Origin of the sequence: Chlorobaculum thiosulfatiphilum, from assembly GCF_006265165.1 — a bacterium.
In the GTDB taxonomy this organism is placed as follows: domain Bacteria; phylum Bacteroidota; class Chlorobiia; order Chlorobiales; family Chlorobiaceae; genus Chlorobaculum; species Chlorobaculum thiosulfatiphilum.
In genome coordinates this window covers 1-174999 of sequence record NZ_VDCH01000002.1, presented here as the reverse complement: position 1 = coordinate 174999, position 174999 = coordinate 1, and the positions used below count along the sequence as shown (strand labels likewise).

At 57.9% G+C, this 174999-nt stretch carries 165 protein-coding genes, 2 tRNA genes and 1 CRISPR repeat array; of the genes, 99 read left to right on the top strand and 68 right to left on the bottom strand.

Annotated elements, in window-relative coordinates; genetic code table 11:
• The first annotated feature begins 124 nt into the window (after window positions 1-124).
• The 13 genes from FGF66_RS02215 to FGF66_RS12545 all read left to right on the top strand — a co-directional run bounded on the left by FGF66_RS02215 (window position 125) and on the right by FGF66_RS12545 (window position 11750).
• Window positions 125-484 carry a hypothetical protein gene (locus tag FGF66_RS02215; RefSeq protein ID WP_342779626.1) on the top strand — a complete coding sequence of 120 codons (360 nt, stop codon included), beginning with the start codon at window positions 125-127 and terminating at the stop codon, window positions 482-484.
• 90 nt (window positions 485-574) lie between these two features.
• The gene (locus FGF66_RS02210) at window positions 575-1015 is read left to right on the top strand and encodes an RsbRD N-terminal domain-containing protein (protein ID WP_139456065.1); all 441 of its coding nucleotides are present in this window, start codon (window positions 575-577) and stop codon (window positions 1013-1015) included.
• The gene (dsrM, locus tag FGF66_RS02205; RefSeq protein ID WP_139456064.1) at window positions 1012-2007 is read left to right on the top strand and encodes a sulfate reduction electron transfer complex DsrMKJOP subunit DsrM; all 996 of its coding nucleotides are present in this window, start codon (window positions 1012-1014) and stop codon (window positions 2005-2007) included. The genes FGF66_RS02210 and dsrM overlap by 4 nt, the downstream gene beginning before the upstream one ends.
• A 6-nt stretch (window positions 2008-2013) precedes the next feature.
• Complete coding sequence (gene dsrK / locus FGF66_RS02200; RefSeq protein ID WP_139456063.1) at window positions 2014-3666, top strand: sulfate reduction electron transfer complex DsrMKJOP subunit DsrK; 1653 nt, start codon at window positions 2014-2016, stop codon at window positions 3664-3666.
• Window positions 3659-4081 carry a sulfate reduction electron transfer complex DsrMKJOP subunit DsrJ gene (gene dsrJ, locus FGF66_RS02195; RefSeq protein WP_170181167.1) on the top strand — a complete coding sequence of 141 codons (423 nt, stop codon included), beginning with the start codon at window positions 3659-3661 and terminating at the stop codon, window positions 4079-4081. The genes dsrK and dsrJ overlap by 8 nt, the downstream gene beginning before the upstream one ends.
• Window positions 4078-4854 carry a sulfate reduction electron transfer complex DsrMKJOP subunit DsrO gene (gene dsrO, locus FGF66_RS02190; protein ID WP_139456062.1) on the top strand — a complete coding sequence of 259 codons (777 nt, stop codon included), beginning with the start codon at window positions 4078-4080 and terminating at the stop codon, window positions 4852-4854. Before dsrJ ends, dsrO begins: the two co-directional genes overlap by 4 nt.
• A 9-nt stretch (window positions 4855-4863) precedes the next feature.
• Window positions 4864-6015 (top strand): sulfate reduction electron transfer complex DsrMKJOP subunit DsrP, encoded by a 1152-nt coding sequence (gene dsrP, locus FGF66_RS02185; RefSeq protein WP_139456061.1) that lies wholly within the window; start codon window positions 4864-4866, stop codon window positions 6013-6015.
• 120 nt (window positions 6016-6135) lie between these two features.
• On the top strand, window positions 6136-6597 hold the full coding sequence (locus FGF66_RS02180; RefSeq protein WP_170181166.1) for a precorrin-2 dehydrogenase/sirohydrochlorin ferrochelatase family protein: 462 nt from the start codon (window positions 6136-6138) through the stop codon (window positions 6595-6597).
• A 21-nt stretch (window positions 6598-6618) separates the two neighbouring features.
• Window positions 6619-8013, top strand: a complete 1395-nt coding sequence (gene cobA / locus FGF66_RS02175; protein WP_139456060.1) for a uroporphyrinogen-III C-methyltransferase — start codon at window positions 6619-6621, stop codon at window positions 8011-8013.
• Window positions 8014-8202: 189 nt separating this feature from the next.
• Complete coding sequence (locus FGF66_RS02170; RefSeq protein ID WP_139456059.1) at window positions 8203-8880, top strand: vWA domain-containing protein; 678 nt, start codon at window positions 8203-8205, stop codon at window positions 8878-8880.
• A 4-nt stretch (window positions 8881-8884) separates the two neighbouring features.
• Window positions 8885-9631, top strand: a complete 747-nt coding sequence (locus FGF66_RS02165) for a PP2C family serine/threonine-protein phosphatase (protein WP_139456058.1) — start codon at window positions 8885-8887, stop codon at window positions 9629-9631.
• Window positions 9628-11592 carry a protein kinase domain-containing protein gene (locus tag FGF66_RS02160; RefSeq protein WP_139456057.1) on the top strand — a complete coding sequence of 655 codons (1965 nt, stop codon included), beginning with the start codon at window positions 9628-9630 and terminating at the stop codon, window positions 11590-11592. Before FGF66_RS02165 ends, FGF66_RS02160 begins: the two co-directional genes overlap by 4 nt.
• The gene (locus tag FGF66_RS12545) at window positions 11592-11750 is read left to right on the top strand and encodes a hypothetical protein (RefSeq protein WP_170181165.1); all 159 of its coding nucleotides are present in this window, start codon (window positions 11592-11594) and stop codon (window positions 11748-11750) included. The genes FGF66_RS02160 and FGF66_RS12545 overlap by 1 nt, the downstream gene beginning before the upstream one ends.
• Before the next feature lie 92 nt (window positions 11751-11842).
• On the opposite strand, the gene FGF66_RS02155 is transcribed toward FGF66_RS12545, so the two are convergent.
• The 6 genes from FGF66_RS02155 to FGF66_RS02130 form a co-directional block, all read right to left on the bottom strand.
• Entirely contained in the window at window positions 11843-12550 is a 708-nt protein-coding gene (locus FGF66_RS02155; RefSeq protein WP_139456056.1) for a transmembrane-type terpene cyclase, read from the bottom strand.
• A gap of 103 nt (window positions 12551-12653) precedes the next feature.
• A complete protein-coding gene (locus FGF66_RS02150) occupies window positions 12654-12953 on the bottom strand; it encodes an ATP-dependent Clp protease adaptor ClpS (RefSeq protein ID WP_139456055.1) in 300 nt (99 codons plus the stop codon).
• 75 nt (window positions 12954-13028) lie between these two features.
• The gene (locus tag FGF66_RS02145; protein WP_139456054.1) at window positions 13029-13976 is read right to left on the bottom strand and encodes a S66 peptidase family protein; all 948 of its coding nucleotides are present in this window, start codon (window positions 13974-13976) and stop codon (window positions 13029-13031) included.
• 72 nt (window positions 13977-14048) lie between these two features.
• Entirely contained in the window at window positions 14049-14315 is a 267-nt protein-coding gene (gene atpC / locus FGF66_RS02140) for an ATP synthase F1 subunit epsilon (protein WP_139456053.1), read from the bottom strand.
• Between the two features lie 14 nt (window positions 14316-14329).
• Window positions 14330-15718: a F0F1 ATP synthase subunit beta gene (atpD, locus tag FGF66_RS02135; protein ID WP_139456052.1), complete on the bottom strand. Its 1389-nt coding sequence runs from the start codon at window positions 15716-15718 to the stop codon at window positions 14330-14332.
• Between the two features lie 112 nt (window positions 15719-15830).
• Window positions 15831-15903 (bottom strand) — tRNA-Thr (locus tag FGF66_RS02130).
• Between the two features lie 214 nt (window positions 15904-16117).
• Between FGF66_RS02130 and FGF66_RS02125 the strand changes: the two genes are divergently transcribed.
• The 3 genes from FGF66_RS02125 (at window position 16118) to FGF66_RS02115 (ending at window position 20473) form a co-directional block, all read left to right on the top strand.
• The gene (locus FGF66_RS02125) at window positions 16118-16654 is read left to right on the top strand and encodes a TlpA family protein disulfide reductase (RefSeq protein ID WP_139456051.1); all 537 of its coding nucleotides are present in this window, start codon (window positions 16118-16120) and stop codon (window positions 16652-16654) included.
• Between the two features lie 147 nt (window positions 16655-16801).
• A complete protein-coding gene (locus FGF66_RS02120) occupies window positions 16802-18667 on the top strand; it encodes a phosphoenolpyruvate carboxykinase (GTP) (protein ID WP_139456050.1) in 1866 nt (621 codons plus the stop codon).
• A 387-nt stretch (window positions 18668-19054) separates the two neighbouring features.
• Window positions 19055-20473: an OmpP1/FadL family transporter gene (locus tag FGF66_RS02115; protein WP_139456049.1), complete on the top strand. Its 1419-nt coding sequence runs from the start codon at window positions 19055-19057 to the stop codon at window positions 20471-20473.
• A 175-nt stretch (window positions 20474-20648) separates the two neighbouring features.
• On the opposite strand, the gene FGF66_RS02110 is transcribed toward FGF66_RS02115, so the two are convergent.
• Complete coding sequence (locus tag FGF66_RS02110; protein ID WP_139456048.1) at window positions 20649-20861, bottom strand: dodecin; 213 nt, start codon at window positions 20859-20861, stop codon at window positions 20649-20651.
• Between the two features lie 277 nt (window positions 20862-21138).
• On the opposite strand from FGF66_RS02110, the gene FGF66_RS02105 reads away from it, so the two are divergent.
• Window positions 21139-21348 carry a hypothetical protein gene (locus FGF66_RS02105; protein WP_139456047.1) on the top strand — a complete coding sequence of 70 codons (210 nt, stop codon included), beginning with the start codon at window positions 21139-21141 and terminating at the stop codon, window positions 21346-21348.
• Between the two features lie 253 nt (window positions 21349-21601).
• Here FGF66_RS02105 and FGF66_RS02100 read toward each other — a convergent pair whose 3' ends face one another.
• Window positions 21602-22147 (bottom strand): acetate uptake transporter family protein, encoded by a 546-nt coding sequence (locus FGF66_RS02100; protein ID WP_139456046.1) that lies wholly within the window; start codon window positions 22145-22147, stop codon window positions 21602-21604.
• A 342-nt stretch (window positions 22148-22489) separates the two neighbouring features.
• Between FGF66_RS02100 and FGF66_RS02095 the strand changes: the two genes are divergently transcribed.
• Both FGF66_RS02095 and msrB read left to right on the top strand, forming a co-directional pair.
• Window positions 22490-23815, top strand: a complete 1326-nt coding sequence (locus FGF66_RS02095) for an MFS transporter (protein ID WP_139456045.1) — start codon at window positions 22490-22492, stop codon at window positions 23813-23815.
• Between the two features lie 146 nt (window positions 23816-23961).
• Window positions 23962-24426 (top strand): peptide-methionine (R)-S-oxide reductase MsrB, encoded by a 465-nt coding sequence (msrB, locus tag FGF66_RS02090; RefSeq protein ID WP_246046503.1) that lies wholly within the window; start codon window positions 23962-23964, stop codon window positions 24424-24426.
• A gap of 308 nt (window positions 24427-24734) precedes the next feature.
• Here msrB and FGF66_RS02085 read toward each other — a convergent pair whose 3' ends face one another.
• From FGF66_RS02085 to FGF66_RS02075, 3 genes are all read right to left on the bottom strand, one after another.
• Window positions 24735-26030 carry an NAD(P)/FAD-dependent oxidoreductase gene (locus FGF66_RS02085; RefSeq protein WP_170181164.1) on the bottom strand — a complete coding sequence of 432 codons (1296 nt, stop codon included), beginning with the start codon at window positions 26028-26030 and terminating at the stop codon, window positions 24735-24737.
• 16 nt (window positions 26031-26046) lie between these two features.
• Window positions 26047-26439 (bottom strand): c-type cytochrome, encoded by a 393-nt coding sequence (locus tag FGF66_RS02080; RefSeq protein ID WP_246046501.1) that lies wholly within the window; start codon window positions 26437-26439, stop codon window positions 26047-26049.
• Between the two features lie 713 nt (window positions 26440-27152).
• Window positions 27153-27443, bottom strand: coding sequence for a septal ring lytic transglycosylase RlpA family protein (locus FGF66_RS02075; protein WP_407923803.1), 291 nt, complete (start codon window positions 27441-27443; stop codon window positions 27153-27155).
• Here FGF66_RS02075 and FGF66_RS12910 point away from each other — a divergent pair.
• Window positions 27442-27654 (top strand): hypothetical protein, encoded by a 213-nt coding sequence (locus FGF66_RS12910; protein WP_246046508.1) that lies wholly within the window; start codon window positions 27442-27444, stop codon window positions 27652-27654. The two genes, FGF66_RS02075 and FGF66_RS12910, sit on opposite strands and share 2 nt — an antisense overlap.
• Before the next feature lie 164 nt (window positions 27655-27818).
• On the opposite strand, the gene FGF66_RS02070 is transcribed toward FGF66_RS12910, so the two are convergent.
• Window positions 27819-28163, bottom strand: coding sequence for a hypothetical protein (locus FGF66_RS02070; RefSeq protein WP_139456042.1), 345 nt, complete (start codon window positions 28161-28163; stop codon window positions 27819-27821).
• Here FGF66_RS02070 and FGF66_RS02065 point away from each other — a divergent pair.
• From FGF66_RS02065 to FGF66_RS02040, 6 genes are all read left to right on the top strand, one after another.
• Window positions 28162-29055, top strand: a complete 894-nt coding sequence (locus tag FGF66_RS02065) for a tetratricopeptide repeat protein (protein WP_139456041.1) — start codon at window positions 28162-28164, stop codon at window positions 29053-29055. The genes FGF66_RS02070 and FGF66_RS02065 overlap by 2 nt on opposite strands.
• Before the next feature lie 197 nt (window positions 29056-29252).
• Window positions 29253-31172, top strand: coding sequence for a potassium transporter Kup (locus FGF66_RS02060; protein WP_170181163.1), 1920 nt, complete (start codon window positions 29253-29255; stop codon window positions 31170-31172).
• Window positions 31173-31259: 87 nt separating this feature from the next.
• Window positions 31260-32030, top strand: a complete 771-nt coding sequence (locus FGF66_RS02055) for a DUF475 domain-containing protein (RefSeq protein ID WP_139456040.1) — start codon at window positions 31260-31262, stop codon at window positions 32028-32030.
• 121 nt (window positions 32031-32151) lie between these two features.
• Entirely contained in the window at window positions 32152-32811 is a 660-nt protein-coding gene (locus FGF66_RS02050; RefSeq protein WP_170181162.1) for a PAS domain-containing protein, read from the top strand.
• A gap of 199 nt (window positions 32812-33010) precedes the next feature.
• Entirely contained in the window at window positions 33011-34195 is a 1185-nt protein-coding gene (locus tag FGF66_RS02045) for a TRC40/GET3/ArsA family transport-energizing ATPase (RefSeq protein ID WP_139456038.1), read from the top strand.
• A gap of 162 nt (window positions 34196-34357) precedes the next feature.
• A complete protein-coding gene (locus tag FGF66_RS02040; RefSeq protein ID WP_170181161.1) occupies window positions 34358-34636 on the top strand; it encodes a hypothetical protein in 279 nt (92 codons plus the stop codon).
• A gap of 60 nt (window positions 34637-34696) precedes the next feature.
• Here the strand turns inward: FGF66_RS02040 and FGF66_RS02035 are convergent, their stop codons facing one another.
• Together FGF66_RS02035 and FGF66_RS02030 are read right to left on the bottom strand one after the other, a co-directional pair.
• Entirely contained in the window at window positions 34697-34930 is a 234-nt protein-coding gene (locus tag FGF66_RS02035; RefSeq protein WP_139456036.1) for a hypothetical protein, read from the bottom strand.
• A 25-nt stretch (window positions 34931-34955) separates the two neighbouring features.
• On the bottom strand, window positions 34956-36275 hold the full coding sequence (locus tag FGF66_RS02030) for a pentapeptide repeat-containing protein (RefSeq protein WP_139456035.1): 1320 nt from the start codon (window positions 36273-36275) through the stop codon (window positions 34956-34958).
• 229 nt (window positions 36276-36504) lie between these two features.
• On the opposite strand from FGF66_RS02030, the gene FGF66_RS02025 reads away from it, so the two are divergent.
• Window positions 36505-37203 carry an SDR family oxidoreductase gene (locus tag FGF66_RS02025; RefSeq protein WP_139456034.1) on the top strand — a complete coding sequence of 233 codons (699 nt, stop codon included), beginning with the start codon at window positions 36505-36507 and terminating at the stop codon, window positions 37201-37203.
• A gap of 87 nt (window positions 37204-37290) precedes the next feature.
• Here FGF66_RS02025 and FGF66_RS02020 read toward each other — a convergent pair whose 3' ends face one another.
• The 11 genes from FGF66_RS02020 to FGF66_RS01970 all read right to left on the bottom strand — a co-directional run bounded on the left by FGF66_RS02020 (window position 37291) and on the right by FGF66_RS01970 (window position 46621).
• Window positions 37291-37632 (bottom strand): hypothetical protein, encoded by a 342-nt coding sequence (locus FGF66_RS02020; RefSeq protein ID WP_139456033.1) that lies wholly within the window; start codon window positions 37630-37632, stop codon window positions 37291-37293.
• A gap of 210 nt (window positions 37633-37842) precedes the next feature.
• Window positions 37843-38091 carry a bacteriochlorophyll c-binding family protein gene (locus FGF66_RS02015; protein ID WP_069810818.1) on the bottom strand — a complete coding sequence of 83 codons (249 nt, stop codon included), beginning with the start codon at window positions 38089-38091 and terminating at the stop codon, window positions 37843-37845.
• 99 nt (window positions 38092-38190) lie between these two features.
• Complete coding sequence (locus tag FGF66_RS02010; protein WP_139456032.1) at window positions 38191-38553, bottom strand: response regulator; 363 nt, start codon at window positions 38551-38553, stop codon at window positions 38191-38193.
• 6 nt (window positions 38554-38559) lie between these two features.
• Window positions 38560-40620, bottom strand: a complete 2061-nt coding sequence (locus tag FGF66_RS02005; RefSeq protein ID WP_246046499.1) for a hybrid sensor histidine kinase/response regulator — start codon at window positions 40618-40620, stop codon at window positions 38560-38562.
• A gap of 74 nt (window positions 40621-40694) precedes the next feature.
• Window positions 40695-41072, bottom strand: a complete 378-nt coding sequence (locus tag FGF66_RS02000; protein WP_139456031.1) for a response regulator — start codon at window positions 41070-41072, stop codon at window positions 40695-40697.
• Window positions 41073-41194: 122 nt separating this feature from the next.
• Window positions 41195-42604, bottom strand: a complete 1410-nt coding sequence (locus FGF66_RS01995; RefSeq protein WP_139456030.1) for a sodium:solute symporter — start codon at window positions 42602-42604, stop codon at window positions 41195-41197.
• Window positions 42605-42621: 17 nt separating this feature from the next.
• The gene (locus tag FGF66_RS01990) at window positions 42622-43788 is read right to left on the bottom strand and encodes an exo-beta-N-acetylmuramidase NamZ family protein (protein WP_139456029.1); all 1167 of its coding nucleotides are present in this window, start codon (window positions 43786-43788) and stop codon (window positions 42622-42624) included.
• Between the two features lie 27 nt (window positions 43789-43815).
• Window positions 43816-44745, bottom strand: coding sequence for a sugar phosphate nucleotidyltransferase (locus FGF66_RS01985; RefSeq protein WP_139456028.1), 930 nt, complete (start codon window positions 44743-44745; stop codon window positions 43816-43818).
• Window positions 44742-45758 carry an aminoglycoside phosphotransferase family protein gene (locus tag FGF66_RS01980; protein ID WP_139456027.1) on the bottom strand — a complete coding sequence of 339 codons (1017 nt, stop codon included), beginning with the start codon at window positions 45756-45758 and terminating at the stop codon, window positions 44742-44744. The genes FGF66_RS01985 and FGF66_RS01980 overlap by 4 nt, the downstream gene beginning before the upstream one ends.
• A gap of 82 nt (window positions 45759-45840) precedes the next feature.
• Window positions 45841-46068, bottom strand: a complete 228-nt coding sequence (locus FGF66_RS01975) for a Rossmann-fold NAD(P)-binding domain-containing protein (RefSeq protein WP_170181160.1) — start codon at window positions 46066-46068, stop codon at window positions 45841-45843.
• Between the two features lie 412 nt (window positions 46069-46480).
• Entirely contained in the window at window positions 46481-46621 is a 141-nt protein-coding gene (locus FGF66_RS01970; RefSeq protein ID WP_170181159.1) for a hypothetical protein, read from the bottom strand.
• A gap of 229 nt (window positions 46622-46850) precedes the next feature.
• Here FGF66_RS01970 and FGF66_RS01965 point away from each other — a divergent pair, with 229 nt between their 5' ends.
• The 14 genes from FGF66_RS01965 to ribH all read left to right on the top strand — a co-directional run bounded on the left by FGF66_RS01965 (window position 46851) and on the right by ribH (window position 61035).
• Window positions 46851-47480, top strand: a complete 630-nt coding sequence (locus FGF66_RS01965) for a DUF1997 domain-containing protein (protein WP_139456025.1) — start codon at window positions 46851-46853, stop codon at window positions 47478-47480.
• A 308-nt stretch (window positions 47481-47788) separates the two neighbouring features.
• A complete protein-coding gene (locus FGF66_RS01960) occupies window positions 47789-48037 on the top strand; it encodes a metal-sensitive transcriptional regulator (protein WP_139456024.1) in 249 nt (82 codons plus the stop codon).
• Window positions 48038-49390, top strand: a complete 1353-nt coding sequence (locus tag FGF66_RS01955) for a TolC family protein (protein ID WP_139456023.1) — start codon at window positions 48038-48040, stop codon at window positions 49388-49390.
• Between the two features lie 43 nt (window positions 49391-49433).
• The gene (locus tag FGF66_RS01950) at window positions 49434-49859 is read left to right on the top strand and encodes an efflux RND transporter periplasmic adaptor subunit (protein WP_170181158.1); all 426 of its coding nucleotides are present in this window, start codon (window positions 49434-49436) and stop codon (window positions 49857-49859) included.
• Window positions 49856-53089 (top strand): efflux RND transporter permease subunit, encoded by a 3234-nt coding sequence (locus tag FGF66_RS01945; protein WP_139456021.1) that lies wholly within the window; start codon window positions 49856-49858, stop codon window positions 53087-53089. The genes FGF66_RS01950 and FGF66_RS01945 overlap by 4 nt, the downstream gene beginning before the upstream one ends.
• Before the next feature lie 19 nt (window positions 53090-53108).
• Window positions 53109-53417 carry a hypothetical protein gene (locus FGF66_RS01940; protein WP_139456020.1) on the top strand — a complete coding sequence of 103 codons (309 nt, stop codon included), beginning with the start codon at window positions 53109-53111 and terminating at the stop codon, window positions 53415-53417.
• Between the two features lie 11 nt (window positions 53418-53428).
• A complete protein-coding gene (locus FGF66_RS01935; RefSeq protein ID WP_139456019.1) occupies window positions 53429-54076 on the top strand; it encodes a hydroxyacylglutathione hydrolase family protein in 648 nt (215 codons plus the stop codon).
• A gap of 189 nt (window positions 54077-54265) precedes the next feature.
• Entirely contained in the window at window positions 54266-54712 is a 447-nt protein-coding gene (locus FGF66_RS01930; protein WP_069810797.1) for a CBS domain-containing protein, read from the top strand.
• A 136-nt stretch (window positions 54713-54848) separates the two neighbouring features.
• Window positions 54849-56552, top strand: a complete 1704-nt coding sequence (locus tag FGF66_RS01925) for an FAD-dependent oxidoreductase (protein WP_139456018.1) — start codon at window positions 54849-54851, stop codon at window positions 56550-56552.
• A 15-nt stretch (window positions 56553-56567) separates the two neighbouring features.
• Window positions 56568-57605, top strand: coding sequence for a succinate dehydrogenase/fumarate reductase iron-sulfur subunit (locus FGF66_RS01920; protein ID WP_139456017.1), 1038 nt, complete (start codon window positions 56568-56570; stop codon window positions 57603-57605).
• 4 nt (window positions 57606-57609) lie between these two features.
• Complete coding sequence (locus tag FGF66_RS01915; protein ID WP_139456016.1) at window positions 57610-58461, top strand: CoB--CoM heterodisulfide reductase iron-sulfur subunit B family protein; 852 nt, start codon at window positions 57610-57612, stop codon at window positions 58459-58461.
• Between the two features lie 144 nt (window positions 58462-58605).
• Entirely contained in the window at window positions 58606-59661 is a 1056-nt protein-coding gene (hemE, locus tag FGF66_RS01910; protein ID WP_139456015.1) for a uroporphyrinogen decarboxylase, read from the top strand.
• Between the two features lie 141 nt (window positions 59662-59802).
• Window positions 59803-60432 (top strand): D-sedoheptulose 7-phosphate isomerase, encoded by a 630-nt coding sequence (gene gmhA / locus FGF66_RS01905; RefSeq protein ID WP_139456014.1) that lies wholly within the window; start codon window positions 59803-59805, stop codon window positions 60430-60432.
• 135 nt (window positions 60433-60567) lie between these two features.
• Window positions 60568-61035, top strand: coding sequence for a 6,7-dimethyl-8-ribityllumazine synthase (gene ribH, locus FGF66_RS01900; RefSeq protein WP_139456013.1), 468 nt, complete (start codon window positions 60568-60570; stop codon window positions 61033-61035).
• 181 nt (window positions 61036-61216) lie between these two features.
• On the opposite strand, the gene FGF66_RS01895 is transcribed toward ribH, so the two are convergent.
• From FGF66_RS01895 to FGF66_RS01885, 3 genes are read right to left on the bottom strand one after another with little or no spacing between them, the layout of a single operon-like run.
• Window positions 61217-61915 carry a lysophospholipid acyltransferase family protein gene (locus FGF66_RS01895; RefSeq protein WP_139456012.1) on the bottom strand — a complete coding sequence of 233 codons (699 nt, stop codon included), beginning with the start codon at window positions 61913-61915 and terminating at the stop codon, window positions 61217-61219.
• 11 nt (window positions 61916-61926) lie between these two features.
• Window positions 61927-63252, bottom strand: a complete 1326-nt coding sequence (gene thrC, locus FGF66_RS01890; protein ID WP_139456011.1) for a threonine synthase — start codon at window positions 63250-63252, stop codon at window positions 61927-61929.
• Window positions 63253-63265: 13 nt separating this feature from the next.
• Window positions 63266-64240 carry a homoserine kinase gene (locus tag FGF66_RS01885; protein WP_139456010.1) on the bottom strand — a complete coding sequence of 325 codons (975 nt, stop codon included), beginning with the start codon at window positions 64238-64240 and terminating at the stop codon, window positions 63266-63268.
• Window positions 64241-64451: 211 nt separating this feature from the next.
• Here FGF66_RS01885 and atpA point away from each other — a divergent pair, with 211 nt between their 5' ends.
• The 6 genes from atpA to FGF66_RS01855 all read left to right on the top strand — a co-directional run bounded on the left by atpA (window position 64452) and on the right by FGF66_RS01855 (window position 73249).
• A complete protein-coding gene (atpA, locus tag FGF66_RS01880) occupies window positions 64452-66032 on the top strand; it encodes a F0F1 ATP synthase subunit alpha (protein WP_139456009.1) in 1581 nt (526 codons plus the stop codon).
• 88 nt (window positions 66033-66120) lie between these two features.
• The gene (locus FGF66_RS01875; protein ID WP_139456008.1) at window positions 66121-66999 is read left to right on the top strand and encodes a F0F1 ATP synthase subunit gamma; all 879 of its coding nucleotides are present in this window, start codon (window positions 66121-66123) and stop codon (window positions 66997-66999) included.
• 319 nt (window positions 67000-67318) lie between these two features.
• Entirely contained in the window at window positions 67319-69775 is a 2457-nt protein-coding gene (gene thrA, locus FGF66_RS01870; RefSeq protein WP_139456007.1) for a bifunctional aspartate kinase/homoserine dehydrogenase I, read from the top strand.
• Between the two features lie 9 nt (window positions 69776-69784).
• On the top strand, window positions 69785-71056 hold the full coding sequence (locus tag FGF66_RS01865; protein ID WP_139456006.1) for a competence/damage-inducible protein A: 1272 nt from the start codon (window positions 69785-69787) through the stop codon (window positions 71054-71056).
• A gap of 115 nt (window positions 71057-71171) precedes the next feature.
• Window positions 71172-73046 (top strand): DNA mismatch repair endonuclease MutL, encoded by a 1875-nt coding sequence (gene mutL / locus FGF66_RS01860; protein WP_139456005.1) that lies wholly within the window; start codon window positions 71172-71174, stop codon window positions 73044-73046.
• A gap of 130 nt (window positions 73047-73176) precedes the next feature.
• Window positions 73177-73249: transfer RNA gene (locus FGF66_RS01855), tRNA-Arg, on the top strand.
• A gap of 94 nt (window positions 73250-73343) precedes the next feature.
• Here the strand turns inward: FGF66_RS01855 and FGF66_RS01850 are convergent.
• Window positions 73344-73790, bottom strand: coding sequence for a cytochrome c (locus tag FGF66_RS01850; RefSeq protein WP_170181157.1), 447 nt, complete (start codon window positions 73788-73790; stop codon window positions 73344-73346).
• Between the two features lie 184 nt (window positions 73791-73974).
• Here FGF66_RS01850 and mtgA point away from each other — a divergent pair, with 184 nt between their 5' ends.
• Window positions 73975-74847 carry a monofunctional biosynthetic peptidoglycan transglycosylase gene (gene mtgA / locus FGF66_RS01845; RefSeq protein WP_139456003.1) on the top strand — a complete coding sequence of 291 codons (873 nt, stop codon included), beginning with the start codon at window positions 73975-73977 and terminating at the stop codon, window positions 74845-74847.
• Between the two features lie 37 nt (window positions 74848-74884).
• On the opposite strand, the gene rd is transcribed toward mtgA, so the two are convergent.
• From rd to dapF, 5 genes are all read right to left on the bottom strand, one after another.
• Entirely contained in the window at window positions 74885-75046 is a 162-nt protein-coding gene (rd, locus tag FGF66_RS01840; RefSeq protein WP_010933679.1) for a rubredoxin, read from the bottom strand.
• A gap of 140 nt (window positions 75047-75186) precedes the next feature.
• Window positions 75187-76515 carry a Glu/Leu/Phe/Val family dehydrogenase gene (locus FGF66_RS01835; protein WP_246046497.1) on the bottom strand — a complete coding sequence of 443 codons (1329 nt, stop codon included), beginning with the start codon at window positions 76513-76515 and terminating at the stop codon, window positions 75187-75189.
• 30 nt (window positions 76516-76545) lie between these two features.
• Entirely contained in the window at window positions 76546-77400 is an 855-nt protein-coding gene (amrB, locus tag FGF66_RS01830) for an AmmeMemoRadiSam system protein B (RefSeq protein WP_139456002.1), read from the bottom strand.
• 10 nt (window positions 77401-77410) lie between these two features.
• Window positions 77411-78412: an AmmeMemoRadiSam system radical SAM enzyme gene (gene amrS / locus FGF66_RS01825; protein ID WP_139456001.1), complete on the bottom strand. Its 1002-nt coding sequence runs from the start codon at window positions 78410-78412 to the stop codon at window positions 77411-77413.
• A gap of 75 nt (window positions 78413-78487) precedes the next feature.
• Window positions 78488-79282, bottom strand: a complete 795-nt coding sequence (gene dapF, locus FGF66_RS01820) for a diaminopimelate epimerase (RefSeq protein ID WP_139456000.1) — start codon at window positions 79280-79282, stop codon at window positions 78488-78490.
• Between the two features lie 349 nt (window positions 79283-79631).
• On the opposite strand from dapF, the gene FGF66_RS01815 reads away from it, so the two are divergent.
• From FGF66_RS01815 to FGF66_RS12895, 8 genes are all read left to right on the top strand, one after another.
• Window positions 79632-81827 (top strand): photosystem I psaA/psaB family protein, encoded by a 2196-nt coding sequence (locus FGF66_RS01815; RefSeq protein WP_139455999.1) that lies wholly within the window; start codon window positions 79632-79634, stop codon window positions 81825-81827.
• Between the two features lie 88 nt (window positions 81828-81915).
• Entirely contained in the window at window positions 81916-82617 is a 702-nt protein-coding gene (locus FGF66_RS01810) for an indolepyruvate ferredoxin oxidoreductase subunit alpha (RefSeq protein WP_139455998.1), read from the top strand.
• 105 nt (window positions 82618-82722) lie between these two features.
• Complete coding sequence (locus tag FGF66_RS01805) at window positions 82723-83487, top strand: polyprenol monophosphomannose synthase (RefSeq protein WP_246046494.1); 765 nt, start codon at window positions 82723-82725, stop codon at window positions 83485-83487.
• Between the two features lie 211 nt (window positions 83488-83698).
• Window positions 83699-83923 carry a hypothetical protein gene (locus FGF66_RS12905; protein WP_246046492.1) on the top strand — a complete coding sequence of 75 codons (225 nt, stop codon included), beginning with the start codon at window positions 83699-83701 and terminating at the stop codon, window positions 83921-83923.
• 26 nt (window positions 83924-83949) lie between these two features.
• On the top strand, window positions 83950-84210 hold the full coding sequence (locus FGF66_RS13080) for a mechanosensitive ion channel domain-containing protein (RefSeq protein ID WP_342779625.1): 261 nt from the start codon (window positions 83950-83952) through the stop codon (window positions 84208-84210).
• Between the two features lie 42 nt (window positions 84211-84252).
• Window positions 84253-84606, top strand: a complete 354-nt coding sequence (locus tag FGF66_RS13075; protein ID WP_342779624.1) for a mechanosensitive ion channel family protein — start codon at window positions 84253-84255, stop codon at window positions 84604-84606.
• 249 nt (window positions 84607-84855) lie between these two features.
• Window positions 84856-85377: a hypothetical protein gene (locus FGF66_RS12900; RefSeq protein ID WP_246046490.1), complete on the top strand. Its 522-nt coding sequence runs from the start codon at window positions 84856-84858 to the stop codon at window positions 85375-85377.
• Window positions 85378-85494: 117 nt separating this feature from the next.
• On the top strand, window positions 85495-86112 hold the full coding sequence (locus tag FGF66_RS12895; RefSeq protein ID WP_246046488.1) for a hypothetical protein: 618 nt from the start codon (window positions 85495-85497) through the stop codon (window positions 86110-86112).
• 63 nt (window positions 86113-86175) lie between these two features.
• On the opposite strand, the gene bchJ is transcribed toward FGF66_RS12895, so the two are convergent.
• Window positions 86176-86751, bottom strand: a complete 576-nt coding sequence (bchJ, locus tag FGF66_RS01790) for a bacteriochlorophyll 4-vinyl reductase (RefSeq protein ID WP_139455997.1) — start codon at window positions 86749-86751, stop codon at window positions 86176-86178.
• A 36-nt stretch (window positions 86752-86787) separates the two neighbouring features.
• Window positions 86788-88545, bottom strand: a complete 1758-nt coding sequence (locus FGF66_RS01785; RefSeq protein ID WP_139455996.1) for an Ig-like domain-containing protein — start codon at window positions 88543-88545, stop codon at window positions 86788-86790.
• Between the two features lie 125 nt (window positions 88546-88670).
• On the opposite strand from FGF66_RS01785, the gene FGF66_RS01780 reads away from it, so the two are divergent.
• From FGF66_RS01780 to FGF66_RS01740, 9 genes are all read left to right on the top strand, one after another.
• Window positions 88671-90137: a starch synthase gene (locus FGF66_RS01780; protein ID WP_139455995.1), complete on the top strand. Its 1467-nt coding sequence runs from the start codon at window positions 88671-88673 to the stop codon at window positions 90135-90137.
• 5 nt (window positions 90138-90142) lie between these two features.
• Window positions 90143-90745: a D-glycero-alpha-D-manno-heptose-1,7-bisphosphate 7-phosphatase gene (locus FGF66_RS01775; protein ID WP_139455994.1), complete on the top strand. Its 603-nt coding sequence runs from the start codon at window positions 90143-90145 to the stop codon at window positions 90743-90745.
• A gap of 72 nt (window positions 90746-90817) precedes the next feature.
• Window positions 90818-91945: a radical SAM family heme chaperone HemW gene (gene hemW / locus FGF66_RS01770; RefSeq protein ID WP_139455993.1), complete on the top strand. Its 1128-nt coding sequence runs from the start codon at window positions 90818-90820 to the stop codon at window positions 91943-91945.
• A 39-nt stretch (window positions 91946-91984) separates the two neighbouring features.
• On the top strand, window positions 91985-94624 hold the full coding sequence (locus tag FGF66_RS01765; RefSeq protein WP_170181156.1) for a glycosyltransferase family 117 protein: 2640 nt from the start codon (window positions 91985-91987) through the stop codon (window positions 94622-94624).
• A 12-nt stretch (window positions 94625-94636) separates the two neighbouring features.
• A complete protein-coding gene (gene lpxA / locus FGF66_RS01760; RefSeq protein WP_139455991.1) occupies window positions 94637-95431 on the top strand; it encodes an acyl-ACP--UDP-N-acetylglucosamine O-acyltransferase in 795 nt (264 codons plus the stop codon).
• A 12-nt stretch (window positions 95432-95443) separates the two neighbouring features.
• Window positions 95444-96454, top strand: coding sequence for an ROK family protein (locus tag FGF66_RS01755; protein ID WP_139455990.1), 1011 nt, complete (start codon window positions 95444-95446; stop codon window positions 96452-96454).
• Window positions 96447-97139 (top strand): ComF family protein, encoded by a 693-nt coding sequence (locus tag FGF66_RS01750; RefSeq protein ID WP_139455989.1) that lies wholly within the window; start codon window positions 96447-96449, stop codon window positions 97137-97139. Before FGF66_RS01755 ends, FGF66_RS01750 begins: the two co-directional genes overlap by 8 nt.
• Before the next feature lie 5 nt (window positions 97140-97144).
• Window positions 97145-97891, top strand: coding sequence for a 16S rRNA (uracil(1498)-N(3))-methyltransferase (locus tag FGF66_RS01745; protein WP_139455988.1), 747 nt, complete (start codon window positions 97145-97147; stop codon window positions 97889-97891).
• Window positions 97892-98001: 110 nt separating this feature from the next.
• Window positions 98002-99117, top strand: a complete 1116-nt coding sequence (locus FGF66_RS01740) for an AI-2E family transporter (protein ID WP_246046486.1) — start codon at window positions 98002-98004, stop codon at window positions 99115-99117.
• 69 nt (window positions 99118-99186) lie between these two features.
• On the opposite strand, the gene FGF66_RS01735 is transcribed toward FGF66_RS01740, so the two are convergent.
• The 4 genes from FGF66_RS01735 to FGF66_RS01720 all read right to left on the bottom strand — a co-directional run bounded on the left by FGF66_RS01735 (window position 99187) and on the right by FGF66_RS01720 (window position 105095).
• Entirely contained in the window at window positions 99187-99609 is a 423-nt protein-coding gene (locus FGF66_RS01735; protein ID WP_139455986.1) for a nucleoside-diphosphate kinase, read from the bottom strand.
• 93 nt (window positions 99610-99702) lie between these two features.
• A complete protein-coding gene (locus tag FGF66_RS01730) occupies window positions 99703-100149 on the bottom strand; it encodes a peroxiredoxin (protein WP_139455985.1) in 447 nt (148 codons plus the stop codon).
• 103 nt (window positions 100150-100252) lie between these two features.
• Complete coding sequence (locus FGF66_RS01725; RefSeq protein WP_139455984.1) at window positions 100253-103447, bottom strand: HD domain-containing protein; 3195 nt, start codon at window positions 103445-103447, stop codon at window positions 100253-100255.
• Between the two features lie 316 nt (window positions 103448-103763).
• Window positions 103764-105095: a hemolysin family protein gene (locus FGF66_RS01720; protein WP_139455983.1), complete on the bottom strand. Its 1332-nt coding sequence runs from the start codon at window positions 105093-105095 to the stop codon at window positions 103764-103766.
• Between the two features lie 191 nt (window positions 105096-105286).
• Here FGF66_RS01720 and FGF66_RS01715 point away from each other — a divergent pair, with 191 nt between their 5' ends.
• From FGF66_RS01715 to FGF66_RS01665, 11 genes are all read left to right on the top strand, one after another.
• Window positions 105287-107350: a hypothetical protein gene (locus FGF66_RS01715; RefSeq protein WP_139455982.1), complete on the top strand. Its 2064-nt coding sequence runs from the start codon at window positions 105287-105289 to the stop codon at window positions 107348-107350.
• A gap of 182 nt (window positions 107351-107532) precedes the next feature.
• Window positions 107533-107961 (top strand): helix-turn-helix domain-containing protein, encoded by a 429-nt coding sequence (locus tag FGF66_RS01710; protein ID WP_139455981.1) that lies wholly within the window; start codon window positions 107533-107535, stop codon window positions 107959-107961.
• A 239-nt stretch (window positions 107962-108200) separates the two neighbouring features.
• Window positions 108201-109403: a cysteine desulfurase family protein gene (locus FGF66_RS01705; protein WP_139455980.1), complete on the top strand. Its 1203-nt coding sequence runs from the start codon at window positions 108201-108203 to the stop codon at window positions 109401-109403.
• Complete coding sequence (locus FGF66_RS01700; protein ID WP_139455979.1) at window positions 109387-109998, top strand: iron-sulfur cluster assembly scaffold protein; 612 nt, start codon at window positions 109387-109389, stop codon at window positions 109996-109998. Before FGF66_RS01705 ends, FGF66_RS01700 begins: the two co-directional genes overlap by 17 nt.
• 244 nt (window positions 109999-110242) lie before the next feature.
• Window positions 110243-111556 carry a tRNA (N6-isopentenyl adenosine(37)-C2)-methylthiotransferase MiaB gene (gene miaB / locus FGF66_RS01695; RefSeq protein ID WP_139455978.1) on the top strand — a complete coding sequence of 438 codons (1314 nt, stop codon included), beginning with the start codon at window positions 110243-110245 and terminating at the stop codon, window positions 111554-111556.
• A gap of 350 nt (window positions 111557-111906) precedes the next feature.
• Window positions 111907-112902: a UbiA family prenyltransferase gene (locus FGF66_RS01690; protein WP_139455977.1), complete on the top strand. Its 996-nt coding sequence runs from the start codon at window positions 111907-111909 to the stop codon at window positions 112900-112902.
• Between the two features lie 145 nt (window positions 112903-113047).
• Window positions 113048-113761 carry a diacylglycerol/polyprenol kinase family protein gene (locus FGF66_RS01685; RefSeq protein ID WP_139455976.1) on the top strand — a complete coding sequence of 238 codons (714 nt, stop codon included), beginning with the start codon at window positions 113048-113050 and terminating at the stop codon, window positions 113759-113761.
• An 18-nt stretch (window positions 113762-113779) separates the two neighbouring features.
• On the top strand, window positions 113780-114511 hold the full coding sequence (locus tag FGF66_RS01680) for a UDP-2,3-diacylglucosamine diphosphatase (protein WP_139455975.1): 732 nt from the start codon (window positions 113780-113782) through the stop codon (window positions 114509-114511).
• 27 nt (window positions 114512-114538) lie between these two features.
• Window positions 114539-115420 carry an ATP phosphoribosyltransferase gene (hisG, locus tag FGF66_RS01675; protein WP_139455974.1) on the top strand — a complete coding sequence of 294 codons (882 nt, stop codon included), beginning with the start codon at window positions 114539-114541 and terminating at the stop codon, window positions 115418-115420.
• A 262-nt stretch (window positions 115421-115682) separates the two neighbouring features.
• A complete protein-coding gene (locus tag FGF66_RS01670; RefSeq protein WP_139455973.1) occupies window positions 115683-116843 on the top strand; it encodes a glycosyltransferase in 1161 nt (386 codons plus the stop codon).
• Window positions 116844-116966: 123 nt separating this feature from the next.
• Window positions 116967-117917, top strand: a complete 951-nt coding sequence (locus FGF66_RS01665) for a WD40 repeat domain-containing protein (RefSeq protein WP_139455972.1) — start codon at window positions 116967-116969, stop codon at window positions 117915-117917.
• 132 nt (window positions 117918-118049) lie between these two features.
• On the opposite strand, the gene FGF66_RS01660 is transcribed toward FGF66_RS01665, so the two are convergent.
• Window positions 118050-118298, bottom strand: a complete 249-nt coding sequence (locus FGF66_RS01660; RefSeq protein WP_139455971.1) for a ferredoxin — start codon at window positions 118296-118298, stop codon at window positions 118050-118052.
• A gap of 251 nt (window positions 118299-118549) precedes the next feature.
• On the opposite strand from FGF66_RS01660, the gene FGF66_RS01655 reads away from it, so the two are divergent.
• Together FGF66_RS01655 and arfB are read left to right on the top strand one after the other, a co-directional pair.
• A complete protein-coding gene (locus FGF66_RS01655; protein ID WP_139455970.1) occupies window positions 118550-119182 on the top strand; it encodes an HAD family hydrolase in 633 nt (210 codons plus the stop codon).
• On the top strand, window positions 119179-119595 hold the full coding sequence (gene arfB, locus FGF66_RS01650) for an alternative ribosome rescue aminoacyl-tRNA hydrolase ArfB (protein ID WP_139455969.1): 417 nt from the start codon (window positions 119179-119181) through the stop codon (window positions 119593-119595). The genes FGF66_RS01655 and arfB overlap by 4 nt, the downstream gene beginning before the upstream one ends.
• A 102-nt stretch (window positions 119596-119697) precedes the next feature.
• Here the strand turns inward: arfB and FGF66_RS01645 are convergent, their stop codons facing one another.
• Both FGF66_RS01645 and FGF66_RS12540 read right to left on the bottom strand, forming a co-directional pair.
• Entirely contained in the window at window positions 119698-121086 is a 1389-nt protein-coding gene (locus tag FGF66_RS01645; protein ID WP_246046484.1) for a M23 family metallopeptidase, read from the bottom strand.
• Window positions 121087-121131: 45 nt separating this feature from the next.
• Window positions 121132-121419: a hypothetical protein gene (locus tag FGF66_RS12540; protein ID WP_170181154.1), complete on the bottom strand. Its 288-nt coding sequence runs from the start codon at window positions 121417-121419 to the stop codon at window positions 121132-121134.
• Here FGF66_RS12540 and FGF66_RS01640 point away from each other — a divergent pair.
• A complete protein-coding gene (locus FGF66_RS01640) occupies window positions 121410-122294 on the top strand; it encodes a DUF4438 domain-containing protein (RefSeq protein WP_170181153.1) in 885 nt (294 codons plus the stop codon). The two genes, FGF66_RS12540 and FGF66_RS01640, sit on opposite strands and share 10 nt — an antisense overlap.
• Window positions 122295-122440: 146 nt before the next feature.
• Window positions 122441-124237: a CRISPR direct-repeat array (repeat unit 28 nt; unit sequence GAAACACCCCCACGGGCGTGGGGAAGAC).
• Between the two features lie 8 nt (window positions 124238-124245).
• Here FGF66_RS01640 and cas2e read toward each other — a convergent pair.
• Genes cas2e through cas3 form a run of 8 tightly spaced genes read right to left on the bottom strand, consistent with a single transcriptional unit; the run spans window position 124246 to window position 132601 of the window.
• Window positions 124246-124581: a type I-E CRISPR-associated endoribonuclease Cas2e gene (cas2e, locus tag FGF66_RS01635; RefSeq protein ID WP_139455967.1), complete on the bottom strand. Its 336-nt coding sequence runs from the start codon at window positions 124579-124581 to the stop codon at window positions 124246-124248.
• The gene (cas1e, locus tag FGF66_RS01630; RefSeq protein ID WP_139455966.1) at window positions 124569-125459 is read right to left on the bottom strand and encodes a type I-E CRISPR-associated endonuclease Cas1e; all 891 of its coding nucleotides are present in this window, start codon (window positions 125457-125459) and stop codon (window positions 124569-124571) included. The genes cas2e and cas1e overlap by 13 nt, the downstream gene beginning before the upstream one ends.
• Window positions 125449-126165, bottom strand: a complete 717-nt coding sequence (gene cas5e / locus FGF66_RS01625; protein ID WP_139455965.1) for a type I-E CRISPR-associated protein Cas5/CasD — start codon at window positions 126163-126165, stop codon at window positions 125449-125451. The genes cas1e and cas5e overlap by 11 nt, the downstream gene beginning before the upstream one ends.
• Entirely contained in the window at window positions 126162-127202 is a 1041-nt protein-coding gene (gene cas7e / locus FGF66_RS01620) for a type I-E CRISPR-associated protein Cas7/Cse4/CasC (RefSeq protein WP_139456071.1), read from the bottom strand. Before cas7e ends, cas5e begins: the two co-directional genes overlap by 4 nt.
• Window positions 127203-127222: 20 nt before the next feature.
• Entirely contained in the window at window positions 127223-127852 is a 630-nt protein-coding gene (gene cas6e / locus FGF66_RS01615) for a type I-E CRISPR-associated protein Cas6/Cse3/CasE (protein ID WP_139455964.1), read from the bottom strand.
• Complete coding sequence (gene casB / locus FGF66_RS01610) at window positions 127849-128379, bottom strand: type I-E CRISPR-associated protein Cse2/CasB (RefSeq protein ID WP_139455963.1); 531 nt, start codon at window positions 128377-128379, stop codon at window positions 127849-127851. The genes cas6e and casB overlap by 4 nt, the downstream gene beginning before the upstream one ends.
• A gap of 14 nt (window positions 128380-128393) precedes the next feature.
• A complete protein-coding gene (gene casA / locus FGF66_RS01605) occupies window positions 128394-129959 on the bottom strand; it encodes a type I-E CRISPR-associated protein Cse1/CasA (RefSeq protein ID WP_139455962.1) in 1566 nt (521 codons plus the stop codon).
• Window positions 129960-129976: 17 nt separating this feature from the next.
• Window positions 129977-132601 (bottom strand): CRISPR-associated helicase Cas3', encoded by a 2625-nt coding sequence (cas3, locus tag FGF66_RS01600; protein ID WP_246046476.1) that lies wholly within the window; start codon window positions 132599-132601, stop codon window positions 129977-129979.
• Between the two features lie 300 nt (window positions 132602-132901).
• Here cas3 and FGF66_RS01595 point away from each other — a divergent pair, with 300 nt between their 5' ends.
• The 8 genes from FGF66_RS01595 (at window position 132902) to FGF66_RS12525 (ending at window position 137197) form a co-directional block, all read left to right on the top strand.
• Complete coding sequence (locus FGF66_RS01595; protein WP_139455961.1) at window positions 132902-133330, top strand: Hsp20/alpha crystallin family protein; 429 nt, start codon at window positions 132902-132904, stop codon at window positions 133328-133330.
• Between the two features lie 273 nt (window positions 133331-133603).
• Window positions 133604-133744: a hypothetical protein gene (locus tag FGF66_RS12535; RefSeq protein WP_170181152.1), complete on the top strand. Its 141-nt coding sequence runs from the start codon at window positions 133604-133606 to the stop codon at window positions 133742-133744.
• A 578-nt stretch (window positions 133745-134322) separates the two neighbouring features.
• Window positions 134323-134472: a lmo0937 family membrane protein gene (locus tag FGF66_RS01590; RefSeq protein WP_139455960.1), complete on the top strand. Its 150-nt coding sequence runs from the start codon at window positions 134323-134325 to the stop codon at window positions 134470-134472.
• Window positions 134473-134810: 338 nt separating this feature from the next.
• A complete protein-coding gene (locus FGF66_RS13070) occupies window positions 134811-135227 on the top strand; it encodes a BcpO-related WXXGXW repeat protein (RefSeq protein WP_139455959.1) in 417 nt (138 codons plus the stop codon).
• Window positions 135228-135377: 150 nt separating this feature from the next.
• Window positions 135378-136043: a hypothetical protein gene (locus FGF66_RS12530; protein ID WP_170181151.1), complete on the top strand. Its 666-nt coding sequence runs from the start codon at window positions 135378-135380 to the stop codon at window positions 136041-136043.
• Window positions 136044-136108: 65 nt separating this feature from the next.
• Entirely contained in the window at window positions 136109-136603 is a 495-nt protein-coding gene (locus FGF66_RS01575; protein ID WP_211341964.1) for an RNA polymerase subunit sigma-24, read from the top strand.
• A gap of 87 nt (window positions 136604-136690) precedes the next feature.
• Window positions 136691-136981 (top strand): sll1863 family stress response protein, encoded by a 291-nt coding sequence (locus tag FGF66_RS01570; RefSeq protein ID WP_139455958.1) that lies wholly within the window; start codon window positions 136691-136693, stop codon window positions 136979-136981.
• Between the two features lie 39 nt (window positions 136982-137020).
• Window positions 137021-137197, top strand: coding sequence for a hypothetical protein (locus FGF66_RS12525; RefSeq protein WP_170181150.1), 177 nt, complete (start codon window positions 137021-137023; stop codon window positions 137195-137197).
• Between the two features lie 253 nt (window positions 137198-137450).
• On the opposite strand, the gene FGF66_RS12520 is transcribed toward FGF66_RS12525, so the two are convergent.
• The 9 genes from FGF66_RS12520 to FGF66_RS01530 form a co-directional block, all read right to left on the bottom strand.
• Window positions 137451-137600, bottom strand: a complete 150-nt coding sequence (locus FGF66_RS12520; RefSeq protein ID WP_170181149.1) for a hypothetical protein — start codon at window positions 137598-137600, stop codon at window positions 137451-137453.
• 148 nt (window positions 137601-137748) lie between these two features.
• A complete protein-coding gene (gene bchE / locus FGF66_RS01565) occupies window positions 137749-139389 on the bottom strand; it encodes a magnesium-protoporphyrin IX monomethyl ester anaerobic oxidative cyclase (RefSeq protein ID WP_139455957.1) in 1641 nt (546 codons plus the stop codon).
• Between the two features lie 193 nt (window positions 139390-139582).
• A complete protein-coding gene (gene bchM / locus FGF66_RS01560) occupies window positions 139583-140281 on the bottom strand; it encodes a magnesium protoporphyrin IX methyltransferase (protein ID WP_139455956.1) in 699 nt (232 codons plus the stop codon).
• Window positions 140282-140323: 42 nt separating this feature from the next.
• Window positions 140324-144163 (bottom strand): magnesium chelatase subunit H, encoded by a 3840-nt coding sequence (locus tag FGF66_RS01555; protein WP_139455955.1) that lies wholly within the window; start codon window positions 144161-144163, stop codon window positions 140324-140326.
• A 170-nt stretch (window positions 144164-144333) separates the two neighbouring features.
• Window positions 144334-144741: a hypothetical protein gene (locus FGF66_RS01550; protein ID WP_139455954.1), complete on the bottom strand. Its 408-nt coding sequence runs from the start codon at window positions 144739-144741 to the stop codon at window positions 144334-144336.
• A gap of 306 nt (window positions 144742-145047) precedes the next feature.
• Window positions 145048-148851 carry a magnesium chelatase subunit H gene (gene bchH / locus FGF66_RS01545; protein ID WP_139455953.1) on the bottom strand — a complete coding sequence of 1268 codons (3804 nt, stop codon included), beginning with the start codon at window positions 148849-148851 and terminating at the stop codon, window positions 145048-145050.
• Between the two features lie 408 nt (window positions 148852-149259).
• Window positions 149260-149952 carry an FkbM family methyltransferase gene (locus FGF66_RS01540; RefSeq protein ID WP_139455952.1) on the bottom strand — a complete coding sequence of 231 codons (693 nt, stop codon included), beginning with the start codon at window positions 149950-149952 and terminating at the stop codon, window positions 149260-149262.
• A gap of 220 nt (window positions 149953-150172) precedes the next feature.
• Window positions 150173-152743, bottom strand: coding sequence for a TonB-dependent receptor (locus FGF66_RS01535; protein ID WP_139455951.1), 2571 nt, complete (start codon window positions 152741-152743; stop codon window positions 150173-150175).
• Window positions 152744-153043: 300 nt separating this feature from the next.
• Window positions 153044-154246: an aminotransferase class I/II-fold pyridoxal phosphate-dependent enzyme gene (locus tag FGF66_RS01530; protein ID WP_139455950.1), complete on the bottom strand. Its 1203-nt coding sequence runs from the start codon at window positions 154244-154246 to the stop codon at window positions 153044-153046.
• A 243-nt stretch (window positions 154247-154489) separates the two neighbouring features.
• On the opposite strand from FGF66_RS01530, the gene FGF66_RS01525 reads away from it, so the two are divergent.
• Window positions 154490-155491, top strand: a complete 1002-nt coding sequence (locus FGF66_RS01525) for an NAD-dependent epimerase/dehydratase family protein (protein WP_170181148.1) — start codon at window positions 154490-154492, stop codon at window positions 155489-155491.
• A 107-nt stretch (window positions 155492-155598) separates the two neighbouring features.
• Here FGF66_RS01525 and holA read toward each other — a convergent pair whose 3' ends face one another.
• The 3 genes from holA to FGF66_RS01510 form a co-directional block, all read right to left on the bottom strand.
• Window positions 155599-156642 (bottom strand): DNA polymerase III subunit delta, encoded by a 1044-nt coding sequence (gene holA, locus FGF66_RS01520; protein WP_139455949.1) that lies wholly within the window; start codon window positions 156640-156642, stop codon window positions 155599-155601.
• Between the two features lie 26 nt (window positions 156643-156668).
• Window positions 156669-157160 (bottom strand): single-stranded DNA-binding protein, encoded by a 492-nt coding sequence (locus tag FGF66_RS01515; RefSeq protein WP_139455948.1) that lies wholly within the window; start codon window positions 157158-157160, stop codon window positions 156669-156671.
• Between the two features lie 70 nt (window positions 157161-157230).
• Window positions 157231-158025, bottom strand: coding sequence for a dihydroorotate dehydrogenase electron transfer subunit (locus FGF66_RS01510; RefSeq protein WP_139455947.1), 795 nt, complete (start codon window positions 158023-158025; stop codon window positions 157231-157233).
• Between the two features lie 323 nt (window positions 158026-158348).
• Between FGF66_RS01510 and FGF66_RS01505 the strand changes: the two genes are divergently transcribed.
• From FGF66_RS01505 to FGF66_RS01480, 5 genes are all read left to right on the top strand, one after another.
• Window positions 158349-159566: a TRC40/GET3/ArsA family transport-energizing ATPase gene (locus FGF66_RS01505; protein ID WP_139455946.1), complete on the top strand. Its 1218-nt coding sequence runs from the start codon at window positions 158349-158351 to the stop codon at window positions 159564-159566.
• Between the two features lie 128 nt (window positions 159567-159694).
• On the top strand, window positions 159695-160114 hold the full coding sequence (locus FGF66_RS01500) for a chlorosome protein C (RefSeq protein WP_139455945.1): 420 nt from the start codon (window positions 159695-159697) through the stop codon (window positions 160112-160114).
• Window positions 160115-160267: 153 nt separating this feature from the next.
• Window positions 160268-160510, top strand: a complete 243-nt coding sequence (locus FGF66_RS01495; protein ID WP_139455944.1) for a bacteriochlorophyll c-binding family protein — start codon at window positions 160268-160270, stop codon at window positions 160508-160510.
• Window positions 160511-160776: 266 nt separating this feature from the next.
• Complete coding sequence (locus FGF66_RS01485) at window positions 160777-163089, top strand: hypothetical protein (protein WP_139455942.1); 2313 nt, start codon at window positions 160777-160779, stop codon at window positions 163087-163089.
• 68 nt (window positions 163090-163157) lie between these two features.
• On the top strand, window positions 163158-164312 hold the full coding sequence (locus FGF66_RS01480) for an ArsA family ATPase (RefSeq protein WP_139455941.1): 1155 nt from the start codon (window positions 163158-163160) through the stop codon (window positions 164310-164312).
• A gap of 78 nt (window positions 164313-164390) precedes the next feature.
• Here FGF66_RS01480 and folK read toward each other — a convergent pair whose 3' ends face one another.
• Together folK and folB are read right to left on the bottom strand one after the other, a co-directional pair.
• Entirely contained in the window at window positions 164391-164906 is a 516-nt protein-coding gene (folK, locus tag FGF66_RS01475) for a 2-amino-4-hydroxy-6-hydroxymethyldihydropteridine diphosphokinase (RefSeq protein ID WP_139455940.1), read from the bottom strand.
• Between the two features lie 3 nt (window positions 164907-164909).
• Window positions 164910-165290: a dihydroneopterin aldolase gene (folB, locus tag FGF66_RS01470; RefSeq protein WP_139456068.1), complete on the bottom strand. Its 381-nt coding sequence runs from the start codon at window positions 165288-165290 to the stop codon at window positions 164910-164912.
• Window positions 165291-165507: 217 nt separating this feature from the next.
• On the opposite strand from folB, the gene nadC reads away from it, so the two are divergent.
• Window positions 165508-166401 (top strand): carboxylating nicotinate-nucleotide diphosphorylase, encoded by an 894-nt coding sequence (gene nadC, locus FGF66_RS01465; RefSeq protein WP_170181147.1) that lies wholly within the window; start codon window positions 165508-165510, stop codon window positions 166399-166401.
• 5 nt (window positions 166402-166406) lie between these two features.
• A complete protein-coding gene (acpS, locus tag FGF66_RS01460; RefSeq protein ID WP_139456067.1) occupies window positions 166407-166784 on the top strand; it encodes a holo-ACP synthase in 378 nt (125 codons plus the stop codon).
• 83 nt (window positions 166785-166867) lie between these two features.
• Here acpS and tig read toward each other — a convergent pair whose 3' ends face one another.
• Window positions 166868-168148 carry a trigger factor gene (tig, locus tag FGF66_RS01455; RefSeq protein WP_139455938.1) on the bottom strand — a complete coding sequence of 427 codons (1281 nt, stop codon included), beginning with the start codon at window positions 168146-168148 and terminating at the stop codon, window positions 166868-166870.
• 191 nt (window positions 168149-168339) lie between these two features.
• Window positions 168340-169644 carry a M16 family metallopeptidase gene (locus FGF66_RS01450; RefSeq protein WP_246046472.1) on the bottom strand — a complete coding sequence of 435 codons (1305 nt, stop codon included), beginning with the start codon at window positions 169642-169644 and terminating at the stop codon, window positions 168340-168342.
• A 172-nt stretch (window positions 169645-169816) separates the two neighbouring features.
• On the opposite strand from FGF66_RS01450, the gene FGF66_RS01445 reads away from it, so the two are divergent.
• The 4 genes from FGF66_RS01445 to FGF66_RS01430 are packed head-to-tail and all read left to right on the top strand — an operon-like array spanning window position 169817 to window position 174001.
• Window positions 169817-170815 (top strand): SDR family oxidoreductase, encoded by a 999-nt coding sequence (locus tag FGF66_RS01445; protein WP_139455936.1) that lies wholly within the window; start codon window positions 169817-169819, stop codon window positions 170813-170815.
• Between the two features lie 39 nt (window positions 170816-170854).
• A complete protein-coding gene (gene recA, locus FGF66_RS01440; protein WP_139455935.1) occupies window positions 170855-171910 on the top strand; it encodes a recombinase RecA in 1056 nt (351 codons plus the stop codon).
• Window positions 171911-171919: 9 nt separating this feature from the next.
• Complete coding sequence (gene dusB, locus FGF66_RS01435; protein ID WP_139455934.1) at window positions 171920-172963, top strand: tRNA dihydrouridine synthase DusB; 1044 nt, start codon at window positions 171920-171922, stop codon at window positions 172961-172963.
• 21 nt (window positions 172964-172984) lie between these two features.
• On the top strand, window positions 172985-174001 hold the full coding sequence (locus FGF66_RS01430) for an aspartate-semialdehyde dehydrogenase (RefSeq protein ID WP_139455933.1): 1017 nt from the start codon (window positions 172985-172987) through the stop codon (window positions 173999-174001).
• A 234-nt stretch (window positions 174002-174235) separates the two neighbouring features.
• Here FGF66_RS01430 and FGF66_RS12515 read toward each other — a convergent pair.
• Window positions 174236-174999: hypothetical protein (locus FGF66_RS12515; protein WP_170181146.1), on the bottom strand; the 764-nt coding region annotated here is incomplete at its 5' end.

Below are 174999 nucleotides of genomic sequence, written 5' to 3'. Positions count from 1 at the left end.
TACTCGAAATGCGTCGGCTGCCACCTCTGCTCCCTGGTCTGCCCCTGCGGCTACATCCAGATGGGCATGGGCGACGGGCTGTAAATTGGGCGTCATCGAAACCTGAAAAGAGCGAAACACTATGATGGACGATATGATCCCGATGGTCGAGAAGGCCATCGAAACCTCCTCGCACTGGCCGGACAACGGCTGGCCGGTCGCCTTCGGAAACCGGCAGGTCGAGGTGAGCAGCCTCAAGGCCGCCGAGTCGCTGCCCAAAAACGCCGTCTATCGCGAAGAGGCGATCAACTACTGGCGGCAGGCCCGCCTGACGGGCAACGACACTGCCGAGTCCGGCAAGAAAGCCCTCGAAGCGCTGAAAAAAGGAAATCTTGCTGATGTCCATGATGCCCTGTATCTTTGCCAGTACCTCGAACTGCCTTTCGAGGCAGCGGCCAAAACCTGGCGTCCGGTTTACGAGGCGTTCATGGCCAAGTGTGCTTGACCCTCGTGTTTGGACATTGCTTCAAGTTCGCCGGTCTCCAGAAGGCCGGCGCGCTGTTTTGAATGACACAACCTCTTATTCTGCAATCTTATGACGAGAGCGTGGGAACAGATAGTAAAAGAGAACCGGAAAACCCTGCTCGATCGGTGGAGTTCGTCGGTCGTGGCGATGCTGCCCGGCGGCGCGAGCCACGGCTCACTGGTCGCCGCGGCGATTTCTGAGGAGCTGGGTGCTCTGCTCGATGCCGTGACGGACCCTTCCGCGCAGGCTGCCGAGCCGATCATGCGCATCACCCGGATCCTTGCCATCCAGGATATTCCGCCTTCCAGATCACTGTCGATCCTTTTTATGCTGAGGGGGCTGATCGAAGAGCTTCCGGCCGAGTGCGATCATCCGTGCCGCGACCGCCTCGAAGCGTTAACCCTCCAAGCCTTTGACAGCTACATGAAGCACCGCGAAACCATCTGCCAGATCAAATTTGACGAGGGCCGCCGGAATATGCACATGGCGCTCAGGAGGGCCGAGGCATGAAAAAAGTGCTGAATCCGCTGATTGCGGTGATCGTGTTGGCCCTGATTCCCTACGCTGGAATCACCTACGGCAAGCTCGACTATGTTTTCGCTATCGTCATTCCCTACGCCGCGGCGGCAATTCTCGTACTCGGAATGCTTTTCCGGCTGGTGGACTGGATCAGAAGGCCGGTCCCGTTCAACATTCCGACCACCTGCGGTCAGGAGCAGTCGCTCGACTGGGTCAAGACCAACCCGCTGGAATGCCCGTCAAATCCTTTCATGGCCGCGATGCGGGTGCTCTCCGAAGTTTTTCTGTTCCGCTCACTGTTCCGCAATACCAAAGCCGAACTGCATAGCGGCCCGAAACTCGTGTATGGTTCGCACAAATGGCTCTGGCTTGGCGGTCTGGCGTTTCACTGGTCGATGCTCGTCATCGTCGTTCGCCACGCGCGATTTTTCCTTGAAACCCTGCCGATGCCGATCGGGTTGCTCGAATCCTTCGACAGCTTCCTCGATGTGACCGTGCCGGCATTCTACATCACCGACGCCATCGCGCTTGCCGCCATCACCTTTCTGGTGCTGCGCCGTCTGTCGGATGAAAAGATGCGCATCCTTTCACTCTCGACCGACTATTTTCCACTGTTCCTTTTCGGCGCAATCGCCGTCATCGGCATCAGCATGCGCTACGTGACCAAGGTTAACGTCATGCCGGTCAAGTCGCTGGCCATGACGCTGGCTCACTTCGGTTTCGACGCGCCCGAGCCGATCGGCGTCCTGTTCTATATCCACCTCTTCCTGGTTTGCGTGTTGCTTGCGTACATTCCGTTCAGCAAGCTGGTGCATATGGGCGGAATTTTCCTCAGCCCGACGCGCAACCTGCCGAACAACAGCCGCGCCTGGCGGCATGTCAATCCATGGAACCCCGATATCAAGTTCCGGACTTATGCCGAATACGAAGACGAGTTCCGCGAAAAAATGAAAAAGGCGGGTCTTCCGGTCGAAAAGCAATAATTAATTATGTCCAATAAATACGCCCTCAAACCAGACGAACTCAAAAAAGAGTTCGAACAAAAGAAGCCGCGGCTCCTCAAGGGGGAGTTTGCAGGCAAGGACTGGTGGGATTTGCCGGTGGAGTTCCGCGACGGCAACTGGTGTTTTCCCGCCAAGCCGGAAGTGCTCGATGACCTGCATTTCGCGAACCCGAGAAAATGGGCCGCCACCGACAAGGACTGGCAGCTTCCCGCAGGATGGGAAAAGACCATCCGCGACGGTATGAAGGATCGCCTGAAGCGGTTTCGCTCGTTCAAGGTTTTCATGGACAGTTGCGTACGCTGCGGCGCATGCGCCGACAAGTGCCACTTTTTCCTCGGCACGGGCGACCCGAAGAATATGCCGGTGCTTCGCGCCGAGCTGTTGCGTTCGGTCTATCGCAACGATTTCACCGGGTTGGCGAAAATCCTGAAGAATTTTTCGGGATCGAGGACGCTCACGGCGGACGTGATCAAGGAGTGGCACATGTATTTCAATCAGTGCACCGAGTGTCGCCGCTGTTCGGTCTTCTGCCCGATGGGCATCGACACCGCCGAGATCACCATGATGGCGCGCGAGCTGCTCAATCTCATCGGCGTGAACAACAACTGGATTCTCGCGCCGGTGGCCAACTGCAACCGCACGGGTAACCACCTCGGCATCGAGCCGCACACCTTCGAGCAGAACATCATGTCGATGGTGGATGACATCGAGGATGTGACCGGCGTCAAGGTCAATCCCACCTTCAACCGCAAGGGGGCGGAGATTCTCTTCATCACGCCATCGGGCGACGTTTTCGGCGATCCCGGCGTCTATACCATGATGGGCTACTTGCTGCTTTTCCACCACATCGGTCTCGACTACACCATCAGCACCTACGCTTCGGAGGGTGGCAACTTCGGTATGTTCACCTCGAACGAGATGATGAAGAAGATCAACGCCAAGATGTACCACGAGGCGAAGCGTCTCGGGGTGAAGTGGATTCTTGGCGGCGAGTGCGGCCACATGTGGCGCGTGGTGCATCAGTACATGAACACCATGAACGGCCCGGCGGACTTTCTCAAGGAGCCGGTTTCGCCAATCACGGGCACGAAGTTCACCAACGCGAAAGCGACGAAAATGGTGCACATCGCCGAGTTCACCGCCGATCTCATCAAGCACGGCAAGCTGAAGCTCGATCCGAAACGCAACGATCACCTGCGCACCACCTTCCACGACTCCTGCAATGTCGCCCGCGGCATGGGGATGCTCGAAGAGCCGCGCTACGTGCTCAACAAGGTGTGCAATGTCTTTCACGAAATGCCGGAGAACACCATCAGGGAGCAGACCTTCTGTTGCGGATCGGGCAGCGGCCTGAACGCCGAGGAGTTCATGGACACCCGCATGAGAGGCGGTTTCCCGCGAGCCAGCGCCGTGGCGCACGTTCGAGAGAAGCACAAGGTCGATTCGCTGGTCACCATCTGCGCCATCGACCGCGCGAGCCTTCCGGCGCTGATGCGCTACTGGAATCCGGGCGTGACGGTTTACGGCCTGCACGAGCTGGTTGGCAACGCGCTCATCATGAAGGGAGAAAAAAAGAGAACCGAAGACCTGAGAGAGAATCCGATGGCCGGATTCGGGGAGGACGACGACGATGAATAAGTTCAGTCAGTTACTTGCAGCCATCGCCGCGGGCCTCGCTGTTTTCGTGGCGGCATGGTTCTTCATCCAGGCTGGTCATCATGGCTCGGTGCCGGCGATAGCCGCCGATGCCGTCGCGCCCGCCGCGGCCTCGCCCGCGAAAGGCGCTCCGATCGACAGCTCGAAGTGCATCCTGCCGACCGACTACATGCGGGCGCATCACATGCAGGAACTCAACAAGTGGCGCAAGGATTCGGTGCGCGATGGAAATCGCACCTTCGTCAATCCCGAAGGCGCTCACTTCGACAAGAGCCTGAACACCTGCATGGGTTGTCACGGCTCGAACCCGATGTTCTGTTTTATGTGTCACGAGTATGCCAATGTCAAGCCGACATGCTGGAACTGTCATCTGTCGCCGATGGAGGTGCCGCAATGAGTCAAAACCGTAGAGAATTTCTGAAAAAGGCGGGGCTTGGCGCTCTCGCCGGCCTGGGCGCTGCCGCGGGTCTGTTCCCGGCGTTCGCGCTCGAACAGACCGATATGTCGAGCTTTACCGACAAACCCGTGCCGGGCAAGGTGCGCTGGGGTATGCTGATCGATACCCGCAAGTGCCTCGGCAACTGCACCGAGTGCATCGTCCGCTGCCACCACGACCACAACGTGCCGGACTTCGGCAAGTCGAAGAGCGAGGTGAAGTGGATATGGAAGAGCGGCTACGAAAACGCTTTCCCGACCGCCAGCACACAGTTCCAGAATCCCGAGGTGCTGGAGCGGCAGGTGCTGACGCTCTGCAATCACTGCTCCGAGCCGCCCTGCACCAAGGCCTGCCCGACCGAGGCGACCTTCAAGCGCTGGGACGGCATCGTCTCCATCGACTACCATCGTTGCATCGGCTGCCGCTTCTGCATGGCCGCCTGCCCGTACGGCTCGCGCAGCTTCAACTGGGAAGACCCGCGTCCGAAAGTCAAGGAGCTGAGCACCGCCTATCCGACGAGAATGCGCGGCGTGGTCGAGAAGTGCAACTTCTGCTCGGAGCGGCTCGTCAAGGGCGAGCTTCCGGCCTGCGTCGTCAGTTGCGCGGAGAATGCGCTCACCTTCGGCGATCTGAACAAGCCCGATTCGGAGATTCGCAAGCTGCTCGCCGCGAACGAAACCATGCAGCGCAAGCCGGAACTCGGTACGCTGCCGTCAGTCTTTTACATCATCTAACCATAAGCCATGATCGAGAAAGCGCTCAAAGGAGGCCGCGGCTACTGGACATGGGTAGCCTTCCTGCTCGTCGTCATCGGGCTAGGAGTGACGGCGTACGCCCGCCAGATGACCATCGGTCTCGGCGTCACCGGCATGGGCCGTGACATAAGCTGGGGCGTCTATATCGCCCAGTTCACCTTTCTGGTCGGGGTGGCCGCCTCGGCCGTGATGCTGGTGCTGCCGTACTACCTGCACAACCAGAAGGCCTTTTCGAAAATCGTCATCGTCGGAGAGTTCTTGGCCGTTTCGGCGGCGCTCATGTGCATGCTCTTCATTCTGGCCGACATGGGCCGCCCCGATAGGGTGCTCAACGTGCTGCTCTATCCCTCGCCGCACTCGATGGTCTTCTGGGACGTCATGGTGCTCAACGGCTATCTGCTGCTGAACCTCGTCAGCGGTTGGGCCGTGCTCGGCGCGGAGCGCAAGGGCGTGGCTCCCGCGCCGTGGGTGAAGGCGCTGATCTACCTTTCGATTCCGTGGGCCTTCAGCATCCACACGGTGACGGCGTTTCTGTTCGCCGGTCTGCCGGGCCGCCACCTCTGGCTTACCGCCGTGCTCGCGCCGCGATTCCTCGCCTCGGCCTTCGCCGCCGGCACGGCCATTCTGATTCTGCTCACCTTCGTCCTGAAGCGGTTCGCCAAATTCGACGCCGGTCAGGAGCCGCGCCTCAAGCTCGCCGTTCTCAGCTCCTACGCCGGGCTGGCCAACCTCTTTTTCCTCGGAACGGAGTTCTTCACGGCCTTCTACAGCAACATTCCGGCGCACAAGCACAGCTTGCAGTACCTCTTTTTCGGCTTCGAAGGTCACGCGCCGCTCGTGCCCTTCATGTGGTTCTCGCTGATCACCGGCATCATTTCGGTGAGCGTGCTGCTTTCGCCGCCGCTTCGCCGCAAGAATGGCGCGCTCATCGCGGCCTGCATCGGTCTTGTCGTCTCCATCTGGATCGACAAGGGCATGGGTCTCGTCTTCGGCGGATTCGTGCCGACGCCGCTCGAAGCGATTGTCGATTACATGCCGACCGCCACCGAAATTTCGGTCACGCTTGGCATCTGGGCCATCGGCCTGCTCGTGCTGACCATGCTGCTCAAGACCGCCATCGCCGTCAAAACGCAGGAGTGAGTCTGTCCAGACCAGCGTGAATTCGGGATAAAACGGACCCCACAGCATCTCTTCACTGGCCCCGGCGCGGGAACTGAACCTGCGCCGGGGCCGTTGTTTATCGTCAAAATGGACGCATCAATGAAAGTGTTTCTGCCGCTCAACATCCGGGTGGACAACAAGAAGATTCTCTTCGTCGGCGGCGGCAAGATCGCCCTGCACAAGATTCAGACCATCGAGAAATATACCCGGGACATCACCATCGTCTCGCCCGAAATCATCGACGAACTCAAGGGCAAGGGGTTCACGGAAATCTATAAAACCTATGAGCCGAGCGACCTTGACGGTGCGTTCCTCGTCTATGCCAGCACGAACGTCGAGGAGGTCAACCGCCGTGTGCGGGATGACGCCGAGGCGCGGGGCATCTTGGTGAACGTGGTGGACAACCGCGAGCTTTCCGGCTTCATCTCTCCGGCGATCATCAAGCAGGGCGAGATGACCGTCGCCGTCTCCTCCAACGGCCAGAATGTCAAGAAGTCCGTGGAGTGGCGCAACCGCCTCCGCCAGTTCGTCAACGAAACCTGGCCGGACGATAACCCCTAATTTCGCAAGGAAGTATCCGCAATGACCGATTCAACTCATACAGAACCCTCGCTGGTGCAGAGTCCGGCGCGAAAAGGGTACGTCTATATCGCGGGCGCGGGGCCGGGCGATCCCGAACTGCTCACCCTCAAGGCCGACCGGGCGCTTCGCGAGGCGGACGTGATCCTCTTCGACGACCTCGTGCTGCCGCAGATGCTCGAACCCTACAGGGCCGAGAAGATCTATACCGGCAAGCGCAAGGACAGCCACCACTTCGAGCAGGAGGAGATCAACCAGGAGATCGTGCGCCATGCGCTCATGGGGCGCACGGTCGTCCGGCTGAAGGGCGGCGATCCCTTCATCTTCGGGCGGGGCGGCGAGGAGATCGACACCCTGCGCCAGCACGGCATCGAGTACGAGATCATTCCCGGCATCACGGCGGCGCACGGCGCGAGCGCCTACACCGAAATTCCGCTGACGATGCGCAAGGTCTCCTCGTCGGTGGCCTTCTGCACCGGCCACCCGATCAGCAAGATTCAGGCTCCCGACACCGACACTATCGTCTATTACATGGTCGCCTCCTCGGTGCACGACGTGCTCGACGCGGTGGCGGCAAAAGGGCGGAGCGGCGAGACGATGGTGGCCGTGGTGCAGAACGCCACGCGCTACAACCAGAAGATTTTCACCGGCACACTCGACGAGTTCCGCAAGCGCGACAGGGCGGTCTATTCCCCGGCGCTGCTCATCATCGGCGACAGCATCAGCCAGTTTATCGAGAGTAACTGGTACTCGCGTAAAAAGAAAGTGCTCATGACCGGCGAAGCACCGAAAAAATATACGCCAGCCGACTACATCACCGTGCCCTTCCCTTGCCAGCAGGTGGCGGGCGCAGACCTCGGCGCGGTGAAAGCCAGCATCGAGGGGATCGACCAGTTCTCGGTGCTCTTCTTCCAGAACCGCTTCGCCGTGCGCTACTTTTTCAAATATCTCTTCGAGCATGGCCGCGACGTCCGCCATCTGGCGCATTTGACCATCTGCGCCTCGAACCGCTCGGCGGCCACGGAGCTTCAGGAACACGGCATCATTGCCGATTGCCGACTCGAAGCGGAAACGCCGACCAGCATCGGCGAGATGCTGCGCAATCAGGGGCTGACCGGCCAGCGCATTCTCCTGCCGGGCGCGGAGCACGTCGATGAGCTGGTGGCCGGGCAGTTGCGCGAAGGCGGCAACCAGGTCACGCCGCTCGTCGTCTATGCGCACGGAGCGCAGGATCACGTCGAAGCTATCGACCTCGATTTCATCGACGAAATCTACTTCGCCTCGGCGGAGTGCGTACAGAAATTCCGGGAGATGTACGAGTCCATTCCATCCAGAATTACGATCACTCCGGCTGACGAGCGGACGGCGGAGGAAGTCAGGACGCAGTTTGGCGGCTGATCAGGCAGGAACACATTTCCGCGCCTTCGGTTCTCTCTGAAAGAATCGTCCTGCTTTTGCCGACCTCTGCCGGGCAGGAGAGGTTGTTTCTTTGCTGATTTTGCGCTAATTTTTTCGAGTGATTTTAACCCGATAAGACAAGATGGGGCGTTGATTGTGTCCTTAGTAATTTACAGATAAGGAGTTGTGATGACTGAATTCGAGCAACAACCATTTTTCGATGCGGAATTCTCGGAAAATCCCGAACAGCGTTGTCCAGTAATTTTATTGCTGGACACCTCCTATTCAATGAGTGGTAAACCGATTTCCGAATTGAACGAGGGGCTGGCGACGTTGCGGCAAGAACTTATGAATGATTCAATGGCCGCAAAGCGTGTAGAGCTGGCGATGGTTACTTTCGGGCCTGTAGAGATCAAATCAGATTTTGCCACAGTAGATCATTTTTATCCCGAAACGCTGGTGGCGAACAACGCAACCCCGATGGGCGAGGCGATTGTGACTGGGCTCGATTTGCTCCGCCAGCGGAAGGACCGCCTTCATGAAAATGGTATCAAGTATTATCGCCCGTGGGTGTTTCTGATTACCGATGGAGCACCTACTGACAGTTGGGCTGAAGCAAAACGGCGTGTTCACGAAGGCGAAGAACGCAAGGAGTTCATGTTTTACGCCGTTGGCGTGGAACAAGCGGATATGGGTGTTCTTGGGCAGATCGCGACGCGCCAGCCGCTCAAGCTGAAAGGACTGGCCTTCAAGGAATTGTTCAAATGGTTGTCCAGTTCCCTTAGCGCCGTTTCGCAGTCAAACCCCGGTGATGCCGTTCCGCTTGACAACCCGACTGCCCCGGATGGTTGGGCTGTAGCCGGGTAACGCCGTGGCTTGGCGGTGGGCGTCCGCATCTGTAATCGGCACGTCCCATATTCAAAATGGCGACAGGTTACAAGATGCTTGTGCTGTTTCGGAGTTGCGCAATGGCTGGATTTTCGCTGTTGTGTCGGATGGGGCAGGCAGCGCTAAATTCGGAGCATATGGCGCTTGGCTTACGTCCCGTTTTCTTTCCGTACGATTCCGCGAATGGGTTCATGAAAATACCGAGTTGCCGACCGATGAGGAGTTGTGGTACTGGATAGATGAACTGAGAGACAGGATATACGCAATAGCAGCCCGACGGGGAACCATCCCCCGGCAATTTGCCGCAACGCTGGCGGCAATCGTTGTCGCTCCAGAAGAAGCGGTTACTCTGCACATCGGCGATAGCGCCATTGTCGGGAGAAAAGGTGGCGAATGGGATGTGCTTTGCTGGCCTGAGAACGGCGAATACGCATCCAGCACCTACTTTGTCACCGATGACCCTGAACCGCGCTTGAACATTATCCGTCACCCGCGAGAACATAGTGCCTTCGCGCTGTTTTCTGACGGCGTGGGCGATCTGGCGTTGTCACATCTGGAACGGGCTGCGTATAAACGGTTTTTCAATCCGATGATACGACCGGTCGATGTCGCATCGGGCGAGGGACGCCTGGTCGATCTTTCAGCAAAGCTGGAGACTTATCTTGGTAGTCCATTGGTGTGTGATCGCACTGACGATGACAAAACGCTGATTCTTATTTCCAGGGTATGACCGTGCAGGAAATCATCATCGGAAATGATCGGGTTTCAGTTACCGAGTTGATCGGCAAGGGTGGCGAAGGCGAAGTCTACGCGATAAAAGGGCATTCTGGTCTGGCCGTCAAAATCTACAATACCAGTCTGCGCGCTAAACGCGAAGCCAAAGTCCGGGCGATGGTAGCCGATGGACTTGCCGTCAAAACCGACCTTATTGCCTATCCAGGTGACGTAGTGACTGACCGTCGCGGAAACTTCCTCGGTTTTGTTATGCGGTTTGTGTCGGGATATCGACCGCTACATGAGCTATACAGCCCGAAGTCCCGCCAGCGCCATTTCCCGAAGGCTGACTATCGTTTCATTGTCCATGCCGCGCTAAACGTCGCACGTGCCGTTGGGAAGGTGCACCAGACCGGATGTGTCATCGGCGACCTGAACCATTCCGGTGTGCTTGTGGCGCAGGACGCGACTGTTGCCCTGATTGATGCAGACAGCTTTCAGTTCAGCCTGAACGGTAAATCCTACCCTTGTGTTGTTGGTGTTCCCGATTTCACGCCGCCCGAACTGCATGGGAAGAACCTCGCATCCGTTCGGCGAACGATAGATCACGACAACTTCGGGCTGGCCGTTGCGATCTTTCACCTTCTGTTTATGGGCCGTCACCCATACGCAGGGCGTTATAACGGGCCAGATATTTCGATGGGCGATGCCATTGCCCAGAACCGCTTTGCCTTTTCTCTCACCCGACAAGTTGCAACTCAGACAACCCCACCGCCGGGAGCATTGACGCTTGATATGTTTCCGGATTCTATAGTTGTCGCATTCGAGAATGCATTTGGGCTGACACCAAGAGCACGTCCTGGCGCACTGGACTGGATTCAGGCTCTGAACAGACTTGAAGGCGCACTGAACCACTGTAGCAAGGTCAAAACGCACTTCTACCCGGCCAATGCCAAAGGCTGCATTTGGTGCAAGCTGAAAGGCAATAGCAATTTTGACATGTTTCCGGATACGACCTTCATTGCACCGGGCATACCAGTCGATCCGCTCGGTACGGAACAGGCAATCCGCGAAATTTTGGTGTTTCGCTTCCCTGCTGTTGCAGACTTGCTTCCCGCTGTGGCTACGCCGTGTGGTGCAAGTAATGCGCTTCGTAAAGCAAGAAGCAGAAAGCGTAAGCGCGCCTTGTTTGGCGTACTTATGATGGTTGGAGCCGTAGCCGGTTTCATCTATGCCGTCCCGGCGTGGTTATTGTGGATTGGTTTGGCAATCTTGGGGTGGAATACCTTCATTTACCGTGAAGTTGATGCCGGCCGTTTCCAGAAAGCCTTCAAGGATGCAGATGAACTCGTGCAGCGCGAGTTAAACGCTTTTGTTCAGCGCAACGGCATGACCGAGGTTGTGAAGGTGCGCGGTGATTTGGATGCCACTCTCGCTGCTTACAAAGGCAATGACGACGCGCTTGCGCGTGAGTTGATGATGATGAAGTCCAACCGTGAGGCGCGTCAGCGACAGGCGTATCTTGACCGTTTCCCGATACGTAATGCGAACATTTCTGGCATTGGCCCGGTTAAGACCGCGACGCTCATATCATTCGGTATTGAGACCGCCGCCGATGTTAACCAAACTGCCGTCCTGCGCATTCCCGGATTTGGTGAAGTGATGACAGGACGGCTTATGGCATGGCGGCATGGGCATGAGTCCCGATTCAGGTATGACCAGAATCAGAATGCGCAAGACGTTGCCGAAGAAAGAGCATTGAGGGGACGGTTCGCTACGGAAAAGGCTAAGCTGGAATCTACGATCCGAAACGGGCTGGGTACTCTGTTAAACGCTAAGGCTCGCCTTGACTCGCTATCGGCAAAGGCCAAAGACGATAGGGCACTTACCGAAGCGCTCACAATTCGAGCGCAAGCCGAACAAGACCTGCGAGAGTTGGGCGCATCTGTTCCAACTTCCACAGTGGCACTGAGGTGATGCTTCCACAGAGAGCTGTCCGGGCGCAGGGAGCTGTCCTGCGGCAGTTGCACGCATGGCTGAAAGAGAAAGACCCGAGTTTCGGCGGCCTGATTCGGGTGCAGAACAAGCGCAACGAGTTCCTCTGGGTGCATCCGATGTTCGAGGGGGAGTATTGATGCAGCCCGCTTCCTCGGGGGCTTCGAGCGGTGGTACAGGGCGATGCGTGCCGGTCGCTGTCCGGGTCGAAGCATCCGGCACGGTGATGACCTCAGGCCGGTTCGGGGTGAACGGTTTTCCTCGCATCCGGCTCTGAGCCGGGTTCCCTCTTTTCGTAGGGCTTTGCCTGGCTGAGCAGCGCGATGTAGATCAGGTCGAACAGGCAGCTCAGCGAGCCGATGACGAGCAGCAGGTTGTTCGGGCCATCGAGCGCTTCAGCGCCCAGAACGCCGTACAGAATGGTCAGCGCCAGCGAGCCGGTCAGCTTCGCCACGGCGATGATCATGCTTTGCGCTTTCCGGCGCTTTCTGCGGGCGAGCATGGCGATAAAGAGCAGCGACATCACAAAGTTTTGCATGACAGCCGTGTAGGCAAGCCCCGGAGAGATGCCGAACTGCATGATGACAGTACTGTGCAGAATAAAAGCTACAACGATCACCAGCAGGCTCCACGGCACAAACCACCCTTCACCCGGATTTTCAGGAAAGTGCCTGCCGCCGAATTTGACCCAGGTGTAAAAGACGAGAATATCGAGCGCGATCCGGACGGCAATGATGACTACCGGCAGCGAGGCCCCTTCGATTTTCCCCACGAGGAGCGTGTGTATCACCGCCCACGAGAAATTGAGTCCGATCACCCACACAGGAATCGCGTACCCTTTGTCGCGCAGACCGACGCGCGCGGCTTCGGCATAGAGCGCAATTCCGCTCAACCCGCCCAGGAGGATCAGCAATGTCGAATAATCCTGCGTACTCTCCATGTTTCACGACATTCGGGTTGAAAGAGGATAAAGGCGCTGAAGGGGGTTGAGAAGGAGAGTATCGCCGCGCCGCGCTTTTACAACGCGCCAACGTCAATGAGCGTTACCCTGTCTGGATTTCCGTTTTCAGGGCGATCTCTTCGAGGATGGCGCTGACGCGGATGCAGTTGAACATTTCACCGGCATAGACGATCGAACGACCTTTGGTGTGCACCTCCCAGGTGTGTTTTTCGGCAATGGCTCGCGGACAGCGAACGGCTTTGATGATCTGAAAGATCACCTCGTCGAAGGTGTGGTCGTCGTCATTGAAGAGCACCACGCGCCAGGAGTCGAGCGTATCGACATCGGCGACAAGTGTTTCGGTCCTGGTATCGGAATCGTTGCCCGTGGCGAGCCGGATCATGATGATGGGTATCGTTTTTACCTGAAATTGAGCTGTAATTTATAAAGAGACGGGCTTTTCAGCAAGTCTGGGGTCTCAGGCCGAAACCACTGCCTCCACCGCGCCAAAAGAGAAGCGTTCCGGCGAGATTTCCAGACGGCAGCGCGCCCCGACCGGCAGGGTCATCAGTTCGCGGATGTGGCCGTAAGAAAGTCCGGTCATCACCGGTGCCTCCTGGTGCATCCGGTTTGCGTAATAGGTGAAAATTTTGTCGAAGCGATAGTCGCGGTTTTCGTCGGCGGAATTTTTGCTGAACTGGCCGAACATGAGGCCCCGGCACTTCTGCGCCAGACCGGCGTTGAAGAGGTGCGAGAGCATCCGGTCGATGCGGTAGGCCGGTTCGTTGACATCTTCGGTGAAGAGCAGGCTACCGCTGAACGCCGGCAGGTACGGCGTTCCAACCAGCGAGGAGAGTACTGAGAGATTGCCGCCGATCAGCCGCCCGGTGACAGCGCCGGGCTTGACGCAACCGATAACGTGGTCGCTGAAATTGCCGAGGCTCTTCGCGTAGCCCGGATCGGTAAGCACTCCCCAGAGGTGCTCTTCGGTATAGCTGTTCGGCTCTACAAGGTCAGTTGCGGCCATGGGGCCGGAAAAGTTGACGAGGCCGGTTTTTCTGAAGACGGCCAGCGAAAGCGCCGTGATGTCGGAGTAGCCTACGAGGATTTTCGGATTGGCGGCGATCAGGGCGTAGTCGATCCGGTCGAGCAGCCGCGTGGCTCCGGCTCCGCCGCGAAGGCAGAAGATGGCGCGGACGTCGCGGTCGGCGAACATCTGGTGAAGATCGTGAAGCTTGTAGCGGTCGGTATGCGCGGGATCGTGTTCAGAGCGGTTCAGGTACAGGGAGGTTTTGACCCTGTAGCCGCTTTGCTCGAGGTACGTGACGGCTCGTTCTATTTTTTCCGGCTCGGCGCAGGTTGATGATGGCGAGATCAGGCCGATGACCTCTCCCCTGCGGAGCGCTTTGGGGATCAGAATTTTCATGAATGCAAAAAAACATCAGCAACACTCCGAGGCGCTGCTGATGTTTTTTTCATGCGGTTATGCTTCCGTGGGTCAGGAGACGTCCTCGGTAAGCAGAATTGCCTTGTTGCCGCTCACCTCGAAGAATCCCCCTTCAATCTGGAACGAATCTTCAGACTTGTCTGAAAGAGAGAGCCGCACCTTGCCGCTTTTGAGCGCGGCGAGCAGGGGGGCGTGACCTTTCATAATCTGAAACAATCCGTCCAGGCCCGGAGCGATGACGCTGGTCACCTCTCCCGAAAAGAAAAGCTTCTGCGGCGTTACAATATCGAGCTTAAAGGCTTTGTCTGAACTTGCCATGTCTTGCCGTTGGTTTAGAGCGTTTTAGCTTTGGCGACCGCCTCTTCGATAGTGCCGACCAGGTAGAAAGCTGCTTCCGGAAGGTTGTCGTGACGGCCTGCGATGATCTCCTTGAAGCCCTTGATGGTGTCTTCGAGCTTGACGTACTTGCCGGCCAGACCGGTGAACGCCTCGGCCACGAAGAAGGGCTGCGACAGGAAGCGCTGCACCTTGCGGGCGCGGGCGACCACGAGCTTGTCGTCATCGCTCAGCTCGTCCATACCGAGAATGGCGATGATGTCCTGCAAGTCCTTGTAGCGCTGGAGAATCTGCTTGACGGCCTGGGCGGTGTCGTAGTGATCGTCGCCGATGACGTTTGGATCGAGGATTCGCGAGGTCGAATCGAGCGGATCCACGGCGGGGTAGATGCCCAGCTCGGCGATCTGACGCGAAAGCACGGTCGTGGCGTCGAGGTGGGTGAACGCGGTGGCCGGGGCAGGGTCGGTAAGGTCATCGGCAGGGACGTAGATGGCCTGCACCGAGGTGACCGAACCTTTCTTGGTGGAGGTGATTCTGTCCTGAAGCTCACCCATCTCGGTGCTGAGGGTCGGCTGGTAGCCCACGGCGCTCGGCATACGTCCGAGAAGCGCGGACACTTCGGAGCCTGCCTGGGTGAAGCGGAAGATGTTGTCGATGAACAGAAGCACGTCACGACCCTCTTCATCACGGAAGTATTCGGCGATGCTCAGGCCGGTCAGGGCGACGCGCGCACGTGCTCCCGGAGGCTCGTTCATCTGGCCGAACACGAGTGCGGTTTTGTCGATAACGCCAGACTCCATCATCTCGTGCCAGAGGTCGTTTCCTTCGCGGGTGCGCTCGCCGACGCCGGCAAATACCGAGAAACCGGACTGTTCTTTGGCGATATTGTTGATAAGCTCCATGATAAGCACGGTCTTGCCGACGCCTGCGCCGCCGAACAAGCCGGTTTTGCCGCCGCGCGAGTACGGTTCGAGAAGGTCGATAACCTTGATGCCGGTTTCGAACATCTCGGCCTTGGTCGAAAGCTCATCAAATTTGGGAGCGGTGCGATGGATGGAGTAGGATTTCTTTGAAAGTACAGGGCCTTTGCCATCAATGGGATCGCCGACAACGTTCAGCATTCTGCCGAGCACCTCTTCGCCTACCGGTACCTGGATCGGTTTGCCGGTGTTTTTGGCGCTCATGCCCCTGACCAGGCCATCTGTTCCCTCCATGGCGATTGCGCGAACGCGCTCTTCGCCGAGGTGCTGCTGCGTTTCGAGAACCAGTTTCGAGCCATCCTGGCGGGTGACCGTGAGGGCATCGAGGATAGACGGAAGCTGTCCTTCAGCAAAGTCAACGTCAACGACAGGTCCGATGATCTGGGAAATCTTACCTTCTTGCATGGTATTCTTCAATATGGGATTTTGGTTGCAATCAAACGTTTGGCGGCGAAGCCGTGCGACTCCGTTCTCAGGTTCTGTTCCGATTACCCGACTCGGGTTGTCGGCATAAGCGAGCCACCTGAGGGACTTGAACCCACGACCTACTATTTACGAAACAGTTGCTCTACCAACTGAGCTAAGGTGGCTTGAATCGGCCTTTCCCGCTCTTAAGCGGAAAAATTCGAGACGAAATATAGCTTATTTGTTCTCAAAACGCAAAGAAATATCAGGGACGAACCAAGGGGAATCGCGCCGGGATTCTTATATTATAAATCAGAACTATTTATCGTTTGTGATCATTAAGCATGTCAGGATTTACCGTCTATTTACCGTCTATTTACCGTCATCTAAAGAATCACTATGAAAAGAGTTCCCTCCCGTTTTGCCGCCATTATGGCAGCGCTCATGGTTTTTGCAGCTTCTTTCACCTTTTCAGGGCAGGCCAGCGCTGCTCCGTCGCCCGCGCCCTCTTTTTCGGGCGTGACCGTTGACGGCAAGCCCTTCTCCTCGTCCTCCCTCAAGGGCAAGGCCTATATCGTCAATTTCTTCGCCACCTGGTGCCCGCCCTGCCGGTCGGAGATTCCCGATATGGTACAGGTTCAGAGAGCCTGGGCGGCTAAAGGCTTCACCTTTGTCGGCATTGCGGTCAACGAGAAGGTTCCGAACGTGAAGAATTTCATGAGACAGAACGGGATGACCTGGCCGGTGCTCATGGCCACTCCTGAGCTGATCCGGGCCTTCAACGGCCACATCGATGGCGGCATCACCGGCATTCCGACCACCTTTGTCATCGATGCCTCCGGCAAGTTGACCGGCGTGATTGTCGGGCCGAGAAGCAAGGCGGAGTTCGACCAGATCGTCAGAACGGCGCTCAGCGCAAAGACGGCTAAAAAATGACCAGGCTTTTTTGTCCGCTTAGATATTTTTGCACACTTAGATAGTCAACATGCCTGATTCCAGATGCCCCGGGGGAATTTCCTGCCGGGGCGCGTTGTTTCAGGCCTTTCAATCAGCAACACTCTCAATAATCGATTTTCAGCAATTATGGAACCGATCCCAATCAATGCGCCAGATTATGTCAAGAACCTGAAACTTCTCCAGTGGGTCAAAGAGACCGTTGCGCTGTGCCAGCCCGATTCGGTTTGCTGGTGTGACGGATCGACCGAGGAGTACGACCGCCTGTGCGAGGAGATGGTCAACAGCGGCACCTTCATCAAACTGTCGGAACAGAAGCGTCCGAACAGCTACCTCTGCCGTTCCGATCCGAGTGATGTGGCCAGGGTGGAGGATCGAACCTTTATTTGCAGCATTCGCCGCCAGGATGCGGGGCCGACCAACAACTGGGTCGCTCCAAAAGAGATGAAGGCGACGCTGAACAAGCTCTTCACCGGCTGCATGAAGGGGCGCACCATGTATGTCATTCCGTTCAGCATGGGGCCGCTCGGCTCGCACATCGCGCACATCGGCGTCGAGATCACCGATTCGCCCTACGTCGTCACCAACATGCGCATCATGACGCGCATGGGTCGCCAGGTGCTCGAACTGCTCGACGAAGAGGCGGAGTTCGTGCCCTGCCTGCACTCGGTCGGCGCGCCGCTCGAACCGGGCCAGGCGGATGTGCCGTGGCCCTGCAACGACACCAAGTACATCGTCCACTTCCCGGAAGAGCGCTCCATCGTCTCCTACGGCAGCGGCTACGGCGGCAATGCGCTGCTTGGCAAAAAGTGCTTCGCCCTGCGTATCGCCTCCTCGATGGCGCGCGACGAGGGGTGGCTCGCCGAGCACATGCTCATCCTCGGCGTCGAGTCGCCGGAGGGTGAAAAAGATTATGTTGCGGCGGCCTTCCCCAGCGCCTGCGGCAAGACCAACTTCGCCATGATCATTCCGCCGGGCGAGATGGAGGGGTGGAAGATCACCACCGTCGGCGACGACATCGCCTGGATCAAGCAGGGCAAGGATGGACGCCTGCACGCCATCAATCCGGAGTATGGCTTTTTTGGCGTGGCTCCGGGCACCTCGGACAAGAGCAATCCGAACGCGATGGCCACCCTTCACGCCAACTGCATCTTCACCAACGTGGCGCTCACCCCCGACGGCGACGTCTGGTGGGAGGATATGACCGACACGCCCCCGGAATACCTCATCGACTGGCAGGGCAAGCCCTGGGTTCCAGGATGCGACCGCCCGGCGGCCCACCCGAACGCCCGCTTCACCGCTCCGGCCAGTCAGTGCCCCGTGATCGATCCCGCTTGGGAAAATCCCGAGGGTGTGCCGATTTCGGCCTTCATTTTCGGCGGGCGGCGCGGCGACACCATTCCGCTGGTCTATCAGTCCTCGAACTGGTATTACGGCGTTTACATGGCGGCCACGATGGGTTCGGAAAAGACCGCCGCCGCGGCGGGCAAGGTCGGCGACGTGCGTCGCGACCCCTTCGCCATGCTGCCATTTTGCGGCTACCACATGGGCGACTACTTCAACCACTGGCTCCATGTCGGGCGAACGCTCTCCGATCCGCCAAGGATTTTCATCGTGAACTGGTTCCGCAAGGACGAGAACGGCAAGTTCCTCTGGCCCGGATTCGGCGACAACATGCGGGTGCTCAAGTGGATGATGGGGCGTGTGCACGGACGTTCCGGCGCGGTGGAAAGCCCGCTTGGCTGGATGCCGAGATATGAATCGCTCGACTGGCGGGGTCTGGACGGATTCACCAGCGACAAGTTTTCAAAGCTCATGTCGGTGGATCGCGAAGCGTGGAAGCAGGAGCTTTTTTCACACGAGGAGCTGCTTGAAAAGCTTTACGACAGGCTTCCCAAAGAGTTCACGCACATCCGCGAGCTGTTGCTTTCGACGCTCTGGATGTCTCCGGAGCATTGGGAACTTGCGCCCGAACTCTACTCCGCCGAGTCTTGAGTTCATCGGAGCATCAGTCATACACGAAAAAAAGCGGGCAGCGATGTCCGCTTTTTTTATGGTATAGCGTTTTGTTTGCCCGGCAAGTGTTGCGGAATCGATAATATTGCCATATATTCAATCAGTTATATAGTCATATATCGCATTCCCGTCTGATTGCTGTTGTTTATTCATGTTGCCCCATGCGCGTTTCGAGTCTGACAGTCGGCGGTTACGGAAAAGAAGTTTCATGGCAGGCCGTGCAGGCCAGCCTCGCTGATCCGGATTATCAACCCGGCACTTCCTCATATCCTGCATGATCGACCGGCGCTTGCCCGCCTTCATTGGGCTGCCGAGGTCACGGGCATTGGGTTGGCCGCAAGCATCAAACCTCAACTCACTGACATCATGATTCGAAAAACCGCATGTTCGGCTGTGGCTCTTCTTGTGCTCATCGGAGCCACGCCCGCTTTCGCCACCAACGGTATGAACCTCGAAGGGTACGGCGCCAAATCGATGGCCATGGGCGGCACCGGCTCAGCCTACGACACCGGTAACTCCGCCGTCATGAACAACCCGGCAACCCTCGGCTTCATGAAGGAGGGAACATCGGAGATAGGCTTCGGCATCCGGGGTCTGCATCCCGACATCTCGCTGGACAACAACGGCATTACCGACAAGTCGGACGCGACCGCGTTCTTCATGCCCTCGATGTCCTACATGCGCCGCGACGGACGGATCACCTGGGGCGTCGCCATGCTCGCCCAGGGCGGCATGGGCACCGACTACGGCAACGACTCGCCGATGTTCGCTAAAGGGCATTCGATGATGGATCCGAATCCTGATCATTTTGTTGATATGAGCGGTGAGGATATCAGGAGCGAGGTCGGCGTGGGGCGCATCATGTTTCCGGTGGCTTACAATCTGACCGACAAAACGAAGCTTGGCGCATCGTTCGATGTCGTGATCGCCAGCATGGATTTGCAGATGGACATGGATGGACAGCACTTCGCAGGTCTGATGGCTGGTAACGGAGGTTCGGTCAGCGGTTTGATGCGAACTTCGTTAGAGACTATGATGGGGGGAATGATTACCGATGTCAATTATGCCCGGTTTGATTTTTCAAACGGCTCTCCCTTTGTGGGAAAAGCTGTAGGATACGGCACTGGCCTGAAGTTCGGTCTGACGCATCAGTTCAGCAAGGCGGTGACTATCGGCGCAAGTTATCATACCCAGACCAAGCTTTCCGATCTCGAAACCAGCAAGGCGACGCTATCATTTGACGGATCAGGAACGGCTTTTGGCGCCGGACCGGTTTCGGTGAATGGAAAAATCAAGGTGCGCAACTTTGAGTGGCCAGCAACGTTCGCTGCCGGTATCTCTGTCAAGCCGTCGGACAAGTTCATGATTGCCGGTGACGTCAAGTACATCGACTGGTCGTCCGTCATGGACAAATTCGAGATGACTTTTATAGCTGATAGTTCGAGCGCATTTGCCGGGCAGAATCTCGACGTCACGATGACGCAGAAGTGGAAGGATCAGACGATCTGGTCGATTGGCGCTCAGTACATGGCCACCGATAAACTCGCCCTTCGCGCAGGAGCCAGCTTCTCGACCAACCCGGTTCCCGACAAGTACCTCAATCCGCTCTTTCCGGCCATTACGACCAACCACTACACTTGCGGTTTCGGTTATCGCGTGAGTGACGCCACCAGCGTTGGCGCTGCGTTCAGTTGGGCGCCCAAGGTCGAGGCAAGCAACGGCGACAACACCGTGATTTCGCACAGCCAGACCAACTGGGCCCTGAACCTCACGCACCTGCTGTGAGGATTATGAATGATGAATTGAAATTTGGTGGGCTGAGTGTTTCTGGTATTCCGTCCACTCAGTCCACCAAGTCCACTTCGTCCACCGAGCCAGCTCAAACCACAAAAGGCTGCCTCGGCAACATGACCGGGCAGCCTCTTGTGGTCGCGGAATAAAGAGTTTCGCTCGACGCGGCTCAGTTCTCGTCGAGGGTGAAGCCGATTTTGCAGGTGACCTGCCAGTAGGCGACCTTCTGCTCTTCGACGTGGCAGCGGGTTTCGACCAACTCGACCCAGCGGATGTTCCGGATGGTTTCGGCGGCTTTGGTGACGGCGTTGTTCACGGCCTCTTCGATGCTGGTGGCTGAGGAACCGACGATTTCGAGTTTCTTATAAACGTGAGCGCTCATGGCGGTGTATGATTGGTTAGGTGAAGTAATGGATTGACCTTGAAAGAGATAGATGGTCACCACAGATGAAAATAAGCCTCTCCGTACGAAAAAATTCCCCGTGACCGATTTTTTCCTGAGAAATGGAACCCGTGGCCAATTTTCAGTTGCATCGTGACGTTCCGGACGATCTCGTCGGGAAGCATTGCGTTCAGCTCGTTCGCAATGAACCTGGAGTGTCGTGCGATACTTTCCGGGACTCTGAATTTTTCAATGTTGCCCACAAAACGATAGCATCATGAAACCAGAAGAAGACTCTCCGTTTTTTTACCGCTGCCATCTCAAGGCTTCACGCAAAGCGCCGGATGCCAAAAGCGAAAGCGCCGAACAGGGGCGTTCCGGTCAATCGTCATATTCCGACGCAGGCAAGCCGGAGGGAGCCGGTCGGCTGAATGATTCGCCCGATTATTCCGAACGCAATGCATCACGCGGCTTCGATGGCGACTGACGCCACGTCGTCCGACCGCCTGGGATTTTCGTCCGGCAATCACCCCATTTTCTTTTCGGGAGAGACCGCCCGGCGAGAAAAAGAAAATGAATCCGGTGTGGCGGTGAGGTCACACTGAACTTCTTGATTATCAACGCGTCATAAATCCTTGGGCATCGAGGATTCAATGGTTGACGAAGATGGATATTCCGACAGGCATGTTCCCCCGGGCCGTTTCACTCGATGAGTTTAGCGGCCCGGAGAATCATGGACGTCAAAGTCCGAGGGCGTGCATGAGGATCGGCACCGCGCAGACGCCGATGGCGACGTTCAGCGCTCCGCAGAGTTTCGTGATGATTGCGTTCTGCTTGTACCAGGTGAACGGCAGAAGAATCGTCAAGCCGTTGATGAGCAGAAGAACCGTCGCCAGAGGCCATATCTTGCCGAGCAGGATTGCCTTGTAGCTGAAAAGCGCGGTCATGAAGAAAATTCCGAGAAAGAAATGGGCATAGACGTTCTTGTCACCGGGATTGTAGAAGTGCATGGCCACGACAACCCAGAAGAGTCCGTAGGTTGCGAAAACGGTTCCCAGATAGACTCTGATTTCTGGCGGCACTCCTACGTCGAACAGGTAGATGCAGAGCGCAGTGAAAATCTGGGCGACGCCGCCGAACCAGAGCGCGACGTTTGCCAGATTTCTGCCCAGTGCGGCATGGTCCGTATCCTTGTTCACTCCGAATCCGAGCTGCTCGAGACCAAATACCCATACGGTCACCACAAGCCCGAATACGCCAATTGCTTCCGGATTTACTACATTCATCGGAAGTACTCCTTTTCCAGTTGTTAGAAAAATGAAGAAACGACAATGCGGCGTCCGGACTTCCTTTTCCTTGTGGGAATGGGCGTGTCCGGACACCGTGCGCGAATTTAGTTTTAATCGGTGTTAATTCTGATTTGTTTGTTTGCTCTCCGGATTGTATGACGTGTTAACTTTTGCCGCTTCCAGGAGTACTTGGGTTCGAAAAATGCCCGATACCCGAACACTGTGACCTTTGGGCTGAAAGTCAGTTACCGGATTGAATCCGATTGCCGTGATGGTTCTTTTTTCTACCTTTTCTCCTGCTTTGAGTTCCGTGTACGAATGACTGATGACTGACTACCTATGAGCGCTGTCGCTGACGAGCATCCTTCCGGGAAAAACGAAACATCCAACCTGCCAGCGCCCTCATCCGGCGGCGTGAAGGCGAAGCTGCTCGAAGCCTTTCCTCCTTTTGCAAGCCGGAGCTTCCGGCTCTATTTCGTGGGCCAGATCATTTCGATGATTGGCACGTGGATCGAGATCGTGGCGCAGGGGTGGCTGGTTTTCGATATGACCGGATCGGCGTTCTGGGTGGGCGTGGCGGCGGCGGCTTCGACCGTGCCGACCTTGCTCCTGTCGCTCTTCGGCGGGATGCTTGTCGATCGCTATCCCCGCAAGGCGGTGCTGCTCTGGTCGCAGGTTCTGCTGATGCTGCTCTCCTTCGTTTTCGGCGCACTCATTCTTGCCGGGCTGGCCACGATTCCGGTGATTCTCGTTCTCGCGTTTCTCATCGGCAGCGTCAGCGCGGTCGCCACTCCGGCCATTCAGGCATTCATCAGCGAAATCGTGGAGCGGCGTCACCTGCCGGTAGCGGTGGCGCTGAACTCCTCCATTTTCAACGCTTCGCGCGTGATCGGCCCGGTGCTGGCCGGGTTCATGATCACCTGGATCGGCACGGGCGGCGCGTTCATCGCCAACGGCATGAGCTTCATTGCCGTCATCGCCGCGCTGCTGGCTATCGAGCTGCCGCAATCGGCCCCGCGTTCGATAGCTCCGGAGCATCCGATCCAGTCGATCCGCGACGGCATCGCCTACGCCTGGCGGCATCCGATCATTCGCACGATCGTACTGTTCGTCGCCGTGGTCTCGATCTTTGGCTGGTCGTTCATGGCGATGCTGCCGGTGGTCGCCAAGCGGGTCTTCGGCATCGGGGCGGATGGCATGGGCTACCTCTACTCGGCCTTCGGTCTTGGCTCGCTCTGCGGCACGGTGGTGGTGTCGATGACGAGCGGCGGGGTGCGTGGCAGCATCAAGGTGATCGGCGGAGTGCTGACCTTCGCCTTTGGGCTGCTGGCGTTCACCTTCGCGACTTGGCTGCCGGTGGCGCTTGGCTGTCTGTTCATCTCCGGCCTCGGCATGTTGACCGCCTTCGCGACGATGACCGGCACGGTGCAGCGCCTCGTCGAAGACCGTTTCCGTGGGCGCGTCATGAGCATCTATCTGATGGTACTGCTTGGACTTATGCCATTCGGCAACCTCTTGATGGGTCTGCTTTCGGAGCATTTCAGCACCGCCGTGGCGCTCCGGACGGGCGCGATGGTCACCATCGCCGCCACGATTTTTCTGTTCATGTCGCGCAAGGAGATAACGCGGGCCTGGCAGGAGTACCGTTCAGCGAACGAACCATAGCCGGAACGCTTGGGGCGGCGGGGGCGTTGTGGGGAAAAACCGTGACCGATATGAGATCCTTCGCCATTCAGGTTTTTGTGATGCTGACGGCCTTATCCGCCTGTCTTGCCTCGCCAAAATCTTCGCCACCGAAACCGGACAACGCCATGAACAACGCCAGCCACCCGAACAATCCCTACTACTCCCGCACCGACACGACCCGGCTCGACCTGCCGGATTCCGTCTGGAAGCAGGTGCTCTCGCCTGAACTCTACGCCGTGGCGCGCCACGGGGAGACCGAACGGGCATTTACCGGGAAGTACTGGAATTACGAGGGACTCGGCACCTACTACTGCGCGGCTTGCGGCAACGAGCTGTTCCGTTCGGACGCCAAGTTCGCCAGCACGTGCGGCTGGCCGAGTTTTTTCGAAACCGTTCGTCCCGGCAGCGTCATCTATCGGCCAGACAACGCTTTCGGCATGGCGCGAACCGAGGTGCTTTGTGGACGGTGCGGCGCGCATCTCGGCCACCTCTTCGACGACGGCCCGCCGCCGACCGGTAAGCGCTTTTGCATGAACTCGATCTCGCTCGATTTCGAGCCGGACAAGCACGAAAAAGCGACGGCGCAGTGACCCCGCGGCGTGGTGGGCAGAGGCAGAAAAAATCGGCGCTTTGGTGATAGGTTCCCGACAGCCGGGGCTGCATTTTGGATGTAGGCAGGCAGATCAGAGCCCATGCCATTGAGGGTCAGTCTCTGCCCGAAAAAGGTCTGTATGTGCGTTCCTTCACATCGCGCTCGAAAATCAAAAAGGGCATCTCTCTGATTGCCGTGCGCTGAAGGGGGGAGTCCTTTTGGCGCTACGGTCAATCTTTGAGATGCCCGTAAGATGCAGTTCATGCAATAATGCCTGCCGAACGCAGTACGGTCGCAAGCTCCGGTTTATCCCCAGATATCCTTGCTGATATTGGTGTACCAGCCCTCGGCGAACATCGCCTCCTGCGCCAACTGGTCGTCGCTCGCATCGGCAGGCGTAAGTCCTCCCGATCCCGGTATTTCGATAATGCCAGTCGCGGCGAACTCATAGACTCCAGCCACGGAGATGCCGTATTCCGGCCCGATCAGGCTGTAGCAGGTATTGACCAGAGACGGCGGAGCCGGTTCCTGTCCGCGAAGCATATTGATGATCGCCGCTGCGGCAACCTTGCCCTGGCTGCTGGCCGCGAAGCCGGATTTCGGCATGGCGCCGGCGATGCAGGCGTCGCCGATGACGTGAACGCCCTTGTGCAGCGTCGATTCGAACGAGGCGGGATGGACCGGGCACCACCCTTTTTCATTGGTAAGACCCGCGTCGAAAGCGATTTTGCCGGCCTTCTGCGGCGGGATGATGTTGATCACCGCGCCTTTGATCGCGCCGAAATCGGTTTCAACCGTCATGGCCTTGGCATCGACGCCAAGAACCTTGCCACCGCCAGTCGAGCTGTGCCATTCGATCATGCCCGGATAGAGCCGCTCCCATCCTTTGGTGAAGAGTCCCTGCTTGGAGAACTTCTCTTTGGCATCGAGAATGATGACCTTCGATTTCGGCTTGTGTTTTTTCAGGTAGTGCGCGACCAGACTGGCGCGCTCGTATGGGCCGGGAGGGCAGCGGAACGGGTTGTCCGGCGGACAGATGAGAACGGCGCCGCCATTTTTCATCGTCTGAAGCTGGCGATGCAGAAGCACCGTCTGCGGGCCAGCCTGCCAGGCGTGAGGTATTTTCGATTCGGCGATTTTCTGGCTGTATCCCGGAATGGCGTCGTACTTGAAATCGATGCCGGGAGAGACGACGAGACGATCATAGCCGATAACCCTGCCGCCCGCAAGCTTGAGCGTACCTTTCGCGGCATCGATCGAGACGACCCTGTCGGCAATGACGTTCACGCCATGTTTGGTGCGGAGTGCCGTGTAGGTGTGGGTGATGTCTTTCATGGTTTTCAGTCCGCCGAGCACCCAGTTGCTGAACGGGCAGGTAATGTAGGAGAGCTTCTGCTCGATCAGCGTCACGGAAATTGACGGATCGAGCTTTCTGAGATATTTGGCCGTAGCCGCGCCGCCGAACCCACCGCCGACGACAACCACATGTTTTTTCGATCCGCCAGCCGCAAAGGTATTGCCGCTCATGCCGAAAAGTCCGAATGCCGAACCGGCGACGCCCGATACAAGCAGTTTGTTGAAATCACGCCTTGAAATACTCATGACCCTTTTCCTCCGGTTAATTTTTCTTTTTCGACAGATTTCCGAAATACTCGGCAATCAGGTGAATCTCTTCAGGCGTGTAACCTTTGGCATGTCTGCCCATTACCGTGGACATCCGGGCGCCGGATTTGAAATCGAGCAACGCGGATTCGATATAGCCGGTGGTCTTGCCGTAAATCGAAGGCATGATGCTTGAGCTTTTACCGTCGGTGCCATGGCAGCCGGAGCAGGAAAGCGCCAGTATCTGGCCGCGTTCACGCATCTTGGCCGGATCCATAGCTGGAGTCGGGGCCGGGGCGGCAACCGTAGCCGGCGCTGGCGCGTCGGCGGCCATCACCGTACTGCCGGCATGAAACAACGGCACTACGGTGAACACCAGGCCCAGCATTACGTTCTTTTTTGGAAGCATAACGGGTTCTCCTTATTTACATTGCATGAACTGGATCGAAGTGAAGTGAAACGCACGAATAATAATGGCGAATAACGATCAGAAAATCCGCTGACAGCCTCGGAAGACAACGTGGAATCTCCAGCTAACTGGCAGAAGCCGGGGGAAAAGAGGTGACGTCAACAGGTTTTGCAACAATTGTTAATATAGGGTAGGGCGCTTTGTGATGCAAGTAAAATAGCGATGCAGCCATGTATTCATATAGCCCTGAGTAAGCAATAGTTTTGAGGCCGGAGGGGTTGGCGGGACTGTTCGCTATTTTTTTTTCGCGCCGCATCCTGTTGTTTAATAGTGGTTTACGGGTTTATGCCAGCGATCGTGAATGGTGGCGAGGCTGGGTCGTGAATACAGGGCGTCTCTGAAAAGTGTGATGAGCGGTTCGTGTACAAGGCGGACGGAGCGCAGAAACCGGAGTGCACACAGGGCACACGAGGAGTTCGAGCATCGCCTAACGCAGCATTCGAAACGCGCAATAAGTTTTTAGCGATGCCCTTCTTGCAGAGGATGCCGTCTGCTGAAAGGGGCGCGGGATTTCGCTGCTTTTCCGGTGATGCTGGTTCCCGCATTATCGGTTAACCCGTTAATCTGTTTGTGCTTACTGCACTAATCGGGTTAGAGCGAGCCCCCCTTTTTCCGAAATGATCAGGGGGCTGACTGGCTTTGACTCGTCGAGGTCAGTTGTATGCTTCGATCTTGACTCTGCCGATGCCGTTGTCAACGAGGTCGAGTTTCTTGGCGGCGGCTTTCGAGAGATCGATGATCCGGTTTTTTTTGAATGGCCCGCGGTCGTTGATCTTTACGAAGACCATTTTTCCGTTGTTGAGGTTGGTTACCCGCACGATGGTTCCGAATGGAAGCGAGCGGTGGGCGGCGGTGAACTCTTTCATGTCGAATGTTTCGCCGTTTGCCGTTGTTCTTCCGTGGAATCTGGTGGCGTAATAGGATGCCTTTCCGACAGCGACCATGAACCGGTCAGCGTTGGGACGAGGCTTTGCTGTGCTCCGGGATGAGCTGCTTTTCTGGGAAATGGTGTGGTTTATGGCTCCGTTCTGGCTGGCAAGAGCGCTGGACGGAGAGGCTGACATGATGAGTGATAATGCCAATGCAAGGCGGCAGTACTGGGTAAAGAGTTTTTTCATAATCGCATACTGGTTAATGCGCGGCTACCGGGTCTGATGGTGCGTATGGTTTCGGTTTCTTTCATGGGAGTGTTTTTGGTAGAGCGCTGTTTTGTTTCACGGTAATTAACTCGTGGGCTAATATAATAAAAAGGTTTTTAAAGTGCGAAATCCTGTTGTTTTGCCTGATCTTGGTGCGCTATAATGGATTTTGTTTGTTTTTTAAGTTGCTTTAATTATTGTCGTTAGCTGTTTCTCTTTGCCGGTTTTTTTGCTTGCCAGGGAGGCTGTTTTGAATAAAAGAATGGCAAAAAATGTTCGGGTTTGCGTTGTATCTGGTGCGGTTATGCGCGTGATTAACGCATTGCGGAGCGGCGATGCCCGGATTTTGCGCGCTGCTCGACGGAAGCTTTTAAGCGGCGCGTACTGTTGAATCAATCTGACAGAAGACGCGTTCGGATTGGCCATTTTTAGCAGCTTCGGCAACGTGAGAAACAAGCGTAAAGGATATTCCGGAAAGTGGATAGCGGCCCTCATGCTGATGGCGGTGTCATTGCTGTCGCTCATGCTGTTTGTTCATGCAGCCGGGCCTGCTGACAATCTGATAGAGCAGGGAGTCCAGAAGGGGCTTCGGGGGGATTATCCGGGCGCGATCGAAAATTTAAACCGCGCCATACGTCTGGACCCCGCCGATCCGGATGCGTATTACAACCGTGGCCTTGCCCGCGGTTCGATTGGCGACCTGAAAGGAGCGCTTGCCGATTACAGCAAGAGCATAAGCCTCGATCCTCGTTCGTTCGGAGCCTACAATAATCGCGGATTTACCCTGGCGGCGCTTGGCCGGTATGCCGAGGCCAATGCGGATATGTCACGCGCGATAGCGCTAAAGCCGGATATGGCGGAGTTGTACAACAATCGCGGTACGGTCAGGACATCGATGAAGAGGTATGCACTGGCGATCGCCGATTTCACCAGGGCCACGGAACTCGATCCGTTGCTCGTTGGCGCTTACAACAATCGGGGCCTCGCCAGAAATCTCTCCGGCGATCTCTCCGGCGCGGTTGCCGATTATCTCAAGGCCGTCGGTATCGATCCTCGCTACAAAGTGGCGTGGTACAACCTGGGCAATACTCATGTGGCGCTCGGGGAGGCAAAAGAGGCCGTCGAGGATTACTCGAAGGTGCTGGTGCTCGATCCCGACATGCTTGCGGCCCGGAACAACCGGGCCTTCGCGCGACTCTCGCTGGGCGATTATCCGGGCGCGCTGGAAGATTTGAATCGTGTTGTGTCGGCCTCTCCGCAAAATGCTTCTGGGTGGTACAACAGGGGTGTCGTCCGGAGGCTCGCCGGGGATCGCCAAGGCGCAATGGAAGACCTCCGGCGGGCATCGGCGCTTGGAGATTCGTTGGCTGACGAGGTGCTCCGGGAGATGATGAGCCACGACAGCGTTTCGCCGTAAGCCGCGGCTTGGGGCCTTGCTTGTAATTGAGCCTGATTGTGTATATTCTTTCGTTTTTAATTATCCGAAGCTTGTGTAGCCGTTCGTTAATATTCGAGCTTGTAAGCCATATCCGGCGTTCCTCCTGTGAGGGGCCTCAGCAGCCGTAATCAGTTTTTCTGCGTGAACCCGTTGCGGTAACAAGAACTTTCCTGCCTATGTCCACGACATCCGGAGATTCTCATTTATCTTCTCGTTCTCACTCCAGCAGGTCTGATCCCAAGCGCCTTCTCACCCTGTCGTTTGCCGCGCTTGGCGTGGTGTTCGGCGATATCGGCACCAGCCCGCTCTATGCGATCCGGGAGTGTTTTCATGGTGAGTTCAGCATTCCCGTAACCACTCCCAATGTGCTCGGGGTGCTTTCGCTGCTGATCTGGGCGCTCCTCCTGATCGTCACGCTGAAGTACCTGACCTTCATTATGAGGGCTGATAACGAAGGTGAGGGCGGCATTCTGGCCCTGACCTCCCTGATCATTTCCCACAGCAAGAAGAGCAAGAGCGAACGGTGGATTCTGGTTAGTCTCGGCCTGTTCGGCGCGGCGCTGCTCTATGGCGACGGCATGATTACGCCGTCGATTTCAGTGCTCAGCGCCGTCGAGGGCATCCAGCTCATCGCGCCGAGCTTCACTCCCTTCATGATCCCCGTGACGATTGCCATTCTGGCCGGGCTGTTTCTTTTCCAGCATCATGGCACAGCCAAGGTCGGGTCGTTTTTTGGGCCCATTATTCTGCTTTGGTTCACTTCGATTGGGCTGCTCGGTCTGGTTGAAATCGTCCGTTATCCGCAGATATTGCAGGCTGTTTTTCCGTGGTACGGAATCGAGTTTCTCATGAACAACCAAGCCAAAGGGTTCATGGTGCTTGGCGCGGTTTTTCTTGCCGTGACCGGCGCGGAGGCGCTGTATGCCGATATGGGCCATTTCGGCAAACGCCCGATCCGGCTGACCTGGCTGGTGCTGGTGTTACCCTCACTCTTGATGAACTATTTTGGACAGGGGGCGGTGCTGCTCTCCGAGCCTGAAAAGTCATACAATCCTTTTTATGCGCTGGTGCCCTCCTGGGGCCTCATTCCCATGGTCATTCTGGCGACGCTCGCGACAATCATCGCTTCTCAGGCGCTGATTACCGGGGTTTTTTCGCTGACCCAGCAAGGTATTCAGCTCGGTTACATTCCGAGACTCACCGTGCGGCACACCTCGGCCAGCCACATCGGCCAGATTTACGTTCCTGCGGCCAACTGGTCGCTGATGTTTGCCACGATTGCGCTGGTCGCCGGTTTCGGTTCGTCCAGCAAGCTCGCCTCGGCGTATGGCGTAGCGGTGACGGCAACCATGCTGATTTCAGCCGTGCTGTTCTATTATGTCGCCCGTGATCTCTGGAACTGGAATCGTACGGCCATCAACCTCCTGATGGGATTTTTCCTGATTATCGACCTGTCGTTTTTCGGGGCCAGCGTCAGCAAATTGCTTCACGGCGCATGGTTCCCTCTGGTGGTCGGCGCCGTGCTCTTCACGGTCATGCTGACCTGGAAGCAGGGACGCAGGCTGCTGCAAAAGCAGATCGCAGATCGTACGCTCACGGTTGCCGAGTTCGTTGACAGTCTTGCCATTCAGCAGCCCCAACGGGTCAAGGGCCAGGCGGTCTATCTGACGGCAAACCCTGACGTGGTGCCGATGGCTCTGTTGCACAACATGCGACACAACAAGATTTTGCACTCCGAGGTCGGGCTGCTCAACTTTTCGACCGAGCGGGTGCCGAGGGTGCCGAACAGCAAGAAGGTCGAGGTGGTGCAGCTCAATTACGGCATGTACAAGATTATCGCCAGGTACGGCTTCATGGAGTACCCCAACATCCGGCAGGTGCTCGCGCTGGCCAACCAGCAAGGGATGCACTTCAGGCCCGAGGCTATCAGCTTCTTTCTCAACCGGGAGAAGATCGTGACGGGTATGAAATCGAAAATGAGCCTCTGGCGGAAAAAGCTGTTCGCCCTGATGGCTCGCAACGCGCTGAGCGCTACGGCATATTACGATCTCCCTTCGGGCCAGGTGATCGAGATTGGTGTGCAGGTGCAGATTTGATACTGCAATTTTCCTGTTTGTATTTGTTTTCTATATAGTATTATGTACATTGGCATATAGAAACGGGAACAGGCAGTCTAAATACCGATGCAAGAACTTGTCCAGCAAATCGTTGATCACCCGGCCTCGTCACTGCTTGTCATTTTCAACCTCATCGTGATCGAGGGGCTGCTGTCGGTGGACAATGCGGCAGTGCTTGCGACCATGGTTCTTGACCTGCCCCCACAAGAGCGTCCGGCAGCCCTGAGGTACGGTATTTTCGGCGCTTATCTGTTCAGAGGTCTTTTCCTGGCTTTTGCGGCCTCCCTGGTCAGTATCTGGTGGCTCAAGCCTTTTGGCGGTCTCTACCTGCTCTATCTTGTCTGGAGCTGGTGGAACAGCCGGGGCGCGACGGATGCGGGCTCGCGGAATAACGAAAAGCGCAACAATCGCCTCTATCGATTTGTCGCAGGGTGGCTTGGCCCATTCTGGGCTACAGTGGTGTTTGTCGAGATGATGGATATCGCGTTTTCGATCGACAATGTCTTTGCGGCGGTTGCTTTCACGGATAATCTCATTCTGGTCTGTGCCGGAGTTTTCATCGGTATTCTGACGATGCGTTTCGTTGCCTATGGCTTTATCCGGCTTATGGAAGAGTATGCTTTTCTGGAGAGTTGCGCCTATATCGTGCTCGCTGTTCTGGGGCTGCGGTTGACCTTCAGCGTATTCGAGCATCTCTGGCCGGAAATGGCGATCAGCAGCTATCTCGCGGGACACCAGGCCGATGTAGTTATGTCGGTCATCACGGTGACCATTTTCCTTGTTCCGGTAGTTACCAGCGCCCTGTTCAATGTTCCGGCCAGGGAAACCGATGGATGAGACGCGGATGGTTTTTCCTGTTTCTCGAAGCGACAAACGCCGCTTGCCCTTGGCATGAATGCGAACCGGTTGTTTCGCATTATTATCGAATCGAATTGTTAACAGCTATTTATCCATTATCATGAGCACACATAGCGGATTCAATCATCGTCTCAGAAATTATATTCTCAAAAAGCACGGTTCGGTCAACGCTTTTTGCCGGGCGGTAGGCATCAAGTACCCGGCGCAGATGACTCCATATCTCAAAGGCAAGTGTCTTCCCGGAAAAAAGATGCTTGACCGGCTTGAAAAGGATGGAGCCGATATCGACTGGATCCTCACCGGTCATGCGGTCGGGGAACAGGTGAGTCCGATCAGTGACGCTCTGGCGCTTTCCCGATACCGCATGGATATTGACAATCTGCTGCGGCAGGTGCGTATGCATATCGGCAGGTTCGAGGAGCGCCTCAAGCCGGCTATCGAAGCATACGCCGTTCTGGACGATGAAGAGAAGATTGTCGATCTGAGCAGTTCGATCGAGAAGTTTCTCGGTTTCTCGCCTGGTTCGCTTGCCGGGATGTCGCTTGCGGAAATCCTCCATCCGGATGATTACCTGCACTTCAAGAGCGCGCTCGATCGCCAGAAGCCCCATGAGGCGGTGCTCATGTTCTATTCGAGGTTCAAGACCGGCGATGGTTCCTGGCTGAATGTCGAATGGAGCCTTTCGGTCAAAAGAAAGCCGATGACCGACCAGAACGAGTACGCGATGATTCTGCGCAAAACCGACAACCAGCTTTTCTGACCGGTTCCGGCAAGGCAAGCATTCCGAACCGTCCAAAGCCAGCAAGTTCAGGCCTCTTTCGCTTTCGTGGCAGAGAGGCTTTTTGCGTTCCGTCGCTATTCGCCGCTTGGCGTTCGCCCTCAGGTCGAGCGTCAAGCTTGTGACGAGAACAAACTATTTTTTCCCGCCTGTGGTTGGGTAAGGAAAAAAGGAGCGTTGTATGCGTCTGATTCTCATGACGGGTAAAGGTGGGGTTGGCAAAACCTCGATGGCGGCGGCCACCGGAATGCGCTGCGCCGAGTTGGGCTATAAAACCATGGTGCTGAGCACCGATCCGGCCCACTCGCTCGCCGACAGTTTCGATGTGCCGCTTGGCCACGAGCCGCGCGAGGTGCGCCGGAATCTCTGGGGCGCGGAACTCGATGTGCTCGAAGAGCTGGAGCAGAACTGGGGCAGCGTCAAGCGCTACATGACCGAGGTGCTCCAGGCCCGCGGGCTGGATGGTGTGCAGGCCGAGGAGCTGGCCATCCTGCCAGGCATGGACGAGATTTTCGGGCTGGTACGGGTGTTCCGTCACCACAAGGAGGGCGATTACGACGTGCTGATCATCGATTCCGCGCCGACCGGTACCGCCCTGCGTCTCCTGAGCATTCCGGAAGTGGGCGGCTGGTACATGCGGAGGCTCTACAAGCCGCTCGAAAAAATGGCGGTCTATCTGCGTCCGCTCGTGGAGCCGATCTTCAGGCCGCTCGCCGGATTTTCGCTGCCCGACAAGGAGATGATGGATCTGCCTTACGAGTTTTACGGGCAGATCGAAGCGCTTGGCAAAATTCTGACCGACAACAGCGTTACCTCGGTGCGGCTCGTCACCAATCCGGAGAAGATGGTCATCAAGGAGTCGCTCCGTGCGCAGGCCTACCTCAGCCTCTACAACATCTCCATCGACATGGTCATCTCCAACAGAATCATTCCCGACGAGGTGACCGATCCCTATTTTCAGTACTGGAAAGAGAACCAGAAGCTCTACCGGCAGGAGATCATCGACAGTTTCAGCCCGCTGCCCGTCAAGGAGGTTTCGCTCTACTCCCGTGAGATTTGCGGGCTTGCGACCCTCGAAAAGCTCAAGGAGATGCTCTATGGTGACGAAGACCCGTCGCAGGTCTATTATCGCAGAAATCCATACCAGATCAAGCAAACGGAGGGCGGATACGATCTCGAACTGCTGCTTCCCAACCTGCCGGACGAGACGGTTCAGTTGAGCAAGAGCGGTGACGAGCTGAATATCAGAATCGGCAACCACCGGCGGAACATGGTGCTGCCCCAGGCTTTGGCCACGCTCAGAACCACCGGGGCGAGAAGGGAGGGCGACCGGCTTGTTATCGGATTTGCGGAAGAGATTTCCTGAACGGCATGGGTCGATCGTGGCTCTTGGGGAAAAAAGAGCCGCGCGAATGGCTATGATGAAAAAATTGTAGAGTTTTTTCTGGTTTTTTTTATACAATCAACGATAACTAACTTTTTTATACCAATCTGTATGCCGTTCGATCGACGGAAAGGAGGGGGGATGATGCCTCAATTCAGGGTCGGAGATTCGATTATTTATCACAAACCAAAAAGCTCCGTATCGCCAGGCCCGAGAGCCAGGCAGGTTTACGCCCTCGAACATGGCGAACATTATCACTACGTGGTTGACAAATACTGGAAAGTGAGCTCAGTCAATGCCGACGGCACGATCGAAGTGGTTACCCGCACCGGCAAAAAGCATCTTCTGCCGGTCAGCGATCCCAACATTAGTAAAGCACACCCATTGCTGCAGCTTCTTCACCGGAGGCGCTTTCCCAACTGAACCGGAACAGCGCCCTTCGTCACGCATTTCGCCATGAAAGGCGCTGTCACCAGCTTTCCCTCAGCTCTCCCATTCACCAACCGGCTCCGATCCGGTACGGAGGTGTTTGACCTCGGTATCGAACCAGAGCGGCTTTTCATGCCGGAGCATACTCGCCACGACCTGGAACTCTGCCGGGTGGGTGAAAAGATGGTTCTCGATGAGCTGGTTGCTCGAATCGTACAGGGCGATCCGCCCGTTGTGCTCCGCCAGGTCCCAGCGGCTGTAGTAGCTTGCGACAAGAATGTTGGCCATATCCGGTTCAGCGTTGAGTCATCGGTTATTTATCGGTGAAAACGGCATTGTTGAGCGTCGCCCAGCTTCGCGTCGCCTTTTTGCCCGCCGGTGTGATCGTTGCCGATGAGATGACGGCATCGGTCAGGTTCACGCCGATCAGCGTCGCGCCGGTCAGATTGGCGCCTTTCAGCGAGGCTTTTTCCAGGTTGGCGTCCAGCAATGAAGCTTTTGACAGATTTGCTCCCTCCAGGTTCGCGCCGTAAAGCGTCGCGCCGTAAAGCTTCGTCCCTTGCAGATTCGCGCCCGAAAGGTCGGCATTTTTCATGTATGCCCGTTCGAGGTTCGCGCCTTCGAGATTGACTCCCTTCAGATTCGCCTCTTTCATGTCGGCTCTCTGGAGATTCACTCCGGCCAGATCCGCGCCGGCCAGATTGGCCTTGTCGAGGTTGGCTTGCTCGAAATCGGATTTCGACAGCGAGGCTTTCCGCAGATCGACGCCGCCGAGTTCGGCGTGGCCGAGTTTCTCCTCGGTCATCTCGATTTTCGCCTCGGGATTGTTCTGCCGCATCGCATTCCACTCCTCGACCTCCCTCACATCGGGCGCAGGCGGCGCCGGAACGGCCTGGGCGCTACCGGCAGGCATGTTTTCCGGAATGACGATCGGCGCGGCCATGACCGGCGGCACGAATTCCGGCGGCGCGGCGGGAGCTTCCTTGACGAAACGGGCATCGCGCATCGTCGCCCAGCCGCGAGTGACCGGTGCGCCCGAAGGCAGCACGGTATTGTTCGACAGCGCCGCGTCTTTGAATGTGGCGTTTCCGATGAACCTGGCATTGTCGAATTGTACGCCCTTGAGGTTCGCCCGCTCGAAATCCGCTTCGAACAGCACCGTATTCTTGAGGCTTGCCCGCTCCAGATCGGCTCCGCCCAGCTTGGCCCACCGCAGGTTCGCGCCAGCAAGATTGGCCGCCTTCAGCGAGGCGTCCTTCATGAATGCGCCGCTCAGGTTCGCGCCCGCCAGCCAGGCTCGCGAGGCGTTGGCCGATTTCATGTTGGTTTTTTTCAGGTAAGCCATCGACAGGTTCGCGCCTTCGAGGTTTGCCTGGTCGAGCGAAGCGCCGCTGAGGTCGGCTTTGGAGAGATTGGCCTTCGACAGATTCGCCCCTTTGAGATTCGCGTCTTCGAGGTTGGCCTTGGAGAGATCGATGGCAAGTTCTGGCTGCTGGCTGCGCATGGCGTTCCACTCGGCGACGCTTTTCTGGAGCAGCTTCAGTTGATCGCGGTTATAGGCATTGGCGATGGTTGGGGAAGAGAGTGAGATCGCAAAAATGATTGCCGGAATGGCAGTGCTATGGATTTTCATGGTGCGATGTTGAGTGATGCCTGAATAAAGTTGATTTGAAGGGGAGGCTGGTCGTTTTCGGTGCTTGCCGCCGCAACTTCTGCAACTTAATGAAAAAGAGAGAGAGTCCATCGAAGCCCCGCCCGGATGATGTTTTCTTCCGGTAAAAAAAGCATGCAGGAAACAGAGTGCTTGCCAAAATGGTTTTTTATCGATACCGGCATGAAAAGAAAAAAAAGGAAACGGAATTATGGCTGAAAAATCGGGATACGGAAAAAAAGTGCTTGTGGCCGGAGCTACGGGCAAAACGGGCACTTGGGTCGTCAAGCGGCTTTTGCACTATGGCGTACCGGTCAGGGTCTTCGTTCGTTCGGAGGAGAAAGCGAGAAGCCTGTTCGGTGACGGCGTCGAAGTGGCCATCGGCAAAATCCAGGATGCCGAGGCGATCGGCCAGGCGGTCAGTGGCTGTGACGCGGTCATCTCCGCACTCGGCTCCTCGTCGATAAGCGGCGAGGCCTCGCCATCGGAGGTTGACCGCGACGGCGCGATCAGGCTGATAGACCAGGCTGCCAAAGCTGGCGTGAGCCATTTCGCGATGGTCAGCTCCATCGGAGTGACCAAATGGTTCCATCCGCTCAACCTGTTCGGCGGCGTACTGAGCATGAAGCTTGCCGCCGAGGAGCATCTGCGCAAAACCTTTGCCGCCGCGGGGCGCTCGTACACGATTGTCCGCCCCGGCGGCCTCAGGGATAGCGAGCCGCTTCAGCACCGGCTTCATGTCGAACAGGGCGATCACTTGTGGAACGGCTGGATGAACCGGTCGGACGTTGCCGAGCTGGCCGTACTGTCGCTGTGGGTCGAAAAGGCGGCCAACAAAACCTTCGAGGTCATCATCGACGCCCCCGAACCGCAGCAGTCGCTCGCAGGCTATTTCGACAAGCTGTCGTAAGAGCGGAATCGGGAGGCCCGCCCGCCGGAGCTTCGAGCTGTCGAGGCTCCGGTTATGGCAGGTGGTTGGCAATCGCGAATGGGCGGTTCAGATTTTTTTTGCCGGAAGGATAGAACCGATGGCGTTCGCAACGGTGTTGACTCCCGACTGGGCGACCGAAATGGCCGAGTTGGCCACGGCTCCCGCCAGGTTGACCACCGCGCCTCCAAACTCGCCGAGCGCGCCGGTCACGGTTCCGGCAGCCTCGCTCACCGTCTTGACTGATGCCGAAACAGCGTCCGTCACGCTCTGCGCGGCGCTGGTGACTGCGGGCACTGCGGACTGGATGGTATTGGAAACGAGATTGAGCTGGTTAACGCCTGCTTCCGTTATGCTTTTGACGGCGAAGTCGAATGACTTCATCGTGTCGATTTTTTCTTCGTCTGCCATAATGCATCTCCTTTTTTGATAGTGAGTTGAACCTTCGAGTAATTGATGTCTATCCCGGCGTGGTCAGCAAATGCTGAGTACCGTGAAAATTAACAGCGCGGGTATTTCTGTAAAAATGTACTCATTCGCGGATAACCCTTCAAGCGAAGGGCGAACGGAAAACAAAAAAAGGGCGCTGTAGCCCTTTTTTTGTTTAGACACGAGTGATGTTCACTCCTGAAATCTGCTTTTCACCTCTTTTGTCGGCGTGGCATAACCGGAATACCTCGGAGAGGAGCCTTTCAGCCCTGCACTGCCACCATAAAGATGGGGATAGGCATTCGCGCCGAGTCTTTTGGTGGTTTTGCCGATATTCTCAAGAGCGTCACCGACTACCCACCAGTGGCCATCGATAAATACCTCAAGAAACCTGCCATAGGCTTCAGCTCCCTGGACGAATGCTCCGGCTGGGTTGTTCATGGTGAAAATTTCCTTGTTATGATATGAATGGTCACAATTTAACGCAAGTTAAAAAAAATAACATACCGGCGCAACACCGATTTGTCGGTGTTTTACCAGTCAGGCTAACATGCGCAGGCACATGAGCAGTTCCTGACCGCCGAACGGCTTTTTGAGCGTGGCATTCGCCCCGACGGCATCGGCAAGCAGCAGGAAGTTTTCAGGACCGGCTTTCCCGCCACCCGATATGGCCAGAATTTTCAACGTCGGATTGATTTTGCGTACCTCCATGATGGTTTCGATTCCCTCTTTCTCAGGCATGATCAGATCGGTGATGATGATGGAGATATCTCTCTCTTGCTGAAGTTTTATCAGCCCTTCAGCGCCGTTTTCTGCTTCGGTTACGACGTAATTTTCCTTTTTCAAGGTTGTGGCTATGAACTTTCTGACGGATGGATCGTCGTCGATGACAAGAATTTTCATGTTTCTTTAAGGGGATTTGGTTGATGAGAGAACTTCGTTGACCGCCGAGGCCAACTGGGCGAGTTTGACCGGTTTTTTCAGCAGACGGTTTATACCATAGTGCTTTAGCGGCGTGTCGTGGTCAATGATTTTACCGTATCCGGTCATCAGAATGACTGGAATCGAGGGAGAAATTTTGTGAATTTCGCTGGTCAGCTGGATGCCGGTCATGTCGGGCATGGTCAGGTCGGTGATGACCAGGTCGAACTGATTGGCTTGCTCTCTGAAAAGATTCAGCGCCTCGACAGGAGATTTTTCGGCGCGGATGTTGTAGCCCAGTTTGGTCATCATGATCGTCACCATCTGAACCGCCGCCGGTTCGTCATCGACAAAGAGGACATTGGCGGTATATTTCGCGGGTTGTAGCTTTTCCTCCGGACTGTTGCTGCTTTTGTTTTCGACAACCGGCAGCCAGACATGGAATGTCGATCCCTTGCCCGGGTCGCTTTCGGCGCTGAGTTGTCCGTTGGCGGCGGTTACGATGCCATGAACGACCGACAGGCCAAGTCCTGTGCCTTTTTCGATTGATTTGGTCGTAAAGAATGGTTCGAAAATACGCTCTATGGTCGGTTCGTCCATGCCGGTTCCGGTATCTGAAACGGTCAGTTCGATATAGTTGCCATCAGGCAGCTTCGGGACGACTGACGGCGCGCCGTTTTCGGCGCTGATTTCCCTGAGACCGATCTTCAGGACTCCGCCGGTTTGCTCCATCGCGTGGAAGGCGTTGGTGCAGAGATTGACGACGACCTGGTGCATCTGGGTCGGGTCGGCAAGAACGTTGCGGCACGAATTGTCGATATGCTCTTCGATGGTAATGGTCGATGGCAGCGAAGGACGCAAAAGCTGTATGGCTTCGTCGATGATCTCCTGGATGCTTACCGACGCGGCTTTGCCCTCCTCGGCCCTGCTGAAGGTCAGAATCTGGCCTACGAGCTTTTGGGCGCGTTCGGCAGCCTGCATGATTTCAGCGAAATATTCATGCATCGGATCATCCTCGCCAATGCCGGCAAGCCCCATTTCAGAGTAACCGAGAATCGGGGTCAGGATGTTGTTGAAATCGTGAGCGATGCCGCCGGCAAGGGTGCCGATGGTTTCAAGCCGCTGTGATTTGCGCAGTTGCGCTTCGAGTTGCCGCGCCTCTTCGAGGCTGGTGATCCGGTCGGTTATTTCGCACAGGAGGCCGTCGATTCCCGAAAAAAGGCCATCATCCGAGAACAATGATCTCATGTGGTCTTCGATCCAGCGCACCCCTCCCTCCGGGGTGGCAATCCGGTACACCAGCGTCCGGGATTGCGGGGCTTCCCTGAGTTTGCTGTACGCGCCGGCCACCATGTGCCGGTCATCATGGTGAATCATCGAAAGGGTGTTGAACAGAGGAGTTCCATGATGCTCGGACGCGAGCGCTTTCAGAAACTCGGGAGGCTTGGTGCGGATGATGGTTTGCCCAGCCGCATCGATGTGGTACATCGCTCCCGGGATATTGTCGATAAGGGCTTGCAACTCTTCTTGCGCTTTTTTTGCGTCCGGTTTGCATTTATCGCGCTGAGCGTCCAATGCCTGCCGCGATCCGGTGAGCTGTGACGGTTTGCCATTCCGGTCGCGGCGGGTGATCTTGCCCCGATCGACCACTCGGATCCATTCGCCACTTTTGTGGCGCACACGCAATTCGAGATCAAGAGCGCCCTCCGCTGCGTCAAGAAACTCGTCCATCGAGCTGGCGACCAGCCCGAGATCATCCGGATGGCACAGTTCGCGCCACTTTTCAATGGTCATCGCGCCGAACTCGGCAGGGCCGTGACCGGTTATGTTCGCCCATTGCCGGTCGATACGGATCGTTCCGCTCTCGACCTCCCACTCCCAGAATCCCGCGCGCGCCGATTCGAGGGCGGTATCCAGAGCCTCGGCCCGCTGTTCGGCTATCGCGGCCCTGCTTTCAAGCATGGCGATCTTTTTCTCAAGCGCCACGATGCCGCCCTCGGGCATCCTGCTGTCAGCGCCTGCCGGCGAATCCGGGTGGTGACTGTCCATTACTGAAAGTTTGTTGCTTTGCGCAGTTCACTGATGAATCGGTTTTCTGACATTTCAAATCGCGCAAATCCGGCCTATCGGTTCAGCTCGTCGATGATGCTCAACAGCTCGCAACTTTCGAACGGCTTGCACAGCGTGGCGTCGGCTCCGACGGCTTTGGCCCGGTTGAGATAGTTTTCCGGAATGCGGATGCCGCCTCCCGAGATGGCGACAATTCTGATCCAGGGAAAATCTTTCCTGAGTTCGCTGATCATGGCGATGCCCTCTTTTTCCGGCATGATCAGGTCGGTGATGACCATGCGTATCTCTGGCGTTTTCCTGAGAATCTGCAACCCTTCGTTGCCATTGGAGGCCTGAACGGTGCTGTAGCCGTCCTCTTCGAGAATGTCGCAGATCATCTGTCGGATGTCTTCCTCATCCTCGATGACCAGGATGGGATCGTTGCTTTTCATGGTTCGTCGTGTCTTCGATGTTATTCAGAAACCCCGTTCCGGTTCGTTGCAGCGTGGACGGGATGCGGGAGCATGACCGGCAAATATATGCTCACAAGATACAGCTTTGTTTGCAAAAATGATTATTCCCGCGCCAAAGAGTCCTTGCCTGGAAGTAGCGCCTCGACTACGGCTGTCGTCAGTATGTTGACCGTGACAGAAACTGCAATGTACCATGTCCATGCAAGACCGAGAAATTTGAGCAGGAACACCACCGCTATGCTGGCCAGCAGCCCGGCAATGAGGCTGGAAGAACGGTAATGCCTGCCGCTTTTCGAGAGCAGGAACAGGCCGAGCAGGCCGCCATAGGTGAACGAGGCGATCTCGAGGCCAAGCATGACAATCGCTTCGTTGCTTTCGTCGAACAGCAATGCGATGATGATGAGCACGACCGCCCACGCGAGGCTTATCACTCTCGATACCGTCAATGAAGTCCGTCCGCCGAGAATATCGTTCACGGTCGATGAGGCCAGCGAGTTTATGGCCGAGCTGTGGGTTGACATGGCCGCCGAGAGTACACCGGCGACCAGAAGACCTTTCAAGCCAACGGGCAGATAATGAACGATAAACCAGGCGAATTCACGATCCTTCTGCATCGGGACGCCGTGCATGAACATCCAGATCAGTGAACCGGCCAGCAGGAATACCGAAAACTGGAACAGCACGAACAGGCCGCTGCCAATCATCGCTTTTCGCGCGGCGCCGAGATCGCGGCAGCCCAGCACGCGCTGAACCATCATGAAATCGACGCCGTGCGAGGAGAGCGAAAGCAGTGTGCCGCCAATAAAAGCGCTGAAAAAGGCGAGCGGCTTGGTGAAAATATGCGGATCGGGATCGATGATTTTCAGCTTGCCCGCCGCAAAGAGCGCTACGGCAACGTCCGAAAGCGGCATGTCAAGGCTCTGGAACAGGAAGGCGACGGAGACGAGTCCGCCGAGCAGATAGAGGCCGAACTGAAAACTTTCGAGCCAGACCACCGCCTTGAGGCCGCCGGAGAGGGTATAGACCAGCGTCACCGTGCCGATGATGATGACCGAAAGCGGTAACGACCAGCCGGTGACCACCTGCACCACCACGCCCGCCGCCAGAAACCGGATGGCGTCGCCGAGGGTTCTGGTGATCAGAAAAACGACCGAGGCGACTTTCTGCATCGGTACTCCGAACCGGATGCCGATGACCTCGTAAATAGAGCTGACGCCGTGCTTGAAATACATCGGAAGCAGGATGATGCTCACCAGAATCCTGCCGACGATGTAGCCCATCGCCAGCTGCAGGAATGTCCAGTCGCCGCGATACGCCACGCCGGGTACGCTCACGAAGGTCAGCACCGAAGTTTCCGATGCGACGATTGAAAACATCGAGGCGATCCAGGGAAGCTTGTGGCTGCCGAGGAAATAGTCGCTGGTGCTTTTGTTGCTTTTTCCATGCCAGAGGCCGAAGAGCGTATTTCCGACCAGAAACAGGATGACGATAGCAAGGTCTATGGGGTGCATAATCGATGGTATCCGGGTCAGTTGTCGTAGAGATGAAACGTGGGCTTGATCGCCGCGAACGCCGCCTCGTCCCTTTCCCACGAAGCGATGACGGTTTCCGCCGGAGCGCCGCCGAGGATCATCGAGCGGATCGCTGAGCTTCCGGCAAGCAGGTCGAAGGCCGGGATGTCGTCCCGGAACTCGTACACGCTCTCCAGAAATTCGAGCTGCTCCGGCCAGAGTTCGCGCAAGGCGCAGGTCATGGCGACCGCCGTGGCAAAGGGGCGGAATCGGGCGTGGTCGGTGACGTGCAGATAAATGCCGCCAATTGCTTCGCCTGCGTACTTGTGGAAGGTCGGGCGGAACCAGGTCGGACGGAAAACGACGCCCTCCAGTGGCACCGACGCGAGTCGCTCGGCCAGGGCTTCCGGATCGACGAAGGACGCGCCGGAGAGCAGGAAGGGCGTGGTCGTGCCGCGTCCCTCCGAAACGTTCAGCCCTTCGAAAAGGCACATGCCGGGATAGACCTCCGCTGTCTCGAACGACGGCATGTTCGGCGAGGGCGGCACCCACGGCAGGCCAGTCTCCGGAAAGAGCATCTGGCGCGACCAGCCCTGCATCGCAATGACGCTAAGGTTGAGATCGAGCTTTTTGTAGTCGCGCCAGAAGTGGGCGATCTCTCCGGCGGTCAGTCCGTGGCGCACTGGCGTCGGCATGACGCCGACGAAGGAGTGAAACGCCGGGTCGAGCAGTGGCCCCTCGATCAGCTCGCCGCCGAGCGGGTTCGGGCGGTCGAGCACCATGATCTCGATGTCGAGTCCCGATGCGGCCTCCATGAAGAGCGCCAGCGTGTTGACGTAGGTGTAGTAGCGCGAGCCGACATCCTGAATGTCGAAGAGCACCAGGTCGAGTCCGTCGAGCAGCTCGCGGGCCGGGGCGAGCGACTGCTCGCTGTCTCCGTAGAGGCTCACGATCTGGCAGCCGGTGTCGGGCTGGCGCGTGACGGCGATCTGATCCTGCTCGACGGCGAACAGACCGTGCTCCGGCGAGAAGATTCTCGCGAGCCCCACACCGGCGCGGCGCAGGAGAACCCACGAATATTCGAGCTGCATCGAAACCGAGGTCTGGTTGGCGATCAAGCCGACGCGCCGGTTCTTCAGCATTTCGGGATTCCGGAGCAGTATGTCGAGACCGTTGATGACCATGCCGTTGCTGTTTGCGCTGTCAGGAGTTCAAAGCGGAATGCGGATGCCGGGCGCGGCGATGGCGTTTCGGAGCGTCTCGCCGCTCTCGACCGTCGTGCCGGGCAGGAGCACCGAGTGCTCCACGACGGCTCCGGCGGCTACCGCGCAGTTCGCGCCGACCACCGAATTTTCGACGCGGGCATCGGGGCTGATCGACGCATTTTCCGAAATCATGCAGGGAAAAAGGCCGATTGCGCGCTTCATGCGCTCCGAAAGCTGAAGAATACGCAAATTATCGTCGAGGTTCGCGCGGTAAAAGTTGGGCAGGGTGCCAATATCCTGCCACAATCCACGGTGCTCGAAAAAGGCGAGTCCTTCGTTGTCCACCAGCCCGAGGAATCCGGTTTCGACGATGCCGGAATACTCCGCTTTCAGGTGGCGGAAGATCGCCGGGCTGAACACGGCGGTTCCCGTGTAGATGAACGATGACGAGAGGCCGGTGCCGCGCTGGTTCCGGAAATCGAGCACTCGACCGCCGCGCAGGCCGACGTGGCCGATCTCTGTGGCGAGCGGCGTTTCGTAGAGCGCGAGCGTGCCGCCGCAGCCGGAGCGCCGGTGCGTTTCGATCAGCGCTTGCAGGTTCATGTTGCTGATGATGTCGCTGTTGATGAGCACGAAATCATCACCGCCGAGCAACGTTTCGCACCTCTTCAGTCCGCCGCCCGTGCCGAGAATTTCGCGCTCCTCCGAGAGCACGATTTCGAGGCTGCCGAAATCGTGCCGGTCGAAAAAGTCTCGCAACTGCTCCGGATGGTGGTGGATGTTGATGATCGCCTTGCGGATGCCCGCCTCCTTGAGCAGGAAGAGCGAGTAGCAGAGGCTCGGCACGTTCAGCACCGGCACGAGCGGCTTGGGTGTCGCGTCGGTCAGTGGTTGCAGGCGAGTGCCGAAGCCCGCGGCGAGGACGAAGGCGTTCATCGCGAAGTTCCGGGAATGAGCGGTTCGAGCAGGTGCCCCGCCACGGCGAGTTCGGGCCGGGCGTCGATGTAGGCCCGCAGGTAGCCGAGGGTCGCCTCGATGCTTGGCTCGAACGCGCGGTTGCCGATGATGGTGGTCTGGTAGCAGAAGGTGCCGACCGCCTTGACGTTGCGCTGAAAGGCCATCAGGTCGAAGAGCCGGAGATACTCCGCCTCGTCCATCGTCGTCAGTCCGGCTTCGCGCAGCCGCTCGAAATGGTAGCGCTTCAGCTCCTCGACCAGATACGGATCGAGCCGCACGTAGGAGTCGCGCAGGAGCGAGGCGGCGTCGTACTGCGGCAGGCCTATGCGGGCATCCTGAAAGTCGATGACGACCGGTTCGTCGCCGAAGAGCATGATGTTGCGGCTGTGGAAGTCGCGATGGTTCAGCACGAAATGCTCCGGCAGCACCAGCAGCCGGGCGATGGCGAGGAACTCGCCGCGAAGCTCCGCGATGGCGCGACCGTCGAGTCGCTCCGCGAAATAGCCTCGCAGGGCGTGTTCGATGAAGAAGTCGAACTCGAACATGAGCTTCTCCTTGTCGAAAGCGAGCGAAAAGGAAATCGCCGTGTCCGGCGTTTTTTCGTCCGGGCGGATTGACTGGATGCGCACGAGCAGGTCGATGATCTGGCGATAGCGAGCCGCAAGCCGGTCGCGGTCGAGCATCGGTATTTCGTCTTGCAGCATCAGGTCGCCGCAATCTTCGAGGCGCAGCAGCCCGTGCTCGCGGGCCACGCCAAGCAGCGCGGGGACACGAACTCCGTGCCTGTCGAAAAGGTCGCGCACGATCAGGAACGGGTAGTTTTCGGGCGCGGCGTCGCGGAATGCCGGATCGGCGCAGACGACCGATGCGCCGCGAGGGCTTGTCACCCTGAAGTACTGCCGGTTCGAGGCGTCGCCCTTGATGGTTCTGATGTCGAGCTGCGCCCGTTCTTCGGGCGGAAAGAGGAGTCGGATCGATTCCGGGAGTTCCATGTGGCGTGACAGGTGGATGCGGAGCCTAAAAAAAAAGCACCTTACACATGCGCATAAGGTGCTTGAGGTCAGGTGGTATGCCTTACTTCTTCGGTGCGATCGCGGCGGATACGCTCTGGAGAATCTGGGTGGCGGCGCCAGCGAAGTTGCCGACCAGGTCGGTAGCGGTCTTTCCGAGAGGCTCGGCAACGTCGGCCAAGGCTTTCAGAGCGGTGTTGGCAACGTCAAGCTGCATCTGGAAGAGCTTGCCGAAAGTTTCGGTAAGGGTGTTGATGGCGCCTGCGACATCGATGTTTGTTCCGTTTGACATGATGCTTATATGTTTTGAGTTGTTAGAAAGCACAAAAGAGAAATTCTCTGCACTCAGGCAAGGCTTTCGTGATAATGAAACAAAGCTAATATATTTTAAACAGTTGCGCAAGGGCAGGAATGTAAAAAAGGTGTTGACGATCCATTCTGTATCCAGGCCTGTACGTTCGGGCCTGGCGAAGAGGGTCAGAAAAAGGCGAGGACTTTTTGCAATCCGCAACTTCTGGCATGCGCAAGCTTTACAAAATTCTGAAGCTGGGGTTCCGGTCTGTTGCGTCTGGCGGCGCGATCCGTTCGCCTGACCTCATGCATCGCCACTGGCAATGGCGGCGGTAACTATCCGGAGTTTGCTGGTGCACGGAATTATTCCGTTGTTATATTGCTTTTGGCCTGCGAAGAAGTGTTCCCTGGCCTCAGGCCGGATGCTGCTCTTGGCCAGGTTTTTTATTCTGCGATTTGCCGATGAACCTGTTGAGCAGGAGCACCACGAAGATTCCGCCGATAAAGAAGCCGAGGGGAGCGAAAATGGTCGTGTAGTTGAAGGGATCAGTCATGGTCGATGCTTTAATAATTGCACGAAGTTACCTGAACGGGAAATGGTTTTCAACCGGTGAAAATAATCAAAAAACCGTCATTCCAACAGCTCTTTGGCTGTAACGCCAAGCTCCTGGCAAGTCGTATGCTCATACGGGCCGGAAAAAAGAGGGGGGAACTCTTGGTTTTTTGGAGACGTTCATTGAAAAAATCAAAAAATTTATTTCAAGATCAAGCGCTGTTGTTGTTATGGAGGTTATAGGTAGAAGCAGAGCCAAGGCGGTCATAGAGTCGCATCTGAACGATTCGGTGATCTATTTCTCCGATCATGTCAGGATTCTCAAGTGTAATCCATATTGTACCGGCGTCACGTACCTGAAGGAGCACGGGGTCTATCAGTGGATTTTCCAGGTCGATGACCCGCGTGAAAATCCTATCACGGCGGTCTTTTTCGTGACGCAGAACGAGGAGCATCTCGACGATTCGCGCACGGTTCCGGCTGGCCCCGTCTCTCCGGAGGAGACCTTTCCCGATTCCGCGGTGTCGGGCCGGTGCATCCAGTGGGTCAACGCCCCGAAAGCGCCCGATGTGCTGCTGAATGAAAAGAACACCTTTGTCGGACAGGCCAACACGCGGATTTGCCTCTACCACCTCGACGACCAGCGCACCGAGGTGCATTTCGAGACCGACATCACGCTCGACTTCGAACTCTCCTTTCCGCTCAATCTCATGCCGGAAGGCGTCCTCAAATTCATGACCGAGGCGATCATGTCGAAAATTATGCAGCAGGCCACCGAGAGTATGCTCTGCCAGGTGCAGGCCGATCTCTGCTGCACCACCGCCGAGCTGAACGCTTCCGGCGGCAAGGTCGAGCACTGAGGACGGTTTCCCGTGTTCCTGCCGTCGAAATTGTCATTGAAATCGATAGCTTCGCGAGCCGATCCACATTTCTCAAAAGTCCGATTGAAACCCGATGGAATGAAAAATCTGTCGGGTTTTTTGCATCCGGAGGAGTCCGGTTTTCGATTTCGATGCTCGCATCCAGCGATCTCCGTGCTTGACATCAAGTCTGTATGGAGGAGAATTACTGTTGCAGAGAGCGTTGTTTTTTTTATTTTTAATACCCTAACGGGGTATAGGTAAGGATTAAACAGTTTTCCCGTCAATGCGGGAACAGGGGACAGGCGATGAACGAAGAGTGCCGGATGGACGATGTGATCGTCAGGCTCAAGAAGGTGAACGGTCAGGTGCAGGCATTGATGAGAATGATCGAGACCGGGGAGGAGTGCGAAAAGGTGGTGACCCAGTTCCAGGCGGCCAAGGCAGCTCTCGACAACACCTTTTCCCTTGTGCTGAACCGGAACCTGAAGAACTGTCTGAGCCGACAAGATTCAGAAAGCGTGGAAAAGATTATCAAACTCATATCGAAACAATAGATGACCAAGATGGCAACCAAAAGGTTTTTCGCCCTGCTCGTGGCGGGTCTCGCGACTTGTTCGCAGGCCGACGCGGCCACCATGAGACTGTCGCTCGACGACGCACTGAAGATCGCCCGCGAGCGCAACACCATGCTCAAGGCGGCCCGCGCCAAGAATGAACAGGCCGACGCGCGAGTCATGCAGAGCCGCCAGGCTTACCTGCCGAAGGTGACGCTCTCCGAAACCGTCATGCACTCCAACGATCCCGGCGCGGTGCTGGTGGGCAAGCTCCAGCAGGAGAGTGCCTACTACAATTTTAATACTACGCCTCCCGATTTTGGTGACTTTGCGCTGGACAAGCTCAATCATCCCGCGGCGATCACCGATTTCCACACCAGCCTCCAGGTGCAGCAGCCGATTTACAACCGCGACGCCATCATTGGCCGCTCGATGGCCCGGAGCGCCCGCAAGGCGCAGGGTTTCATGACCGACCGCGCGGTTGAAAGCATCGACCTGAATGTCAAGAAAGCCTTTTACGGTCTCATTCTCGCCAAGAAGAATCTCGATGCCACCGAACAGTCGATCGGCATCATGCAGCGCTACAGCAGCGAGGCCGCGCGCGGTTACTCGGCCGGTCTGGTGACCAAGTCCGACAAGCTCTCCACCGAGGTGCGCCTTGCCGAACTGCGTGACCAGAAGCTCCAGATTCAGGACGCCATCCGCAACGCGCAGGATGCGCTCCGCACGATGCTCGCTCTCGGCCCGGACGACACCGTCCAGCCGGTCGGCGACCTGAAGGTCGATGCAAAAATTCCGGCTTCGGCGGCGTCGGCAAACGCCGATGGGCGCAGCGACCTCAAGGCGCTCGAAGCCTTCCAGGAGGTCACCGGTTACCAGCATGACATGGCTCGCGCGCAGTACCTGCCGAGGGTGAACGCTTTCGCCCAGCAGAACTGGCACGATAACAGCTTTCTCGGTACCGAGGGGTCGAGCTGGACGATCGGCCTGAATGTGCAGTGGAACATTTTCGACGGCATGGCCACCAAAGGCAAGGTGCAGGAGGCCAAGGCCCAGGCGCTCGAAGCCCAGTACAACTTCCAGGCGGCAAAGGAGCAGAGCGACATGGAGATCGCCATGTCTCGCCGTGCTCTGGTCTCTTCGCGCGAGCGTATCGCCGTGACGCAGAAGTCGCTCGAAGCGGCCAAAGTGAGCTTCGATTTCATCGGCGAGCAGTTCAGAACCGGCATGGCCATGACCTTCGAGCTGCTGATGCGCGAACAGGCGTGGAGCTGGGCGAAGATGCGCCTCAACCAGGCCAGGTACGACTACTGCATCGCCAAAAGCGAACTCGAATATTACAGCGCCCGTTGAATTTTTTTCAGTCGTGACCGCAAAACTGAAAACCATGAAAGGCATGAACACTCGAATCATCGCGCTGCTTTTCCTGATGCTTCCCGCGCTGCTCGCCGCGTGTGGCGGCCATGAAAAGAAGCAGCCCGCATCGCCATCCGCCGGAGTGACGGCTCCCGTCGCCATTGGTAACATCGCGACCGTCACGGAGTCGGTTGATGGCGCTGGCCGGAAGAGGTTGCTCGTTCCGGCTTCGTCGATACTCAGAAAAGCCGGTACCGATCAGGTTTTCGTTGTCGGCCCGGACAGCATCGTTACGCTGCGGTGGGTCAGCACCGGCCACACTCTGGGCGCAAGCACCATCGTGCTCAGCGGCCTCGCTCAGGGTGAGCAGGTTGTCGAGTCACCTTCGGCAGAGCTGCGCGAGGGCGCAAGAATTACTATAGACACGCACACGCAAGACAGAGCGAAGGAGGCTCAACACCAATGAATGAAGGTATAGCCGGGAGGCTTGCAAAGCAGTTTATCAACTCGAAGATAACGCCGCTCCTCATGCTGGCCGCTCTTCTGGTCGGCATCATGGCGACGTTCATGACGCCGCGCGAAGAGGAGCCGCAGATCGTCGTGCCGATGGTCGATATTTACATTCCCTATCCCGGCGCGACCGCCGCCGAGGTGCAGGAGCGCGTGGCCAAGCCTGTCGAACGCGCCGTGACCGAAATCAAGGGGGTCGATTACGTCTATTCGACCTCGATGCCCGATTTCGCCCTCGTGACTGTTCGTTACAAGGTTGGCGAGAGCGCCGAGGAAAGCATGGTCAAGCTCTGGGCCACCCTGATGAAATACATGGACAAAATGCCGCCCGGCGCACAGATGCCGCTCATCAAGAAGGTCTCCATCGACGACGTGCCGGTGCTCAACCTCACTTTCTGGAGCAAGGACAAGAGTCCGTACGAGCTTCGCCGGATCGCCGTAAGCGTGGCCGACCAGCTCAAGCAGACCCAGAATATCGGTGACGTCGAGATCAAGGGGGGCCTCAAACGCCAGATCAGGGTGCAGCTCGACAAGGGCAAACTGATGCGTTTCAACATCACGCCGCTGCAAATCGCCCGTCAGATACAGAGCACCAACAGCCAGATGACCTCGGGTGATTTCAAGGATTTCAACGAAAATATCGTTGTCAAGTCGGGCAAATTCCTGCAAAGCAAGGAGGATGTCGGTAACATCGTGGTCGGCATCTACGGCGTCGCGCCGGTGACGCTGAAAGATGTGGCCACCATCACCGACGGCCCGGAAGAGGTCAACAACTACGCCGCATTCGGCTGGGGCGCGGCCTCCGGCGAAAAGGACAAGGCGGACTATCCCGCCGTGACGCTCACGGTCGCCAAGAAGCAGGGCACCGACGCCACCGCGCTTGCCGACAAGGTTCTGGAGAAGGTTGACGGCATGAAAGGCTCGGTCATTCCTGCCGATGTGACCGTCACCGAAACGAGGAACTATGGCGAGACCGCTTCGGAAAAAGTGTTCACGCTGCTCGAACACCTCATCATGGCGGTGGTCGCCGTGACGATCGTGGTCGGTTTCTTCCTCGGCTGGCGCGGCGCGCTCGTGGTCTTCATGTCGGTGCCGATTACCTTCGCGCTCACGCTGCTGGTTTACTTCCTGCTCGATTACACGCTCAACCGGGTGACGCTCTTCGCGCTCATCTTCGTGACCGGCATCGTGGTTGACGACTCGATCATCATCGCCGAGAACATTCACCGCCACTTCGCTATGAAGCGCCAGCCGCGCCTCCAGGCGGCCATCACGGCCATCAGCGAAGTCGGCAATCCGACCATTCTGGCCACCTTCACGGTTATCGCGGCGGTGCTGCCGATGGTCTTCGTCTCCGGCCTGATGGGGCCTTACATGAGCCCGATGCCGATCGGCGCTTCGATGGCGATGATCTTCTCGCTTTTGGTCGCGCTCATCGCCACGCCGTGGCTCTCGTTCCGCCTGCTCAAGTCCGACGAGGGCAATCACGAGGAGTACGACATCAAGAAGACCGGTTACTACAAAATGTTCGACAAGGTGCTGACCCCCTTCATCGACAGCACCTTCAAGACCTGGGTGGCTTTCGGCGTGGTTGGCCTGATGCTGGCCGGCGCGATCGCCATGGTTCCGCTCAAGATGGTGGAGATGAAGATGCTGCCGTTCGACAACAAGAATGAGTTCCAGGTTATCATCGACTTGCCGGAGGGCACGGCGCTCGAACGCACCGCCCAGGTGGCCAAGGAGATTTCGGGTTATCTGAAAACCGTGCCGGAGGTGCAGAGCAGCCAGTACTACGTCGGCGTCAACGCGCCGATCAACTTCAACGGTCTGGTGCGCCACTACTATCTGAGGCGCGGCGACAATATGGCCGATATCCAGGTGAACCTGGTGCACAAGGGCGACCGCAGCGCGCAGAGCCACGACATCGCCAAGCGCGTACGCTCCGGTGTGCAGGAGATTGCCAACAGGTATGGCGCCAACGCCAAGATCGTCGAGATTCCGCCAGGCCCGCCGGTGCTCTCCACCATCGTAGCCGAGATTTACGGCCCCGATGAGGCTTCGCGTGTCGCGCTCGCCAAAGAGGTCAAAAAGGCGTTCGCCTCGACCCCCGGCGTCGTTGACGTTGACTGGATGGTCGAGGCTGACCAGAAGGTTTACGACCTGGTGATCAACAAGGATAGGGCCGCCTTCCGTGGCGTGACTCCCGAGCAGATCGCCCAGACCCTGCGCATGTCGCTGGCTGGCGTCGATGTCGGCATCGTGCACCTGCCGGACGAACTCGAACCGGTCACGATCCAGCTTCGCCTGCCGAAGGCCGACCGCACTTCGCTGAAGGACTTGTCCAACATCTTCGTGCAGTCGCAGGGCATGAACTCCCTGACCACGCGCCTCCGTCCGGGTCAGCAGATTCCGCTCTCCGAGCTGGTGACGATCAAGGAGAAAATCCAGGACAAGAGCCTCTTCCGCAAAGACCTGAAAGATGTGGTTTACGTGACCGCCGACGTGGCTGGCGTGACCGAAAGCCCGGTCTATGCGATGCTCGAACTCGACAAGAAGATCGAGGCGATCAAGGCGCCCGGCGGCTACAAGGTCAGCCCACTCTACACCGCGCCGCCCAAGACCGGCGACAAGCCCGCCCTGAAGTGGGACGGCGAGTGGCAGATCACCTTCGAGGTGTTCCGCGACCTCGGCACGGCCTTCGCCGTGGTGCTGGTCATCATCTACATGCTGATCATCGGCTGGTTCCAGTCCTTCAAGACGCCGCTGATCATGATGATCTCGATTCCGCTGAGCCTGGTCGGCATCATTCCCGGCCACTTCATTCACCACGCTTTCTTCACGGCCACGAGCATGATCGGCATGATCGCGCTTGCCGGCATCATGGTGAGGAATGCGGTGCTGCTCATCGACTTCATCCAGATTCGCCGCGAAGAGGGGATCGGCCTGAAGCAGGCGGTCATCGAGTCGGCGGCGGTCAGAACCCGCCCGATCATTTTGACCTCCGGCGCGGTGGTTATCGGTTCGGTGGTTATGCTTTTTGATCCTATCTTCCAAGGTTTGGCCATCTCGCTCATCTGGGGCGGTGTGCTCTCGACCATCCTGACGCTGGTTGTCGTGCCGCTGGTTTACTACCTGAGCGAAAAGAAGGGCGAGAAAAAGAGGCTCGAAAACATGAAGTCGGCATAACCCCAAAAAGATACATCTGATGAAAATGATCGCTATCATAGGAGACGAACAGACCCGTCCGCTGATTCGCAAGATGTTCACGGCGCACCAGGTCAGCCTCTTCAGCAGCATCGCCATCAGGGGCTGCTCATGCGAGTCGGGCGGAGAGCCGGTCGCCTGGTGGCCCGCGGGCAAGGATATCCCCACGGCCTATTCGTCGCTCTGCTTCGCCATTCTCGATGACGAGAAAGCGGAGAAGATCATGAGCGACATCGAGGCGACTCCTGTCGCCGCCGATCCGGCCTTTCCGGCAAAGGCGTTCATGATGAATGTCGAAAAGATGATCTGAGGAGCGTGGCCATGAGTGTGCAGGTAGAGCAGATCAGGACGGGCGGAGATCGCAATTTCGGCTATCTCTGCTCGGACGAGGCGACTGGCGAGGCGTTCGCCGTCGATCCGTCGTACTCGCCGGAAGCGGTGGTCGATGCCGCCGCCCGGCGCGGCTGGCGGCTTGTCCACGCTTTCTGCACCCACGGCCACGGCGACCACACCAACGGCAATGAGGCGTTCGAGCGGCTGACCGGGCTGCGGGTGCTGCTCTTCGGCGACCGCGACGCCCGGTCGGGAATCGAGGTGGCGCACGGCGCGCGCTTCCCGCTCGGCGAGGGCGGCGTCGAAGTCATCCAAACCCCCGGCCATACGCCGGACTCGATCTGCCTCTTGGCTGGCGACGCGCTTTTTACGGGCGACACGCTCTTCGTGGGCAAGGTCGGCGGCACGTGGAGCGAGGCCGATGCGCGGCAGGAGTGCCATTCGCTGCACGAGCGGCTGATGACGCTGCCGGAGGCGACCAGAGTATTTGCCGGTCACGATTACGGCGTCGCGCCAAGTTCGTCCATCGGCAGGGAAAAAACTACGAACCCCTTTTTGCTTCAGCCTGACGTAGAATCGTTCATTGACCTGAAAAACAACTGGGCGGCCTACAAAAAAGCGCATGGAATCAGCTGATTTTTTTGTCAGCCTCTTGATTTTTCACTCTTCTTTGCTTTACTTAAACGATAATGCTTTTTGCGGATTCATGTCCCAAAAAGCAAGCCTACCTTTCGTGAGATTAGTCTGACATAGCAACGACGCTATTAGTTTTCAAGCAATAGTAATGGGACACTCCGTCCTTTTTTTAAACGAGAGAACATCGACATGGATCAGCTCATCACTTTACGGACCCTTCCGGTTTCCGCCCTCATGCAGAAGGATTTCCATACCATCAAGGGCAGCTCGACCGTTGCCGAAGCGTTGCAGCTCATGAAAAAGAGCGGAGAGAGCGGCCTTATCGTCGAGCCTCGCAACGAGGATGACTGCTACGGCATCGTGACCGAAAAGGACATTCTCGAAAAAGTGATCGATCCGGGCGAAGACCTTCACCGCGATCCCTGGAACACCCCGGTTTTCCAGATCATGAGCAAGCCGATCATCAGCGTCAATCCGAGCATGAGGATCAAGTATGCGTTGCGTCTGATGAAACGCGCCAATGTAAGGCGTCTCACCATCATGGATGGCAACAAGGTTATCGGCGTGCTCAATATGACGGACGTTCTCCATCGCGTCGAGGACCTTCCGGTGCATGACGACCATATCGCTCTGTAAGCCAATCCCTTTTTGACCGTATCCTGGTCGAGGTCGTTTCATCATGAAAGCACGGGCGAGCCGCAGCAGGCGGCCAGCCCTTTTTCCAACCAGCACGTCTGCCACGCGGCAGTTGCGCAAGGATTTCCGACTGTTTATGAAACCATTTGATATCGTCATCGTCGGTGGTGGCGGTGCCGGACTTTACGCGGCCATGGAGGCCATGAAGACCAATCCGGGGCTGAACATCGCCGTGCTTTCAAAGATCTATCCGAACCGCTCCCACACCTCGGCGGCGCAGGGCGGAGCCAACGCGGCGCTGGCCAACAAGGCCAAGGACGACACGGTCGAGATGCACATTTTCGATACCATCAAGGGCAGCGATTACCTCGCCGACCAGGATGCCGTCGAGGTGCTCTGCTCCGAAGCTCCCAAGATCATCCGCGAACTCGACAACATGGGTACGCCGTGGTCGAGGATGGATGACAAGACCATCGCCCAGCGTCCCTTCGGCGGAGCGGGCCGTCCCCGCTGCTGCTACTGCGCCGACAAGACGGGTCACACCATTCTCCAGACCCTCTACGAACAGTGCCTGCGCAAGGGGGTGTTCTTCTTCAACGAATATTTTGCGCTCGAGCTCTCCGTGGATGGCAGCCGTTCGCGCGGCCTGATCGCCATGAACATCAAGACCGGCAAGGTCGAGGCCTTCCCGGCCAAGACGGTCATTTTCGCTACCGGCGGCTACGCCAAGATGTACTGGAACCGTTCCAGCAACGCGGCGGGCAACACCGGCGACGGTCAGGCGATCGCTTACCGCGCGGGCATTCCGCTCAAGGATATGGAGTTCGTGCAGTTCCACCCCACCGGCCTGCGCAAGAGCGGCCTGCTCGTCACCGAGGGTGCGCGCGGCGAGGGCGGCTATCTGGTCAACGCGGAGGGCGAGCGCTTCATGAAGCGCTACGCTCCCGAAAAGATGGAGCTTGGCCCGCGTGACCTCGTTTCCCGCTCGCTCGAAACCGAAATTCTCGAAGGTCGCGGCTTCGACAGCCCGGCTGGCAAATACCTGCATCTCGATCTTCGCCATCTCGGCGCCGATATCATCAAGTCGCGTCTTCCGCAGATCAGGGAGATGTGCATGTACTTCGAGGGCGTCGATCCGATCGATGAACCCGTGCCGGTCAGGCCCACGGCTCACTACTCGATGGGCGGCATCGATACCGACAATTTCGGACGCACCATCATCGAGGGGGTCTATGCCGCCGGCGAGTGCGGCTGCGTTTCGGTGCACGGCGCCAACCGCCTGGGCGGCAACTCGCTGCTCGACATTCTGGTTTTTGGCCGCATCACCGGAAGGGCTGCCGCCGAAGAGGCGTCGCAATTCAATCCCTCCGCCATTCCTGCATCCGAAGTGGACGAAAAAGAGCACGAACTCCGCAGCTTCATGCAGCCGCGAGGCCATTACGAGCGCTACGGCACGTTGCGCGAAGATTTGGGTCACACGCTCGGCGCGAACGTCGGCATCTTCCGCGAAGCCTCGAAGATCAAGCAGGGCATTGCCGATGTCGAAAGCCTCAGGGAGCGCTTCGGGCACGTCAGGGTTTTCGATACCGGCGACGTTTACAACACCAACCTGCTCCAGGTGCTCGAACTGAAGAACATGCTCGATCTGGCCGAAACCGTTGCCGAGGGCGCGCTTGTCAGGGAGGAGAGTCGCGGCTCGCACACCAGGACCGATTTCCCGACTCGCGACGACGAGAAGTGGCATAAGCATACCATTTACACCTACGATGGAGGACGCCCGAAGCTCACCTACAAGCCGGTGACGATGGGACGCTACGAGCTTCAGGAACGAACCTATTAATTCGAAGGATTTTCAATGAGCGATTCAACGATACAGCATCATGAGGAGAGCCGGGATGTGACCTTCAGGGTTCACCGGTTCAATCCCCAGGTTGACAGCAAGCCCTATTTCGATGATTACACGATCAAGCTCGAAAAAGGTATCACCGTGCTCAGGGCTCTCAACTATATCAAAGAGCATGTCGATTCGACGCTGACCTTCCGGGCGTTCTGCCAGGCAGGCATCTGCGGCTCCTGCGCCATGAGGATCAACAACATGTCGAAGCTCGCCTGCACCACCCAGGTCTGGGACGAACTCGACAAGGCCCGCGAGCCGGGCGTCATCAAAATCGAACCGCTCCGGAACCTTCCGCACATCAAGGATCTGGTGGTCGAGATGGATCCGGTGGTTGGCAAGATGAAGAAGTACTCCAACTGGGTGGATTCCAGAATGCCCGAAGAGCAGTGGGGCAAAAAGGAGTTTCTCGTTTCCGAGGAGGAGTTCCAGATCTACGACAAGGCGACCGACTGCATTTTGTGCGCTTCGTGCGTTTCGGAGTGCACGATTCTGCGGGCGCACAAGGAGTATGTTTCACCCGTGGTGCTGCTCCGCTCGTACCGCATGAACGCCGACAGCCGCGATGGCATTCACGACCAGCGTCTGGCGGGTCTGGTGCAGGATCACGGCGTGTGGGACTGCACACATTGCTACCGCTGCCAGGAGACCTGTGTCAAGAACATTCCCATCATGGACGCCATTCACGGCATTCGCGAGGACGCCATCGAACGCCGCGGCACCAAGGACACCAGCGGCGCGCGCCATGCCGAAGCTTTCATGGATGACATCGAGAAGAAGGGCAGGCTGGTCGAGGCCACGCTGCCGATCAGGACCAACGGCCTGGCATGGACGCTCAAAAACCTGCTGCCGATGGCCGTCAAGATGATAATCAAGCGCCGCACCCCGCCTCCGCCGCCTCTGGTCAAAGCCTCGAAGGGCATTCAGTCCCTGCGCAAGGAGATGAAGGAGATGGCCAGCCATGTAACGAAGGATCACGAAAAAAAATCCGGAGAATAGCAGTATGAAGCGTTACGCCTATTATCAGAGCTGCATCAACGAGGCGATGACCAAAGAGGTCGATCGTTCGATCGATCTCTGGCAGCATGATCTTGGCATCGAGCTCGTCAAGTTGCACGAAAGCGTTTGCTGCGGCGGCAGCAATCTCGACTACGTCAGTCCAAAGCAGTTCGCGCTGGTCAACGCGCGCAATATTGCTCTTGCCGAAAAGCAGGGTCTCGATCTGATTGTCTCTTGCAATACCTGCCTGATGACGATCAGAACCGCCAAGAAAAAACTCGACGAGTCGCCAGCCCTGCGGGCCGAGGTCAACGAGATTCTCCGGGAGGAGGGACTCGAATATCGCGGCACCTCGGAGGTGCGGCATCTGCTCTGGGTGCTCATCGACGACGTTGGCCTCGACGTCATTCGCAAGAAGGTGAAAAACCCTCTCTCGAAGCTCCGTATCGCGCCGTTCTACGGCTGCCATATTCTCCGTCCCTCGACCGTGCTCGGCAAGGACAATCCGCTCGAGCCGACCTCCCTCGATATGCTGCTCGACGCGCTTGGCGCCAGGTCGATTCCCTACGAGCACAAGAATCGCTGCTGTGGTTTCCACACGCTGCTGGTCGCCGAGGAGGAGTCGCTGAACGTGGCCGCCGAGGCATTGAAGGAGGCGATGGACGAGAAGGCGGACTTCATCGTCACCCCCTGTCCGCTCTGCCATACCGTGCTGGACGGCTATCAGGCCAAAGCGCTCAAGCACAACGGCATCAAAGGCTCGATTCCGGTCTATCACCTCTCCGAAGTGGTGGGCCTGGCGCTCGGCTACTCCGAACGTCAGCTCGGCATCAAACGCCACATTGTGACGGTTTGATCGAACTCATCGCGGGTGCCCGGCAAAGGCGCCCGCCTGTTTTAAAATCCGGCTGAAAAAGCGTACCTTTGCACCTGATTATTTTAATGTCCGCAAGATTTCCGGGACAGCTCTTTTCCCAACATCAATAACCACTTGCACTCCATGCTCAAAAATGATCTTTTTATCAGGGCGTTGAAAAGGCAGTCGTGCCCCCGTACTCCAATCTGGGTCATGCGCCAGGCTGGCCGTTACCTCCCGGAATATCGCGCCGTCAGGGAAAAAACCGACTTCCTGACTCTCTGCAAAACCCCTGAACTGGCTTGTGAAGTCACCATCCAGCCGGTCGATCTGATGGGCGTGGACGCCGCAATCATCTTCTCCGACATCCTCGTCGTCAACGAAGCGATGGGCATGAATGTCGAGATCATCGAGACCAAGGGCATCAGGCTCACTCCTCCGATCCGCTCGCAGGCCGACATCGACAAGCTGATCGATCCCGACGTGGACGAAAAGCTCGGCTACGTGCTCGACGCCATTCGCCTCACCAAGAGGGAACTCAACGATCGCGTGCCGCTCATCGGCTTCTCCGGCGCGGCATGGACGCTCTTCACCTATGCGGTCGAGGGCGGCGGTTCGAAGAACTACGCCTGGGCCAAAAAGATGATGTACCGCGAGCCGCAGATGGCTCACCAGTTGCTCCAGAAGATCACCACCTGCATCAGCGCCTACCTCATCAAGCAGGTCGAAGCTGGCGCGGACGCCGTCCAGATTTTCGACTCCTGGGCAAGCGCGCTCTCCGAGGATGACTACCGCGAGTTCGCATTGCCCTACATCAAGCAGAACGTCGCCGCCGTGAAGGCCGCATACCCGGAAATTCCGGTGATCGTTTTCTCGAAGGACATGAACACCATTCTCTCCGACATCGCTGATACCGGCGCTGACGCTGTTGGCCTCGGCTGGAACATCGATATTGCCAAGGCTCGCAAGGAACTCGGCGATCGCGTCTGCCTTCAGGGCAACATGGATCCGACGGTGCTCTACGGAACTCCGGAGAAGATCAAATCCGAAGCCGCAAAAGTGCTCAAGCAGTTCGGCCAGCACAACGACCACTCAGGCCACGTCTTCAACCTCGGCCACGGCATTCTGCCCGACGTCGATCCGGCCAACCTGAAGTGCCTCGTCGAATTCGTCAAGGAAGAGAGCGCAAAGTACCACTGAGCCGCTTGTTCGATCCCGCTTTCAAAACTCCGCCTGCGCTTGCACGGCGGAGTTTTTTTTGATCGGTCGGGTCTGACCGATCCGTTCGATCCGACCGATCTTTTTTATATTGCAGGAAATTTTCAACAAAGCAGTTACGCAATGACCCAGCAGTGCAACTGTTCCGAGGGGTGCGGCGGCTCTGGCCGTTATGAAGAGCTGGTCCTTGAACGGATGCTCTACAGCGCGCGCCTCAAGGAAAGTGTCGCCCGGCGCGACAGCGACGTGATCGCGGCGATGGCGGCGATGATCGCCGAGACGTTTCGGAACGGAGGCAAGGTGCTGTTGTGCGGCAACGGTGGAAGCGCCGCCGACGCGCAGCATCTGGCCGCCGAACTCACTATCCGGTACCGCAGCTCGGTCAACCGCCCCGCGCTGCCGGCCATCGCCCTCTCGGCCGATACCTCGGCCTTGACGGCTGGCGCGAACGACTTCGGCTTCGACGAGGTGTTCGCGCGGCTTGTCGAAGCGTACGGTCGGCCCGGCGATATTCTTGTCGGACTTTCAACCAGCGGCAACAGCCCCAACGTGCTCAAGGCGCTCCGATTCGCCCGCCAGCGCGACATGAAGACGCTTGCCCTGCTTGGCGGCGACGGCGGCGAAATCAAGCCACATGCCGACCTCGCCGTGGTGGTTCCCCATACCGGCAGCGCCGACAGAGTCCAGGAGTGCCACATCGCCTTAGGCCACGTCATCGTGGAGCTTGTCGAAAAAATGTTAGGCTATGATTGATGAGAATTATGAATTATGAATGCTGAATTATGAATTGAGACTGTCGAACTGAAATTGTGTGTGGTGACGTTGTCCACACCGTCCGCCAAGTCCACGCTGTCCACTTTGTCCACCAAAATTAAACCAACCAACACTATGCAGGTACAGAACATAGAGGGTTCACTGAACGCATCTGGCTTAAAGTTCGGGATTGTGGTTTCACGTTTCAACGATTTCATCGGCCAGAAGCTGGTCGAAGGCGCAATCGACTGCATCGTGCGCCACGGCGGATCGGCTGAAGCGATCACCGTCATCCGCTGCCCCGGCGCGTTCGAGCTACCGGCGGTTACGAAAAAAGCAGTGCTGTCGGGCAAGTACGATGCGATTGTCACGCTCGGCGTGATCATCCGCGGCTCGACGCCGCACTTCGACGTGATCTCCGCCGAAGCCACCAAAGGCATCGCGCAGGTCGGCATGGAGGCGGGTATTCCGGTATCGTTCGGCGTACTGACCACCGAAAATCTGGAGCAGGCTATCGAGAGAGCTGGCACCAAGGCGGGCAACAAAGGCTTCGACGCCGCGATGACCGCCATCGAAATGGCCAATCTCTACAAGCAGTTTTGAGGGGAGGCTGGTTGCCTGCAATTTATTGTAGGGGCGGCTCTTGTGGCCGCCCTGACTCTCAGGAAAAGGACTGCAAGGACTTCAGGGAAAACAAGGACAAAAGGGGAAAAAAGGTATTACTGCGTCCCGATTCTTTCTTTTCCCATAAGTCCCATAGGTCTCATGATATCCATTCTTCCTATTAAGCGGCGCTTTTCTCCAGATTTTCGCTGATGACTTTGTAGCTCTTCTTCATCAGTGCTTCGGCCTTGCCGGGTTCTATCGGTTTGCCGATGATCATGCGCACCGTGCCGTGGTTGATCTTCAGGCTCTTTTTCGGGGTGATGCGGTTGCTGCCGATAATGGTGACCGGCAGCACCGGCACTTTTGCTTTCTCCGCAATGATGAATGCGCCTCGCTTGAAGGGCAGTATTTCTCCGGTTTTGGAACGGGTGCCTTCGGGGAAGATGTGGATAGAGCGCCCCTGTTTCAGGGTTTCAGCGGCCTGCAACATGCTTTGCAGCGCCTCCCGGTTCTGTCCCCGCTTGATGAATACATATCCTCCCGATTTCAGCGCTGGGCCGAACACCGGTATTTTGCCCAGCTCCTCCTTGGCCACGAACCTGAGATTGAGCTTCATCGCGCCGAGAATCAGCGGAATGTCCGCCATGCCAGCATGGTTGCTCACGACCAGGTAGGTGTCGCCGGGCCGGTAATTTTCTTCGCCCTCCACTTCGACGCTTATGCCGAGCACTCTGGCCGAAAAGCGTCCCCACCAGGCGGCAACCTTGTGAAAGCGATCGCCGGTCGGGTCGAACAGGTTCAGAACGAGCGCATAGAGCAGCCCGAAGAACATGACCGGGATGATCACCAGAAAGAAAAGCAGCGTCTGGATATTCATGGGCCAGCCGTTCAGATTGCTTGACGGTCGAGATCCGACAGGAAGCGTTCCAGCTCTTCGTACCGGTTGCCGATCAGGGTAGCTTTTTTCTGCTTGTTCATGATCTCCTCCATCGCTTCCGGAAGCGGCACCTCTTTGCCGGTGGCGGTCATGATTGCTTCGTCGAACTTGACCGGGTGAGCCGTCGAAAGCACGACGCCCGGCTTGCCTGCGTCGGCGTGATCCTTGCGATACTGGTCGAGTGCGCGGTAGCCGACGGCGGTGTGCGGATCCATGACATAGCCGTATTTTTCATGCACCGAACGGATTGTTTCGAGGGTGTCCGCATCCGACACCGCGATGCCGGTGATCTGTTCGCCCATCTTCCGGAAATCGTCGTCGAAGAAGTAGCGCAGCCGGGCGAAGTTGCTCGGGTTGCCTACGTCCATCGCCGTGGTCAGCGTACGGACGGTCGGCTTCGGTTCGTAACGCCCCTCGTCGAGATAGCGCGTGACGCTGTCGTTGGCGTTCGAGGCGGCGATGAAGTGGTCAATCGGGAAGCCCATCATTTTCGCCATCACGCCTGCGGTCAGGTTGCCGTAGTTGCCGCTCGGGACCGAGAAGATCGGCAGTGCGTCCGGCTGGCGCTGGCGTAATTGCAGGGCCGCCCAGGCGTAGTAGAACGACTGGGGAATGAGGCGCGAGATGTTGATGGAGTTTGCCGAGGTCAAGGTCAGCTTTTGCCGGAGCGTTGGATCGACGAATGCCTGCTTGACGAGGCGCTGGCAGTCGTCGAAATCGCCCTTCACTTCAAGCGCGAAAACGTTGTCGCCCGCCGTGGTGAGCTGTTGCTCCTGGAGTCGGCTCACCTTGCCCGACGGGTAGAGCAGCACCACGCGGGTGTTCGGGATGCCGTGGAAGCCGTAGGCCACCGCGCTGCCGGTGTCGCCCGAGGTGGCGACGAGCACTGTGATGAGGCGGCTCTCCTCGGAGGCGAAGTAGCCGGTCATCCGGGCGAGGAAGTGTGCGCCGTAATCCTTGAAGGCGAGCGTCGGGCCGTGAAACAGCTCCTCGACGTACGTGTCGGCATCGAGCTGGTGCAGTGGCGTATCGAAGGTGAAGCATTCGTCGATCAGCTCCGAGAGTCGGTCGAGCGGAATTTCGTCACCGGCGAATTTTTTCGCGATAGCGAAGGCGATGTTGTTGAACGAACCCGTTTGAAGCAGCTCGATCTCTTCGGGCGAGAATCGCGGCATGACCGAGGGAACATAGAGACCACCATCGGGAGCGAGTCCTTCGAGGGTGGCTTTTTTCATCGTGACGGGAGCGGAGGCTTTCGTGGTGCTGTAGAAGATCATATCGAGATGCGTTTCAAGGAGTTGTGCTGAGGATGCGCGCGCCCTGGCTGCAAATTGGCGAGACCCACATGTCGGAAGCGAGCGCGGCCTTCGAGCAGAGGAACGCCTCCTGCATGGCCGCGCCCACCGTTTCGGCGGCTTGCCGGGAAGCCGAGAAGGCGAAGACCGACGGCCCCGATCCGGCGATGCTGCAACCGAGCGCACCCGAGTCGAGCGCTGCCCGCTTGACCTCGGTGAATCCGGGGATGAGCGGCGCGCGTTTTGGTTCGGCCACCACATCGACCAGCGCCCGTCCGATCAGGTCGTAATCCTCCATCAACAGGCCAGCAACCAGCGCGCCGACGTTGCCCCACTGCTGAGTGGCGGTCGAAAGCGGTATCGATTTGGGCAGCACAGAACGGGCGAACGAGGTCTTCAGCTCCGTGTGCGGATGTACGAGTGTGCAAAAGAGGTTTGCCGGTGGCCGGATGGTGATCAGGTCGAGCGGGCTATAGCTGCGGATCAGGATGAAGTTGCCGAGCATTGCCGGAGCGGCGTTGTCGGCGTGAGCCGAGCCGCAAGCGACACGTTCGCCCTCAATGGCGAAGTGCACGAGTTCCATTTTGGAGCAGGGCGAACCGAGCAGCTCGTTGGCCGCTACGAGCGCCGCCGCCGCGCTGGCCGCGCTACTACCCATGCCGCTGGAGAGGGGCAGATTTTTTTTGAGCAACAGGTCGATATGGCCGTCAAAAGCGATGCCCTTTGTGGTGCGGATATATTCGAGAAACTTGAGGACAACGAAACTTGACGTGTTTTTTTTTGGATCGAGCGGCAGCGCTCCGCCATCACCAATGATCGAGGTGATCGAAACGGGGCAGTCACTCCGGTGCTCGTCGTGAAGCGTCAGCACGACCTCGTCTCCGGGTTCGGTGATGGCGAATCCGAGAACGTCGAAACCGCAGGCAACGTTTCCAACCGTTGCTGAAGCAAATCCAGTGACGGTTTTCATGGCGTGATACGGGGCAAAATTCCTGGTTTGGTCTGGTGTCGATGGAGTCCGGAAACGGCGATTATCCAAATTGGTTCTGGCATTTGAATAACTGAATGCTTTTCATTAAATTCTGAATCAATTTTCAGGAGTGTTACGGGCCGTAGCCGGAATCAGTGAAAAGGTACGGAGAATCTTTTTCTTTTCTTAACAATAACATATCGAATTCCATATGTCAACAGCAGTCAGACCCGATGAGGTGTCTTCCATACTCCGCAAGCAGCTCGCCGGCTTCGAGTCGGAAGCGGATGTCTATGATGTAGGAACCGTTCTGCAGGTCGGTGACGGTATCGCCCGTATTTACGGATTGTCCAGCGTGGCCGCAGGTGAACTCCTCGAATTTCCCAACAATGTGATGGGAATGGCTTTGAACCTCGAAGAAGACAACGTTGGTGCTGTGCTGTTTGGCACGTCAAACTCGGTCAAGGAAGGCGATACGGTCAAAAGAACCAAGATTCTCGCTTCCATTCCGGTTGGCGAGGCCATGCTTGGCAGGGTTATCAACCCGCTCGGCGAACCGATCGACGGCAAGGGGCCGATCAATACCGATATGCGCCTGCCGCTCGAGCGTCGCGCTCCCGGAGTTATTTTCCGTAAGTCTGTGCACGAGCCGCTCCAGACCGGCCTGAAAGCAATTGACGCCATGATTCCGATCGGCCGCGGCCAGCGCGAGCTGATCATCGGCGATCGCCAGACCGGCAAGACCGCCGTCGCGCTCGACACCATCATCAACCAGAAGGGCAAGGGCGTACAGTGTATTTACGTGGCTATCGGCCTGAAAGGTTCGACGGTCGCCCAGGTTGTGAATACCCTCGAAAAGTACGGTGCGATGGAATATACCACGGTCATTTCGGCTACCGCCTCCGACCCGGCTCCGCTCCAGTTCATCGCTCCTTTCGCCGGCGCGACCATCGGCGAGTTCTTCCGTGACACCGGTCGCCACGCGCTGGTCGTTTACGACGATCTCTCCAAGCAGGCCGTGGCCTACCGCCAGCTCTCCCTGCTCCTCCGCCGTCCGCCGGGACGCGAAGCCTACCCCGGCGATGTGTTCTACCTGCACTCCCGTCTTCTCGAACGCGCCGCGAAGATCACCGACGACATCGAGGTGGCCAGAAAGATGAACGATCTGCCCGAACCGCTGAAGCCTCTCGTCAAGGGCGGCGGCAGCCTCACGGCGCTTCCGGTCATCGAGACGCAGGCCGGTGACGTGTCGGCGTACATTCCGACCAACGTGATCTCGATCACCGATGGTCAGATATTCCTTGAGTCGAACCTCTTCAACGCCGGTCAGCGCCCTGCTATCAACGTCGGTATCTCGGTCTCCCGCGTCGGCGGCGCCGCCCAGATCAAGGCAATGAAAAAGGTTGCCGGTACGCTCCGTCTCGACCTGGCGCAGTTCCGCGAACTCGAAGCCTTCTCGAAATTCGGTTCCGACCTCGACAAGACCACCAAAGCCCAGCTCGATCGCGGCGCTCGCCTGGTTGAAATCCTCAAGCAGGGCCAGTACATTCCGATGCCGGTCGAGCGGCAGGTCGCCATTATCTTTGTCGGCACCCAGGGGCTGCTCGACTCGGTTGATCTCAAGCATGTTCGCCGTTTCGAGGAGGAGTTCCTCGCCATGCTCGATCAGAAACACCCCGACATTCTCACCTCCATCGCCGAGAAGGGAACGCTCGAAAATGACATGGCCTCGAAGCTCAAAGATGTGGCTGTAAAATATATCGCCGCTTTCAAAGAGAAGATCAAAGCCTGACGGCGGATGCAAGAGTGAGCCGGACGCTCCTGTGTTATTCAGGGGCGTCCGCAAGATTATCGGCAATACCAACAATGTTTCGGAATACATGCCAACTTTAAAGGACATACGCATACGCCTCAAGGGTATCAAATCCACGCAGCAGGTGACCAAGGCCATGAAGATGGTTGCAGCCGCCAAGCTGAGGAGAGCGCAGGATCGGGCGATCCAGGCCCGTCCGTATGCCGGGAAGCTGAAAGAGATGCTCGCATCCCTTTCGACCAAGGTCGATACCTCGCTCAACCCCCTGCTCTCGCCCCGCGAAGAGGTGAAAAAAGTGCTGGTCATTCTGGTCACTTCAGACAGAGGTTTGTGCGGCGGTTTCAATGCCAATATCATCAAGATGGCCCAGAGGGTCATTCACGAGGATTATGCGGCGCTTCACGCCAAGGGCGACGTCACCATGATCTGCGCGGGCACCAAAGGCACCGAGTTTTTCCGCAAGAGAGGATACAATCTGACTGCGGCTTATCCCGCCGTGTTTCAGAATCTCAGCTTCGACTCGGCCAGGGAGATTGCCGATACCGCTTCGAAGATGTATCTGAGCGGCGAGGTGGATCGCGTGGTGCTCGTCTATAACGAGTTCAAGTCGGTGCTTTCGCCGAATCTCAGAACAGAGCAGCTTCTGCCGATCGCTCCCGAGCAGAGCGCGGAGAAAGGCGCAAGCAGCGAGTATCTGTACGAGCCTTCGCCAGCGGCCATCATCGACGAGCTTGTGCCCAAGCACCTGCACACCCAGATGTGGCGTGTGATGCTGGAGTCCAACGCCGCCGAGCAGGCTGCCCGCATGGGCGCGATGGATTCGGCCACGGAGAATGCCAAGGAGCTGATCCGTTTGCTCAACATCAGCTACAACCGCGCTCGCCAGGCGGCTATCACCAAGGAGCTGAGCGAAATCGTCGCCGGCGCCGACGCCCTGAAGCAGTGATAATTGCGGTAGCAAAGCTGTTTTCAAGAAAGCGCCTCGAAACGGGCGCTTTCTTTGTTTTGGGGGGGGGCAGGCGAGAGCGGGGAGAATGGGACGGATGGGACTTGTGGGACTGTTGGGAAGAATGCACGAACAAAATAGGTGTTTGTCCCAGAGGTCCCAAAAGTCACAGAAGTTCCAATTCTGAGAGCTTCGTTGAACCCTCGACTTCCCGGTTTACACCAAACTCACAAAAAGAGTTCTTTCCTGGTTTGTATTATTCACCCGGTCGTGAGAAATTAGAGAGTCATTTCATTACGGTAACGCACCATTGTTCAGCATGAGGGTATTCAAGTTCGGGGGTTCATCGATTGCTTCGGCGGCAAAAATCGGCAATGTGGCCGGTATCATCAGCAAGGAGCTGGAGCGCTCGGCGCTTATCGTCGTGGTTTCGGCGATTGGCAAAGTGACCGACCTTCTTGCCGAGGCTGCGGCGCTGGCGGGCAAAGGCGATGCGGCGTATCGCGAAAAGCTCGACGCCATCGCGTCGCTGCATGGCGGGATCATCCGCGAGCTGTTTGGCGACGCGGCGGCGGCGGAGGAGCCATGGCTCGCCGACCTGATGGCCGAGTTGAACGACGTGCTGCACGGCGTATTCCTCCTTCGGGAGCTGTCCGGCAAGAGCCTCGCTCTCGTGCTGAGCTACGGCGAGCGGCTCTCGTGCCGCATCGTGAGCCGCTACCTGCACGTTTCGGGCACTCCCTCCGAGTGCGTCGATGCTCGCCAACTGATCGTCACCGACGACAACCATTGCTTTGCCAAGGTCGATCGCCTGGCGACCGGCAAGCTGATTCACGAACGATTCCGGAGTCTCGATCCGCTTCCAGTCGTCACCGGCTTCATCGCCTCCGCGCCGGATGGCAGCGTGACCAACCTCGGGCGCGGCGGTTCCGACTTCACGGCGACCATCCTCGGCGCGGCGCTCCATGCCGAAGAGGTGTGGATATGGACTGATGTCGATGGCTTCTACAGCGCCGATCCCAAGCGCGTACCCGACGCACGGGTCATCCCGGAGATCAGTTATGCCGAGGCGATGGAACTCTCTCACGCTGGCGCGAAGGTGCTGCATCCTCTCGCCGTGCAGCCGGTCATGAAGGCGGGCATTGCGTTGCGCATCAAGAACTCTTTCAACCCCGGCGCTCCCGGCACACGAATCGGCCACGAGGCGGCGAGCGCCGAGGGGCTTCCCGGCACGGTGACCGGCCTGACCTCGATCAATCACGTCGTGCTGCTCAGTCTCTCCGGCAGCGGCATGGCGGGCGTACCGGGCACGGCGTCGCGCCTGTTCACCTGCCTGGCGCACCACGCCATCAACATCATCTTCATTTCGCAGGCCTCGTCTGAACAGTCGATCAGCCTGGCCATCGCGCCCGGACAGGCATCGATGGCCAAAAAGGTGCTCGAAGAGGAGTTCGCCCGCGAAATCGAGGAGCGCCGGATCGATCCGGTCAGTATCCGCCGCAGCCTGGCGATGGTGGCCGTGGTGGGCAACAAGATGTCGGGCCACCCCGGCGTGTCGGCGCAGCTCTTCGAGACGCTCGGCAAGAACGGCGTCAACGTGATCGCCGTGGCGCAAGGGGCCAACGAGATGAACATTTCGCTGGTCATCGACAGCGCGGACGAAGACAAGGCGCTCAATTGCATCCACGAGTCCTTCTTCCTCTCGATGCGCAAGGTGCATGTTTTCATCGCGGGCACCGGCACCATCGCCAAAAGTCTCATCAGCCAGATCCGGCAGCATCGCGCCACTTTGCAGAAGGAGATGGCTCTCGACGTGGTGGTCGCCGGGCTGGCCAACACCCGCTCGATGTGCATCGATCCCGCAGGCATCGACCTCGAACACTGGCACGATTCGCTGAAGCCGCGCGAGTCGCACGAAGGGATCGGCCACTACATCCGCCTGATTCAGGAGCAGAACTTGCACAACACCATCGTGGTTGACTGCACGGCGAGCAAGCATGTGGCCGAGAGCTATCCCGAACTGCTCCGCGCGAATATCTCCGTCGCCACGGCCAACAAGCTCGGCATGGCGGGGGCGTGGGAGCTGTACGCCGAGATCATGGAGGCGCTGCGCTCCAGCAACGCGAAGTTCCTCTACGAAACCAACGTCGGCGCGGGCCTGCCGGTCATCAACACGCTCAACGACCTCAAGAACAGCGGCGACAAGATCGTCTGCATCGAGGGGGTGCTGTCGGGAACCTTGAGCTTCATCTTCAACGAACTGCGCAAGGGCGGACGTTTCAGCGAAATCGTCCGCAAGGCCAAGGAGGCCGGTTACACCGAACCCGATCCGCGCGACGACCTCTCCGGGGCCGATTTCGCCCGCAAGCTGCTCATTCTCGGCAGGGAGCTTGGCTACCAGCTCGAATATGCCGACGTCGAGTGCCAGAGCCTCGTGCCCGAAGCGCTGCGCGGCGAGATGACGCCCGCCGGATTCCTCGACGGTCTCTCCTCCATCGACGAGTGGTACGTCGCCGAGATGGCGAGCGCGGCGAGCGAGGGGATGACCATCGCCTACACCGGCGAGCTTCGGGATGGCAAGGCGAAGGTGGGCTTGAAGCGCGTACCGCTCGAAAGCCCGGTGGCCGGGCTGAACGGCACGGAGAATCTCGTGGTCTTCACCACCGGGCGCTACCTCAAAACGCCGCTCGTGGTCAAGGGGCCGGGAGCGGGCGGCGAGGTGACGGCAGGCGGCGTCTTTGCCGACATTCTTCGCATTGCGAGCTATCTGGTTTGAGGCGCTGACATGAAAGCGATCATCATCTCCATCGGCGACGAGCTGCTCAAGGGGCACAGGGTCAACACCAACGCGCCCTTTATCGCTCGCGAACTGGGCGACATCGGCATTGCCGTCAGTCGCATCGTCGCCTGTTCGGACGATCCGCAGGCGATTCGCGACACGGTCGTTTCAGCGCTCGCGGAGGCCGACGCGGTGCTCGTGACCGGCGGCCTCGGCCCGACCAGCGACGACCGGACTCGCGACGCAGTTCGCGAGCTGTTCGGCCGCGGCCTCGTGCTCGACCAGCCGTCGTTCGAGCGGATCGCCGACTACTTCCGCCGTCGTCGCCGTCCCGTGACCGAGACGATGAAAGATCAGGCGATGGTTATCGAAGGCTCGGCGGCGATACCCAACACGAAGGGCACGGCGCCCGGCATGATTATCGAGTGCGCCCCGCAGTTCGCCGGTCGCCACCTCGTGCTGATGCCCGGCGTGCCCGCCGAGATGGAGGCGATGATGCGGCTGACGGTCACGCCCTTCTTCGCGCCGCTCTCCGGGGCCTTCATCCGCCACACTCCCGTCATGACGATGGGCATCGGCGAAACGCTGCTGGCGGAGATGATCGCCGAGGTCGAGGAGGCGCTGCCCTCCGGCACGACCCTCTCCTACTTGCCCCACGCCGCCGGAGTCAGCCTCATGGTGAGCACGTCGGGAGCTTGTCGCGAACAGGTCGATGCGGAGAACCGCCGCGTGGTCGAGGCCATCGCGGCGAAAGCGGGCCAGTTCGTCTATGCCACCTCGGAGGCGACGCTCGAAGAGGTGGTCGTGCGAACACTGCTCGAAAAGGGGCTGACCGTCGCTGTCGCCGAGTCGTGCACCGGCGGGCTGGTGGGGAGCCGTTTGACCGACGTGCCCGGTTCGTCGGGCTGTTTTCTCGAAGGTTTGGTCACCTACAGCAACCAGGCGAAAGTCCGGTTGCTCGGCGTCGATCCGGCGATCATCGAGCGGCACGGCGCGGTGAGCGAACCGGTCGCCGAAGCGATGGCTCGCGGCTGCCTGCTCAACAGCGGCGCGGACATCGCGGTCGCCACCACCGGCATCGCCGGGCCGGGCGGCGGAACGCCCGAAAAGCCGGTCGGCACAGTCTGCGTCGGCGTCGCCTCGAAGCTGCCCGACGGCTCGGCGCGGGTCGAGGCGACGCGCCTCGCCATGTACGGCGACCGTCGCCAGAACAAGATTCGCTTCAGCGAGGCGGCGCTTCGAGGGCTGCTCGTGCGGCTGAAAGAGATGGAATCCTGATATTTTTCAGCGATGCTTTCAACCGCTTCAGGAATGTGTAACTTGGCTGGACGATCCATGTGAACGGGATTACCCCGGATGAGAGAGGATCCACTGAAAACCGCGTGTTCATTTTATGGCTTCCATTGCAAGACTTCCCGATATTGTCGCCAACAAGATCTCCGCTGGCGAGGTGGTGCAGCGCCCCGCCTCGGCGGTCAAGGAGCTGATCGAGAACGCCATCGACTCCGGCGCGAGCCGCATTACCGTTATCATCAAGGATGCCGGGCGGCAGCTCGTCCGTATCATCGACAACGGCTGCGGCATGGAGAGCGACGACGTTCTGCTCAGCGTGGAGCGCTTCGCTACCAGCAAGATCACGGGCGTTGACGACCTCGACGCTCTCCGGACGCTCGGCTTCCGGGGCGAGGCGCTGGCGAGCATCTCCTCGGTGTCGCATTTCGAGCTGAAGAGCCGCAGGGAGGGCGCTCCGCTCGGCACGCTGCTCAGGAGCGAAGGCGGCGTCGTCGAAACTCCGCAGCCCGCGCAGTGCGAAACCGGCACCTCCATTTCGGTCAGGAACCTTTTCTTCAACGTGCCCGCCCGGCGCAAGTTCCTCAAATCCAACGCCACCGAGTTCAAACACATCCACGAGACGGTCAAGGCGTTTGTCCTCTCATACCCCGAAATCGAGTGGCGCATGGTCAACGACGACGAGGAGCTGTTCCATTTCCGTACGCCTGATGTGCGCGAGCGGCTGAGCCACTTTTATGGCGAGGGGTTCGGCGAGAGCCTGATCGAAGTGACCGAGGAGAACGACTATCTCTCCATCGGCGGCTACCTCGGCAAGCCGGGAATGATGGCGCGCCAGAAGTATGACCAGTACTTTTTCATCAACCGCCGCCTCATCCAGAACCGGATGCTCGCCCAGGTTGTGCAGCAGGCCTACGGCAATCTGCTCGAAGAGCGGCAGTCGCCATTCGCGCTCCTGTTCCTCGGCCTCGACCCCTCGCTGGTGGATGTGAACGTTCATCCGGCCAAGCTCGAAGTGCGGTTCGAGGACGAAAAAAGCATCCGGAGCATGGTCTATCCGGTGGTCAAACGCGCCGTGCAGACGGCTGATTTTTCGCCCGAAGCGTCGGTCGCGCTGCCGTCCGCGCAAGACGCTTCAAGCCAGGCCGGTTTTCCGGAGGCCTCTGCGAGGAGACTCTCGTTTTCCTCTTTTTCGGGAAAAGCTTCGACGACGGGCGATCTGTTCAGAAACTACCAGCAGGGGGCCTTCAGCCCGGAGGCATCCGGCGCGCCTCCGCTTTTCGACTCTTCGCGGGAGTCGCGGCCAGCCGCTGAAATCAGCCCGGCTTCGATGGTGCAGGAGTCGCTGCTGACTCCGTCGCTCGATCAGCCGGAGATCGCCGGAGAGCAGAATCCGGTCGCGCCGGACAAGGAGCCGAAAATCTGGCAGTTACACAACAAGTACATCATCTGCCAGATCAAGACGGGGCTGATGATTATCGACCAGCACGTGGCCCACGAGCGGGTACTCTACGAACGCGCCATCGAGGTGATGAACGAGGCCGCGCCGAACTCGCAGCAGTTGCTTTTTCCGCAGAAGATCGACCTCAAGCCCTGGCAGTACGAGGTGTACGAACAGGTCAGCGACGAGCTGTACCGGCTCGGCTTCAACATCCGTCCGTTCGGCGGCCTGAGCGTCATGATCGAGGGGGTGCCGCCCGACGTGCGCGACGGCGCGGAGGCGACGATTTTGCAGGACATGATCGCCGAGTATCAGGAGAACGCGGCAAAGCTGAGGCTCGAAAAACGCGACAACCTCGCCAAATCGTACTCCTGCCGCAACGCCATTATGACCGGCCAGAAGCTCGGCGTCGATGAGATGCGGATGCTCATCGACCGCCTCTTCGCCACGCGGATGCCCTACGTCTGCCCGCACGGACGACCGGTGATCATCCGCCTCTCGCTCGGCGAACTCGACCGCATGTTCGGCAGAACGTAGGGGGAGAAGAAATGGACTTGGTGGACTTGGTGGACGTTGTGGACAGAAGAGGGGAAGAAAGAGTGTTGCTGTTTCCGTGTAGCTTGTTTCCTGAAAAATAAGTTCGTACATTTTCGGCCAGAACAATCATACCCTTGTAGCTCAGTGGATAGAGCAGCAGTTTCCTAAACTGTTGGTCGGCAGTTCGAGTCTGCCCAAGGGTACTCCTCACCACTCATACGAGGCCGTTCAGACGGGAAAAAAGCAGCAAGGTTCACCCCTGCTGCTTTTTTTATGGTCGAATTTTGACGGCAAAGTCTACTGCTGGTAGCAGTCGCCCTGTCCTGCGCCTCGACCCTGTCCCCTGCCTGGCCCCCAGCTTCCGCCGGTGTACTGATCCCAAACCCACGCGGCCACGGCGTTCAGCTCAGCGGGGCTGAGCGGTATCGGCGGCATCAGGCCGAAACGGGTGATCGCCTGCTGGTCGGCAAGCACCTTCTCTTTGGAGGGTGACTTTATGAAGTCAGCCATGTATTTGATGCCTTCGGCGCGTGATGAGAAGCGCTGGTGGTAACGGGCGGAGATGGGCAGAATGGGCGGGGCGGATTTGGGCGGCGGGGAGACCGAGTGGCAGACGCTGCAATTTTTGTCGAAGACGGCCTTGCCGTCCACTGCTGCCGAAGCATTTGCCGGAAGGGTTTCTGTTGCGAGTACGCCAATGCCGATGGCAAGGGCAACGCTGAACGTTTTGCTTGAGTGTTTCATGGCTCGTACATAATCATGGGTTTCAACTGTGGTCAACGGTTATCCGTCAACCCGTTTAAAGTTAGTTAAAAAAAGGAAAAACCGGCGGCGAAACCCTCTCAAAGCGACAGCCGTTTTTTCCGCGCCCATAAAACCGTATGTTCAAGGAACAAACAACTTATCAACCAGAACCGTAGATACCTTCATGAAATTGCTCAGAAACACTGTTCTGTTCATTCTGCTTTTGCTGGCTGTCGATGTGGGCAGATATTTTTTTATCCCTGATGTTTCCAGGCTGGCCCACACCAATCCCGGAAAAACCGCTTTTATGGAGTATCGCGAGGCCGAGTGGCGCAACGAGGGGCGCGAAAAAACCATCAAACAGCGCTGGACGCCGCTGCGGAGGGTGTCGCCATCCCTGATCAAGGCGGTACTTATCTCGGAGGATAACAACTTCTGGCATCATGAGGGGTTCGATTTCAAGGCCATCGAAGGGGCGATTGAAAAGAATATCGAGGCGGGTGAATTCAAATTCGGCGCCAGCACCATCAGCCAGCAGCTTGCCAAGAACCTGTTCCTTTCGCCGTCGAAAAATCCGCTGAGAAAGATGAAGGAGGCGATTCTGACCTGGCGGATCGAACAGACGCTCTCAAAACGCAGGATTCTCGAGCTGTACGTCAACGTGGCCGAGTGGGGGGATGGAATTTTCGGCATCGACGCTGCGGCCCGGCACTATTACGGCGTCAGCGCCTCACGACTGACGGCCAGCCAGTCGGCCCGGCTCGCCGCGGCGCTTCCGAATCCGGTTCTGTACAAGCCAACCGGCTCGTCGCGTTTTGTGAAAGTGCGAGCAAAGCACATTTACGCCATTATGCTGAGGAGGGGTCTGGTAGTGCCGGACTACCGCGAGGTGATGGCTGCTCCCGATACGCCGGTCGTGCAGCCGCCGGATTCAGTCGTGGTCGGCGTTCCGGAAAATCTGATCCAGGAGGCGTCGCTTCCGGACAGCCTCCAGCACGATTCATCCCCGGAGCCGGCGCCTGAAGAAACGTCCGAAAGCACTCAGCCCGGCAACTGAAGAGCTTGCCGGGCTGGAGTTAAAGAACGGTACGAGATCAGGAAACCGGTTCGAAAAATGACTTGTCCACGCCGCAGACGGGGCAGACCCAGTCTTCCGGAAGATCTTCGAAAGCCGTTCCCGGCTCGATGCCGTTTTCCGGATCGCCGTCTGCCGGATCGTATTCATAGCCGCAAGGCACGCATACCCATTTCTGCATAAGTCTATCTCTCCTTTCTTCTGTAAGTGTTGTTGAAAAAACTGACACGGATGAGCGCAGCAGGATTCTTCGTTTCCCCAAGCGCTCACCTTTGTAAATTATCGCCGGGATGAAAAAGTTCTCATAATTCTGCCAGTCCATCACACCCAGCCGCGCAGCTTCATTGCCTCCGCTACCCGGCGAATGGCCACGATCATTGCCGCCGTGCGGTTATCGACGCCGTATTGCCCAGCCGTCTGGTGCACGGTTCTGATCGCGGCGGTCATCTTTTTTTCGAGCTGGCGATGCACGGCTTCCTCCTCCCAGTACCATCCGCTGGCGTTTTGCACCATTTCGAAGTAGGAGACGGTGACGCCACCGGCGTTGCAGAGCAGGTCGGCAATGAGGTAGATGCCGCGCTCCTGGAGCACCTTGTCCGCTTCGGGAGCGGTCGGGCCGTTGGCCAGCTCGGCGACGATCCTGGCCCGGATGTTCCGCGCGTTGCGGCACGAAATCTCGTCTTCGAGAGCTGCCGGAATGAGCACGGTCACGTCGAGTTCGAGCAGTTCGGCGTCAGTTATCGGCGTCGATCCGGGAAATCCGGCGACCGATCCGGTTCGCTTTTTGTATTCCGTGAGGGCGGTATGTTCGAGGCCATCCGGGTTGATGATGCCACCTTTCGAGTCGGAGACAGCCACCACTTTCATGCCGAGCAGCTCGACGGCGAGCTTGTGAGCGAAAGCTCCGGCGTTGCCGTAACCGTTGATGGCGGCGGGTTTTCCGAGGAGGTCGATGCCGAGCATCCTGGCGGCTTCGCGGATGCAGATGATGCCGCCCCGCGCGGTGGCGTCGCCGCGTCCCGCCGATCCTCCGAGCGCCAGCGGCTTGCCGGTGATGACGCCGAAATCGTTGTGGCCCTGCATGAACGAATATTCGTCGGCCATCCAGGCCATGATCTGCGGGTTGGTGTAAACGTCCGGCGCGGGCACATCCTTCGTGAGACCGAGCAGGCGACCCGCTTGCCGGATGTAGCTGCGCGACAGCCGTTCGAGTTCGCCGGGCGACATGGCTTTCGGATTGCAGATTACGCCCCCTTTCGCGCCGCCGAGCGGGATGTCGAGCACGGCGGTTTTCCAGGTCATCCATGCGGCCAGCGCCCGCACCGTGTCGATGGTCTCGTCGGGGTGGAAGCGGATGCCGCCCTTGTTCGGGCCGCGCGCGTCATTGTACTGCACCCGGAAGCCGTGAAAGGCGCGCACCGAGCCGTCGTCCATTTTGACCGGAATGGTGACGTGCATCTCGCGCATCGGCCAGCGCAAGAGTTCGAGCACCTCGGCGTCGAGGCCGATGATCTCGGCGGCGGCATCGAGCTGTCGGCGGGCGGTGTCGAAGGGATTGGCTTTGGCCGATCCGGCTGTCGAGCAGGCGTCAAGCACGAAGGGTTCGGCTGCCGGCTCGGACGGTTGAGGGTGATCGTTCGATGACTGCATGACGGGAGGGGGCGAGGGGTTGATAAAACTTCAGGATTCACGAAAAACGAGCGCGCCATAGCTGACGACGGACGACCGGTCACCTCCCTCGGCGTCACCGCTGTTGCGGCAGGCGAGCACCTCGCCTCGCCACCCTTTTCGCCGTCCAATCTCAAGCACGGTTTTGACGGCGTCCGGTCCGCAGAACGCGGTTTCGAGTCCGGGAACTCTGCATTGTATCACCGCCGATTCGTGGCGCTCCAGTCCAGCAATATCAAGCGCCGCCATGAGTTGCAGCGTCGCGCGGTCGAGAGATTCGGCATCGGCGGACGACGGATAGTGCGACAGGTCGCTGCTGGCGATGAGCAGGTCGGCGTCGCTCATGACCGAAAGCAGGTCGTCGGTGCATTGGCGGTAACCGCCCGCCGGATTTTGCCCGAAGAGCAGCGGCAGAATGTTGAAGCCGGGTTGCAGGATGTATTGGAGAAAGGGGAGCTGCACTTCGAGCACATGGTCGCGTCGGTGCGCCTCGCCGGACTGACGGAACAGCCGGGGATCGAGCGCGGTCAGCCGGAATCGCATGGCGGCATCGAGCGGCACGTAGCCCAAGGGAGTGCGCCATGCGTCGTGCGGGTCAAGGGCGATGCCGTCGAAGCGCGCGGCGTGGGCGTTGCCGAGGAGCACGACCGTGTGGAACGCGCGGCCTTCGACGGTTTGGAACGCGGCGGCGGCAACGGCTCCGCTGTAGCTCCAGCCCGCATGGGGCGCGATGAGCGCCTTCGGCGCGGGATGATTCGGCGACGGGCTTTTTCGGTCGAAGAGCCTGGCGAGCATCGCTTCGATCTCTGCGGGATCGCCTGGATAGAAGGCCCCGGCAACGGCTGGATTTCTGACGTTCGCTGGCATCGCCGTTCGCTCAGTCTCGTATTGGCGACGGAGCGAGGCAAGCGGGACAGCGGCCGTTGGCGTCGAACCGTTCGACCTTTGCGCCGATGAACTGCCGCGAGCGTGCAACAAGCCTCGCGCCGCATTCCGCGCACAGAGTGTCGGAATGGCTTCCCGCATAGACATATGACAATCCGGCTCTGCGCCCGATTTCGTACGCCGCCTCGATCGCATCCGCCGAAGTTGGCGGCGTGTCCTGCATTTTCCAAGAAATCTCCGGATAAAACGGAATGACATGCCACGGCACGTCGCTTCCGAGATCACGCGCGATGAATCCGGCGAGCCGCTCGAGCATGGCCGGATCGTTGGATTGACCCGGAATGACGAGCGTGGTGATTTCGAGATGGATGCCGCTTTTGCGAATCAGCCGCAGGCTGTCGAGTACGGGGGCGAGCCGCGCACCGCAGACGCGGCGGTAAAAGGCGTCGTCCATCGATTTGAGATCGACGTTGACGGCGTCGAGCCAGGGGGCGATGGCGTCGAGGCAGTTTTTTGAAAAATAGCCGTTGCTGACCCAGATGTTCCGGAGGCCCGTCTGCCGCGCGAGCTTCATGACGTCGAGCGCGTATTCGGCAAAGATGGTCGGCTCGGTGTAGGTGCAACAGATCGAGGGGCATTCGGCGCGGATGGCGTTGCGGACGATCGCTTCGGGCGCGATCAGCGGAATCGTTTCGTCGGGGAGCGCCTGGCTGATCTCCCAGTTCTGGCAGTTGGCGCATCTGAAGTTGCAGCCGGGTGTGCCGAGAGACCAGGTTTGGGTTCCCGGCATGAAATGAAGCAGCGGTTTTTTCTCAACCGGGTCTGCGGCTTGCGAGACCGTCCGGCCCCAGGTGAGGGTGAACAGTTTTCCATCAACGTTCCGGCGCACCCGGCACAGACCACTGCTGCCGGGCCTGATGCGGCAGTAGTGACGGCAGAGGTCGCACTGGAGCACTCCGTCGGGTGCGGCATGATAGAAGTTCGCTTCGCGCATACTGCGTCCTTTTCCGGATTCGGAACGGGATACCGGTTGACCGGGCGTGTCCCGATAATGGCAGAGAATGCCATTCTACAGGGTGATAGTTCCCCGGTAAACCACGCGGGCCGGGCCTTCAAGATAAATTTCATCCATCGCGTCGTTGAATCCCACCATCAGCGTTTCGCCGCTTCTGACCGTTACCTTGACCGGCGATGATGCGACCTTGCCGAGCCGGTAGCTCATCAGAGCTGCGGCTACCGTGCCGGTGCCGCAGGCGAGCGTCTCGTCCTCGACGCCTCGCTCGAAGGTTCGGATGCTGAGCGCATCCGGCGCGGTGACTTCGAGGAAGTTCACATTTGCGCCTCCGGGGAAGAGCTCTTCTCTGTGGCGGATGGCGCGACCTTCGGCGAATACGTCGATCTTGTCGAGGTCGTTGACGTAGGTTATGGCGTGAGGCGAGCCGGTGTTGACGAAATGGCAGTTCCATGCTCCGGCCTGCATATCGTCCCTGAAATCTGTCGGCGGCAGCATGTGCAGTCTGACCGATTCCTCGCCGGTCACCTCTGCTTCATAGGTTCCAGGGCCTGCGTTGAAGCGGTAGCGCCCGGCGGCCGGGCGGATGCCGAGGAGGTGCGCGAACCAGACGGCGCATCGGCCCCCATTGCCGCACATCGTGCCCGGATAGCCGTCGGCATTGTGGTAATTCATTCTGAAATCAGTACTTTCCGAAGTTTCGACGAGGACCAGGCCGTCGGCTCCGATGCCGGTTCTCCGGGCGCACATGGTGCGCACCTGCTCGTGAGTCAGGCTGAAAACGGACTGGCGGTTGTCGATGACGATGAAGTCATTGCCAGCCCCCGACATTTTGGTGAAATCGATCTGCATATTGCTTTTTTTTGATAGTCAGTTTTCAGTAAAATATCATGGTTTCGCCCTGTACAAATATGGAAAATGATGTTCCCTGCGTTTACTTCCAAAATACTGCCATCCTTGGTGTCGACGGGCAAAAAACTTTATTATTAAATAAATTTTCTTATTTTATTTGCTACTGTTGCAGGGTACTTTTTCTTGAGCCAGACTGCAAAAATGTTTTTTCCGGGAAGCTCTCCATGTCAATTATCAGTCACCGGTTTCCTTGCCGTGACAGAGTGTTGGCCGCATATACGTGAGAGAGGTTGCCGGTTTTTTCGGTTTCTTCAACCTGAAAATACGTCCAAACAAAGGAGAACATACAATGGCTGAACAAGTGAAACCCGCAGGGGTCAAGCCGAAGGGGACAGTGCCTCCTCCCAAAGGGAATGCACCAGCTCCGAAGGCAAATGGCGCGCCAGGCGGAGCATCGGTCATTAAAGAGCAGGATGCCGCCAAGATGAGACGTTTTCTGTTCCAGCGAACGGAAACACGCTCGACGAAGTGGTACCAGATCTTTGATACCGAAAAGATCGATGATGAGCAGGTGGTCGGTGGCCATCTCGCCCTGCTTGGAGTGCTGGGATTCATCATGGCGATCTACTACATCTCGGGAATCCAGGTTTTTCCCTGGGGTGCTCCGGGTTTCCACGACAACTGGTTCTACCTGACCATCAAGCCAAGGATGGTCTCGCTCGGCATCGACACGTACAGCACCAAGACCGCCGACCTCGAATGGGCGGGCACCAAGCTTCTTCTCTGGGCCGGTTATCATTTCATTGCCGGTTCCGTGCTGATTTTCGGCGGATGGCGTCACTGGACGCACAATCTGACGAACCCCTTCACCGGTCGCTGCGGTAACTTCCGCGATTTCCGTTTCCTCGGAAAGTTCGGTGATATGGTTTTCAGTGGCACCAGCGCGAAGTCTTACAAAGAGGCTCTTGGCCCACACGCCGTTTACATGTCACTCCTCTTCCTTGGCTGGGGACTCGTGATGTGGCTTATCCTTGGTTTCGCTCCGATTCCGGATTTCCAGACGATCAACTCCGAGACCTTCATGTCGTTCGTCTTTGCCGTGATTTTCTTCGCTCTCGGCATCTACTGGTGGAACAATCCCCCGAATGCGGCCATTCACCTCAATGACGACATGAAAGCCGCCTTCTCGGTTCACCTGACCGCCATCGGCTACATCAACATCGCGCTTGGCGTTATCGCTTTCGTGGCTTTCCAGCAGCCGTCATTCGCTCCTTACTACAAGGAACTCGACAAGCTGGTTTTCTACATCTATGGCGAACCGTTCAACCGCGTCAGTTTCAACTTTGTCGAACAGGGCGGCAAGGTCATCTCCGGCGCCAAGGAGTTTGCTGAGTTTCCGGCCTACGCCATTCTTCCCAGGAACGGCGAGTCGTTCGGCATGGCAAGGGTTGTGACCAACCTCATCACCTTCAACCACATCATCTGCGGTGTCCTCTATGTGTTCGCAGGTGTCTATCATGGTGGTCAGTACCTGCTCAAGATCCAGCTCAATGGCATCTACAACCAGATCAAGTCTATCTGGATCACCAAAGGCCGCGATCAGGAAGTCCAGGTCAAGATTCTCGGCACCGTTATGGCGCTTTGCTTCTCGACAATGCTTTCTGTCTATGCCGTTATCGTCTGGAACACCATCTGTGAGCTGAACCTTTTCGGCACCAATATCACGATGTCGTTCTACTGGCTCAAACCGCTGCCGATCTTCCAGTGGATGTTCGCTGATCCGAGCATCAACGACTGGGTTATGGCTCACGTTATCACAGCCGGCTCGCTCTTCTCGCTGATCGCGCTGGTTCGTATCGCCTTCTTCGCTCATACCTCTCCTCTGTGGGATGACCTGGGCCTGAAGAAGAACTCCTACTCCTTTCCGTGCCTCGGTCCGGTCTATGGCGGTACCTGTGGTGTCTCCATCCAGGACCAGCTCTGGTTCGCCATGCTTTGGGGTATCAAGGGTCTCTCCGCAGTCTGCTGGTACATCGATGGCGCATGGATCGCGTCGATGATGTACGGTGTGCCCGCTGCCGACGCAAAGGCTTGGGACTCGATCGCTCACTTGCAGCATCACTACACCTCGGGCATTTTCTACTACTTCTGGACCGAGACCGTGACGATCTTCTCCAGCTCGCATCTTTCGACCATCCTCATGATCGGTCACCTGGTGTGGTTCATCAGCTTTGCTGTCTGGTTCGAGGATCGCGGTTCGCGTCTTGAAGGTGCAGACATCCAGACCCGCACCATCCGTTGGCTGGGCAAGAAGTTCCTCAACAGGGATGTCAATTTCCGCTTCCCGGTGCTGACCATTTCGGACTCCAAGCTCGCCGGTACCTTCCTCTACTTTGGCGGTACCTTCATGCTGGTCTTCCTGTTCATTGCCAACGGTTTCTATCAGACCAACTCTCCGCTGCCGCCTCCCGTCAGCCATGCAGCGGTGTCCGGACAGCAGATGCTGGCACAGCTGGTCGATACGCTGATGAAAATGATTGCGTAACATTTCGGTACGAAGGGGCTTATGCCCCTTCGGCCATCTTGAGCAATAACGTTTACCATGTAAAACAATTTTAGAGAGGGGGGTTTGTATGGCCGAACCTGTTGAAAATAAAAACCAGGCACCTGCTCCAGGCGCGAAAGCAGCTCCGAAAGGCGCTCCGGCAGCCCCGAAAGCTGGTGCTCCTGCCGCGCCCAAAGGAGCGGCTTCTCCGAAGGCAGGCGCGCCAGCTGCAAAAGCAGGCGCCCCCGCCGCCAAGCAATCAGGCAAGCCAAGGCTTGCGTCGCTCAATGTGATACTGGGACGCTCGGGCGTCCGTCAGGAATCCGCCCTACCGTACGTGAAGCCAAAGGCCGCGCCGCCTCCGAAACCGGCTCCGGCAGCGAAGAGCGCTCCGGCTGCTAAAGGTGCCCCTGTTGCCAAGGCTGCACCTGCAGCCAAAGCCGCACCCGGCGCACCAGTAGCCAAGGCTGCTCCGAGAGCCAAGAAGCACTACTTCATCATCGAGAATCTCTGCGTCGGCTGCGGTCTGTGCCTCGACAAATGTCCGCCAAAAGTCAATGCCATCGGATACAAGTTCTATGGTGATGTTCAGGAAGGCGGCTTCAGATGCTATATCGATCAGGTAGCCTGTATTTCCTGCTCGGCATGTTTCTCTGGTGATGAGTGCCCATCCGGTGCGTTGATCGAAGTTCTTCCTGATGGTGACGTGCTCGACTTTTCCTACACGCCTCCGGAAAGGCTTGATTTCGATCTCCGCTTCTTGCACCGTTTCCATCGCGAAGTCAGGTAGTCAGAGACGGTATTCCAAAACGGACAGAAATAAAAAAGCATTGCTTTGTAACAAGGCAATGCTTTTTTTATTTGGTGTCTCCAAATTTCGACAAATCAACGCACCGTGCAGGATCAGATAGTACAGAAGAAGGAAAGAGAACCGGTCACAGCAAAAACTCTCATAATAATACCGACTTACAACGAAGCGGATAACATAAGGCCTCTCATCGAAAGCATTATTGAGCGTTATCCGGCGAGTTTCGATATTCTCGTTATCGACGACAATTCACCAGATGGCACATCTGGTATCGTAAGGCGTATCATGGAGAAAGAGACGCGTATCACCTTGTTGACAAGGCCCACGAAACTTGGGCTTGGCACGGCTTATCTCATGGGCTTTCGTTATGCTCTCGATCGAGGCTATGAGCGCGTTATCGAGATGGATGCCGATTTTTCGCATGATCCGGCTTCGATAGCTTCATTGACCGAAGCAATGAAGGGTGCCGATATGGTCATTGGGTCGCGTTATATGAACAACACGGTCAACGTTGTCAACTGGCCGCTTTCCAGGCTGATCCTTTCAAAGTCAGCCAGCATCTACACCAGATGGATCACCGGTATGCCGGTATCCGATCCAACCAGCGGTTTCAAGTGCATCAGCGCCAAAGCGCTGAGCGCCATAGCGCTCGACCGTGTACATTCACAGGGCTACTCGTTCCAGATCGAGATCGATTTTCGGGTATGGAAAAAAGGGCTTGTCATTCATGAGGTACCGATCATTTTTGTTGACCGGAGCGTCGGTAAATCAAAAATGACCCGTAAAAATATTGTCGAAGCCGTATGGATGGTCTGGTGGCTGAAGTTGCTGTCAATCGCCGGAAGGCTGTAGCGGTGGTGCGTCCCTGGGTGGCAAAAAAGAGTTGGGCAGAGTAGCGATACAGCAAAAAAGTGTCAATGCTCTCATCGTGACAAGGCATCGGGTGTTCTATCCAGGCGGCTGCATTTTCCGATTTTTATCCTTGATGAACACTCCGATTTTTGAGTTTTCGATGAGCGTTTTGCAATAGTATTGAAGACAAAACTCTATGGGATCAGCAGCGTTGCATGATATTTCTCACGTTACCAACTGGTTCTCCCGGCCATTGATCGTGATCGGCTATGCCGAGATTTCGATCGTCAAAATCGTGATTATCATCCTGTCGGTCTCGCTGATCGTCTCGGCCGCGAAGTTTCTCAAGCGGATGCTCGTCGGGCGCTTACTGGTCAACTCGGTGCACGATCAGGGCACCCGGGGTCGGCCCTTGGTGCCATTCTGCAATACCTGATCGTCTTTTTCGGCATTCTCGTCGTCTTGCAGTCGGCGGGAATCGATCTCAGCACACTGACCGTGCTCTCCGGCACCATCGGCCTCGGTATCGGTTTTGGCTTGCAGAACATCGCCGATAACTTTTTCAGCGGCCTCATCATCCTTCTCGAACGCCCGGTCAAGGTGGGCGACTGTATCCAGGTCGGCGAGATCAACGGCGACGTGGTCAGAATCGCCATCCGTTCGACGACTATTCTGACCAACGACAACATCAACATCATCATTCCGAATTCGGAGTTCGTCTAGAAGCAGGTCATCAACTGGAGCCACAACGACCGCAATCTCCGGGTGGCGGCGCCGGTCGGCGTTTCCTACGATTCCGACTCCGAACAGGTCAGGCGGGTACTGCTTGGCGTGGCCGACAACCATCCCGATATTCTTGCCGAGCCTCTGCCGGTGGTGCTTTTTTCCGGATTCGGTGACAGCTCTCTCGATTTCGAGCTTCTGGTCTGGACCGAGACGCGCATCCAGACGCCGCGATTTTTGCAAAGCGAGCTGAACTTCAGGATTTTCGAGGCATTCAGGAAAAACAGCATCGAAATTCCCTTTCCGCAGACCGACCTGCACATCAGAAGCAGCGACATTTCCTTGTGGGAGCCACGTGAGCAGCGTACAATTCGGCCAAATGAGGCCAGCTCATGATTGTTTCCGGTATCTCCCGTGTGGGGTTGGTATTATCGGAATGGATGCTTAAATAAGTATGTGAATTACTTTTCATCGAGCGGGCATCACAGAAGGGCATCTCTCGCTATCTGTTGAACCTCTCGGCACCTGCTCCCGGCAGTGCGCGAGTCACGCTGATCGCACAGCCTTTTTTCCCGCGGCCAGCATTTTCCGATCCGGAGTACCCTTTCCGGTCGATTTACAGCCAATACCGAGGTGTCCGCAAACGTGACGGCACGGCAGTTCGCCAGACGCGATCCCGCTCGCAGCAACGCGAGAAAAGAGGTTTTTATGCTCTCGTACTGCTCTTATACAGCGAACAATATCCACGAGCTTCCCCAATACGGCTGCATCTCTTCGGAGCAGCTCCACGCCATCAGGGTGGTTTCGGAGGTTTACCCGTTCAGCGTCAACAGCCATGTCGCCGAAAATCTCATCGACTGGGCAAACATTCCCGACGAACCCATGTTCCGGCTCACCTTTCCGCAGGCGGGAATGCTTTCGGGCGACGACTACCAGACGATCTCCGACCTTGTGAAATCGAGTGCCGACGCTTCGCTCATCCGGGAGAAGGCGCGCAAGATTCAGCTCAGGCAGAATCCGAACCCCGCCGGTCAGATGGAGCTGAACACGCCGAGGTTCGACGACGAACCGCTGCACGGAATGCAGCACAAGTACCGCGAGAGCGTGCTGTTCTTTCCGCTCGAAGCGCAGGCCTGCCACGCCTGCTGCACCTACTGCTTCCAGTGACCGCAGTTCTCCGGAGTCGAAAATCCGAAGTTTGCCAACGACAGCATCGACAAGCTGGTCGAGTATCTCGAACTCCATCCGGAGGTGAAGGATGTCATTTTCACGGGAGGCGACCCGATGATGATGAGCACTGCGCTCGTCAAAAAATACATGTGCCCGCTGCTCGGCGTCTCGACGCTGAAAACCATCAGGATCGGCACCAGGTCGCTGAGCTGGTGGCCGCAGCGCTATACCGCCGAAGCCGACGCGGCGATCCGGCGCATCCGCGCGACCGGCGCGGTGATCCGCAGCCAGTCGCCGGTGGTGCGGCACGTGAACGATGATTCCGGCGTGTGGCGCGAAATGTGGCAGAAGCAGGTGCAGCTCGGTATCATTCCCTACTACATGTTTGTCGAGCGCGACACCGGTACGAAGCGCTACTTCGAGGTGCCGCTTGCCGAGGCGCTCGATATTTACAACGGCGCCTACCAGCAGATGTCGGGGCTTGGCCGCACGGTTCGCGGGCCGTCGATGTCCTGCTCGCCCGGCAAGGTGATTGTGGAGGATGTCGCCGAGATCAACGACGAAAAGGTGTTCGTGCTCAAGTTCACCCAAAGCCGCAATCCCGAATGGACCAACAAAACATTCCTCGCCGAGTTCGACGAGCGCGCGTCGTGGATCGACGACCTCACCCCCGCGTTCGGCGAGGAGGCCTTCTTCTTCGAGCCTGAGCTGATGGGGATGTACGGCAGTTGAGCTGCATTGTCGGCGCGAGGTTTCCGGAAGTTTCGCCGGAGGTCTCGCGCCGACGGAGGGCGTTCAGATGCTGCAGAGGTAGTTGCAGCGAATCGCGCTGCCCTCTTTGCGGATGTCAGCCTTGATCTCGGTTTGCGGATTGACCAGTTCGCGGAGCAGGGCGGTGAATGTGCCGAGGTAGAAGTTGCCCACCACCGGATGCGACGGGAAGGTGACTTTGACCATGACGTTTGGTGACGGCTTCGAGCCGTAACTGAACTCGCCGCTTCCGGCGAAGGTCCAGGCATTTTTGCTGATGGCGAAGAGGAATACCTTGAAAGCCAGGCCCGCAGGGAGCAGCTTGACAATCGTTTGGAACGGGCCGGGAATGCGCACTTTGAGCAGGTACTTCGCGGTGCGCTGGCCCGACTCCTTGAGAATTTTCGCCGTGGCCTCTTCGCCGATCTCTTTTTGCAGGGCGGTGACCAGCGAGTGGAATTTGGACTCCTCGACCATCTCCGACGGCAGATTGTTGATCAGGTAGCCCTGACCGATCTTTTTCAGAAGTTTTTCAGTTTCGCTTTTCCCGTAGGCGGTTTCAAGCGCGCCGACGGTCTGTATAATGGAATTCGGTCCGATTCGTGATGGGCTGCTGCTCATTGAAAAATAAAAATCTGTTTGTGCGTTGGTCGCGAGTTATGGTTTTTTTTGCGGTCTTGAGCTGTTGAGGCCGGATCGCCGGGAACCCGGAATGTCGAGCCGGAAACCCTCGGACGTCCAGCCGCCCCGGACGTTTACGGTCAATGCCGCGAAAGGATCGCACGGCGTAAAAGGAGTGAGCGAGCCGCTGTCCCACCATTCCGTCAAGGGCGAAAGCATTCCGGAGGCCGATGGAATGAACCCGGTGATGGTGTACTGGCCCGCCGGAAGATCGTGGAAATCGAAACTGAAGGTTCCGCTGGCATTGGTTTTCGCCACCATGCGCCGGGGTGCTTCCGTGCCGATGCGTCGGGCTTCGACGACAACCGCCGGCGCATTTGCCGTGCCCGAGCCAATGATCTCTCCATACTGTTCGGGCCCGGCGGTGCTGAACAGAGACTCCACCAGCGCCGATCTCGACGGCGAGCCGACAAGTTCCTTGAGCTTGTCAGCCTTGACCTTCACGCGGTAGTCCTTGCTTTGCAGGAAGCCGCCAAAAGGCGCGATGGAGAACGTGCGGCTGTCGATCCGGGAGATGGTGAACGGTAACGGTTTGTCCTGGCCTCTTTCTGACAGAGCGAGAGTGACGGCCGGTTTGACCGACGATTCGGCCACCGGCAGGTTGCACTGAAGCTCGACGGACGAGCCGGATTCAGGGCGGATCGTTTCGGCTATGACGTTGTCCTCTCCATTGGCGGGGACGATGCTGACCGAAAGTTCCGGATAGCGCTCCGTGTGCGCATTGCCTGAGAAGGTCAGCTCCGAGAGCTGGCTTCCTGCGCCGCCGGGCGAGAACCGGAGGCGGTACCAGGCCCGATCCTCCATTGGCGCGGTCAGGAGGCGGAAGGTGGTCTCCTCGCTGCTTCTCGAAAGCGAGAAATAGCCAAGCACGGGCAGGCTCGCGCCGGTGCCGGTGTTTTCGATCCGTATAGCCGACAGGTCAAAGCTCCCCGCGGGAAGCGTATCGCTGAAGGTAATTTCGATTTCGCGATTGTTGATGGTGCGGCACGAATGCAGCGACCTCGTCGAATAGTTCTCCGGTGCGAAGCGCAACCCGACGCCGCTCATGCCGGTTTGAACCGTTGGCGTCGAGGCGACGGCGAACACTTCCGTTTCGGGATCGTACTGCAAGTTGCCATTATCATCGGTTATGGCCACAATGCGATAGCTGCCGGGAGCTAGATGCTGAAAGCGGAACTCGCCGGACGGGCCGCTCTGGGCAATATAATCCGGCCTTGTCTCCGGGATAGCGTTTGAGCGTGAAGCGGCGTAGGCCATCACCGTGGCGTTCTGCATCGGGGCCAGCCGGTTTGTCCATACCCGTCCTTCGATCGCTCCCTGGTCGATAACCGGGCCTGTCGAGAATGCCAGCGTCAGGCTCCGGTCGAGTTGGTGGACTCCATCGAGGCTTTTCAGCGGCGCGCGCAGGGTGAGCGTGTAGGTGCGGTTCGGTTGCAACGGGTCGTAAAGCCGGATGTGGGCCTCTTTTCCGTGTATCGATACCTCGTAATCATCGATACGAGGTGAGAAAAAAATCGATTCCGAAAGATCGCTCCTGCCGACATAGTGGCTGAAGCCGATGCGGATTGTTTGTGGCGATGCATTGATTGCTGCGGAGTCCGGAAGCGTGGAGGTCACGCTCAATGGCGAACGATCCGGCGGGCCGCCTGTTGGCGGACGGTCAACGGCGCAAGCGGCGAACAGCGCCGGGATCAGGATTGGCGCCAGAATTTTCAGGCCGGGAAATTCTTTCAATGATGTTCTCCCTTAAAGAGTTGAAAGCTGCTAAATTGTTTCTCAGCATGAAAATTCTTAAATTAAAAACTGAAGGTATTCTATGAAAGCGATTTGAGAAAAAAAACAGACAGAGTTTGAGATAGATGGCCAGAAGAAATTTCAAGGTTCTTTATGTCTCTGGCGAGGGTTCTCCTTTTGTAAGGGTCAGTTCGCTGGCCGACTACATGGCATCGTTTCCGCAGGCGCTTGAAGAGGAGGGGTTCGAGGCCAGAATCATGATGCCGAAATACGGTATCATCAATGACCGGAAGTTCCGCTTGCATGACGTGCTCCGGTTGTCGGATATCGAAGTCCCTCTCAAGGACAAGACCGACATGTTGCACATAAAGGTCACTGCCCTCCCGTCCAGCAAGATTCAGACCTATTTTCTCTATAACGAGAAATACTTCAAGCGCACCGGGCTTTTTACCGATACCACCCTCGGCGGTGATCACAAGGGGAGCGCCGAACGACTCATCTTTTTCAGCGTGGGCGTGATGGAGACGCTCGTTCGCCTCGGCTGGCAGCCGGACATCATCCATTGCCACGACTGGCACGCGGGGCTGGTGGCGCTGCTTGCCAAGACGCGCTACGCCAAACACGACTTCTTTAAAAAGGTGAAGATCGTGCAGACCATTCACAACGTCTATCGCCAGGGCATTTTCCAGTCGAAGGCGTTCCAGAAGCACCTCGACGCTGAGGTGTTCGACGCGCTCGAAAAGGATGGCGACACGGTCAACCTGCTGGCTACCGGCATAAAACATGCCGATCTGGTCACCACCACCTCGGATCGCTACGCCCGCCAGATCGCGGCTGATCCGGAGCTTTCGTTCGGCATGGACAAGGCTTTGCAGGCGTGTGGAGATCGCTTCCACGGCATTCTCAACGGCATGGATACCCGCCAGTGGAATCCCTCCGCCGACAAGCTCATCAAGAAACGCTACAGCGTCGAACAGCCGGAATTGAAGCTCGAAGACAAAAAGGTGCTGCTCGAAGAGGTCGGCCTGCCTTTCTCCGAAGAGACTCCCGTCGTGGGCGTGATCGCGAGCTTCGACGCTTATCAGGGCGCGGAACTCGTCGGCGAGAGCCTCGCGAAATTGCTCGAACTCGACATTCAGCTCATTGTGTTCGGTTCGGGCGACAAGGAGTTCGACCAGGCGCTGAAAGAGGTCGCGGAGGAGAATCCGGAAAAGATGGCCTTCCGGCCCGAGTTCACCGATGCGTTTTATCACCAGATGATCGCCGGACTCGACATCCTGCTCATGACTTCGCGCATCGAGGCCTGTGGCATGATGCAGATGTTTGCTCAAAACTACGGCACTGTGCCGATCGCCTACGCGGGCGGCGGCATCGTGGACACCATCGAGGAGGTCTGTGGCGACAAGGGCACCGGTTTCATCTTCACCGACTACACGCCCGATGCGCTGACGTCGAAGCTCCAGGAGGCGCTGGCGCTGTTCGCCGACAAGGAGCGCTGGAGCGCGCTCATGCTCGAATGCATGGGGCGCGATTTATCATGGAGCGCTTCGGCGGGGCAGTACGCCGAACTCTACCGTAACCTGTTGGGCTGAGACTGATGGAGTTAGCGAAGGTGCTTTTTCTGGACAGGGACGGGACGATCAACCGCGATATTGGCAGTTACGTTTCGAGCCGCGAGGAGTTCATCCTGATCGATCGGGCCGACGAGGCTATCGCGCTGGCGCGGCAGGCGGGATTCCGCATCGTGCTCATCACCAACCAGGCGGGCATCGCGCGCGGTATCGTGACGCCGCGTGATGTCGAGGATGTCAACGACTACCTCAATGAATTGCTGGCGGAACGCCAGACCTCGTTCGATCGCTGCTACTACTGCCCGGCGCATCCCAACTTTCCCCATCCCGAGTACGACCGCTTCATCGACCATCGCAAGCCATCGCCCCGCATGGTGGAGCAGGCCATCGCCGACCTGCGCGAGGAGGGCATCGCGGTCGATCGCGAGTCCTCGTTCTTCATCGGCGACAAGCTGATCGATGTCGAGTGCGGCCAGCGGGCCGGGCTGAAGACGATCCTCGTCAGAACCGGTCACAATGAAGAGGCGCTTTGCGCGGAGCGCCAGATTTTTCCGGATCATGTCGCCGACGACCTCTACCAGGCCGTGACCGGCTTTGTGCTTTCGGGGAAGGCAACAGCAAGGGACTGAAAGGACTTAAGGGACAGCAGGGTTGGGGGAATCGATTTCGATTTGTTGGACACATCAAGATAAAGGCTCCCGATGATTTGCCTCTACGTGCACATTCCTTTCTGCCGGGAGCGCTGCCCTTACTGCGATTTTTTTCTGGTCACCAAACCCGGTTTCGTCGAGCGCTTTTTCGAGGCGCTTGCCGTCGAAACCACGGCGAAGGCGTCGCTTTTCGCTGGGCAGGCGATCGAGGCGATTCACTTCGGCGGCGGCACACCTTCACTGGTTTCGCCCTCCTTCATCGACGCATGGCTGTCGCAAATTTCCGGCCTGGCCCAAATCTCATCCGAAACCGAAATCACGCTCGAAGCCAACCCCGAAGATCTTTCGCCCGCCTCGCTCGACGCGTTGCAAGCGCTCGGCGTCAACCGCCTCTCTATCGGCGTACAGTCCTTTGCTGACCGCAAGCTCAAGGCGCTCGGACGGGCGCATTCGGCTGCCGATGCCCGCCGGGTCGTCTCCGAAGCGCTCGAACGCTTTCGGTCGGTCAGCATCGATCTGATGTGCGGCGCGGGGGGCGAGACGCTCGCCGAATGGGAGAGCGACCTTCGCGCGGCGCTCGATCTTCGTTTGCAGCACATTTCGGTTTACATGCTCACGCTCGAAGAGAAGACCCGGCTGTGGCGCGATGTGCGCAAAGGCCTTCGCCGCCTGCCCGGCGAAGAGGCGCAGGCGGCGATGTACCGGCTGGCGGCGGAGCTGCTTTGCGGCGCGGGATACGGGCACTACGAAATTTCCAACTTCGCGCTCGAAGGCCGCCACTCGCGCTACAACCTCGCGAGCTGGATGCGGGAGCCGTACCTCGGTTTCGGCCCGGCGGCGCACAGCTTTCTGGTGAGCGGCGAGGCCCAGACGCGCTTTTCGAACGCGAGCAGTCTGACGAAGTATCTCGCCGATCCCGCCGGGGCGGTCGATTTCCGTGAGGCGCTGACCGACGAGCAGCGCTTCGATGAACAGGTTTTTCTCTCCCTGAGGATCCGCAAGCCGCTCTCTGTTGGGTTTTTGCGAAAAGGGCATAAATTAGGACATCAGCATCTCGATTCCGTGCTTGTCCGGTTACAAGAACAGGGGTGGATCGGCGTCGAAAGCGGCGAGGTGTCGCTCACCGAAGCGGGCTTTCTTTTCGCCGATCTTGTCGCCGCCGAACTGCTTTCGGCGTGACCGCCCGGCTGATACTGAATTGTCAACAACCAGTCCCGAATGACTCACAGAAGCGTTAACCGGATCATCGCCGCCGGTATATTTCTTGTCGCCGAAGCGCTCTATCTCTCGACGATGGCCCCGACTTTTTCGTTCTGGGACTGCGGCGAGGTGATCGCCACCTCCCGCACCCTCGGCATTCCGCACCCTCCCGGCGCACCGCTCTACCTCCTCGTCGGCCACCTCTTTTCGCTGCTTCCGTTTTTTGACGACATCGGCGCGCGCATCAACTTTTTCAGTACGCTCATCAGCTCGACGACCATCATGCTGACCTACCTGATCATCGTCCGGCTGATCGCGATGTACCGGGAGATGAAGCCGGAGGCGTGGAGCCTGCCGGAAAAGATTGCGGCCTGGGGCGGCGCGGCGGTGGGTGCTCTGGCGCTCGCCTTTTCGGACAGCTTCTGGTTCAACGCCACGGAAACCGGCCTCTGGGCGGCCTCGTCGCTCCTGACCGCCACCATCTTCTGGATGATGCTCTCTTGGCACGACGAAGACCCTGCGCCCGGCAGCGAGCGCTGGTTGCTCGGCGTGATCTACATGATCGGCCTCTCCATCGGTGTGCACCTGCTCTGCCTGCTCGCGCTCTTCTCGCTGGTGCTGATCTACTATTTCAAGAAGTACACGGTTACGCCGAAATCGTTCGGCCTGATGATGCTCTTCAGTCTCGCGCTCTTTTTCCTGATCTACAAGCTGATTATCAAGGGCATACCGGTGCTGCTCGTCACCACCTCGTGGTGGGGGCTGATCGCTGTGCTCGCGGCACTGATTTCCGGCATCTGGTACAGCCACCAGAAACGCATCCCGTTGATGAATCTCGCGCTGCTCTCGGTGGTGCTGCTCATCCTCGGCTACACTTCGTATGTGCTGATCTTCGTGCGCGCCCACGCCGGACCGCCGATCAACGAGAACGATCCCTCGACGCTCCAGGCCTTTTTCTCCTACGTCAACCGCGAGCAGTATGGCGAGTGGCCGCTGTGGCCGCGCCGCTGGTCGCCGGAGCCGGTCTATCAGTACTTCTACCAGAAATATTCGAGCGAGTGGGACTACTTTTGGCGCTACCAGCTCAACCAGATGTATCTGCGCTATTTCGGATGGCAGTTCATCGGGCGCTCCTCGGATGTCGAAGGGGCGGTGGTGGATTGGGGAAAGCTGTGGGGATTGCCGTTTCTCGTGGGTCTGTTCGGGGCGTGGTCTCATTTCCGGAAAAACTGGAAGATGGCGCTGCCCGTGGCGGTGCTCTTTGTTATGACCGGCGTGATTCTCGTGCTCTACCTCAACCAGCCGGAGCCTCAGCCGCGCGAGCGCGACTACAGCTACGTCGGCAGCTTTTTCGCCTTCGCGCTCTGGATCGGCATCGGCGTCGAGCGGCTCTTTGCGTGGCTCTCCGCAAAGATGAAGTCGCTGGATACGAAGCAGCTCGCCTGGCTCGCCATCGCGGTGGTGGCGTCCGGCCTGCTGTCGATCAACGGGCGGATGCTCATGGCTAACTATCGCACCCACGACCGCTCCGGCAATTACGTGCCGTGGGACTGGGCGTGGAACATGTTGCAGAGTTGCGACAAGGACGCCATCCTCTTCACCAACGGCGACAACGACACCTTTCCGCTCTGGTACCTTCAGGAGGTGGAGCGCATCCGCACCGACGTACGCGTGGTCAATCTGAGCCTGGCCAATACCGGCTGGTACCTGCTGCAACTCAAGCACGACAGCCCGCGCGGGGCCAAACCGGTCAACATCGACATGCGCGACGACGACCTCGGCAACATCTCCTACGTGCCGGTCGATTCGGTCGAGGTGGCCGTTCCGGCGGGGCGCGAGGTGCGAAAGCTCTACGACGACGCGCGGCGCTCAGGCGTCACCCTGCCCGGCGCGCCCTCCGATTCGCTGCGCTGGACGCTGAGGCCCACCTTGACCTACCAGGGCGAGGGATTCCTCCGCCCGCAGGACATCGCCGTCTATGCGATCGTAGTGGACAATTTCGGCAAGCGCCCGATCTACTTCGCCCTGACCGTCGATCCCGCCGAAATGACCGGCCTCGACCGCAATCTGCGCCTCGAGGGTCTCGTCTATCGCGTCGTGCCGCTCGGGAGCGCATCGCCCCTGAGCTTCGCCGACCCCGGTACGCTCTACGGCAATCTGTTCAACGCTTACCGCTATCGCAATACCGGCAATCTTGCCGTCAATATCGACGAAACCTCGCGGAATCTGCTCGGCAACTATCCGCCGCTCTTCGCCCGGCTCGCCATGACGCTTGCCGCTTCGCCGGACGCGCCGGTGATGGTTCCGGATGCTTCCGGCGTTCGTAAAAGCGCGAGGTCAGGGAGTCTCTCGCTCGACGTGCTCGACCGGTACTCCCGGCTCTTCCCGCTCGCCCGCTTCCCGGTGACGCCGAAGCTTGCCGGATCGGTCGCCACTCTCTATGCCGCTGGCGGTGCAAACGAGAAAGCATATCCGTATATTCACTATCTTGAAACGCTGGCGGCCCAGAGCAGCGCGGGGCGGGAACCCGAGCTGTACTTCACTCTGGCGCAGGCTTACCGGTCGGCAGGCAAGGTTCGTGAGGCGGAAAGCATCATGAACGATCTGGAAATGGCGCTCCCCGAACTGAGGAAGCGCCTGGATTCACTCAAGCAATAGTTTGTATTTTCAATGAGCAATATTCACGCAACAGCGGTCATCGGTTCCGGAGCCGTACTTGGCGAAGGGGTCGCGGTTGGCCCTTACACCGTGATCGAGGATGACGTGGTCATCGGAAGCGGAACGGTCATCGGGCCGAATGTCCATATCGCCGATGGCGCGCGCATCGGCAACGAGTGCCGGATTTCTTCCGGCGCTGTGCTTTCGACCGCGCCTCAGGATCTCAAATACGCCGGGGAGAAAACGTACCTCCACATCGGCGACCGGACGGTCATCCGCGAGTACGTAACCCTGAACCGAGGCACCAAGGCGAGCGGCAAAACCGTCGTCGGCTCCGACAATCTCATCATGGCCTACGTTCACGCGGGCCACGACTGCGTGATCGGCAATCACGTGGTGATCGCCAACTCGGTGCAGTTCGGCGGCCACTGCCACGTGGGCGACTACGTCGTCGTCGGCGGACTGGCCGGAGTGCACCAGTTCGTCAGGATTGGACGCTACTCGATGGTTGGCGGCATCTCCCGCGCGGCGCTCGACGTGCCGCCCTTCGTCATGGCGGGCGGCCACGCCTCGTTCCGCTACGAAGGACTCAATGTGCTCGGCCTCAAGCGGCGCGGCTTCGGTTCCGAACAGCTCGGCAACATCCGCAACGCCTACCGCATCATTTTTCAGTCGGGCCTCTTGCTCTCCAAAGCGCTCGAAGCGGTGCGCAACGATCTTCCGCAAACGCCGGAGGTGCTGGAAATCCTCGACTTCTTCGCCTCGGGAGAGCATGGTAGGAAGTTCCTCAAACCCTTTAAATCTTAAGCAGTTACGGTTATGCCATCATGGGCGATCGGCATCGATCTCGGCGGGACGAACATCAAGACAGCGGTCGTCGATGAGGCGGCGGGGATTCTTTTCGAGGACACCCGGCCGACCGATGTGGCCGCCGGTCCCGACGGCGTCGTGCGGCAACTGGCGTTCATGGCCAGCGAACTCTGCCAGCGAGCCGCCGAAACGCTCGATGCCGACGACTTTGCCGGAATCGGCCTCGGCGCTCCGGGTGCGGTCGATGCCGCGAAGGGCACCCTCTCCTATCCGCCGAACCTGCCCGGCTGGGGGCGTTACGCTCTGCGCGAAGAGCTCCGGCTCCGCCTCGAACGAGACCACGGCCTCCGCTCGCCCGTCATCATCGAGAACGACGCCAACGCGGCGGCTTACGGCGAAGCGATCTTTGGCGGCGGCAACGCATTCCGCGACTTCATGCTGGTGACGCTCGGAACCGGCGTGGGCGGCGGTATCATTCTCGATCGCAAGCTCTATCGCGGCCCGAACGGCACGGCGGGGGAGATCGGGTTCATGATCGTCGATTTCGAGGGCGAGAGCGTTCACGCGGGTATCCGGGGCACCATCGAGGGGCTGATCGGCAAAGAGCGCATCGTCGAAATGGCGTGCAGCACGGAGATGGAGGCGGAGCGTTCGCCGCGTCTTGCGGAGCTGTGCAACCGCGATTTTTCCCGCCTTTCGCCTCGACATCTCGAACAGGCGGCCAAAGAGGGGGACGCCGCGGCGTTGCGCACCTGGGAGCGGATCGGCTCGATTCTCGGCGTCGGCCTGGCCAACGTCACCGCGCTGATGGACATTCGCAAGTTCGTGATCGGCGGCGGCATCTCGGCGGCGGGCGAGCTGATTTTCAAGCCCGCCATGATGCAACTGCACCGCTCGACTCTGCCCTCGATGCACGACGGACTCGAGATCGTTCCGGCGCGGCTCGGCAACAAGGCCGGAATTTATGGCGCGGCGGCGCTCTGCTTCAACTCCGAAAAATCATCCGGACTCGATGATTGAGGGGCTGACGCACCTGCTCTTCCCGGCGGTCTGCACCCTCTGCCAGAAGCCGCTCGACAAGGGCGAAGAGCCGATCTGCGCCGGATGCTTCGATGAATTCAACCCGTTTCCCGCCGCGCTTGCCGGAAGCGCGGCGCTCAAAAGCACCGTGCGCGCGCACTTTGGCGAGAGGGCGGTTCCGCCCGCCGCGTGGAGCCTCTATCCCTACCGCAGCATCGGCAAGCTGCACGAAGCGATGCACTCCATGAAATATGGCGGCCTGTTTCCTCTCGGCGAACTGTTCGGTCGTCGGCTCGGCGAGCTGCTCCGGCAGGGCGGCGATCCGGCTCCGTTCGACGCCATCGTGCCGGTGCCGCTGCATCGTCTCAAGCGCATCGAGCGCACCTACAACCAGGCCGAGGCGATTGCTCGCGGCATGGCCGGGGTGCTCGGCCTGCCCGTCACAACGAAGTGCATCGAGCGCTGCCTCTACACCGGCTCGCAGACCGGGCTGGACATGACGGCGCGGCGCGACAACATGGTGGGCGCCTTTCGCCCTGGCCGCGAGCGCTGCGCCGGACGGGTGGTGCTGGTGGATGACGTGCTCACGACCGGCGCGACGATGGTTGCCGCGGCGGAGGCGCTGAAGGCGGCGGGTGCGGCGGAGGTGGCTTTCGCGACCGTCGCCCTCACCGAAAAGGAGTAGCCGGGATGGATCTCTTTTACGTTTTGCCGCGCCAGCTCGACCTCGACCATGCCCGCGCGATGATCGACGGCGAGGAGTTCCACCATCTCGCCCGCGTACTGCGCTGCCAGCCGGGCGACCTTGTGCCCATCACCGACGGCGCGGGCCTGGCGGCGGAGCTGGCGGTCGAGGCCATCGGCAAGCACTTGCTCGAAGGCGCGATCCAGAACCCGCGCCATGTGCCGCCGCCCGAAACGCAAGTGACCGTCGCGCTGTCGCTCCTGAAGTTGCCGCAGCGCTTCGATCTCTTCCTCGAAAAGGCGACCGAACTTGGCGTCGCCCGCATCGTGCCGATGATTACGAAGCGCACCGTCTCGACGCCCGACTCCGGCAAGATCGAACGCAAGCTCGAACGGTGGCGCGGCATCGTGCAGTCAGCCGCCCGCCAGAGCCGCCGCCTCCATCTCCCCGAACTCACGCCTCCGCTCGCCTTTCGCGAGGCGCTCTCGCTCGACGGCTACGATCTGCGCCTGATCGCCCACGAAAGCGAGGAGCACTTTCCCGCCTTCGAGCCTGCCGGAAAAAAGATCCTTTTTCTTGTCGGCGGAGAAGGCGGCTTCACCGACGCCGAAGTCGCCGAGGCCGAGGCCGCCGGATTCACGCCGCTCTCGTTCGGCGCGTCGGTGCTGCGGGCCGAGACCGCCGGACTCTTCGCCGTCGCCCTCGTCCGCTCGATGCTCCTCGCCGAAGCCGATCCCGCAAAGCGCCTCTGATTGCGAACAACGCTACCGGCGACGATCGAAGACGCTTTGAGCTGGACGCCTTCTGACGTACATTTGAGTTATGACAGGCTTGTCCATGGTTGGTAACCTATACCGAACGAATGTCCGAACCGATGAATCAGACCACCACACGCAACATCAACCAGATTGTCGTGCTTGTCGCGACGCTGCTGATTTCGTCGCTGTTCCTGTCGATGATACGCCATTTTCTTATCACGATTCTTCTGGCGGGTATCTTCGCGGGTCTCGGCGCTCCGCTGTTCAACCGCTTTCAGCGGCTTTTCGGCCAGCGCAGGGGCCTGAACGCCAGCCTGACGGTAACGGCGTACCTCGTGATCGTCTTTCTCCCGCTGGCCGCCCTGCTGATTGTCGTGGCCGGGCAGGCGGTATCGCTCAGCCAGACGGCCATTCCGCTGATCCGTGAGCGTTTCCGCACTCCCGGCGCGTTCGATTCACTGCTCGTGCAGTTGCCCTTCTACCGTGACATCGAGATGTACAGCGACCAGATTCTCGAAAAGGCCGCCGAGCTGCTCGGCACTCTGGGGTCGAGCCTGATCAGTCGTCTCTCGACCTTTACCTACGGGGCCGTGATCGACATTTTCCTGTTCTTCATCTTCTGGTACACCATGTTCTTTTTCCTCAAGGATGGCGAGCTGCTGATGGAAAAGATTCGCGCCTACATGCCTCTGAGCGAAACCGACCAGCGGCGGTTGTTCGACAAATTTCTCTCCGTGACGAGCGCGGCCCTGAAGGGAACGCTGGTGATCGGCATGGTGCAGGGCAGCCTCGCCGGAGTCGCCTTCAGCGTCGCGGGGATCGAGAGCGCGGTGTTCTGGGGAACCGTCATGGCGCTGCTTTCGATTCTGCCGATGATCGGCCCTCCGATCATCTGGATTCCGGCGGCGATCATGCTCGCCCTGTCGGGCCACTATCTACAGGCGGCGGGACTGGCGCTCTTTTGCAGCATTGTGGTCGGCCAGATCGACAACATTCTCCGCCCGATCCTGGTCGGGCGCGACACGCAGATGCACGAGCTGTTCATCTTTTTCGGAACGCTCGGCGGAATCGGCATGTTCGGGGTGTTCGGCTTCATCATCGGGCCGGTGGTCGCCGCGCTGTTCGTCACCGTCTGGGACATTTACGGCGAAACTTTCAGCGAGTCGCTGGTCGATATTCGGAAAGGGCGGATCGATTCGACGGACGAAGAGATGAAGTAGGGCGGAAGGGGGATCGTGAAAAGAAAAAGGCTGTCCATGCTTGGTGCGGGGACAGCCTTTTTTTATGAATCAGTCAACGCGGACGACCTCTTCGGCGGAGAAGAAGAATGCGCCTTCGATGGCGGCGTTCTCGGCGGAGTCGGAGCCGTGGACGATGTTCTCGCCCTTGCTGTCGGCATAGAGCTTGCGGACGGTGCCCTCGTCGGCCTGTGCCGGATCGGTCGCGCCGATCAGGGTGCGGAAGTCCGCGACGGCGTTCTCTTTTTCGAGGATCATCGGTACGCACGGGCCGGAGGACATGAAATCGACCAGCTCGCCGTAAAAGGGGCGCTCCTTGTGCACGGCGTAAAATGCGCCTGCGGTCTCTTTGGTGAGGCGGGTTTTCTTCATCGCCACGATGCGGAAACCGGCGCGTTCGATCTGGTCGGTTACAGCGCCGATGAGCTGCTTGCGCACGCAATCGGGCTTGAGGATGGTAAGGGTACGTTCCATGGTGGAGGTCTGCATTTTGTTCTGAAAAGTTTGCCCGCGAAGATACGAAAAAAGATTCGGATTTCGGTCAACCGCCGCGCGTCGCCGCAGCCGTCAAGAGGCGTCGATGCGGGCGAGCAGCTCTTTCATCGGCTGGTAGGTGACCGGCAGAAAGTCGCTGTAGGCGAGCAGCACCGTGCCTGCTTCGTCGATGAGCACGTAAGCGCGTTGCGCCATGCCGAGGAAGCCGAGTGCGTCGTAGGCTTTGGCGGCGGTGCGCTGCTGGTCGCTCAGGAGCAGGAAGGGGAGTTCGTGCTTTTCGGCGAACTGCTTGTGCGATTCAGGGCTGTCGCCGCTGATGCCGATGACTTCAATTCCCCGGCTGGTGAAGGCCGTGACGTTGTTGCGGTAGTCGCAAAGCTGCGCCGTGCAGACCGGCGTATCGTCGCCGGGGTAAAAGATCAGGAGCACTTTCTTGCCCTTGAACTCCGAAAGGGAGACCATCTTCCCGTTGCTGTCGGGAAGCGTGAAATCGGGTGCGATTTTGCCTTGTTCGATCATGGTTGTCCTCTTTTTCCGTTTTCAGATGCGCTGTTCGAGTTTCGTCCTACACCAATGTCCCCGGCGCGTTTTCCGTTCACGGGGGTGACGGGGGATCTTCGATTCAATCCTTTTCATTCATCCACTCGCCAGTCGCCCATTTCGAGCCTGTGCGTTTCATCTCCTGCCACGCTTCGATATGACGCTTCAATTCCGGGTGCTTGCAGCCCTCGGCGATCAATGCTTCACGAGCGACATGATCGAACGGTATTGCCTTCGGCCCGAGACATTCATCCCAGATTTTTGCGATCATGGATTGTGGCTGATCTACCCCTGTTGGTTTAATCTCAGCTACGAAAAGAACTCCATCGATATTCCCAAAATCAGTTTCCATGGCCTCAATAAATTTTTCTACATTTGGATCTAAATTGATTGAGCCAGATTGCGTCTCGAACCATCGTCTTTGAGAATTATGTTTTTGAATTTCCCTCCAATAACCAAATTCTATCTGCTCATTTTGATAGTATTTTTTGCTGAATTCCCCGATATCAGTTTTGCTGAATTTAACGATATCAGAAAAGTGCAAGATTGAGGGATAGTCAGAAAAAATTACATGATATTCAGTTTTTCCCAATCCAATCACCCCTCTCCCATTCATCGAATCAAGTCCTTTGGTAATCAAACTCCATACATTATTGATACGCTCATCGTATTCGTCTTCATAATGCCATTTTATCTCGCCAAACCACGGCAAAACGGCTTTACCTATCAAGCTCGATTTTTTGATCAAACTTTTGTAAAAAGCCTCTTGCTCGATGGGATGATATGAATCTGTGCCATTGATATATCCAGACAAAAAACATGACTCAGAATGAAGTGTCTTATAAAGCCACGGATCTGCTGGGGCCATCTCTTCTGAAGTTGAACACCAATGTAAATCACTATCAAAAAATTGATTTACGTCAATACCGAATAAGCTTGCAACATTAAACTTATAATGATTGGTTGAAACATTTTGCAATGTATGTCTAAGCTTATTTGAACAGGCTTCTTCTTGAGACATTGCTCCGCAAATCAGTGCATGGGCAATGAAAGACAACAAGACATCCCGAGCCAATTCATCTATAAAAGGCAAATCATCAGAAAGATCATATCGCTGAGTTGTCAGCGGCATATTAGCAGCTTTGTCGATAACTGCAATATTTGGACTTTTAAGCTGTATTTCAGATGGCCAGTAGACATTAGTTGCTATCAGATTTTTTTCTTCTGGTTGAGCTATCATTAATCCGTTGCACGAAAGCGTTGGCTGATCAGAGAACGTCCAAAGCACAGCATCAAAACCTTTTGGAAAAATAACAGACCATTCAGGCGGCAATTTACTACTCCGAACAGGGCAGATATATTGCTGATTCAATAATTCTGATGCTGTGCTGCGAATAACTCTTTTGATAACCTTAGGCCAATCCCAGCAAAACCAGTCGATCTGATTATTGGGGCCTTTTTTCTCTGAATACGTTTCTTCATCAAGTTCAAGCCATTCTGTCGATTCGCTGCTTATCTCAACTTCAATCGTTGTTCCGACAGGCAAGTCATTACGTCGCTGAATCTCGATAAGCTGGCTGGCCTCTGATGCTTCAACCATGTAGCCCATCCTTTTATCCGCGCCAACATGGCGTGTCCACATTTTGAACGATAGGCCGAGCAGAAAAACTGCAAAGACGCCGATTCCGAAGCGTCCGGCACGTGCTATGCGCGGCTTGCCCTCGTCATCGACAAACTCCTTGCTCCACTCTGAACTGCGGCGGAACGACGCACCAGCTCGGAGAAAGTAGTTCTGGATGGTATCGCTCGTCATGCCAATCCCACGATCCTGCACGCGGAGAAACCACGAACCGTCGTCACGCTTAATGAAATCGATCATCACATCGCCCTCCTGCTCCGGCAAATCGAGCGACTCGATGGGCACGTCGTGAACCTTGCGCCACGCATCCAGCTCGCAAACGGCATCGATGGCGTTTTGCATCAGTTCACGAACGCCGACGCCCGGCTCCTTTCCATACAGCGGCTCGACCAGCAGAGTGAGCAGGTTCGGGTCAGCCGCGAATCCCGTTTTGTCTGGAACATAGGAAAGCGCATCGCGGAACGCAGGACTTTGCAGATTTGAATCCACCCGCCGGATTGCAAGGTTGAGCCGATCCAGACCAAGCGCGGACTGTGCGCTATACGCTTCGTCGAGCACGGCGGTGGAGTGATCCATTTCAGCCTGCAAGCCCGACAACAGCTCCCGAAGTTGCAGGTACAGCGGCAAGCTCAGGTCAGAACTCACCTTAACCATTTTTCCGCGCGGGTCGTTGGTTGGTCCGATATGTTGGACAGCGAGATGCTTTTTCCACTCCTGCACCGAAACCGGGCTTTGCGGATTGCGCAGTTGAAGCAGCACCGCAGGCGCACGTTGCCGGTTGATCTGAAAATAATCGGCAACGCGCAAAAGCGCCATCGGGTAGAGCGCCGCCGTCCCCATCGGTTTGGGCATTCCCGCATAGCGCGGACTGTCATCCAGATACGCTTTGCATACCCGAAGATTCATCCCGTGCGAGCGAGCTGTCAACCCGATCAAATCGGCCAAGAGATTCAGCGAATCACCTTTCGCGCCCATCGCTGGAAAATGCCCTTCACCAGAACCGACCTCCAACCCCGGAAAACCGTAGATCGCAATCTCATGCGCCAGCCGTGCGTGATGGCGGCGGATGAACTCGCCAACGATCAGGCGATGATTCAACTCCCACTGGCCGGAATCCGCCGGAAGTTCGTCGAACTTCCAGAGCCGCGCCGACTCCTCGCCGATGATGTTCGTCAAGTCGCGGTCACTGAAGCGCCGCGCCTCACGTTCATACTCCAGCCACAACTCATGCCACGGCGCATCGCCAGCATAACCCTCGTGACTTTCGCTGAACCATTGGAACGGCTGAAACCTTGAATCCTTCCCAACCAATTCGAGAAAGCCGTCAGGCCGGAGATGCATCGCAATGTCATGCAGCAACGACGCGCCGATAATCACCGCAGCATCCGCATCGCAAAGCAAGCGAGGGTCGGAATCTCTTTTACTGCGCTCCCAGACCTCTTTCGGAACCAGTTCAACCTCTGATTTCAACACGCGGTTGACGTGCTCAACCCCGTGATCCGTATAATCCGGGAAGAAGGTCAACTTGTTGTCTGCAAGGATTTCACCAACGCGGTCAGCAAGTGCGCGAATTGGAGCCTGAAGGTTACTCTCCTCCAACAATTCTTTCAGTTGCTTCGGAAATTCAATTTTAGCCATGAGCGTTGAAATGCGGATTTGTCGAGCTTTCAAAAAATCGGCCAATGTGCCGGATTCTCCATCAAAAGCAATCCCTTAACATCGGCGACCCGGATCAGCTATGCAGTCAAAATGCCGTCCCGAGAGGGGCAATAAGTAAGCCCGACGGCGTGGCTTATCGTTATAGGTACAAAGATTACGCCAGATGTTCAAGAGAGCCTGCCCGAACATCCTTCCGGACGCTGCTCGACAAACCATCGCGTCGAGGTTGTCGGCTACTCATAAAAAAAGGAGGCCTCGCGCAAGCCTCCCTTTTTTCATATCTCTCCCCCAGCAATCATCTCCCCGTGCGTTCCACTTCCTGCTCGACCAAGATGCGTCCGACGCGCTTGCCGTTCATTTTGATCACCTTGAAGACCAGGCCGTTCCAGCGGACGGCGTCGGAGACCGAGGGGACTTCGCCGAGGCGGGTCATGATGAAGCCGCCCATCGTGTCGGATCGCGGCTCGTCCTCCTCGAAGAATTTGTCCGCTTCGAGGTTGAAGGCCACGAGGAACTCATCGACCGGCAACATGCCATCGACCAGCCAGGTGCGCTCGCTCCGGCGCACGATGCGCTTCTGGTCGCCCTCGACGTCGTCCGCCGGCACGTCGCCGACGATGCTTTCGAGTACGTCAGTCAGCGTAATCGCTCCCTGCACCGAGCCGTGCTCGTCGATGACCAGCGCCAGGTGGGCGCGGTTTTTCCTGAAGAGTTCGAGCACGTGGAAGGCGGGCACCGATTCGGGCACGAAGAGCGGCGGTTGCATCGACGCCCGGATCGCCTCGCGAATGCTGCGTTTCGAGGTGAGGCTGAAGTTGACCAGGTCGAGAGACCTGACCACCCCCTGAAGTTCATCGAGTCCGCCCTTCGCCACCGGAAAGCGCGAGCGCCCGCTGGCCCTGATTCGCGCTACCAGCTCCTCGTCGGGCCGGTCCAGGTCGAGCCACTCGATCTCGCCGCGCGGCGTCATCAGGGAGCTGGCCCGCTTGTCGCTCATGCGAAAAATCCGCGAAATCATCTCGTACTCGACCGACTCGAAGACCCCTTTTTTCGCCCCCTGCCGGATCATGAGCATCACATCCTCGTCGCTGACCTGCGGCTTTTCGCCCGCCTCGATGCCGAACGCTTTGAGCATCAGTGATGCTGAGACGTCGGCGACAGATACCGCCGGAGTGGCGATGATGCAGAGTTTGTCGATGAATCCGGCGATTCTCACCGCGATGGATTCGGGGTGGCGGAGGGCGATTTTTTTCGGAAGCAGCCTGCCGACGACGTGCGTCAGGTAGGCGAGCGCGGCGATCACGATCGCAAGCGCGAGGGGGAGGCGATAGCTTTCCGGAAGGGTGGTGGCGCTCAGTGTCGCGGCGAGTGGCCCGGAAAAGAAAAGTCCGCCCAGAACGGCTGTCAACGTAGCGACGAGTGTGTCGGTCACTTTTATGGACGAGAGCAGCCGGGCGGCGTTGTCCTGAAGTTTCATCGCGACGGAGGCCGATGGATAACCGGCGTCCCGCAGCTCGCGCAGGCGCGACGGACTCGAAGAGATGATGGCAAACTCCGCCAGAGAGAGGAGTCCCTGAAGGAGAATCAACAGCAGGATGACGAGCGCTTCCGCGCTTTGGGGATTCATAGGTTGCAATTCAGTGAACCGGCAATAGTCGCCTCGATATGCCTCAAGATACATCAATACCTTCACATAACCGGTCTGGCGGTTTGAACGTTCATTGACGCGATTTGCCGCCGCCGGGGCGATGATGCTTGACCGGCGGAGAATTTCTGCGTAACATCATAAAGACTGTATCACCACTCTTCGGGTTAGCCATGAAATCTATTCGATTGTTGTGCCATCGCGTCTTTCTGCCGCTCTGCCTCGCGCTACCGCTTGCTTCGTGTCGTCAGCCGGAGACGGGCGCGGATACCTTGGCCCTGTACCAGGAGGCCGCGCGTCTGGGCAGTCAGAAGCGCTATCAGGAAGCGCTCGATCGCTACGACCGCGCACTCGCCGCCGATACGCTGAATGGAGTCAGCCGGGCGGCCCTTGAAGCGCTCAGCCGGAAGAGCCGGATCGAGTTCCTGACCGGGCGCTACTCCGGCGCGTTCCGCACCTGGGATGCGCTCCGGCGGCACGACGGCGGCAAGTTGCCCGACTCGCTGCATAACGCCGTCGCGCTCGATACCGGGCGGATGTACGCCGAACTCGGCATGTACGGCCGGGCGGCTTTGGTCATGGCAACGCTGAAAAATCCCGTCGCATGGCAGCGTTTCGACCGGGCGCGTCTCCTTTTCAGGGCCGGAAAGGTCGGCGAGGCGTTACGCATTTACGAGGAGCTTGCGGCCTCCGAAGATGCGGCCGTCAGCATGTCGGGCCTCTCCGGCATTCTCGATTGCGCCCTGACGGGCAAGGTGGCCGGTCTCGACACGCCCGATAATCTCGCGGGCAAGATCGCCGTGATCTCTGGCCGGGTGTTGAAGATGGAGGCTTCGCCGGAGGTGAAGATCAAGGCGTTGCGCATTGCCTCGAGGAGCCTCCAGCAAATGGAAACGCAGCGCCCGAACGCGAGCTATCTGCTCTTCCGGGCGCTGGCCATCGCCCAGCAGGCCGGTTATCCCCGGCTTGTGGCGATCCTCCAGTTCGAGTCCAACAACATCATCGTTCGCAAGCCCGATACGTATCGCAGCGTCATTGAATATTTCGGGCAGCGGAACATGCCCTTCGCCAAAGTCGCGGCGCTTTTCATGCTTGGCCGGTGTTCCGAGCTGCCTCCCGCCGAACGGATCGAGGCGTACCGGCTCGGGCTTACCGCCTGCCAGCACTACGGCATTCCCGCTACCGCCGCCGAATACGTCGCCCTGGAGCACCAGGCCGCCGGAGAACTCGGCGATCTTCTGGCTGCCCAGGGACGGTACACCGAGCTTTTCGACGCCACCGCTCTCGGCGGTTACCTGGAGCAGCAGCGCTTCATGCAGACAGGTATTTCCGGATTCCGGTTGCCAGCGGGCCACCAGGCCGTGCAGAACGAGATCATCGAACAGAGCAGGGATATATCGGGATTGCTTCAGCGCAAGATCACCATGCTCGAAGACGGGACGGGCTTCGTGCTTGCGCCCATTGCCGACAAGGCGATCAGGGAGAAGCAGGGGCGGCTGATAGCGCTGATAGCCGAGGCGGCCAAAGTTGACGGCTCGGTTCCCGGTCGGTTGCAGCCACAGCCGCTGACCCTGCGCACGCTCCAGAAGAGCCTCCGGCCCGGCGAGGCGCTGGTGAGATTTTTGATCCGGGATTCGCTTTCGACCTCGATGCTGGTCAGCGGCCGGGAGATGCAGATTGTCAGGGCGAAGGTTTCGGGCGCAGAGGTCACGGCCCGCTTCGCCGCATTGCGGCAGCGCCTCGTCTCCGCCGGCCCGAACTCCGAGGCCGCGCTTGCCAATGACGAAAATCGCCGCTGGCTGACCGGCGCGTTGCTGCAATCGATGGCCAGCCGTCTGGAGGGGTACCGGCGCCTTATCTTCGTTTCGCGCAAAGCGGAGCCGTTCCATCTGCTTGGGCAGAATTCGATGCTCGGGCGTGATCGTCAGGTTTCTTGGCTCGTTTCAGAGGGCGAAGCGTCCATCGATTCAGGCGTCTCCCCGCAAGGCGGCATCCTGTTTTTCGACGCCACTCGTCCGCAGAAGGCCGCGATTTACAAGCTGTTTCATCCCGCCGACCAGGTGTTTCTGTCTTTCAAACCAATATCGGAACATGAGGTTTCCGGCATGAAAACGCTCATGAAGCAGGCTGTCAAATCCGGTTCATCCGGTTCGGAGATTCTGAAAAAAGCCGCCCGGAATTCCGGTGCGCCCGGCAGTCAGGCCTGGCTATGGCTCGGCTCATACGGGGCTGAGTAGCGGATTCGGCATCGGGCTGGCGAATCGCCGTAACTCCGGTGGCGTGATTTGTCGGGCTTTTTGCGCTGAAGCGATATGCCAGGCGGGGAGTCCCGATTATTACGCTTGGGCCAAAACGTTATTTTTTTATAAATTGCAAACTACGTCGATGATTTTTTCATCACAAAAACCACTCCTCTCCAATGCCTGACGAGACTTTGGACCGAAGTTCCCTTGAGCGGCTTGTCCGGGCGCTCAAGCAAGCTCGCGTTCAGAGAACCCTCTCTGTGGATGAAATCGCCCGCCTGATCAAGATTCGCAGCACCCACATCGAAAAAATCGAAGCGGGTGACTTCACCTTTTTGCCTCCTCTCTACGTCCACTCCTATCTGAAGAAATACGCGGCGGAACTCGGCGTCGGAGACGATGCTTTGCTCGATTCGTGCCGCAATGAGCTGGGCATTGCCGCGTCGAACTTTTCGATTCCGCCTCCAGCCCAGGTGGTTTTGGAAAACCCGCGTCAATCCGCGCCTGCGCCGAAACGCAAGACGCGCCGGTGGCTGATCGTGGTTGCGGCGGTCGTCGCCATCCTGTTCGCCCTGATGCTTCTACTTTTCTTCGGACATTTCTGAGCCGGGTTTCGGCAAGGATTCAGCTCTTGACTCTGTTTCTGTCTGTTTCTGCCGCCGCCAGCACGGTGCTTCGAAATTCCTGTTTTCACTTTTCCTGTTTGCTTTCCAGATAAAACAAGACTACTTTAGTCCTAAATCTTTAATGCCGGGAACCTTATCTTTCGGCATGGGTGTTCATCGGTAATAACCTTATATTTGTCCTGCTTGCGGCAAATTTCACCGAAATTCAGAAACCAGTTATGCCATCAAGACAGATTTACTTCGATAACAATGCCACGACGCCGCTTCACCCCGAGGTGAAGAAAGAGCTGGTGGCGGCCATGGAGATGTTTGGCAATCCTTCGAGTATGCACGCGTTTGGCCGCGAGGCCCGCGCCAACGTCGAGGATGCGCGTCACCGCGTGGCGGCCTTCATGGGCGCCGACGAGAGCGAGATCGTCTTTACCGGCAGCGGTTCGGAAGCCAATAACACCGTGCTGTCACTCTTCGCCTGTGGTTCCGGGCAGTGTTTTCCCGGTATGCGCCCGAAGATCGTGACCAGCCGCATCGAGCATCCCTGCATTCTCGAAACTTCGCAGTGCCTGGTGCATCGCGGCGTCGATGTCAGCTATCTCGACGTGGATGGCTATGGCAAGGTCGATATTCGGCAGCTCGAAGAGCAGTTGAAGGCTGGAGGCGTCGGCCTCGTTTCGGTCATGATGGCCAACAACGAGATTGGCACGATTCAGGACATCGCGGCGATCAGCGCGCTCGCTCACGAGCACGGAGCGCTGATGCACACCGACGCCGTGCAGGCGTTCGGCAAGGTGCCGGTCGATGTGAACCAGCTAGGCGTCGATTTCCTGACCATCTCCGGTCACAAGATTTACGGCCCGAAAGGGATCGGGGCGTTGTACGTCCGCAAGAAAACGCCCTACTGCCCCTTCATTCGGGGCGGTCACCAGGAGCGGGGCCGCCGGGCGGGCACCGAGAACACCCTTGGCATCATGGGCCTGGCGATGGCGGTCGATATGCGCAAGGCCGAGATGGAGTCGGAGGCGGAGCGGTTGCTGGGGCTGAAGGAGGTGCTGCGCAAGGGGATTGAGGAGCGCATCGACGATGCGCTGTTCAACGGTCACCCGACCGACTCGGTGCCCAACACGCTCAACGTGTCGTTCCCCGGCGCGGAGGGCGAGTCGATTTTGCTCTATCTCGATCTTGCCGGCATCGCGGTCTCGACCGGCTCGGCCTGCGCGTCGGGTTCGCTCGATCCGTCGCACGTGCTGCTCGCCACGGGCGTCGATGCCGAGCGCGCGCACGGCTCGATCCGCATCAGCATGGGCCGCACGACCACCCTCGATGAGGTCGAATACCTGCTCGATGTCCTGCCGGGCATCATAGAAAGAATCAGAAACATGTCAACAGCTTATATCAAAGGAGGCGCTCATGCTGCAATCAGGTGAATGGGCATATACGGAAAAACTCAAGGAGCATTTCGAGAGTCCGAAAAATATTCTTCAGGGCAACGACACCAGCGCTTTCGACGGCGTCGGCATGGAGGGCAACCTCCAGTGCGGCGACCAGATGATGGTGGCCATCAAGGTTGACAAGGAGAGCGAAAAGATCATCGACTGCCAGTGGAAGACCTACGGCTGCGCAAGCGCCATCGCCAGCACCTCGATCCTGTCCGAAATGGTCAAGGGGATGACGCTCGACCAGGCGTTCAACATTTCGCCCAAAGAGGTCGCCAAGGAGCTGGGCGGCTTGCCGGAGAACAAGATTCACTGCTCGGTGCTGGGCGACAAGGCGCTACGGGCGGCGATCAACGACTACTTCATTCGCAACGGCATGAACGACCGCGTCCAGAAGGTGCAGGCCCGTACGGTGTGCCAGTGCATGAATGTGACCGATCACGACATCGAGGAGGCTGTGCTCGAAGGCGCACGTACTTTCTACGAGCTTCAGGAGCACACCAAGATCAGCACGGTCTGCGGGTTGTGCAAGGAGGATGCCGAAGCCGAACTTCAGAAGTACGTCCACCTCCACTTCGGCGCCTGACGGTCTCCGCCGGGGAGTTTTCAGTTCAAGGGAAGGAAGCGGCAGGGCTCGCCTCGTGATGAATCCGGTTCGCCGGGTGATTCACGAGGTCGCGCCTCGCTCCGTTCCGGGAGGTTGAGTGAGTGTGCAGGTTTTGATTTGTCATCGCATTATTGCTTCGGCAACAATCAATCGCATAAATCACAAAGAAAGAGATTGGGCTTTAGCCCAACATCTCAGAGCGGGTTCGATTCCGATAAGCAGCATGGCATCATCATTTTACATCCACACCTTCGGTTGCCAGATGAACCTGGCGGACTCGGAGATCGTCACGGCGATTTTGACGGATGGCGGGTTCGTGCGGGCTGGCGACGAAGCCTCCGCCGATGTGGTGCTGCTCAACTCCTGCGCGGTGCGTGAGAATGCCGAGGAGCGGCTCGGCAACATCCTCACGCAGCTCAAGGGGCGCAAGCGGCGGCAGCGGGAGCTGGTGGTCGGTGTGCTTGGCTGTGTGCCGCAGTTCGAGCGCGAACGGGTCTTCAGCGATTTTCCCTTCGTCGATTTCATCGTTGGGCCGGACAACTATCGCGAGCTTGCCGGGATCATCGAAAACTCGCGGGAACAGAAGCGTCTCGCCAGCCTCGATTACGATCAGCAAGAAACTTACGCGGGCATCGATCCCGTCAGAACCGGTTCGATCAGCGCGTTCCTGCCGGTGATGCGCGGCTGCAACAACTACTGCGCCTTCTGCGTGGTGCCGGTGACGCGCGGGCGCGAGCGCAGCGTCGGTTACGAGCGCGTACTGGCCGAGGTCGCGGCGCTTGCCGCGTCGGGCTTCCGCGAGGTGACGCTGCTCGGCCAGAACGTCAACTCGTGGCGCGACGCCGAAAAGAGCCTCGACTTCGCCGGTCTGCTCGACGGCGTGAGCCAGGCCGCGCCGTCGATGCGCATCCGCTTCACCACCTCGCACCCCAAGGACATCTCCGAAGCGCTCGTCAAAGTCATCGCCGCGCGTCCGAATCTCTGCAACCACATCCACCTTCCCGTGCAGTCCGGCTCGTCGCGGATGCTCGACCTGATGAAGCGCGGCCACACGCGCGAGGAGTATCTCGACCGGATCGCCATGATCCGCCGCCACATTCCGGACGCCGCCATCACCACCGACCTGATCGCCGGCTTCTGCACCGAAACGGAGGAGGAGCACCGCGAGACCCTTTCGCTCATGGAGGCGGTCGGTTACGACACGGCGTTCATGTTTCACTACTCGGTGCGCCCCGGCACCTGGGCGGCGCGGAACCTGCCGGACGACGTGCCCGAAGCGCTCAAGAAGCGGCGGCTCCAGGAGATCATCGAGTTGCAGAACGCCATGTCGCGCGAAATTTACCGGCGCGAGATCGGCAAAACCGTCGAGGTGCTCGCCGAAGCCGAAAGCCGCCGCTCATCGTTGCAACTCATGGGCCGCACGAAAACCAACCGCGCGGTGGTTTTCAGCCGGGGCGAGTTCAACGCGGGCGACACGCTTCTGGTGAAGATCACCGGCGCGACCTCGGCCACCCTCACCGGCGAGGCGGTGTCGTAGCCGGTCGGCAAGCGCACTTGCGGGATAAAGCCGGGTCTGAGTGCCTCCGATTCAACGGGGCATCCTGCAAAAGGGACTCAAGGGACTCAAAGGACAAAGACCGAAGACGATTCTTCTGGCGCCGCTTCAGGGAACGTCCCGGCCAACGTCTCCTTCATGATCTCGACTTGGCGAAACACGCCGGAGATGCTTCCTTTATAATTGTTCCCGATATGATGTTATTATTTCGCCGGGATTCGTAAATTCACGGAACATATTCGGGCGCTTCATGGTGCGGAGTAACCCCTCGCCGAGGCTCTCGCAATCATTTTTAAATCGGCAGCCCGCCGTTTTCACCTCTTCTATCAATCATGTCAGTTGCACGCAAAGGTTTTGTCGATAAAGTAAAAGCCCATCTCGAACTGCTCGACCCCGTCACCTGGATCAGCGTTTTTCCCTGCCTCGCCGGTGGCGTCATGGCTTCCGGCGCCATGCAGCCGACCGTGCGCGACTACCTCCTGCTTGCCGCCCTCTTTTTTCTCTACGGCCCGCTCGGCACCGGTTTCAGTCAGTCGGTGAACGACTACTACGATCTCGAACTCGACCGGGTCAACGAGCCGACCCGCCCGATTCCGTCCGGCAGGCTCTCCGAAAAAGAGGCGATCTGGAACTGGAGCATCGTGCTCGTAATCTCCGTCGTGCTGAGTAGCTGGATCGGCATGAGCATCGGCGGCCAGCGCGGCATGATTTTCGTCGGTTCGCTGCTGGCGGGCCTCGTCGTCGGCTATCTCTACTCCGCTCCGCCCTTCAAGCTCAAAAAGAACATCTTCTTCTCCGGCCCGGCGGTGGGCTTCTCCTACGGATTCATCACTTACCTCTCGGCCAACGCGCTCTTCAGCGACATACGCCCCGAGGTGCTCTGGCTGGCCGGACTGAACTTCTTCATGGCCGTGGCGCTCATCATCATGAACGACTTCAAGTCCCAGGAGGGTGACGCGAAGGGGGGCATGAAGTCCCTGACGGTGATGATCGGCGCGAAGAACACCTTTCTGGTGGCCTTCATCATCATCGACCTGGTGTTTGCCGTCTTTGCCTGGCGCGCCTCGGCATGGGGCTTCACGACCCTGATGTACTTCATCGTTGCCGGTCTGGTGCTCAACATCATCATCCAGATTCCGATCTACCGCGACCCCAAATCGGGCATCACCCTGGTGCAGCACGCCGTCGATGACGGCTTCGGCAACGCCATCGGCAAGAGCGAGGTGCAGGAGCACAACGCCTTTTTGCGGTTTCAGGTGGTCAACAACATTCTGTTCCTGACCAACCAGATGTTTGCCGCCGCGCTGGTTGGCAGACAGTACATGTGATATTGACGAAGGTGGCGGGCGGAACCCTCTCTTTTTTCGCCTGCCGGTTCTGATGAATGCCGGACGACAAGACGATGACGATGCCTCGAGCGAACATCCGTTTTTCAGGTCATCTTCCTCATAACCTTCACTATCCGGAGGCGTCATGACAGCCATAGCCCCTACTTTTTTCGACCTGCCTGTCGTGTGGCACAACGTTCTGGTCATGCTGCTCACGTTCGCGTATGTGTTCAGCGTACCGCCGCTCATGGACTGGCTCGTGACCAACCACGGCCTGCCGCGCGACATCAGCCGCAAGATCACCCACATCTGCGCCGGTTCGGTCATCGTGTTTCTGCCCCTTTTCCGCGACGGCGACTGGTCGCACTACCTGAACATCACGGTTTTCGCCGTCTGGACGCTGCTGCTTATCCAGAAGGGACTTTTTGCCGCCGATGACGATCAGGCGGTCAAGACCATGACTCGCACCGGCGACAAGCGCGAGCTGCTCAAGGGCACGCTCTACTTCGTGGTGGTCGCCATGATCTGCGGCACTCTCTACTACAAGCAGTTTGCCGGCGTGCTCGCCATGGCCGTGCTCGGTTGGGGCGACGGTCTGGCGCCGATCATCGGAACGAGAATGGGTAAAATAAAGTACAAGGTGTTCTGCGAACGAAGCGTCGAGGGGAGCCTCGCCTTTCTTGCGGGAAGCCTTGGGGCGGGCCTCTTTTTCGTCTGGCTGATCGTGCCGGAATCCTTCGATCCCGCGAAGATCGCCATGATCGCCGTTGCAGCCACCGTCATCGAAGCCGTCAGTCCGAAAGAGGTGGACAATATTCTCATTCCGACGGGGGTCATCGCGCTTTCCGCGGTGCTCTGAACCTGTTGACTCTGTGTGATGCCTGGACTCTATTTTCTCAGCGATCTTCATCTCGGCCTGCAAGAGCCTCAGGCGGAACAGGAAAAACTGGAGCGCCTCGAAACCCTGTTCGCAGTCATCCGCGAACAGGGCGGCTCGCTCTACCTGCTCGGCGACATTCTCGATTACTGGATGGAGTTCCGCCACGTGATCCCCAAAGGGTTCACCCGGTTTTTCTGTATGCTCTCCGGGCTTGTCCGGAGCGGCGTCGAAGTGACCTGGTTTGCGGGCAACCACGACTTTTACCTCGGTGCTTTTTTCGACGACGAACTTGGCGTGAAAACCTGCTACGGATTGCAGGAGGTGCGCCACGACGGCAAGCTTTTTCTGCTTGCGCATGGCGACGGCCTCGGCGAGGGCGACCTCGGCTACAAGCTTTTCGCCCGCTTCGTGCGCAACCCGTTCAATCTCGGCCTGCTCACGGCTTTCCACTCCGACCTGGCCACGGCGCTCATGAAGCGCTTCTCCCTTCTCAGCCGCAAGCACAAAAAGGTCGATATGCGCGCGGAATCGACGCGCCTTTTCGATTTTGCCGCTGCTTTGGCGCGTGAACGTGATTTTGATTACTTTGTCTGCGGCCATAACCACTCGGAGCGTTTGCAGGTGGTGGGTGACTCGGGCAGCACCTACGTCAATCTCGGCTCGTGGATCGAAGGGCGGTATCAGTATGGCGTGTACGAACAGGGCGAGTTCCGGCTCGAAAAGCTTTAAGTCAACTATCAGATTCTCTTTTATCACATGAGCAACAACAAGGTTCTCAAGCTGGGCCTGCCGAAGGGCAGCCTTCAGGATTCGACTCTCGAACTTTTCGCCAACGCCGGTTTCCATTTCTCCGTCCAGAGCCGCTCCTATTTTCCCTCGATCGACGATGACGAACTGGAGGCGATCCTGATCCGCGCGCAGGAGATGGCGCGTTATGTCGCGCAAGGCGCGTTCGACGCCGGACTGACCGGCAAGGACTGGATCATCGAGACCGACTCCGACGTGGTCGAGGTGGCCGATCTGGTCTATTCCAAAGCCTCGATGAGGCCGGTGCGCTGGGTGCTCGCCGTGCCGGAAAGCTCGCCGATCAAGACGGTCAAGGACCTGGAAGGCAAGCATATCGCGACCGAGGTGGTGAACATCACGAAGAAATATCTGGCCGAGAACGGCGTGAACGCTTCGGTGGAGTTCAGTTGGGGCGCGACCGAGGTCAAGCCGCCGGAGCTGGCCGACGCCATTGTCGAAGTGACCGAGACCGGCTCGTCGCTGCGGGCCAATAAGCTGCGCATCGTCGAAACGGTGCTTCAGTCCAACACCAAGCTCATCGCCAACAAGGCCGCGTGGGAAGACCCGTGGAAGCGCGAGAAGATCGAAAGCATGGCCATGCTCCTGCAAGGTGCGATCAACGCGCAGGGCAAGGTGGGCCTCAAGATGAACGCCCCGAAAGCCGCGCTCGACAGGATCATGTCGGTCATTCCCGCCCTGCGCCTGCCGACGGTTTCGAGCCTGGCCGGAAATGACTGGGTGGCGCTCGAAGTGATCGTCGCCGAAAAGATCGTGCGCAAGCTCATTCCTGAACTGAAACGCGCTGGAGCGGAGGGGATTTTCGAGTACAACATCAACAAGCTGATCGATTAAGGGACGGCAAGGACTTCAGGGACAGCAGGGACAAAGAGGATGAAGATTGTTCGAGCATGTTTCCCGGATTCCGATACCTGACAATTCGTGTAACTGCAAGGCCGCCGGGTGCGGCCTTTTTATTGATTTGGCAATTGAAACTCTTGATAATTGCCCCGGCTTTTAAGCTGGGGTTCGCTGACAAGACAGAATACATCGGGGCTTTAGCCCAATCTCTTTCTGACAGGCGCTTCAGGTTTTGCTTGTCGGAGTAACCATTACCATGCTGATCTATCAACTCTTCATTTTGGGGTCGCTGCTGGTTTTTCTTGGCATCGTGCTGAAAAACCTCGGCGACTTGCCGCCGCTTCCCGCCGGGCCGGGTGACGGCGCGTTCGCGCCGAAGGTGTCGCTTCTGGTGCCTGCGCGGAACGAGGAGCTGAACATCGAGGCGTGCGTCACCTCGCTGCTCGGTCAGCGCTATCCGGATTTCGAGGTGATCGTGCTCGACGACCACTCCAGCGACGGCACGCTCGACGCGCTCCGCCGGATCGCCGCCGGGCCCTCCGCCGGTGCGAAGCTGCGGATTCTCGAAGGTCGCGAGCTTCCGGCGGGCTGGCACGGCAAGGCGTGGGCCTGCCAGCAGCTTGGCGAAGCGGCGGCGGGCGAGTTGCTGCTCTTCACCGACGCCGACACGCGCCACCAGCCCGACGCGCTCGCGCGGGCGGTCGAGGCGATGCGGCGCAGCGGCGCGGGGATGCTCTCGCTCACTCCGGCTCAACAGATGCAGAGCTTCTCGGAGAAGCTGATCGTGCCGCTGGTCTATCACATTCTCTTCAGCTACCTGCCTGTCGCGATGGTCTGGAAAAGCCGCTCTCCGGCCTTCTGCTACGCCATCGGCCAGTTCATTCTTTTCCGGCGCGAGGCGTACGAGAAGATCGGAGGGCATCGGTCGGTCTGTAACAACATCGTCGAGGATGTCTGGCTCTGCAAGGCGGTCAAGCGTTCGGGCGGCAAGGTGGCGGCTTTCGACGGAACCGACGCGGTGAGTTGCCGCATGTACCGGGGTTTCGGCGAGGTGTGGCAGGGATTTTCCAAGAATCTCTTCGCCGGTCTCGGCAACAGCGTCCCGTGCTTCATGGCGCTGATGGCGCTCGTCGTGCTCCTCTACCTCGCGCCGTACGGCTTCCTCGCTACGTCGGCGCTGCATGGCGACCGCTCGCTCACCTTGTTCTGGCTGCCGACGGCTCAGATTACGGTGGCGCTCCTCATCCGCCTCATCATCGCCGCGAAGTTCCGTCAGCCGTTGTGGCCCGTGGCGTTGCATCTCTTTTCGCAGGCGATGCTGCTCCTGATCGCCGCCAACTCGTTCCGCCTGAGCGTTTTTGGCAAAGGGCCGCAGTGGAAGGGGCGGAACTACCCGCTTTCAGGTCATGGCAGTTAGCAGCGCAGAGCGCGTCGGCGGTGGGTGATACGGATAAAATTTTTTAAATTAGCAGACAATTTTTTCAGGCGTTTTCCGGCATCGTCATGCCGTCGCCCGGCAACCATCAAACGAACTACACACATGGGTTTTCTTTCGAAGATATTCGGCAAAAAAGAGGTGGAATTGAAACGGCCTCAGGTGCGCGAAGACGCGGCCTTGATCAAAACCCTCACTGGTCACGAAGACCGGGTGCTTGGCGTACGCTTCAGCCCCGACGGCAAGAAGCTGGTCAGCGGCAGCTTCGACGAAAAGGTGAAGTTGTGGAATGTCGAGACCGGCAACGCGATCCATACCATGTCGGGCCATACCACCTGGGTCAAGTGCGTCGATTACAGCCCCAAGGGCGACAAGGTCGCCAGCGGCAGCATCGACAGCACCGTGCGCATCTGGGACGTGGTGACCGGCAAGTGCCTGCACGTCTGCAAGGGGCACGATACCGAGGTGCGCATGATCGCCTTCAGCCCCGACGGCAAGGTGGTGGCCAGTTGCTCGCGCGACACCACCATCAAGTTCTGGGACGCCGAAACCGGCAGTGAGCTGAAAACGCTCTTTGGCCACAAGTCCTACATCGAATGCATCGCCTACAGCGCCGACGGCAAAAAGCTCGTGAGCTGCGGCGAGGAGCCGGTGGTGAAAATCTGGGATATCGAAACCGGCAAGAACATCGCCAACTACGCGACCGGCGACACGCTCTCGCACTTCGCGGCCTTCAGCCCGGATGGCAGCAAAATCGCGCTGTGCGGTCGCGACGCCAAGGTGAAGGTGCTCGACGCGACGAGCGGCAAAGTCATCCACATCCTCGAAGGGCACGAAGATGGCGTTCGCAGCCTCTGCTTCAACCCGGCGGGTACGCTCATCGCCAGCGCGGCCAACGACGAGTCGGTGCGGCTCTGGGACGTGGAGAAAGGAACGCTCGCGCACACCTATCGCGGCCACACGCACGAGGTGCAGTCGGTCGCCTTCTCGCCGGACGGCAAGGTGATCGCCAGCGGCAGCGACGACTTCAAGATCAAGCTCTGGGGCGTCGTGTAAAGCTTCGTGATGTTAACAAAACTGCCGGGTTGATGCCCGGCAGTTTTGTTTTGGGGAAGTGGACTGGCACGGACGAAGTGGACAATAAAAATTTTCTTTGTCCACAACGTCCACCGCGTCCAGTTCTTGCATTCACCCGTCGTCGCCGATGGCGTTTGTGGGGCAGGCCTCCATCTGCTCGCGGCAGAGGGCGATATCGGCTTCCGATTCGGGTTGCTGCGCCACGTAGGCGAATCCCTCCTCGTCTTCGGCAAAGAAGTCCGGGGCGGCGTTGTAGCAGATGGTGCAGCCGTTGCAACCCTGTCCGTCGGGATCGTCCGGGCTGGTGACATAGAACGGGCCGGTCGCATTTGCCGTATGCTTCAGTTTGTTGTTGGCCATAGCTTTTTCCTCCTGTGGAATATGGTGTTTGCCGTCAGCAAAAACCGGCATGAAGCCTGAGGTTGGAACTATCCATGACGCAACAGAGGTGCAAAGAGTTCCACGCAAGCGGCGGCCCAGCCTGATGAGCTTTTTGTCATTGTCTCTTGGTCGGCGTTTGGTTAATATATCTTCCGTCAGAGACCCGATGCCGACTGACGGCGGCGCTCCTTTTCGCCTGTACCGGCGATCGATCATAACCATCCTCTCGCATGGGCATCATTCTTCTCGATATTGGCAACGTGCTGGTTAACGTGGACTTCATGCCGTTCTGCCGGGCGGTTTCGCGCGAGGGCGAGCCGGGCGCGGCGGCGATCATGGAGCGCTATTGCCAGGGTGAACTCAAGGATCGTCACGACACCGGGCGCACCGGCCCGCTGGAGTATCTCGCCATGATCGCCGCCGATCCGCTCACGCGCGACCTGCCGCCCGACCGGCTCCGGCTCGCCTGGCAAGACATTTTCGCGCCGACGCCCGGCAGCGCCGAAGCGGTCGAAGCGCTGCGGCAACGCCACCGCCTCTGGATCATGAGCGACACCGACCCGCTGCACTTCGCCTTCCTCATCGACCGCTTTCCGGTGCTGCGGAACATGGATCGCTATTTTCTCTCCTACGAGCACGGCTGGCTGAAGCGCTCGCCGGAAGCGTTCCGGTACGTGCTCGATTCCTCCGACGGCCTCGACGCCTCTGAATTTCTCCTGATCGACGACCGCGAGGTCAACACCCGCACGTGCGCCGTGGCTGGCATCCAAAGCATCCTGTTCCGGAGCTGGAAGGAGACGCTCGCCTCGTCGGCGCTGGCGGCTTTTTCGCAACATTCCGTCCATGAGGAGGCATCCCTATGATCAGGATCGCAAGGGGATTTTCGGTTGACGACAGCGAGATCGAAATCAAGGCCATGCGCTCGCAGGGCGCGGGCGGGCAGAATGTCAACAAGGTCGAAACGGCGGTGCATCTGCGCTTCGACATCGGCGCTTCGTCCCTGCCGCCGGAGCTGAAAGAGCGGCTTGCGCGGCTCAATGACCGCCGGATAACGCGGGAGGGGGTGATCGTCATCCGCGCCCAGCGCTACCGTACGCAGGAGCGGAACCGCCAGGACGCCATCGAGCGCTTCCAAGGCATTCTGACCAAGGCGCTCGTCGAGCAGAAGATGCGCAAGCCCACCAGACCGCCAAAAAGCGCCTCGGCGAAGCGGCTCGAAACGAAGGCGAAAAGAGGAGAACTCAAGGCGTCGAGAAAGTCCATCGGTGACGAGTGAGCCGTGGCGCGTCCGGTGACGCCGCGACGGAAACGAAGAAGCCCCCGGAATGCCGAGTCATCAGCATTCCGGGGGCTTTTTGCATGAAACGCGCCGATTGGCTCAGAGCAGCGTTTCGCGCCGTTTGCCGGTATCGGCAACCATGACCGTGCGCTGGCTGTCGAGCTGCTGATGATAGGTCTGCACCCTTGCCATGAAGCGGTGCAGTTCCGATCGGGAAAGCGAGCGGCGCGGCGCGGCCTGCTTCAGCGCAACCAGCGGATTCTGCGGGCGTCCGTTCCTGATGATCCTGAAATCGAGGTGCGGCCCCGTCGAGCGGCCGGTCGAACCGACATAGCCGATGATGTCGCCCTGCTTGATTTTTTTACCGTAACGGCTGCCCGATGCGTAACGGCTCAGGTGCAGGTACATCGTATGAACTTTTCCGGAATGGGCGATGGTGATCATGTTGCCCGCGTTGCCTTTGCGTCCGCGGAAGATGATGCGCCCGTCAGCCACGGCCTTCACCGGCGTACCGGTTGACGCGGCCAGATCGACGCCGCCGTGGTACTGACGCCTGCCGGTCACCGGGTGAGTGCGATAGCCGAATCCGCTCGAAACGCGGCTGAAGCGGCAAGGCTGGATAAACATGGTTCTGCCCTGCGCCATGGCGCGTCCTTTTTCATCGTAGTAGGCCGTGTCGCCCTTGGCATTGGTGAACTGATAGGCTTTGAAATTCCGGCCCTTCGAGCTGATTTCGATGGCGAGAATGTCGCCGGTGCCAATGAAATCCGTGCCGCTCCACTGCTCCTGGAAAAGAATCCGGTAGGTCGCTCCGGCCTGGATGTCTTTTCTGAAATTGAGCCTGGTGGAGAGGATTTTTCTGAGTTTCGGATTGAGCGAAGAGCGGTTCCGGCTGCGCAGCTCGCTCGACAGCGAAGAGCTGAGAGTTCCTTCGATGGTGGCGACCCTGGTGTCGTATTCGATGGTTTCGCGTTCAGCGCTCACCCTGCCGGTCTGTTCATCCCTGACGATATGAAGCGTTTCGTAGGGGCTCGACTGCAAGGAGAAGCGGACGAACTTTCCGTTTCTTCCGGTTTCAAACTCATAGGTTTTACCGGCTTTCAGCCCCTTGATCGCCGCGTTTCCCTTGAGCTGAACGGTCAGTCGATGGACTTCGGAAGGCGTCAGCCCGGCGGCGGTGAGAATGGTGTAGATGGAGTCCCCTTTTTTGAGGGTTCTCTTTTCGATCTTTCTGGCAGGATCGTTTTCGCCCTCGTCGAGCGTTACCTTGTCGGACTCGTCATTCAGGCCAAGCTCGTCGTCGCTGGCGAGGCCGACCGATTTGAAGAGCGTGTGCATCGGCGAGGTCGATCCGTGATCGGACGCGGTCTGCCGGGATGTTGCTGAAAGGATGAGGCTGACTGAAAAGAAGAGGACGATGAGTAGCGCCGTCGATGACGCAAGAAGGAGGGGACGACTTCGGAACAGGGCCGAACGGCGCAACCTCAAAAGAAAATGGCGAAATTGGGAATTGGACATAGTTACTACATAAGTTCACGAAACACGAAGGGTGAAACACCTTGCAAAAATCTTAGACATCAATGTTATAAAAAAAGCCCGGAAAGGAAAATTCAGTACGCCTCTAATACGCCATATCTGTGCGAATCCGGGGAAAAAGTTCTCTTTTTGAAGGTTTTTTTCCTGATCTCGCCATCCGGCATTAATTTTCTTCATTCTTGAACCACGGTTGACCGTTTTGTCGGAGGCCATTTTCGCCGCCGCAGATGCGCTCCGCTGCCGTGTTTTTTCACCATCAAACTCTTGATTACGCCATGCTTGCAACCAACGAAAACCGCCTTGTCGAAATCCTGCTTCAGTGCCAGCCCGGCCAGCCCCGCACTCGCGGCACCTGGGAGGTCGATCACCAGGGCACACCCTTCATTCTGCCCTCCATCGGCGGCATCACGCTCAACCTTCAGGTCGGCGACCCGGCGTTTGGCTGGGAGGGCGACCACATCGAACCCGGCGTGAGCTGCACCGCCGACACGCACAAACCCTACGAGCATCCGAACGTCACAGTGCAGATGTTGAGCTGCGTGGGCAACACGGCCACCATCGTCTCCGGCGAGGCCAAAGGCGAGTCGGGCGTGGTGCTTGGCCATCACGGCGGCTCGGAGCACATCATCGTCGATTTCCCGCGTGAAACCAAGGAGAAGATGGCCTACGGCGACACCATCATGGTTCGCTCGAAAGGGCAGGGGCTGAAGCTGACCGACTTCCCGGAAATTGCGCTCTTCAACCTCGATCCGTCGCTGCTCGCCAAAATGAAGATCGTAGTCTCCGACGATGGTGTGCTCGAAGTGCCGGTGACGACGGTGGTTCCGGCCTACTGCATGGGTTCCGGCATCGGCTCGGCGCACGTGGCGAAAGGCGACTACGACATCGTGACCAGCGACCCCGACGCCGTGCGCGAGTTCGGCCTCGACCGCATCCGCTTCGGTGACTTCGTGGCGCTGCTCGACCAGGACAACCGCTACGGGCGAGCCTACCGCAAGGGCGCCGTCACCGTCGGCGTGGTGGTGCACAGCGACTGCCGCGAAGCGGGCCACGGCCCCGGCGTCACCACCATCATGACCAGCGCCACCCCCGCCATCCGCCCCGTCATTGACCCCAAAGCCAACATCGCCGACCTCCTCGGCATCGGCACGAGATTGTAAGGGTTTCCTGACTTCTTTGTAGGGGCGAACCTGTGTGTTCGCCCTTCCCCGCCAAATCTCAACTTCGCCCGAGCGGAGCAACTTCCCCCATTTCCAGTCGCATCGCCCGACCATCCACATCGTCCACACTGTCCACGTATTGCAACGAAACACCCCCACGGGCGTGGGGAAGACAACCTATCTTGGCGGACGGGTAGAAATCAGAAGGAAACACCCCCACGGGCGTGGGGAAGACCAGCAAGCCAGCCGATTACCGAGTGCTCAATAGAAACACCCCCACGGGCGTGGGGAAGACTGCTGAATGGTGTTCAAAGCTGTAAAAGACCTGGAAACACCCCCACGGGCGTGGGGAAGACCTTACAAGAGCTGAGTCCGCGACCGTCAACGAGGAAACACCCCCACGGGCGTGGGGAAGACAAGATCGAAAGCGGCGAGATCACCGATATCAAAGAAACACCCCCACGGGCGTGGGGAAGACGAGGTCAAGGAGCTGCTTCGCACGATAGATACAGAAACACCCCCACGGGCGTGGGGAAGACGCCATTTGCCGAATCAGGAGAAAGGCGGATTTAGAAACACCCCCACGGGCGTGGGGAAGACCTTACCGGCATGGATTCCCGGTTGAACGCTCAAGAAACACCCCCACGGGCGTGGGGAAGACTCATCGTACTCGGTGTCGGCAACTGGCGCGACGGAAACACCCCCACGGGCGTGGGGAAGACCGATCAATCCATGAGCTGAAAAATTCCGGGTCAGAAACACCCCCACGGGCGTGGGGAAGACCTCGGCCACGAATTCAGGCCGACACGCTACTGGGGAAACACCCCCACGGGCGTGGGGAAGACTGCGCGAGGCGCGGGGTCTGTTCGAGCACCGAAGAAACACCCCCACGGGCGTGGGGAAGACCGAAAAGAGGAGAGATCATGAAGCAGAAAGAAGAAACACCCCCACGGGCGTGGGGAAGACCCAGCACGGATTCGAGAGATTCAGGCCGACATGGAAACACCCCCACGGGCGTGGGGAAGACTCAATACTCAGGATTTGGCCAAACCGTTCGTAGGAAACACCCCCACGGGCGTGGGGAAGACGTAGAATCTGCGACGGGCGGGCGTCCCCATAGGGGAAACACCCCCACGGGCGTGGGGAAGACGTGCCCGTCCGTGTCCCACGAGAACTCGGGCAAGAAACACCCCCACGGGCGTGGGGAAGACCTCTACGCATACGCAGTTCATCCTCTGAGTAGGAAACACCCCCACGGGCGTGGGGAAGACGCAGCACCAACAGCCATTGCCTTGACGGTGACGGAAACACCCCCACGGGCGTGGGGAAGACGATTACGGTACCCTTATCAATCATATCCTGAGAGAAACACCCCCACGGGCGTGGGGAAGACCATGGGAGAGCGCAGAATGAAATGGATTCGTAAGAAACACCCCCACGGGCGTGGGGAAGACCTCGCCCAACCCTGTCAGCCGGGCTGGTTATGTGGAAACACCCCCACGGGCGTGGGGAAGACAAAAAAGCGTGGCGAATGGCGAGACGGAGGTAAGAAACACCCCCACGGGCGTGGGGAAGACCTCTTCGAGGTCATCAACGGCGATACCGTATCGGAAACACCCCCACGGGCGTGGGGAAGACTGCCCCGCCGGAGAACGCCTCGTAGGGCAACTCGGAAACACCCCCACGGGCGTGGGGAAGACGCTAACTGCTACGCGATCACGATGGCGCGGCGGGAAACACCCCCACGGGCGTGGGGAAGACCTCAAGTGCCGGGAACAACCAAGCTCGATCCAGAAACACCCCCACGGGCGTGGGGAAGACCTGGCGCTCGCTCACGGCAGGTAAAAGTAAAGAGAAACACCCCCACGGGCGTGGGGAAGACCTACAGCAGGCTTGAGAAAAGCGTGGTCTGTGAGAAACACCCCCACGGGCGTGGGGAAGACACTGGGTTTTACTGGGGTTTCGGGACGTCTGGCGTCAAGCTGTTTGGGTTTTCTGGTGGCGAGGCGGCGGATTTTTCAATCACGAGCGGTAGGCCGGAGATTTCCGTTATGGCTTTGCGCGTGTCGCCCATGCCGAAAATCTCGTAGCCGGGGCACCCGTTCGAGCTGTTGAAAATCATCAGGCCGCTTTTCGGCGGGCAGTGCTCGTGCAGATAGTCCACCACCTTTCTGGCCAGGCTGTCCCTCACGCCCGACACAAAAACGTTCGCCCTGGGTTCGATGAACCAGAGCTTCATCCGGCCACGCACAGCCGGGGGCAGGTCATTGGCGATTACAACGAGCATTGCTTTTTTCCGAGAATGGTTTCAATATCCGGCCCGATTTTGCCGAGCAGGTCGATTTCGATCACCCGCCGCCGGAACTCCGTGGCGATCTTGTACCGGTCGTAATACCCGGCCATTGCGGCGGTCAGCGAAAAAGCCAGCTCGATGGAGACGTGCTGTTTGTACAGATCGGCCAGGTCGTAAATGAACGGCAGCGGACTGCCCGCGTGAATGAACCCGATGTGCGGCGAATAGCCCATGCTGTGCACCGCCGACATAATGATGCTGTACAGGGCCGCGTTTGCCGCCGTGAGAATCTTGTTGGTCGTGTCGCTCATCTCGAATTTTCCCGGCTCGAACCGCCGCCCCTTCCAGCCCACCTTGTACTTCACGGCCATCTCTTCGTAAAACTTCCGCACCCGCAGCCCCTCCATGCCCATCATCTGCGGCAGCGTTTTTTTCTCAAGATCGGCGTCGGGAAAGCGGTAGGCGAACATCCGCCGCGCGACTTCGAGCGATTTTGCCGGAGTGGCGGCCAGCATCATCTGATGGTGCATGTTCCTCGTGTTGCTGGTTGGCGTCTGCCCGCTGGCGAAAAACATCATGCTGTCGTCGCCCACCCAGCAGATGCCGCAATTGGCGGCGGCCATCACCTTGACCGCCTCGTGCGTCACCGTCGTGCCGGGGCCGAGCAGAATACAGTTCAGCATGGCCACCGGCAGGCGAACGACGTTGCAGTCGCAGTCGATCCACTTCACGCTGCTGTCGTCGATCTCCATCCGTCCCTTCTCAAGATAAAGAAACGGATACTTTTCCTTGACCTGCGGAAGGGTATCCCGCGTCACTTTTATTAAAAGCCGCGCAGGATTCCCTTCGTTGATGAGTTCATTACTCTTCATTGCTTTCGTGGATAATGGTTACTCGCCGTTCACGGTACTTTTTTCGTGTGCCGAACTGCACCGGCACGTCGTTCAGCGCCACGACCTCGCCCGCGCTTTCGTCACCCGCCGCGTAGTCGCGAACGCGGAACGCCTCCCGGAGCGACTTTTCGGCGGCGATGGCCGAGGCGGCTTCGATCGCCGCCGCCTCCGACTCGAAGCGGCCCCGGAACACCAGGTCGGTCGGCGCGCAGCACTTTCGTCCGAAATAGATGTCCCACACGGGAGCCTGAAGCGCTTCGGCGAACTCCGTGGCCCGCGCCGCCGGAACCTCCACGGCGGCGGCGAACGTCGCCTCCTGCAAATAGTAGCGGTAGGTCATCTTCGTGCCGCCGCCCACTGCGATGCCACCGTCCCGTTTTCTTGGAATCAGCATCTTTTCCCAGTCGTCTTTTTCGTCATACCCGCTGCCGACCATCTGGAAGTCGCGCAAGAGCGGCGGGCGCTCGCCGCGTTCGCGCTGGAACGCGATCACCGTCTGGCGGAGCGGGGCCATTTCGTCGAGCAGTTCCCGCTGCTCACCGCCCGCGCCGAGGGCGCAGCAGAGCAGGCCGAGCAAGCCCGACTTCGTGGGGAAGTCGAGCGTGTCGCGCCGCCCGAAGCGCGAGTCAGCGCCCCACGACTGGAGGGGCGCTTCGAGCCATAAAAGAATGCATGGATTGCTCATGATTTCGCTTCGATAAAATTCCGGATTTCGCCGACCAGCGTGTCGATGGAGAACGCCTCGTCCTCGCCGAAGTCGAACTCTTTTTCCTTGCCGAAGAGCGACCCGGCAAGCTTCTCCTTTTTTGTGAGATAGTCGGACAGCGCCTCGATGCTCGGCTGGAGAAATCCGCCATCCTTCGCCCTGACGGCGGTCTCGAACGGAACCTGAAGGCGCTGGCCCTTGCGGATGTAGATTTTCGCGAACTCCCACGGCGACGCGCCCGACTGCGTCGTCTGCCGGGCGCTCGGCACGGCCACGAAGAGCGCCTTGGTGAACGCCTCCACCGCGTCGGCAATGTCCGCGCCACCGAGGTTGTCCCAAAGCTGGCCGAGATCGAGGCTGACGTAGCGGTAGTAGGTGGCGGAGTTGAATTCAAGGCTGCCCATGTGCGCCGAACCCGGCTCTTCGGCAAGGTCGTCGAGCGCGGTGAAGAACTCGACCTCGTTGCTCACCTTGTGGGTGGAAATGGCGTGAGCGAACGACGCGGCGGCCTCGATGTTCAAATCGGCAGCCTGCGCCACCATCCGCCCGAACAGCGCGATGTCGAGGCCGTCTTTGGCCGGATCGAGCGTTTTTTTCGAGAGCTTCGCCAGCTCCTTGTCGTTGAGCTTCGCGGCGTCGAACTCCTTTTCGGCGGCGTACTGCGCGTAGGCGTTTGCCTCCGTTTCGCTGAAAAAGAAGAGCGTGTCGTTGCTGAACGCGGCGGCGATTTTCTCTCCACACGCTTGCGCTTTTTCCTCATCCGCGCCGAGCGCCACGCAGGCTTTGGCTACGTAATCGGAGACCTTTTTGCTTCTGACGCCGAGCCTCACGCCGAGATTGTGCATTTCGAGGCGCACCTGCCGCTTCCAGCACTGCGAGCTGACGCGGGCGCGGGTGGAGCCGCCGACCATCGCGGTTTTCGGAGCGCCAACGTCGTCGCGGTTCAGGCAGGTGACCGGAAAGGGCTGGAGGATGTGGAACTCGATGCGCTGGCCCTTGAATGGATTGTTGTTCATGGTGTTCATGGTCGTAGGGTTTAGTGGTTTGAGTCGTCTTTGAGAGGTTCGATCTGCAACAGCCCGAAGCCGAATGCCCGGCCCCGGCCAATGCCTTTGTTGAAGCTGTCAATAAAGAGGTCGCGATTTTCGACCCGCAGCATTCCCGACACGCGGGCCGCTCCGTGGGTAACGGGCGGGCCGTCCTGCTTTTTGAATTGCATCACCGGCAGCATTTGCACGTCGAGCCGCGCCGGATCGACGCTGAAGCCCCACGACGCCAGCGATTTGCCGCCGAACCACGTCGCCACCTCCTCGCGGGTTTTGATGGGTACGCGCCTGCCGCTCTTGTTCTCCTTGCGCGTGGGGTTGAGCGTGACCTCGAACTTGTAGAACCGGTGCTGGAGAAATTCGTCCGGCACAGGTCTGGAAACCAGTTCGCCTTGCGCCGGTTGCAGCGGCGGCCTGTCCGACAAAATGAGGATTTGCCGCCCTTTGGCGTCGCCCCCCTTGTCGGCGAAGAGAAAGCCGCTGGGAACGCTCGACCGCTTTTCGTCCTCCGAGCGCACGTCCTCGAAGAGGCTATAGACGACGCGGTGCAGCGAATAGTCGTCCGTAATGCGCAAGGCATTGACGTCCTTGCGGCTGAGGGTGAGAATGGTTGCAATCATGCCTCAACCTCCTCGTTTACGCTTTCGCCGGCGTGGCGGTAGAAGTCGGTCGCCCAGGCTGTTTTGACGCGGTTGCTATCGCGATGGAACCAGATGAGCTGGTCGAGCAGCTTTGCGTAGTCGAGCGTTACCGCCGCTTTCGAGTCGATCAGGCTGAAGAGCGGGCGCAGAATCCGGCAAGCCTCCGTCACCGAATCGCAGGCGAGCAGCCGCCGGAGCCGCGCTTTGGCCTGATCGCTGGCGCTCTTGTCGTCGTAGCAATAGGCGATGGCCTTGCCGATGCCCGCCGAGCCGTTGCGCTCCGCTTTGGCCCGCGAGATGGCGGCGGCGATGGTGGCGTAGGGAATGCGCTCGAACGGGTTTTCGAGGTCGATGTTGAAGCCCGCCAGGTACTCCCAGCTCTGGTACTCGGTCGCCGGATTGTCCGCCCGGCGAAGCGCAGCGGCGGCCCCCTTGTCCTTCTGGCACAGGCCGATCACAAACTCCACGAACTTTTCCGGCCTGCCGGTTTTCTTTTCGTTGTCCATAGTTATTTGTTTTGTCAGTTGTTGATGAAATGCTTCGAAAGGTTCGGGCGGCACTCCGCCCACGCATCGATCTGCCGCGCCGTCTCCTTCGGGCAGAAAGCGTCGTACGACTGCAAGGCGAGCGAGTCAATCGCTTTGAGGATGGCGGGAAGTTTGTCTGGCTCATAGCAGGCATCGACCAGCTCCTGAAAGCGCCGCTCGCAGAGCTGCCAGAAGAGGCCCGAAGCGTTCGAGGCCAGGTCGCCGCCGTCCATGTTCTGTTTGGCGAAATAGCTCCTTGTCGCCGCATAGACTCTTTTGGAAAGCTGGTCGAGCGACGCCATCTCCTGCCTGAACCGGTCGTACCAGTTTTTATCGATCGCCTCGGAGTTGAACAGGAAGAGGGATTCGACGAAATCGTTGTCCTGTTTAACCGACTGGTCGCCTGAGTTCGCGCTGACGCGAAGTCCGCCAGACCAGATGCCGATCTGCTGGTGACGCTGCTTTGCCCGTTCGAGTCCGTACTTGATGAACTGGCACTCGAATCCCTTGTTTGCGCTGCTTTCGAGGAAGGCCAGCATCGACGGCAGTTCGCGCCACGGGCGCTTGTCGGGATCGATCCAGAGCACTTTCAACTGTTTTTCCTGATCGTTGATCGTCATGCCCGGCTCCCGCCACCCCTCCTTGTGGCTTGGGTATTGCAGCCCTTCGACGTAGTAGATGCCTTCGCCGTCGAGCAGGACGAAGCGCGAAAGCGAGAGCAAGGTCGCCATGTAGGACTCCTTCAGGCTGATGGCTGCCGGGCACGCTTCCCCCTCCGGCATCCGCTCCCACGGCGGCGAGCCGAGACCCGATTTCCAGTACGGGTTGGCGCTGATCTGCTCCCGCGACAGCAGGTTAAGCAGCACGGTGTCCGTCAGCGTTGGGCCGGTGAGGAACGAGTGCAGGTATCCGGCAAAATTTCCGATGCTTGGCCCCGCTTTGGCGGAGACCGATTTTCCCGTAAATCCGGGGGTGAGCGGGGAGAGGTTCTTTTCGATCCGCTTTCCGCCAAAAGCGAAGTTCATGAGCGTGACGACGAAGAGCGCCATTTCAGCGGGGGCGCTGGTTTCAGCCATCTGGAACTGGCTCAGGATTGTGTTGTTCTCCGCTGGCAGGTCGGGGTAGAAGCCTGTGCCGATTGGGCGGGGCAAGGCGTTCTCTTCGGCCAGTTTTTCAGCGGCCTCTTTTTTCTTCGCCGGAGCGGCGGGTGCGGCTTTCAGCTCGGTCTGTTTGCGCTCCTCGATCAGCCTCCGGACGGCAGGCATCTGCAAAAACGGCTTTTCGCCGAAGAGCCAGAAGCTCTCGCGCCACTTTTCGAGATAGGCGCGGCAGGCGGTGCGGAAGGTTTCGGCGTCGAGCTGTTCGAGTTCCTCCGTGGTTTCCGGTGTGCAGGCGGCCTGGCCGATGGCGAGCAGGAGCTTGGTGAGGGCGATTTTCTGCACGGGGTTGCCGCCGAGCGCGGGAATATCGGGATCGCTGAAAATGTCGCCGAGGCTCGTGAAGCCTTTGCCGACGGCGGGAATCCACGGCTCGTCGATCAGGTTGAAGCGGTTTTGCATGGCTGTGTTGATGGGGGTTATCGTTTTTCGTATTGGTAGCCCAAACGGGCGTTGTAACTCAGTTCGTATTTCTCCGCCGCCGCGCCGCCGCCGGGCAGCTTCAGTTGGCCGCCCTCGCCCACGATGGCGACGCGCAGAAGGCTTTCGCTCTTCGACGGGTCGCCGAGGTAGAAGTAGGGTTTGAGCCACGAGAGCGCTTTGCGTCCGGGGTCGGCGGGCGCTGCGTAATCGGCGACCTGAAGCGTTTGCGTGGCGAGACAGGCGGCGAGCTTGCGCTGCTCGCGTTTCCGGTTGGCGGCGAATTCGTGTGGCAGGGTGAGCTTCTGGCCGTCGAGCAGCGTCACCGTGGTTTCGTGCGCCGCGTGGTTGTGGCTGACCGATTGCAGCAGGAGCAGCTCGACGCTGTCGATGTCGCTGAACCGGGTGCTGACGTTGGTGTCCGGCATGGCCTTGAGGCCCGGCGAGACGCTCTGTAGCGCAAAGTTTTCGAGTATCTCCTTTCGCCGCTGGAGGTCGGCTTTGTGCTTTGCCATCGCCTCGCTTTCCGGCTTCGCTTCGTAGGTGCGTTCGAGCAGGCCGCGAATGTCGCCCGGCAGCGAAAGCGTTTCCACGCCGCTCCACGCCTGAAGCGTGCGCAAGAGCACGTAGGGGCTATAGACCTTCGCGCTGTTGCCGAACGCCTCGGCGGGATTCTGCTCGGCGGCCTCGAACTCCGCGCTGACGATCCACGCCTCGCACCTCGCTCCGGCGGGGCGCTGGTGGAAGCTGTGCCGCCACAAGCGCCCGATGCGCTGCAAGAGCATGTCGGTCGGGCAGAGGCGCGTGACGAGGAAATCGGCGTCGATGTCGAGCGACTGTTCGAGCACCTGCGTACCGACGAGAATCCGCCCCCGCTCGCGCCGCTCCGCCGCGCCATCCGCGCCGTAGCGCGTCACCCACTCCTCTTCGAGCGCCTCGCGGTCGCGGTGGATGAAGCGCGAATGAAGCAGGCCGCACTCGATCTCCATGCCGCTCGACCGTGCGGCAAGAAGTTTGAACGCCTCCTGCGCCTCGCTGACGGTGTTTTCGATCCAGAGCACCTGCTGGCCGGAATCCGCACGGTCGAGCGCCTCGTCCAGCGCCTCCTCGCAGTCGAGCGTCTGGCGGATGGCGACGCGGTTTCCGGCGGGCGTCTCCGGCGCGACCTCCAGCGGCTCCCGCGCGTCAGCGGGCAAGGCGGTGATGAGCGGGTAGGCCGCCTCCGCGCTTCGGGCCGCGCCGAGCAAAGCGCTCCGGCGCTCGCCGGTGAGGGTGGCGCTGAGGATGATGACCGTGCAGCGCAGCCGCCGTAACTCCTCGACCAGCCGGTCGAGAATGGTGCCGGTGTAGGCGTCGTAGCTGTGGACTTCGTCGAGAATGACCACCTTGCCCGCGATGCCGAAGGCGCGCACGAAGCCGTGCTTGACGTTCATCGAGGCCATCAGCGCCTGGTCGATGGTGCCGACGGCGAAAGGCGCGAGCAGGCCGCGTTTGGCGGAGCTGAACCACGAGCAGCCGGGCGCGGCCTCCGCGCCGAGGTCGAACTCCCGCAGCCAGGCGTTGCCGTGCAGGAGCAGCGCGGCCCGGTGGGGAGAGTCCGGTTCGAGCACACGGTCGAGGAAGCGCTCGACCCGCTCGTGGATGCGGTTGGAGGTCAGTTGCGTCGGCAGCGCGAAGTAGATGCCGCGAGCTTTGCCAGCCGACACGAGGGCATAGGCGGCGTAGAGCGCGGCTTCGGTTTTGCCGATGCCCATCGGCGCTTCGAGGATATAGACGCCGGGGCAACAGGCCGCCTCGATCAGGTCGCGCTGGATTGGGCGCGCCTCGAAGTCGAAAATCTCCCGGAACGACAGCCCCGGTTTGAGGCGCGGCGGCGTGAATCCGGCGGTATCGACGGCGGCGGCGACGCGCTCCTGCCACGGCTCGCCGGGGTCGTCGAAGGCCGCGCCGGAGCCGATCCAGTCCGCCACGGAGGTCAGCCCGGCAAGCATGCGTGCGTGCAGCGGATCGCGGATTTCCGGGAACCGTTCGCCTGTTGCCTCCATGAGCAACGCCAAAAGCCGCGCCCGCTGGAGCTGCCACGCCGGGCCGCCGAACGCCTCCGCATCGGCGGCTCGTCCGCCGATGTTCGGCGCGTAGCCGTGGTGGCACCCGGCAATCGCGGCGACGGCTTTGCCTGCTTTCAGCGCTTCGAGAGCGCACTGGCTCACACCCGCATGGCCGCCCCAGCATTTATTTTCATCGATTGAGCGATCGACATTGCGTAACGCTTCCAGCGATGAGGCATCGGCGTTCTCGATCTTTGCATAGATTTTTTTCTGGAAGGTCGGGCAAGCCTTGCCGAGATCGTGGCAGGCGGCGACGAGCGCGGAGCCGCTGGGGAAGAACGGCTCGCGCAGAAAGGTGGGCGAGCGGGCGATCAGCTCCCGCGCCACTTCGCCCGCGATGCGGCAGTGGTCGAACACCGTTCGCCCGGCAACGGAGCGCAGGGCATCTATTTTTCGCGATTTGGCCAGGCAGCTTTCGAGCGGCAGTGGCGGATGTTCAGCCGGAGCCTCCGGCTTTCTGTTGGATTTGGGGTATCGCATGGCGGTCAGGTCGTGAGGTTTGAACGGCGTTTTCATGCAAAACACAAAACGGTCAACCAGGGCCACAACGAGCCGGAACTGCTGGCGTGTGTGGGTTGGGGTGATAAATTGAATGTAAAAAATCGCTTCTCCGAAATATGAATTCTCCTGTGCGAAAAAAATACACGCAAGGCAAAAAGGTGAGATTTCATTTTCGCTCCGGATTGGTCACATCATTTTGAAGTGGTTCCTCGAAGAGGTGGAAAGGAATTTTGGCGGGGGGAAAAGTGTTGACAAATGAAGAGTGAGTTGGTAGTATTACATTCGTTTTCATGAACAGTTAAACGGAGCTAAACCATGAACCTGAAGCTTTATGGAAGGGATCCCCTGAAGATGTTCGAAGATGTGTTCAACGAAAGACTGACGCCTTTCATCAGTTCGATGGGCTCGATGATCGCTCCGACCTTCAAGGTGGATATCAGTGAAGATGAGAAGGCGGTCTATATTTCCGCCGACATTCCGGGCGTGAAGAAGGAGGATGTGAAGGTGACGATGGAGGATGAAATCCTTAGCATCTGCGCCGAGCGCAGCCAGGAAGAGGAGGAGAAAAAGAAGAACTACCACCGCGTCGAACGCTCGTGGGGCAGCCTGTCGAGAAGCTTTTCGATAGGCGACAACGTGGACGCCGAGAACATCACTGCCAACTACGACAACGGCGTACTCAAGATCGTCGTCCCGAAAAAGGAGCCGGAAGAGAAAAAGAGCAAAGAGATCGCCGTAAGCTGATCGGCCAGAAATCAAGATTCCTCCCAGCCTCGCGTTTTCGGATGCGGGGCTTTTTCTATTGTCTCTGTTCCCCCCCAACCTGGATTGACAGCCGTGACAACTGAACAGGCAATGTGCAGGGTTGATACCCTCCGGTATGCAGGAGGATAGAGCTGGAGTTGCCCGGTTTCGTTCCAGTCCCACAACCACAAAAACCGCCGGGCTGGCGGGTTTTGCTGTTGCTATCTTTTCTGTTAATCGGCAGTTGCGGACGGTGGACGAGGGCGGCCCTCGATGGTCGGTTTCGTCGAACTTGTCACGGTTGCGCTTCTGGTGCTCGCGCTCGTAGCCGGCCTTATCGAGGCCGAAGCTCATGCCGAAGACCATTTCCGGCCTCAGCTCATTGAGGTTCTTGAACTCTATTACTCTGCGTGAGCACTTGCGAAATTCAGCGATATACTCTTCGATCCGGTTGATCTCGTCTCAAAATACGCCACGAGAAGCATCTGGTGTCGCCGTATAGAGTGTTTCCTCCAAACGTGATGCCTCAGTCAGGGTGCAGCGTAAAATTACCGTTATGCGGATGCTCTCTCAGTTACACCTCAAAGTGAAAAGCGCGGTACGGGCTATTACTGGGTGCTGTTCTCAGCTTTTTCACTCAGCGGCGTATAATGACTGGGAACTATTATGGTTTCTCAGGTGGTTTATAATTTAAAGTAGATAGAGAAACGCTTCAGTGATTTCCCACCTGCCCCTTCTCTCTATTTACGGCTGTGCCCTCTGCAGCTATGTATTGAATGTCTTTGCCATTCGATACCATCAGTACCCGGTTCTTGGTTCAGTAGTTGTGTGCCGCATTACTCGTTATCAGTTAATGCATGTCTGTAAAACAGTCTTTTCAGTCATGAATTCTAAAAGACGTCGGCGATAGCATTACGCCGGTAATTCGATTGGCGGTCGTTGATCAGACAAAATGTGCTCTATTTGTCCATCAAAACAAGGGAAGGTGTAAAATGTTGGAAACCATCGTTGTCATATTGCTGATCCTCTGGATTCTGGGATTGGTGACTTCTTACACCATGGGGGGATTTATCCACGTACTTCTTGTCATTGCGGTTATCGTGATACTGATACGAGTCATACAGGGACGACGTATTCTGTGATAGCTCATAGTCCGGATACCCGTGAAAAAACGGCTTGACGGGAGCATTTTTTTTCAAAGCAACCTCTGGCTCTTTTTGGGAATTGCCGGTACTTCATGGTACGCCTTCCGCGGACAGTTGCGCGAAAGTAAGAGTAAGCGTTGGCCTTGTCGCCATTGGGCAAAAGACGTCTCGCCATTACCATAACGACACTGAGGAAGCTACTCTCAATCTCGGTCATCAATGTCGGCAAGAGAACAAGAGAGGCAGGCGAGCGCCAGAAGATCGTTGAATGATGGGCAGACAGGCTTTAGCTTGCACTGAAATACATTGAATTATTACTTAACAGGAAAGTCGAAATGAGAAAACGTATTTATCTGGCAGCAGTAATTGGCTGTATGGCATTGGTGAATCAACCCGTAAATGCCCAGAATGACTTGGCAATGTCGAACAGGAGGGGCGGTACATCGATTGTTATCAGCTCGAGACCGGACTTTATTGACCTTCCGGATCAGGGATTTTCAATATCCGTAGGAAGTCCTTATGATATTATCAGTTACGATAACCGGTATTACCTGTACCAGAATGGAGGGTGGTATTACTCTTCTGATTATCGCGGGCCGTGGACTTATACCAAAAAGAGCAGGTTGCCCGACCGGATAAGACAGCATCGCATCGAGGATATTCGCAGATACCGTGACGTCGAGTACAGGAAACACGACTACCGGGACAACCGGAATAACATGGATCGGCGCCGTGATGACAACCGTCGGTAGTGATGGTACTGAAATGCGCACGACATTGGCAGTTGTTGTGCGCTTGCACGGCTCCTTGGCGATAAACGGGTTTTGTTTGCAAATTATTCAGCTCCAGGGAAATGAAAGTATATGTTCTTGCAGGAATAAAACGTAAACGGGAAAATCAAGATGAAAAAGCACATCTGGTTCAGTTGTGTCATTGCGGGAACGTTGCTTGGCATGCCATCGGTCAATGCTTCGGCGGCAGTCAGCATATATAGTACAGATAGTCGGATGCCGTTTGAGATCAATTCTGAGCCGAGTTTTGTTTACCTCAGAACTCAGGGGTTCTCTATTTCCATCGGAAGTCCATATGACATCATCTATTATGGGAACAGATATTACCTAAACTATAACGGACGTTGGTATCGGTCTTATAGTTATCGTGGGCCGTGGGTTCTTGTTGGCAACAGCAGAATACCTTCAAAGATAAGAAGGCATCGCTTTGAAGATATACGAAGGTATCGTGACATCGAGTATCGCAAGTCTGACAGCCGCAATAACAGATATCAGCGCGACGACGATAACCGGAGGAGAGTACTCGAACAGAAGTACAAAGCTCCCGAAAGCAGGAAAATCCAGGAGCCTCCGATCAAAGCACCTGAAGGCAGGAAAATCCAGCAGCCTCCGATCAAAGCATCTGAAAGCAGAAAAGTACAGGAACAACCAAACAGGGTTCCAGAAGGCATGAAGGCGCATGAACAACCGAACAAGGTTCCCGAAAGCCGAAAAACTCAGGAGCGGCAGGAAAATAGTGATAAGAGAGGCGGCATTGAAGGCAGGGGCAACAAATGAACAGAGCAAGTTAGGGGAGAAGAATCTTTTTTTTCAAACTGGGTAAGCATGACAATGGAGACACCATGACTGAAGAAAAAAACACACGGCTTGACGTTGTTGATGTAATTTACAGTCTTGCGTACTGGATGACCGGCTCTGAAAAAGATGCAGGTAAACTTTTAAAAAGTACTTATCTGAATACGAGCAAAAACAGCACAGTTTTCGAGCTGATAAAGAAATTCAGAATCTGTTATTTTGACAGTATTGGACAGATGCCTGTTTCCGTATTCAAGGAGGAAGAGTACGATCAGCCGAAGGAGAGTTTGTCAGAATCGCTGTGGAAATGGTGTGAGGATATCAAACTTACAGTTTTACTGTCAGAGATTTCCGGATTGAAACATCGTGATATTTGTGAAATAAGCGGAAACACTCTCGAGACGATAAGGTTGTGGTTATCCTGGGGACGTAAACAGTTGAATAATGGCACGTTGTTGAATTATTCCGCTGTTTTGAAGGTCACAAAGGCTCTTAAAATAAACGCATTGCCACAGACAGCTCTTGCGCTTATCAGCAACTGATGCTATGATTGTTCGCGTTATTCAATAGCCACGGATGTAAATGTCTGAGGATATGATATATGAATCGATTAAACAAAGGAGCTTATAATGAACATGAAAGATGCCTACAAACAAAAAGCTGAAGCCGAACTGGAGCTCGCTCACGCGAGAGTGGATGAGTTCAAGGCAAAAGCGAAAAATTTTACAGCAGACACTCGTATCAAATATGCCAAGCACCTTGACGATCTTGAGCAAAGCGTGGATACGGCAAAGGCCAGGCTTAAAGAGTTAAGCGAGGCCGGAGAGGATGGTTGGGAAAAAATGAAAGATGGTTTTGAAAAGACATTGCATGGATTACGTCAAGCCATACATGATGTTGCTGAGAAATTCAGGGATTGATAGACGGTGCTTCAATTAATATCAAAAATGGAGATTGCCATGAAAATCAATGCACTATTTATTCTTGTGCTTTTGGGGCTGGCAGCCTGCACAACAACCTATAAAGGTTCTATCAAAGGCACCAGCAATGAGAATGAGCAAAAAAGAGAGCGTTACATTTCTAGTCAATCAGAGCCCATAAATTACATTTCGGGTGTGAAGGGAGTGAATCAATAGAAGCGAGACATCTGTGCTGAAGAAATTATTCTGAAGGTTGTGAAAAATAGCTAAAAATGGCCGGAGGATGGTTCAGGGTCAAGCGCGGTGTGAATGAAATGAAAAATCTATACTGCGCTTGACTTGTCTGAGAGCGATTCGGAACAAGGTTCTTTGCATGTATGGTGCTTGTCAAAGGCGGTCAGCACCTCATCGGTCAGGAGTGTCAATGCCTGAACCTGAATGTATTCCGCGTGTTCCGTACTTTATATAATCAGGTTGCCGGTGCGAATTTTTCCCCTTCCAGAAAGTTGTGCTTCTTGTTTTCATGGCCGCCAAAAGCAATTTTGCTGTCCGGGAACCTATCGATCTCGTTCTGAAGCATAACCATCTCTTTCAGTTTGGCGACCATAATGTCAACCATGGTGCTGTCCTGTTCATGCGTAGCACAATCAAATCTCATCTTGTATGTCGCTTGAAGGTTGTTTCAGCCACGCAAAGGATTTCGATATTGTCCCAACAGAAAAACCCGCCACTCCGGCGGGTTTTTCTGTTGGGATCTTTGCTCTGGATCAGCAGTTGCGGACGGTGTCGGAGGTTCGGTCCTTGATCGTTGATTCGTCGAACTCGTCCCAGTTGTGTTCCTGGTGTTCGCGCTGATAGCCGGCTTCCTTGAGGCCGAAGCTCATGTCGGCGACCATTTCGGGCCTCAGTTCTTTCAGGTTCTTTACCTCTGCCTGCGTCAGGATTCTGGACTTGTCGAAACCGAGGTCGATCTCGATCTTGCGGTTCTTGGTCTTGACGCGGTCGATGTCGTAGAAACGCTTGGTGAGCGTGGTCTGCGCGAAGGCCTTCAGGCAGCCGAGCATGTACTTGCGCACATACGGATCCTTGATCCACGGGTAGCTGAAGAAGGTCTTGCGAGCGTAGAAACGTCCGTACGATTTCAGCACACCCTTGAGCACATCCTCGCGCTCCATGTTGTCGGGCTTGATGATCGGCGAAACGAAGTTGTAACGCGAGTAGTCACGCACTTCGACGCGGTCGCCAAGCTCCTTGAAGAGATCGGAGAAGGGCCACGGGGTGTAAATCGTCCAGTTGGCCATGTCCGGATCCCAGTCCTTGCAGAGCTGGTAGGTCTCTTCGATCGTTTCCGGGGTTTCGTGCTCGAGACCCATCACGAACTGCGCTTCGGCCACGATGCCGTTCTTCTGGAGCAGCTTGATGGCGTACTTGTTCTCCTCGATGGTCGTCTCTTTCCTGAAGCGGTTCAGGTTCATCTGGCTGGCGGCCTCGGTGCCGAGAGAGACGTGCACCAGACCAGCCTTGCGGAAGAACGGGAGCAGGTCTTCGTCACGCATGATGTCGGTCACGCGGGTGTTGATGCCCCAGGTGACGTTGAGCTTGCGGTCGATCAGCTCCTGGCAGAGGGAGACGAACTTCTGCTTGTTGATGGTCGGCTCCTCGTCGGCGAGGATGAAGAATCCGACGTTGTACTTTTTGACGAGGATTTCGATCTCGTCAACGAAAAATTTCGGGCTGCGGGCGCGGTACCGGCGCCAGAACTGCCACTGCGAGCAGAAGGTGCAGGTGAACGGGCAGCCTCGGGCGAAGTTCGGTACGGCAAGGCGACAATTGAGCGGGGTGTAAATGTACTTGTCCCAGTCGTAGAGGCTCCAGTCCGGCGAGAGGGTATCGAGATCCTCGATGACCGGATGGGCGGCGGTCGCAAAGACCTCGCCTTTTTCATCGATGTAGGCGATACCGGTGATGTCGCCGCGAGTCTCCCTGTCGTTACCGGCGGCAATCGCCTTCATGAGGTTGACGGTTACTTCTTCACCTTCGCCGCGAACGACGTAATCGGTCTCCGGGGCTTCGGTGAGCACCTGCGGGTACATGAAGGTGGAGTGAATGCCGCCCATGATGGTCCTGATCTTCGGGTTGACCTTCTTGGCGGTCTTCATGATGTCCTGCGCCTTGAAAATCGACGGCGTGATATTGGTGGTCATCACCACATCCGGCTGGTTTTTGCGGATGATCTCCTCGATGGTTTCATCGGGCAGGTCGTCGGCCATAGCATCCACAAATTTTACCTGACTGAAGCCAGCCTGCTTCAGGGCTCCGCCGATATAGGCAACCCAGCTTGGTGTCCAGTTGCCAGCAATCTCGGCACCGCCTGAGTGATAATTCGGCTGAATCATCAGAATCTTCATCTGTTTCCACCCTCCGGATAGGTTTTTGAGTACGAATTCGATTGTATCGGCATGTGGTTACACGCTTGTTATGCAACGCTGTGCGCGCTGTAAAAAATTCTTGGACTTCTAATTTACAACTTATTCCCTAAAATTCCTGAGCCTGAATTCAGCGCCCGCGCCACTGAACAGGCTTTTCATGGTCTTAATCCGCTTAGCGGCGATCTATATGCATCAGCATCGTGTGGTAAAAGCCGAAGCTGATCTTCTGCTGACTGACGATCTTGAGACCCAGCTTGCCGAGCACCCGCTGCATCTCCTCGTCCTTGATCATCTGGATGGTGGTTCGGCGCTCTTTTTTCGGGAAGAAGCCGCCGATCCAGTGCTGGAAGGCGAGGATGTTGTTGAACGGCGCGTAGGTGAAGATGATTGGCCCTTTGGTCAGGCCCGCCAGGTTGCTGAATGCGTGGGCGAATCCTTCAGCCGGGTAGTGGATCAGTACGTCGAAGCAGACTACGGCATCGAACGTACCCGAGATCGACTCGATGGAGCTGACCTCGAACTCGACGTTACCCGCCACGCCAGCTTTTTCGGCGTCTTCCCGCGTTTTGTTGACCATCTGCTCGGCGATGTCCGCCGCCTTGACGCGGTAGCCGCTCTTGGCGAGGCGGATGGTGAACAGGCCCGTGCCGCATCCGGCGTCGAGAATCTTCGAGCCTTTGGGCAGTCCGGTTTTCTGGAGCCATTCAAACGCCTTGTCCATCATGACCGCGTGGCCCTGGCGGACGGTGGAGCGGACGGTGGAGAGCTTGTCGTTGCCGTAAATCGATGCCCAGCGCTGGAAGCCCTGGCCATTGAAATAGGACTGAAGCATCTTTTTGTGTTCCTCGACGTTGAATGATGGGCTGCTCATGGTGCTGTTTCGTGGTTGATGTTGGTTGGCGCCCGCGTCCGGTCAAACCTCCGGGGTGTGGGCGCCTTCGATTTTTGTTTCAAGTTCTTCGTACAGTTCCTGCAACTGTTCGATCGTGCCTTCGTCTGCCTCCCAGAAGCCTCGTGAACTCGCTTCGAGCAGACGCCGGGTCATTGCCATGGTGGCGTTGGGGTTGAGCGCCGCCATGCGCTCCAGCATCTCGCGGTCTTGCAGGAAGGTCTCCGTGAATTGCTGGTAAGTCCAGTTTTTGACTGCCGAGGCCGTCGCGCTCCACCCGTAGGTGTTGGTCAGGTGCGACTCGATCTCCCTCACCCCTTCGTAGCCATGTTCGAGCATGGCCTCGTACCACTTCGGGTTCAGGAGCTTGGTGCGGGCTTCGAGGGCAACCATGCTCTCCAGCGAGCGAATCTTCTGGCCTTTGCCGAATCCGCCGGTGTCGCCGACCATGACCTTCGGCTTTGCGCCGCCGAACACCTCGACCGATTTCGAGACGCCGCCAAGATACTCATAATAGTGGTCAATATCCGACAATCCGATCTCGAAACTGTCGATATTTTGAAAAGTCAAGGTAACATTTTTCAGCGCGGATCGGAGGATTTCCGGACTTTCCCGCCAGTCGCCCTCCGGCGAGAATGCGAAGCTCTTGCGATTGACGAAGGCGTCGGCGAGCTGCCGCTCTTCTTCCCAGGTGCTGCTTTCGACGAGGTGGTTGACGTTCGAGCCGTAGCTGCCGGGTGCGTTGGAGTAGATTCTGCCCGCCGCTTCGTCCGCCGTGACGCCAAGTTCGGTGACCTGCCGGAGTACGTGCTTGCGGACGAAGTTCATCGACTCCGGCTCGTCCGCCACCGCCGCCAGTCGCACGGCGCGGTCGAGCAGGCGGGCCTGGTGCGAGAGCAGGTCGCGGAAGATGCCGCTGACCGTCACCACGATGTCGATGCGGGGTCTGCCTAACTTTTCGAGCGGGATCAGCTCCACGTCGCCGATCTTGCCAAGCTCGTCGGTCTTCGTCCGAGCGCCGAGGAGGGCGAGCGCTTGGGCGACCCCTTCGCCGTCGCTTTTCAGGTTGTCCGTGCCCCAGAGGATCAGTGCGATCGATTCGGGCAGCTCGCCGGTTTCGCGGCGGTACTGCGCCAGAAGCTCCTCCGCCGAGCGTTCACCGGCCTTCGTGGCGAAGGGTGTCGGGATGCTGTACGGGTCGAGGCTGTGGATGTTGCGTCCCGTCGGCACGATGGCCGGGTTGCGCACCAGGTCGTTGCCCGGCGAAGGGGGGATGTAGGCTCCGGCGAGCGCCTGCGTGACCGCCTCGATCTCGCGGTTTTCGAGCATGGCGGCAAGAATGCCGTTCAGGAAGTGCCAGAGCTTGTCGAGCTGCCGGGGCCTGACATTCGCCGATTTCTGGAGCCAGGCGCTTGCCTCGCTCATGCGGACCGTGAGCGTACCTTCGAGCAGCGCGGCGGTTGTGACGCCATTCGGCAATGTCGCGGGCAGCTTGCCGATGAACCGGCGCACCGCTTCGCGGCAGATCGAAGTGACCCGCTGCCACGACTCGCGAAGCTGCATTTCCTCCTCGTGACGTTCGGCGAGCCGGTCGTAGTCGAGGCGCAGGCCCGCGCAGACCAGCTCCGGCAGCGAGCGGTTGTCGAGTTCGGGCCGGGCGTGGCTGATCAGCAGCGTAAGGTTGTCGGCAAGGCTTTCGGCTGACGGGGCCTGGCCGAGCACGTGCAGGCCGAGCGGAATCATGCGCTCCTCGATCAGGTATAGCTCGTTGTTCAGCCAGGTGATATACTCATCGTCGCCCTTCGCTTCGTCCGCCCGGTCGAGGTCGAGCGTCGCGGCCAGCTCGCGAATCTGTTCCAGCGCCTCGTCCGACGGACGGCTGCGCCACGAGCCGACCAGCTCGCGGAGCTGGCGCATCCCTTTGTACAGCCCGGCGTGTTCGAGCGGCGGCGCCATGTAGCTGACCAGCGTGGCGAAGCCGCGACGCTTGGCGATGGCTCCCTCGCTCGGATTGTTGACGCAGTAGCAGTAAAAGTGCGGCAACGCGCCGACGAGCCGCTTCGGCCAGCACTCCTGCGACAGGCCGACCTGCTTGCCCGGCATGAACTCGAGTGCTCCGTGCGTACCGAAGTGCAGCAGCGCGTCCGCGCCGAACTCGTGGTCGAGCCACGAGTAGAAGGCCGCGAAGGCGTGGTTCGGCGCGGCGTCCTTGGCCATGAGCAGCCGCATCGGGTCGCGCTCGTAGCCGAACGAGGGCTGCTGGCCGACAAAGAGGTTGCCGAACATCGCGCCGAGGATGTGGAAGTGGCTGCGGTCGTTGAGCAGCTCGCCGGGCGTGTCGCCCCAGAACGGCTCGATTTGCTCGTAGGCCGGAAACTCTTTGCGGTACTGCTCGACCGGGTAGTGCGCCGCCACGTTGCCGTCGGTGCCAAACACCAGCCGGTTGCCTTCGAGCAGCTTGTCGCGCAACGCATCGACCGACGCCGGGAGGTCGATCTGGTAGCCCTCCTCCTTCAGCTTGCGCATCAGCCGCAACAGGCTCTCGAACACATCGAGGAAGGCAGCCGTGCCCGCGTTGCCAAGGTTCGGCGGGAAGTTGAAGAGCACGATGGCGAGTTTCTTGTCCGCATTGGCTTTGCGTCGCAGCCGCACCAGCCGGGCGACGCGGTCGGCCAGGGCGCGGGTCTCGCTTTCAAGCGGCAGGGTGCGGTCGCTGCCCTCTTCGAGTCCGGCGAAAACGTGCGGCTCGATGGCTCCGTCCAGCTCCGGCACGGCCACGCTCAGCGCGGTCTGGAGCGGCGTCAGGCCGAGGTTGTTCTCCCGCCAGTGGCTGATCGGCTGAAAGGCGAGCGGGATGAGGTTGAAGCAGGGCACACCGATTTTCTTCAGGACGCCGACCGCCTCCGCCGAGCGGGTCTCCGCCGGGCCGCCCACGAGCGAGAAGCCGGTGGCGTTGACGACGAGATCGATCGGCATCGACTCGCTGCTGGCCGGATCGAAAAATCCTTCGAGGGCAGGCCGGAAATCGAGGCCGCCGCTGTAGGCGATGCAGCACTGCACATTTCGCGATTCAAGCTCGCGCAGCAGGTTGATGACGTGCAGCATGTTTTCGGAGAGCAGCGTGGCGCGCATCACCAGAATTGCCACCCGCCCCTCGCCCTTGCCGGAGCGGCGACTCTCCTGCCACTCCTTGAGTTCGAAGGTGGTCGAAAAGGGCTTGCCCGCGTCGGGGTGGTAGAGCGCGGTGTCGGGGTAGAAGATCGGGTCGTTCTGCGGCAGTACGCCCTTGTAGCCCGGAATGTAGCGGTCGATGAGCAGGCAGAGGAATCGCCGCATGTTCTCCTTCGAGCCGTTGAGCCAGAATTGGTGCGCCGAGATGAAGGTGTGGATGTCCCGCGCCTTGCCGGGGAGGTGCTTCATCAGCTTGCCGGCGTTGCGCACGAGCGAGAGCTGGCGCTGGCTTTCGCCGCTGCCGTTGTGTGACGGCTTGAGCTTCGAGGCGAGCTGCTTGAAGATGCCTTGCGGCTTCTCCTCCTCCGCGTTTTTCTGGAGCGAGAATTTGCCGACCCTGGTCTGGCTGATGAGCGCCGGGTTGCTCGTGATCATGCAGACCGGGCAGGAGGCCGCTTCGAGCAGTTGTTCGAGCGGGCGGACGATCTCCTCGCTGAAGAGCATCGAGCCGAAAATGAAGTCAGCGTCGGGAATCTCCCGTTCGAGCTTCTCCCAGGTGCGGCGGTCATGATTCAGGCCGAGGTTGAACATCGAAACATCGAGATCAAGGCCAAACTCACGGCTCAGTTCGGCAGCCGCCGACTTGAGCACGCTGTTGTTGGTCGGCTCCATGGTGATGAAGAGAAATCGCATAAATCGAATTCTGTTTCCGGGCAGTGGAAATTTCGTTTCCGGACTGACTTCCGTTAGACGAGGCTAAATGGTTTGCAGCTCAGACATTACAGGCGCATCGGCTATCGGAGGCGCTGGCTGGCAGGCAATATCCGGTGGCGGTGTGCTGGTCGCGTGATGCTTGGCCGGGTCTAAATCAGAAGGACAGGATTCTGCTGGAGAAGGTTATGCGGAAGGGGTGTGCGATCGGGAGCGTTATGGTACTGAAGCGAACAGTCACGCACAGCGGTCAGAATCGCCGGGGATGGCAACGCATGGAACGTATCGACGGGATGCGCGAGACCGGAATGGTTCGTCGATATTGCCGCCGTCTCGTTCGGAAAGATCAGGCTGACGGGGATGACGTTCAACTCGCGATTGTTGCCTTTTTGATCAGGCGTACTCTGAAGGCCGGGAGTATGGACACGGCTTTTCGACTTGCCGTTGAACGAGGAGGTTTTCAGCATCAGCCCGTAACCAAGCACCGAGACTACGAAAAACAGTGCTATCTCGAAAACGCGGAGAATATTTCTGCCGACGGTATGTTTTCGGGTGTGCATAAACTGGTTTTATGAACGCGCTATTCACTCGCTCCACGTAAATAGCGGGTCGCGATTACATCATGCAGGGAGGCGTACTTTTCCCTCGATCCTGACTGACGACAGAGAGATGAAATGCCTTTAAACACTAATAATAATATATCAAACAAAGTTCTGAAAGCGAAGATGCGACCTTCTGCGTCGTGGTCGTTTGGCGGCGGTTGGTTGTGGTACTGAAGTAATATATTCTAAAAAAGGGGGATTGGGCAAAAAAAGAAAGGCTCCTGTTTCAGAGCCCTTCTTTTATGAGCGTTATGTGCTGACTTGTCAAACCTCGATGCCTTCGAGCCGATCTTCCAGGTCGGAGTAGATCTCCTGGAGTTTCTCGATGGTGTCGGGGTCGGCGGCCCACATGCCGCGCCCGCTCGCTTCGAGCATACGGCCCACGATGTTCTTGAAGGCTTTCGGGTTGAGCTTCATGAGCTTGTCGCGCATGGCCGGGTCGAAAGCGTAGGTCTGGGCGGCCTCTTTGTAAACCCAGTCGTCAACGCCCTTGGTGACGGCGTCCCAGCCGAGCATGTAGGTGAAGCGGTTGCTGATCTCCGTCGCGCCGCTGTGGCCCTGCGCCAGCATTCCCTCGAACCACTTCGGGTTGAGCAGCTTGGTGCGGAACTCCACCTTGAGCGCTTTCTCGGCGTCGTCAACCTTGATGTCCGCCGTGTAGGTTTCGACGTAGTTCAGCTTCACATTGTCCCCTTTCGGGTTGCGGCGGCGGGCCGAGAGCTGAAGCGCGCCCGACGAGGAGAAGTAGCGGTCGATATCCGAAATTCCGTACTCCGCCGAGTCCACCTGCTGCACGACGCGATCGACAGTGCCGAGCAGATTCTTGAGAATGTCGGACTGCTCGTCGCCGTAGCGGTTGCCGCCATAGGCGAAGCTGGTGCGCTTGACGAACATGTTGTCGAGATCCTCCTCCGACTCCCACGCCGAGTCTTCGACCAGCTCGTCGATCTGTGAGCCGTAGGTGCCGGGAGCCTGGGTGAAGAGGCGCGAGGTGGCGCTTTCAAAATCCTTACCCTGCGCGATGGCCTCATCGACATGCTTCCTGATGTGGTTCATTTCGGCGGGTTCGATCGCTTTGGCGGCGTCCTTGACCAGCTTGTCGAGGTGATCGACCAGTACGCCGAAGGTGTCGCGGAAGATCGAGCTGATCTGGATCAAGACGTCGATTCTCGGACGGCCCAGCTTTTCGAGCGGCACGAGCCTGTAGTGGCTGATCTTGTTCTGCGCGTCGTAGGCCGGCTCGGCGCCCATAAGGGCGATGATGACCGCCACGGCCTCACCCTTGCTCTTGATGGTATCGAGACCCCAGAGCACCTGGGCGATGGTTTCGGGGTAGTCGCCGTTGTTCTCGTCCCGGTGCTTCTGGATGATGGTGTCGGCGATCAGCTTGCCGCGCTTGAAGGCCAGCTCCGACGGAATTCTCCACGGGTCGATGGCGTGGATGTTGCGACCGGTCGGCAGGATGGCCGCGCCGTCGCGCACCAGGTCGCCGCCGGGGCCGGAGGGCAGATACTCACCGTTCAGGGCGCGCACAAAGCTTTGCATCTCCTGGCCATTGTCCTGAAGGCCCGTTTTGAGGGCGAGCCCCTCCTGCAGGGCGGTGGTGATCGCGGCGGCCATTTCGTCGCTGACCCTGGAGCCGTTCGTCAGTACGCTGAATACGTTGCCGGGGTTCGAGTTGCCGAAGATGGTTTGTTCGATGAAGTCGCGAGCGATGTCGTCAACCCGCTCCCTCATCTTCAGGGCGACGGGATCGCCCTTGCGGGCTTTGGTCGCCAGCGACGGGTAGTCGCCCCAGGCGCTGCTTTCGCCGAGCGCTTCGAGAATCACCGAGGGCAGCGAGCGGTCGTTGCCGCGCACCTTCAGGTACTCGGAGATCGTGGTGACCTGGGTGGCAAGCTCCGGCGTTTGGCCGAAGACGTGCAGCGCGTTGGAGATAAGCTTGCTTTCGAGTTCGAGCATGTACATGTACAGACGCCCGATGTAGTCGGTGAAGGGTTCGCCTTCGATCCTTGGGCAGTCGTCGGTCAGGTTGAGATTCTCGGCCTTTTCGAGGATCGCCATCTCGGTTTCGACATCGACGATCTTTTCCAGCCCGCGTTCGCGGTAGTCGTTGAGCATCTCCTTGAAGGCCGGTAGCTCCTTGTACAAGCCGGCGCGGGAGAGCGGCGGAATGTTGTGCGAAATCATGGTCGCGTAACCGCGGCGTTTGGCGATGTTGGCCTCGCTGGGGTTGTTGACCGGGTAGATGTAGAAGTGCGGCATTTCACCGAGCAGCGCGTCGGGCCAGCACTCGCCGGTAACGCCGAGCTGGAGGCCGGGCATCCACTCGACCGTACCGTGCATACCGACGTGGACGAGGGCGTGAGCGCCGAACTCGCGGCTGATCCAGCGGTAGAAGGCGATGTACTGGTGGTGCGGCGTGTTCTCCTTGTCGAAGAGCAGGCGCATCGGGTCGCCCTGGATGCCGAGGCGCGGCTGGACGCCGAGGAAGATGTTGCCGAGCGTCAGTCCGCCGAGGAACATTTTGTCGGGACCGACCGGGGCGATTTCGCCGGGGAAGCCGCTCCAGCGGGCCTCGATGCGTTCGCGCTCGCGGTCGGTGGTGATGGCGTTAAAGGTCTGCCTGTCGATCGAGGAGCAGTCCGGCTCGTGAGCCTGAATCTCGTAATCGGTGGCGCGGTCGAGCATCGCGAGCAGTGCTTCCGGGGACTCCGGCAATTCGCCGACGTTGTAACCCTCGCTCTGGAGGCGCTGCAACATTTTGTAGATGCTCTTCGGCACGTCGAGCAGAGCGGCGCTCGCTTTGCGGCCCATGCCGGGCGGATAGTCATAAACCACGAAGGCGACCTTCTTGTCGCGGTTCGGGGTGTGGCGCAGTTCGGAGAACTTTTTGGCCAGCGTGGAGAGGCGTTCGAGGCGGTCGGGCACGGTTTGCAGGCGGCCATCCCTGATCGCGCCGAGCACCACCGGGCAGACCGCGCCATCCATCTCCGGAAGGGCGAAGGTCATGGCCGATTGCAGCGGAACGACGCCCTGCGTTTTCCACGATTCGATGTCCTGGATAAAGAGCGGCTGGGCGACGACGTACGGTGCGTTGAGCTTGCCGAGAATCTCCTCGCGCGCGGCAGCCGAAGCGCCCGGCGTGGTGGCGCCTGCGGGGCCGCCGACGAAGCCGAAGCCCATCATGTTGATGAGCATGTCGATTTTGGTATGGGTGAACCACTCGCGAGCGGCCACGTGGCCCTCGACGCCCATCACGAACACCGGCAGCGGGTTGAGGCCCTTGGCTTCGATGGCGCGGATGGTGTTGTCGATGTACTCCTTCTCCTGCAAGAGATGCTTGCGGAAGAAGAGCATGGCGATGTTGTTCTGCCCTTTGGCGTTGCGGTTCTTTTTATGCAGCCATTTTTCGTAGTGGTTCAGGTCTTTCATGTACTCCGGCGCATCGGGGTGGTAGAATCCCATCGTCGGAATTTCCTCGACCTTGTTGACCTTTACGTTCACGTCGAAATACTCCGCCATGATGTAATTAAACATCGAAGCGAGATTTTCGGCGGTCGGATGCATCCAGTAGGTATAGACCTGCATCCAGTTCTTGAAGTCCTTCGCCTTCTTCGGAATCAGCGGCAGCATGGTGCGCATGATCTTCAGAAGCTTCATGTAGCCATAGAGGGCGTCCTCGTCGCGGCCCTTGACGAGCATCTTGGCGACCTTTTTGACGATGTCGGGCATACCGCTGCCGTCTTCGGAAACGACGTAGTTTCCGACTCTGGTCAGGTGCATCACTTCGGGCATCGACTCGTAGGCGAAGATCGTCGTGACCTTCGACTGCGCGATCTGCTCCTGGAGCCAGTCGGCCTGATTCTTGAACTGGATCAGAGTGGTGAAGATGCAGTCCGCCTCGCGGATCGCCTTGCCTGCCTCCGGATTCTGGTGTTCGAGATCCTGGTCGGTCCATTGGGTCAGCTCGGCATTCCGGCTGATTAAATCGGTCACTTCCCGCCATACGCGCTGGTTGCACTGTTCCATTCCGACCACCGCGGCAATTCGGATTTTGTCGCCCATAGATAACTTGAGATGTGCTTTTATTGAGGTGTTTCAGGCCACCTAATGTAATAAATCCCGCTTTGATATAACAGGCTAAAAACACGTTCGGGGCTTTTTGCCGGGCTTGGGCGGAGAACCGGCAAACTGGATCCATTCCATCCGCGAGTCTTTCCGGCAATCACCCTGATAATGAGAACCGGTCGCGGATCGTTTCCGGATGCTTGCTAAATGAAAAGAGTTAATGGCGGTGAGTTGGATGGTTCAGGGCAGTGACGAGGTGAGCGACGAGCCGGAAAACCGTGAGGATCGCCGTTTCGCGCAGAATCGGCAAAAAATTGACCGGCTCACTCCATTACATGGCGCAGGCCGGATCAGCCTGACTGCATTTTCTTGTTCAAGCGGCGAACCAGTCTGGAAAAACGGAGATCAAGCGTTCCGGACGGCGCGGGATTTCGGTATCAGCCCGTTCAGGCTTTCATCGACGTGCCGGTAGTAGCTCTGTTCGTGGATGAAGGAGAACTCCCGGTATTTTTCAGAGATGTGGAAAATGCGATACCCGGCGGCGGAGAGTTTTTCGAGCACCGATTTTGTTTTTTCTATCGGGACGCTTTTGAAGTGGTGATGGAACTCGACGAGCAGTTGATAGATTGGAACGCCGGAATCCAGAATGTCATCGATCACCTCGTACTCCGCTGATTCGATATCCATTTTCAGGATGTCGATAGCTTCGACGCCGAGCTCGCTCATGACGGTCTGGACTCTTTTGGCCGGGACCTCGATGGTATCCTCCCGGAGTCGCACGGTTCCATCCGTGTTGCCGATGGCGAATGGATGGAAATGAAATTCGGGCGGGGTGCGTTGCGCCTTGATCCAGTCTATCCACTTCGGGGTTGGATCGAAAGCATGGACGTTGCAGGCGAAGCTGTCAATCAGGCTTTTGTCGAAGCGGATGTCATTGGCGATGCCTACCGAAAAAATGACGCTCGAGCTGTTGATGCCGATAGGCGAGAAGACCCAGCCTCCGGCAGTGAAGGTTTTGCAATACAATTCCACTCCAGCCTTGAGTTCATGTCCAAGAATCTGTCGGAGCAAAATCTTTGACTTTGCATAGAATTGCATAAATATACGTAATTATAAATATGTATGTGTGGTGTGTTTTAATATGGTATAGTACGTAATAATTTTAAAGTAAAGAGAATTTATACATATCGAGCTACGGTGATGCCGGTTTTACCAGTCGGCAAAATTCGTGGTCGCGGGAAGAAAAAAAGAAGGGCTGCCACAGTGACAGCCCTTCCGTTTGTGTGCCGTGATTGACGGCATCCGATGTGACGACCGGTCAGTAGGTCAGGTCGATACCGGCGATGAAGCTGCGGTTCGGAGCACGGAACCACTCGGCCTCTTCGTACTGCGTGTTGTTGATGTTGTTGCAGGCCAGAGTACCGGTGACGTTCTTGTTGAACTGATATTTCAGGCCAGCATTGAACACCACGAAATCGCCGGGGTAGTTGTCGCCCTCGGGGTTTGTGTAGACGCTGACAGCATTGTACTTGCCCACATAGCGGCCGTTGACGTTCAGGCTCAGCTTTTTGGTTGCCTTCCATGTTACACTCGCCGATGCCGTATGTTCAGGCCGGTAAGGCAGCCATTCCGGGTTGGGGTTTTTGTCGAGTGTTTTATCTGCGCCTGGTTCATAAGACCGGTTCTTGGCGTTCATGTACGTGTAACCTACACTCATGTTCCAGTCAGGGGTCGGCCTGTAGTTCAGGCTGGTCTCGATACCCCATATACGCGCTTTGGTAATGTTGCGGTACATGAAAGTGCTATTGTCGTAGTCAATGATCGACTGGATCAAGTCATCGTAATCGTTGATGAACCCAGCCACATCAATTGAGACCTTATCGCTAAACTGCTTGAAAAAACCCGCTTCCCAAGCGGTCATGGTTTCCTTGTTGAGGTCGGGATTCATTTCGCCGGTGAAAATGCCCCCTTCGCGAACGAAGCGCTCATACAGGGTAGGTGCCCGGAAGCTTTGGCCCCATGAGGCGCGAAGCGCCGTGTCATCGCTTACCCTGTAGTTGAGTGCGATTCTCGGGCTCAGGGCGTCAACGCTTGGATTGTTGATGGGTTTCCAGACCCCAGGGGTTTCCTCTACTTCATCCTTGTTGATGCCGCTCCAGTCATAGCGCAATGACATCAGGGCAGTCAACTTGTCGCTCAGTTTCCATTCGTCTTGCAGGAATGCGGCAAAGTTTTTTTCCTGAATGTCATTGAATGCTCCTTTTACCGGGTATTCCGCTGCCACCTGAGTAGTACGGGTATCGACAATGTTAGCATCGATTCCGAAAAGCATACGGTGAGCATCGTTTACACGCCAGTCGAGTTTGACTCCGGCACCGTAACGGTTATCATCAGTTTCGTTGAACTGTCCTGGTGTTTTAAGGCTTGGGAAATTTGGGGCATTGGGATTTAACCCGGCACCAATAATAATCCCATAAGCCGGATGGACTGGGGTAATGTAACCGCCGCCAGTTGGATATACCTGATCGATACCTGTGCGGTTATACTCGATGCGGGTAGCATTATAGGTGTAGTACAGCCTTGTATCAAGAGAGAGGTTGTCGCTCAAGAGGTTGACATAGTTTAATCCCACAAGAGCGTTTTGTCTCTTGATCATGTCATCTGTGTAAACATCATAAAGATTTGAGTAAACCAAGGGGACAAACATGGCACTCGAATAAGTCCTGTAGATGTCATAAGACTTGCCTTCTATAGGGGTTTGGTTGACGACAAAAGATGCCGGAGGGCCAACATTCAGATTGACGTCGGTATTCGAAGGCCACTGATACGCATAACCACCTACAGTCGAGTTGTAGAACGTGCTGAGCTGGATGTACTGCTTAGAATCGATGTCGTAGCGGGCTTTCAGCTTGACGTCATTCATGTAGTTCCAGGCGTTCTGGCGGTAGCCGTCGTCATCGCTGTGCGAGTAGAGAAAGTCGTAAGTCCATTTGCCGCTTTTGTTACCGACGCCGACATAGCTGTTCCAGAAGATCGGAGTGTAGCCGTCACGATATTCGCTTTCGTCGCTCGATGGCGTTTTGTCGTAGAAGCCGATGCTGCTTCCTGCCCTGATCTCCATTTTCTGCGGTATGTGGCCGGTCACGTTCACTACGCCGCCCATCGCGCCGGAACCGTAGAGCGTCGCTGCCGCGCCCTTGAGCACTTCGACCCTGTCGGCGGCGTTCATGTTGATCGATTGCCAGACGATTTCACCGCTGTCCGGGCTATTGATCGGGAAGCCATCGTAGAAGGCGTTCACCCTCGTACCGATACCGCCGCCATTGTAAGTATTGGAACCGCGAATCTGCAAGTTCGATGACGATGTTCCGCCTGCGCGGCTGACTACAACGCCGGGAACGTCCTGAACGACGGCGTCGAGTGTCGGGTTTGGTTGTTCCTTGATTTTTTCTTTCGACACTACGTTGGCTGTTACCGGCACGTCGAGCCTGTCCTGTTTGTACAGCGCGGCGCCCACGACCACTTCGGAGGCCATGATGGTGGTCTGGCCGAGGGTGAAGTTCAGCGTGGCGCTCTGGCCGTCGCCGACAGCGATAACCTGAGTGGTCGGCGCGTAGCCGATGCTCGACACGGTCACTTTCTGCTGTTTCGACGCCGGGACGTTCCTGAGCACGAAATTGCCGTCGATGTCCGTGGCGGTCGCGATGTTGGTGCCGGCGATCGATACCGCCGCGCCGATGACGCCTTCTCCATCGGCCTTGTCCGTGACGCGCCCTTTCAGGACGCCATCCGCGCCCCAGGTTGTCAGTGGAGCCAGCGTCGATGCAAGAAAGGTCACCGAAAGCGCGAGCCTTTTCATGCCAGAACCCTTTGCCTGCTGCTTTTTCATGGTTGTGCGTGTTGGGTTGTTGGTGTTGAGTGAGCGTTGGAAAACATGGAATTCCAGCGGACAGCGGTTGACTGTTGCGATCCGCTATTGCTCATCGGCGCAGGAGGGAAGCTATCGGTATATCTGATCGTACGCATCATCGCATCGTGTCGTGGGACGTGCAGAACGTTGTAAATTTATGGTGAATTTACGCAAACTCCAAAGAATGTCTGGTTCCCTGCGATCTGTTTACAGAAAAAAAAAGCCCTACGGGTTTGGCAGGGCTTTTATAAAATAAATGTTGTGAATGCGCTTAACGCCTTAGATAATGCCGAGTTCCCGTCCTATGGTCGAGAATTCAGTAATGACCTTGTCGAGATGCTCTTTTTCGTGGGTGGCCATGAAGCTGGTTCTCAGTGCTTCGTGACCGGGCATGACGCCAGGGCGGATGAATGCGTTGACATAGACGCCGGCATCGAAAAGCTTTTTCCAGAAATAGAGCGTTTTCATCTGATCGGCGATCAGTACCGTCACGATCGCCGTACGGGATGGCATGAGGGTGAATCCGGCCTTCAGCAATCCCTGACGAACGTAATCGGTATTGGCGATCAGGCGCTCGGTCAGTTGCGGCTGATTCCTGATGATCTTGAGTGTCGCCAGTACCGCCGCCACGCTGGCCGGAGTCGGCGAGGCGCTGAAGATGAGCGATGCCGCCGTGTGCTGGATGTAGTTGATCACCGAGCGCTCGCCGACCACATAGCCGCCGAGGGAGCCGAAAGTTTTGGAGAAGGTGCCCATGATCAGGTCAACCTCGTCAACCAGTCCGAATTCAGACGGTGTGCCGCGGCCTCCCTTGCCGATGACGCCAACCGCATGGGCGTCGTCGATGACGATCCGGGCATTGTATTTTTTCGCAAGCTTTACCAGCTCGGGAAGATCGACGATTTCGCCAGAGACCGAAAAAACGCCGTCCGAGACGATCAGTCTGCCTGCGCTTTCGGGGATGTTCTGGAGCACCCGTTCGAGGTCGGCCATATCGTTGTGCCGGTAGCGCACCTGACTCGCGCCGCCGCCAATCGCCATGATCGATGCGGCCACGAGACTCGCATGATTGTCGCGATCGGCAACGATGTACTCGCCGCGCTGCACGATGGTTGGAATGATGCCCTGACCGGTCTGGTAGCCGGTGCTGAAAAGCAGGCAGCGCTCTTTTTCGAAAAAGTCAGCGAGCTGCTCTTCGAGTTCGATGTGGAGCTTGACTGTTCCGGTCATGTAGCGTGAACCGGAACAGCTCGTGCCATATTTATTGATGGCGTCGATCGAGGCCTGCTTGACGCTCGGATCGTTGGTCAGGCCAAGATAGTTGTTCGAGCCGGCCATCACGAATTTTCGCCCTTCAAAAGAGACAACCGGTCCTTCGGAGTCGTCTATTGGACGGAAGAAAGGGTATACTCCCAGCGCTTTGACTTCGTCGGCAAGGGTGAAATCAACACACTTTTTGAATATATCTTTAGTTTTTTCCACAGTTTACGGTTTTACTTCCACGTTCTCGCCAGGCACTTGAATTTGATGATGGCTGTCTCCCGCAAATCGTGTTCGGCAATGCCGGGTCACAACTGCGGATTCTGCTATGAAACGGAAATGTATTAAAAATTTCATTTTTTTCGATAAACAGGCTTGCGTTTTTTGTCCGATTATCAGGTGGGTTTCTGTTGGCATGTGCAAGCAGCACAAGAAAGTAATCATGCGAAAAAGAGGAAGATTTTTATGGATGGAGTAATTCTTGTTACAGGTTCGACCGGATTTATCGGTTCGAGACTCGTCAATACCCTCATTGGGCAGGGCCGCCGGGTGCGGGTGTTGCTCCGGCCCGAAAGCCGCAGTGTTTCGTCGGCGAGCCATCGCGCGGGAGTCGAGGAGGTGCGCGCCGCATACGGCGACGCGGAGGCGCTCGGCCGGGCGATTTCGGGTGTTACCTCGATCATCCATCTGGCCGGAGTGACCAAAGCGGTCGATGAGGCCGGGTTTCTTGCGGGCAATGTGACGCCGGTCGAAAACCTGCTCGAAGCGGTGAAGCGGCGCAATCCGAGGCTTCGCCGCTTTCTGCTGGTCTCGTCGCTTGCCGCCATGGGGCCGGCATCGTCACCTTCGCCAGGCGTCCGGGAGAGTGACCGCCCAAGCCCGGTGAGCGCCTATGGGCGCAGCAAGCTGCTCGGCGAAGAGGCGGCGAGGCGGCACGCGGGAAGCGTTCCGCTGACTATCGTCCGTCCGCCAGCAGTGTACGGGCCGGGAGATCGCGACATACTCGAAGTGTTCGCCATGATGAAAAAAGGGTACTTGCTTTCGGCGGGTTCCGGAAAACGGCAGCGCTTCAGCATGATCCATGTCGATGAGCTGATCCGCGGGATTTTGCTCGCGCTTGACACGGAATCCGCTGCCGGTCAGGACTACTTCATCACCTCGCCGCGCGGCTACGCCTGGGACGAGGTGATCGAAGCCGCGCGCCCGGCGCTTGGTTTTGGGCGGCTCATGCGAATAAACCTGCCGAAGCCGCTGGTGTTCGGGCTGGGCGCGGTGCTCGGCGCCGTCGCGAAGCTGACAGGCCGCCCGGCGCTGATCAACCGCGACAAAGCTAACGAGCTGGTGCAGGATTTCTGGGTGTGCAGTCCGCAGAAAGCGCAGCAAGAGCTGGGGTTCACAGCGGCAATTCCGCTGGCCGAGGGGGTTGCGGAAACGCTCCGCTGGTACCGGCAGCAGGGATGGCTGTAAGAATGATGAATTATGAATGCTGAATTATGAATTGAAGAGGGGTGTGGGTCGGCTCTGCAACAATCGGGTTTTGTCCAGAGTGTCCACCAAGTCCACCGTCGCTCCGCTCAACTGAAGAGCTGTTGCATGAGCTTGAGGAGGGTGAATTTGTCGTCAGGCGAGGGGATGATGCCTTTGAGCGCGGCGTCGGCGTTGCGCAGGGCGCGGATGGCTTTTTCGGTTTCGGCGGCGCTGAACTGGCGCGCGTAGCCGAGGTAGTTTTTGGCGAAGTACTCCTGGCGGCCATACATGCCGAGCAGGGCGGCGGTTTCCTGAAGCGAGAGCTGCCGCGCGCCCGGCGTCTGGAGCTTCCAGATTCGCAGGAAAAAGGTGGTCAGGTAGCGCACGATGTTCATGAGTCCCTCTTTTTGCCCCTCCTGTTCCATGATCATCAGGGCGACGCCGCTGCATTGGCGAAGATTTTTGGCGACCAACGCTTTTTCAAGCTCGAAGACATTGTACTTGCGCGATATGCCGACGCAGTCGCAGACGTCGTCGAGGGTGATGCGCCGGTCGGCGCGCTTGCCGGACGAGGCGAAGAGGGTGAGCTTTTCGATCTCCTGGCAGATCAGCCGCGACGATGGCTCGATGTAGGCCGAGAACGTTTTCAGCGCGTCCGGGTCGAACTCCCATCCGGCTTCCTTGGCCCGTTCGGCGGCGAAAACATCAGCATTTTTGATGGCTCCGAAGTCATGCCGGAACTGCTTGAGATGCTTGTAGGGAGCTTTTTCAAGCTCCTTTTTTTCGACCTCGTCCGCATCGAGCACCAGCACGGAGAATGATGGCGGATCGGCAAGATAGCGCAGGAGCGACTCATCCTGTTGCTGAGCCTGCTCTTTGCCGGTCACTTTCTTCAGCTTGTCGAACTGGCGGACGACGATCATCTTCTTTTCGGTGAACATCGGATACTCGGAGGCCGCCGAGACGATCTGGCCCAGGGTGACGTCGGGGCCGTACAGGAGGAGCGTATTGAGGGCGGCCTCGTTTTCCGAAGGGAAAATGGCCGCCTTCAGTTGTGCTTCGATCTCTTCCTTGAGCCAGCTTTCAGGTCCCTGAAAAAAATAGACAGGGGCGATCTTGCCTGAAGCGATCTGTTTTTTCAGCTCTGCCATGCGGGGATCAGCGGGTCAGGCTCGGGTTAGAAGGGCAGGTCGTCCTTCTCGAAATCCTGCGCGCCGCCGGGCGAGGGGCGCTCGCCGTAGTTGCCGGACGAGGGTTCCGGCCTCGACGGGCGTGAAGATGGCTGGCGCTCCTGCGGGTAGGAGGCGTCGCCCATGCCGCTGCCAGAGTCCCGGCCAGAGCCGAGCATCTGCATGTCGCTGCACACGATTTCGGTGGCGTACTTCTTTTCGCCGGTTTTGTTGTCTTCCCACGAGCGGGTCTGCAGGCGGCCTTCGATATAGACCTGTCGCCCTTTCTTGAGGTACTGGCTGCAAATGTCGGCCAGCTTGCCCCATGCGACAATCCGGTGCCACTCGGTGCGTTCCTGGAAGTTGCCGCTGCTGTCCTTGAAACCTTCGCTGGTCGCGAGGGTGAAATTGACGACGGTCTGGCCCGATGCGGTTTCGCGGCGTTCGGGATCGTTGCCGAGGTGACCGATCAGCATTACTTTGTTCAAGCCTCTTGCCATGATGGTAGGTACGATTCTCTTGTTGTTGGTGTTGCCCGACAAGCTACATGATTAATCTTTATTCTTCAAGTCAGGCAGTAAAGCGCTCGCCGTCGATGACCGGGCCTTCGCGGCAGAGCAGGATACTCTCCTTTTGTCCGTCGGCGTTGCTGAGTTCGACCATGCAGCCGTAGCAGATGCCGACGCCGCAACCCATGACCGATTCGAGCGACAGCTCGCAAGCAATGGCGCGATCCCGGCAGAAGCGGGCGAGCGCCTTGAGCATCGGGTTAGGGCCGCAGGCGAAGACCTTGACCCGCCCGGCGGCAGTTTGTTCCGCAAGATGTTTTTCAAGCAACTGGACGACATTGCCGTGGAACCCTTCGGAACCGTCGTCGGTCGCCGTGCTGACGTTCGAGAGGCCGGAGGTCAACAGGTCGGCGCGGCTCCGTCCGCCGACAAGGTGGTGAAATGAGATTTCCGCCGCGGCCAGCGTTTTTTCGAGAAAGCGCATCGGCGCGGTGCCGATGCCGCCGGAGACGAGCAGGGCGGTGTCGAAATCGCCGGTTCCTGTGCCGAACGAGTTGCCGAGCGGGCCGAGCACCAGCAGGCTTTCGCCGCACGATGCTTCGCAGAGCAACGAGGTACCTCGTCCGACGTTCTTGACCATGACGTCGATGGTGTCGCCCTCGACGTTATGGATGCAGAAGGGACGGCGGAGCAGCGGCTGGTCAGCGGCGCTGACCTTGATGTTGACAAAGTTGCCGGGACGGGCGGCGGCAGCGATTGCGGGGCAAGGCATCGACAGGATCGAGACATCCGTTCCCGCGGGCCTGATGGCTGAAATACGGGTTCTGACGTCGGAAATGGTGCTGGTCTGAAGCATGGGAAGATGCGTACCGGATTGGATTTTCAGGCGAGCGGGAGGATTTCGGCAAGCCTCTTTCCCGCTTTTGAAAAGTATCTGACAATAATTAAGAGTCCCGACCGCGATTTTGCAAATCGGTTTTCCCTGCGGATGCTTGCAATAAACAGGTTAAGCGATTGATTGACAATCATATAGTGAGGTCGAAAGAGTGTTGATGAGTCGCTATGCCGCAGGATGGTGCTTTGGTGCGGAGCCGATGTGAAGATTGTTCCTTTGCAGAATGACGGGAGAAGTATATCTTAACGATCTTGGCTGTACAATAAACTTCCAATGCCTGGTTCATGCGTATATTAACTTTTACTGGTAAGGGTGGTGTGGGCAAGACGAGCGTCTCGGCCGCCACGGCAGTCCGTCTTTCCGAATTGGGTCATCGCACCCTGGTGCTTTCTACCGATCCCGCCCACAGCCTTTCAGACTCGTTCAACCTCCAGCTTGGCGCCGAGCCGACCAAGATCAAGGAAAATCTTCACGCCATCGAGGTGAACCCCTATGTTGACCTCAAACAGAACTGGCATTCCGTACAGAAGTACTACACGCGTATTTTCATGGCGCAGGGCGTTTCGGGCGTCATGGCCGATGAAATGACTATTCTTCCCGGCATGGAGGAGCTGTTCTCCCTGCTCCGCATCAAACGCTACAAATCCGCCGGTCTGTACGACGCGCTCGTGCTCGACACGGCGCCGACCGGCGAAACGCTCCGCCTGCTCTCGCTGCCCGACACCCTCTCGTGGGGCATGAAGGCGGTCAAGAACGTCAACAAATACATTGTCCGTCCGCTCAGCAAGCCGCTCTCCAAAATGTCGGACAAGATCGCCTACTACATTCCGCCGGAAGACGCCATCGAGTCGGTCGATCAGGTTTTCGACGAACTCGAAGACATCCGCGAAATTCTGACCGACAATGTCAAATCGACGGTCCGCTTGGTCATGAATGCCGAGAAGATGTCGATCAAGGAGACCATGCGCGCCCTGACCTACCTGAACCTCTACGGCTTCAAGGTCGATATGGTGCTGGTCAACAAGCTGCTCGACACGCAGGAGAACAGCGGTTACCTCGAAAAATGGAAAGGTATCCAGCAGAAATATCTCGGCGAGATCGAAGAGGGGTTCTCTCCGCTTCCGGTCAAAAAGCTCAAGATGTACGATCAGGAGATCGTCGGTGTCAAGTCGCTCGAAGTGTTCGCTCGCGATATGTACGGCGATACCGATCCATCCGACATGATGTACGACGAGCCGCCGATCAAGTTTGTCCGCAAGGGCGACCTCTATGAAGTGCAGCTCAAGCTCATGTTCGCCAATCCGGTCGATATCGATGTCTGGGTTACTGGAGACGAACTGTATGTGCAGATCGGCAACCAGCGCAAGATCATCACTCTTCCGATCAGCCTCACCGGCCTTGAACCCGGCGATGCCGTATTCAAGGACAAGTGGCTGCACATCCCGTTCGATCTCGAAAAGCAAGGTCAGCATCACCGCACGAGAGAGTATAACAAAGCCTGATGCGGTGTGCGCTTATGTTTGAGTAAGGCTGATTTTTTTATTAGCTTGAAGTGATTTTAAATTTCACAACTTCACAATAAAACCAGTAGCCGGGAGCTGTGCAGGCTGCCGGTCAAAAGGAGGATACAATGTCAGAATCGTATCAGAAACTTCGCAAGGACTTTAAGGAACTCGATTTTACCGACAGGCTTACTTTTCTTGCGGAAAGTCTGCTCCTGACCGGTCAGAGCGCCATCGTTGGTGGTCTTGAGGTAGCTGGTAGCGTTGTCGAGACAGTTACAGGAACAGTTGGTTCCCTTGTTGATGCCTCGGGTATCGGTAATATTCTCGGCGGTTCAGGTGGAGTCGTCGGAGAAACCATCGACCGCGTGGCGATCACCGTGAAGGATGTCTCTCGTTCAGCCGGTGAACTGTACAACGATGCCGTGAAGAATGTTGAAAACGCCACTGGCAACGCGGCAAAAGCGGTCGGTGACGCCGGAGTTTCTGCTTCCGAGGCGGTAAAGAACCTTGCCGGTTCGTTCCAGAAAACCACCGTGCAAAAATAAGGCTGCTTTTTCGGAAGCATCCGGCCAGACAAAGAGCATGATGGCGCTTAAAATCTTTTATTTGTGTTTTTTCGTTTATTCGCTTATTTTTGTCTTAAAGTCTCGATTTTCATTCTTGTTTTTTCTGTCAATTAAATTCCAAAAGGAGGAGTTATGAGTGGAGGAGGCGTCTTTACCGACATTTTAGCCGCCGCAGGCCGTATTTTCGAAGTTATGGTCGAAGGTCACTGGGAAACCGTCGGTATGCTTTTTGACTCGCTGGGCAAAGGCACCATGAGAATCAATCGCAATGCCTATGGTTCGATGGGTGGCGGTGGCAGTCTTCGTGGTTCTTCCCCCGAGGTTTCCGGCTATGCCGTTCCTACCAAAGCAGTTGAATCGAAGTTTGCCAAATAAGCAAACCGTTCAGCCGATTTTCAAAAGCAGTGACAGGTCTGGTACCGTCACTGCTTTTTTTGTTTGCGCTCTTGCCATCATAACTGACCCGGTACACAACGGGGCGGGTTGGTATAGGAAATTCATGTAGAGTTTTTCCACTTTTTCCGTAACGGTTATCCCTTCTCTTTGTTACGTAATTTATTTTTGTTTTCATATTTTGTTGGTTCGAATATTCTATCGATTATGAACGGGTATTAAAACGGTAACGTGACCGGAAGCGGTAAATGGCTAATATTTCTCTCTATATCTCGGGACAGACAGAGCTGGATGACATCTCCGAGTTTTTCCAGAAGCGGCTGATTGGCGAAGGTGAAACTCCCATCGCTTTTTTTGACGGTGTTTTTTACGAGTCTCACCAGGAACGGGTGGGCAACATTGTTTATCAGGATTATCTGATCTATACGGACAAGGCTCTTTACCTGTGGGCGAGAGGAGCTTCCAAGGATTTTCTCGATCGATTCAGTCTCGGGACTGTTTCGGTCAACAGCCGCAACAAGGACAGCGCATTCGCGACCATGAATCTCAAAATCCGGCGCGAAGGCAAGGAGCCGATCTTTGTGATTTTCGACATGGTCGAGATTCGTGAAGCCGATATGATCGTCAAGTTGCAGACTGTCGTCGAGTCGATCATAGAGGATTATCTCGGAATCAATTACCGTCAGGAAATTCCCCAGGATACCGCAGACAGGATTTTTCAGGCCGCGAGGAGTGTTTGCCCGCCACGGCAAATCGCTCTCAAGCTCGATACACCGCAGGCTCCAGTGCCCGATGCAGGTATTGGTTACGGGCAGGATCTGCTGGAACAGTTCCGGGCTACTGGTTCTGGACAACAGCAGGCGCCGTATCCACCCTACCAGCCGCCAGGAACCGCTCCCGGACCGCGTCCTCGTTCCACCATGGGGCCTCAGGATGCCATGCGTGGTCTGGAGTCAATGCTGCCTACCGATCCCGCTGCGCTGAAACGGATCGCCGAACAGATCAAGAACATGGTCGGCGACGCTCCTTTCAAGATGCGCGATCAGGTGATGAAAGATTTGCAGCATGTGCCCGGAGACATGGCCACGGTTCTGACTGCCCTGAACGAGCTGCTCTCCAATATTGCGGGTAATCCTCTTGCCGAGCGCTTCATCATGAATGCCATCAAAACGGCGGTGGTCAACGACGGTGTGCTCGGCTCTCTCGGCAAGATCATCAAAATGACCGGCATCGGCAGCGGTGGCGGCAAAAAGAGCCCGAAGCCGCAGGGCCACGAGCCGTCCCGCGAAGAGCGTGGCGCGTCGAGCGCACGGAAATCGCCGTTCGTCGAGGAGCAGGATGAGGATTCTTCGACGATCCGCCGCAAAAAGATCAGCATCAAGGATGACGATGATCATTCCGGCGCCGATCTTTTCGCAGGCAGCGACGAGCCGATTATTTCGCGCCAGAACCGTCCGCCAGTTTCCCGCAGCAGCGAGCCGGATAATGACGATTCAGGCGCTGGATCGGGTGGACGCCGCAAGAAGCTCTCGATCAAAATGGAGGATGACAACGAGATCGCCAGGAAGCTCATGAGTTACGATGAGTCCGAGCGAGAGGCTGTTCCGCCAGCTCCGGTCAAAGCGCCAGTTGCCGTTTCGTCTGTCGCCAGCACCGAGAACGGTTTCGGGATCCGCCGCAAGAAGCTCGCGATCAAGGCCGAAGAGGGCAGCGGCGCGAAAGCGGACATCGCCCAGAAACTGATGAGCTACGACGAAGCCTCCCGTGGCGCGGTCAACTCCTTGTTGTCGTCTGACGAAGTTCAGGGAATCGCCGCCGATGAAGTGCAGCCTGAACCGGAGCCAGAGAGACCCGTCAGGAAAAAAATCCAGATCAGGGCGGAAGACGAGCCGGAAATCGAGTCCGATCCAGAACCCGAGTCGGAGCTGCTGGTCAGGAAGAAAATTCAGATCAAAGCTGAAGTCGAGCCTGAGCCAATGGTTGCGTTCGAGCCAGAAATCGAGTCTGTGCTTGGAGCAGAAGCGGAAGCAGCAATCCTGGCTGAACCTGAAATCGATATCGAACCGGAACCTGAGCCAGAGAAGCTGGTAAGAAAGAAAATCCAGATCAAGGCTGAAGCTGATCCTGAACCAGAGACGGCGGCAGCTTCTGAACCAGAAATCGAGTCAGGGCCTGACGCTGAGATGGAAGACCTCATTGCCGGAAGCGTCGCTATTGAAGTGACGGTCGAGTCGGAACTTGAGGTTCTGTTGGAGTCTGAGCCGGAATCGTCAGCTATAGAGGAAATCCGGAACGCATCCGAGCTGGAAGAGGCGTTCGATATTCCGGAAGAGGTCATCTTTTCCGCTCTTGCCGAACCGGAGAAGGCTGAAGATTCCGGTGAATCGAAGGAGTATATGACGATCGAATCCGATGCTCCGGTTCGGAGAGTAGTCAGTGAGCCTGTTCAGGAGCCCGTTCATGAACACATTGATGAGCCTGTTGTCGAGAAAAAACCTGAACAGCCCCGACATTCGTCCGGTAAGGCTGGCCGTGGGAAGCGGCGCGGCAGAAAAGTCTGACGGCCACAAGCCCGAGGGAGTCAAGCAATCAGTTTAATGTCAAGTTTACACCATAGTTTTTCAACATCATGAGAATCATCCTTTATCTAGGCAAAGGCGGAGTGGGCAAGACCACCGTATCGGCTTCCTCAGCGACAGCGATCGCTCGCGGCGGCAAGCGTGTGCTTATTATGAGCACCGATGTCGCCCACAGTCTGGCCGACGCGTTTGGCGTCGAGTTGAGTTCGACTCCTCTGGAGGTCGAGAAAAATCTCTTTGCCATGGAGGTGAACGTTCTTGCAGAAATTCGGGAAAACTGGACCGAGCTGTACTCCTACTTTTCCTCGATTCTCATGCATGATGGCGCCAATGAGGTCGTTGCCGAAGAGCTGGCCATCGTGCCCGGCATGGAGGAGATGATCAGTCTCCGTTACATCTGGAAAGCCGCAAAGTCCGGCCTGTACGATGCCGTCGTGGTCGATGCCGCGCCGACCGGCGAGACCATGCGCCTGCTTGGTATGCCTGAATCCTACGGCTGGTACTCCGAGAAGATCGGCGGCTGGCACTCCAAGGCGATCGGCTTTGCCGCGCCCTTGCTGAGCAAATTCATGCCAAAGAAAAACATCTTCAAGCTTATGCCGGAGGTCAACGAGCACATGAAGGAGTTGCACGGCATGTTGCAGGACAAGAGCGTCACGACCTTCCGGGTGGTGCTCAATCCGGAGAACATGGTCATCAAGGAGGCGCTGCGTGTACAGACCTATCTCAACCTGTTCGGCTACAAGCTCGATGCGGCCGTCGTCAACAAGGTGCTGCCTGCGAACTCCAGCGACCCGTACCTCCAGAGCCTCATCGACCAGCAGGCCAAGTATCTCCGGGTGATCGACAACTGTTTCTATCCCGTGCCGATTTTCAAGGCGATGCAATCCTCCAAAGAGGTTATCAAGACGGACAAGCTCTATGAGCTGAGCCAGGAGCTTTTCGACGGTCGTAATCCGATCGATGTGCTCTACACCAACGACAAAACCCAGACGCTCGAAAAGATCAACGGCAAGTATGTGCTCAGCCTCTACCTGCCGAACGTCGAGGTGGACAAACTTGCGGTCAACATCAAAGGGGACGAATTGCTGGTCGATATCAACAACTTCCGCAAAAGTATTGTACTGCCCAACGTGCTGGTAGGCCGCAAGACCGAAGGCGCTGATTTTGAGCAGGGTACGCTGAACATCACGTTCGCGAATTGAGCTGGAAATTTTTTCCTGTAAACAAAAGAGGCTGCCCGATGGCAGCCTCTTTTGTTTACAGGAGATCAATCGGATCGATCAGATCCGATTGATCTTCAATTGCTCCAACAGCCTCACTGGAACCGAAAGGTCTTCGCAGCTTTTCAGCAGCTCGGCGATGGGGCGGTGCAGGCGGGGGTGAATGGGGTTCGCCAGATCGAGCAGCGGCACGAGGACGAATTTGCGGCGGTGCATCTCGGCATGAGGAATGACGAGCAGGTCGCTTTCGATGCAGCGGTCGCCGTAGAGCAGAATGTCGAGGTCGATAGTTCGCGGACTCCAGCGTTTGTACTGATCCGGGCGGCCCAGCTCGTGCTCGATTGCCTTGCAGTTGGTGCGGAGGCCAGCCGGATCGAGCGATGTTTGCACCTCGACAACGGCGTTGAAATAGCGCTCTTGGTCGGGGTCGCCGAATGGCTCGGTCATATAGACTCCTGAAATGCCCGTTACCGCAGTAGCTGGCAGCCGCGCGAGGTGGTCAACGGCTTCCTGGAGCCATGCGAAGCGGTCTCCGACATTCGAGCCGATGCCAATATAAGCGGTGACAGACTCCATCGCTCAGCGCTTTTCGATGACGTGTTCGGCTTCGGCATAATCGCACAGCCCCCCCAAAGGCAAGGCGCGTTTGCGTACTTTGACCGTGACCTTTTCCGCGAGATCCAGTTCTTCGATGAGCCTCGCCGCCGCCCGCGCGGCAAGCGTCTCGATGAGCGCCACCGGTTCACCGGAGGTCATGACCTCGCCGATGATCGCATACGCTTTGCTGTAATCGATAGTTTTCGAGATATCGTCGGTCGCGGCGGCCTCCCTGCTGTCGAAAACAAGTTCAGCATCGACCTCGTACCGTCCGCCGAGGTGGCGCTCCTCTTCGTGGACACCGTGCCGGGCGTAAAAAACGGCGTTGACGAGCCTGACGCAGGAACGATGATGAAGTTTCATGGTTGAGCAGAGCGGAATCGGCATTCTGGAGGATTCTGCAAGAATGTAATCTATTCGCCTCTGCATTGCAAAAGCAGGTTAGTCAAGCGGCAGAAACAGTGCGCGCGAGCTTTACGCACCGTGGCGAATACCAAAAAAATAGTACCTTGCATAAGCACGATTTGTCATCCGCGAGGCATTTTCCGGATTCCGTTAACTCCATACTGGAATTGCATTTATGTCAGAAAAAAGAACCAATCTTGCCTTCAGGGAGTTTTTCGAGACTTGCAGGTTGAAGGCCATGCAGCTCGCACTTGAAGAGGATCGTTACCAGGGCGATATCACCACCGAGGCGACTGTCGAAGAGCATCAGCGAGGACTTGGTTACATCGAGGTCAAGTCCGAAGGGATTATCGCCGGAGTGGAGGTCGCCCGCCAGGTGTTCCAGTCGCTGGATTCCACGCTTCAGTTCACGGCCTGCGTCAAGGATGGCAAGCGGGTCTATCCGGGCGAGCGGATTGTCGAAGTCAGTGGGCGCATCGCCTCGATTCTCGTCGGCGAGCGCACGGCGCTCAATTTCATGCAGCGCATGTCCGGCATCGCCACCCGCACGAACATGTATGTCGAACGGGTCAGTCACACCAACACAACCATTCTCGACACCCGGAAAACCGCGCCTGCCCTGCGCTATTACGACAAGGACGCCGTCCGGATCGGCGGCGGCGCCAACCACCGCTTCGGGCTGTTCGACATGATTCTCATCAAGGACAACCACATCGATGCCGCTGGCAGCGTCGAGGAGGCGGTTAAACGGGCCAAGGCATACGGCAAGGAGCACGGCGATTCGGTGAAGATCGAAACCGAAGTCCGCAGCATTTCTGAACTGGTCCGCGCCTGCGCCAGCCGTCCGGACATGATTCTGCTCGACAACTTCATGGTCGATGACCTGGCCGAAGCGGTGCGCTGGGTCAAGGCGAACGGTTACGGCAACATTCTGCTCGAAGCGTCGGGAAACGTCGGTCTGCACAACGTTTCCGAAATCGCCATGACCGGCGTCGATTACATCTCCATTGGCGAGTTGACGCACAGCGTCAAGGCCCTCGACATGTCCATGAAGATTGAAAGAGCTTGATCGCGATGGCGGAGGTTGGCGTTGACATTGTCGATGTATCGCGCATCCGATCGATTTACGACCGTTTCGGCCAAGCCTTCATGAAGAAAATTCTGACCGACGCCGAAGCGGCCCAGTGTCTCTCCAAGCCCGATCCCGCAGCCAGCCTCGCCGGACGGTTCGCCGCCAAGGAGGCGGTCTCGAAGGCGCTTGGCACCGGTATCGCCAAGGGCCTCGGCTGGCGCTCCATCGAAGTGCTGAACAACGAGGCAGGAAAGCCATGCGTGAGCATTCACGCCCCCAACTTTTCCGGCAGAGTGAGCCTCTCCATCTCGCACGACCGCCACTCCGCCGTGGCGATGGCGCTCTACGAGGAGGGTGAGGCGAGAAAAGAAGTGGACTGAGCGGACAAAGTGGACACAAAAAAGGCCCCTTTTCAGGAGCCTTTTTTTATGCGCGGCCTGTCCGGCCTTGATTTCCGTTTTCCTCAGTTGTGCGCCGGAATCGGTGTCGCCTCGCCGGTGATGTTCACCTTGGATTTGATCACGTCATAGATCTTCTCTTTCAGGATCGTATCGATCATGTAGTCCTTGAACTCGGTGGACATGTAGGTGTTGAGGAGCTGCTCGACGGTCAGTGAAGCCTCTTTTTCAGCCTCTTTTTCGGCATAAGCCTTGATATCCTCGTCGGTCACCTCAAGGTTGTTTTCCTTGGCGATTTTCTGGCTGACCAGGAGCCAGCGGGCGTGCTTTTCAGCATTTGGCCTCATGGTGTTGAAGAACTCGCGCTCGTCGAGGCCTTTGGGGAACTGGCCGCCAACCTGACGCTTGGCGTTCTCGAGCAGCATGTTTTGGAACTGCGCGACCATGGCGCTCGGGGTCGGCACCGGATGCTCTTCGATCAGTTTGGCTGAAATAGCTTCGAGCAAGTCGTGCTCCGATTTGTCGGAGAAGTGCGCCTGGAGCTGCAAGCGGACATCGTTTTTGAAGTCCTCTACCTTCTCGAAACGCTGCTGGCTGATCTCCTTGACCAGTTCGTCATCCAGCTCGGGCAGTTCGAGGCGTTTGACCTCTTTGACCTCAACACGGAAGCGGCTCGTTTCGCCGCCCTCTTCCTTCGGCTCGATGGTCACTTCCGCGACATCACCGGCTTTCTTGCCTTCGAGGGCCATGCGGAACGGGTTGTCCGCCGGGAGGTATTCGAGGTTGAAGTGGTGGTTTTCGTTCTTCGAGTCTTCGACGGCAGCGCCTTCGGCATCGAGCTTCGTGACATCGCCGATGACGGTATCGCCCGCGACAGCCGCCTCTTCGCTGGTCACCATGGTGCCGTGGCCGCGGAGAATCAGTTTGATTTCGCGATCGACATCCTCGTCGGTAACGGTATATTCGGCCTTGGTGAAGGCAAAGCTGCTGAAATCCTTCAGCTCGAATTCAGGATGAATTTCGTAGGATATCCGAATGGTCAACTGACCATCTTCGTACTTGTAGTTTTCGATCTGGGCGCGGCTGGCCGGATTGATCTTCTCCTCTTCGGCGATGGCGGCGAAATGCTTCGAGGCCATCTTCTCGGCGACCTCGGCTTCGATGGACGGGCCGATCATGCGCTTGAGCATGCCTGCGGGCACGTGCCCCTGACGGAAGCCTTTGATTTTGACGGATTTGCGCGCTTCTTCGAGCTGCTGGTCATATTCGGGCTGGAATTCGTCGGCAGTCAGAATGATTTCAAGTTCCTGCGCGATTTCGCTGACATTCGTGATATTCTTTTGCAAGGCTTTTCGTGACCGGTTTAGTTGCGGGCCGCTCCGTTTCCGGCGAACCGGAAAGCGTGGATCGATACGGAGAGCGTCCCTGAAAATTTAAAGCTTCAATTATACGATATTTCCGAGCCTTTTTAAAACGGATCGCGCAATGGCTTTTTTCGCAAGCTGTTGCGCGATCCGGGCGCCGGGCGCCGGATGTGCTACCTGCCACCGGGCTTGTAAACCAGCGTCGAGAGCCGCTCGGGAATGCCGAGTTCGGCGGCGACGAGCGCCACCTCGTCAGCCGTCACCGCTTCGATCAGGCCAGCCTTTTCGGCGGGCGAAAGGTATCGTCCGAAATAGAACATATCCTGCGCGATGTGCGACATGCGCCGGGTCATCTTTTCCATGCCGAGAATCATCGAGCCAAGCATTTTCGCCTTGGCCGCGGCGAGTTCAGACGGATCGGGTTCCGTCAACATATTTCCGGCGAGCAGCTCGCCGATGGTGTCGAGGGTTTTCGAGGTTTTGCCTTTGTCCGTCCCGGCATAGACGTTGAACGCCGTGACCTCGTCATAAAACGAGACCGACGAGTAGGCCTGATAGACCAGTCCGCGCTTCTCCCGCAGTTCGAGGTTCAGGATGGAACTCATGCCGCTCGACAACATGGTGTTCAGCACCATCATTGCCCAGAAGCGCTGGTCGTCCCGGGGGATGATCGCGCCAAGCAGAATCTGCGACTGGAAGAGGCTCTTTTTCAGCGTTTTGTTGAATGGCTTGTACGTTGAAAGATCGAACAGCCGCCGCGCCGAATCTTCTTCTGGCGCATTTTTCAGGTGGCCGAAAAACGAGTCCGCCAGACCCGCGACTTCATCGTGATCGATGTTGCCGATCGCCGTGACGAGCATTTTCGACGGCGTGTAGTGGCGGCGCATGAAGTTCCGTATTTCATCGACGGTGAGCCGCTCGACGCTCTTCTCGGTACCGAGAATCGGCGCGCCGAGGGAATGGCGGGGGAAGGTGCGGCGGTCGAAGTCCTCGAAAATCAGCTCTTCCGGAGTGTCGTTCACGCCGGCGATCTCTTCGAGCACCACCCCTTTTTCCTTTTCGATCTCATCAGCCGGAAAGACCGGATTGCAGCAGAGGTCGGCCAAGAGGTCGAAGCCGAGATGCAGGTGCTCACGGAGGCAGCGGACGCAGAGGCAGGTTTGCTCCTTGGTGGTCCAGGCGTCGATGTAGCCTCCGGTCTGTTCGATGCAGCGGGCGATCTCGACGTAGTCGCGCTTTTGCGTGCCCTTGAACAGCGCGTGCTCGATGAAGTGCGCCATCCCTTCGAGTCCCTCCGGATCTTCGCGCGATCCGGCATCGATCCACAAACCGAGAGTGACGCTATGGATCGATGGCACCTGATTGCTGATGATGCGCAGGCCGTTGGAGAGGGTTCCACTTTCGACGGCTCCGGTCGAGAGGCGTTCTTCGGGACGGGCGGCGTTGCCGCTGGAGGGCGATACGATATTTTTTCTCACGATTGCGGATGGATTTGAGTACAATGTAAGTTATTCTTCTTATTATTAAGCACAAATCGGCTCTGGGCCGCATCTGTTCGGATTGCGCTACAGCCGGTTCCGCAGCATCTTCCGGGCCGTCACAAGCGGGCGGAGGGTCGAACGGAAGGTTTCGCAGACACGCCATTTTTTCATGTCAGGTATCCCGATTCTCATTACCGGCGCCACAGGCTACATAGGGGCGCGGCTTCTTGTCGAACTGATCGAACGGCTTGGTGATGGCGTCCGGTGCCGGGTTGCCGTCAGGAAGGGGTCGGACGCTTCGTTTCTCCGCAATTTGCCTGTCGAGATTGTCCGGGCTGACCTCCGTGATCCGGTCGCCGTCAACGAGGCGGTCAAAGGATCGGAGGTCGTGTTCCACTGCGCGGGCCTCGTCGCCTACACTAAAAATTTCCGCAACCGCCTCTACGACACCAACGTGCTGGGCACCCGCCACGTCGTCGATGCCTGCCTGGAGGCGGGCGTGAAGCGGCTTGTGGCTACCAGCTCGATTGCCGCCGTCGGTTCGCCTGGCGCGGAGAGCGGCACTCAGGAGTCGAACGAGCAATCCACCTTCACCGAGTGGCAGCGCCACAATGTTTACATGGAGTCCAAGCATCTGGCCGAACTCGAATGCCACCGCGGCGTGGCCGAGGGACTCGATGTGGTGATGGTCAACCCCGGCGTGGTGATCGGCAAAAGCTCCGGCAGGGCGCTGCCCGGCAGCAGCTCGAACGAGGTGCTCCGGATGATTTACGAGGGCCGCCTGCCGCTTTGCCCCGAGGGATCGACGGGATTTGTCGATGTCTTGGACGTGGCCGACGCCCATATCGCCGCATGGCGGAAGGGAAGCGCGGGCGAGCGTTATATCATCGTCGGCGAGAATCTTTCGTTCCGAGAGCTTTTCCGGCGGATCGCCGCGATGCCCGGCAGCCGGGCCGGCAAGGTGTTCCGCGTCGGTGGAGCCGCCGGAATGGCGGCAGGCGCGGGCGGCGAGCTTTGGTCGCTCGTGACGCAACGCCCGTCGTTCATCAGCATCGAAAGCCTCCGCCAGGCGGCATATCCGGCTCGCTACAGCAACCAGCGTTCGGTGCGCGAACTTGGCATGTCTTACCGTCCGTTCGAGGAGACGCTCCGGAGCGCCATTCTATAATTTTCAGCGCAACACTTTACCAATTCAGAGCATACCCCTATGGAAAAAGAGAAACCACAGCAGCAGCCGCCGACGCAGCAACAGCCGCCAGCCGTCGATCCGGCCCGGCTCAAACAGCTCAATCTGGCGATAGAAACGCTCGAAAAACAGTTCGGCAAAGGCTCGATCATGCGCCTCGGCGACGATTCGCCCGTCTTGCAGGTGCAGTCCATATCGACCGGCTCGATGGCGCTCGACTACGCCCTCGGCGTGGGCGGCTTGCCGCGTGGCCGCGTGACCGAGATTTACGGCCCCGAATCCTCCGGCAAGACCACGCTTGCCCTGCACGTCATCGCCGAGGCGCAGAAGGCGGGCGGCATTGCGGCCATCGTCGATGCGGAACACGCCTTCGATCCGACCTACGCCCGCAAGCTCGGCGTCGATATCAATGCCCTGCTGGTCAGCCAGCCCGAATCGGGCGAGCAGGCGCTCTCCATTGTCGAGACGCTCGTGCGCAGCGGCGCGGTCGATATCGTCGTCATCGACTCGGTGGCGGCGCTGGTGCCGCAGGCCGAACTCGAAGGCGAAATGGGCGACAGCGTCGTTGGTCTCCAGGCGCGGCTCATGAGCCAGGCGCTGCGCAAGCTCACCGGCGCGATCTCCAAATCGAGCAGCGTCTGTCTTTTCATCAACCAGCTTCGCGACAAGATCGGCGTGATGTACGGCAGCCCCGAAACCACCACCGGAGGCAAGGCGCTGAAGTTCTACTCCTCCGTGCGGCTTGACATTCGCCGGATCGCGCAGATCAAGGATGGCGAAGAGGTGGTCGGCAACCGCACCAAGGTCAAGGTGGTCAAGAACAAAGTCGCCCCGCCCTTCAAGACCGCCGAGTTCGACATTCTGTACGGCGAAGGTATTTCGGTGCTTGGCGAGCTGATCGATCTGGCCGTCGAGTTCGGCATCATCAAGAAGGCGGGCGCGTGGTTCAGCTATGGAACGGAAAAGCTTGGACAGGGGCGCGAGAACGTCAAGAAGCTCCTGAAGGAGGACGAGACCCTGCGCAGCACGATCCGCCAGCAAGTGCGCGAAACGCTGATTGCCCCACCGGTCAAGTAAGGAGCGCTCATGCGTATCGGACAGATCGACATCGACCGCCCCGTCATCCTCGCGCCCATGGAGGATGTGACCGACCGCGCCTTCCGCCAGCTCTGCAAGCGGCACGGGGCCGACATCGTCTATACCGAGTTCGTCAGCGCCGAGGCGATCAGGCGCGGCGCGGAGAAGTCGATCCGCAAACTCGCGATGGACGAGCACGAGCGGCCGGTGGCGGTGCAGATTTTCGGCGGCACGGTCGAGTCGATGGTGGAGGCGGCGGCCATCGCCGAGAGCTACGAGCCGGACTACCTCGACATCAACTTCGGCTGCCCGGTCAAAAAGGTGGCCGGGCGCGGCGCGGGCGCGGCGCTACTGAAAGAGCCGGAGAAGCTCTTGGCCATCGCCTCGGCGGTGGTCAACGCCGTTTCGCTGCCGGTGACGGCCAAGACGCGCATCGGCTGGGATCACGACTCGATCAACATCACCGACACCGTCCGGCGGCTCGAAGATGCGGGCATCCGGGCGGTCGCGGTGCACGGGCGGACGCGCAGCGATATGTACAAAGGGCGCGCCGACTGGGGCCGCATCGCCGAGGCGAAGCAGGCCTGCTCCATTCCGGTGATCGCCAACGGCGACGTCTGGAGCGCCGATGACGCCGTGGCGATGTTCGCCGAAACCGGCGCGGATGGCATCATGATCGGGCGCGGCTCGATCGGTAATCCCTTCATCTTCGCGCAGGCAAAGCACTTAATCAAAACTGGCGAGCGCTTGCCGCTTCCGTCGTATCGCGACCGGATCGAAGCCGCGCGCGAGCACCTGCGCCTGTCGCTGGAGTACAAGGGCGAAAAACATGGCGTACTCGAAATGCGCCGCCACTACTCGACCTACCTCAAAGGGTTGCCCGGCGTCTCGAAAGTTCGTAACCTGCTCGTGCGCGAACCCGATCCGGCGGTGATCGTCGAGCTGCTCCGGGAGTTCGAGGCAACGTGCGAAGCGCTCGACCGCGAGGGGCTTCTGAAAGAGGGCGGGGAGTTCTTGAACGACCATTCGCCCAAACTGATTCTGAATTACTAAACCATTCATCTATCTGATTTTATGAGCAGTGAAGCAGGCTATCGCGTGGCCGTTCTCGGCGCAACCGGCCTTGTCGGCAGAACCATGATCAAGGTGCTCGAAGAGCGCGATTTTCCGGTCAGCGAGCTGGTTCCGCTCGCCTCGCCACGCAGCCGGGGCGAAGTGATCACCTTCAAGGGGCGCGAGTTCATCACCGAAGTGCCGTCGGCGGAGATTTTCGAGGGCGTTGACATCGCGCTCTTCTCGGCGGGCGCGTCGGCCAGCAAGGAGTGGGTGCCCGTGGCCGCAGCGGCAGGCGCGATCGTGATCGACAACTCCTCGGCCTATCGCATGGACGAAGGGGTGCCGCTGGTGGTGCCGGAGGTCAATCCCGAATCGATCTTCGACCGCGAAGGCAAGGCGGCTCCGATCATCGCCAACCCCAACTGCTCGACCATCCAGATGGTGGTGGCGCTCAAGCCGCTCTACGACGCCTACGGCATCCGCCGAGTGGTGGTTTCGACCTACCAGTCGGTGACCGGCAAGGGCAAGGCCGGGCGCGACGCGCTCGAAAGCGAGCTGGCGGGCAACATCCCCGACGAGTTCACCCACTTCCACCAGATCGCCTTCAACGCCGTGCCGCAGATCGACGCCTTTACGGAGAACGGCTACACGAAGGAGGAGATGAAGATGGTCAACGAGACCCGCAAGATTCTCGACGACGAGGAGCTTCAGGTTTCGCCGACCACCGTGCGCATCCCGGTTTACGGCGGCCACGGCGAGTCGCTGAACGTCGAGCTGAAGAGCGATTTCGACATCGAGGAGGTGCGCGCCCTGCTCGACGGTTCGCCGGGCATCGTCATGCAGGACGATCCGTCCGCCCGCCTCTACCCGATGCCGATGACCTCCTACGAGCGCGACGAGGTGTTCGTAGGTCGCCTGCGCCCGGACTACTGGCACCCGCGCACGCTGAACCTCTGGGTCGTCGCCGACAACCTCCGCAAAGGCGCAGCCACCAACGCCGTGCAGATCGCCGAACTGCTGGTGGGGAATTTATAAGGATTGAGTGCGTGATTGAATTTCTTGTAGGGGCGGCTCTTGTGGCCGCCCTTGCTGTTTTATAGGCGTTCAGGATGCGGGGCGTGAGCAACTTCACGCCGCCGCCAGCGACGATTGCGCGGAATTTATTCGGATGGCTATGAAATCAAAACCCCGTTGCATCTGGTGGGATTTTTAGTCACCTATGACTTTTATTCGAAGATCATGACGCCTGGTTGTTAGGTTAATCTGCATTTAAGTGACTGTTTCTTTAAGATCAGTAATAATAGAATTGCCTAGATCTTTCCAGCCTTGTTCCGATTTATAGTTAAGGCACAAATTAATTAAATCGATAACCTCTTCCTTGCTGATGACCGAAGAAGAAATAAGTTTTCTAATTTCGCTGATTCTTTGTGATATTTGATTGATAATACGTCTTGGAGTGCCTATGTCTTGACAAGGAAATAACCCAGGTAAATGCCTGATCGATAAAGGAATTGATATATCAAAGCAGGATGCAATTAACCTTCTGACAAATCCTACATCATTTTCAGAACTGCTTTCTATGGCAGCCGCAAAAATTGCTCCAACATTATGATTTTCTCCTAAAAGAGTACCAAGGACTGCCATGGCTTTTCTGCATATGCCGTCTTCAACATCACTGAAAAGTGAAATTATTTCGTCATCAGTAAGCGATTTTGTGATAGCAAAATAATCTAGAGTTCTTTTTCTCAACTCTTTCGCCTCAAAAATATCGAACAGAATTTCTCTCGCTATACTCTCATATAGGGGGTTCTTGTATTTATTGATTTGGCTTTTATAAATAGAAGACTTGAGTACAGGGAGAAAGGTCGATTTTTTATTATTTCTTTCTGAAAGTGATAATCCAAATCTAAGTAATGTTAATATTTGTTCTTTAAGTTTCCATTCGAAATCTCTTAAGGGCATCTCTAAAAAGAGCGATTTGAAATATTCTTCTGACCAGCGACATCGAAACAAGGCGATATTGCCCTGCAAAC

Excerpts from the sequence above, each read along its gene's own strand:
- FGF66_RS01810 (WP_139455998.1), top strand. The coding sequence starts at position 81,916 with ATGGCCGAACCTGTTGAAAATAAAAACCAGGCACCTGCTCCAGGCGCG.
- FGF66_RS01780 (WP_139455995.1), top strand. The coding sequence starts at position 88,671 with ATGGCCAGAAGAAATTTCAAGGTTCTTTATGTCTCTGGCGAGGGTTCT.
- FGF66_RS02210 (WP_139456065.1), top strand. The coding sequence starts at position 575 with ATGACGAGAGCGTGGGAACAGATAGTAAAAGAGAACCGGAAAACCCTG.
- mutL (WP_139456005.1), top strand. The coding sequence starts at position 71,172 with ATGGCTTCCATTGCAAGACTTCCCGATATTGTCGCCAACAAGATCTCC.
- FGF66_RS02005 (WP_246046499.1), bottom strand. The coding sequence starts at position 40,620 with ATGGACAGTCACCACCCGGATTCGCCGGCAGGCGCTGACAGCAGGATG.
- bchE (WP_139455957.1), bottom strand. The coding sequence starts at position 139,389 with ATGAAGATTCTGATGATTCAGCCGAATTATCACTCAGGCGGTGCCGAG.
- FGF66_RS02040 (WP_170181161.1), top strand. The coding sequence starts at position 34,358 with ATGCCTCAATTCAGGGTCGGAGATTCGATTATTTATCACAAACCAAAA.
- FGF66_RS02020 (WP_139456033.1), bottom strand. The coding sequence starts at position 37,632 with ATGGCAGACGAAGAAAAAATCGACACGATGAAGTCATTCGACTTCGCC.
- FGF66_RS02015 (WP_069810818.1), bottom strand. The coding sequence starts at position 38,091 with ATGAACAACCCAGCCGGAGCATTCGTCCAGGGAGCTGAAGCCTATGGC.
- FGF66_RS01500 (WP_139455945.1), top strand. The coding sequence starts at position 159,695 with ATGTCAGAATCGTATCAGAAACTTCGCAAGGACTTTAAGGAACTCGAT.
- dsrP (WP_139456061.1), top strand. The coding sequence starts at position 4,864 with ATGATCGAGAAAGCGCTCAAAGGAGGCCGCGGCTACTGGACATGGGTA.
- FGF66_RS01735 (WP_139455986.1), bottom strand. The coding sequence starts at position 99,609 with ATGGAACGTACCCTTACCATCCTCAAGCCCGATTGCGTGCGCAAGCAG.
- FGF66_RS01730 (WP_139455985.1), bottom strand. The coding sequence starts at position 100,149 with ATGATCGAACAAGGCAAAATCGCACCCGATTTCACGCTTCCCGACAGC.
- FGF66_RS01670 (WP_139455973.1), top strand. The coding sequence starts at position 115,683 with ATGCTGATCTATCAACTCTTCATTTTGGGGTCGCTGCTGGTTTTTCTT.
- cas3 (WP_246046476.1), bottom strand. The coding sequence starts at position 132,601 with ATGAAAACGCCGTTCAAACCTCACGACCTGACCGCCATGCGATACCCC.
- FGF66_RS01655 (WP_139455970.1), top strand. The coding sequence starts at position 118,550 with ATGGGCATCATTCTTCTCGATATTGGCAACGTGCTGGTTAACGTGGAC.
- FGF66_RS01710 (WP_139455981.1), top strand. The coding sequence starts at position 107,533 with ATGCCTGACGAGACTTTGGACCGAAGTTCCCTTGAGCGGCTTGTCCGG.
- FGF66_RS01915 (WP_139456016.1), top strand. The coding sequence starts at position 57,610 with ATGAAGCGTTACGCCTATTATCAGAGCTGCATCAACGAGGCGATGACC.
- FGF66_RS01950 (WP_170181158.1), top strand. The coding sequence starts at position 49,434 with ATGAACACTCGAATCATCGCGCTGCTTTTCCTGATGCTTCCCGCGCTG.
- FGF66_RS01550 (WP_139455954.1), bottom strand. The coding sequence starts at position 144,741 with ATGCACACCCGAAAACATACCGTCGGCAGAAATATTCTCCGCGTTTTC.
- FGF66_RS01745 (WP_139455988.1), top strand. The coding sequence starts at position 97,145 with ATGGATCTCTTTTACGTTTTGCCGCGCCAGCTCGACCTCGACCATGCC.
- cas6e (WP_139455964.1), bottom strand. The coding sequence starts at position 127,852 with ATGATTGCAACCATTCTCACCCTCAGCCGCAAGGACGTCAATGCCTTG.
- folB (WP_139456068.1), bottom strand. The coding sequence starts at position 165,290 with ATGAAACTTCATCATCGTTCCTGCGTCAGGCTCGTCAACGCCGTTTTT.
- FGF66_RS12895 (WP_246046488.1), top strand. The coding sequence starts at position 85,495 with ATGATGATGAGCACTGCGCTCGTCAAAAAATACATGTGCCCGCTGCTC.
- FGF66_RS01540 (WP_139455952.1), bottom strand. The coding sequence starts at position 149,952 with ATGCAATTCTATGCAAAGTCAAAGATTTTGCTCCGACAGATTCTTGGA.
- dsrO (WP_139456062.1), top strand. The coding sequence starts at position 4,078 with ATGAGTCAAAACCGTAGAGAATTTCTGAAAAAGGCGGGGCTTGGCGCT.
- FGF66_RS02125 (WP_139456051.1), top strand. The coding sequence starts at position 16,118 with ATGAAAAGAGTTCCCTCCCGTTTTGCCGCCATTATGGCAGCGCTCATG.
- FGF66_RS01850 (WP_170181157.1), bottom strand. The coding sequence starts at position 73,790 with ATGAAACACTCAAGCAAAACGTTCAGCGTTGCCCTTGCCATCGGCATT.
- FGF66_RS01715 (WP_139455982.1), top strand. The coding sequence starts at position 105,287 with ATGAAATCTATTCGATTGTTGTGCCATCGCGTCTTTCTGCCGCTCTGC.
- FGF66_RS01590 (WP_139455960.1), top strand. The coding sequence starts at position 134,323 with ATGTTGGAAACCATCGTTGTCATATTGCTGATCCTCTGGATTCTGGGA.
- FGF66_RS02055 (WP_139456040.1), top strand. The coding sequence starts at position 31,260 with ATGCAAGAACTTGTCCAGCAAATCGTTGATCACCCGGCCTCGTCACTG.
- FGF66_RS02100 (WP_139456046.1), bottom strand. The coding sequence starts at position 22,147 with ATGAATGTAGTAAATCCGGAAGCAATTGGCGTATTCGGGCTTGTGGTG.
- FGF66_RS01935 (WP_139456019.1), top strand. The coding sequence starts at position 53,429 with ATGAGTGTGCAGGTAGAGCAGATCAGGACGGGCGGAGATCGCAATTTC.
- dapF (WP_139456000.1), bottom strand. The coding sequence starts at position 79,282 with ATGCAGATCGATTTCACCAAAATGTCGGGGGCTGGCAATGACTTCATC.
- dsrK (WP_139456063.1), top strand. The coding sequence starts at position 2,014 with ATGTCCAATAAATACGCCCTCAAACCAGACGAACTCAAAAAAGAGTTC.
- FGF66_RS01535 (WP_139455951.1), bottom strand. The coding sequence starts at position 152,743 with ATGAAAAAGCAGCAGGCAAAGGGTTCTGGCATGAAAAGGCTCGCGCTT.
- arfB (WP_139455969.1), top strand. The coding sequence starts at position 119,179 with ATGATCAGGATCGCAAGGGGATTTTCGGTTGACGACAGCGAGATCGAA.
- FGF66_RS01895 (WP_139456012.1), bottom strand. The coding sequence starts at position 61,915 with ATGAATATCCAGACGCTGCTTTTCTTTCTGGTGATCATCCCGGTCATG.
- FGF66_RS01700 (WP_139455979.1), top strand. The coding sequence starts at position 109,387 with ATGCTGCAATCAGGTGAATGGGCATATACGGAAAAACTCAAGGAGCAT.
- FGF66_RS01495 (WP_139455944.1), top strand. The coding sequence starts at position 160,268 with ATGAGTGGAGGAGGCGTCTTTACCGACATTTTAGCCGCCGCAGGCCGT.
- FGF66_RS01990 (WP_139456029.1), bottom strand. The coding sequence starts at position 43,788 with ATGGTCATCAACGGTCTCGACATACTGCTCCGGAATCCCGAAATGCTG.
- FGF66_RS01575 (WP_211341964.1), top strand. The coding sequence starts at position 136,109 with ATGACTGAAGAAAAAAACACACGGCTTGACGTTGTTGATGTAATTTAC.
- cobA (WP_139456060.1), top strand. The coding sequence starts at position 6,619 with ATGACCGATTCAACTCATACAGAACCCTCGCTGGTGCAGAGTCCGGCG.
- cas2e (WP_139455967.1), bottom strand. The coding sequence starts at position 124,581 with ATGCTCGTTGTAATCGCCAATGACCTGCCCCCGGCTGTGCGTGGCCGG.
- FGF66_RS01975 (WP_170181160.1), bottom strand. The coding sequence starts at position 46,068 with ATGTCAAACGGAACAAACATCGATGTCGCAGGCGCCATCAACACCCTT.
- FGF66_RS02155 (WP_139456056.1), bottom strand. The coding sequence starts at position 12,550 with ATGGAGAGTACGCAGGATTATTCGACATTGCTGATCCTCCTGGGCGGG.
- FGF66_RS02070 (WP_139456042.1), bottom strand. The coding sequence starts at position 28,163 with ATGAGCGACAGCAATGACACCGCCATCAGCATGAGGGCCGCTATCCAC.
- FGF66_RS12525 (WP_170181150.1), top strand. The coding sequence starts at position 137,021 with ATGAAAATCAATGCACTATTTATTCTTGTGCTTTTGGGGCTGGCAGCC.
- FGF66_RS01660 (WP_139455971.1), bottom strand. The coding sequence starts at position 118,298 with ATGGCCAACAACAAACTGAAGCATACGGCAAATGCGACCGGCCCGTTC.
- FGF66_RS02045 (WP_139456038.1), top strand. The coding sequence starts at position 33,011 with ATGCGTCTGATTCTCATGACGGGTAAAGGTGGGGTTGGCAAAACCTCG.
- FGF66_RS01765 (WP_170181156.1), top strand. The coding sequence starts at position 91,985 with ATGACTCACAGAAGCGTTAACCGGATCATCGCCGCCGGTATATTTCTT.
- FGF66_RS01985 (WP_139456028.1), bottom strand. The coding sequence starts at position 44,745 with ATGAACGCCTTCGTCCTCGCCGCGGGCTTCGGCACTCGCCTGCAACCA.
- miaB (WP_139455978.1), top strand. The coding sequence starts at position 110,243 with ATGGCATCATCATTTTACATCCACACCTTCGGTTGCCAGATGAACCTG.
- FGF66_RS01960 (WP_139456024.1), top strand. The coding sequence starts at position 47,789 with ATGAACGAAGAGTGCCGGATGGACGATGTGATCGTCAGGCTCAAGAAG.
- cas5e (WP_139455965.1), bottom strand. The coding sequence starts at position 126,165 with ATGAGCAATCCATGCATTCTTTTATGGCTCGAAGCGCCCCTCCAGTCG.
- FGF66_RS01955 (WP_139456023.1), top strand. The coding sequence starts at position 48,038 with ATGACCAAGATGGCAACCAAAAGGTTTTTCGCCCTGCTCGTGGCGGGT.
- cas7e (WP_139456071.1), bottom strand. The coding sequence starts at position 127,202 with ATGAACAACAATCCATTCAAGGGCCAGCGCATCGAGTTCCACATCCTC.
- FGF66_RS01685 (WP_139455976.1), top strand. The coding sequence starts at position 113,048 with ATGACAGCCATAGCCCCTACTTTTTTCGACCTGCCTGTCGTGTGGCAC.
- bchJ (WP_139455997.1), bottom strand. The coding sequence starts at position 86,751 with ATGAGCAGCAGCCCATCACGAATCGGACCGAATTCCATTATACAGACC.
- hisG (WP_139455974.1), top strand. The coding sequence starts at position 114,539 with ATGAGCAACAACAAGGTTCTCAAGCTGGGCCTGCCGAAGGGCAGCCTT.
- FGF66_RS02050 (WP_170181162.1), top strand. The coding sequence starts at position 32,152 with ATGAGCACACATAGCGGATTCAATCATCGTCTCAGAAATTATATTCTC.
- FGF66_RS01750 (WP_139455989.1), top strand. The coding sequence starts at position 96,447 with ATGATTGAGGGGCTGACGCACCTGCTCTTCCCGGCGGTCTGCACCCTC.
- FGF66_RS02025 (WP_139456034.1), top strand. The coding sequence starts at position 36,505 with ATGGCTGAAAAATCGGGATACGGAAAAAAAGTGCTTGTGGCCGGAGCT.
- casA (WP_139455962.1), bottom strand. The coding sequence starts at position 129,959 with ATGCAAAACCGCTTCAACCTGATCGACGAGCCGTGGATTCCCGCCGTC.
- FGF66_RS02085 (WP_170181164.1), bottom strand. The coding sequence starts at position 26,030 with ATGAGTATTTCAAGGCGTGATTTCAACAAACTGCTTGTATCGGGCGTC.
- amrB (WP_139456002.1), bottom strand. The coding sequence starts at position 77,400 with ATGCCAGCGAACGTCAGAAATCCAGCCGTTGCCGGGGCCTTCTATCCA.
- FGF66_RS02080 (WP_246046501.1), bottom strand. The coding sequence starts at position 26,439 with ATGCTTCCAAAAAAGAACGTAATGCTGGGCCTGGTGTTCACCGTAGTG.
- FGF66_RS02170 (WP_139456059.1), top strand. The coding sequence starts at position 8,203 with ATGACTGAATTCGAGCAACAACCATTTTTCGATGCGGAATTCTCGGAA.
- FGF66_RS01740 (WP_246046486.1), top strand. The coding sequence starts at position 98,002 with ATGTCCGAACCGATGAATCAGACCACCACACGCAACATCAACCAGATT.
- FGF66_RS01570 (WP_139455958.1), top strand. The coding sequence starts at position 136,691 with ATGAACATGAAAGATGCCTACAAACAAAAAGCTGAAGCCGAACTGGAG.
- acpS (WP_139456067.1), top strand. The coding sequence starts at position 166,407 with ATGGCGGAGGTTGGCGTTGACATTGTCGATGTATCGCGCATCCGATCG.
- FGF66_RS02110 (WP_139456048.1), bottom strand. The coding sequence starts at position 20,861 with ATGAGCGCTCACGTTTATAAGAAACTCGAAATCGTCGGTTCCTCAGCC.
- FGF66_RS01995 (WP_139456030.1), bottom strand. The coding sequence starts at position 42,604 with ATGCACCCCATAGACCTTGCTATCGTCATCCTGTTTCTGGTCGGAAAT.
- FGF66_RS02010 (WP_139456032.1), bottom strand. The coding sequence starts at position 38,553 with ATGAAAATTCTTGTCATCGACGACGATCCATCCGTCAGAAAGTTCATA.
- dusB (WP_139455934.1), top strand. The coding sequence starts at position 171,920 with ATGCGTATCGGACAGATCGACATCGACCGCCCCGTCATCCTCGCGCCC.
- bchH (WP_139455953.1), bottom strand. The coding sequence starts at position 148,851 with ATGGGCGACAAAATCCGAATTGCCGCGGTGGTCGGAATGGAACAGTGC.
- FGF66_RS02000 (WP_139456031.1), bottom strand. The coding sequence starts at position 41,072 with ATGAAAAGCAACGATCCCATCCTGGTCATCGAGGATGAGGAAGACATC.
- FGF66_RS01445 (WP_139455936.1), top strand. The coding sequence starts at position 169,817 with ATGTCAGGTATCCCGATTCTCATTACCGGCGCCACAGGCTACATAGGG.
- cas1e (WP_139455966.1), bottom strand. The coding sequence starts at position 125,459 with ATGAAGAGTAATGAACTCATCAACGAAGGGAATCCTGCGCGGCTTTTA.
- FGF66_RS02075 (WP_407923803.1), bottom strand. The coding sequence starts at position 27,443 with ATGGTCGCTGTCGGAAAGGCATCCTATTACGCCACCAGATTCCACGGA.
- FGF66_RS01510 (WP_139455947.1), bottom strand. The coding sequence starts at position 158,025 with ATGCTTCAGACCAGCACCATTTCCGACGTCAGAACCCGTATTTCAGCC.
- FGF66_RS01480 (WP_139455941.1), top strand. The coding sequence starts at position 163,158 with ATGAGAATCATCCTTTATCTAGGCAAAGGCGGAGTGGGCAAGACCACC.
- nadC (WP_170181147.1), top strand. The coding sequence starts at position 165,508 with ATGTCAGAAAAAAGAACCAATCTTGCCTTCAGGGAGTTTTTCGAGACT.
- FGF66_RS02065 (WP_139456041.1), top strand. The coding sequence starts at position 28,162 with ATGCTGTTTGTTCATGCAGCCGGGCCTGCTGACAATCTGATAGAGCAG.
- FGF66_RS01940 (WP_139456020.1), top strand. The coding sequence starts at position 53,109 with ATGAAAATGATCGCTATCATAGGAGACGAACAGACCCGTCCGCTGATT.
- hemE (WP_139456015.1), top strand. The coding sequence starts at position 58,606 with ATGCTCAAAAATGATCTTTTTATCAGGGCGTTGAAAAGGCAGTCGTGC.
- FGF66_RS12520 (WP_170181149.1), bottom strand. The coding sequence starts at position 137,600 with ATGGTTGACATTATGGTCGCCAAACTGAAAGAGATGGTTATGCTTCAG.
- recA (WP_139455935.1), top strand. The coding sequence starts at position 170,855 with ATGGAAAAAGAGAAACCACAGCAGCAGCCGCCGACGCAGCAACAGCCG.
- FGF66_RS02105 (WP_139456047.1), top strand. The coding sequence starts at position 21,139 with ATGAAACCAGAAGAAGACTCTCCGTTTTTTTACCGCTGCCATCTCAAG.
- bchM (WP_139455956.1), bottom strand. The coding sequence starts at position 140,281 with ATGAGCAGCCCATCATTCAACGTCGAGGAACACAAAAAGATGCTTCAG.
- FGF66_RS01945 (WP_139456021.1), top strand. The coding sequence starts at position 49,856 with ATGAATGAAGGTATAGCCGGGAGGCTTGCAAAGCAGTTTATCAACTCG.
- FGF66_RS01680 (WP_139455975.1), top strand. The coding sequence starts at position 113,780 with ATGCCTGGACTCTATTTTCTCAGCGATCTTCATCTCGGCCTGCAAGAG.
- FGF66_RS01725 (WP_139455984.1), bottom strand. The coding sequence starts at position 103,447 with ATGGCTAAAATTGAATTTCCGAAGCAACTGAAAGAATTGTTGGAGGAG.
- FGF66_RS02145 (WP_139456054.1), bottom strand. The coding sequence starts at position 13,976 with ATGAAAATTCTGATCCCCAAAGCGCTCCGCAGGGGAGAGGTCATCGGC.
- FGF66_RS02095 (WP_139456045.1), top strand. The coding sequence starts at position 22,490 with ATGAGCGCTGTCGCTGACGAGCATCCTTCCGGGAAAAACGAAACATCC.
- FGF66_RS12910 (WP_246046508.1), top strand. The coding sequence starts at position 27,442 with ATGAACCGGTCAGCGTTGGGACGAGGCTTTGCTGTGCTCCGGGATGAG.
- FGF66_RS01925 (WP_139456018.1), top strand. The coding sequence starts at position 54,849 with ATGAAACCATTTGATATCGTCATCGTCGGTGGTGGCGGTGCCGGACTT.
- msrB (WP_246046503.1), top strand. The coding sequence starts at position 23,962 with ATGAACAACGCCAGCCACCCGAACAATCCCTACTACTCCCGCACCGAC.
- FGF66_RS01595 (WP_139455961.1), top strand. The coding sequence starts at position 132,902 with ATGAACCTGAAGCTTTATGGAAGGGATCCCCTGAAGATGTTCGAAGAT.
- FGF66_RS02035 (WP_139456036.1), bottom strand. The coding sequence starts at position 34,930 with ATGGCCAACATTCTTGTCGCAAGCTACTACAGCCGCTGGGACCTGGCG.
- FGF66_RS01720 (WP_139455983.1), bottom strand. The coding sequence starts at position 105,095 with ATGAATCCCCAAAGCGCGGAAGCGCTCGTCATCCTGCTGTTGATTCTC.
- thrA (WP_139456007.1), top strand. The coding sequence starts at position 67,319 with ATGAGGGTATTCAAGTTCGGGGGTTCATCGATTGCTTCGGCGGCAAAA.
- FGF66_RS01515 (WP_139455948.1), bottom strand. The coding sequence starts at position 157,160 with ATGGCAAGAGGCTTGAACAAAGTAATGCTGATCGGTCACCTCGGCAAC.
- lpxA (WP_139455991.1), top strand. The coding sequence starts at position 94,637 with ATGAGCAATATTCACGCAACAGCGGTCATCGGTTCCGGAGCCGTACTT.
- FGF66_RS01815 (WP_139455999.1), top strand. The coding sequence starts at position 79,632 with ATGGCTGAACAAGTGAAACCCGCAGGGGTCAAGCCGAAGGGGACAGTG.
- ribH (WP_139456013.1), top strand. The coding sequence starts at position 60,568 with ATGCAGGTACAGAACATAGAGGGTTCACTGAACGCATCTGGCTTAAAG.
- casB (WP_139455963.1), bottom strand. The coding sequence starts at position 128,379 with ATGGACAACGAAAAGAAAACCGGCAGGCCGGAAAAGTTCGTGGAGTTT.
- atpA (WP_139456009.1), top strand. The coding sequence starts at position 64,452 with ATGTCAACAGCAGTCAGACCCGATGAGGTGTCTTCCATACTCCGCAAG.
- atpD (WP_139456052.1), bottom strand. The coding sequence starts at position 15,718 with ATGCAAGAAGGTAAGATTTCCCAGATCATCGGACCTGTCGTTGACGTT.
- amrS (WP_139456001.1), bottom strand. The coding sequence starts at position 78,412 with ATGCGCGAAGCGAACTTCTATCATGCCGCACCCGACGGAGTGCTCCAG.
- FGF66_RS01980 (WP_139456027.1), bottom strand. The coding sequence starts at position 45,758 with ATGGAACTCCCGGAATCGATCCGACTCCTCTTTCCGCCCGAAGAACGG.
- thrC (WP_139456011.1), bottom strand. The coding sequence starts at position 63,252 with ATGATCTTCTACAGCACCACGAAAGCCTCCGCTCCCGTCACGATGAAA.
- folK (WP_139455940.1), bottom strand. The coding sequence starts at position 164,906 with ATGGAGTCTGTCACCGCTTATATTGGCATCGGCTCGAATGTCGGAGAC.
- FGF66_RS01525 (WP_170181148.1), top strand. The coding sequence starts at position 154,490 with ATGGATGGAGTAATTCTTGTTACAGGTTCGACCGGATTTATCGGTTCG.
- FGF66_RS01705 (WP_139455980.1), top strand. The coding sequence starts at position 108,201 with ATGCCATCAAGACAGATTTACTTCGATAACAATGCCACGACGCCGCTT.
- FGF66_RS02115 (WP_139456049.1), top strand. The coding sequence starts at position 19,055 with ATGATTCGAAAAACCGCATGTTCGGCTGTGGCTCTTCTTGTGCTCATC.
- FGF66_RS01485 (WP_139455942.1), top strand. The coding sequence starts at position 160,777 with ATGGCTAATATTTCTCTCTATATCTCGGGACAGACAGAGCTGGATGAC.
- FGF66_RS01640 (WP_170181153.1), top strand. The coding sequence starts at position 121,410 with ATGCTTGCAACCAACGAAAACCGCCTTGTCGAAATCCTGCTTCAGTGC.
- FGF66_RS01965 (WP_139456025.1), top strand. The coding sequence starts at position 46,851 with ATGGAGGTTATAGGTAGAAGCAGAGCCAAGGCGGTCATAGAGTCGCAT.
- FGF66_RS01690 (WP_139455977.1), top strand. The coding sequence starts at position 111,907 with ATGTCAGTTGCACGCAAAGGTTTTGTCGATAAAGTAAAAGCCCATCTC.
- FGF66_RS01665 (WP_139455972.1), top strand. The coding sequence starts at position 116,967 with ATGGGTTTTCTTTCGAAGATATTCGGCAAAAAAGAGGTGGAATTGAAA.
- FGF66_RS01775 (WP_139455994.1), top strand. The coding sequence starts at position 90,143 with ATGGAGTTAGCGAAGGTGCTTTTTCTGGACAGGGACGGGACGATCAAC.
- FGF66_RS01755 (WP_139455990.1), top strand. The coding sequence starts at position 95,444 with ATGCCATCATGGGCGATCGGCATCGATCTCGGCGGGACGAACATCAAG.
- gmhA (WP_139456014.1), top strand. The coding sequence starts at position 59,803 with ATGACCCAGCAGTGCAACTGTTCCGAGGGGTGCGGCGGCTCTGGCCGT.
- FGF66_RS01555 (WP_139455955.1), bottom strand. The coding sequence starts at position 144,163 with ATGCGATTTCTCTTCATCACCATGGAGCCGACCAACAACAGCGTGCTC.
- FGF66_RS01920 (WP_139456017.1), top strand. The coding sequence starts at position 56,568 with ATGAGCGATTCAACGATACAGCATCATGAGGAGAGCCGGGATGTGACC.
- FGF66_RS02030 (WP_139456035.1), bottom strand. The coding sequence starts at position 36,275 with ATGAAAATCCATAGCACTGCCATTCCGGCAATCATTTTTGCGATCTCA.
- FGF66_RS12530 (WP_170181151.1), top strand. The coding sequence starts at position 135,378 with ATGAAAAAGCACATCTGGTTCAGTTGTGTCATTGCGGGAACGTTGCTT.
- FGF66_RS02180 (WP_170181166.1), top strand. The coding sequence starts at position 6,136 with ATGAAAGTGTTTCTGCCGCTCAACATCCGGGTGGACAACAAGAAGATT.
- FGF66_RS01865 (WP_139456006.1), top strand. The coding sequence starts at position 69,785 with ATGAAAGCGATCATCATCTCCATCGGCGACGAGCTGCTCAAGGGGCAC.
- FGF66_RS01970 (WP_170181159.1), bottom strand. The coding sequence starts at position 46,621 with ATGACTGATCCCTTCAACTACACGACCATTTTCGCTCCCCTCGGCTTC.
- FGF66_RS01505 (WP_139455946.1), top strand. The coding sequence starts at position 158,349 with ATGCGTATATTAACTTTTACTGGTAAGGGTGGTGTGGGCAAGACGAGC.
- FGF66_RS02150 (WP_139456055.1), bottom strand. The coding sequence starts at position 12,953 with ATGATCCGGCTCGCCACGGGCAACGATTCCGATACCAGGACCGAAACA.
- FGF66_RS01430 (WP_139455933.1), top strand. The coding sequence starts at position 172,985 with ATGAGCAGTGAAGCAGGCTATCGCGTGGCCGTTCTCGGCGCAACCGGC.
- FGF66_RS13070 (WP_139455959.1), top strand. The coding sequence starts at position 134,811 with ATGAGAAAACGTATTTATCTGGCAGCAGTAATTGGCTGTATGGCATTG.
- FGF66_RS02120 (WP_139456050.1), top strand. The coding sequence starts at position 16,802 with ATGGAACCGATCCCAATCAATGCGCCAGATTATGTCAAGAACCTGAAA.
- FGF66_RS01885 (WP_139456010.1), bottom strand. The coding sequence starts at position 64,240 with ATGAAAACCGTCACTGGATTTGCTTCAGCAACGGTTGGAAACGTTGCC.
- FGF66_RS02160 (WP_139456057.1), top strand. The coding sequence starts at position 9,628 with ATGACCGTGCAGGAAATCATCATCGGAAATGATCGGGTTTCAGTTACC.
- FGF66_RS12545 (WP_170181165.1), top strand. The coding sequence starts at position 11,592 with ATGCTTCCACAGAGAGCTGTCCGGGCGCAGGGAGCTGTCCTGCGGCAG.
- atpC (WP_139456053.1), bottom strand. The coding sequence starts at position 14,315 with ATGGCAAGTTCAGACAAAGCCTTTAAGCTCGATATTGTAACGCCGCAG.
- dsrM (WP_139456064.1), top strand. The coding sequence starts at position 1,012 with ATGAAAAAAGTGCTGAATCCGCTGATTGCGGTGATCGTGTTGGCCCTG.
- mtgA (WP_139456003.1), top strand. The coding sequence starts at position 73,975 with ATGAAATTGCTCAGAAACACTGTTCTGTTCATTCTGCTTTTGCTGGCT.
- FGF66_RS12535 (WP_170181152.1), top strand. The coding sequence starts at position 133,604 with ATGGTCGGTTTCGTCGAACTTGTCACGGTTGCGCTTCTGGTGCTCGCG.
- holA (WP_139455949.1), bottom strand. The coding sequence starts at position 156,642 with ATGGCAGAGCTGAAAAAACAGATCGCTTCAGGCAAGATCGCCCCTGTC.
- FGF66_RS02215 (WP_342779626.1), top strand. The coding sequence starts at position 125 with ATGGACGATATGATCCCGATGGTCGAGAAGGCCATCGAAACCTCCTCG.
- hemW (WP_139455993.1), top strand. The coding sequence starts at position 90,818 with ATGATTTGCCTCTACGTGCACATTCCTTTCTGCCGGGAGCGCTGCCCT.
- FGF66_RS01930 (WP_069810797.1), top strand. The coding sequence starts at position 54,266 with ATGGATCAGCTCATCACTTTACGGACCCTTCCGGTTTCCGCCCTCATG.
- FGF66_RS01835 (WP_246046497.1), bottom strand. The coding sequence starts at position 76,515 with ATGCAGTCATCGAACGATCACCCTCAACCGTCCGAGCCGGCAGCCGAA.
- FGF66_RS02060 (WP_170181163.1), top strand. The coding sequence starts at position 29,253 with ATGTCCACGACATCCGGAGATTCTCATTTATCTTCTCGTTCTCACTCC.
- dsrJ (WP_170181167.1), top strand. The coding sequence starts at position 3,659 with ATGAATAAGTTCAGTCAGTTACTTGCAGCCATCGCCGCGGGCCTCGCT.
- rd (WP_010933679.1), bottom strand. The coding sequence starts at position 75,046 with ATGCAGAAATGGGTATGCGTGCCTTGCGGCTATGAATACGATCCGGCA.
- FGF66_RS01875 (WP_139456008.1), top strand. The coding sequence starts at position 66,121 with ATGCCAACTTTAAAGGACATACGCATACGCCTCAAGGGTATCAAATCC.